This is a genomic window from Azospirillum sp. A1-3 (genome assembly GCF_023806445.1).
Classification (GTDB): domain Bacteria; phylum Pseudomonadota; class Alphaproteobacteria; order Azospirillales; family Azospirillaceae; genus Azospirillum.
This window is the reverse complement of record NZ_JAMSLU010000001.1, coordinates 2,570,890-2,747,483: the sequence shown is the minus strand read 5'-3', so window position 1 is coordinate 2,747,483 and position 176,594 is coordinate 2,570,890. Positions and strand designations below refer to the sequence as shown.

The 176,594-nt window shown below is 68.7% G+C and carries 160 protein-coding genes and 5 tRNA genes (1 of these 165 running past the window's edge); 71 read left to right on the top strand and 94 right to left on the bottom strand.

The features are described from left to right. Nucleotides 1-579 precede the first annotated feature (579 nt). The 10 genes from rpsT to M5E06_RS13215 form a co-directional block, all read right to left on the bottom strand. Nucleotides 580-840, bottom strand: a complete 261-nt coding sequence (gene rpsT, locus M5E06_RS13260) for a 30S ribosomal protein S20 (protein ID WP_085087297.1) — start codon at nucleotides 838-840, stop codon at nucleotides 580-582. A 206-nt stretch (nucleotides 841-1,046) separates the two neighbouring features. After that, complete coding sequence (locus M5E06_RS13255; protein WP_136704948.1) at nucleotides 1,047-1,823, bottom strand: enoyl-CoA hydratase; 777 nt, start codon at nucleotides 1,821-1,823, stop codon at nucleotides 1,047-1,049. A 105-nt stretch (nucleotides 1,824-1,928) separates the two neighbouring features. Then, nucleotides 1,929-2,372: a hypothetical protein gene (locus M5E06_RS13250; RefSeq protein ID WP_252138492.1), complete on the bottom strand. Its 444-nt coding sequence runs from the start codon at nucleotides 2,370-2,372 to the stop codon at nucleotides 1,929-1,931. Between the two features lie 12 nt (nucleotides 2,373-2,384). Continuing rightward, a complete protein-coding gene (gene mutM / locus M5E06_RS13245) occupies nucleotides 2,385-3,227 on the bottom strand; it encodes a bifunctional DNA-formamidopyrimidine glycosylase/DNA-(apurinic or apyrimidinic site) lyase (protein WP_252138491.1) in 843 nt (280 codons plus the stop codon). Between the two features lie 39 nt (nucleotides 3,228-3,266). After that, the gene (pip, locus tag M5E06_RS13240; protein WP_252138490.1) at nucleotides 3,267-4,217 is read right to left on the bottom strand and encodes a prolyl aminopeptidase; all 951 of its coding nucleotides are present in this window, start codon (nucleotides 4,215-4,217) and stop codon (nucleotides 3,267-3,269) included. Between the two features lie 133 nt (nucleotides 4,218-4,350). Continuing rightward, a tRNA-Arg gene (locus M5E06_RS13235) sits at nucleotides 4,351-4,427 on the bottom strand. 132 nt (nucleotides 4,428-4,559) lie between these two features. Further along, a complete protein-coding gene (locus M5E06_RS13230) occupies nucleotides 4,560-5,348 on the bottom strand; it encodes an ankyrin repeat domain-containing protein (RefSeq protein WP_109155369.1) in 789 nt (262 codons plus the stop codon). After that, nucleotides 5,345-6,745 (bottom strand): Tle-like phospholipase domain-containing protein, encoded by a 1,401-nt coding sequence (locus tag M5E06_RS13225; protein ID WP_252138489.1) that lies wholly within the window; start codon nucleotides 6,743-6,745, stop codon nucleotides 5,345-5,347. Before M5E06_RS13225 ends, M5E06_RS13230 begins: the two co-directional genes overlap by 4 nt. Beyond that, the gene (locus M5E06_RS13220) at nucleotides 6,742-7,119 is read right to left on the bottom strand and encodes a hypothetical protein (RefSeq protein WP_109155367.1); all 378 of its coding nucleotides are present in this window, start codon (nucleotides 7,117-7,119) and stop codon (nucleotides 6,742-6,744) included. The genes M5E06_RS13225 and M5E06_RS13220 overlap by 4 nt, the downstream gene beginning before the upstream one ends. A gap of 247 nt (nucleotides 7,120-7,366) precedes the next feature. Further along, nucleotides 7,367-7,443, bottom strand: a tRNA-Arg gene (locus tag M5E06_RS13215). 236 nt (nucleotides 7,444-7,679) lie between these two features. Here M5E06_RS13215 and gpt point away from each other — a divergent pair. Continuing rightward, the gene (gene gpt / locus M5E06_RS13210; protein ID WP_252138488.1) at nucleotides 7,680-8,174 is read left to right on the top strand and encodes a xanthine phosphoribosyltransferase; all 495 of its coding nucleotides are present in this window, start codon (nucleotides 7,680-7,682) and stop codon (nucleotides 8,172-8,174) included. Between the two features lie 166 nt (nucleotides 8,175-8,340). After that, on the top strand, nucleotides 8,341-9,981 hold the full coding sequence (locus M5E06_RS13205; RefSeq protein WP_252138487.1) for a hypothetical protein: 1,641 nt from the start codon (nucleotides 8,341-8,343) through the stop codon (nucleotides 9,979-9,981). A gap of 155 nt (nucleotides 9,982-10,136) precedes the next feature. Here the strand turns inward: M5E06_RS13205 and M5E06_RS13200 are convergent, their stop codons facing one another. The 4 genes from M5E06_RS13200 to M5E06_RS13185 form a co-directional block, all read right to left on the bottom strand. Further along, the gene (locus tag M5E06_RS13200) at nucleotides 10,137-10,964 is read right to left on the bottom strand and encodes an ABC transporter permease (protein WP_252138486.1); all 828 of its coding nucleotides are present in this window, start codon (nucleotides 10,962-10,964) and stop codon (nucleotides 10,137-10,139) included. Then, nucleotides 10,961-11,926: an ABC transporter permease gene (locus M5E06_RS13195; protein ID WP_252138485.1), complete on the bottom strand. Its 966-nt coding sequence runs from the start codon at nucleotides 11,924-11,926 to the stop codon at nucleotides 10,961-10,963. The genes M5E06_RS13200 and M5E06_RS13195 overlap by 4 nt, the downstream gene beginning before the upstream one ends. Before the next feature lie 13 nt (nucleotides 11,927-11,939). Then, nucleotides 11,940-13,433, bottom strand: coding sequence for an ABC transporter substrate-binding protein (locus M5E06_RS13190; protein WP_252138484.1), 1,494 nt, complete (start codon nucleotides 13,431-13,433; stop codon nucleotides 11,940-11,942). A 112-nt stretch (nucleotides 13,434-13,545) separates the two neighbouring features. Further along, nucleotides 13,546-15,339: an extracellular solute-binding protein gene (locus M5E06_RS13185; RefSeq protein WP_252138483.1), complete on the bottom strand. Its 1,794-nt coding sequence runs from the start codon at nucleotides 15,337-15,339 to the stop codon at nucleotides 13,546-13,548. A gap of 164 nt (nucleotides 15,340-15,503) precedes the next feature. Here M5E06_RS13185 and ppa point away from each other — a divergent pair, with 164 nt between their 5' ends. Further along, complete coding sequence (ppa, locus tag M5E06_RS13180; protein ID WP_012975242.1) at nucleotides 15,504-16,061, top strand: inorganic diphosphatase; 558 nt, start codon at nucleotides 15,504-15,506, stop codon at nucleotides 16,059-16,061. 25 nt (nucleotides 16,062-16,086) lie between these two features. On the opposite strand, the gene M5E06_RS13175 is transcribed toward ppa, so the two are convergent. Next, nucleotides 16,087-17,127 carry an NAD(P)H-binding protein gene (locus M5E06_RS13175; RefSeq protein ID WP_252138482.1) on the bottom strand — a complete coding sequence of 347 codons (1,041 nt, stop codon included), beginning with the start codon at nucleotides 17,125-17,127 and terminating at the stop codon, nucleotides 16,087-16,089. 103 nt (nucleotides 17,128-17,230) lie between these two features. Between M5E06_RS13175 and M5E06_RS13170 the strand changes: the two genes are divergently transcribed. Beyond that, on the top strand, nucleotides 17,231-18,148 hold the full coding sequence (locus tag M5E06_RS13170; protein WP_252138481.1) for a LysR family transcriptional regulator: 918 nt from the start codon (nucleotides 17,231-17,233) through the stop codon (nucleotides 18,146-18,148). 2 nt (nucleotides 18,149-18,150) lie between these two features. Here M5E06_RS13170 and M5E06_RS13165 read toward each other — a convergent pair whose 3' ends face one another. Continuing rightward, nucleotides 18,151-19,101 carry an L-lactate dehydrogenase gene (locus M5E06_RS13165; RefSeq protein WP_252138480.1) on the bottom strand — a complete coding sequence of 317 codons (951 nt, stop codon included), beginning with the start codon at nucleotides 19,099-19,101 and terminating at the stop codon, nucleotides 18,151-18,153. A gap of 288 nt (nucleotides 19,102-19,389) precedes the next feature. Here M5E06_RS13165 and M5E06_RS13160 point away from each other — a divergent pair, with 288 nt between their 5' ends. Then, nucleotides 19,390-22,086 carry a bifunctional acetate--CoA ligase family protein/GNAT family N-acetyltransferase gene (locus tag M5E06_RS13160; protein ID WP_252138479.1) on the top strand — a complete coding sequence of 899 codons (2,697 nt, stop codon included), beginning with the start codon at nucleotides 19,390-19,392 and terminating at the stop codon, nucleotides 22,084-22,086. A 327-nt stretch (nucleotides 22,087-22,413) separates the two neighbouring features. Here the strand turns inward: M5E06_RS13160 and M5E06_RS13155 are convergent, their stop codons facing one another. From M5E06_RS13155 to M5E06_RS13140, 4 genes are read right to left on the bottom strand one after another with little or no spacing between them, the layout of a single operon-like run. Beyond that, nucleotides 22,414-23,409 carry a magnesium transporter CorA family protein gene (locus tag M5E06_RS13155; RefSeq protein ID WP_252138478.1) on the bottom strand — a complete coding sequence of 332 codons (996 nt, stop codon included), beginning with the start codon at nucleotides 23,407-23,409 and terminating at the stop codon, nucleotides 22,414-22,416. Further along, entirely contained in the window at nucleotides 23,406-24,311 is a 906-nt protein-coding gene (gene folD, locus M5E06_RS13150; RefSeq protein WP_252138477.1) for a bifunctional methylenetetrahydrofolate dehydrogenase/methenyltetrahydrofolate cyclohydrolase FolD, read from the bottom strand. Before folD ends, M5E06_RS13155 begins: the two co-directional genes overlap by 4 nt. A gap of 1 nt (nucleotide 24,312) precedes the next feature. Then, nucleotides 24,313-24,627, bottom strand: coding sequence for a DUF167 domain-containing protein (locus M5E06_RS13145; RefSeq protein WP_169055033.1), 315 nt, complete (start codon nucleotides 24,625-24,627; stop codon nucleotides 24,313-24,315). A 29-nt stretch (nucleotides 24,628-24,656) separates the two neighbouring features. Beyond that, nucleotides 24,657-24,941, bottom strand: a complete 285-nt coding sequence (locus M5E06_RS13140) for a YggT family protein (RefSeq protein WP_109073245.1) — start codon at nucleotides 24,939-24,941, stop codon at nucleotides 24,657-24,659. A 282-nt stretch (nucleotides 24,942-25,223) separates the two neighbouring features. On the opposite strand from M5E06_RS13140, the gene M5E06_RS13135 reads away from it, so the two are divergent. After that, nucleotides 25,224-25,299 (top strand) — tRNA-Ala (locus M5E06_RS13135). A 164-nt stretch (nucleotides 25,300-25,463) separates the two neighbouring features. Here the strand turns inward: M5E06_RS13135 and M5E06_RS13130 are convergent. From M5E06_RS13130 to trpB, 4 genes are all read right to left on the bottom strand, one after another. Beyond that, complete coding sequence (locus M5E06_RS13130; protein ID WP_252138476.1) at nucleotides 25,464-26,837, bottom strand: bifunctional folylpolyglutamate synthase/dihydrofolate synthase; 1,374 nt, start codon at nucleotides 26,835-26,837, stop codon at nucleotides 25,464-25,466. A 34-nt stretch (nucleotides 26,838-26,871) separates the two neighbouring features. Beyond that, the gene (gene accD / locus M5E06_RS13125) at nucleotides 26,872-27,924 is read right to left on the bottom strand and encodes an acetyl-CoA carboxylase, carboxyltransferase subunit beta (RefSeq protein ID WP_252138475.1); all 1,053 of its coding nucleotides are present in this window, start codon (nucleotides 27,922-27,924) and stop codon (nucleotides 26,872-26,874) included. 155 nt (nucleotides 27,925-28,079) lie between these two features. After that, complete coding sequence (trpA, locus tag M5E06_RS13120) at nucleotides 28,080-28,925, bottom strand: tryptophan synthase subunit alpha (protein ID WP_252138474.1); 846 nt, start codon at nucleotides 28,923-28,925, stop codon at nucleotides 28,080-28,082. Next, nucleotides 28,922-30,139, bottom strand: coding sequence for a tryptophan synthase subunit beta (gene trpB, locus M5E06_RS13115; RefSeq protein WP_252138473.1), 1,218 nt, complete (start codon nucleotides 30,137-30,139; stop codon nucleotides 28,922-28,924). Before trpB ends, trpA begins: the two co-directional genes overlap by 4 nt. Nucleotides 30,140-30,374: 235 nt before the next feature. On the opposite strand from trpB, the gene M5E06_RS13110 reads away from it, so the two are divergent. Continuing rightward, nucleotides 30,375-31,217, top strand: coding sequence for a response regulator (locus tag M5E06_RS13110; RefSeq protein ID WP_252138472.1), 843 nt, complete (start codon nucleotides 30,375-30,377; stop codon nucleotides 31,215-31,217). Nucleotides 31,218-31,232: 15 nt separating this feature from the next. Here M5E06_RS13110 and M5E06_RS13105 read toward each other — a convergent pair whose 3' ends face one another. Both M5E06_RS13105 and M5E06_RS13100 read right to left on the bottom strand, forming a co-directional pair. After that, on the bottom strand, nucleotides 31,233-31,442 hold the full coding sequence (locus M5E06_RS13105) for a cold-shock protein (protein WP_109152670.1): 210 nt from the start codon (nucleotides 31,440-31,442) through the stop codon (nucleotides 31,233-31,235). A gap of 348 nt (nucleotides 31,443-31,790) precedes the next feature. Beyond that, on the bottom strand, nucleotides 31,791-33,206 hold the full coding sequence (locus M5E06_RS13100; protein WP_252138471.1) for a sigma-54-dependent transcriptional regulator: 1,416 nt from the start codon (nucleotides 33,204-33,206) through the stop codon (nucleotides 31,791-31,793). Nucleotides 33,207-33,443: 237 nt separating this feature from the next. Between M5E06_RS13100 and coaBC the strand changes: the two genes are divergently transcribed. From coaBC to M5E06_RS13070, 4 genes are all read left to right on the top strand, one after another. Continuing rightward, entirely contained in the window at nucleotides 33,444-34,667 is a 1,224-nt protein-coding gene (coaBC, locus tag M5E06_RS13095) for a bifunctional phosphopantothenoylcysteine decarboxylase/phosphopantothenate--cysteine ligase CoaBC (RefSeq protein WP_109152672.1), read from the top strand. Between the two features lie 168 nt (nucleotides 34,668-34,835). Further along, nucleotides 34,836-35,291: a dUTP diphosphatase gene (gene dut, locus M5E06_RS13090; RefSeq protein ID WP_252138470.1), complete on the top strand. Its 456-nt coding sequence runs from the start codon at nucleotides 34,836-34,838 to the stop codon at nucleotides 35,289-35,291. 105 nt (nucleotides 35,292-35,396) lie between these two features. Then, nucleotides 35,397-39,152 carry a hybrid sensor histidine kinase/response regulator gene (locus tag M5E06_RS35540; protein ID WP_286208655.1) on the top strand — a complete coding sequence of 1,252 codons (3,756 nt, stop codon included), beginning with the start codon at nucleotides 35,397-35,399 and terminating at the stop codon, nucleotides 39,150-39,152. Nucleotides 39,153-39,413: 261 nt separating this feature from the next. After that, on the top strand, nucleotides 39,414-41,624 hold the full coding sequence (locus tag M5E06_RS13070) for a PAS domain-containing sensor histidine kinase (RefSeq protein WP_252138469.1): 2,211 nt from the start codon (nucleotides 39,414-39,416) through the stop codon (nucleotides 41,622-41,624). Between the two features lie 39 nt (nucleotides 41,625-41,663). Here M5E06_RS13070 and M5E06_RS13065 read toward each other — a convergent pair whose 3' ends face one another. Then, nucleotides 41,664-42,701, bottom strand: coding sequence for an NAD(P)/FAD-dependent oxidoreductase (locus M5E06_RS13065; RefSeq protein ID WP_252138468.1), 1,038 nt, complete (start codon nucleotides 42,699-42,701; stop codon nucleotides 41,664-41,666). 288 nt (nucleotides 42,702-42,989) lie between these two features. Here M5E06_RS13065 and M5E06_RS13060 point away from each other — a divergent pair, with 288 nt between their 5' ends. The 9 genes from M5E06_RS13060 to trxA all read left to right on the top strand — a co-directional run bounded on the left by M5E06_RS13060 (nucleotide 42,990) and on the right by trxA (nucleotide 53,642). Next, complete coding sequence (locus M5E06_RS13060) at nucleotides 42,990-43,418, top strand: hypothetical protein (protein WP_109073258.1); 429 nt, start codon at nucleotides 42,990-42,992, stop codon at nucleotides 43,416-43,418. Nucleotides 43,419-43,485: 67 nt separating this feature from the next. Further along, nucleotides 43,486-43,968: a tRNA (adenosine(37)-N6)-threonylcarbamoyltransferase complex ATPase subunit type 1 TsaE gene (tsaE, locus tag M5E06_RS13055; RefSeq protein ID WP_252138467.1), complete on the top strand. Its 483-nt coding sequence runs from the start codon at nucleotides 43,486-43,488 to the stop codon at nucleotides 43,966-43,968. Then, nucleotides 43,968-45,008 (top strand): aminoglycoside phosphotransferase family protein, encoded by a 1,041-nt coding sequence (locus M5E06_RS13050; protein ID WP_252138466.1) that lies wholly within the window; start codon nucleotides 43,968-43,970, stop codon nucleotides 45,006-45,008. The genes tsaE and M5E06_RS13050 overlap by 1 nt, the downstream gene beginning before the upstream one ends. 1 nt (nucleotide 45,009) lies before the next feature. Beyond that, on the top strand, nucleotides 45,010-45,762 hold the full coding sequence (locus M5E06_RS13045; protein ID WP_252138465.1) for a nucleotidyltransferase family protein: 753 nt from the start codon (nucleotides 45,010-45,012) through the stop codon (nucleotides 45,760-45,762). A 60-nt stretch (nucleotides 45,763-45,822) separates the two neighbouring features. Continuing rightward, nucleotides 45,823-48,783, top strand: coding sequence for a double-strand break repair protein AddB (gene addB, locus M5E06_RS13040; protein ID WP_252138464.1), 2,961 nt, complete (start codon nucleotides 45,823-45,825; stop codon nucleotides 48,781-48,783). 187 nt (nucleotides 48,784-48,970) lie between these two features. After that, entirely contained in the window at nucleotides 48,971-49,300 is a 330-nt protein-coding gene (locus tag M5E06_RS13035) for a BrnT family toxin (protein ID WP_252138463.1), read from the top strand. Then, nucleotides 49,287-49,547, top strand: coding sequence for a BrnA antitoxin family protein (locus M5E06_RS13030; protein ID WP_252138462.1), 261 nt, complete (start codon nucleotides 49,287-49,289; stop codon nucleotides 49,545-49,547). The genes M5E06_RS13035 and M5E06_RS13030 overlap by 14 nt, the downstream gene beginning before the upstream one ends. A gap of 97 nt (nucleotides 49,548-49,644) precedes the next feature. Continuing rightward, entirely contained in the window at nucleotides 49,645-53,169 is a 3,525-nt protein-coding gene (gene addA, locus M5E06_RS13025) for a double-strand break repair helicase AddA (protein WP_252138461.1), read from the top strand. Between the two features lie 149 nt (nucleotides 53,170-53,318). Continuing rightward, on the top strand, nucleotides 53,319-53,642 hold the full coding sequence (gene trxA, locus M5E06_RS13020) for a thioredoxin TrxA (protein WP_252138460.1): 324 nt from the start codon (nucleotides 53,319-53,321) through the stop codon (nucleotides 53,640-53,642). 85 nt (nucleotides 53,643-53,727) lie between these two features. On the opposite strand, the gene M5E06_RS13015 is transcribed toward trxA, so the two are convergent. Together M5E06_RS13015 and M5E06_RS13010 are read right to left on the bottom strand one after the other, a co-directional pair. Continuing rightward, nucleotides 53,728-54,588 (bottom strand): alpha/beta fold hydrolase, encoded by an 861-nt coding sequence (locus M5E06_RS13015; RefSeq protein WP_252138459.1) that lies wholly within the window; start codon nucleotides 54,586-54,588, stop codon nucleotides 53,728-53,730. A gap of 189 nt (nucleotides 54,589-54,777) precedes the next feature. Continuing rightward, the gene (locus M5E06_RS13010) at nucleotides 54,778-55,620 is read right to left on the bottom strand and encodes a tetratricopeptide repeat protein (RefSeq protein ID WP_252138458.1); all 843 of its coding nucleotides are present in this window, start codon (nucleotides 55,618-55,620) and stop codon (nucleotides 54,778-54,780) included. A 107-nt stretch (nucleotides 55,621-55,727) separates the two neighbouring features. On the opposite strand from M5E06_RS13010, the gene M5E06_RS13005 reads away from it, so the two are divergent. The 5 genes from M5E06_RS13005 (at nucleotide 55,728) to gyrB (ending at nucleotide 63,614) form a co-directional block, all read left to right on the top strand. After that, nucleotides 55,728-56,603: an SDR family oxidoreductase gene (locus tag M5E06_RS13005; RefSeq protein ID WP_252138457.1), complete on the top strand. Its 876-nt coding sequence runs from the start codon at nucleotides 55,728-55,730 to the stop codon at nucleotides 56,601-56,603. A 169-nt stretch (nucleotides 56,604-56,772) separates the two neighbouring features. Next, complete coding sequence (locus tag M5E06_RS13000; protein ID WP_252138456.1) at nucleotides 56,773-58,503, top strand: hypothetical protein; 1,731 nt, start codon at nucleotides 56,773-56,775, stop codon at nucleotides 58,501-58,503. 157 nt (nucleotides 58,504-58,660) lie between these two features. After that, complete coding sequence (gene dnaN / locus M5E06_RS12995) at nucleotides 58,661-59,791, top strand: DNA polymerase III subunit beta (protein WP_109073268.1); 1,131 nt, start codon at nucleotides 58,661-58,663, stop codon at nucleotides 59,789-59,791. 64 nt (nucleotides 59,792-59,855) lie between these two features. Then, the gene (gene recF, locus M5E06_RS12990) at nucleotides 59,856-61,040 is read left to right on the top strand and encodes a DNA replication/repair protein RecF (RefSeq protein WP_252138549.1); all 1,185 of its coding nucleotides are present in this window, start codon (nucleotides 59,856-59,858) and stop codon (nucleotides 61,038-61,040) included. 90 nt (nucleotides 61,041-61,130) lie between these two features. After that, nucleotides 61,131-63,614: a DNA topoisomerase (ATP-hydrolyzing) subunit B gene (gene gyrB / locus M5E06_RS12985; protein WP_109152687.1), complete on the top strand. Its 2,484-nt coding sequence runs from the start codon at nucleotides 61,131-61,133 to the stop codon at nucleotides 63,612-63,614. Between the two features lie 95 nt (nucleotides 63,615-63,709). On the opposite strand, the gene M5E06_RS12980 is transcribed toward gyrB, so the two are convergent. The 4 genes from M5E06_RS12980 to M5E06_RS12965 all read right to left on the bottom strand — a co-directional run bounded on the left by M5E06_RS12980 (nucleotide 63,710) and on the right by M5E06_RS12965 (nucleotide 66,464). Continuing rightward, nucleotides 63,710-64,177, bottom strand: a complete 468-nt coding sequence (locus M5E06_RS12980; protein WP_252138455.1) for a c-type cytochrome — start codon at nucleotides 64,175-64,177, stop codon at nucleotides 63,710-63,712. 8 nt (nucleotides 64,178-64,185) lie between these two features. Further along, nucleotides 64,186-65,154, bottom strand: a complete 969-nt coding sequence (locus tag M5E06_RS12975) for a zinc metalloprotease HtpX (RefSeq protein ID WP_252138454.1) — start codon at nucleotides 65,152-65,154, stop codon at nucleotides 64,186-64,188. Between the two features lie 90 nt (nucleotides 65,155-65,244). Further along, the gene (locus M5E06_RS12970) at nucleotides 65,245-65,961 is read right to left on the bottom strand and encodes a Spy/CpxP family protein refolding chaperone (RefSeq protein ID WP_252138453.1); all 717 of its coding nucleotides are present in this window, start codon (nucleotides 65,959-65,961) and stop codon (nucleotides 65,245-65,247) included. A 143-nt stretch (nucleotides 65,962-66,104) separates the two neighbouring features. Continuing rightward, nucleotides 66,105-66,464, bottom strand: a complete 360-nt coding sequence (locus M5E06_RS12965) for a hypothetical protein (protein ID WP_252138452.1) — start codon at nucleotides 66,462-66,464, stop codon at nucleotides 66,105-66,107. Between the two features lie 329 nt (nucleotides 66,465-66,793). Here M5E06_RS12965 and M5E06_RS12960 point away from each other — a divergent pair, with 329 nt between their 5' ends. The 4 genes from M5E06_RS12960 to M5E06_RS12945 all read left to right on the top strand — a co-directional run bounded on the left by M5E06_RS12960 (nucleotide 66,794) and on the right by M5E06_RS12945 (nucleotide 69,807). Then, nucleotides 66,794-67,144 carry a hypothetical protein gene (locus tag M5E06_RS12960; RefSeq protein ID WP_252138451.1) on the top strand — a complete coding sequence of 117 codons (351 nt, stop codon included), beginning with the start codon at nucleotides 66,794-66,796 and terminating at the stop codon, nucleotides 67,142-67,144. 102 nt (nucleotides 67,145-67,246) lie between these two features. Then, a complete protein-coding gene (locus M5E06_RS12955; RefSeq protein WP_252138450.1) occupies nucleotides 67,247-67,888 on the top strand; it encodes a cupredoxin domain-containing protein in 642 nt (213 codons plus the stop codon). 19 nt (nucleotides 67,889-67,907) lie between these two features. Continuing rightward, nucleotides 67,908-69,599 carry a cbb3-type cytochrome c oxidase subunit I gene (locus tag M5E06_RS12950; RefSeq protein ID WP_252138449.1) on the top strand — a complete coding sequence of 564 codons (1,692 nt, stop codon included), beginning with the start codon at nucleotides 67,908-67,910 and terminating at the stop codon, nucleotides 69,597-69,599. A 16-nt stretch (nucleotides 69,600-69,615) separates the two neighbouring features. Beyond that, nucleotides 69,616-69,807, top strand: a complete 192-nt coding sequence (locus M5E06_RS12945; protein ID WP_252138448.1) for a hypothetical protein — start codon at nucleotides 69,616-69,618, stop codon at nucleotides 69,805-69,807. Nucleotides 69,808-69,840: 33 nt separating this feature from the next. Here the strand turns inward: M5E06_RS12945 and M5E06_RS12940 are convergent, their stop codons facing one another. Then, complete coding sequence (locus tag M5E06_RS12940) at nucleotides 69,841-70,482, bottom strand: Crp/Fnr family transcriptional regulator (protein ID WP_252138447.1); 642 nt, start codon at nucleotides 70,480-70,482, stop codon at nucleotides 69,841-69,843. Between the two features lie 99 nt (nucleotides 70,483-70,581). Between M5E06_RS12940 and M5E06_RS12935 the strand changes: the two genes are divergently transcribed. Continuing rightward, nucleotides 70,582-71,193, top strand: coding sequence for a hypothetical protein (locus tag M5E06_RS12935; RefSeq protein WP_252138446.1), 612 nt, complete (start codon nucleotides 70,582-70,584; stop codon nucleotides 71,191-71,193). A 59-nt stretch (nucleotides 71,194-71,252) separates the two neighbouring features. On the opposite strand, the gene ptsP (M5E06_RS12930) is transcribed toward M5E06_RS12935, so the two are convergent. The 3 genes from ptsP (M5E06_RS12930) to M5E06_RS12920 are packed head-to-tail and all read right to left on the bottom strand — an operon-like array spanning nucleotide 71,253 to nucleotide 75,962. Then, entirely contained in the window at nucleotides 71,253-73,532 is a 2,280-nt protein-coding gene (ptsP, locus tag M5E06_RS12930; RefSeq protein WP_502801977.1) for a phosphoenolpyruvate--protein phosphotransferase, read from the bottom strand. Between the two features lie 43 nt (nucleotides 73,533-73,575). Then, complete coding sequence (locus tag M5E06_RS12925; protein ID WP_252138444.1) at nucleotides 73,576-74,673, bottom strand: NAD(P)H-dependent flavin oxidoreductase; 1,098 nt, start codon at nucleotides 74,671-74,673, stop codon at nucleotides 73,576-73,578. Between the two features lie 53 nt (nucleotides 74,674-74,726). Further along, on the bottom strand, nucleotides 74,727-75,962 hold the full coding sequence (locus tag M5E06_RS12920; RefSeq protein WP_109152703.1) for an aspartate kinase: 1,236 nt from the start codon (nucleotides 75,960-75,962) through the stop codon (nucleotides 74,727-74,729). A gap of 169 nt (nucleotides 75,963-76,131) precedes the next feature. On the opposite strand from M5E06_RS12920, the gene ubiG reads away from it, so the two are divergent. Beyond that, on the top strand, nucleotides 76,132-76,926 hold the full coding sequence (gene ubiG / locus M5E06_RS12915; RefSeq protein WP_252138443.1) for a bifunctional 2-polyprenyl-6-hydroxyphenol methylase/3-demethylubiquinol 3-O-methyltransferase UbiG: 795 nt from the start codon (nucleotides 76,132-76,134) through the stop codon (nucleotides 76,924-76,926). A gap of 91 nt (nucleotides 76,927-77,017) precedes the next feature. On the opposite strand, the gene M5E06_RS12910 is transcribed toward ubiG, so the two are convergent. From M5E06_RS12910 to M5E06_RS12860, 12 genes are all read right to left on the bottom strand, one after another. Beyond that, nucleotides 77,018-77,458, bottom strand: coding sequence for a type II toxin-antitoxin system MqsA family antitoxin (locus M5E06_RS12910; RefSeq protein WP_252138442.1), 441 nt, complete (start codon nucleotides 77,456-77,458; stop codon nucleotides 77,018-77,020). After that, complete coding sequence (locus tag M5E06_RS35830; RefSeq protein WP_353654321.1) at nucleotides 77,455-77,838, bottom strand: type II toxin-antitoxin system MqsR family toxin; 384 nt, start codon at nucleotides 77,836-77,838, stop codon at nucleotides 77,455-77,457. The genes M5E06_RS12910 and M5E06_RS35830 overlap by 4 nt, the downstream gene beginning before the upstream one ends. 149 nt (nucleotides 77,839-77,987) lie before the next feature. Next, entirely contained in the window at nucleotides 77,988-78,530 is a 543-nt protein-coding gene (locus M5E06_RS12905) for a Uma2 family endonuclease (protein WP_252138441.1), read from the bottom strand. A 148-nt stretch (nucleotides 78,531-78,678) separates the two neighbouring features. Continuing rightward, nucleotides 78,679-79,137, bottom strand: a complete 459-nt coding sequence (gene ptsN, locus M5E06_RS12900) for a PTS IIA-like nitrogen regulatory protein PtsN (RefSeq protein WP_109074398.1) — start codon at nucleotides 79,135-79,137, stop codon at nucleotides 78,679-78,681. Between the two features lie 35 nt (nucleotides 79,138-79,172). Beyond that, the gene (gene hpf, locus M5E06_RS12895; protein WP_109152706.1) at nucleotides 79,173-79,763 is read right to left on the bottom strand and encodes a ribosome hibernation-promoting factor, HPF/YfiA family; all 591 of its coding nucleotides are present in this window, start codon (nucleotides 79,761-79,763) and stop codon (nucleotides 79,173-79,175) included. A 152-nt stretch (nucleotides 79,764-79,915) separates the two neighbouring features. Next, entirely contained in the window at nucleotides 79,916-81,535 is a 1,620-nt protein-coding gene (gene rpoN / locus M5E06_RS12890) for an RNA polymerase factor sigma-54 (protein WP_252138440.1), read from the bottom strand. A gap of 33 nt (nucleotides 81,536-81,568) precedes the next feature. Further along, on the bottom strand, nucleotides 81,569-82,360 hold the full coding sequence (gene lptB / locus M5E06_RS12885) for an LPS export ABC transporter ATP-binding protein (protein ID WP_109152708.1): 792 nt from the start codon (nucleotides 82,358-82,360) through the stop codon (nucleotides 81,569-81,571). Beyond that, nucleotides 82,357-83,244, bottom strand: coding sequence for an LptA/OstA family protein (locus M5E06_RS12880; RefSeq protein ID WP_109152709.1), 888 nt, complete (start codon nucleotides 83,242-83,244; stop codon nucleotides 82,357-82,359). Before M5E06_RS12880 ends, lptB begins: the two co-directional genes overlap by 4 nt. After that, nucleotides 83,241-83,990 carry an LPS export ABC transporter periplasmic protein LptC gene (gene lptC, locus M5E06_RS12875; RefSeq protein WP_247871209.1) on the bottom strand — a complete coding sequence of 250 codons (750 nt, stop codon included), beginning with the start codon at nucleotides 83,988-83,990 and terminating at the stop codon, nucleotides 83,241-83,243. Before lptC ends, M5E06_RS12880 begins: the two co-directional genes overlap by 4 nt. Before the next feature lie 52 nt (nucleotides 83,991-84,042). After that, on the bottom strand, nucleotides 84,043-85,083 hold the full coding sequence (locus M5E06_RS12870; protein WP_252138439.1) for a KpsF/GutQ family sugar-phosphate isomerase: 1,041 nt from the start codon (nucleotides 85,081-85,083) through the stop codon (nucleotides 84,043-84,045). 409 nt (nucleotides 85,084-85,492) lie between these two features. Beyond that, complete coding sequence (locus M5E06_RS12865; RefSeq protein ID WP_085087104.1) at nucleotides 85,493-86,119, bottom strand: ribonuclease D; 627 nt, start codon at nucleotides 86,117-86,119, stop codon at nucleotides 85,493-85,495. Between the two features lie 120 nt (nucleotides 86,120-86,239). Beyond that, a tRNA-Leu gene (locus M5E06_RS12860) sits at nucleotides 86,240-86,326 on the bottom strand. A 286-nt stretch (nucleotides 86,327-86,612) separates the two neighbouring features. On the opposite strand from M5E06_RS12860, the gene M5E06_RS12855 reads away from it, so the two are divergent. From M5E06_RS12855 to M5E06_RS12845, 3 genes are all read left to right on the top strand, one after another. Further along, on the top strand, nucleotides 86,613-87,584 hold the full coding sequence (locus M5E06_RS12855) for a complex I NDUFA9 subunit family protein (protein ID WP_252138438.1): 972 nt from the start codon (nucleotides 86,613-86,615) through the stop codon (nucleotides 87,582-87,584). A gap of 17 nt (nucleotides 87,585-87,601) precedes the next feature. Beyond that, complete coding sequence (locus M5E06_RS12850) at nucleotides 87,602-88,429, top strand: sulfite exporter TauE/SafE family protein (RefSeq protein ID WP_252138437.1); 828 nt, start codon at nucleotides 87,602-87,604, stop codon at nucleotides 88,427-88,429. A 102-nt stretch (nucleotides 88,430-88,531) separates the two neighbouring features. Further along, complete coding sequence (locus M5E06_RS12845; RefSeq protein WP_252138436.1) at nucleotides 88,532-89,719, top strand: MFS transporter; 1,188 nt, start codon at nucleotides 88,532-88,534, stop codon at nucleotides 89,717-89,719. A gap of 3 nt (nucleotides 89,720-89,722) precedes the next feature. On the opposite strand, the gene M5E06_RS12840 is transcribed toward M5E06_RS12845, so the two are convergent. Next, nucleotides 89,723-90,523 carry an undecaprenyl-diphosphate phosphatase gene (locus tag M5E06_RS12840; protein WP_252138435.1) on the bottom strand — a complete coding sequence of 267 codons (801 nt, stop codon included), beginning with the start codon at nucleotides 90,521-90,523 and terminating at the stop codon, nucleotides 89,723-89,725. Nucleotides 90,524-90,908: 385 nt separating this feature from the next. On the opposite strand from M5E06_RS12840, the gene M5E06_RS12835 reads away from it, so the two are divergent. Beyond that, nucleotides 90,909-92,357 carry an NAD(P)-dependent oxidoreductase gene (locus M5E06_RS12835; protein ID WP_252138434.1) on the top strand — a complete coding sequence of 483 codons (1,449 nt, stop codon included), beginning with the start codon at nucleotides 90,909-90,911 and terminating at the stop codon, nucleotides 92,355-92,357. Between the two features lie 96 nt (nucleotides 92,358-92,453). Beyond that, complete coding sequence (gltB, locus tag M5E06_RS12830; RefSeq protein WP_252138433.1) at nucleotides 92,454-97,001, top strand: glutamate synthase large subunit; 4,548 nt, start codon at nucleotides 92,454-92,456, stop codon at nucleotides 96,999-97,001. Between the two features lie 240 nt (nucleotides 97,002-97,241). On the opposite strand, the gene M5E06_RS12825 is transcribed toward gltB, so the two are convergent. Together M5E06_RS12825 and M5E06_RS12820 are read right to left on the bottom strand one after the other, a co-directional pair. Continuing rightward, nucleotides 97,242-97,772, bottom strand: coding sequence for a GNAT family N-acetyltransferase (locus M5E06_RS12825; RefSeq protein ID WP_252138432.1), 531 nt, complete (start codon nucleotides 97,770-97,772; stop codon nucleotides 97,242-97,244). After that, nucleotides 97,769-98,419 (bottom strand): glutathione S-transferase family protein, encoded by a 651-nt coding sequence (locus tag M5E06_RS12820; protein WP_252138431.1) that lies wholly within the window; start codon nucleotides 98,417-98,419, stop codon nucleotides 97,769-97,771. The genes M5E06_RS12825 and M5E06_RS12820 overlap by 4 nt, the downstream gene beginning before the upstream one ends. A gap of 236 nt (nucleotides 98,420-98,655) precedes the next feature. Here M5E06_RS12820 and M5E06_RS12815 point away from each other — a divergent pair, with 236 nt between their 5' ends. From M5E06_RS12815 to M5E06_RS12795, 5 genes are all read left to right on the top strand, one after another. After that, nucleotides 98,656-99,318, top strand: a complete 663-nt coding sequence (locus M5E06_RS12815) for an alanyl-tRNA editing protein (protein WP_252138430.1) — start codon at nucleotides 98,656-98,658, stop codon at nucleotides 99,316-99,318. 445 nt (nucleotides 99,319-99,763) lie between these two features. Next, on the top strand, nucleotides 99,764-101,143 hold the full coding sequence (locus M5E06_RS12810; RefSeq protein ID WP_252138429.1) for a leucyl aminopeptidase family protein: 1,380 nt from the start codon (nucleotides 99,764-99,766) through the stop codon (nucleotides 101,141-101,143). 184 nt (nucleotides 101,144-101,327) lie between these two features. Then, a complete protein-coding gene (fliG, locus tag M5E06_RS12805) occupies nucleotides 101,328-102,350 on the top strand; it encodes a flagellar motor switch protein FliG (protein WP_252138428.1) in 1,023 nt (340 codons plus the stop codon). 13 nt (nucleotides 102,351-102,363) lie between these two features. Then, complete coding sequence (locus M5E06_RS35825) at nucleotides 102,364-103,209, top strand: AraC family transcriptional regulator (protein ID WP_252138427.1); 846 nt, start codon at nucleotides 102,364-102,366, stop codon at nucleotides 103,207-103,209. Between the two features lie 43 nt (nucleotides 103,210-103,252). After that, the gene (locus M5E06_RS12795; protein WP_252138426.1) at nucleotides 103,253-103,708 is read left to right on the top strand and encodes a DUF2000 domain-containing protein; all 456 of its coding nucleotides are present in this window, start codon (nucleotides 103,253-103,255) and stop codon (nucleotides 103,706-103,708) included. A 20-nt stretch (nucleotides 103,709-103,728) separates the two neighbouring features. On the opposite strand, the gene M5E06_RS12790 is transcribed toward M5E06_RS12795, so the two are convergent. Both M5E06_RS12790 and M5E06_RS12785 read right to left on the bottom strand, forming a co-directional pair. After that, nucleotides 103,729-104,925 (bottom strand): sensor histidine kinase, encoded by a 1,197-nt coding sequence (locus M5E06_RS12790; protein WP_252138425.1) that lies wholly within the window; start codon nucleotides 104,923-104,925, stop codon nucleotides 103,729-103,731. A 69-nt stretch (nucleotides 104,926-104,994) separates the two neighbouring features. Beyond that, the gene (locus M5E06_RS12785) at nucleotides 104,995-105,492 is read right to left on the bottom strand and encodes a low molecular weight protein-tyrosine-phosphatase (RefSeq protein WP_252138424.1); all 498 of its coding nucleotides are present in this window, start codon (nucleotides 105,490-105,492) and stop codon (nucleotides 104,995-104,997) included. Nucleotides 105,493-105,658: 166 nt separating this feature from the next. On the opposite strand from M5E06_RS12785, the gene cobB reads away from it, so the two are divergent. Beyond that, nucleotides 105,659-106,399, top strand: coding sequence for a Sir2 family NAD+-dependent deacetylase (cobB, locus tag M5E06_RS12780; protein ID WP_252138423.1), 741 nt, complete (start codon nucleotides 105,659-105,661; stop codon nucleotides 106,397-106,399). After that, entirely contained in the window at nucleotides 106,392-107,003 is a 612-nt protein-coding gene (locus M5E06_RS12775; RefSeq protein WP_252138422.1) for a uracil-DNA glycosylase family protein, read from the top strand. Before cobB ends, M5E06_RS12775 begins: the two co-directional genes overlap by 8 nt. Nucleotides 107,004-107,019: 16 nt before the next feature. Here M5E06_RS12775 and M5E06_RS12770 read toward each other — a convergent pair whose 3' ends face one another. Further along, complete coding sequence (locus tag M5E06_RS12770; protein ID WP_083896940.1) at nucleotides 107,020-107,370, bottom strand: metallopeptidase family protein; 351 nt, start codon at nucleotides 107,368-107,370, stop codon at nucleotides 107,020-107,022. A 141-nt stretch (nucleotides 107,371-107,511) separates the two neighbouring features. Here M5E06_RS12770 and M5E06_RS12765 point away from each other — a divergent pair, with 141 nt between their 5' ends. Further along, on the top strand, nucleotides 107,512-107,814 hold the full coding sequence (locus tag M5E06_RS12765) for a 4a-hydroxytetrahydrobiopterin dehydratase (protein WP_109074376.1): 303 nt from the start codon (nucleotides 107,512-107,514) through the stop codon (nucleotides 107,812-107,814). Between the two features lie 103 nt (nucleotides 107,815-107,917). After that, entirely contained in the window at nucleotides 107,918-108,229 is a 312-nt protein-coding gene (locus M5E06_RS12760) for a polyhydroxyalkanoic acid system family protein (protein ID WP_252138421.1), read from the top strand. A 172-nt stretch (nucleotides 108,230-108,401) separates the two neighbouring features. On the opposite strand, the gene M5E06_RS12755 is transcribed toward M5E06_RS12760, so the two are convergent. From M5E06_RS12755 to M5E06_RS12745, 3 genes are read right to left on the bottom strand one after another with little or no spacing between them, the layout of a single operon-like run. After that, on the bottom strand, nucleotides 108,402-109,427 hold the full coding sequence (locus tag M5E06_RS12755) for a site-specific tyrosine recombinase XerD (RefSeq protein ID WP_252138420.1): 1,026 nt from the start codon (nucleotides 109,425-109,427) through the stop codon (nucleotides 108,402-108,404). Nucleotides 109,428-109,469: 42 nt separating this feature from the next. Then, the gene (locus M5E06_RS12750; RefSeq protein WP_252138419.1) at nucleotides 109,470-111,344 is read right to left on the bottom strand and encodes a hypothetical protein; all 1,875 of its coding nucleotides are present in this window, start codon (nucleotides 111,342-111,344) and stop codon (nucleotides 109,470-109,472) included. Continuing rightward, entirely contained in the window at nucleotides 111,325-111,465 is a 141-nt protein-coding gene (locus M5E06_RS12745; RefSeq protein WP_199230887.1) for a hypothetical protein, read from the bottom strand. The genes M5E06_RS12750 and M5E06_RS12745 overlap by 20 nt, the downstream gene beginning before the upstream one ends. A gap of 352 nt (nucleotides 111,466-111,817) precedes the next feature. On the opposite strand from M5E06_RS12745, the gene M5E06_RS12740 reads away from it, so the two are divergent. The 5 genes from M5E06_RS12740 (at nucleotide 111,818) to M5E06_RS12720 (ending at nucleotide 115,681) form a co-directional block, all read left to right on the top strand. Continuing rightward, nucleotides 111,818-112,513, top strand: a complete 696-nt coding sequence (locus tag M5E06_RS12740) for a shikimate kinase (protein WP_252138548.1) — start codon at nucleotides 111,818-111,820, stop codon at nucleotides 112,511-112,513. Between the two features lie 49 nt (nucleotides 112,514-112,562). Further along, entirely contained in the window at nucleotides 112,563-113,708 is a 1,146-nt protein-coding gene (gene aroB, locus M5E06_RS12735; protein WP_252138418.1) for a 3-dehydroquinate synthase, read from the top strand. A 118-nt stretch (nucleotides 113,709-113,826) separates the two neighbouring features. Then, nucleotides 113,827-114,315 carry an SRPBCC family protein gene (locus M5E06_RS12730; RefSeq protein WP_252138417.1) on the top strand — a complete coding sequence of 163 codons (489 nt, stop codon included), beginning with the start codon at nucleotides 113,827-113,829 and terminating at the stop codon, nucleotides 114,313-114,315. 166 nt (nucleotides 114,316-114,481) lie between these two features. Further along, entirely contained in the window at nucleotides 114,482-114,943 is a 462-nt protein-coding gene (locus M5E06_RS12725; RefSeq protein ID WP_109152042.1) for a CBS domain-containing protein, read from the top strand. Nucleotides 114,944-115,063: 120 nt separating this feature from the next. Then, a complete protein-coding gene (locus M5E06_RS12720; protein ID WP_252138416.1) occupies nucleotides 115,064-115,681 on the top strand; it encodes a DUF2889 domain-containing protein in 618 nt (205 codons plus the stop codon). 61 nt (nucleotides 115,682-115,742) lie between these two features. Here the strand turns inward: M5E06_RS12720 and M5E06_RS12715 are convergent, their stop codons facing one another. Beyond that, the gene (locus M5E06_RS12715) at nucleotides 115,743-116,225 is read right to left on the bottom strand and encodes a ribbon-helix-helix domain-containing protein (protein ID WP_109074991.1); all 483 of its coding nucleotides are present in this window, start codon (nucleotides 116,223-116,225) and stop codon (nucleotides 115,743-115,745) included. A gap of 255 nt (nucleotides 116,226-116,480) precedes the next feature. Continuing rightward, complete coding sequence (locus tag M5E06_RS12710) at nucleotides 116,481-116,756, bottom strand: BolA family protein (RefSeq protein ID WP_109074990.1); 276 nt, start codon at nucleotides 116,754-116,756, stop codon at nucleotides 116,481-116,483. A 211-nt stretch (nucleotides 116,757-116,967) separates the two neighbouring features. Between M5E06_RS12710 and M5E06_RS12705 the strand changes: the two genes are divergently transcribed. From M5E06_RS12705 to cobT, 3 genes are all read left to right on the top strand, one after another. Then, nucleotides 116,968-117,552: a DnaJ domain-containing protein gene (locus M5E06_RS12705; protein WP_109074989.1), complete on the top strand. Its 585-nt coding sequence runs from the start codon at nucleotides 116,968-116,970 to the stop codon at nucleotides 117,550-117,552. A gap of 74 nt (nucleotides 117,553-117,626) precedes the next feature. Continuing rightward, a complete protein-coding gene (gene cobS / locus M5E06_RS12700; RefSeq protein ID WP_252138415.1) occupies nucleotides 117,627-118,631 on the top strand; it encodes a cobaltochelatase subunit CobS in 1,005 nt (334 codons plus the stop codon). Between the two features lie 199 nt (nucleotides 118,632-118,830). Then, nucleotides 118,831-120,702: a cobaltochelatase subunit CobT gene (gene cobT, locus M5E06_RS12695; protein WP_252138414.1), complete on the top strand. Its 1,872-nt coding sequence runs from the start codon at nucleotides 118,831-118,833 to the stop codon at nucleotides 120,700-120,702. A 65-nt stretch (nucleotides 120,703-120,767) separates the two neighbouring features. Here cobT and M5E06_RS12690 read toward each other — a convergent pair whose 3' ends face one another. Both M5E06_RS12690 and M5E06_RS12685 read right to left on the bottom strand, forming a co-directional pair. Then, nucleotides 120,768-122,783, bottom strand: coding sequence for an adenylate/guanylate cyclase domain-containing protein (locus M5E06_RS12690; RefSeq protein WP_252138413.1), 2,016 nt, complete (start codon nucleotides 122,781-122,783; stop codon nucleotides 120,768-120,770). A 106-nt stretch (nucleotides 122,784-122,889) separates the two neighbouring features. Next, nucleotides 122,890-124,365 (bottom strand): M48 family metalloprotease, encoded by a 1,476-nt coding sequence (locus M5E06_RS12685; RefSeq protein ID WP_252138412.1) that lies wholly within the window; start codon nucleotides 124,363-124,365, stop codon nucleotides 122,890-122,892. Between the two features lie 52 nt (nucleotides 124,366-124,417). Here M5E06_RS12685 and M5E06_RS12680 point away from each other — a divergent pair, with 52 nt between their 5' ends. Together M5E06_RS12680 and M5E06_RS12675 are read left to right on the top strand one after the other, a co-directional pair. Beyond that, nucleotides 124,418-125,302, top strand: a complete 885-nt coding sequence (locus M5E06_RS12680) for a thermonuclease family protein (RefSeq protein ID WP_252138411.1) — start codon at nucleotides 124,418-124,420, stop codon at nucleotides 125,300-125,302. Continuing rightward, on the top strand, nucleotides 125,299-126,159 hold the full coding sequence (locus M5E06_RS12675) for a cytochrome c (protein ID WP_252138410.1): 861 nt from the start codon (nucleotides 125,299-125,301) through the stop codon (nucleotides 126,157-126,159). Before M5E06_RS12680 ends, M5E06_RS12675 begins: the two co-directional genes overlap by 4 nt. 9 nt (nucleotides 126,160-126,168) lie before the next feature. Here M5E06_RS12675 and ptsP (M5E06_RS12670) read toward each other — a convergent pair whose 3' ends face one another. The 8 genes from ptsP (M5E06_RS12670) to M5E06_RS12635 form a co-directional block, all read right to left on the bottom strand. After that, entirely contained in the window at nucleotides 126,169-128,040 is a 1,872-nt protein-coding gene (ptsP, locus tag M5E06_RS12670) for a phosphoenolpyruvate--protein phosphotransferase (protein WP_252138409.1), read from the bottom strand. Continuing rightward, a complete protein-coding gene (locus M5E06_RS12665; RefSeq protein ID WP_109074983.1) occupies nucleotides 128,030-128,332 on the bottom strand; it encodes an HPr family phosphocarrier protein in 303 nt (100 codons plus the stop codon). Before M5E06_RS12665 ends, ptsP (M5E06_RS12670) begins: the two co-directional genes overlap by 11 nt. A gap of 10 nt (nucleotides 128,333-128,342) precedes the next feature. Beyond that, nucleotides 128,343-128,741, bottom strand: a complete 399-nt coding sequence (locus M5E06_RS12660; protein WP_042690507.1) for a PTS sugar transporter subunit IIA — start codon at nucleotides 128,739-128,741, stop codon at nucleotides 128,343-128,345. A 122-nt stretch (nucleotides 128,742-128,863) separates the two neighbouring features. After that, nucleotides 128,864-129,874: an RNase adapter RapZ gene (gene rapZ / locus M5E06_RS12655; RefSeq protein WP_252138408.1), complete on the bottom strand. Its 1,011-nt coding sequence runs from the start codon at nucleotides 129,872-129,874 to the stop codon at nucleotides 128,864-128,866. Next, entirely contained in the window at nucleotides 129,871-130,344 is a 474-nt protein-coding gene (locus tag M5E06_RS12650) for an HPr kinase/phosphorylase (RefSeq protein WP_252138407.1), read from the bottom strand. Before M5E06_RS12650 ends, rapZ begins: the two co-directional genes overlap by 4 nt. A gap of 162 nt (nucleotides 130,345-130,506) precedes the next feature. Further along, nucleotides 130,507-130,923 (bottom strand): hypothetical protein, encoded by a 417-nt coding sequence (locus M5E06_RS12645; protein ID WP_109152049.1) that lies wholly within the window; start codon nucleotides 130,921-130,923, stop codon nucleotides 130,507-130,509. A 193-nt stretch (nucleotides 130,924-131,116) separates the two neighbouring features. After that, complete coding sequence (locus M5E06_RS12640; RefSeq protein WP_252138406.1) at nucleotides 131,117-132,850, bottom strand: stimulus-sensing domain-containing protein; 1,734 nt, start codon at nucleotides 132,848-132,850, stop codon at nucleotides 131,117-131,119. Then, a complete protein-coding gene (locus tag M5E06_RS12635) occupies nucleotides 132,822-133,517 on the bottom strand; it encodes a response regulator transcription factor (RefSeq protein ID WP_109152051.1) in 696 nt (231 codons plus the stop codon). The genes M5E06_RS12640 and M5E06_RS12635 overlap by 29 nt, the downstream gene beginning before the upstream one ends. Nucleotides 133,518-133,753: 236 nt before the next feature. On the opposite strand from M5E06_RS12635, the gene M5E06_RS12630 reads away from it, so the two are divergent. The 3 genes from M5E06_RS12630 to M5E06_RS12620 all read left to right on the top strand — a co-directional run bounded on the left by M5E06_RS12630 (nucleotide 133,754) and on the right by M5E06_RS12620 (nucleotide 138,089). Next, nucleotides 133,754-134,698 (top strand): HugZ family pyridoxamine 5'-phosphate oxidase, encoded by a 945-nt coding sequence (locus M5E06_RS12630; protein WP_252138405.1) that lies wholly within the window; start codon nucleotides 133,754-133,756, stop codon nucleotides 134,696-134,698. A 485-nt stretch (nucleotides 134,699-135,183) separates the two neighbouring features. Next, the gene (locus tag M5E06_RS12625) at nucleotides 135,184-137,007 is read left to right on the top strand and encodes a phosphoenolpyruvate carboxykinase (GTP) (protein WP_252138404.1); all 1,824 of its coding nucleotides are present in this window, start codon (nucleotides 135,184-135,186) and stop codon (nucleotides 137,005-137,007) included. A gap of 281 nt (nucleotides 137,008-137,288) precedes the next feature. Further along, on the top strand, nucleotides 137,289-138,089 hold the full coding sequence (locus M5E06_RS12620; protein WP_109152054.1) for a DUF1003 domain-containing protein: 801 nt from the start codon (nucleotides 137,289-137,291) through the stop codon (nucleotides 138,087-138,089). A gap of 39 nt (nucleotides 138,090-138,128) precedes the next feature. Here the strand turns inward: M5E06_RS12620 and M5E06_RS12615 are convergent, their stop codons facing one another. The 9 genes from M5E06_RS12615 to M5E06_RS12575 form a co-directional block, all read right to left on the bottom strand. Then, entirely contained in the window at nucleotides 138,129-139,907 is a 1,779-nt protein-coding gene (locus tag M5E06_RS12615; RefSeq protein WP_252138403.1) for a hypothetical protein, read from the bottom strand. Nucleotides 139,908-140,002: 95 nt separating this feature from the next. Continuing rightward, the gene (locus tag M5E06_RS12610) at nucleotides 140,003-140,242 is read right to left on the bottom strand and encodes a hypothetical protein (RefSeq protein WP_109152056.1); all 240 of its coding nucleotides are present in this window, start codon (nucleotides 140,240-140,242) and stop codon (nucleotides 140,003-140,005) included. A 178-nt stretch (nucleotides 140,243-140,420) separates the two neighbouring features. Then, nucleotides 140,421-140,864 carry a ferritin-like domain-containing protein gene (locus M5E06_RS12605; protein ID WP_109074973.1) on the bottom strand — a complete coding sequence of 148 codons (444 nt, stop codon included), beginning with the start codon at nucleotides 140,862-140,864 and terminating at the stop codon, nucleotides 140,421-140,423. 119 nt (nucleotides 140,865-140,983) lie between these two features. Continuing rightward, a complete protein-coding gene (locus M5E06_RS12600) occupies nucleotides 140,984-141,517 on the bottom strand; it encodes a YgjV family protein (protein WP_252138402.1) in 534 nt (177 codons plus the stop codon). A 705-nt stretch (nucleotides 141,518-142,222) separates the two neighbouring features. Next, complete coding sequence (locus M5E06_RS12595) at nucleotides 142,223-142,471, bottom strand: hypothetical protein (protein WP_252138401.1); 249 nt, start codon at nucleotides 142,469-142,471, stop codon at nucleotides 142,223-142,225. 199 nt (nucleotides 142,472-142,670) lie between these two features. Then, nucleotides 142,671-142,744, bottom strand: a tRNA-Gly gene (locus M5E06_RS12590). Between the two features lie 47 nt (nucleotides 142,745-142,791). Then, the gene (locus M5E06_RS12585) at nucleotides 142,792-143,715 is read right to left on the bottom strand and encodes a lysophospholipid acyltransferase family protein (RefSeq protein WP_252138400.1); all 924 of its coding nucleotides are present in this window, start codon (nucleotides 143,713-143,715) and stop codon (nucleotides 142,792-142,794) included. Between the two features lie 7 nt (nucleotides 143,716-143,722). Beyond that, on the bottom strand, nucleotides 143,723-144,598 hold the full coding sequence (locus M5E06_RS12580; RefSeq protein ID WP_502801969.1) for a GNAT family N-acetyltransferase: 876 nt from the start codon (nucleotides 144,596-144,598) through the stop codon (nucleotides 143,723-143,725). A gap of 348 nt (nucleotides 144,599-144,946) precedes the next feature. Beyond that, nucleotides 144,947-145,360 carry a Ros/MucR family transcriptional regulator gene (locus M5E06_RS12575; protein WP_252138398.1) on the bottom strand — a complete coding sequence of 138 codons (414 nt, stop codon included), beginning with the start codon at nucleotides 145,358-145,360 and terminating at the stop codon, nucleotides 144,947-144,949. 89 nt (nucleotides 145,361-145,449) lie between these two features. Between M5E06_RS12575 and M5E06_RS12570 the strand changes: the two genes are divergently transcribed. Beyond that, the gene (locus tag M5E06_RS12570) at nucleotides 145,450-145,704 is read left to right on the top strand and encodes a sulfurtransferase TusA family protein (RefSeq protein ID WP_109074968.1); all 255 of its coding nucleotides are present in this window, start codon (nucleotides 145,450-145,452) and stop codon (nucleotides 145,702-145,704) included. A gap of 3 nt (nucleotides 145,705-145,707) precedes the next feature. Here the strand turns inward: M5E06_RS12570 and M5E06_RS12565 are convergent, their stop codons facing one another. Together M5E06_RS12565 and tsaB are read right to left on the bottom strand one after the other, a co-directional pair. Continuing rightward, on the bottom strand, nucleotides 145,708-146,178 hold the full coding sequence (locus M5E06_RS12565; RefSeq protein WP_252138397.1) for a GNAT family N-acetyltransferase: 471 nt from the start codon (nucleotides 146,176-146,178) through the stop codon (nucleotides 145,708-145,710). Further along, nucleotides 146,175-146,909, bottom strand: coding sequence for a tRNA (adenosine(37)-N6)-threonylcarbamoyltransferase complex dimerization subunit type 1 TsaB (gene tsaB, locus M5E06_RS12560; RefSeq protein ID WP_252138396.1), 735 nt, complete (start codon nucleotides 146,907-146,909; stop codon nucleotides 146,175-146,177). The genes M5E06_RS12565 and tsaB overlap by 4 nt, the downstream gene beginning before the upstream one ends. Before the next feature lie 199 nt (nucleotides 146,910-147,108). Between tsaB and ddpX the strand changes: the two genes are divergently transcribed. From ddpX to M5E06_RS12545, 3 genes are all read left to right on the top strand, one after another. Further along, nucleotides 147,109-147,657 carry a D-alanyl-D-alanine dipeptidase gene (ddpX, locus tag M5E06_RS12555; protein WP_252138395.1) on the top strand — a complete coding sequence of 183 codons (549 nt, stop codon included), beginning with the start codon at nucleotides 147,109-147,111 and terminating at the stop codon, nucleotides 147,655-147,657. Between the two features lie 235 nt (nucleotides 147,658-147,892). Continuing rightward, nucleotides 147,893-148,945, top strand: a complete 1,053-nt coding sequence (locus M5E06_RS12550) for a polysaccharide deacetylase family protein (protein WP_252138394.1) — start codon at nucleotides 147,893-147,895, stop codon at nucleotides 148,943-148,945. Nucleotides 148,946-149,090: 145 nt separating this feature from the next. Beyond that, the gene (locus M5E06_RS12545) at nucleotides 149,091-149,645 is read left to right on the top strand and encodes a hypothetical protein (protein WP_252138393.1); all 555 of its coding nucleotides are present in this window, start codon (nucleotides 149,091-149,093) and stop codon (nucleotides 149,643-149,645) included. A gap of 49 nt (nucleotides 149,646-149,694) precedes the next feature. Here M5E06_RS12545 and M5E06_RS12540 read toward each other — a convergent pair whose 3' ends face one another. After that, nucleotides 149,695-149,898, bottom strand: a complete 204-nt coding sequence (locus M5E06_RS12540; RefSeq protein ID WP_109074963.1) for a hypothetical protein — start codon at nucleotides 149,896-149,898, stop codon at nucleotides 149,695-149,697. Nucleotides 149,899-150,534: 636 nt separating this feature from the next. Between M5E06_RS12540 and dnaK the strand changes: the two genes are divergently transcribed. From dnaK to M5E06_RS12525, 3 genes are all read left to right on the top strand, one after another. Next, entirely contained in the window at nucleotides 150,535-152,451 is a 1,917-nt protein-coding gene (dnaK, locus tag M5E06_RS12535; RefSeq protein WP_252138392.1) for a molecular chaperone DnaK, read from the top strand. A gap of 162 nt (nucleotides 152,452-152,613) precedes the next feature. Further along, nucleotides 152,614-153,765, top strand: coding sequence for a molecular chaperone DnaJ (gene dnaJ, locus M5E06_RS12530; protein ID WP_109074961.1), 1,152 nt, complete (start codon nucleotides 152,614-152,616; stop codon nucleotides 153,763-153,765). Nucleotides 153,766-153,980: 215 nt separating this feature from the next. Continuing rightward, on the top strand, nucleotides 153,981-155,171 hold the full coding sequence (locus M5E06_RS12525; protein ID WP_109152066.1) for a GGDEF domain-containing protein: 1,191 nt from the start codon (nucleotides 153,981-153,983) through the stop codon (nucleotides 155,169-155,171). Here M5E06_RS12525 and thpR read toward each other — a convergent pair. The 4 genes from thpR to M5E06_RS12505 form a co-directional block, all read right to left on the bottom strand. After that, on the bottom strand, nucleotides 155,168-155,713 hold the full coding sequence (thpR, locus tag M5E06_RS12520; RefSeq protein ID WP_252138391.1) for an RNA 2',3'-cyclic phosphodiesterase: 546 nt from the start codon (nucleotides 155,711-155,713) through the stop codon (nucleotides 155,168-155,170). The two genes, M5E06_RS12525 and thpR, sit on opposite strands and share 4 nt — an antisense overlap. A gap of 158 nt (nucleotides 155,714-155,871) precedes the next feature. Further along, on the bottom strand, nucleotides 155,872-156,927 hold the full coding sequence (locus M5E06_RS12515; RefSeq protein WP_252138390.1) for an NADP(H)-dependent aldo-keto reductase: 1,056 nt from the start codon (nucleotides 156,925-156,927) through the stop codon (nucleotides 155,872-155,874). Nucleotides 156,928-156,956: 29 nt separating this feature from the next. Continuing rightward, complete coding sequence (locus M5E06_RS12510; RefSeq protein ID WP_252138389.1) at nucleotides 156,957-158,108, bottom strand: FIST signal transduction protein; 1,152 nt, start codon at nucleotides 158,106-158,108, stop codon at nucleotides 156,957-156,959. 3 nt (nucleotides 158,109-158,111) lie between these two features. Beyond that, the gene (locus M5E06_RS12505) at nucleotides 158,112-158,732 is read right to left on the bottom strand and encodes an arylesterase (RefSeq protein ID WP_252138388.1); all 621 of its coding nucleotides are present in this window, start codon (nucleotides 158,730-158,732) and stop codon (nucleotides 158,112-158,114) included. Nucleotides 158,733-158,844: 112 nt separating this feature from the next. Between M5E06_RS12505 and M5E06_RS12500 the strand changes: the two genes are divergently transcribed. The 3 genes from M5E06_RS12500 (at nucleotide 158,845) to M5E06_RS12490 (ending at nucleotide 163,208) form a co-directional block, all read left to right on the top strand. Beyond that, nucleotides 158,845-159,612 carry an ABC transporter ATP-binding protein gene (locus M5E06_RS12500; RefSeq protein ID WP_252138387.1) on the top strand — a complete coding sequence of 256 codons (768 nt, stop codon included), beginning with the start codon at nucleotides 158,845-158,847 and terminating at the stop codon, nucleotides 159,610-159,612. Between the two features lie 198 nt (nucleotides 159,613-159,810). Then, nucleotides 159,811-162,336, top strand: coding sequence for an ABC transporter permease (locus tag M5E06_RS12495; RefSeq protein ID WP_252138386.1), 2,526 nt, complete (start codon nucleotides 159,811-159,813; stop codon nucleotides 162,334-162,336). A 146-nt stretch (nucleotides 162,337-162,482) separates the two neighbouring features. Continuing rightward, on the top strand, nucleotides 162,483-163,208 hold the full coding sequence (locus M5E06_RS12490) for a Bax inhibitor-1/YccA family protein (protein ID WP_252138385.1): 726 nt from the start codon (nucleotides 162,483-162,485) through the stop codon (nucleotides 163,206-163,208). 95 nt (nucleotides 163,209-163,303) lie between these two features. Here the strand turns inward: M5E06_RS12490 and M5E06_RS12485 are convergent, their stop codons facing one another. From M5E06_RS12485 to M5E06_RS12455, 7 genes are all read right to left on the bottom strand, one after another. Further along, nucleotides 163,304-164,032 (bottom strand): SAM hydrolase/SAM-dependent halogenase family protein, encoded by a 729-nt coding sequence (locus M5E06_RS12485; protein WP_252138384.1) that lies wholly within the window; start codon nucleotides 164,030-164,032, stop codon nucleotides 163,304-163,306. Nucleotides 164,033-164,095: 63 nt separating this feature from the next. Next, on the bottom strand, nucleotides 164,096-164,800 hold the full coding sequence (gene phoB, locus M5E06_RS12480) for a phosphate regulon transcriptional regulator PhoB (RefSeq protein WP_083896944.1): 705 nt from the start codon (nucleotides 164,798-164,800) through the stop codon (nucleotides 164,096-164,098). Nucleotides 164,801-164,901: 101 nt separating this feature from the next. Continuing rightward, nucleotides 164,902-165,648 carry a phosphate ABC transporter ATP-binding protein PstB gene (gene pstB, locus M5E06_RS12475; RefSeq protein WP_502801976.1) on the bottom strand — a complete coding sequence of 249 codons (747 nt, stop codon included), beginning with the start codon at nucleotides 165,646-165,648 and terminating at the stop codon, nucleotides 164,902-164,904. Nucleotides 165,649-165,737: 89 nt separating this feature from the next. After that, nucleotides 165,738-167,042: a phosphate ABC transporter permease PstA gene (gene pstA, locus M5E06_RS12470; protein ID WP_252138382.1), complete on the bottom strand. Its 1,305-nt coding sequence runs from the start codon at nucleotides 167,040-167,042 to the stop codon at nucleotides 165,738-165,740. After that, nucleotides 167,035-168,417, bottom strand: coding sequence for a phosphate ABC transporter permease subunit PstC (gene pstC, locus M5E06_RS12465; protein ID WP_252138381.1), 1,383 nt, complete (start codon nucleotides 168,415-168,417; stop codon nucleotides 167,035-167,037). Before pstC ends, pstA begins: the two co-directional genes overlap by 8 nt. Before the next feature lie 43 nt (nucleotides 168,418-168,460). Continuing rightward, nucleotides 168,461-169,516, bottom strand: a complete 1,056-nt coding sequence (locus tag M5E06_RS12460) for a PstS family phosphate ABC transporter substrate-binding protein (RefSeq protein ID WP_252138380.1) — start codon at nucleotides 169,514-169,516, stop codon at nucleotides 168,461-168,463. Nucleotides 169,517-169,644: 128 nt separating this feature from the next. After that, nucleotides 169,645-171,279, bottom strand: coding sequence for an ATP-binding protein (locus M5E06_RS12455; RefSeq protein ID WP_252138379.1), 1,635 nt, complete (start codon nucleotides 171,277-171,279; stop codon nucleotides 169,645-169,647). A 174-nt stretch (nucleotides 171,280-171,453) separates the two neighbouring features. Here M5E06_RS12455 and M5E06_RS12450 point away from each other — a divergent pair, with 174 nt between their 5' ends. Both M5E06_RS12450 and M5E06_RS12445 read left to right on the top strand, forming a co-directional pair. Then, nucleotides 171,454-172,059 carry a helix-turn-helix domain-containing protein gene (locus tag M5E06_RS12450; RefSeq protein ID WP_252138378.1) on the top strand — a complete coding sequence of 202 codons (606 nt, stop codon included), beginning with the start codon at nucleotides 171,454-171,456 and terminating at the stop codon, nucleotides 172,057-172,059. A 12-nt stretch (nucleotides 172,060-172,071) separates the two neighbouring features. Next, a complete protein-coding gene (locus M5E06_RS12445; protein WP_252138377.1) occupies nucleotides 172,072-172,641 on the top strand; it encodes a GNAT family N-acetyltransferase in 570 nt (189 codons plus the stop codon). Between the two features lie 144 nt (nucleotides 172,642-172,785). Here M5E06_RS12445 and M5E06_RS12440 read toward each other — a convergent pair whose 3' ends face one another. Continuing rightward, the gene (locus M5E06_RS12440) at nucleotides 172,786-175,050 is read right to left on the bottom strand and encodes an NADP-dependent malic enzyme (protein WP_252138376.1); all 2,265 of its coding nucleotides are present in this window, start codon (nucleotides 175,048-175,050) and stop codon (nucleotides 172,786-172,788) included. 305 nt (nucleotides 175,051-175,355) lie between these two features. Between M5E06_RS12440 and M5E06_RS12435 the strand changes: the two genes are divergently transcribed. Further along, nucleotides 175,356-176,594, top strand: the 5' portion of a protein-coding gene (locus M5E06_RS12435) for an MFS transporter (protein ID WP_252138375.1). It continues 39 nt past the right edge of the window; 1,239 of the gene's 1,278 nt are visible here — the first part of the coding sequence; the start codon lies at nucleotides 175,356-175,358; its stop codon lies beyond the right edge, outside the window.

The window sequence follows — 176,594 nt, the reverse complement described above, 5'->3', positions numbered from 1 at the left end:
GCTCCCTTACTCCCGCTCCTTCCGCCGGCCGGCCCCACCGCCGTGGCGGCGCGGGATCACCCCGCAACCGGCCCCAAATCCGGTTCTGCAACCGGAATAGCCGCCCGTCTGGTCCAGCCCGGAAGACTCCGGGCAAGGATAACCCCGAACGGAACACCATACCCAAAAAGCACGCGCAAGAGTCGACGGGATCGTAAATCCCGCCCCAAGCACGACAGCTTGTAAGTAAAAGAAGATCGTGCGAACGACCGGGACTCAACAAGCCCTGATCCGGCGTAAGACCTTCAGTATTTCACTGCTGTGTTCAACCGGACACAGAGTGTTGCATCACCCCAATTCGTCCGGCCGAATGGATCAAAAGTCTAACGAGGCCGCGGAAATCTGGCAATGGGACAGATGGCGAACGGCCCAAAAAGATAAAAACGTTCGCTTTGACCACAAGACCGATCCCGAATCTCATACGCGGCCCTAAGAACAATCTAAGACAATTGTCGAGCATCCGCATATTTACTTTAAACGCAAAAAGCCGCGCCCCGAGTCACGGGCGCGGCTTTTTGAAAGCAGCGGATGAAGACTCGATCAGAGAGCCTTGATCGCAGCCGACAGACGCGACAGCTTGCGCGACACAGTGTTCTTGTGCAGCACGCCCTTGGACACGCCGCGCATCAGCTCCGGCTGAGCGGACTTGAACGCCTCGGCGGCGGCGGACTTGTCGCCGCTCTGGATCGCGCCCTCGACCTTCTTCACGAAGGAACGGATGCGGCTGATGCGGGCACGGTTGACTTCCGTGCGACGCTCGGTCTGACGAATGCGCTTTTCAGCGGACTTATGATTGGCCATGGAAACCCTACTCCGAACGACACGGCTGTCGTGATGCGAGCGCGCCTTATACGCGGCAGCGCACCCCGAGTCAAGGCGTGGTCGCCCGTTGATTTTGACTAATCGTAACTAAACGACATCTTGATGGGATCTGGTCCGTCCCCCGCAAGATGCAGGGGACGGCTCAGCAGGCAGAGTCAACGCCGGGTTGGCGCTGTATCGGCGACTCAGCGATTCTTCCAGCCGGGCTGGCGCTTCTCGGCGAAGGCCGCCATGCCTTCCTTCTGGTCTTCGGTGGCGAAGGTCGAATGGAACAGGCGGCGTTCGAAGCGGATGCCCTCGGCCAGGGTCGATTCATAGGCGACGTTGACCGCCTCCTTCGCCATGGCGATGACCGGCTGCGACAGCGAGGCGATCTTGGTGGCGACCTTCACCGCCTCCTCGACCAGCTCGGCGGCCGGGACGATGCGGGAGACGAGGCCGCAGCGCTCGGCCTCGGCGGCGTCGATCATGCGGCCGGTCAGGACCATCTCCATCGCCTTGGACTTGCCGACGAAGCGGGTCAGGCGCTGGGTGCCGCCGGCGCCGGGGATGGTGCCGATGGTGACTTCCGGCTGGCCGAACTTGGCGGTGTCGGCCGCCAGGATGAAGTCGGCCATCATCGCCAGCTCGCAGCCGCCGCCGAGCGCGAAACCGGCGACCGCGGCGATGGTCGGCTTGCGGCACTTGGCCAGCCGCTCCCACTTCGCGGTGATGAAGTTGGAGTTGTAGACATCCATATAGGAGAAGCCGGCCATCTCCTTGATGTCGGCGCCGGCGGCGAAGGCGCGCTCCGACCCGGTGACGACGATGGCGCCGATGGCGGAATCGGCCTCGAAGGCGTCCAGCGCCTGGCCCAGCTCGGTCACCAGCTGGTCGCACAGCGCGTTCAACGCCTTCGGACGGTTCAGCGTGATCAGGCCGACCGGGCCGCGGGTCTCGACGAGGATGGTTTCATAGGACATGGCTGCAGCACTCTCCCGATGGGGCGAGCCCGGTTGCCTCCGGGACTCGTGGTTGTTGAGATGTTCGATCCTGAACCGGCGCGAGTATGGCGGGTGTCCCCGCGATCAGCGCGGCGTCAAAGTGAAGCGGACGGCGGTCGCGGCCTTCTGACCAGTGCCTTGGCCGGCCGGCTTGGGGAACTCCAGCCGCAATTCCTCGCCCTCGCGGACGAAGACGCGGTCGGCGGTCCGGCGCCAGCCAAGCTGCGGCAGGGTCTGGTCGTAGAAGGCCAGCACCGCCTGACGCGGCACCTCGCCCGACAGCACGGCCTGGACGATCCGCCCGCCCGGCTTGTCGAAAACTAGCGGTTCCGATTCGGCGGTCGCCAGCCCGGGCATCACCGGAACGTCGGTGAAGCCGGGGACGAACGGCCCGGACTCGGCAAAAGCCGGTGGGGCCGCTTGAGCCGGAGAAATGGGAACGAGGAAGCTCCCCAGGCCCGCGACCGCGGGGCCGGCAAGGAGGAAAGCGGCGGACGCCGCCCGGAGCATGGCCGGTAGAGCCGTCATGCCCCAGCTATATCACCGTTGGCGCGCCGCACAAAAGAAAGTCGAGCGGCCTGACTGTACAATCCGCTGAACGCCCCCCGTCCGGGCACGGTCGCAGTCGCAATCGGGGCAGCCCTCCCCCTCCCGGTCGTAGACGGCGAACTGGTGCTGGAAATAGCCCAGTTCCCCCGACGCCTGCCGGTAGTCGCGCAAGGAGGAGCCGCCGGCGGCGATCGCCCGCTCCAGCACCTCGCGCACCGCGGTGGCGAGCCGGTCAACCTCCGCGGCCGTCAGGCTGGCGGATGTCCGGGTCGGCAGAATGCCGGACTGGTACAGCGCCTCCGACACATAGATGTTGCCGAGCCCGGCGACGATGCTCTGGTCGAGCAGGGCGGCCTTGATCGGCGTGATCTTGCCGGCCAGCCGGCGGGCCAGCTCGGGACCGGAGAACTCGTTGCCCAGCGGCTCCGGTCCCAGGTTGCGCAGCATCGGGTGGTCGCCCAGCGCGTCGGCCACCGTCAGGTCCATCAGCCCGAAGCGGCGGGCGTCGTTGAAGGTCACCACGGTCCCGGCGTCGGTCTCGAATACCACATGGTCGTGCTTGTCGAATGCGTCGGGCCGTTCCGGCGCGATGATCATGCGGCCGGACATGCCGAGATGGGCGATCAGCACGCCGCCGTCATCCAGATGCATCAGGATGTATTTGGCCCGCCGCCGCACCGACTCGACACGCCGGCCGGTCAGCCGTTCGCAGAAGCGCGGCGGAAAGGGGGTGCGCAGGTTCGGCCGCCGCTGCTCCACACGGACCAGCCGCCGGCCTTCGAGATGCGGGGCGAGGCCCCGGCACACCGTCTCGACTTCGGGAAGTTCAGGCATCGGCAGAGTGTGGGGTGGGTGGGATGGAAGTTAAAGCCCTTACCGATACTCTTTAAACCGCTCGGTCGCCTGAATCAGCGCGGCGCGGATGCCGGGTTCCATGGCGGAGTGGCCGGCATCGGGGACGATGCGGTAGTCGGCTTCCGGCCAGGCGCGGTGCAGCGCGTCGGCGGAGATCACCGGGCAGACGATGTCGTAGCGGCCCTGGACGATCACCCCCGGCAGATGGCGGATGCGGGAGACGTCGCGCAGCAGCTTGTCTTCCGGCGTGAAGCGGTTGGAGCGGAAATAATGCGCCTCGATCCGCGCCAGCCCCAGGGCGTGGCGGTCCTCGCCGCTGGCCGCGATCAGGTCGGGCGACGGCAGCAGGGCGGAACAGCTGCCCTCATAGATGCTCCACACCCGCGCCGCGGCCATGCGCACCATCGGGTCGGCCGAATCGAGCCGCTTCCAGTAGGCCTCCAGCAGATCGTCGCGCTCGTCCTCCGGGATATGGCCGGCGAAGGCGGCCCAGGCCTCGGGGAAGAGGATGCGCATGGAATAGAGGAACCAGTCGATCTCCGCCTTCCGCATCAGGAAGATGCCGCGCAGGATCAGGCCCAGGCAGCGGTCGGGATGGGTCTGGGCATAGGCGAGCGCCAGCGTCGAACCCCAGGAGCCGCCGAACAGGTGCCAGCGCTCGATGCCAAGGTGCCGGCGCAGCGTCTCGATGTCCTCGACCAGCCGTTCGGTGGTGTTCTCGCGCGTTTCGCCCAGCGGCGTGGAGCGGCCGGCGCCGCGCTGGTCCATCACGACGATGCGGTAATGGGCGGGGTCGAAGAAGCGGCGGTGGGTGGGCGAGGCGCCGGCCCCCGGCCCGCCATGCAGGAACATCACCGGCACGCCGCGCGGGTTGCCCGCCTGCTCCCAATAGACCGTGTGGATCCCGTCGACGGCGAGGGTGCCGGTCTGGAACGGGTCGATGGGCGGATAGAAGTCGCTGCGGGGCATGGCCATGCATCCAGTGGTCCGGGCCACAAGTGTAGAGGAGCCACCGGGGCTTGCGCCAGCACGACGAAGTCGCGAAACGACAAAGGCCGCCCGGAGGCGGCCTTGCATGTCGATCATATCTTTCTGGAGAAGATGGCGCGCCCGAAGAGATTCGAACTCCTGACCCTCAGATTCGTAGTCTGATGCTCTATCCAGCTGAGCTACGGGCGCGCTGTGTCGTCTTCCCTGTCGGCACCGGCGGCAGGCCGTCGGCGTCGAGGCGCGCAACCTACTCAAAAGCTTCACCGGGCGCAAGCGCTTTTCTTCAAAAAATTTCCGGCGCGTCGCCCGGCCCGTTTCCGCCTACAGCCGGTCGGCCAAGCCGGCACAATCCAGCACCACGCCGCGCCGCGCGAAGGCGGCGAACAGGCCGCGCACCGCCTCGCGATGGGCCGGCGGAATGCGCAAGGGGCGCTGTCTGGTGAAGAAATTGCAGAAGGACTCGCCGGCGGTGAACTGGGTGCGACCGCCGGGGCTGCGCCAGTCGGTGCCGGCCCCCAGCTCGAGCAGTGCCGTGGCGCTCGCCCAGCTCATGCTCTCCACCGCCGCCAGGAGCGGCGTCGCGTTGCCCCATACGACATTGAGATCGACGCCGGCGCGGGCCAGCAGCCGCAGATGCTCCGGCTGGTCGGAGCGCACGGCCTCGTGGATCACCGGCTTGTCGTTGCTCCCACGGGCATTGGGATCGGCCCGCCCGGCCAGCAGGACGCGGGTGAAGGCGGGGTCCTCCAGCCGCACCGCATACATCAGCGGCGGCTCGCCCCCCGCCGTCTTGACGTTCGCGTCGGCACCGGCGGCCAGCAGCGCCTTGGCCGTCTCGTTCGTCGGAGCGGGAAAGATGAAGAAGATCGGGCGGAAGCCGTCGCGGCCGACGCCGTTGGGGTCGACGCCGCTGCGCAGAGCCTCGACCACCTTCGATACGCGGCCTTCCTGCACGTCGTCGGCCAGGGCCGCCAGCTTCGGATCGTCGAAATAGCGGCTGGTGTCCAGTCTGCGGGCGGTGGCGCCCATGGCATTGCTCTCCTGACTCATTGCACATCCGGCGGCGAGGACGACCGCCAGCATCACACGGAAGACCAGCCGGAGGATCATCCGGACGCCCCCTGCCCCGATGCCTCTTGCCCCGATCCCTCTTGCAAGGTGGCGACGTCCTCGCTCTTCTCGCGCTCGATGCCGTTGATGGCGCTGAGGATGGAATGCTGCCCGCCAGGGCTGGTCATCGGCACCGGCTTGCCGGCATCGTCGAGCGCCGGGATGGTGACGACCGGCCCGATGGCCGGCGGCAGCAGGTTGCCCTGACTGACGAGATTCTTCAACGCGCGGGGCAAAGCGGTGGTTCCGCCTTCAACCAGCTGGCGCGTGTCGGGCGAGAGGAACGGGAAGCCCAGCTTGTCGGCGATGAAGTTGCCGGCGGCCACAGGCATGCCGATCCCGGACCCCAGACCGCCGGCCAGCAGCCCGACCCCCGATTGCAGGGCGGCCGAATTCTGGACGCCGGTCAGGGGATCGCCGGGTGTCCGGAACTGCAGGAAGTCCGAGGGATCGCCGGTGTCGCCGCCGACCGTCTTGGGATTGAGACCGGCCGCGTTGAACATCATGCCGGTCAGGCCGCCGGACACGCCTGCCGCCTGCGCCTTGCCGCCGCCGAGCGAATGGCCGGTGACCATGACGTCGGGGCCGAGCTTGTTGGCGACGTTGGCGCCGAGTTGGGCGGCAGCCTTGTACTGGATCGTCTCGCCCCCCAGCGCCTGATCCATGTTGGTCTGCAGATCCTCCATCTCGCTCGGCACCGTGCCGCGGAAGGCGAGGACCGTCTGCTGTCCGCCCGGCCAGTCCGCCGGGGTGCGGTAGATCGTGGCCTTGGCGTCGCGCAGCAGCGCCGGATCGATGCCGGCCTTGTTCAGTTCCGAGTCGCTCATGGCCGTCCAGCCGAGCGGCGGATCATTCTTGGGCGGCTTGCCGTACTGGTCGTAGGTGTCGCCCGACAGGCGGGCCAGTTCGACCGCCCGGTTGTCGCGGGCCAGCCGTTCGGCCGCCGCCTTCTGCGCAGGGGTGCTGCCGGCGCCGCGCCCCTTGTCGATCAGGGATTGGCGCTGGTTCAGCCGGTCGATCTTGGCCTCGACCGAGTTCGGACAGGCTTCGACCACCCGCTGGCGCGGCGTGCGGGCCGGGGACAGCTGCTCTTTCGCCGCCTTGTAGAGGCGGCCGACCACCGGCTGCGACTCCATCGCCTTGTCGGCGAGGTAGGCGGTGCCCTGGACCGCCGCCTTTCCGGTCTCGGCGGCGGCGCGCATGCCAAAGCCGGCAACGCGGCCGGTGGCCTTGGCGGTCTCGACCACCGCATCGCTTGCGGCACCGGCCGCCGATTTGGCCATATCGGCCGCCGCCGAGATCGCGGCCTGCGCAGAGGAGGCGGCCCGCACCGCGGCTTGGCGGGCGGCGTCGGAGGCCGCCGCGTAGGCCTCGGCCAGAGCATCACCCCAGCTCATGCCGCGCCGTCCTTCCGGCCTTCCGCCAGCAGGGCGAAGAGGGTCAGGGCGGTGCGCTCGACCCCATCGGCCTTTTCGGTCGGCGTCAGTGCCGGATCGTTCAGGATTTGGGACATGGCCGGAAAGCGGCGGTCGAAGTCGATCCCCATCGTCCAGGCCGTGACGATGTAGCGGCCGAGGTCGCGCTCCGTCTCCAGCCCGTATCCGCGCGCCCGCTCATATTGCTGGCGCAGGGTCTGCCGTCCCTCGGCGGTGTCGAGAACCGGGCCGGCCTTGGGATCCGACTGTGTCAGGATGCGGATCATCTTCCGCAGGAACCCTTCCACCGCCAGCGTTTCGACCTGCCGGTCCGAAAGCGTGAGACCGGTTGCCATGCCTCTCTCTTCTGCTCGTCAAAAAACGGATCGCAGATCGACAGTAAGGGAGCAACCGAAGACGCAACAGTAATTTCAAGGGGCGAAGGCCGGGCGGGCGGGAACCGGCGATCCAAGTCCGGCGCAAGATGGGCCGGTGAAATTTGGCAGTGGCGCCAGAGCGACCAAGCCTGAAAACGCAAAAAGCGGCCGAAGGGCCGCCTGCTGTCAAATCGCCGAATTTTCAGAACCTGTATTCGAAGCAGAATGGCGCGCCCGAAGAGATTCGAACTCCTGACCCTCAGATTCGTAGTCTGATGCTCTATCCAGCTGAGCTACGGGCGCGCTGTGTATTCTGCGACGGTCGGCAGTGTCACCTTCCGTCCATCCCGGCGTCGGCGGCGGGCCGTCGGCGTCGAGGCGCGCAACATACTCAAAGCCCCCCGGCCCCGCAAGCGCTTTTTTCACGAAATTTCGGCAGCCCTGCGGCGTCGGAGCATGGGCATACAAATAGCCCCCGATTGCCCGGCGGCGGCGGCTGGGTTATACAGTCCGCTTGCTGTTTTTGGAGAGTCAGTCCCGTGGCCGAAGCCCCCTTCAACAAGCATTTCCCGGTGTCCTGGGAAGAGCTCCACCGCAATGCCAAGGCGCTGGCCTGGCGCCTGATCGACCGCGGCCCGTGGAAGGGCATCATCGCGATCACGCGCGGCGGCATGGTTCCTGCGGCGATCATCGCGCGCGAGCTTGAGATCCGCATGATCGACACCGTCTGCGTCTCCAGCTACGACCACCAGCAGCAGCGCAACGCGACGGTGCTGAAGGGTGTCGAGGGCGCCAACGCCGGCGACGGCGAGGGGTGGCTGATCATCGACGATCTGGTGGACACCGGCAAGACGGCGGAAGTCGTGCGCAAGATGCTGCCGAAGGCGCATTTCGCCACCGTCTACGCCAAGCCGGCCGGCCGGCCGCTGGTCGACACCTTCATCACCGAAGTCAGCCAGGACACCTGGATCCACTTCCCCTGGGACATCGAGCTGCAGTTCTCGCAGCCGATCGCCAAGCTGCGGCAGGGCTGAGCGGTTCCGTCCACGGCGCGGCCGCCCGCATCCGCCGGGGGCCGCGCCTGGAGCCTGCGCCTTCTCCGGGTCATTACATAAAAATTTACCGTTTGCGTCCTAAATGACGCGCGGCGGCGCCTCCGCGCCCGCCTATCGCTTCCCAACATCGCGTGGCGGCCCGCGCATGACCGACGAAATACGCCCGGAAGAGCTGCACCAGGACGAGCTGCGGCACAAGATCGACGCCCTGGTGGCGCGGCTGCCGGCCAGCCTCGTCTACAGCCTGCTGAGCGAGATCGAGGGCATGGACAGCGAGCCGACCGACCGTGTCCAGCTCGTCCGCCAATATGTCATCGAGTATCTGAACCGCCAGCGCACCAACCGCGCCCGGCGCCTGTTCACCAACCTGTTCGAAGCCTTCCTGATCGACGACGACGTGCTCTATCACGGCGGCGTCGCCGTCCCCGGCATGCTGCAGCGGGTCGATGTCGGCGCCCTGTGGGAGGCGTTGAGCCGCGACGCCTTTCCGCTGCTGGCGGTGGAGGCGCAGGAGACGCTGGACGAGATGGCCCGCGGCGAGGTGATCGACCGCATCCTGCGCTCCCCCGTCGCCATGGTGATGAAGGAGCGGATGCGGGTCGCCGCGGTGAAGCATCTGGATGCCGTACTGGCCAACAAGAAGTCGACGGAGGAGCTGCTGGCCGGCATGTCGCGCAACCGGCCGCGCCGCACCCGGCTGATGTCGGGCTTCCTGGAAAAGACGCCGACCATCGATGTCAACACGCTGCGGCTGATGCATCTGGTGCTGACCCATGCCGAGGGGGCGGGCAAACCGGTCGCCGAGCGGCTGGAGGAGTTCCCCGCCAGTTGCGGCGGCGAGGCGGAGGCGAACCGGCTGGCCGACCGGCTGCTGGACGCGACGGACCAGCTGCGCGACCGCTGCGGCGATGATCTGGCGAATTTGCTGCCGCTGTCGGTGCTGACGGTGAAGCGCAACTATCCGGTGGCGGCGCTGTATATCCGGCAGAGCGGCGTCGATCCCGGCCGCGGCGACGCCATGACCGCGGCGCTGACCGGCCATTTCATCGGCGTCACCCGCGCGCTGACCGCGGCGCTGACCGTCATCCTGAAGCTGAACGACCGGGTCCCCGGCTCCGCCATCCGGCCCAGCGCCAAGGAGAAGGCACGGCTGGAGGCGCTGGTGCAGCGTCTGGACCAGCTGGTCCACGCCGCCACCTCGGCCGGGCTGATGGAGGACCGCCGCAGCGAGCCGGCCTTCCGCAACGCCTGGACCCAGGCGGCGAAGATCATCGGGTCGCGTGTCGCCGCGGTGGCGATGGAACGCTCCGCCCAGGCGGCAGCCGCCCGGCGCCAGCCGGTGATCGACCATGCCGACGTCGTGTGGCTCGACCGGCTGCTGTGGCGCTGGCAGGCGATGTCGCGCGATTTCGGCTTCGAGACCTACGATCTGGTGAAGTGGCGCGAAAGCCTGCTGGAGGAGCTGCGCGCCAATGTCGAAAAGGCGATGAAGTTCGAGGAGACCGACCCGCTGGACGAGCGGATGGAGCATCTCCTGCGCATCGACGGCATCGCCGGCGTGTTCGGCCAGCGCGTCAGCGCCTGGATCCCCACCTTCAGCCACAACATGACCCGCCTGCTGTCGCACCGGCTGGAGCGCGGCGGCGAGCTGGGCGCGGACGAGCAGGCGATCATCGACGACCTCGTCGCCACGGCGCGCACCGAAGTCGGCAAGTCGCGCTATTGGAAGAGCAACGAGCTGATGGACCTGATCGAACTGTCGGAGCGGACGCGGTCGGTGGGGTGAGGGGTTGCTGCTGACGGTGCCCCCTCCCTAACCCTCCCCCACCTTCGGTGGGAGAGGGGACTGCCGCTGCTTCGGCAGTTAGGTCACGCCGACAAGCGTTCTACCCCCTCTCCCGCGAAGCGGGGGAGGGATGGGGAGGGGGCACCGTCAGCCGACTACATAACCCCCGACGACCGATGCCGCGGGTCGAGCCAATCCCGCAGGCCATCTCCCAACATCGTCAGCCCCATGACGCTCAGCGCAATCGCCACACCCGGAAACACCGCCTGCAAGGGCGCGGTGAACAGGTAGGTCTGGGCGTCGCCCAGCATCCGGCCCCAGCTGGGGCTTGGCGGCTGGATGCCGAGGCCGAGGTAGCTCAGCGCCGCCTCGTTGACGATGGCGACGGCGAACAGCACGGTGGCCTGGACCACGATGATGCCGGCGATGTTGGGCAGCACATGCACCAGCGTCGCCGACGCAGGACCCCGCCCCAGCGCCAGCGCCGCCCCGACGAAGGGCCGCCGCCACACCGCCAGCGCCGCGCCGCGGGTGACGCGGGCCAGCACCGCGGCATTGAACAGCGCCAAAGCCAGCACGACGTTGACCGCTCCGGCGCCCATTGCCGCGGTCAACAGGATCGCCGTCAGCACGGCCGGAAAGGCGAAGACCAGATCGCCCAGCCGCGCCACCACCTCGTCCCCCCAGCGGCCCAGACCGGCGGCCAGCAGCCCCAGCGGCACCCCTCCCAGCAGGCCGAGCCCGACCGCCGCCGCCCCGACCACCAGCGAGTTGCGGGCGCCGACCATGATCATCGACAGCACGTCGCGCCCGAAATGGTCGGTGCCGAGCCAATGGGCGGCGCTGGGCGGCTTCAGCCGGGCGATCACCCGCACCTGCTCCGCCGGGTAGGGAGTCCACAGCAGCGACAGCAGCGCCATGGCAACCAGCAGCAGGGTCAGCGCGACGCCAAGATAAAGGGAGAGCGGAAGACGCCGCCTCACGACGACAGTCCCTTTGGGCGGGGATCGGCGAGCGCGCAGGCAATGTCGACCAAAGCGTTCACCACCACGACGAACAGCGCCAGCAGCACGACCACCCCCTGTACCACGATCAGGTCGCGCTGGCCGATGGCTTGATAGAGCAGCCTGCCCAGCCCCGGCAGGGTGAAGACATTCTCCACCACCACCGCCCCAGCCACCAGGAAGGAGATCTGCAGCCCCAGCACCGTCGCCACCGGGATCAGGGCGTTGGGCAGGGCGTGGCGCAGCAGCACCGCGCTGCGGCTGACGCCCTTGGCGCGGGCGGTGCGGATGTGGTCCTCGGCCAGCGTGTCGAGGACGGCGGTGCGGGTGACGCGGGCGAGGATGGCGGCCTCCGGCAGCGCCAGCGCCAGGGCGGGAAGCAGCAGCGCATGCAGGGCCGGGCCGATTCCGCCGCTCCAGCCGGGCCCAGTCCAACCAGGGAATCCGCCGGCCGGGAACCAGTGCAGGGTCAGGGAGAACAGCAGGATCAGCAGGATGGCGATCCAGAAGCTGGGCATCGACACGCCGAGCTGAGAGAAGCCGAGCACCGCCCAGTCCCCGCCCCTGCCCCGCCGCGCCGCCGCCAGCAGACCGAGCGGCAGGGCCAGAGCCGTGCTGATGACCAGCGACAGCAGGGCCAGCGGCAAGGTCACCGCCAGCCGTTCCGCCACCAGCTCCGCCACCGGGCGGGCGTAGGTCAGGCTGACGCCCAGGTCGCCGCGGGCAAGCGCGCCGGCCCACTGCAGGTAGCGGGTAAGGATGGGCTGGTCGAGCCCCATCTGGCTGCGCAGGGCCGCCAGCGTGTCGGGCTGCGCGTTGACACCCAGCATCAGCAGGGCCGGGTCGCCGGGAACCAGCTGCAGCACCGCGAAGACCACGATGCTGGCCAGCCAGACGGTGACGATCAGGCTGACCAGCCGTCGCAGCAGGAACGCAATCACGCGGGGGCTATCCTTACTTCCAGGAAACGCCGGTGACGTCGTTGGCCTGGATCGGGCGGTTCACCCACATGCCGGTCAGGCCGGCCTTCTGCACCGTCACCGACGGCAGCATGAAGAGGAAGCCGTTGACCGCATCCTCCGCCAGCACCTTCTGCTCCTCGCCGTAGAGGGCGTTGCGCTTGGCGGGATCCTGGGTGCGGTTCAACTCGTCGTTCAGGGCGTTGAAGCGCTCGCTCTTGTAATTGAAGTAGTAGTCGGGCCGGGCGTAGATGTCGATGTCCAGCGGCTCGGTATGGGCGATCATGGTCAGGTCGTAATCCTTGCCCTTGAACGTCTTTTCCAGCCAGGCCGCCCATTCCACCGGCTCGATCTTCGCGCGGATGCCGACCTCCGCCAGCATGGCGGCGATCAGCTCGCCGCCTCGGCGCGCATAGGGCGGCGGCGGCAGGCGCAGCGTGGTGTCGAAGCCGTTGGGGTAACCGGCCTCGGCCAGCAACGCCTTCGCCTTGGCCGGGTCGTAGGGATACATGCCGGTCAGGTCGACATAGCCCTCGCGGTGCGGCGGGAAATGGCTGCCGATGGCGACGCCGTTGCCGTAGAGCACGCCGTCGATCAGCGTCTTGCGGTCGATGGCATAGGCCATGGCGCGGCGGACGCGGACATCGTCGAAGGGCTTGCGGGCGTTGTTGGTCGACAGGATGGTCTCGCCTTCCGTCGAGCCGACCATCACCGTGAATTTCGGGTCGTTGCGGAACTCCGGCAGCGCCTCGTAGGTGCTGAACAGGGTGAAGGCGTCGATGTCACCGGCCTTCAGCGCTGCGACCTGGGCGGCGGGGTCGCTGATGAAGCGGAAGGTGACGCGGTCGAGCTTCGGCTTCAGTCCGTCATAGTCCGGGTTGCGGACAAGGACGACGCGGTCGCCGGCGACCCAGCGGTCGAACTTGAAGGGACCGGTGCCGACCGGCTTCTGCTTGTTGGTCGCCGCCGATTCCGGGGCGACGATGGCGGCGTCGCCGCTGGCCATGTGGAACAGGAACAGGCCGTCGGGGCGCGACAGGGTGACGACCACCGTCTGCGGGTCCGGCGTCTCCACCTGGGAGATCGGGGCGAAATAAGCCTTCTGGGCGTTGACGGAGTCGGCGGCGCGGGCGCGGTCGAGCGTGAACTTCACGTCGGCGGAATCGGCGGCGGTGCCGTCATGGAACTTCGCGTTCGGACGCAGGGTGAAGCGGTAGGTCAGCCCGTCGCCCGACACCGTCCAGCGTTCCGCCAGACCGGGGACCAGCTTGCCGTCGGCATCGACACGCAGCAGCGGTTCGAACAGGTTGGCGTAGGTGACTTCCTTGATGGCGCCGGCCGCACCGGCGGTCGGGTCCAGATGCGGCGGCTCCAGCGCCATGCCGACGACGAGGTCGGTGCGCGGCTGGGCCGTTGCCGTCAGGGATGTGGCGGCCAGCGCCAGCGCTGCTGCGGCAGCCAGGGTGAAACGCTGCTTGGCGGTCGACATGGTTGGCAAACTCCCCCGTCTCGTCGTTATCGACGTTCTCTTTGCCGCGATGATGCGGTGCGGCGAGGGAGAGCGCAAGCGAAGCCGCCGGCCGTTTTCATTGTCGCGACGGCTATTCCACCCACCAGCTTTCCAGCATCGGGCCATAAAGCGGGGTGACGGCGGAGCGGTGCAGGGTCGACCAGCGGGCGATGCGGTCCACCGGGCTGTGGAACAGCGGAACCATGTAATGCCCCCACAGAAGAACCCGGTCCAACGCCCGCACCCGACCGACCAGGGCGGCCCGCGTCGTGGCGGCGGCGATGGACCGGGCGAGCGCATCGACCACCGGGTCGCGGATACCGGCAAGGTTGCGGCTACCCTCCTGCCCGGCCGCATCGGATCCGTAATAATAGAGCTGCTCGTTGCCCGGCGACAGGCTGGATGCCCACCAGCGCATGGTCATATCGAAATCGAAACCATCCAACCGGGCCTGGAACTGGGCACTGTCGACCGTGCGGACGCGCGCCTCGATGCCCAGCGGTTCCAGCGAACGGGCGAACTCCAGCGCCACCCGTTCCTCCGCCGGGTCGGACAGGAGAATTTCGAAGGCGAAACGATTTCCCGCCGCATCGGTCAGCCTTCCGTCGCGCACCCGCCAGCCGGCCTGCTCCAGCAGCCGCAGCGCCTCGCGCCGGTTGGCCCGCAGGCCGCCGGGGCCGTTCCCGCTGTCTGGCAGGGTGAAGGGCTTGGTGAAGAGGTCCGGCGGCAGGCGGTCGCGGAAAGGCTCCAGCGCCTGCAACTCCTCCCCCTCCGGCAAGCCGTGGGCGGCGAGTTCGGAGTTGGGGTAGTAGCTGGCGGTGCGGGTCAGCAGGCCGTGGAACAGGTTGCGGCCGATCCAGTCGAAATCGGTCGCCATCCCTAGCGCCCGGCGCACCCGGACATCGGCGAAAATCGGCCGGCGGGTGTTGAAGATCAGGCCGCGCGCCGGTTCTGGGCGGTGGTTCGGCAACTCCTCGCGAATGATGCGGCCGTCGCGCAGGGCCGGGCCATCGTAGCCGGTGGCCCATTTCGCCGGATCGCTTTCGTAACGAACGTCGCCCTGCCCGGCCTTGAAGGCTTCCAGCGCCACGGAATCGTCGCGGTAATAGTCGAACTCCAGACGGTCGGCGTTGAACTGGCCGACACGGACCGGCAGGTCGCGGCCCCAATAGTCGCGCACCCGCTCGTAGACGATGCGGCGGCCGGGATCGACAGCGGCGACACGGTAGGGACCGCTGCCCAGGATCGGCTCCAGCGTCGTACGGCTGAAGTCGCGGCCCGCCCAGAAGGCCTTGGAATGGATTGGCATCAATCCCATCAGCAGCGGCATCTCGCGGTCGATGCTGCCGTCCGGGTTGGGTGAGAAGGCGAAGCGGACGGTCTGCGGGTCGGGCGCCTCGGCCGCCGTGACCTTGGCGTAGAACAGGCGGCGGTTGGGGGTGCCGTGCAACCGCTGCGCCTCCAGCGAGAACAGCACGTCGGCGGCGGTCACCGGCGTCCCGTCATGCCAGCGCGCCTTGGGGTTGATGTGGAAGGTGACGGCGGAGCGGTCGTCGGCCACCTCCACCCGGTCGGCCAGCAGGCCGTAGAGCGAGAAGGGCTCGTCCCACGACCGCGTCAGCAGCGTTTCGAAGACATAGCCCATCCCCAGCGCCGGCACGCCCTTGACGATGTGCGGGTGCAGGCTGTCGAAGCTGCCGGTCACCGCCTGCCGGATGGTGCCCCCCTTGGGCGCCGCCGGATTGACGTAGGGAAAGGCGGTGAAGTCCGGCGGCAGCGCAAGGTCACCATGCATGGCAATGCCGTGATGGGGGGACTCAGCCACCGTCGGATGGGGCGCCAGCAGAGCCAGAAGGATGAGGAGAAGGACGATCGGGCGGGCCATGGCCGTCAGGGTTGCCGCTTTGCCGCACCTGCGCAAGAGCCAGCGCAAGTTCCTTGGACTCAGGGTGCGTTCCGCCTAAACTCCCGCCCCGCGTGGCGCCGGACCGGGCATCGGCGCCAAAACAAGAACGTGCCCTGAATACGCCAGTCGAAGGAACGCGATACATGGATCTGAGCAAGCTCGCCGCGGGCAAGAACGTGCCCTGGGACGTGAACGTCGTCATCGAGATTCCGATCGGCGGCCAGCCGGTGAAGTACGAGGTCGACAAGGACTCGGGCGCCGTGTTCGTCGACCGTTTCCTGCACACCGCGATGTTCTATCCCTGCAACTACGGCTTCATCCCGCACACCCTGTCGGGTGACGGCGATCCGGTGGACGTCTGCGTCGTCGGCCAGCACGGCGTCGTCCCGGGCGCGGTCCTGCGCTCGCGTCCCATCGGCGTCCTGTACATGGAGGACGAGGCCGGCGAGGACGAGAAGCTGCTGGCCGTTCCGGTCGACAAGCTGCACCCGTTCTACACCGACGTGAAGAACTACACCGACCTGCCGGCCATCGTGACCGAGCAGATCGCCCACTTCTTCGAGCACTACAAGGATCTCGAGAAGAACAAGTGGGTGAAGGTCCGCGGCTGGGGCAACGCCGAAGAGGCCGCCAAGAAGATCGAGGAAGGCCTGGCCCGCGCCCTGGAAGCCAACAAGGGCAACCCGGGTCCAGTGGTCTGAGGGTAGTGGTTTGAACCGTGCGGCCTCAGCCCTGTCGGCTTAGAGCCACACGGTCGGGCATGCATCTCCCCGCCTCCGGCATATCCGCCGGCTGCGCGGGGAGATGCCCCAATCCAACAAGCGTCCGGCGCACCGCGAGGTCCAGCGGCGTGTGCGGTTCCTCGCCCAAAAAGTCCAGCAGGCGGCGGTTGTCCAGCCGCACCGGCTGTTGCCAGAGATAGCGCATCTCGCTGATCTCGCGGAGCAGCGGCACCGCCAGACCGCCCAGCCGCAGCATCCACCACGGTATCCGCCGCACCGGCAGGTCGGGTTCGCCGAACGCGCGGGCGATGGCGGCGACCATTTGATCGCCGTCGGCGTCCCAATGTCCATCCATATGGAACATCGCGTCATCACCCAGGTCCGCCTCGCGGTCGAGCAGGCGCATCGCCGTTTCCGCCACGTCGGGTAGATAGGCCCATTGATGGCCGATCCCCCGCCGGCCGGGCTGAGCGATCCGGGTCGGCGGCTTGCCGGGCGTCAACAGGCCCTGGCTGAACCAGCTGCCGCCGGGACGCGGGCCGAAGAAGTCGCCACAGCGAAGGATCAGCAGCTTCGCCCCCTGCCCCACCGCGCGGTGCAGGCGGCGTTCCATCTCCACCCGGATGGCGCCCTTACGGGTGAGCGGGTTCTGCGCCGCCGTTTCCGGGATCAGCGGGAAGACGTCGGGGCCATAGTTGTAGACGGTGCCGGGCAGCAGGATGCGGGCGCGGTTGGTACAGGCCGCGGCAATGCTGTTGTCCAGCATGGGTAGAACCAACCGGTCCCAATCCCGGTAGCCGGGCGGGTTCACCGCATGGACGATCAGCGCCGCCCCCTCGGCCGCAGCCAGCACATCGGCGGCGTTCATCGCGTCGCCGACGATCCAGTCGATGCCGTCCGACCGCGGCGACTCCGCCGGCTTGCGACGCAGGCCGCGCACCGTCCAGCCGCGCGCCGCCAGCGCCCGCGCCATTTCGCCGCCGATGCCGCCGGTCGCCCCCAGAACCAGGGCGGTCCTGTCCGTGCCGGTCGCCTGCCGTACCATACGCTGCCTCCATCGCTCTTGCGGTCCGTGATGGAGGGAAGGATGAGCCAGGGGATGGCTGAACGGAATTGTCGAACTGCGGCTATCCGCTATACTGAAATCGATGAACCCGCCGCCACCCAGCTGGGACCTCTACCGCAGTTTCCTGGCCGTGATCCGTGAAGGATCGCTGTCGGCGGCGGCGCGCGCCCTGGGGTTGACACAACCGACGCTGGCCCGCCACGTCGCGGCGCTGGAGGAGGCGGTCGGCGGCTCCCTGTTCGTGCGCTCGCCGCGCGGGTTGGACCCGACCGACGCGGCCCTGGCCCTGAAGCCGCAGGCGGAGGCGCTGGACAGGGCAGCCGCCAGCGTGTGGCGCACGGCGTCCGGTTTGGGAGCCGGCCCGGAAGCCGATGTGCGCGGCACCGTGCGGGTCACCGCCAGCGAGGTGGTGGGCGCCCGCATCCTGCCGGCGATCCTTGCCGGCCTGCGGACCCGCCATCCGGCGCTGGAGGTCGAGTTGGTGCTGTCCAACTCGGTCGATGACCTGTTGCGGCGTGATGCCGACGTTGCCGTCCGCATGGTGGAGCCGGACCAGCAGGCGCTGCTGGTGCGACGGATCGGCAGCATTGCGCTCGGCATGTACGCCCACCACGACTACCTCGACCGCCACGGCATTCCACGGCAGCTGGAGGATCTCGGCCACCACAGCCTGATCGGCTTCGACCGCGAGACGCCCGACATCCGCGCCATGATGCGGCGGATGCCGGCCATCGCTCTGCCCCGCTTCGCTCTACGGTCCGACAGCCATCTGGCCCAGCTGTCAGCCGTCGAGGCCGGGTTCGGCATCGGCATCTGCCAGGTCCCGCTGGCACGCCGGAACCCCGACCTGCGGCGGGTGCTGGCGGACGCCTTCGACATGCCGATGGGCATGTGGGTCGCCATGCACGAGGATCTGCGCTCCACCCCGCGCTGCCGCGCCGTCTTCGACGGGTTGGCGGCGGGCCTGAGGGATCACGTGTCAGCGGATCACGTGACGTAGCATCAACTGGTCCAGCCCATCCGACGTTCGACGCCGTCCGCCGCCTCCTTCAGGATTTCGGCGCTGCGGCGAAGGGCGGTTTCCTCCTCTGTCGACAGGTTGGGCAGGACGGTGTCCACCACGCCGCCGGCGCCGATGACCCGGGGTAGTGACAACACCACCTGCGGCACCCCGCAGACATCGTCGGTCAGCATGGCGCAGGTCGCCACCAGCCGTTCGTCGGCACCGATGGCCGACACCAGGCGGGCTAGCCCGCCGCCGATGCCGAAGGCGGTGTGGCCCTTGCCGTTGATGATGCGGTAGGCGGCGCGGCGCACCCCCTCGTCGATGACGGCACGGTCCTCCGCCGTCAGGCTGCGGCGGAGCTGGGCGGCCGCCTGTTCCACCGGCAGGCCGGCGACGGTGGCGCTCGACCACAGCAGAACTTCCGAGTCGCCATGCTCGCCCACCACATGGGCGTGGACGGAGCGCGGCGTCACCGCCAGCTGTTCGGCCAGCAGGGCGCGGAAGCGCGCGGTGTCCAGCACGGTGCCGGAGCCGATGACCCGGTTGCGCGGCAACCCGCTGATCCGGGTGGCGATCTGCGTCATCACGTCGACCGGGTTGCTGGCGACGAGCAGAACGGCGTCGGGGGCGGCCTTCAGCACCTGCGGAATGATGGCGCCGAACACCTTGGCATTGCGTTCCAGCAGTTCCAGCCGGGTTTCGCCCGGCTTCTGGGCGACGCCGGCCGACAGCACGACCACCCCCGCCCCCTCCAGCGCGGCATAGGAGCCGGCGCGGACGGTGACGGCATGGGTGAAGGGCACGGCATGGGCGATGTCCTGCGCCTGGGCCTGGGCCAGCGCCTCGTTCATGTCGACCAGCACGACCTCGCTCGCCGCACCGGTGGTCACCATGGCGAAGGCGGCGGTGCTGCCGACGAACCCGGCCCCGACGATTCCGACCTTCATGAACAGGCTCCTTTGCGCAGGTTGACGACTGGTCCGGCGGACAGCTTGGCGGCGGTCGGTGCCCCACCGCAAGGCGCAAGGCGACAACTCCCCCTTGTTTTCGTCCCTCTGCTCGTTTTCAACAGGCGCGACGAAACGCCCCCTTGCCCAATGGTCATACCAGCCCGTAATGTTGCGCCGCAGCAAATGGCGGGGATGAAAGTCCGGGCTTGCGCTGTTCGTCATCAAAATCGTCGGCATCCCGTGGCAGACTGGGGCCGGCGCCTTTTCCCAGCACCGGATCCGGTCATGACCGTTCGCAACCTCGACAAGCTGTTCAAGCCCGCCTCGATCGCCCTGATCGGCGCCAGCCGCAAGCCCGGAACGGTGGGGGCCGTGGTGGCCCGCAACCTGTTCCAGGCCGGATTCGACGGCCCGGTGATGCCGGTCAACGCGACCGAGCGCGCGGTGGAAGGGGTGCTGACCTACAAAACGGTGGACAGCCTGCCGATCACGCCGGACCTGGGCGTCATCTGCACCGCCCCCGACACGGTGGCGGCGACCATCGACGCGCTGGGCAAGCGCGGGACCAAGGCCGCCATCGTCATGACCAACGGCATGTCGGCCGAACAGACGCAGGCGATGCTGGAAACGGCGAAGCCCTATCTGATGAGGGTGCTGGGACCGAACAGCCTGGGCGCCATGGTGCCGGGCCGCGGCATGAACGCCAGCTTCGCGCCGGTGGCGCCGCGCAAGGGCGACGTGGCGCTGGTGGCGCAGAGTTCCATGGTGCTGACCTCGGTCGCCGACTGGGCGACCTCGCGCGGGATCGGCTTCTCGCATCTGGTGTCGCTGGGCGACCGCGGCGACGTGGATTTCGGCGACCTGCTGGACTATCTGGCGTCCGACGTCACGGTGCGCGCCATCCTGCTCTATATCGAGAGCATCACCCAGGCCCGCAAGTTCATGTCAGCCGCCCGATCCGCCTCGCGCCAGAAGCCGGTGATCGTCATCAAGGCCGGCCGGTCGGACGAGGCGCAGGAGGCCGCGGCGTCGCACACCGGGGCCTTGGCGGTGTCGGACGCCGTCTATGACGCGGTGTTCCGCCGGGCCGGCGTGCTGCGGGTGAACGATCTGGCCGAGCTGTTCGACGCCGCCGGCACGCTGGGCACCGGGGTGCCGATCACCGGCGACCGGCTGGCGATCCTGACCAACGGCGGCGGCATGGGCGTGATGGCCACCGACAAGCTGATCCAGGCCGGCGGCCAGCTCGCCGCACTGGCCCCGGAGACGCAGGAGGCGCTGGCCAAGGCACTGGGTCCGCAGCCGGCCGGCGCGCCCTTCCGCAACCCGCTGCGCATCGGCGCCGACGCCACGCCCAAACGCTATGCCGAGGCGCTGAACGCGCTGATGCAGGACACCGGCAACGACGCGGTTCTGGTCCTGCACTGCCCGTCCGCCCTGACCGACAGCGAGGCCATCGCCCAGGCGGTGGCGGAGACGGTGCAGGCCAACAAGGGACGCCGCCACCCGGTGCTGACCAGCTGGATCGGCGACCAGTCGGCGATGGAGGCGCGCAAGCTGTTCGCCGACGCCCGCATCCCGACCTACAACGGTCCGTCCGACGCGGTGCGCGCCTTCATGCATCTGGTGCGCTACCGCCGCAGCCAGCAGCTTCTGATGGAGACCCCGCCGTCGGTGGCGGAGGATTTCCAGCCAGATGAGATCACCGTGAAGAAGGTGGTCTCCCGCGCCATGGCCGAGAAGCGCGAGTGGCTGAGCGAGTTCGAGGCCAAGCGCGTGCTGGCGGCCTACGGCATCCCGGTGGTCGATACCCGCGTCGCCGAGACGCCGGAGGAGGCGGCCAACGCCGCCCGCGTCATCGGCGGGCCGATCGCGCTGAAGATCCTGTCGCACGACATCACCCACAAGTCCGACGTCGGCGGCGTCGCGCTGGGCCTGACCAGCCCGGAGGACGTCAAGGCCGAGGCCGAGGCGATGCTGGGCCGCGTCGCCGAACTGGCGCCCGAGGCGCGGATCGAGGGCTTCACCGTGCAGGAGATGGCCGTCTGCCCCGACGCCTATGAGCTGATCGTCGGCATGACCGAGAACGAGATGTTCGGCCCGGTCCTGCTGTTCGGCGAGGGCGGCATCGGCGTGGAGGTGGTGGAGGATTACGCGCTGGCCCTGCCGCCGCTGAACATGAAGCTGGCGGCCGAGCAGATGAGCCGCACCCGCATCCATCGCCAGCTGCAGGGCTATCGCTCGCGCGCGGCGGTCGATCTGGACGCGGTGGCGCTGACGCTGAACAAGGTCAGCCAGCTGGTGGTCGATTTCCCCGAGATCGCGGAGATGGACATCAACCCGCTGCTGGCCGACGCCGACGGCGTGCTGGCGCTGGACGCCCGCATCAAGGTCGGCGTGCCCGTGTTGGCGGGGGCGGCGCGGCTGGCGATCCGGCCATACCCGAAGTCGCTGGAAGACCGCATCACCATCAAGGACGGCCGCCAGTTCTTCGTCCGCCCGATCCTGCCGGAGGACGAGCCGCTGGTGCATCATCTGGTGGAGAACCAGACGGCCGAAGACCTGCGCCTGCGTTTCTTCGCGCCGCTGAAACGGCTGTCGCACCAAGCGGCGGCCCGGCTGACCCAGATCGACTACGACCGCGAGATGGGGCTGATCGCCGTCGGTCCCGACCCGCAGACCGGCGAGACCATCATGTATGGCGTGGTGCGCATCACCGCGGATCCCGACAATCGCCGCGCCGAATATGCGGTGATGGTGCGGTCCGACATGAAGGGCCAGGGGCTGGGCTATATCCTGATGAACAAGATCCTGGATTACGCCCGCTCGCGCGGCATCAGGGAGGTCTATGGCGAGGTTCTGCGCGAGAACACCAACATGCTGAACATGTGCCGCGCCCTGGGTTTCGTCCGCAAGGAGAACCTGGACGAGCCCGGCGTGGTCGAGGTCCGTATCGAACTGGGTGGCGGGCTGGCGGCCTGAGGGTTCTTATACCGGTGGTTGACTATGGATCGGGATGAGGCAATATCAGGCTTGGCGGGCAGGGGCGCCTATCCCCTGCCCGCCGGCCCGATCCTTACCGGTAGAGGTCAAGCAACCGCTTGACGATCTCCAGCACGAGGATCAGGAGCTTGAGGATATGCATCATCCTCTTCACTCCTCGTAAGCGGCGGGGATGGCGGCCAGTCCGCCATCCCGTCCGCGCCGCCACTGTGACGCACGCATAGGTGTTGCGGAAGCGCTTTTACTCGCAAAATCGGGAATTTGAGGGACTGCGGCATGCCGTCGCGGCGGCGGCCTCCCCGTCCCTTACAGCCAGCCGCGCCGGCGGAAGTACCAGAGCGGGACCACCGCCGACAGCACCATCAGCAGGATGGCCATGGGATAGCCGAAGTCCCAGTCCAGTTCCGGCATGTGCTTGAAATTCATGCCATAGGCCGACGCGATCAGCGTCGGCGGCATCAGCGCCACCGAGACGACCGAGAAGATCTTGATGATGGCGTTCTGTTCGATGTTGATCAGGCCCAGCGTGGCGTCGAGCAGGAAGTTCGCCTCGTGCGCCAGGAAGCCGGCATGCTCGGTCAGGGACCGCAAGTCGCGCGTCATCGTCTTCAGCGCGGTCTTCTGTTCCTTGTTCAGCCGGCCGCCGCTGACCGAGGTCATGAACACCACCAGCCGGTCGAGCCCGGCGAGGCTGTCGCGCACCTTGTGGGTGAGGTCGCCGGCCCGGCCGATGCCGCGCAGCACGTCCTGCAGTTCGTCCGGCTTCTTGGCCGCCCTGCCGAAGCCGCCGCCATCCAGCGAATCGTCGAAGACACGGGCCGATAGCTCGTCGATGCGGCCGCCGACCAGTTCCAGCACGTCGGCCACCCGGTCGATCACCGCGTCCAGCAGGCCGAACAGCGCGCTTTCCCCCGTCGCCAGCAGTTCCGGCTGGCGGACACAGCGGGCGGCGAAGGTGATGACCGGCAGCGGTTCGGTGTAGCGCAGGGTGATGAGTTGGCGCGGGGTCAGCACGAAGGTCAGCTCGCCCTGCTCCGGATGGGGCGAGGTGGCGCGCGAGATGATGGGAGAGGTCATGTAGATCCCCTCCCCCTCGACATAGAGCTGGCTGGAGGCCTCGATCTCCTTCATCTCCTCGCGCGTCGGCAGGTCGCAGCCGGTCAGCGCGCCGACATGGCCGCGCTCCGCTTCCGTCGGGCGCAGAAGATCGATCCAGACCGCGCCGACCGGCAAGTCCTCGCCGAGTTCCAGCGGCTGGCGCACCACCCGCCCGTCTTCGGCACGGGCATGGACGGTGATCAAAGGGCGGCCTCTGCCGGCACCGGTGCGCCGGCGGCACGGCAGGCGGCGGCCAGCGTGTTCAGCATCAGGCAGGCGATGGTCATCGGGCCGACACCGCCAGGCACGGGCGTGATGGCGCCGGCGACCTTCACCGCCTCGTCGAAGGCGACGTCGCCGACCAGACGGGTCTTGCCCGGCTCCGGCGCCGCGATGCGGTTGATGCCAACGTCGATCACCGTGGCGCCCGGCTTGATCCAGTCGCCGCGCACCATCTCCGGCCGGCCGACCGCCGCGACCAGGATGTCGGCGCGGCGGCATTCCTCCGGCAGATCGGCGGTGCGGGAATGGGCCATCGTCACCGTGCAGTCGGCCTGCAGCAGAAGCTGGGCCATCGGCTTGCCGACGATGTTGGAGCGGCCCAGCACCAGCGCGCGCTTGCCCTTCAGGTCGCGGCCCAGCGTGTCGCGGATCAGCAGCAGGCTGCCCAGCGGTGTGCAGGGCACGATGGCGCCCGGCTGGCCGGTGGCGAGCAGGCCGGCATTGACGACGTGGAAGCCGTCGGCGTCCTTTTCCGGAACGATGCGGGCCAGCACCTTCTGAGTGTCAATGTGCTTGGGCAGCGGCAGCTGGACCAGGATGCCGTGCACCGCCGGATCGGCGTTCAGACGGTCGATCAAGGCCAGCAGGTCGGATTCGGCCATGTCGGCCGGCTCGTGATGGTCGAAGCTGTTCATGCCGAGTTCGACCAGCGCCCGCTCCTTGGAGCGGACATAGACCTGGCTGGCCGGATCCTCGCCCACCAGCACGACGGCCAGACCGGGGGTGACGCCATGGCTGGCCTTCAGCGCCGCCACGCCGTCCGCTACCCGCGCACGCAGGCCGGCCGCAAAGGCCTTGCCGTCGATGATCTTCGCGTCCGCCATGCTACTCTCCACCCTCGCTACCCACATCGTCGATCAGGGGTGACAGCCGCGCCAGCAATGCCGCCGGGTCGCCCGCCACATGCAGAATCTTGTTCCGGTCGGTGGCGCCGGCCACCACCGTCAGGCTGGTCTTGGGCAGTTTCCATGCCTTCGACAACAGTTTTATGACGGCCTCGTTGGCTTTGCCATTTTCCGGCACCGCCGTGACCGCCAGTTTCAGAACCTTCCCCCCACCGGCCTTGTCGGCCGTGCCGGTCACCGCATTGCGCGACGCCTTGGGTGTCACCCTAAGTGCGACGCGCAGGCCGTCGGCCACCGCCTCGATGGGGGAGGATGCCGCCACTGTCAGAAGCGCGGCCAGTATTGCGCCAGCAGGTTCTGGATGAAGGAGATCGCCAGCAGCACGACGATCGGCGACAGGTCCAGCCCGCCCATGTTGGGCAGGACGCGGCGGATCGGACGCAGCACCGGCTCGGTGATGCGGTACAGGAAATCCCCGATCAGATAGACCGCGCGGTTGCGCGTGTTCACCACGTTGAAGGCCACCAGCCAGCTGAGGATCGCCGACAGGATCAGGACCCAGAAGAACAGGTCCAGGATGGTGTTGATGAGCAAATACAGCGCGATCATGCCGGGCCAGCTCCAGTGCGGTTTTTGCGACGGCCGCGCGCAGCGCACTGCGCGACGGGCGCCAGCCTTTTCCGGGCACCCTAAGCATAAGCGCGGAGGCCTGTCCAGTACGGCGGCCCGCCGATCGCCCGAGCGGCCTGCGGCGGATCGGCCGTCCTACGCCCCTTCCTGCGCCATCCCACACCCACTTCATTTTTTCTGAATCAAGCGCTTGACAGCACCCCCCGTCATGGACAATATCCGCGCCACGCCGGGGCGACGAAGACGCCACGGTGTGAGTGTGGGGCCGTAGCTCAGCTGGGAGAGCGACGCGTTCGCAATGCGTAGGTCGGGAGTTCGATCCTCCTCGGCTCCACCATTTCCCCCTTCCCCGGAAGGGTGAGACAAGTTGATGGATCGTCAGCGGGCGTTGCCGGAAACGGCATCTGGCCCGCTTTTTTGTGTTCGCGCGTCAGGCCGGCAGCAGGTTGCGCCGGCGGACCCGATGGCCCGCCGGTGAGTTCGGTCGCCCCGGTTACACCCTCAGCCGTTCTCCGCCAGCACCGAGCCCGCGAGGTAGAGCGAGCCGCAGATCAGCACGCGCGCCGGGGTCTGCCGGCCGGCCACCAGATCGGCGAGGGCGGCGTCCACGCTGTCGGCGGCGCCATGGTCGCGGATGCCGCAGAGCTTGGCGGTCTCGCAGGACTCCTCGGCGGTGAAGCTCGCCTCCTCGCCCGGGATCGCCACCGCGCGCAGGGCGTGGGTGAAGGGAGCCAGCGGACCCAGGAACTCGAACGGGTCCTTGCTGGACAGCATGCCGTAGATCAGCAGAAGCGGCAGGGCGGGGCTGCCGCCCGATCCCTCATTGGGCTGGCCGCCATTGTGCTGGCCGCGCGACCAGTCGACCGCCTGACGGGCCAGAACCTCGCCCGCCGAATCGTTGTGGCCGCCGTCCAGCCACAGCTCCCAGCCCGGCGGCAGGCTCTCGGCCAGCGGGCCGCGGGTCAGGCGCTGCAGGCGTCCCGGCCATTCGACTGTAGCGAGGCCGCGGCGCACCGCGTCGTCGTCCACCGCCAGCGGCAGATGGTCGAGACAGGCGATGGCAACGCCGGCATTGGTGATCTGGTGGACGCCGGCCAGCCCCGGCATCGGCAGGTCGAGTTTGCGCTTCGCGCTCTCGAAGCGGAAGCCATCCGGACGCTCTTCCACCGACCAGCTCTGGATGGGCGCGGCGATGGCATTGGCGCGCAGCTTCAGCACCTTCAGCGCGTCGGCTTCCGGCTGCGGGGCCAGCACCACCGGGACGCCGGGCTTGAAGATGCCGGCCTTCTCGCTGCCGATCTCCATCAGCGATTCGCCCAGGAACTGGCGGTGGTCGTAGGAGATGCGGGTGACCGCCGTCACCGCCGGCTTGTCCACGACGTTGGTGGCGTCCAGCCGCCCGCCCAGCCCAGTCTCCAGCAGGACCACGTCGGCCGGCACGCGGGAGAAGGCGAGGAAGGCGGCGACCGTCGTCACCTCGAAGAAGGTGATCGGATTGCCGGCGTTGGCGACCTCGCACTCCTCCAGCAGGGCGGCCAGATGATCATCGTCGATCAGCCGGCCGGCCAAGCGGATGCGCTCGTGGAAGCGGACGAGGTGCGGCGAGGTGTAGACATGGACGCGGTGGCCGGCCGCCTCCAGCATCGCGCGCAGGAAGGCGACAGTCGATCCCTTGCCGTTGGTGCCGGCGACATGGACCACCGGCGACAGCTTCCGCTCCGGATGGTCCAGCGCCGCCAGCAGACGGCGCACCCGGTCCAGAGACAGGTCGATGACCTTGGGATGAAGCCCCTTCAGCCGGTCCAGCACCGGGTCGGAACGGGTCGCGGCCGGCCCGTCAGACGGATTGGCGAGCGGAAGGGCGGCGTCGGTCATGATCGTCTCTGGTCGGATGGGCGGGAGGTGCCGGTCAGTCGTCGCCGGCCTGGACAGGAGCCGCCGGCTGAGGAGACGCCTGCTGAGAGGACGCCTGCTGCGTCGCCGCCGGCTGGGCCGCGGTCGCCTGGGTGGCCGGCTGTGTGACCGGCTGCGTCGCCGACTGGGGCAACTGGGCCGGCTCGCCGTCGGCCGCCTGGGCGGCGGACAGGTCGATGTCCTCCACCACCGCGTCGATACGCGGGGTCATCAGCAGGCCGATGGTGCGGACCAGCGTCGGGCGCAGGTCGCGGCGGTGGACGACCATGTCGACCATGCCGTGTTCCATCAGATATTCGGAGCGCTGGAAGCCTTCCGGCAGCGTCTCGCGGATCGTGCTTTCGATCACGCGGGCGCCGGCGAAGCCAATCTGCGCGCCCTTCTCGGCGATGTGGATGTCGCCCAGCATGGCGAAGCTGGCGGTGACGCCGCCGGTGGTCGGGTCGGTCAGCACGACGATGTAGGGCAGGCCGGCTTCCTTGACCATCTCCACCGCGATGGTGGTGCGCGGCATCTGCATCAGCGACAGAATGCCTTCCTGCATGCGCGCGCCACCCGACGCCGGCACGACGATCAGCGGCGCGTTCTTCGCCACCGCCAGACGGGCGGCGGTCAGCAGCCCTTCGCCGACGGCGATGCCCATCGACCCGCCCATGAAGCCGAAGTCGAAGGCGGCGACCACGGCGGCATGGCCGCCGATGCGGCCCTCGCCCACCACGATGGCGTCGGTGCGGCCGGTCTTGGTCTGGGCTTCCTTCAGGCGGTCGGTGTAGCGCTTCTGATCACGGAACTTCAGCGGGTCGGCGACCGACTTCGGCAGCTCGACACCCTCATAGGCGCCGTCGTCGAACATCGTCTCCAGCCGCTTGACCGGGTCGAGCCGCATGTGGAAGCCGCAATGCTGGCAGACGTGCAGGTTCTCTTCCAGCTCGCGGTGGAACAGCATCGACTCGCAGCTCGGGCACTTGTGCCAGAGGTTGTCGGGCACTTCCTTGCGGGCGTAGAGCGCGCGGATCTTGGGACGGACGTAGTTGGTAAGCCAGTTCATGGAACGCCTTTCAACGACATGGCGGTACGCCGAAGCCCGGCGGCGGCTGGACTTGGGGTCCGTGCCGCACCGGGCTCTTCAGCCGTTCGTCGCCATGAGCGATCGTGTTGCAGGTGTCGTAAAGCTGTTTGCCGTCGTTGTAAACCGTCCGTCCCTCAGCCCCGCGCCGCACGCACCCCGGCGGCCAGCTCGCCGACGAAGCCCAGCACATCCTCGACCGTGCCCGGCTTGACACCACCGGACGCGCCCAGCCCATCGGCCAGACGGGTGACGATGGCGGAGCCGACCACGGCGGCGTCGGCGACGCGGGCGACCTCGGCGGCCTGATCCGGCGTCTTGATGCCGAATCCGACGGCGACCGGCAGGTCGGTGTGGCGCTTCAGCCGGGCGACCGCCGCGTCGATGGCGGTGTTCGACGCGCTGGCGGTGCCGGTGATGCCGGCGATCGACACGTAATAGACGAAGCCGGAGGTGTTGCGCATCACCATGGGCATGCGCGCCTCGTCCGTCGTCGGCGTCGTCAGGCGGACGAAGCTGACGCCGGCCTTCAGCGCCGGGATGCACAGCTCCTCGTCCTCTTCCGGCGGCAGGTCGACGACGATCAGCCCGTCCACCCCGGCCTCGCGCGCGGCGGCCAGGAAGGGCTCCACCCCATAGGCGTAGATCGGGTTGTAATAGCCCATCAGGATGATCGGCGTGTCGGCGTCGAGCTTGCGGAAGCCGCGGACCATCTCCAGCGTCTTGCGCACCGTCATCCCCGCCTTCAGCGCGCGCAGCGAGGAGGCCTGGATCGCCGGGCCGTCGGCCATCGGGTCGGTGAAGGGCATGCCCAGCTCGATCAGGTCGGCGCCGGCGGCCGGCAGGCCGTTCAGCACCGCCTGCGACACGGCAGGATCGGGATCGCCGGCGGTGATGAAGGTGACCAGACCGGCGCGCCTCTCCGCCTTCAGCGCTTTGAACCGGCGGGCGATGCGGCCATCGGCCAAGATGTCGGCACTCACAGTTCCACTCCCAGATGCTTGGCGACGGAGAAGATGTCCTTGTCGCCGCGGCCCGACAGGCACAGCACCATCAGGTGGTCCTTGGGCAGTTTCGGTGCGCGCTTGATGACCTCGGCAAGGCCGTGGGCGGATTCCAGCGCCGGGATGATGCCCTCGGTGCGGGCGCAGAGCTGGAAGGCGTCCAGCGCCTCCTGGTCGGTGGCATAGGCGTATTCGACGCGGCCGACGTCATGCAGCCAGCTGTGCTCCGGCCCGATGCCGGGATAGTCGAGGCCGGCGGAGATCGAGTGGCCTTCCAGGATCTGGCCGTCCTCGTCCTGCAGCAGATAGGTGCGGTTGCCGTGCAGCACGCCCGGACGCCCGCCGTTGATCGAGGCGGCATGGTCGAGCGGCCCCTTCTCGATGCCGCGGCCGGCGGCCTCGACGCCGATCATCTGCACCGTCGGCTCGTCCAGGAAGGGGTGGAACAGGCCGATGGCGTTCGACCCGCCGCCGACGCAGGCGACGAGGCTGTCGGGCAGGCGGCCTTCCTGTTCCTGCATCTGGGTGCGCACCTCGTCGCCGATCACCGACTGGAAGTCGCGGACCATGGCGGGATAGGGGTGCGGGCCGGCGGCGGTGCCGATGATGTAGAAGGTGTCGGTGACGTTGGTGACCCAGTCGCGCAACGCCTCGTTCATCGCGTCCTTCAGCGTGCCGCTGCCAGACGTCACCGGGCGGACCTCGGCCCCCAGCAGCTTCATGCGGAAGACGTTGGGCTGCTGGCGGGCGATGTCGGTCTCGCCCATGTAGATGACGCAGGGCATGTTGTAGAGCGCGCAGACCGTCGCGGTCGCCACGCCATGCTGGCCGGCGCCCGTCTCGGCGATGATGCGGGTCTTGCCCATGCGCCGCGCCAGCAGGATCTGGCCGATGCAGTTGTTGATCTTGTGCGCGCCGGTGTGGTTCAGCTCCTCGCGCTTGAAGTAGATCTTGGCGCCGCCCAGCTGCTCGGTCAGGCGCTCGGCGTAATAGAGCGGGTTGGGCCGGCCGACATACTGCTTCAACTGCTGGCGCATCTCGCCTTCGAAGGCGGGATCGGCGCGCGCCTCGCGATAGGCCTTCTCGACCTCCAGGATCAGCGGCATCAGCGTCTCGGCGACGAAGCGGCCGCCAAAGATTCCGAAATGCCCGCGCTCGTCGGGACCGGAGCGGTAGGTGTTCAGTTTGGTCATCGTCTGCGGCACTGCCTGAAGTCGAAGGGAAGCTGGAGTCAAGTGGGCGGCATCGGGTCCGGACACCGGCCAAGCGCGACACCATACCGGCGGGACGCGCCGATTTGAAGCGCCGGGCCGCGAGCCCCCACGAAATCGACCCGCCCGGATCAGTCTGCATACATGGAGCGGGGCTTTGCAGCGGCAAGGCCGCACCCTTACACTGGTGCCTCCTTTATTGCGGAGCCTTGTTCCGATGACGCAGCGGACGCCGCCGTCGCTTCTCCCCACGGATGTCCAGCCGGTTCCTTGCCGGATTCTGGTGGTGGAGGACAGTCCGCTGAACCAGATGCTGGTCACCGCCATCCTGGCCCAGGCCGGCCACCGGACCGACACCGCCAACAACGGGCTGGAGGCGGTGATGGCGGCGCAGGCCGGCGGCTATGACCTGATCCTGATGGATCTGTCGATGCCGGAAATGGACGGGCTGACCGCCACCCGGCTGCTGCGCGACCTGCCGGGACCGGCCGGCCGGGTGCCGGTGGTAGCCATGACCGCCGACACCGACGAGGCCGACCGTGTCCGCTGCCAGGATGCCGGCATGAACGACCATGTCGCCAAGCCGGTGGACCGGGTGCTGCTGCTGGAAACCGTGGAGAAGTGGCTGCGGGCGCCGCCGGACCGGTCGGCCGGCTTCGGCCCCTGCGCCCAGGCGGCACCGGCGGCGGCGGGCGAGGTGCTGGACCGCGAGGTGCTGGCCCAGTTGGCTCAGGACTTGGATGCGGAGCTGCTGGCCGACGTGCTGCGGCAGTTCGTGGAGGAGACGCGGGAACGGGTGGCGCGCATCGCCGGGGAGACCGATCGCGCCGTTCTGACGCGCGAAGCGCACACGCTGAAAAGCACCGCCGGGACCTTCGGCGCCCGCGCCCTGTGCAGCGCCGCCCGCGCGCTGGAAATGGCGTGCCGGGCATCCGTTGCGGAACCAAAGGGGGAAAAAGCGGACGGGGCGGCGGACGCGGTGGAGAGGCTGCGCGGCGAGATTCCCCAACTGGCCGGGGACGCCATCGCGGCCTACCGCGCCGCCGGATATCCGGTCTGACTCAGGTCGGACTTTTCACTCGACGACGCTGATGTTCACCGCCGAGTCTTTGCCGTTGTTGCCCCGCTCCACCTCGAACTGGACGCGCTGGCCTTCCGACAGGGCATGCAGGCCGGAGCGCTGCACCGCGGTGATGTGAACGAACACGTCCTTCGAACCGGCCTCCGGCGCGATGAAGCCGTACCCCTTGGTGGTGTTGAACCATTTGACGGTGCCGTTTGTCATGGGCCTCCCCCTAGTCACTGCGAAGCGGATCTTTGGCAAACCATGGGTCCGGAATCGCCGGCATCGGCCGCGCCGTGAGGCCTGCCGGGCAAGCGGAACCAAGACATTGTGCGGGGAGGCTAGCCGCATGCTGTGGTTGCGGGCAATTCCATCTCACGGCATAGGTCTAACGACGGCCGACTTCAGAGTGGAATTACGACCAAGGCGGCAAGGCTTGGTCGAAGAGTATTAGCCCGTTTCTTGTATATCTGCGCGGCGAAGCAAGAAACCCTTGCCGAAATAAAGGCTTAGATCGGATCGCGGAAGATCGCAATCGATCCGGGGTGTGACTCCGATCGGCCAGGGACGCTACAGCTTCCCTTCGGCCTGCCAGGCCAGGCGTTTGCGGTAGATCGTCGAGGCGCTGATCTGCAGCAGGGCGGCGGCGCGCGGGATGTTGCCGTCGCAAGCGGCGATGGCGTCCTCGATCGCGTCCTTCTCCACCTCCCACAGCGGCTTGATCGAGTCCGGGGAGGGCGGGACATGCGGGCGTGGAACCGGAAGGGCGCCGGCCGGCGCGGCGGCGGCATGGACCGAGACCGGCTGCGGCGTGCCGAGCGGCGGCGGCAGCATCTCCGGCATCACCGTGTCGCCGTCATGCAGCACGGCGACGATGCGCACGACGTTCTGCAGCTGGCGGACATTGCCCGGCCAGTGATAATGGCGCAGCGCCTGTTCGGCCTCGGGCGAGAAGCGGGTGAAGCCCTTCTTCTCCTCCTTCGCAAACTCCGCCAGATAGTGGCGGGCGATCTCCAGCACGTCGTCCTCGCGCTCGCGCAACGGCGGCAGGTGGATGGGGATGACGTGCAGGCGATAGTACAGGTCCTCGCGGAACCGCCCCTCCTCCACCTCGCGCAGGGGATCGCGGTTGGTGGCGCAGACGATGCGCAGGTCGACCTTCTCCAGCTTCGACCCGCCGACGGGGGTGAAGGTCCCGGTCTGGATGAAGCGCAGCAGCTTGGTCTGCAGGTCGGGCGCCAGTTCGCAGATCTCGTCCAGGAACAGGGTGCCGCCGTCGGCGCGCGCCGCCGCGCCCTCGCGGTCCGACACCGCCCCGGTGAAGCTGCCCTTCACATGGCCGAAGATCTCGCTTTCCATGAGATCCTTCGGGATGGCGCCGCAGTTGATGGCGATGAAGGGGCGCGCCGCGCGCTGGCTCTGGCGGTGGATCGCCTCGGCGCAGACCTCCTTGCCGGTGCCGGATTCGCCGGTGATGAAGACGGTCGCGCGCGAGGAGGCGGCGCTGTCGACGATGCGGTAGACCGCCTGCATCGCCAGCGACGAGCCGATGAAGCCGTGATAGCGGGCGCGGTTCAGATCCTTCTCGAAGGTGTCGACCAGCTGGGCCAGCCGCAGCCGCTCCATCGCGTTGCGGACCGTCACCACCAGCCGGTCGGCGGAGAAGGGCTTCACCAGGAAATCATAGGCGCCGTAGCGCATCGCCTCCACCGCCGCCTTCACGGAACCGTGGGCGGTGATGACGATGACGGCGCAGGGCAGCGCCTGGGCGTCGATGCGTTTCAGCACCTCCATCCCGTTCATGTCCGGCAGTTGCAGATCCAGCAGCACGACCATCGGCGCGCCGTCGTTCAGCTGCGCCAGCGCATCGGCCCCGGTCTCCACCGAGATGACGGTATGAGATTCCTTTTTCAGGTATTCCGCATAGACACGGGCCAGCGACGGCGTGTCTTCGATCAGCAGGACGGGAATGGAACCTGGCGGCATGCTGTGGGTGACACGCGAAGGGTGGGGACGGAACAGCTCCTATTGTCTAACAGATAATTCTGAAAATCCCACCCTTACGCGCATGGCCGGCCGCGCGAACACATCGAAATCGCCGTCGGACAGAGTGTGTCGCGGCGCCGCCGCTTGCCGGAGGCGGCGCGATGAACTATCAGCAGCGGGCATGGGACGTCGGGAAACCGGCGCCTGAATACGGACGGCGGATAGAGGGGGTTCGCCATGGCCGATCACGCCATTCTGGCCGGCAAGCGCGTTCTGCTGGTCATCGCCGGCGGCATCGCCGCCTACAAGAGCCTGGAGTTGATCCGCCGCCTGCGCGAACGCGGCGTGACGGTGCGCGCGGTGCTGACCGAGGCCGGCGCCCGCTTCGTCACCCCGTTGTCGGTACAGGCGCTGACGGAGGATACCGTCTACCGCGACCTGTGGTCGCTGACCGACGAGTCGGAGATGGGCCACATCCGCCTGTCGCGCGAGGCCGACCTGCTGGTGGTGGCGCCGGCCACCGCCAACCTGCTGGCGCGCATGGCCGCCGGCATGGCCGACGATCTGGCCGCCACCGTGCTGCTGGCCACCGACAAGCCGGTGCTGGTCGCCCCGGCGATGAATGTGCGCATGTGGCAGCATGCCGCGACCCAGGCCAACATGGCGCTGCTGGAAAGCCGCGGCGTGCGGCGCATCGGCCCCAACGACGGGGTGATGGCCTGCAACGAATACGGCCCCGGCCGCATGGCCGAGCCGATGGAGATCGTAGACGCCATTGCCGGCTTCTTCGCCGCCGAGGCTCATCGTCCGCTGGCCGGCCGCCGCGCCATCGTCACCAGCGGCCCGACGCACGAGCCGATCGACCCGGTGCGCTACATCGCAAACCGCTCGTCGGGCAAGCAGGGGCACGCCATCGCCGCGGCGCTGGCGGCGCTGGGGGCCGAGGTGACGCTGGTCAGCGGCCCGACCCGGCTGCCCGACCCCGCCGGCTGCCGCGTCGCTCATATCGAGACGGCGCGGGAGATGCTGGCGGCCTGCGAGGCGGCGCTGCCGGCCGACATCGCGGTCTGCGCCGCCGCGGTGGCGGACTGGCGCGTCGATGGTGCCGGTGACCGCAAGCTGAAGAAGGACGGCAGCGGCCCGCCGGCCCTGGCCCTGACCGAGAACCCCGACATCCTCGCCACCCTATCGCGGCCCGGCGAGCGCCGCCCGGCGCTGGTGGTCGGCTTCGCGGCGGAGACCGGCGACGTGCTGGCCTACGCCACCGCCAAGCGCGCCCGCAAGGGCTGTGACTGGATCGTCGCCAACGACGTCTCCCCCGGCACCGGCACCTTCGGCGGTAGTGACAACACCGTCCACCTGATCCGCGCCGACGGCGTCGAGTCCTGGCCGACCATGCCCAAGGATGCCGTCGCCACCCGGCTGGCCGAGGCGGTGGCGGAGTATTTCAAGGGGAAGTAGCGTCTACTTAGAGCCCCCACTCTGCGGTGCCCCCTCCCCAACCCTCCCCCGCTTACGCGGGAGAGGGAGTCAGGCGCCAAAGCGGCGGAGTTCCCTCTCCCTCGAAGAGGGGGAGGGTTAGGGAGGGGGCATTCGTAAGCCCGGACCTCACCAACCACAGGACCCCCCATGCCCCCCACCGTCGCCTTCCTCCGCCTGCCCGGCAACGACGACCTGCCGCTGCCCTCCTACGCCACCGGGGGAGCCGCCGGGTTCGACCTGCGCGCCGCGGTGCCGGCCGATGCCCCCGTCGTGCTGGATCCCGGCAGGCGGGTGCTGGTACCGACCGGCTTCGCCGTCGGGCTGCCGGCGGGGTGGGAGATGCAGATCCGGCCGCGCTCCGGATTGGCGGTGAAGAACGGCGTCACGGTGCTGAACACGCCGGGCACCGTCGATTGCGATTACCGCGGCCCAGTCGGCGTCTGCCTGATCAATCTGGGCGAGGAGCCCTTCACCATCGCCCGCGGCGATCGCATCGCCCAGGCGGTGATCGCCGAGGCGCCGCAGGCGGCGCTGGTCGAGGTCGCCTCGCTGGACGAGACCGCACGCGGCGCGGGAGGCTTCGGCTCCACCGGCGTCGCCTGACTTCCCCCTCCCCCACCCCGCTTTCTATGGCATGATCGGCAAGCCGATCGGGGCATGATCACCTAGCCGGTCGGGGTAGGAACGGCAGCGGGCGAGGGGGTGGGCATGCGGAGTCCCCGGCGGTTCCTGGGGCGGAGCGTGGCGTTCCGCATCCTGGCGGGATTGACGGTCATCGGCGGATTGGCCGCGGCGACCAGCGTCGTCGCCGTCTCGCTGTTCTCGCGCTTCCACCAGGGATACGAGCAGATCGCCACCGCCAAGGTGCCGGGGCTGGTCGCCGCCGCCCAGTTGGTGCAGCAGAGCGGCGCCGTCGCCGCCATCGCCCCAGCCCTGGTCGCCGCCCCCGACCAGAGCGCGCGCGAGGCGGTAATGGCGCGGATGGACGGGCAACTGGCGCGGCTGGAGGAGCTGACGGCCCGGCTGATCGCTCTTGGAGGCACCGGGGGCAGCACCGGGGGCGGCACCCTGCGCCGTGCCGACCGGGCCGAGAACGGCCACGCCGAGAGCAGCAGGGCCGATCTGGGCGAGCTGGACCGCCGCAAGAACGAACTGGTCGGCACGCTGCTGACCCTGAACGCCCAGGTCCGCCAGCAGCTGTCCCTCAGCGCCGAGACCGGCGCCCGCGCCCAGGCGCTGGCCGCCCTGACCGCCCGGCTGGCGGCGGCCGGCACGCGGGAGGCCGACGCACCCTGGCCGATGGAGCTGCGGGCCGGCCTGCCGGACGCCGAGGCCGCGGACCGCAGCCGCGCGGCGCTGGAGCACTGGCGCCGCGAGATGACCGGAGCGGCGACCACGCTGCTGGCGGCGCTGCGATCCGACCGCGACGGCCAGCTCGACCGCTTCCGGGCCGACACCCGCGCCGCGCTGGACAATGCCGCCGCCGCTCTGGCCCTGCTGCCGCCCGACCGGGCGGCGCGGCTGGAACCGCTGCAGCGCGAGGTGGCGGAGCAGGCCTTCGGCCCGTCCCCCCTGTTCACGATGCGCGAGGCGGAGCTGTCGCTGCAACGGGCGATCAAGCGGTCGGCTGCGCGCAACCAAGCGGTTTCGGACCAGCTGGTCGGCATCGTGTCCGACTATTTCCTGGCGGTGGAGCAGGACGTCGCCCGCCGCTCCGATGAGTTCGAGCGGGTGATCCGCGACGGCAAGCGGGCGGTGATCGCCATGGCGGTGCTGTCGATCCTGGGGGCCGCCGCCATCTTCGCCTACATCCACCGCAACGTGGTGGCGCGGCTGCGCCGGCTGCGCAGCGCGATGCAGGCGGTGGAGACGGCCGACCCGGCAGGGATGTCGGATTCGTTGCCCGATCTGGACCTGCCCGCCGTCACCCCGGCCGGCAGCCGGGCCGAAGACAGGGCCGATAATCGGGACGAGATCGGCGAGATGGCCCGCGCGCTGGCCTATTTCGTCACCGCCATCCGCGCCCGCGAAAGCGCGCTGGCCGAGGGCGAGCGCCGGCTGCGCACCATCCTGGAGCAGAGCCCGGTCGGCGTCTCCATCCGCCGCGCCGACGGCACCGTCGCCTTCGCCAACGCCCGCGCCGCCGAACTGGCCGGCCGGCCGCTGGAGGAATTCGTCGGCAGCCGCCATGCGCCGGCCCTGCCCGCCGGGGCAATCGGCCAAGGCGGCCAGAGCGGCCAGGAGCCGGAGAGCGGCGGCGTGCTGGTGCGCGATGCCGAGGCGGCGGTGGTCCGTCCCGACGGCAGCCGGGTCTGGGCGCTGAAGACGCTCCAGCGCACCAGCTTCGAGGGCGAACCGGCGGTGCTGGCCTGGAGCTACGACATCACCGCGCGCAAGCAGGCGGAGGAGGCCCTGCGCGCCGCCAAGGAGCAGGCGGAGATCGCCGCCCGGTCGAAGGCGGAATTCCTGGCGACGATGAGCCACGAAATCCGCACGCCGATGAACGGCGTGCTGGGCATGCTGGAGCTGATGGCGCTGACCCCGCTGGACGAGGAGCAGCGCACGCTGGTCTCCACCATGCGGGATAGCGGGGCGGCGCTGCTGCGGATCATCGACGACATCCTGGACCTGTCGAAGATCGAGGCGGGAAAGCTGGAGCTGGAGGATCTCGACCTGCGCCCGGCGGAGCTGGTGGAGGGAGTGGCCGACCTGCTGGCGCCCCAGGCCCACCAGAAGGGGCTGGCACTGATCTGCGACATCGACCGCTCGGTGCCGGAGCGGCTGCGCGGCGACTCCGGCCGGCTGCGCCAGATCCTGTTCAACCTGACCGGCAACGCCATCAAGTTCACCGACCGCGGCCGGGTGGTGCTGCGCGTCCATGCGGCCGACGCCACCCGATCCGATCCGGACCATGTCCGCCTGCATGTGGCGGTGGAGGACAGCGGCATCGGCATCGGGCTGGAGGGGCAGGCCCGGCTGTTCCAGCCCTTCAGCCAGGCCGACAGCTCCACCACCCGGCGCTTCGGCGGCACCGGGCTTGGGCTGGCGATCTGCACCCGGCTGGTCGAACGGATGGGCGGGCAGATCGGCGTCGAATCGGCGCCCGGTCGCGGGTCGACCTTCTGGTTCTCGGTGGACCTGCCGCGCGCGGCGGAGCCGGCGCCCACCCCATCACCCGCTCCGCCGCCGCTGGACGGCCTGTCCGTTCTGGTCGTCGACGAAGACGAGGTGCAGCGCGCGGTGCTGGCCCGCTATCTGGAGCAGGGCGGCGCGACCGTGACGACCGCCGCCATGATGGCCGATGCCGCATCGAAGCTGGGGCGCGGCGGATTCGGGCTGCTGGTGACCACCACGGCGCTGGCCGGGCGGCTGGAGCCGCTGGCCGGCGCCCGCTGTCCCGGCCTGCCGCGGCTTCTGCTGGGCGACGGGCGGCAGGGAGCCTCCGGGGCGGGGCCGGCAGGCGGCGGTACGGTCGCCTCTCCCCACACGGTTTCGGGCCAAATGGCGGGACTGGTGCAGCCGGTCCACCGCACCGCCCTGATCCGTGCCGCCGCGATCCTGACCGGCCGTAGCGCGCCCGACGCCGCCGGCCCCGCCCTGGAGGCCCCCGGCCTGCCGTCATGTCTTCCGTCGCCGGTTCCTGCCGAATCGGGCCCGATCCTGGTGGCGGAAGACCACCCGACCAACCAGCAGGTCGTGCTGCGCCAGCTGCGCCGGCTGGGCTATGCGGCGGAGCTGACGGCCGATGGCGAGCAGGCGCTGGCGGCATGGCGGCGTGGACTGCACCGGCTGGTCATCACCGACTGCCACATGCCGGCGATGGACGGCTATGAACTGGCCCGCCGCATCCGGGCGGAAGAGGATGGGCAGCGGCACACCCCCATCGTGGCCATGACCGCCAACGCCCTGTCCGGCGAGATGGAACGCTGCCTTGCCGCCGGCATGGACGACTACCTCGCCAAGCCGGTGACGCTGGCCCAGCTCTCGCGCGTGCTCGCCCGCTGGCTCGACCCCCGCGCCGCTCCGGAGCTGCGGGCGGCGGAGCCGCAACCGGCGCCGAAGGAGGAGGAGGCGCTGCCGGTGCTCGACCTCGACCATGTGCGCGAAACCTTTGGCGGCATGGAAGGGAGCGGGTTGGATGCCGGCACGCTCGACATGATGGACTTCTTCATCGAGACGACGCGGCCGACGCTGGAACGGGTGCGGCAGGCGCTCGACTCCGGCGAGATGGAAGAGGCGCGGGCCGCGGCCCATTCGGCGGCGGGAGCGGCACGGACGGCGGGGGCGCGGGCGCTGGCCGCCGCCTGCAGCGCGCTGGAACGCGCCATCGTCGAGGCGCGCGCGTCGGATGTGGAGCGGCACGCCCGCGCGATGGCCGCCGCCTTCCCGAAGGTCGAAAAGGCGATTCACGCCCTGCGTCACACGAATGAGACGGTGCCCAGCCCGGAAGAGACCATGGCGTAACCGGACGTGCCGGAGCGAAAACTACCTGGGCGGGAAGGAAACCTCGAAAAGGCGCAAAGCGGACGGGTGTTCGCTTGTCGGTGGGAGAGGGCTGAACTACTCTGCGCTTCTTGATTCATTTCGACAGATTCGACCGGGCCAGCGACAAGCCCGGCGGTCCCGGGGGTGAAAAGCGTGGTCGGTCTCGCTGGCTTCTTTTGGAACAAGGAATCCCGGCGCCAAGCCGATCACGCCGCAGCAGACCGTGACCGATGGCGCGCCATGCTGGCCGCCGCGCCGCACCCCTGGTGCGTCTGGACCGACCAGGGCGACAGCGCGTTATCGGACGACGCCGCTGCCCTTCTGCGCATTTCCAGTGCCGACGAGCTGAGCGGTTGCTTGACGGTGCCGGACCTCGCCCCCGCCCTCTCCCGCCTGCGCCAGGACGGCGAGCCCTTTCGCTGCGAGGCGGCGGCGCCCGACGGGCGGCAGCTGGTGCTGACCGGCCGGCGCGGACGGGCCGGCGATACCCATTGCGACGTGGTGTGGATCGAGGATGTGACCGTCGCCCGCGACGCCGCCAGCGATGCCACGCGGCGTCAGGAGCAGGCGACGGGGGCCGCGCGCTCCCGCCTTGCCGAGTTGCAGGCGATGGCCGATGCACTGCCGGTGCCGGTGTGGATGCGCGACCGCTCGCTGCGGCTGTCCTGGTGCAACCGCGCCTATGCCCGCGCCGTCGACGGCGATCCCGACAGTGTGGTGACGGAGGGGCGGGAGTTGACCGCCACCGGCCGGGCGCTGGCCGAACGGGCGCGCAGCGGCGGCTTCGCCCAGTCCGACCGCGCCCCCGTGGTGATCGGCACCGAACGCCGCCTGTTGGAGGTGACGGAGGCGCCCCTGCCGCTGACCGACGGCGGCGGCACGCTGGTGGTCGGGTACGCCCTCGACCTCACCCCGCTGGAGGAACTGCGCGGCGAGCTGGACCGCCACCTGACCGCCCATGCCGAGGTGCTGGAGCGGCTGGGCACCGCCATCGCCATCTTCGGCCCCGACACCCGCCTGACCTTCTTCAACCAGGCCTATGCCCGGCTGTGGGAACTGGACGAGGCGTGGCTGCGCACCGAACCGACCAACGCCGAACTGCTGGAGGAGCTGCGCGCCCGCCGCCGCCTGCCGGAATATGCCGACTACCAGACCTTCAAGCGCGAGCGGCTGACCCGCTACACCCATCTGGTCGAACCGGTGGAGGAGATGCTGCACCTGCCGGACGGCACGACGCTGCGCCATCTGGCCGCGCCGCACCCGCAGGGCGGGCTGATCACCATCCTTGAGGACGTGACCAACACGCTGGCGCTGGAATCCTCCTACAACACGCTGATGGCGGTGCAGCAGGAGACGCTGGACAATCTGGCGGAGGGCATCGCCGTATTCGGCGGCGACGGCCGGCTGAAGCTGTCCAATCCGGCCTTCGCCCGCATCTGGGATCTGGCCGACGGCGACCTGCACGGCGAACCGCACATCGCCGACGTCATCGAACGCATGCGCCCGCTGCTGGAGATGCAGCCGGCGGATAAGGGCACCGACAAGATCGCGGACCGGCCGGGCGAGGCCGCCACATGGGAGGCGCTGAAGGAGGAGCTGATCGGCGCCACGCTGGAGCGCAGCGTCCGCTCCGGCCGTGTGGAGCGCAGCGACGGGTCGGTGGTTGAGTTCTCCACCCTGCCGCTGCCCGACGGGGCGGTGTTGAACAGCTATCTGGACGTGACCGACGGCGCCCGGTTGGAGACGGCGCTGCGCGCCTCCAACGCGGCGCTGGAGGCCGCCGACCAGCTGAAGAGCGAGTTCATCGCCAACGTCTCCCACCATCTGCGCACGCCGCTGAACGGCATCATCGGCTTCGCCGAGATGCTGGCGAACCAGTATTTCGGCGAGCTGAACGACCGCCAGATGGAGTATGTGCGCAGCATGCTGACGGCCGGCCAGCGCCTGCTGGAGCTGATCGACGACGTGGTCGACCTGACCAGCCTGGGGGCCGGCGTCACCACGCTGGACCGCGGCGCGGTCAACCTGCCCGACCTGCTCGAATCGGTGGCCGGCCTGACCCGCGACTGGGCGCGGCGCGAGGGGCTGCGGCTGGAGGTGGTGGCACCGGAGGCGCTGGGCGAGATGGAGGGCGACGGCAAGCGGCTGAAGCAGGCGCTGTTCACCCTGGTGGTGGGCGCCATCCGCAACCCGCCGTCCGACCGCCGCATCCGCCTAGCCGGAGAGCGGCTGAACGGCAGCATCACCCTATCGGTCAGCGGCGCCGCCGCGCCCGACGCCGACCCGCAGGGCGCGGCGGCGCTGGGCGTGTCGCTGGCCCGCAACGTGGTGGAACTGCATGGTGGCCGGCTGGAGCTGGACGAAACCGGCGCCGCCGGGGTCTACCGCAGCGCCCATGTCCGCTGCATCATGCCGGTGCGGGCCCCGGTGAACGGGGTGAGGGCGGAGTAAAATACCTCCCTCTCCCGGGACGGGAGAGGGCATCTTAACTCACGCCGCGCCGGGGACGCCCTTCGAGGTCGAGTATTCGAAGTGCAGCGCCTCGCCGGGATAGACCAGCGGGCGGATGGCGTGGGCGGCTTGCGCCGCTTCGGCGAAGCCGCAGAGGATCAGCTTCAGCTTGCCGGGATACGTCGCGATGTCGCCGATGGCGAAGACGCCCGGCACGTTGGTGGCGCAGCCGGGCTGGGCCACCGCGATGTGGCTGCGCTCCAGATCCAGGCCCCAGTCGGCGATGGGCCCGAGATTCATCGACAGTCCGAAGAAGGCGAGCATGGCGTCGGCCGGCAGCGCCTTTTCCTCGCCGTCCAGCGTGGCGACGCGCACGGCGGTCAGCTGGCCGTTCTCCCCGTCCAGGCCGGAGAGCTGATAGGGCACCACCATCTCGACCCGCCCCTCGCGCACCAACGCTTCCATGCGGGCGACGCTTTCGGGCGCGGCGCGGAACTTCGGACGGCGGTGGACGACATAGACGCGCTCCGCCACGTCGGCCAGCGAGATGGCCCAATCGACCGCGCTGTCGCCGCCGCCGGCGATCACCACCTTCTTGCCGGCGAAGTCCTGGCGGCGACGCACCATGTAGAAGACCGACTTGCCCTCATACGCCTCCAGCCCGTCGAGCGGCGGGCGGTTGGGGCCGAAGGCGCCGCTGCCGGCGGCGATGATCACCGCCTGGGTGTCGATCTTGGTGCCGATGCTGGTCTCCACCAGCCAGCGCCCGCTGTCCTGGCGCGTCAGCTTCTCCACCTGCTGGCCCAGGTGATAGGTGGGCGAGAAGGGAGCAGCCTGCTCCGCCAGCCGGTCGATCAGGTCGGCCGCCTCGATGGAGGGGTGGGCCGGGATGTCGTAGATCGGCTTTTCCGGGTAGAGCGCCGTACACTGGCCGCCGACCATGTCCAGCGCGTCCACCACATGGCAGCGCATCTTCAACATGCCGCATTCGAACACGGCGAACAGCCCGACGGGGCCGGCGCCGACGATGACGACATCGGTGGTGAGGACATCGTGGCTGGAGGCGGTCTGCGACATGAAAGCCAATTCCTTGAGACGGGGTGCCGGGTGGAGGATGATGCGAAAGGGTCGGCGAACGGTCCTTCCATTGTCCGCATTTCCCGGCCGGGTCAACCCCCCGCAAGGGGAAAGCGGTGCTGTGTCGCGTGCGAGGCAGGACGACGGACCGTCGAAGTCGAGCAACAATTTCGCATAAATTCGCTTAAATTTGTCGATTGCACGCGGCGGTGGCGAAGCGGAAAGTGAAGGTCGGCGGCGGATGACCGGGCTTTCTTTGCCTGGAGGCCGGTCGGGTGGAGGCCCGGAATGAAGGAACTTCGGTGTCTGGTCTTCACCGACCAGGAGGTGGTGCGGGCGGTGCTGGACCGTCGGCGGCGGGTGAAGGACACATTGCCGGTCGGCACCGTGTCCAAGATCGTCTATCACCGCAACGAGGGGCCGGAGCAGGAGGGCATCGAAACCCGCCTGAGCATCACCGACGACGACGGTGCGGTGACCGAGCTGGTGCTGGCCGAAACCGAAGTGACGGCGGCGCTGGTCGGCTATTGCATGGGCCGGCGCATCCCCCTGCCGGTGGCGTCCGACAAGATGCTGCACCTGATCAACGGCGCGCTGACGCTGATGATCACCATGAACTTCAACAAGGCGCCGCGGCTGGTGGTGGCCGGCGCGGCAGAAGGCGCCGGATCGGGAGCGGCGGACCGGCTGTCGCCCAAGCGGCGGATCGGCCGGTAAGTCTGCGGCCGACCCACTCTTCTTTCCGGCTTGCGGGCGGGCGGCGGCTTCGCACAGTATCCGCGCCATGTCGGACACTCCCCACCATACCGTCACCCTCCCGCTGCCGGACGAGACCGCCACCGCGGCGCTGGGCCGCCGGCTGGGCACCATCCTGCGGCCGGGCGACCTCGTGGCCCTGCGCGGCGACCTCGGCGCCGGCAAGTCGGCGCTGTCACGGGCCTTGATCCGCAGCGTCACCCAAGAGGACGCCGAGGTGCCGTCCCCCACCTTCACCCTGGTGCAGACCTACGACACCGCCATCGGCCCGGTCTGGCATTTCGACCTCTACCGCCTGTCGGGGCCGGACGAGGTGTATGAGCTGGGCTGGGACGACGCGCGGGCCGAGGCGGTGGCGCTGGTCGAATGGCCGGACCGGCTGGGTCCGCTGCTGCCGCCCGACCGGGTCGAGGTGACGATGGAACATGATGGGCCCGATGCCCGCCGCGCCACGCTGACCGGCCATGGCGCGCTGGCGGCGCGGGTGGCCGCCGCCGACTGGACGCTGTGATGCCCCCTGTAATGTCCGTCGTCTCTTCTGCGCGGGAAGCCGAGATCGTCGCCTTCCTCGCCGCCAACGGCCTGTCCGGCGCGGCGCGGGAGCCGCTGGCCGGCGATGCCTCCGCCCGGCGGTATGAGCGTTTGCGCAAGGCGGATGGCGGCACGCTGATCCTGGTCGACACGCCCGCCCCGGCCGATGACCTCGAGCCCTTCATCGCCATCGGCGCCGAACTGGCGGCCATCGGGCTGTCGGTTCCCGCCGTGCTTGCATCGGATGTGGAGCGGGGATTGGCGATCCAGGATGATTTCGGAAGCGAAACATTCTCCCGCCTGCTTGCCGACGGTGCCGATCCCCAACCGCTCTACGAGATGGCGACCGACGCGCTGATCGTCATCCACCGCGGCTGGCCGGAGGGAGCGGCGCAGCGGTTGGCCCTACCCGTCTACGATCCGGACCTGTTCATCGCCCAGACCCGGCTGTTCATCGACGCCTATGTGCCGGTGGCGACGGGACGGGCCTTGAGTGACGAGGATCGTTCCGCTTTCGATACGGCATGGCGGGCGATGCTGGAGCCGGTCTGCGCCGGTGCGCCGTCGCTTCTGCTGCGCGACTATCACGTCGACAACCTGATGCGGCTGGATCGGCCGGGGGTGAAGGCCGCCGGGCTGATCGACTTCCAGAGCGCCGGCTGGGGGCCGCGGGCCTACGATCTCGTCTCCTTGCTGGAGGATGCGCGGCGCGACGTGGCGCCCGATCTGGCCGAGGCGATGGTCGTGCGCTATCTCGCCGCCTGTCCCGACACCGAACCCGCCGCCTTCCGCCGCGCCATGGCGGTGCTGGGGGCGGCGCGCCACACGCGGATCGTCGCCATCTTCGTCCGTCTGGCGCTGAGCCAGGGGCGGCGGTCCTACCTTGTCCATCTGCCGCGGGTCTGGCGCCTGCTGGAGGCCCAGCTGGCGAAGCCGGAGCTGGCGCCGGTCGCCGCCTGGTTCGACCGCCATCTGCCGCCCGAGACCCGTGCCGCCTTCGTCGTTCCGGAGACGCTCTGAGATGACCGTGACCATTCCCGACACCGCGCCCCAGACTGCGATGGTTCTGGCCGCCGGCCAGGGCCTGCGCATGCGCCCGCTGACCAACCACATGCCGAAGCCGCTGATCCCGGTGCTGGGCAAGACGATGCTGGACCACGCGCTGGACCGGCTGGCCGCGGCCGGCGTCGGCCGGGCGGTGGTCAACAGCCACTATCTGGGCGCGATGATCGGGGAGCATCTGAAGGGCCGGACATCCCCCGCCATCACCCTGTCGCCGGAGAACACGCTGCTGGAGACCGGCGGCGGCGTGAAGAACGCCCTGCCCCACCTGGGCACCGCGCCGATCTACACCGTGAATGCCGACATCTTCTGGCTGGACGGGCCGGTGCCGGCTCTGCGCCGGCTCGCCGCGCACTGGAACCCGGCGGAGATGGACGCGCTGCTCCTGCTGATGGCGACGACCAAGTCGGTCGGCTATGACGGGCTCGGCGACTATCACATGGACCCGCTGGGCGGCCTGACCCGCCGGGGCGAGCGTGAGCTGGCGCCCTTCGTCTATGCCGGGGTGCAGATCGTCAAGCCGGAGCTGTTCGCGGCCGACACGCCGGACGGTGCCTTCTCCACCAACCTGATCTGGGATCGCGCCCAGGCGGCGGGGCGGCTGTTCGGCCTTGCCCATGACGGGCTGTGGTTCCACATCGGCACACCCGCCGGGCTGAAGGAGGCCGAGGATCTGCTGGCCATCGGCGGCGTGCGGGCGGTGGCGCATTGAGGGCTGGGCCGAGCTATACTCAACGGAAAGTAGCCCGCTCTTGGAAATGATCGCAGGACCATGACCCACCCCAAAGTCTACAGCATCCCCGCGGGCGCGCCCTTCGTCGACATGCTGGCGGCGGGGATCATGGAGCGGGTGGGCGGCGACCCGATGGCGCTGGCCGGGGTCACCGTGCTGCTGCCGACGCGGCGCGCCTGCCGGGCGCTGCAGGCGGCCTTCCTGCGGCGGTCGGGCGGGCAGCCGACGCTGCTGCCGCGAATGGCGCCGCTGGGCGAACTCGACGCCGGCGACCTCAGCCTGACCGAGGAGGAGCTGCCCGACGTCCCGCTCGACCTGCCGGAAGCCATCTCGCCCCTGAATCGGCAGATGACGCTGGCGCGGCTGATCCTGGCAAGCCCGCTGCCGGCAACCACGGCGCAGGCGGTGCGTCTCGGAGCAGATTTGGGACGGCTAATTGATGCGGTATGGACAGAACGTATCGATTTCGAGCGGCTCCATAACCTCGTTCCCGATGATTACGCAGAGCACTGGCAGAAGACCTTAGAATTTCTTAACATCATCGTTACTAACTGGCCTGCCATCCTCGAGTCGACCGGAGAAGCCGACCCGGCCAAGCGCCGGAACCTGACGCTGGAGACGCAGGCCGCTCTCTGGCAGGCAGCCCCGCCGCCAGGCATGGTGATCGCCGCCGGCTCCACCGGCTCCATCGTCGCCGCGTCCGACCTGCTATCTGTCATCGCCCGGCTGCCGCACGGGGCGGTGGTGCTGCCCGGCCTCGACACTGGGACCGAGGAAGAGATCTGGCAAGCGATTGAGCAGGATGAATCTCATCCACAGCACGGGCTATCGCAACTGATCCGTCATCTCAGCGTAGAACGACAAGAGGTTCAGCCCTGGACCGATGCGACCGAGCCGCGCGGCGCCCGCGCCCGCCTGATCGCCGAGGCGATGCGCCCGGCGGCGACCACCGAAGGCTGGCGCGAGCTGTCGGGCGTGGATGCCTCGGCGCTGGACGGGCTGACCCGCATCGACGCCGCCACCTCGGAGGAAGAGGCGCAGGTCATCGCGCTGCTGATGCGCCATGCGCTGGAAACGCCGACCAAGACCGCCGCCCTCATCACCCCCGACCGCAACCTGGGCCGCCGGGTCGCCATGGCGCTGGCGCGCTGGGGCATTTTGGTCAACGACTCCGGCGGTCAGCCGCTCGCCCACACCGCGGTCGGCACCTATCTGCGGCTGACGGCGGAGCTGGTGGCGAGCCGCGTCCATCCGCTGGCCCTGCTGGCGCTGGCCAAGCACCCGATGGCGGCGGGCGGCCGCGACTCAGGAGATTTCCGCGCTGCCGCCCGCGCGCTGGAGCGCGTCGTGCTGCGCGGCCCCCGCCCGGCCGAGGGGTTCGACGGCGTGCTGGCGGCGCTGGAGCAGGCCGACCGCTTCGACCATGAGGAGCAGCAGGAGTTCCTGCGCACATGGCTGGTCGACATCGGCCAGCGCGCCGCCCCCTTCCTTGAGGCGCTGACCACCGAGACGCCGCTGGCCGACCTCGTGCGCGCCCATGTCGCCTTCTGCGAATCGCTGGCCGCCGACGACGCGCTGACCGGGGCGGAGCGGCTGTGGCGCCAGGATGACGGCGAGGAGGCGGCGCGCTTCGTCCACGACCTGCTGGATGCGGCGGAGGGCTTCCCGGCGATCCCGGCCAAGGATTACCCGGCGCTGCTCGACGCGCTGATGAGCGCGCGGGCGGTGCGCCCCCGCTATGGCCTGCACCCGCGCCTGTTCATCCTGGGTCCGATGGAGGCGCGCCTCCAACATCTCGACCTGACCATCCTGGGTGGGCTGAACGAGGGCACCTGGCCACCGGCCGCCTCCGCCGATCCGTGGATGTCGCGGCCGATGCGGCGCGATTTCGGCCTGCCCAGCCCGGAACGGCTGGTCGGCATGTCGGCCCACGACTTCGCCCACGCCTGCGGCGCGCCGGAGGTGGTGCTGACCCGCGCCGCGCGGGTGGAGGGCACGCCGACGGTGCCGTCGCGCTGGCTCCTGCGGCTGGAAACCGTGCTGAAGGCGCTGGGTCTGGACGGCGTGATCGAGGAGCGCGGCGCCTGCTGGCTCGATTGGGCGCGCGGGCTGGACGAGCCGGACCGTGTGCAGCCGGTGGCGGCGCCGGAACCGCGCCCGCCGCTGGCCGCCCGGCCGCGTAAGCTGTCGGTGACGGAGATCGAGACCTGGATGCGCGATCCCTACGCCATCTATGCCCGCCACGCCCTGCGGCTGCGGGCGCTCGACCCCATCGCCGCCGATCCCGGCGCGTCCGACCGCGGCCAGATCATCCACGACACGCTCGACGCCTTCGTCCGCGAGTATCCCGGCCCGCTGCCGCATGACGCGCTCGACCGGCTGATCGCGCTGGGGCGGGATCGCTTCGGCCCGCTACTGCGCAGCCATCCCGACGTCTGGGCCTTCTGGTGGCCGCGTTTCGAGCGGGTCGCCGGCTGGTTTGTCGATCTGGAGCGCGAGCGCCGTCCCCGCATCCGCCCGCTGGCGACCGAGGTGCCGGGCCGGCTGGAGCTGTCCGGCCCCGGCGGCCCCTTCACCCTGACCGCCAAGGCCGACCGCATCGACCGCGGCCCCGACGGGCTGGTGGTGATCGACTACAAGACCGGCACCCCGCCGAGCGCGCGCGAGATCGAGCTGGGCTTCGCCCCGCAGCTGCCGCTGGAGGCCGCCATCGCGGCGGCCGGCGGGTTCAGCGGGGTGGATAAGGGCGCTGTGGCCGAACTGACCTTCTGGCGCCTGTCCGGCGGCGACCCGGCCGGCGAGGAGAAGCCGGTGAAGGGCGACCCGGCAATATTGGGTGAAGAAGCGCGGGCCGGCCTGGAGGCGCTGATCGCGCAGTTCGACGACCCGAACACCCCCTACCGCTCGCGTCCACGGCCGGCTATGGCGCCGCGCTACACCGACTACGCCCATCTGGCCCGCGTCCAGGAATGGTCGTCGGGCGGCGGGGAGGGAGAGTAAATCTTTCTGAAATCAACCCGAAGGTTGTGTCGACTTTTCCAATTCCATACACTTGTACATAGCTGTTCAATTTCCGGCAGCGTAGCGACCGGACGGGCTGAAGAACGGGGCAAGGCATCTCATGATCGACCGTGACGGCGTCGGCAAGATTGCCGCAACCAGATTTTTCGTACCCCCATAAAATCTCTTGCTGCCGGAATTTTACGGGGGTACGATAATTCTCCTGAAAATTACTTTCGATCCCGCCAAGCGTGACCGGACCCTGAGCGAACGGGGCCTCGACTTCGCCGACGCGATAGAAGTCTTCGCCGGCAGAACGATCGATATTCCGGACGAGCGGTTCGACTATGGCGAGACCCGCATCATATCGGTCGGGCATCTGCGAGAGCGGATGGTGATCGTGATCTGGACGCAGGTGGAAGACGCTCGCCGCATCATTTCGATGAGGAAGGCCAATGACCGGGAGCAAACGCGCTTTGGGCAGCGACTCTGTGAAGAGCGATTTGGCGAAGGTTGACGAACACGTCATCCAGCCCGAGGAATACGACGAAATCCCAGAGATCACGGACGAGATGTTCGCACGCGGCACGGTGATGGACGGCGGCAAGCCGGCCCGCCGCGGTCGCCCGCCGGCCGAAGCACCCAAGGAAGCGATCAAGCTTCGACTGGATGCCGACGTGCTGAAGCATTTCCGGGAATCCGGGCCGGGATGGCAGACGCGCATCAACGCCGCGCTGCGCCAAGCGGCCGGTCTGTCGAATTGACGGTTAGCCCGATCCGCTCTCCTGATCTTTGGCCCTTGCCCCAGCGGTCACAATTGGACCAGCATCCGGCCCTGCCCCGGCACCGGAAGCTCCGCCTATGACCATGACCGACCTGCCCCCCCGTACCCTGCCGCTCGATCCCAACGTGGCACAGCGGCGGGCGTCCGATCCGACGGCATCGGTCTGGGTCGGCGCCTCGGCCGGGTCGGGCAAGACCAAGGTGCTGACCGACCGGGTGCTGCGGCTGATGCTGTCCGGCACGCCGCCGGCGCGCATCCTCTGCCTGACCTTCACCAAGGCCGCCGCGGCGGAAATGGCGATCCGCATCAACCGGACACTCGGCTTGTGGGCGACCCTGCCCGACGAGTCGCTGGAGGACCGGCTGGCCGACCTCTGCGGCGAGCGGCCGTCGATGGAGGCGCGGCTGAACGCGCGGCGGCTGTTCGCCCAGGTGGTGGACTGCCCCGGCGGCATGAAGATCCAGACCATCCACGCCTTCTGCCAGTCGCTGCTGCGCCGTTTCCCGCTGGAAGCCGAACTCGCGCCGCATTTCGACGTCATGGACGACCGCACCGCCGACGGGCTGCTGACCGAGGCACGCGACGCCGTGCTGCATGCCGGCCGCACCGAACCGGACAGCCCGCTCGGCCGCGCCATGGGCCGGCTGACCGGCGACCTGAACGCCGAGGATTTCGCCGGGCTGCTGGCGGAGCTGGCCAGCCAGCGCGGTCAGGTGGAACGGCTGCTCAAGGACTTCCATGGGCTGGACGGGCTGATCGACGCCATCCACGACAGGCTTGGGGTGCCGCCGGGCGTGACCGAGGAGTCGATCCTGACCCACGCCTGCCACGACGAGCAATGCGACCCGCCGGCCCTGCGCGAGGCCTGCCGGGCGCTGTCGGGCGGTAGCGCCGGCGACCAGGAGCGCGGCATCGCCATCCAGCACTGGCTGGACGCCGCCGACCGCCGGGTCCGCGCCTTCGAGGCCTACAAGCGCCTATTCCTGACGGCCGAGGGCAGCCCGCGCAAAACCCTCATCACCAAGAAGCCGGCCACCGCCTATCCGCAGGCGCTCTTGTCCCTGCAAAAGGAGGCGGAAAGGCTGGTGGAGATCGCGGAGCGGGTGAAGGCCGCCGGGGTCGCCGCCTCGACCACCGCGCTGCTGACGCTGGCGCAGGCGATGCTGGACGCCTACCGCGAGCGCAAGGCGGCGCGCGCCCTGCTGGATTACGACGACCTGATCCTGGCGGCCAACCGGCTGCTGAGCGGCGGCGACGGCAAGGCGCCGCGGGTGCCGTGGGTGCTGTACAAGCTGGACGGCGGCCTGGACCATATCCTGATCGACGAGGCGCAGGACACCAACCCCGACCAGTGGTCCATCGTCGCGTCGCTGGCCGGCGAGTTCTTCGCCGAGCTGGAGGCCGCCGCCCCCGACGGCAAGATCCGCACCGTCTTCGCGGTGGGTGACGAGAAGCAGTCGATCTTCAGCTTCCAGCGCGCCGATCCGGCCGAATTCGCCCGCATGCGCCGCCATTTCCAGGACAAGGCCGAGTCGGCCGAGCGGCTGTGGGCGGGGGTGGACCTCGACATCTCCTTCCGTTCGACCTCGGCGGTGCTGGAGACGGTGGATGCCGTCTTCGCCATCGACCGCGCCCGCGACGGCGTGGCGTCCGATGCCAGCCCGGTCATCCGCCACCGCGCCTTCCGCCGCGGGCAGGCCGGTCTGGTCGAGCTGTGGCCGCCGGTGAAGCCGGCCGAGGCCATCGAGACGCCGGCCTGGGCGCCGCCGGTGGCGCGCGAATCCGCCGACTCGCCGTCGGCCCGCCTGGCCTCGGTCATCGCGGCGACGGTGCATCGCTGGATCGACAGCGGCGAGACGCTGGAGGCCAAGGGCCGGCCGGTTCAGCCCGGCGACGTCATGGTGCTGGTCCGCCGCCGCACCGCCTTCGTCACCGAACTGGTGCGCGCGCTGAAGGACCGCGGCGTGCCGGTGGCCGGCGTCGACCGCATGGTGCTGACCGAACAGCTGGCGGTGATGGATCTGGTGGCGTTGGCCGATTTCCTGCTGCTGCCCGACGATGACCTGACGCTCGCCACCGTGCTGAAGGGGCCGCTGATCGGGCTGACGGAAGAGGAGCTGTTCCGCGTCGCCCATGGCCGGCGCGGCACGCTGTGGCGCTCGCTGGTGGCGCTGGCGGAGACGGAACCCGAGTTCCGCCCGGCCCGGCGCTATCTGGGCGATCTGCTGGCCCGCACCGACTTCTCGGCCCCCTACGAGCTGTTCGCCGGGCTGCTGAACCGGCCCTGCCCGGCCGACGGGCGGTCGGGACGGCGCGCGATCCTGAAGCGGCTCGGTCCCGACGCCCAGGACCCGTTGGAGGAGTTCCTGGCCGTCTGCCTCGCCTTCGAGAAGACGGAACCGCCCTCCCTGCAGAATTTCCTCGCCTGGCTGGCGGCCAGCGACGCGGAGATCAAGCGCGAGTTGGAACAGGGCGGCGGCACCGTGCGGATCATGACCGTCCACGGCTCCAAGGGGTTGCAGGCGCCGATCGTCTTCCTGCCCGACACGCTGGGCAGCCCGACCCAGAGCCCGCCGATCCTGTGGCCGGACGACGACTGCCCGGTCCCGCTGTTCGCCGCCCGCCGGTCCCAGGAGGATGCGCTGTGCGCCGAGGCGCGGGCGCGGGCCAACCGGCGGCGCGACCAGGAATACCGCCGGCTGCTCTATGTCGCGCTGACGCGGGCGGAGGACCGGCTCTACATCTGCGGCCACCAGGGCAAGCGCGAGCCGTCCGACGATTGCTGGTACCGGCTGGTCGAGGAGGCGATGCGCGAGAACGGCGTGCCGCACGGCTTCGACTTCACCGGCCTCTGTCCCGACGGCTGGACCGGCGACGGCTGGCGGCTGGTCGGCCCCCAGACCGCCGTGGTGCCGCGCCATGTCGAGACGGAAGAAAGCGCGTCCGCCGAGCCGCCGCCGCCCTGGATCGCCGAACCGGCGCCGGGCGAGCCGGAGCCGTCACGCCCCCTGACTCCGTCCCGGCCGGACGGCGAGGAGCCGGCGGTGCGCTCGCCCTTGGGCAACGATGACGGCCAGCGCTTCCGCCGCGGCCTGCTGGTGCACCGGCTGTTGCAGACGCTGCCCAATCTGGCCGAGGACGCGCGGGAGGCCGCCTGCCGCCGCTTCCTCGCCCGCCCGGCGCACAAGCTGACGCCGGAGCAGCAGGACGCCATCGCGCGCGAGACGCTGGCGGTGCTGAGCCATGCGGAGTTCGCGCATCTGTTCGGCCCGGACTCGCGGGCGGAGGTGCCCTTGGTCGGCGTGGTGGCGCTGGGCGACGGCAGCCGGGCGTTGGCCGGCCGCATCGACCGGCTGGCGCTGACCGGCGATACGGTGTGGATCGTCGACTACAAGACCAACCGGCCGCCGCCACGGGATCTGGAAGACGTGCCAATGGTTTACCGGCGCCAGATGGCGGCCTACCGCGAAGCGTTGCGCGCCGTTTACCCAGGCCGCCGGGTGCGTTGCGTGCTGTTGTGGACCGACGGCCCCTACACCATGGAGTTGCCGCCCTCGGTGCTGGACGCGGCGGCGGCCGGACTGGCACCAAGGGTGGGATGAGGAGCAGCCGGCGGCTCACCCGAAAGATGGGGTGACTTGACCGGCCGGGCGCCTCCGCCCTACATTTTGCTCAATTCCACTGACGGGGCGATGGCCGCCGGCCTTCCACAACCGGTCCGCGGCGCTTCCGAATCCAGGCAAGAGGTCACATGAGCACCACCATCAAGGTTACCGACGACAGCTTCGAGCAGGACGTCCTGAAGGCCACCGGCCCGGTCCTGGTCGATTTCTGGGCGGAATGGTGCGGCCCCTGCAAGATGATCGCCCCGGCGCTCGACGAGCTGGCCGGCGAGTATGACGGCAAGGTCACCGTCGCCAAGCTGAACATCGACGAGAACCCGGACACCCCGACCAAGTACGGCGTGCGCGGCATCCCGACGCTGATGCTGTTCAAGGGCGGCAGCGTCACCGCCACCAAGATCGGCGCCCTGCCCAAGGGTGCGCTGTTCCAGTGGGTCGACTCGGCGCTGTAAGCGGCCCAACCGGTCCGGATACAGGTCCAGTTCAAGGAAAAGCCCCGCCCGCGGTCGCCGCGGCGGGGCTTTTTCGTTTGTCCGGTCAGGTGCCGAGGAATTCCAGAAGCTCCCGCGCCAGCTCTTCGGGCGCCTCCTCCGCCATGTGGTGGCCGCAATCCAGGCCGCGCCCGCGCAGGTCCGGCGCCCAGGGCCGCCAGACCGCCAGAACGTCGCCGTAAAGCTCCTCCAGATCGTCCCGCAGCGACCATAAGGCCAGCACCGGACAGCTCAGCCGCCGGCCGGCCGCGCGATCGGCCGCATCGTGGTCGCGGTCGATGCCCAGCCCGGCGCGGTAATCCTCCAGCATGCCATGCACGGTGGCCGGATCGTGGATGGCCGCGCGGAAATCACGGTAGGCCTCCTCCCCCATCGCCTCCGCCGAGCCGCCGTACCAGGCGTCGGGATCGGCCAGGATGGCGCGCTCCGGCTTGTCCGGCTGGGCGAAGAAGAACCAGTGCCACCATGCCCGGGCGAAGCGGGCATCGCACCGCTCCAGGGCTTCCAGGATCGGCACGCCGTCGAGCAGGGCGAGACGGGTGACGGCGGCGGGATGGTCCATTGCCAGACGGAAGGCGGTGTAGGAGCCACGATCGTGGCCGACCACGGCGAAGCGCTCGAAACCGAGGTGCCGCATCAGGGCGAGGCAATCCAGCGCCTTGGCCCGTTTGGCGGAGTTGGCATGGTCGGGCCGGTCCGCCGGCTTCGATGACCGGCCGAACCCCCGCAGGTCGGGGCAGACCACGCGGTGGGATGCCGCCAGCAGCGGCGCCACCCGGTGCCAGGTCGCATGGGTGCGCGGATGGCCGTGGAGCAGCAGGACCGGGCTGCCCTGCCCGCCATGACGGACCCGCAGGGTCGCGTCCGGCAGCTCGATGGTCTCCAGCGTGAATCCTTCGAACATCATGCCCTCCCCGGCTGTGCCTGGGAGAACCGCGGCATGGGCGGCGGGGTTCCTCCCGCGGGCAAAGTCGGACGGCGGGAGCCGGACGGCAAAACAGGCCGCCGGAAGGACTCCGGCGGCCCGTGTCTGCATCGGATAAGCCTTGAGGCCACCCGTCGTTCAGCGGACGCCCCTTACCAGGGAGACCTCCTATCAGGGAGACTTTGGCTTCGCCGTATCCTTACCTGCGTCCTTGCCTTTGCCCCCGGCAAGCTCCGCCGTGCGGGCGAGATTGTCGGCGGCGGCGCGGCCCCATTCGCTGTCGGGGGAGACGCGGCGGGTCAGCGACCAGTCGTCGCGGGCCGCCGGCAGGTTGCCGCCCAGCGCCTTGACGTTGCCGCGCAGCAGGATCGCCTCCGGATCGCCGGGTTTCAGCTCCAGCGCATGGTCGATGTCGGCCAGCGCCTGCCGGTAGTTGGACAGCGCCTTATTGGCGGTCGCGCGGTAGAGATAGGCGTCCGCCCGGCGGGGATCGCGGGCCAGCGCGGCGTCGAGGTCGGTGATGGCATCCCAGAAGCGTTCACCCTCGGCGCGGGCGAAGGCGCGGTCGATCAGCAGGTCGATGTCGCCGGGCGTCTTGTCGAGCGCCGCGCTGTAGAGCCGTTCCGCCCGCCCCTGGTCGCCGGCGCGCAGCCACGCCCAGCCGGCCCGGCCGAGCAGCGAGGCGGCGGCCCTGGGGTCGTCCTTGCCCAGCGTCGGCACCAGCGCCTCCATCTGGGTTCCGGCCGCCTTGAACTCGCCGGCATGGAACTGCGCCAGCGCGTAGCACAGCTTGGCGAAGTCGCCGCCGCCCTGCTCCTGCCAGCGCTTGGCGTCGGCCTTGGCGCCGTCGGGATTGGCCTCCGCCTTGGCGGCGCAGGCCTGGAGTTCGCGGTTGCGGTCAAGGCCGGAGGATGGCCCGGAGGAGCCCGCCTGCGCGGCCGGCGAGGGCGCCGGCAGGACGGCGAGAAGCCCCAAGGCGAGGGCGGCGGAAAGGTAAAGATTGCGTCGGGTCATGGTGCCTTTACACTCCGCCATCGCCGGGCAGGGTGCAAGCCCCCCACACCAATTCGGTGGCCGAGCCCGGCGTTACACCGTTTCCCGCCCCAACCGGAACGCCCGCGATGACCGATCCCCGCCTGTTCGTCTTCGGCCCCGGCTATACCGCCCGCGTCTTCGCCGACCGGCTGCGCGCCGAGGGATGGCGCATCGCCGCCACCTGCCGCAGCGAGGAAAAGAAAGCGGAGTTGGAGGCCCACGGCATCGAGGCCTTTCTGTTCGACCGCGGCCGGCCGCTGGCCGACGCCAAGGCGGCGCTGGCCGGCACAACCCATCTGCTGGTCAGCATCCCGCCCGACGGCAAGGGCGACCCGGTGCTGGACCAGCATGCCCGCGATCTGGCCGACCTGCGCACGCTGGACTGGGCCGGCTACCTGTCCACCACCGGCGTCTATGGCGACACCGGCGGCGAGTGGGTCAGCGAAGTGTCCTGGCTGAAGCCGACCGGCGAGCGGCAGAAGCGGCGGGTGGAGGCCGAGCGGGGCTGGCTGAACCTCTACCGCCAGTATGGCGTGCCGATGCATCTGTTCCGGCTGGCCGGAATCTACGGCCCCGGCCGCAGCGCCATCGATTCCGTGCGCGACGGCATCGCCAAGCGGGTGGACAAGCCGGGTCAGGTCTTCTGCCGTATTCATGTCGACGACATCGCCAACACGCTGCGCGCGTCGATGGCGCGGCCGACGCTGGGCGCCATCTACAATGTGGCCGACGACCTGCCCAGCCCGTCGCACGAGGTGGTGGAATATGCCTGCCGCCTGCTGGGGGTGGAGCCGCCGCCGCTGGTGCCCTTCGATCAGGCGGAAATGTCGCCGATGGCCGCCAGCTTCTACGCCGATTGCCGCCGGGTGAAGAACGACCGCATCAAGCGCCAGCTTGGCGTCACCCTGACCTATCCCGACTACCGCGCCGGGTTGGAGGCGCAGTTGGCGGCCGGGCTTTAGTCGAAGACTCGGGGAAAAGGTAAACCTGAGATTACAAAGCAATTGCCCGTCATATTCCGATAATCATAAAATCCGGCCGAAGACACGCATGGAAATAGCAAAGGTTATTTAATAATCTCCCGGGATCATGAGCGTCCAGGCGACGACGATCCTGCGAGGTGTTGGGCGCATGAGCAGCACGCCGACGGTCACGACCTCCCTCCCCTCCGCCGGTCTTCCGGCGGCCAAGGACATGGCGGCCAGGGACATGATGGATGCCACCGCCTTCCGCCGCCAGATGGACGAGGTCGTCGCCCGCATCCCCATGCACGCCATCCGATCCGTGCTGGACGCGGTGGAAGGGGCGCCCAGCCCGAACGGCGAGCGGGCGCGGCATCTGCGCGACGCGCTGGTCGACCATTTCAACCGGCTGCGGCCGATGAAGGCACGGCGGCTGTTCACCAGCCTGTTCGAACCCTTCCTGGTCGACGACCCGATCCTCTACCGCTCGCCGGAGTCGGTGCCGGCGCTGATCCAGCGGGTGGACATGGGCGGCATCTGGGCGGCGCTGACCCGTTATGCCTTTCCGGGCCTTGCGGCGGAGGTGCAGAGCCGGCTGGACGCGATGGCGCGCGAGGCAATGTTGGACGCCGTGCTGGCCAGCCCCGACGCGATGGTGATGCGCGAACTGATGCGGAAAGAGGCGCTGGACTTCCTCTACACCATGGTCGGCGACCGCAAGCTGACCGACCGCTTCCTGGCGCTGGCGAACGAGGAGGCGCACCATGACGCCCGGCTGCGCACCCAGTATCTCGGCCGCAAGGCGCCGATCGACAGCGACCTGCTGGGCTTCGTCCGCGCCCTGCTGGAGCACAACGAGGTGCTGGTGCCGCTGACCGAGCGGATGCGCCGCGACATTGAGGACATGCAGGGCGCCGGCGATCCCCGGTCCGCCGAGGTCGATTGCCAGTCGGCGCTGATGGTCGGCTTCGTCCGCCGGGTGCGCGATCTCGGGCTGCCCTTCCGCGACCAGTCGCAGGTGCTGGCCTGGTTCGCCCCGCTCTACGGGCTGAACGTCAAGCGGCGTTACGACGTGTTCCTGCGCCATGTCCGCGAGCATGGTGGCCCGGCAGTGCGCGAGTCGCACCCGCTTTTGCGCGCCCTGCTCTGCCACTTCAACGCCGCCTGCACCACCATCCGCGAGGTGGTGGACGGCATGTTCGGCGATATGGACATCCAGGACGGCGGCGTGCTGTCGGCCCCCGCCCCGACCCGCGCCCTGCTGCACGAGGCGGTGGAGCGCTTCGACCGGGCGCTGACGGCGCTGTCCGGCACGGGCTTCCTCGCCAGCCGCTCCACCGGCCCTGCGCTGCGGGCGGAGCTGGCGGCGGTCAGCCGCGAGTTGACCGGCACGGTGATGCCGGCGCTGGCCGCGCGGCTGCAGGCGGCGATGAACGCCCGCCATGCCCCGGTGCCCGACCATGAGGACATCGTCTGGCTGCTGGAGCTGGTCTGGCGCTGGGGCCGCTATCTCGGCAATGCCGGCTACGCCAACCCGGAGCTGAAGTCGCTGCGCCTCTATGCGGTGGAGACCGGCCGCCTCGCCTTCATCCAGGCGATGAAGGCCGAACCGCAGGAGAAGCCGGCCCACCGCATGGCGCACATGCTGCGCATCCGCCGGCTGATGGCAGCGATGGGCGAGACGGTGGACGGCTGGATCAGCCCGGTCAGCCAGGGCTTGCACCGGGTCGTCTTCCGCTATCTGGAGGATGTCGAGAAGATCGCCGACGACGAATGGGCGGTGATCGACGCCTTCGTCGCCAGCGTCCGCAGCGAGCTGAGCCGGTCGCGCAACTGGCAGAGCGCGGATTTCGTCGACATTCTGCGGCTGCATGAGGGGAGGCGGCGGGGGGAGGGGTGAGCCCCCTCGACCGATGGCCTTGGCCACAACAATTTGGTTCGACGCAACCATCGATGTGGTATGATGCGCGCCCGCTCGGGGCGGGACGGCCGGACAACGGCCCGCAACCCCGGTGGTTCCGCTTTTCAGTCACTCCTCCCGCCGAGACGACGCCAGCATGAACATCACCATCGAACGCGCCGCCCTTCTCCGTTCCCTGGGTCACGTGCAGAGTGTGGTCGAGCGGCGGAACACCATTCCGATCCTGTCCAACGTCCTGCTGCGCGCTGGCGACGGCGAACTGTCGCTGGCCGCCACCGACATGGATCTGGAGATCGTGGAAACCGTCCCGGCGACGGTCGGGCGCCCCGGCGGCACCACCGCCCCGGCCCACACCCTGTTCGACATCGTCCGCAAGCTGCCCGACGGCAGCCAAGTGGAGCTGGACATCGGCGGCGACGGCACCATCCTGACGCTGCGCGCCGGCCGCTCGCAGTTCAAGCTGTCCTGCCTGCCGGTGGAGGATTTCCCGCAGCTGTCCAGCGGCGAGCTGAAGCACAATTTCTCGGTCGCCGCCGCCGACCTGCGCGGGCTGATCGACCGCACCCGCTTCGCGATCTCCACCGAGGAGACGCGCTATTACCTGAACGGCATCTACCTGCACGCCGCCAAGAGCAAGATGGGCAGCCTGGAGACGCCGGTGCTGCGCGCCGTCGCCACCGACGGCCACCGGCTGGCGCGGGTCGAGATGCCGCTGCCGGACGGGGCCGAGGGCATTCCCGGCGTCATCATTCCGCGCAAGACCGTCACCGAGATCCGCAAGCTGGTGGACGAGGCCGCCGACCGCATCGAGCTGTCGCTGTCCGACAACAAGATCCGCTTCGGCTTCGACAGCGTCGTCGTCACCTCCAAGCTGATCGACGGCACCTTCCCCGACTATGAGCGGGTGATCCCGGTCGGCAACGACAAGGTGATGGAGGTGGACGCCAAGCTGTTCGCCGCCGCCGTCGACCGCGTCGCCACCATCTCCACCGAGAAGAGCCGGGCGGTGAAGCTGTCGCTCGTCCGCGGCGCGCTGACCCTGTCGGCCACCAGCCCGGAATCGGGCAGCGCCACCGAGGAGCTGGAGGTCAATTACGCCGAGTCCCCGCTGGAAATCGGCTTCAACTCTCGCTATCTGCTGGACATCACGCAGCAGATCGAGGGCGAGGGCGCCCAGTTCACGCTGGCCGACGCCGCGTCGCCGACCATCATCCGCGACGTCGCCGACTCCACCGCGCTCTATGTCCTGATGCCGATGCGTGTGTGATGGGGCTGCGGGGATCGTCCCCGCCCCAGGCGGAACGGACCAGTTGCAGCACACGGCAGTTTCGATGAGCGGCGGCACCCCGGTGTCCGCCCCAACCCAGGCTTTGGCCCCCGCTTTGGCGGTGCGGCGGATGACGCTGACGCGCTTCCGTGGCTATGACTCCGCGCGGCTGGAGCCGGACCGCCGGCCCGTCGCCCTGATCGGCCCGAACGGGGCCGGCAAGACCAATTTGCTGGAGGCCGTCAGCTTCCTCGCCCCCGGCCGCGGCATCCGCGGCGCCCGGCTGGCCGAGGTGGAGCGGCTGGGATCGCCCCCCGGCGCCGGCTGGGCGGTGGCGGCGATGCTCGACACCCCGATGGGTCCGGTGGAGATCGGCACCGGCCGCGAGCCCCATGACGGCAATCGAACCTCCGACCGCGACCGCCGGCTGGTCCGCATCGACGGCCATCCGGCCAAGGGCCAGACCGCGCTGGCCGACCATGTCGCCATGGTCTGGCTGACCCCGCAGATGGACCGCCTGTTCCTCGAAGGATCGAGCGGACGGCGCCGCTTCCTCGACCGGCTGGTCTTCGGCTTCGACCCCGCCCATGCCGGGCGGCTGTCGCGCTACGAGCATGCGCTGCGCGAGCGCGCCCGGTTGCTGCGCGACGGCCGCTTCGACGAGGGCTGGCTCGGCGCGCTGGAGGACCAGATGGCAACCACCGGCATCGCCGTCGCCGCGGCGCGGCGCGAGGTGGTGCAGCGGCTGCGCGCCGCCTGCGCCCGCTCCGTCGGTCCCTTTCCCGGCGCCGACCTTGCCGTCGCCGGCACGGTGGAGCGCTGGCTGGACGAAGGCCCGGCGCTGGCGGCGGAGGATGCGCTGCGCGACAGCTTGCGCATCGGCCGCCGCGCCGATGCCGACGGCGGCGGCGCCACGGTGGGACCGCACAAGAGCGACCTCGCCGTCCGCCATGCGCCCAAGGACATGCCGGCGGGGCTGTGCTCCACCGGTGAGCAGAAGGCCCTGCTGATCGCCATCGTGCTGGCCAATGCCCGGCTGCTGGCGGCCGAACGCGGCGCAGCACCCATCCTTCTGCTGGACGAGGTGGCCGCCCATCTCGACCCCGAGCGCCGCGCCGCGCTGTTCGGCGAAATCCTGGCATTGGGCGCCCAGGCCTGGATGACCGGCACCGACGAGGGGGTTTTCGACCCGCTTGGCGAGGATGCCCGCCGGTTCCGCATCGAAGACGCCCATATCCGTCCCGGATAGGGGTGGAAATTCGGGCCAAGACCCAAAAAAAAGGCGTCTTCACCCACGCTAAACCGCCGTATCCGCAACCGAATCTGTTATAGTCGACGCATGGCACAGGAAGCACTGAAGAACGACCTCCCGCAGTCGGAGCCCCAGCAGGCGGACTATGGGGCGGAATCGATCACCGTTCTGCGCGGGCTTGATGCCGTGCGCAAACGCCCCGGCATGTACATCGGCGACACCGACGACGGGTCCGGCCTGCACCACATGGTGTACGAGGTGGTCGACAACGCCATCGACGAGGCGTTGGCCGGCTATTGCGACAAGGTCGAGGTCGTGCTGAACGCCGACGGATCGGTCACGGTGCGCGACAACGGCCGCGGCATCCCGACCGACATCCATTCGGAGGAAGGCGTCTCGGCGGCCGAGGTCGTGATGACCCAGCTCCATGCCGGCGGCAAGTTCAACCAGAACAGCTACAAGGTCTCCGGCGGCCTGCACGGCGTCGGCGTCTCGGTGGTGAACGCCCTGTCCGAGACGCTGGATCTGCGCATCTGGCGCGGCGGCCGGACCTGGAGCATGCGCTTCCGCCACGGCAACGCCGAGGCGCCGCTGGCCGATGTCGGCGAGGCGCCGATGGTGCCGGAGAAGGGCAAGCCGCTGTCGGGCACCGAAGTCACCTTCATGCCCTCGGCCGAAACCTTCACCAACATCGAGTTCGATTTCGCCACGCTGGAACACCGGCTGCGCGAACTGGCCTTCCTCAACTCCGGCGTCCGCCTGGTGCTGACCGACGCGCGCGGGGTGGAGCCGAAGGTGCAGAACCTGCATTACGAAGGCGGCCTCGAGGCTTTCGTGAGTTGGCTCGACCGGTCCAAGACGGCGCTGCACAAGCCGGCGATCACGCTGAAGAACGAGCGCCCGACCGAGCATGGCGGCGTGGTGACGGTGGAATGCGCGCTGCAGTGGAACGACAGCTACCACGAGACGACGCTCTGCTTCACCAACAACATCCCGCAGAAGGACGGCGGCACCCACCTCGCCGGCTTCCGCGCGGCGCTGACCCGTGCCATCAACAACTACGCGGCCGAGTCCGGCATCGCCAAGAAGGAGAAGGTCGCCCTGTCGGGCGACGACGCCCGTGAAGGCCTGACCTGCGTCCTGTCGGTGAAGGTTCCGGATCCGAAATTCTCCAGCCAGACCAAGGACAAGCTGGTCTCGTCGGAAGTCCGCCCCGTCGTCGAGGCGGTGGTGGGCGAGGCGCTGGCCCAGTATTTCGAGGAGCATCCGGCCGACGCCCGCCGCGTCGTCCAGAAGGTGGTCGAGGCCGCCGCCGCCCGCGAGGCCGCCCGCAAGGCGCGCGAGATGACGCGCAAGAGCTCGCTCAGCATGTCGTCGCTGCCGGGCAAGCTGGCCGACTGCCAGGAGCGCGATCCGGCGCTGTCTGAACTGTTCATCGTCGAGGGCGATTCGGCCGGCGGTTCGGCCAAGCAGGGCCGCTCGCGCCAGTCCCAGGCCATCCTGCCCTTGCGCGGCAAGATCCTGAACGTGGAGCGGGCGCGGCTGGACAAGATGCTGTCGTCGGCGGAGATCGGCACGCTGATCGCGGCGCTGGGCACCGGCATCAGCGACGAGTTCAACGCCGACAAGGCGCGCTACCATAAGATCATCATCATGACCGACGCGGACGTGGACGGCAGCCACATCCGCACCCTGCTGCTGACCTTCTTCTTCCGGCAGATGCCCGACCTGATCGAGCGTGGCTATCTCTACATCGCCCAGCCGCCGCTCTACCGCATCAAGCGCGGCAACGCCAAGGAACGCTACCTGAAGGACGACCGGGCGCTCGAAGAGTATCTGGTCGAGGCGGCGCTGGGCGACCTGTCGGTCCGGCTGTCGGACGGCTCTCTGCTGATCGGCGAACAGCTGTCCGGTCTGGTCGATCAGGCCCGCACCGCGCGGCCGGCGATCGACACACTGTCGCGCAAGGTCGGCAACGCCATGGTGGTGGAGCAGGCGGCGGTCGCCGGCACCCTGTCCGCCGCGCTGGCCGACGACAAGGCGGCGGCGGAGGCGGCGGCCAAGGCGGTGGCGGAGCGGATGAACGCGCTGGACGCCGACGGCGGCTGGCGCGGCGAGGCGCTGCCCCAGGGCGGCTATGCGGTGATCCGCGCCCGGCGCGGCGTCACCCACCGCCACCTGTTCGACACCGACCTGCTGAAGAGCGGCGAGGCCCGCCGTCTCGACGGGCTGGCCGCCGACCTGAAGCGGGTGTTCGGCACCGCCGGCCAAGCCTTCGAGAAGCAGAAGGAAACCCGCGCCCTGACCGGCCCCGTCGCCCTGTTCGACACGGTGATGGAGCTGGGCCGCCGCGGCATGACCATCCAGCGCTACAAGGGCCTGGGCGAGATGAACCCGGACCAGCTGTGGGAAACCACGCTGGACCCGACCAAGCGCTCGCTGCTGCAGGTCCGCGTCAGCCACGCCGATCAGGCCGAGGAGGTCTTTTCCACCCTGATGGGCGACGTCGTCGAACCGCGCCGCGAGTTCATCCAGGACAACGCGCTGAAGGTGTCGAACCTGGACGTGTGATGCGGGTGGTGTGGTCGGTTCGCTCTCCGTAACCGGGGAGCAGGAAGAGGGCGGGGCCGCAAAGGCTCCGCCCGTTCTGTTTGCGCTGCCTCGTCTCAGTTCTTCGACCGCTCGCTCATGGCGGCGTGGCGGCGGCGGATGTCTTCCGGCCAGGAGCTTTTGATGAAGGCGAGAACCGCCCAGATGTCGGCGTCGCTCAGCTTGCCGCCGAACGCAGGCATGTCGCTGCTGTAGCCGGGCGGGGCGAAGGCCGCGATGCCCTGCTTGGTGATCTTGAAGAGATCCGCGTCCGGGTGGTGCCACGTATGGCCGGACGCGTCGTGAGGCGGCGCGGGCAGACGGCCGTCGGCCTTGCGGCTCTGCCAGTTCGTCTGGCCTTCGAGCCGGGACCCGTGGCACGTCGCGCACTGGTCGGCATACACCACCTTCCCGCGGGCGACCTGCACGGCATCCGCCGGATCGGCGCTCGCCTTCGGGCCGACGAGCATGATCGCGCCGGCCACCGCGACCACGGCGGCCACGGCAAAGCCTATGCCGATCGCCGCCGTTCTGGAAAAACGCATGGTGAACCTCAATGCCAGAGACCGGATGCGCGCCAGCGGGGTCGATGGCCCGGCCGCGCCCAATGGGTGGGGAGCCCGACCATGCGGGCTTCGGAGGTGGGGGACGCCTCGTCGGCCTGCTGAAGCGAGAGCAGGCGCCCGATGCGTTCCTCGATTTCGGGATGGGTGCGCAGCACGGACGGATGCGGATTGCGCCGTCCTGGCCAGAGAATACGCTCCCAGAAGCCGGGATCGTATCGCTGGAGCTTCGCCAAGGCAAATGCCAGCCCCTCCGGGTCGCCGGTCAAGGCGGCGGCATCCAGATCGGCGTCGAACTCCCGAGTGCGCGAGAGCCGCAGCTGAATGAGCGTGTTGATGGGGGGTGCCGCCCAAAGAAGCACGATCAGCGGCCAGTTGACCGTGCCGTGCCGCTCCATCGTCTGCGGCAGGCTCAGGAGCAGAAGGACGGCCCCGGTCGTCGCCATGGCGCTGGTGACCCGGCTGATGATGTCGGCCAAACCCATGGTCCAGAGATCGTGGTTGCGGACATGGCTGATCTCGTGGGCCAGGATCCCCGTCAGTTCGCGCAGGCTCATCGTTCGCAGCAACCCGTCGGTCAGGACGATGGCGCTGCCGCGCGAGGAGCCGACCGTGAAGGCGTTCGGCACCGGAGTCGCCAGATAATGCAACTCGGGAACGCTGGGCAGCCCGGCGCGCCGGGCCAGCAGCCGGGTGGCCTGCTGGACCTCGGGAAGGTCGTAAGGGCCGAGGCGCCGGGCTCCGTAGAGCCGCAGGATCGTCCGCGGCGAAACGGTCGGGCTGAACGCCACCGTCGCACCGATGAGGATGGCTGACCAGACGACGCCGAACCATCCGGAGAGCAGCCAGCCGATCGCCGCCACGAGCAGACCCAGGCTGCCCACCAGCAGGATGGATTGCCCCAGGTTCCGGAGCTTGTGGCGGCGGCGCTGCCGTTCATCGAGACGGGCCATCGGCATGGTGCTCGATCCCTGCGTTGACCATGACGACCGTAACGGCTTCCGGGTCCCCGCCCCAACCGCGGCGGCAGGCCCGTGCCGGGTGCCTCCTCACATCATTCCCATCGGGCTGGCGAACAGCCGATCGGCGGCCTTCTTCTGGTCGTCGGTCAGCACGGCATAGAGCGGCTTGGCGGCGGCCTCAATGGCCTTCATGGCGTCGAGCCGGGTCTCCAGGACCTTCTGCCGGACGGCCAGCCGGTCCGGCCACGCGGACGGCATGCCGCCCTTGGTCATCTGCTCGTGCATGGCCTGATGGGCCTTGGCGTTCGACCGCAGGGTGTCGGCGAAGGCGTTCCACTGCGGCGCCTGGGCGTCGGTGATCCCAAGCTCCGCCTTCAGGAAGGCGATGCGGCCCTCGACATGCTCGAACGGCAGGCCCATGGCGCCCATAGCGTTCATGCCACCCTGCTGTCCCATCATCATCTGGCGCATCATGGGCATCATCTGCTCCATCATGCCCGGCCCCATCATGCCTGCACCCATCATGTTGGATTGGCCGCTCTGCTGCCCCATCATGCCGCCCATCATCGGGCGCATCTGGTCCATGTTCATCATCATGCCGGGCATCGCGGGTTGGCCGCCCTGGGACGGCTGGGCAGGCGTCGGGACCGGAGCGGGCTGGGCCTGGGTGGTCGTGGCGCCGGCGGGGTGGTGGGCCTGGTGATCCTGGCCTTGGTCGGGAGTGGCGGCGGTCTGGGCCTGGGCAGCCGACATCATGGCGACGAGCGCAAAGGCCGGAAGCATCTTGCGGGTGAATGACGACATGGCGTCCTCCTGATCATCTGGTTCGAGCCATCCCGGCCGGACTCCACGTGGGAGCGCCGGGGACAAAAAGGCCGAGCGCACGAGTTCCGTCGGCGTCCTTCGCCGAGCCGAAGCTCAGGTTGGACGCGGACAGACTCGTGGCGTCAGAGGATCAGAGAGGGGGGACGCAGTGCGGGGTCGCTGCCGATGCCTTCGGGCGTGGCCAGGGCAGGCAGATGGTCCGCCCGGTCGATGACCGGAATGAAGGCTGCGACGGCATCGACAGGGAGGGCGCAGTGCATGGTCGCGCACTGGGTGACGCTACAGCAGGCATCGTCACCGCGCACACCAAGGTGCTTGCAGAGATCCTGCATATGCTCATGATCTGCCACCGCGGCGACACCATCGCCGTGCGTGTCGACCAGCGCATCCTCATGAGGCGCCGGGGAGTGCTGGTGAGGCGGCAGACTGGCGTGGCCCGGCGCGGCATAGACGACCAGCGTGGCCAGCATCAGCAGGCTCACCACCGCCCTCCTCACCGTCGACCAATCCCCACGCCACATGGCGATTGCCTTCCTTGCCCGAGGCCGGACGGCATCTGCGCGCCCACCGGCCCCTCCTACAACCGTAAGACCATTCCCTGGTCCCTGCAACGGCACGTTCGTCTCGACGACCGGCCGCGTCAGGCGAACATCGACCCTCCAGCGGTGGGAGGGTCACTATCAAAAGCGCTCGATGGCAACGCCGGTCGATCGGCGGCGTCGGTTGACGGACATCAATGGCCGTTCCCACAGATGCGACTATGGTTGTGCCGGCCCGGACTGGATCCGGGTCGTTCGAAGCAATGGTTGGCATGAAGCGGTTGGGCCACATCTTCGCCATTCTGGCGTTCGCCTTCGCGCTCCTGATGGGCGCGGTGGGCGGAGCCGTGGCGCATGTGGGGGCAAATGTGGACATGCCGGCCGGCTCGATGGGTCATCACGGCTCTCATCACACCCCGTCCCCTTCGTCACCATCACAGAGCCACCACAAGGCCGCTCTCGCCGTCGCGGCGACCTGCTGCCCGGCGGCCGAGGCTCCGGCCCGGCACAGCGTCGCCATCCCTGTGACCATGGTCGAAGCATCCTGGCACCCGCGGGCCGGCTTCGTCCCGAACGCCCGGGACATCACACCGGACACGCCCCCTCCGAAGACCAGCCTCTGATCGGCCGCGCGCTCTGACGCCTGCGTCGGACGCCCGGCCATGCGCCGCCTGACCGGCGGCGTGCGCGAGCGATTCCGACCACGCGATCAGAGGACTCTCATCATGTCCGAGAGGCATTTCACGACCCGCCGCGGCTTCATCGCCGCGCTGGGTTTCGGCGCCGTCTCCCTGTACGGCGCCTGGGCAGCCTATGGCGCCGCCCCGCTTCCCTTCGGCGGACACACTGGACACAAGGACGCCGCTCCGGAAGCCGGCGCCCACGGCCATGGCGGCCACGGCGCGGCCGAGGGCATGGCGCCCGAGGAGTTCCGCTTCGGGCACGACGTCTTCGTCCGGAAATACGCGCAGAAGGACGGAAGCGTGAACCCGCACGCCGATGCGGACGCCCATGGCGGCGACGCACACGGCGGCCATGGTCATGCCGATATCGGCCACGACCACGGTGCGGAGATGGCGTCCGTCGAGCCGGTCGACGTCTACCTGATGGCGCAGAAATTCGCCTACAGCCCGGACGTCCTCCGGCTCAAGGCAGGTGTGCCGTACCAGTTCCGCATGATGGCGGACGACATCACGCATGGTGCGTCGATCCAGTTGGGGGCTGCCAGCCGCATCATCCGCCTGCGGCCGAACGTCGTGACCGAGCAGACGATCACCTTCACCAAGCCGGGCGAGTACCTCGTCTACTGCACCGTCTATTGCGGCCAGGCGCATGACGCCATGCACGGCCGCATCATCGTCGGCTGACCCGGGGAGGACTCACAGCATGGATACCCTCTCGACCTCCGTCGCCCCGGCCAGCACGGCCTCGCGCCTGACCGCGCGCGTCGCCTCCCTGCCGTCGGCCGACAAGGCCCTTCTCACGTTGCTGTTCGGTGCCGCCCTGCTGGCGCTCGTGCTGGGGCTGGTTGGCGGCTTCGCGACCGCGCTCGCCCGAGCCGGGGCGCTCACCTTTTTTCCGGATGACGCCTACCGCATCCTGACCCTGCACGGCGTGTCCGTGTTCTTCTACTGGCTCTACCTGATCCAGGCGGCCCTGCTGCTGGTGCTGGCGGCGGCCGAGAACGGCCGGGGCCTCGCCCTTCGCCCCCTCGCCTGGGTCGGTGCCGCCCTGATGCTGGCCGGCTTCGGCGTCAGCGAGTGGATCTCGGCCACCGGCACGCCGCTGCTCTATGACGGCAGCCCGGAACTGGCCGCGGACGATCCACGCTCCGTCGGGGTCTTCGCGCTCGGCTACCTGCTGCTCTCGGCAGGTCTGGTGGCGTCCGCCATCAGCGGCATCGCGACCGTGCTCCAGCCCCGGCTGCGCGGCGAGGCGGACGCCTTCACCTCCATCGGCTTCGCCCTGTTTGCCTGGGCCGGCTTCCTGGTCGTCAGCGCGATCGCCGCGACCAACGCCTTCCTGCCCGGCGTGTTGTGGGCGCTCGGCGCGGGACCGTTCCCGGCCGACCACGGCACCGAATGGCACATCCTGTTCCACAACCTGCACTATCTGCCGCTGATGGCGACCGTGCTGGTGTGGTACGTGCTGAGCGAGCAGCTGACCGGGGTGAAATCCATCCACGGCGCGCGCCTGTCGAAGATCGTCTTCGCAGCCTATCTGGTGTTCGTACCGCCGACCAGCCTCTACCACATGTTCCTGGAGCCGACCCTGTCGGAGAGCGTCCGGGTCGTCGGCTCGCTGCTGTCGCTGTTCGTCTCGGTGCCGACCCTGGCGGCCTTCGCCATCATCGTCTCCTCGCTGGAAGCCAGCGCCCGCGCGCGCGGCGCCACCGGCTTCTTCGGCTGGATGCGGGGGCTGCCCTGGCGCAACCCGGCGATGGCCAACATGGGCTGGGCGGTGGTGAACATGATGCTGGGCATCACCTTCGCCTTCGTCCTGATCCAGGAGAAGCTGGCGCCGATGCTGTCGGACACCTTCTTCGTGCCCGGCTATTTCCATTTCTTCGCCGTCGGCGTGCTGACCCAGACCTTCCTGGCCGCGCTGATGATGATCCTGCCGGCACTCGGCGGAGGCAGCCTGTGGCGCCCGGAGCTGCTGCGGCGCATGCCGGCTTTCGTGACCGTCGGCCTGCTGATCTTTGGCGGGGCCGGCATCACCGCCGGCTTCATGGGCGTGCCGCGCCGGGTCTTCGACCTCAGTTACGGCGGCATGGCCCCGGCGGCATGGCCGGTGCTGATGGCCCTGGTCGGCGTCGGCGCCACAATCTTCGCCATCGCCATCTCGGTCAGCGTTTACGGCGTCGTCCGCACGCTGCTGTCGCTGCGCCCGTCGATCGAGCAGGCGCCGGTGGTCGATTGGCGGACCGGATCGCACGGGATCGGCGCGGTGCCGGCGTGGACCGGGCCGCTGTCGGTCGCGGCGCTGGTCGCCGCCATGTACGTCTTCACCATCGTCGCGTTCCAGCTGATCCAGTCGCTGCCGATCATCGCCATCGGCGGCGGGCACGGCCATTGAGCGCGGGAGAGCCGTCATGAAACTGAACGAAGAGCTCTGGCTCGTTGTCGTCATCGCCGCCGTATGGGCGGTGCTCGCCGCCGTCTACGCCCTGGTGCCGAGCCTCGGGATGCCCGGTTACGTCCGGGTCTGGGGCGGCGGCGCCCTGCTGTTCCTGGTGCTCGCCGCGGTGCTGGTCGCCGTCGGGCGGAAGGCGCACCGGGGCTGAACGGCTGCGGCACGGCGGCTTGCGCCCGGTTGGTCATCGATCCTTTCGGCCGGCATCCTCGATCGCTCCTGAACCGGCGGAGAGCGTCACCACCCCGTCCTCCCGGACAAGCCGCCCCGTGCGCTCCAAGACGGCCAAGGTCCGGTAGAGGGCCTCATGCGTCAGTCCGATCTCGGCGGCGATTTCCGTCCAAGGCCGGTCGAGCCGCAGCATCGGCGGATCGCCCGACACCTGGAGTCGAAGCCACGCCACGACCCGCTCCGGCGCCGACCGGATGTTCCGCAGTTCCAGCCGGCTGCGCAGGTCGCGGACATGAGATGCAAGCCCACGGGCCAGCGCAAGCGCGGCCTGTGGGTTGTCTTCCAGGGCGGCGAGCAGGTCCGGCTTCGGGATCACCGTGATCTCGGATGGCGTCTCGGCGACGCCATCGCAGTGGTAGGCCTCCGCCCACAGGGCGGCCTCGGCAAAACTCTCACCGGCGCGGGCAACGTGCAGCGTCACCGACGAACCATCCTCGAGGTGCCGCACGAGGCGCACCCGGCCCCGGCCGACATGAAAGACCGCCACGGTCGGATCGCCCTGCCGGAACAACGCCTCGCCCAGCTTCAGGCATCGGCGATGGAGCCGTTGCGGTTCGACGAGCCCGACCCATGCGCTTGCCCCCAGCTTTCCCAAAACCGCCTCACCCGGAATTCTCGGCCATATGATCGCAATCATATGGCGTCGCAGGGAGTCCGGCTACCGTCCGAGAAAGTCACCCACCAGGAGGATCCCATGCCGATCCGTACCGCCGCCACCCTCGCCCTCGTCACCGCCGTTGGACTCAGCGTCGGACTTGGCATGGGATTTGGGACCGCCGCGGCTCAGACCGCAATGCCGATGGACCACGCCGCCCATCATGGCACCCAGCATACCGGCACCGCCATGCCGCCATCCGGCGTGGTCCCGACCATGCCCGGCCAGGATGCCTTCGGCACCATTCAGGAGATCGTCCGCATCCTGGAGGCCGACCCGGCCACCGACTGGTCCCGGGTGGACATCGAGGCGCTGCGCCGGCACCTCGTCGACATGAACGAAGTCACACTCAACGCGACGGCCGTGGCGACGCCGGTGGACGGCGGAGCCACCTATGCCGTCACCGGCGACGGGCGGACCCTGGAAGCGATCCGCCGCATGGTCCCGGCGCACGCTCATGAGATCGATGGCACGAACGGCTGGACCGTCAAGGCCGAGCCCCTGCCGAACGGCATCTCGCTGACCGTCACCGCCGCCGACCCGAAGCAGACGGCCCATATCCGGGGGCTCGGGTTCATCGGCATCATGGCTCAGGGAGCCCACCACCAGATGCACCACCTCGCCATGGCGAGAGGGGAGTTCAGCCACTGACGGCGGAACCGCAATCAACCCGGACCGGCGTCATCCCGGGCCAAGGGGGAAAGCGCCCCTCAGATGATCACGCCATGGTCCTTGGCAAAGGTCTTCAACTTGTCGCGCAGGCTGTGGTCGGCCCCGGTATAGAGCCCGCTCATGTAATCCCGCAGCGCCGCCACCTCGAGCGAGCGCAGCATCGTCTTCACCGGGCCGACCGACGGCGGCGACATCGACAAAGTGCGGAAGCCGACGCCGATCAGCGCCATGGCATCGAGCGGCCGGCCGGCCATCTCGCCACAGATGCTGAGCGACACCTTGTGCCGGGCGCATTCGTCGACCAGCCGGCGCAGCACGCACAGCATCGACGGCGACAGCGGGTCGTAACGGGTCGAGGTGCGCGGGTTGCCGCGGTCGGCGGCGAACAGATACTGGGTCAGGTCGTTGGATCCGACCGACAGGAAATCCAGCTTGGGCAGCAGCGCCGGAAGTTGCCACAACAGCGACGGTACCTCCAGCATCGTGCCGACGCGCAGGCTGCTGGGCGGCTCGATGCCCTGGGCGGCCAGCCGCTTCAGCTCCAGCTCCAGCAGGCGGCGGGCGCCGTCGAACTCGGCGACCTCGGCGATCATCGGGAACATCACCGACAGCGGCCGGCCGGCGGCGGCCTGCAGCAGGGCGCGCAACTGCTGGCGCAGCAGCGACGGGTGGTCGAGCCCGATGCGCACGGCGCGCCAGCCCAGCGCCGGGTTCTCCTCCTCGCCGCCGGTCATGTAGGGCAGCATCTTGTCGCCGCCGACATCCAGCGTGCGGAAGACGATCGGCTTCTCGCCGACCTCATCCATGATGCGGGAATAGAGGTCGGTCTGCGCCTTCACGTCAGGGTAGGAGGCGCGCACCATGAAGGGGATTTCGGTGCGGTAGAGCCCGACGCCCTCCGCCCCGCTGGCGGTCAGGTGCGGCAGGTCGATCAGCAGGCCGCAGTTCAGATGCATGGAGATCGGCACCCCGTCGCGCGTCACCGACGGGAATTTGCGGATCTCCGCATACATCTGCTCCTTGCGGTGCTGCAACGCGACCGCTTCGCCGAAGGCCATCTGGATGTCTTCGGCCGGGCGGATGAAGACCTGCCCGTGGTCGCCGTCGACGATCAACTGGTCCAGCGGCTCGATCCGGTTCAGCGCATCGCTCGCCTGTACCACCGGGATGTTCAGCGCGCGGGCGACGATGCAGACATGGCTGGCCGGCGACCCTTCCTCCAGCAGCAGGCCGCGCAGGCGGGTGCGGTCGTAATCCAGCAGTTCCGCCGGACCCATGGAACGGGCGACCAGGATCATGTCGTCCGGCAGGGTGGCGCCGTCGGTGCCGCTGGTCTTGCCGGCCAGATGTTGCAGCAACCTGTTGGTCAGGTCCTCGAAATCCATCAACCGTTCCCGGATGTAGGGATCGGTCAGGTGGCTCATGCGGGCGCGGGTGTCGTTCTGCACCTGCTGCACCGCCGCCTCCGCCGTCAGGCCGACGCGGATCGCCTCGCGGATGCGCGACAGCCAGCCGCGGTCCTCGGCGAACATCCGGTAGGTCTCCAGGATGTCGCGCGGTTCGCTGAGCCCCGCCAGCGACGCCGCTTCCAGCAGGTCGTCGATGGCGCTGTGCATGGTCTGCAGCGCGGTGTTGAAGCGCTCCAGCTCGGCGTCGGCATCCTCCGCCACCATCTGGCGGACGGTCAGCTGCGGCCGGTGGATGACGGCGAGGCCGATGGCCAGCCCGGCGCTCATCGCCGTGCCCGACAGCCGGGCCGGCAGCAGCACGGGGTCGCCGGTGGTGGTGACCTCCACCGGATTGACCAGCTCGCTCTGCGCCACCAGCTCGGCGACGACCATGGCGATGGTCTGGAGGGTTTCAACCTCCTCCTCGACATAGCGGCGGCGGTCCTTGTGCTGGATCACCAGCACGCCGCGCACCTTGCTGCCGCGCAGGATCGGCACGCCGGCCAGCGACTGGAACGGGTCCTCCCCCGTCTCCGGGCGGTAGGCGAAACTGGGGTGGGAGGGGGCGTTGTCCAGCGCCACCGGGCGGGCATGGCCGGCGATGTAGCCGACGATGCCCTCGCCCACGCGCAGACGGGTGTTGTGGACGGCGGTCTTGTTCAGGCCCTCGGTGGAGAACAGCTCCAGCACCTCGCCGGCGCGCATGACGTAGCAGGAGCAGACGTCCGCCTTCATCTCCGCCGCGATCAGCGTGACGATCTTGTCCAGCCGGTCCTGCCCCGTCCCCGACCCGGCCATGATGTCGCGCAGCCGGGCGAGCAGCCGGCGTGACGAGGTGCCGTCGAAACGGACGTCCATTCCCCCCTCCATACCGCCGCCACCGGTTGCCGTGTCGAGGGTGTCGGTCATGTCGCTACAGCGCTCCCACGGGCGGCTCCGCCATCAGGCTCCCCAATCCCGTCAACGATGCCTCATCCATCGCCCGCCGGGCCAGCGCCGATTCCGCCTGGGCGATCAATTCGGCCAGGATGTCGGCCACCGGTTGTTCGCGGGTGACCAGCCCGACGCTCTGCCCGGCCATCAGGGAGCCGTTCTCCACGTCGCCCTCGATCACCGCTCGGCGCAGAGCCCCGGCCCAGAAATGCTCGATCTCCAGCATGCCTTCGTCGCGGCTCATGACGCCGGAATCGACCCTGGCGATGACATCGCGCTGGAATTCCATGAAGCGCTTGGACGCCTCGTTCGCCAGCGCCCGCACTGGGATGACGGGGAAGCGCGGGTCGATCTGCACGGACGGCTGGGCATCGCGGGCCGACGCCCGGATGAAGGCCTGCTTGAAATTGGGATGGGCCACGCATTCGGTGGCGCAGACGAAGCGGGTGCCGACCTGCACGCCGGCCGCCCCCAGCTCCAGATAGGAGAGGATCGTCTCTCCCCGGCCGACGCCGCCGGCGACGAACACCGGCACCTCGCGCAGCTCGGGCAGGATTTCCTGGGCCAGCACGGTGGTGGAGACCGGGCCGATATGGCCGCCGGCCTCGGTTCCCTCGATCACCAGCGCGTCGGCGCCGTGCTTCGCCAGCCGCCGGCCGGCGGTCAGCGTCGGCGCGAAGGCCATCGCCTTGGCTCCGCCGTCCTTGATCCGCCGCAGGGTGGCGCCGGACGGCAGGCCGCCGGCGACGACCACATGGCCGACGCGCTGCTCGCGGCAGACGTCGATCAGCTGGTCCAGCGCCGGATGCATGTTGATGAGATTGACGCCGAACGGCTTGTCGGTCAGCGCCCGGGTGCCGGCGATCTCCACCGCCAACTGGTCCGGGGCCATGGAGCCGCAGGCCAGCACGCCGAAGCCGCCGGCATTGGAGATGGCGGAGACCAGATGCCGTTCGGACACCCAGCTCATGGCTCCGCCCATCACGGCGGTTCGGGTGCCGAGAAACTCCCGGCCCCGTTTCCAGAGTCGGTCGAGCCGGGCCGATGCTGCCGCCGCGTATGATGTGGCGTCGGTCATGGCCGGCCCTCCCCTGCTGTTGCGATCCCCGGCACCCGGGTCGCCACCTGCGCTCAGGCGGCGTCCAGGCCGTAGGCGGTGTGCAGGGCGCGCAGCGCCAGCTCCGCATACTCCTCGGCGATCAGGACCGAAATCTTGATCTCCGAGGTCGAGATGACCTGGATGTTGATGCCCTTGTCGGCCAGCGCCTTGAACATGCGCTGGGCGACGCCGGCATGGCTGCGCATGCCGACGCCGATGACCGACACCTTGACAACGTTGGCATCGGAAATGATGCGCTTGTAGTTCAGGGTGGACTGCGCGTCCTCCAGCACCTTCACGGCGCGGGCCAGATCGGCCTTGCCGACGGTGAAGGTCATGTCGGTGGACTTGCCGTCTTCCGACACGTTCTGGACGATCATGTCGACGTTGACGGCGTTGTCGGTCAGCGGACCGAAGATGGCGGCGGCGACGCCCGGCCGGTCGGCGACGCCCACCAGGGTGATCTTCGCCTCGTCGCGGCTGTAGGCGATGCCGCTAACAACTTCCTTTTCCACGATCTCGTCCTCGTCAACAACCAGGGTTCCGGGAAGCGAACTGCCCGCAGCGGCTTCGAAGCTCGACAGCACCTGCACGCGCACGCGGTGGTTCATCGCCATCTCGACCGAGCGGGTCTGAAGCACCTTGGCCCCCTGCGAGGCCATCTCCAGCATTTCCTCGTAGGTGATCTTGTCGAGCTTGCGCGCCTTGGAGACGATGCGCGGGTCGGTGGTGTAGACGCCGTCGACGTCGGTGTAGATGTCGCAGCGGTCGGCCTTGACCGCCGCCGCCAGCGCCACCGCCGAGGTGTCCGAACCGCCGCGGCCCAGCGTGGCGATGCGGCCCTGTTCCGACACGCCCTGGAAGCCCGCGACCACGGCGACTTCGCCGGTCTGCAGGGACTTTTCCATCTCGGTGGTGTCGATGGAGACGATGCGCGCCTTGCCGTGCGTGTCGTCGGTGCGGATCGGCACCTGCCAGCCGGCCCAGGAGCGGGCGGGAATGCCGAGCGACTGCAGGGCGATGGCCAGGAGACCGGAGGTCACCTGCTCGCCGCTGGCGACGACTGCGTCATATTCGCGCGCGTCGTGCAGCTTGTCGATGTCGTTGCAGTATTTGACGAGCTGGTTGGTCACGCCGGACATCGCCGACACGACGACGGCGACCTGATGCCCCGCCTTCACCTCTTGCTCGACCTTCCGGGCCACGTTCTTGATGCGGTCGATGTCGCCGACCGACGTGCCTCCGAACTTCAGGACGATCCGCGCCATACCTCACACCATGTCTGGCCGCCCGGTCATGTCCTCTGGATCATGCGGGTCGGCTGAGCGCACCCCCGCTCCACCGTTGCCGGCGCGGGGCGGCGTATCCATACTCCGTCGGTGGAAGCGAGGCAAGTTGCCCGCACCCGTCCCGCCTCACAGTTTACGGATTTTCACCATGACCGCCTCATCCTCCGCCTTCCCGCATGCGTCCGCAACCGCTCCTGCCGGTGGGATCGGCGGTGGAACCGTGGACCCGGAGGATGTCGCCCGCTTCTCCGCCATCGCCGCCGAATGGTGGGACCCGACCGGCAAGTTCAAGCCGCTGCACCGGCTGAACCCGCTGCGCCTGACCTACATCCGCGATGAGGTGTGCAAGCGGCTGGGCCGCGACCCGCTGGCGCCGAACGCGCTGTCGGGCCTGCGCGTGGTCGACATCGGCTGCGGCGGCGGCCTGCTGGCCGAGCCGATCGCGCGGATGGGCGCCACGGTGGTCGGCGTCGATGCGTCGGAGAAGAACATCAAGACCGCCGCCACCCACGCCGCCGAGACCGGCACGACCGTCGACTACCGCGCCACCACCGCCGAGGCTCTGGCCGCCAGCGGCGAGACGTTCGACGTGGTGCTGGCGATGGAAGTGATCGAGCATGTCGCCGACGTGCCCCTGTTCTTGAAGTCACTGTCCGACCTGCTGGCCCCCGGCGGCGTGCTGTTCCTGGCGACGCTGAACCGCACGCCGAAGTCCTTCGCTCTCGCCATCGTCGGGGCGGAGTACATCCTGCGCTGGCTGCCACGTGGCACCCACAACTGGCGCCAGTTCCTGCGCCCATCCGAACTGAACGCCGCCGTACGCACGTACGGGCTGAGCGTACGCGACCTGACCGGCATCACGTACAACCCGCTGAGCGACGAGTTCCGGCTGAACCCGCGCGATCTGGACGTGAACTACATGGGATGGGCCGAGCGGGGGTGAGGGGCAGTCATTAGAATCGGCATACAGGTCTAAAACACCAATGGCTGCCGACACTGAGTCGGCGGCCATTGGGCGTAGCCAAGCTCCAAAATTACGCCGCCGATTTGTCGGTGGGAGCGAGTTCATTCAGCCGGCTCGGATCTCGATCCAGGAGCCTGAGCAGATTGGCCATGGCTCGCGAGGGGACTTCTCGACGCTTTTCGTATTTGTTGAAAGCAGCGGGTCCGCCACCGAGCCGTCTGCCGGCCTCGTCCTGCGTCAACCGAAGTTTTTTCCGGATTCGCTTCACCTCGGCAGCGGGCAACGAGCCATCGACAACGGCCTTGAAGTCCATAAATGCCGCCTCCGTCGCAAGACTGTCTGAGACAGACAGCAGGCTTTCTCCGCACGAGGTACAGTACCAAGCGGGTTGATCCAGAGTGATTGACTGGTCGCGATATGTGAATTCCATAGGCCGGCTATCTCGGACCATTTCGCAACCACAATCACAATGCGGCTTCTGCTTTGCATTGTCGGTGTTGGTTATCATCATGATCTCTCGTCCTTTTCCTTGAACGACAGTAGGCGGAACTCGCACACAGCGTCGGCACGAAACTTGATATAGATCGTTAAGTTGTCTTCATATGGAAAATGATAAACGTCCTGCCATTCCTTACTGTTGCCAATGGTGGTCACAGAATGATTGAAGTGTCTTGTAGTAAGTGAAGCAATAACGTTGCCCATCTGGGAAATACCAAGACCTATGGAGCGAGCGCCCCTGATTGCACTGCCGGTAATCACCCCGTTATCGCCCCGCGATTTGATCTCGTGGGCAACCACTGCCTGAAAGCTAGCCAGGGCGTAGGTTGGTTTACGCTTCGTCGATATATCTCCAACGTGCCATGAAGATGGGGAGCCCTCAAACGGAAACAACCTTATCGGTGGTTTTTCGCCGTATTTCTGATCGGGCTGGCGTCACTCGCGCACACGCAGTACCGCCTCGCCTGTGAAGACAGCAAGCAGGGCGGCTTGCGGTGTGGCTAACATGAAACCGGTCCAGCCGGCGGTTCCCGTGATCGCCTTCAGTCCTCGTACACCGCGTCCAACGGCAGTGAGAGGTCCAACGCGGCCATCATGACCGGACCCTCGCGCACCACATCGACGGTCCAGCCGCTGCCATCGCGGCGGTAGACCTCGACCAGACGCTCTGGCTGCGAGACGAGGACGATTTCGCGCAGGGACGGGATCTTCTGGTAGTTGGTCCGCTTCTCGCGGCGGTCGATGGACTCGGTGCTGTCGGACAGCACTTCCACGATCAGGACCGGGTCCTTGACGACATAGGGATCGTCATCGGCGGCGCAGGTCGCCACGATGTCGGGATAGTAGTAGGCGTTCGCCGCCTCCACCCGAACCTTCACATCGTTGGTGAATGCGTCACATCCCCGGCGCAGCGCCGCCTGCCGGATCGCGTGCCCGAGACGTGCCACGATCCGCGCATGGTTGAGGCTCGCCCCGACCATGGCGAAGATCTCGCCGTCGACATATTCGTGGCGGACCTCTGCGACCCGCTCGGCAGCGAGGTAATCCTGCGGCGAAATCCAGGGTCTGCGCTGTGCGCTTCCCATGGTCTTGGCCTCCCGTCGGTGGTGTAGCCCAGTGTACCAGCCCATCCGGCCCCACACCATTTGGCTCATCCGCCGCCAAAGAAAAAGGGCCGCGCACGGTCCCGTGCGGCGGCCCTTTCGGCATGCTGTGCCCCTCACCGGCGGCCCGTCAGTTGGACGGGGTCGGCTCGTGCTGGGTCAGGAGCGCGTACATCGCGTCGCCGGATTCGGCTCCGCGCAGCTTCTCGCACATGGACTGGTCCCGCAAAAGGCGCGAGACGCGGGCGAGCGCCTTCAGATGGTCGGCTCCCGCCTGCTCCGGGGCGAGGAGGAGGAAGATCAGGTCGACCGGCTGCTCATCGATCGCGTCGAAATCGATGGGCCGCTCCAGGCGGGCGAAGACGCCATGGACGCGGTCCAGGCTGGACAGCTTGCCGTGCGGGATGGCGATGCCATGGCCCACGCCGGTCGTGCCCAGCCTTTCGCGCTCCAGAAGCACGTCGAAGATCGCCCGCTCGTGCTGACCGGTCAGCTCGGACGCTTTGCGCGCCATCTCCTGTAGGGCCTGCTTCTTGTTGCCGGCCTTCAGGTTCGGGAGGATGGCGTGCGGAGAGATGAGGTCGAGCATGGACGCTTCTTGACCAGGAGGACGGGTCGGCGCCGTCAGGCGCCGGCCTTCTCCGCCGGATCGACCCAGCCGATGTTCCCGTCGGCGCGGCGATAGACCATGTTCAGGCGGCCATGCGCACCGTTGTGGAACATCAGGGCGGGGGCCTGCGCCAGTTCAAGACGCATCACCGCCTCGCTGACCGACAGGGTGGCGATGCTCGTCTCCATCTCGGCGACGACCATCGGGTTGGCGACGCCGTCGCCGGCAGCCTCGGCCTCGTCGTGATGCTCCTCGGTCTCGGCTTCCAGCACGCGGTAGCTGGCCGGGACGGCGGCGCCGTTCTCGACGGCGTGGTGGTCGCGCAGGCGGCGCTTGTAGCGGCGCAGGCGCTTGGCCAGCTTCTCGCAGGCGATGTCGAAGGCCGGGTAGGGTTCGGTGGCGTCGCCGGCACTCTGCAGGACGATGCCGCGGCCCACATGGACCTGGATGTCGGCCTTGTAGAGATGCGCGTCCTTGGTCAGGACGACATTCGCCTCGATCGGCTTGTCGAAGTACTTGCCGACCACGGCGTTCAGGCTATCGGCCACATGGGTGCGCAGAGCGTCGCCCACATCGAGCTGCTTGCCTTTGACGGAGAGTTGCATGGTGGAACGTTTCCAATATTGGTCCGCTGGGGACGGTGTAGACACGACGTTCGAAGATGCCGGGTTCGAAGTTGCTGGTCCGCCGCTTGCGGGCCGGGACGATAAGCAAGGGTCACCGGACTGTCAATCGAGCCCTCCCCCGCCCGACCCGCCTACATGCGTGACATCTTGGCACGTCGTCGCTGCACCGATGACGGTATTTTCATAGCTTCACGATACTTCGCGACCGTCCGCCGCGCAATGTCGATCCCTTCCGCACGGAGAATCTCCACCAGTTTGTCGTCGGACAGCACGTCGTCCGGCTTTTCCGCATCGATCATGGTCTTGATGCGGTGCCGAACCGCTTCCGCGGAATGGGAAGCCTGGCCGTCCGCACCCTGGATGGCGGAAGTGAAAAAGTATTTCAGCTCGAAGACGCCGCGCGGCGTCGCCATGAACTTGTTGGTGGTGACGCGGCTGACGGTGCTCTCATGCATGCCGATGGCTTCGGCAATATCGCGCAGGATCAGCGGCCGCAGGTGCGAAACACCATGGATGAAGAAGGCGTCCTGCTGGCGGATGATCTCGCTCGCCACCTTCAGGATGGTGGTGGCACGCTGGTGCAGCGACTTCACCAGCCAGTTCGCCGACTGGAAGCGTTCGGAGATGTATTCCTTGTCGGCCTTGTTGCGGGCGCTGTCGGAGATGCGGGCGAAATAGCGGTGGTTGACCAGCACGCGCGGCAGCGTGTCCGGATTCAGGTCGATCAGCCAGCCGCCGCCGGGATTGGCCCGCATCAGGATGTCGGGGGTGACCAGCTGGGCCGGGGTATGGTCGAAGGCCAGCGCCGGCTTCGGGTTCAGCTTGCGGATGTCGACGACCATGTCGGCGACGTCCTCGGCGTCAACGCCGCAGACCTTCATGATGGCCGGCAGGTTGCGCGCGGCCAGAAGCTCCAGATTGTCGAGCAGGGCCGCCATCGCCGGGTCGAGCCGGTTCTTCTCGCGCAGCTGGATCGCCAGACATTCCTTCAGCGACCGGGCGAAGATGCCGGGCGGGTCGAAGCGCTGGCAGGCGGCCAGCACCCGCTCCACCCGCTCCACGTCGCAGCCCAGCTGTTCGGCCATCGCCTGGGCGTCGAAGCCGACCAGCCAGCCGGCCTCGTCCAGCATGTCGATCAGGGCCAGCCCGATCAGCTGGTCGCCGAGGTCGGGCAGGTCGATCTTCAGCTGTTCGGTCAGATGGTCGCGCAGATTCTTTTCGCTGGTCAGCGTCGCTTCGAGGTTGCTGTCGTCATCGTCGAAGCCGCTGCGGCCGCCACGCTCGCCATAGGAGCCGTAGACCTCGCTGCCGCCGTCCGAGCCGTCGGAAAAGCGGTCGTCGCCATAGACATTCTCGAAATCGGTGTCGAGCGGCGCCTCCGACGAGGAGGCCATCGTGTCCGACGAGGTCATCTCCACGGTGTCACGGGTGCGCCCGTCGCTCGGCGCCAGCGCCGGCCCGTCGTCGCGGCCGTTCAGTCCGTCGATGCTGAGGCCGTTCGCCTCCATGCCGCCGGGGCCGTCCAGCCCGCCCGGCGCCTCGCCGCCGGCACCGTCGCCGACAACGGGATCGCTGCCGCCGTCGCTCGGGCCGCTGTCACGCTCCAGCAGCGGGTTCTGCTCGATCTCGCGGTCGACGAAGTCCGACAGTTCGATGTTCGACAGCTGCAGCAGCTTGATGGCCTGCTGCAGCTGCGGCGTCATCACCAGTGTCTGGGCTTGTCGAAGGTCGAGACGTTGAGCAAGCGCCATGGCTGTGGAACCGGGACCAGTGGGAACGGAGGGCTACAGACTGAACCGGTCGCCGAGATAGACCCGGCGCACGCCCTCGTGCGCCACGATCTCGTCCGGCCGTCCCTCCATTAGTACCACACCATCGTGCAAAATGTATGCCCGATCGACGAGGTCGAGCGTTTCACGCACGTTGTGGTCGGTGATCAGCACGCCGATGCCGCGGTCGCGCAGATGGCCGACCAGCTCGCGGATGTCGTTCACGGCTATGGGGTCGATGCCCGCCAGCGGTTCGTCCAGCAGGATGAAGTGCGGCTGGCCGGCCAGCGCGCGGGCGATCTCCACGCGCCGCCGCTCGCCGCCCGACAGCGCCAGGGCGGGGGAGCGGCGGAGATGCGTGACCGAGAATTCGGCCAGCAGCTCGTCCAGCATCGCCTCGCGCGCGTCGCGGTCGCTCTCCACCACCTCCAGCACCGAGCGGATGTTGTTCTCCACCGTCATGCCGCGGAAGATCGAGGCCTCCTGCGGCAGATAGCCGATGCCGAGCCGGGCGCGGCGGTACATCGGCAACGCCGTGATGTCCTGGCCGTCCAGCGTGATCGTGCCGGAGTCGGCGGCGATCAGGCCGGTGATCATGTAGAAGCAGGTGGTCTTGCCGGCGCCGTTGGGGCCGAGCAGCCCGACCGCCTCGCCGCGCTGGACGCTGATGGAGACGTCGCGCACCACCGGCCGCTTCTTGAACGACTTGCCGAGATGCTGCGCCACCAGCCCTTCGGTCGGGGCGGATGCCGTGGGGCTGCTGCCGGCGGGTGCGGCGCCGGGTCCGTTCGCGGTCAGCACGGTCACGGCTTCTTGCCCGCGGCGGCGCTCTTGCCGCCCTCATTTTTTTCGCCGGGAATCAGCAGGCCGCTGACCCGGCCGCCGGCATCGCGGCCGGCGATGACGCGGTTGATCTTGGTGTTCATGTTCATCTCGGCGGCTTCGCCGTTCAGCTGGTTGTCGCCGCGGGTGATCTTGACGTTGCCCATCAGCACCGCGACGTTGTCGGCGACGGAATAGACCAGCTTGTCGGCCAGCGCCACGTCGGTCGGTGTGGTGACGACGATGTTGCCGGATCCGTCGATCCGCTCCATCTGGGTGGTGCCGTCCGGCATCTTCTTCAGCCGGCCGATCAGCACGTCGGCGCGCAGCCGGTCGTTGCCGCGCACCGCCACCGCGTCGCCGCGCGCCACGGTCAGGTCCTGCGCCTCGTAATATTCCAGGCTGTCGCGGGCGGTGACCACGTCCTTGGTGGTGACCAGCTTCAGGTCCTTGCCGGTGACGACGGCCACCTGCTTGTCGACGTCATAGACGGCATGGTCGCCGAACACCTGCTGGGTCGGGCTGACGATGCGGACATTGCCGTCGGCCACCAGCTGGAACACCTCGTTCCCCTTGCCGGGCACCTCGCGGTAATAGGCGGTCAGCACGTCGGCGAAGACGGTCGAGTCGTTGCGCTTGGCCGACGCGTTGCCGCGCGCCACATAGGCGCGGACGTCCTGGTGCCATTCGATCGCTTGATCGGCGTTGATCTCCACCGGCTGCTTGCCGCCCATGCCGGGCAGCCCCTGGGCGAAGGCCTGCCCCGGAACCAGAGGTAGGAAAGAGAAAAACCCGCCGGCCAGGATGGCCGACAGGGTCAGGGCAATACGAAATGGGGCGGTACGGAATGGCGACCGTTTGGACGTCACGGCTTCTTGCTCCCGGGGCGCTCGGCGGCCTGGACCTCGGCCTTCGACTGGTTGAGGAAGACAACGTTCTTGCCGCGGTCCGTCATGCGGAAGCCCTTGGCGTTGATCTCGCCCTGCGGACCCTGGCCGGTCACCGCCTGCTCGCCCCAGGCGTTGCCCTTGCGGATGTCGGCCTCGGCCTCGCTGGTGGTGAACTCGTTGCCGTCGTCGCGCAGGACATGGACGTTGCCGCGCATCAGCAGGATGCCGGTGCTCTGGTTGTACCAGCCCTTGTCGGAGCGCATCGTCACCCAGGTGCCGGTGCTCTCGGTCATTTCCGCCTGCGGTTCGTCCAGCAGGACGATGTCGGGCTGGTCAGCCGACTTGTCGGCCTTGGCCGCCACCAGCGAGAAGGGCTGGTTGTGTTCGTCCAGGCTGAAATAGCGCGGCTTCAGCATCTCGCTCTGCCCGGCGTCGGCGGAGACGCGCGGCGTCGGTGGGCTGTTCAGCGACGGCCAGGCGGCCAGCAGAGCCACCATCGCCAGCGCCGCCGCCGGCAGCACGAACTTCATGGCCGAGACGAAGCGGCTGTAGACCCGGCTGACCGGACGGGTGTCGCGCCGCCGGTGCGCCCGCAGAACCGCCGGCGGCTCCGCCAGGGCGTGAACCGGGGCGGGCTTGGCCCCACCCTGCCCGCCGGCGGTCGGGGCGGGTGCGGTGCGGCCAGTTGCTGTACGGTCGGGGCTGCGCAGGTCGTCCAGGCTCAACTCTTCGTCCCTCCGGCTCGGCGCTTGGCTTCCATGATGGGTGGGAACGGCGTCAGGCGGCACCGGCGCGCAGGACATCGTGGATGTGCACGATGCCGAGCGGCCGGTCTGCCTCGATCACGAACAGGGTGGTGATCTTCTTGTCGTTCATCTCGCGCAGCGCTTCGACGATCAACGCCTTCGGGCGGATGGTCTTGGGCCGCGGCGACATGATGCTGTCCGCGCGTTCCGCCAGAAGCTCCGGCGTCAGATGACGGCGCAGGTCGCCGTCGGTGATGATCCCGACCAGCGCCCCGGCTTCGTCGGTCACCCCGACGCAGCCCAGCCGCTTGGCCGTCATCTCGAAGATGACGTCGGACAGCGGCGAGTCAAGGCGGCACAGGGGCAAATCATCGCCCTTGTGCATGATGTCAGTGACCTTCAGCAATGCGCGGCCCAACTGGCCGCCGGGGTGGAACTCGCGGAAATCGGCGGCGGAGAAGCCGCGCCGCTCCAGCAGAGCCACCGCCAGCGCGTCGCCCAGCGCCAGCATCATCGTGGTGGAGGTGGTGGGCGCCAGCCCCAGCGGGCAGGCTTCCGGCTCCGGCGGGACCACCAGCGCCACGTCCGACTGTTCGGCCAGCGAGGAGGCGGCGCGGCGCGTCATCCCGATCAGCGGGATGCCGAAGCGGCGGGTGTAGGCGATGATGTCCGCCAGCTCGTGCGTCTCGCCGGAGTTGGAGAGCGCCACCACCGCGTCGATCCTGGCGATCATGCCGAGGTCGCCGTGGCTGGCCTCGCCCGGATGGACGAAGAAGGCGGGCGTACCGGTGGAAGCCATGGTCGCGGCGATCTTGCGGGCGACATGGCCCGACTTGCCCATGCCGGTGACGACGACGCGGCCTTCGATGCCCTGCAGGATGTCGAGCGCCCGCAGGAACTCCCCATCAAGGCTGCCGGCCAGCGCGATCAGCGCATCGGCCTCCGTCCGCAGGACGCGGGTGGCGCAGGCGAGATCGCGGTTCTCCACTTCCGTCGAAGCGGTGGAGCTGTCGGTCAGGCTGCCAGTCAGGCTGGAGGTGATAACGCTGGTCAAGGCTGTCATGCCTTCCATTCAAAAGGCCCGTCCGCGGGCCGTTCACACCACAGGCCCCGCAACGGGCCGTTCACAAACAGGGCGCCTGCCCGGAGGACTCCCGGCAGGCGCGGCGTGCAGTATGCCCCCCGGCGGACGCCGGGTCAAATCCACGGCCGGTCAGGGGGTGAGGTGTCGCAGGTGGCTCCCTCTCCCGTCCCGGGAGAGGGCATGGAGCCGACGGCCGCAGGCCGGACGACTGCAACGCAGTCGTAGGTGGAATGCGGTCGCGAGACTTGCGAGCGACCTCGGGGTCCGCCGCGAAGCGGTGGGAAGGGTGAGGGGTTAGGCACGAAGCCATGCGGTTCGGCATTCTTGGGTCACCCCTCACCCTCCCCACTTCGTGGGTCCCCTCCCTCTCCTGGGGCGGGAGAGGGCTTTATCGGCGTCAGTGCGCCAGAATGTCCGGGGTTTCCCAGCCGCCGAGGTCCAGCTCGCCGCGGGCGGGGAGGAAGTCGAAGCAGGCCTGGGCCAGATGGGTGCGGCCCTCGCGCGCCAGCATGACGTCCAGCTTCGCCTTCAGGTCATGCAGGTGCAGCACGTCGGATGCCGCATACTTCATCTGGTCGGTGGTCAGTTCCGGCGCGCCCCAGTCGGAGGACTGCTGCTGCTTGGAGATCTCGACGCCCAACAGGTCCTTGCACAGATCCTTCAGGCCATGGCGGTCGGTGAAGGTGCGGACCAGCTTGGAGGCCACCTTGGTGCAATAGACCGGCTGGCAGCTGACGCCGAGATAGGCCTTCATCACCGCGACGTCGAAGCGGGCGAAGTGGAACAGCTTGGTCACGCCGGGGTTGGTCAGCAGGCGCTTCAGGTTCGGCGCCTCGTACTGGCCGGGGCGGAACTGGACCAGATGGACGGCGCCGTCGCCGGCCGACAGCTGCACCAGGCAGAGGCGGTCGCGGTGGGGGTTCAGACCCATGGTCTCTGTGTCGATGGCCACGCAATTGTCGCGGGCGCCGGCGGCGAGGTCGAGGCCGTCTGGGAGGTCGCCGTCATGAAGGTCGATGGGCATGGTCGATTCCCGGGTGGTCAGGCCCCCGGCCATGGACCCTAGAAACGACGAACGCCGCTCTACACTATCCCCTTCTCAATCGAAGGAGCTGTGCATGCGGCGCAGCCGGGTAGAAAGAAATGGTGCCCAGGAGAAGACTCGAACTTCCACGACATTTCTGCCACAGGTACCTGAAACCTGCGCGTCTACCAATTCCGCCACCTGGGCTCGGTGCTCGGTGTGTGGGCGGTTGTTTAATGATCCGGCCGGGGGGCGTCAACAGCTTTTTTTCGACCCCTTCATTTTTTTGTCGCACGGCACGGGGCGCGGCGATGCAGTCCCTAGCTTGGCGGCGGTCCATTCGCTATAAGCATGCCCGCAGTTCCAGCAGTCATCCAGGCGACACACAGTCGGACGACGCGCGGGGGGGCGCGAGGCGGACCATGAAAAGGCCGCCGCGCGGAAACCCCGGTTCCCCCCTGGATTTGGCGCGCAACGACACGGGAGACGGTCGATGTCCTATCGCACTCAGGTTATCACGGTGTTCGGCGGTTCGGGCTTCATCGGCCGCCACCTGATCCGGCGCCTCGCCAAGTCGGGCGCCCTCATCCGCATCGCCACCCGCAATCCGGGCAAGGCCACCTTCCTGAAGACGGCCGGCGCCGTCGGCCAGATCGTGCCGTTCGCCACCGACTGCACCGACGACGTGTCGGTCGCCCGCGCCCTGCAGGGGGCGGACGTCGCCATCAACCTGCTGGGCGTGCTGTACGAGCGCGGAAGCCAGAGCTTCCAGGGCGTGCATGTCGACGCCGCCTCGCGCATCGCCCGGCTGGCCGCCGCGGCCGGCGTCAACCGGCTGATCCATGTCTCCGCCATCGGCGCCGACGCCTCTTCGCCGTCGGTCTATGCCCGCTCCAAGGCGGCCGGCGAGCAGGCGGTGCTGTCCGCCTTCCCGGCGGCGACGATCCTGCGCCCCAGCATCGTCTTCGGGCCGGAGGACAACTTCTTCAACAAGTTCGCCGCGATGGCGCAGAAGGCCCCCGCCCTGCCGCTGATCGGCGGCGGCAAGACGCTGTTCCAGCCGGTCTATGTCGGCGATCTGGCCGACGCCGTCGTCGCCGCGCTGGACAACGACGGCAGCCGCGGCAAGACCTATGAGCTGGGCGGCCCGCGCGTCTACACCTTCCGCGAACTGCTGGAGCTGACCCAGAAGGACATCCAGCGCCATCGTCCGCTGGTGACCATCCCCTGGAACTTCGCCGAATCGCTGGGCGGCATCCTGGAGAAGGTTCCGCTGCTGGCCCCGGCGCTGACCCGCGATCAGGTCGCGCTGCTGAAGCGCGACAACGTCGTCTCCCCGACCGCGCTGGGCTTCAAGGATCTCGGCATCACCGAGCTGGCGACCTGCGAGGTGATCCTGCCGACCTACCTGTCGCGCTTCATCGTCGGCGGCAAGTACAGCGGCGCGACCAACAACGCGCACTGATTGGGCGGGTCAGGTCCATGACACCCGAAAGCCCCGGCCCCCGCGCCGGGGCTTTTGCGTTCTCAAGGCTGCGCGCGCTGGCCGCCTTCGCCTGCGGTGCGGTCATCGGCACGCTGGGCGGCCTGATCGGGCTGGGCGGGGCGGAGTTCCGCCTGCCGCTGCTGATCGGCGCCTTCCGCTTTGCCGCGCTCGACGCCGTCATCCTGAACAAGGCGATGAGCCTCGTCGTGGTCGCCGCCGCCCTGCCGTTGCGCGCCGGGACCGTGCCGCTGGGCCTCGTCGCCGCCAATGGCGCGGTGGTCGCCACCCTGCTGGCCGGCAGCCTGCTGGGCGCCTGGATCGGCGCCGGCTGGGCGATGCGGATGGAGGCGGCCCGGCTGCAGCGGGTGATGGCCGCTCTGCTGGCGCTGATCGCCGTCGTCCTGCTGTTCGGGCACGGCCTGTCTGGAGGGGCGGGTCCGCTGCTGGAGGGGCCGGCGCTGACCGTTGCCGGCGTTTCCGCGGGCTTTGGCATCGGAGTCGTGGCGTCGCTGCTGGGCGTGGCCGGCGGCGAGTTGCTGATCCCGACGCTGGTGCTGCTGTTCGGGGTGGACGTGAAGCTGGCGGGCAGCCTGTCGCTGGCGATCAGCCTGCCGACCATGATCGTCGGTTTCTCCCGCTACGCCCGCGACCGCAGCCTGACCCTGCTGGTCCGGCAGCGCGGCTTCGTCCTGCTGATGGCGGCGGGGTCGCTGGCCGGCGCCTTCCTTGGCGGGCTGCTGCTGGGCGTGGTGCCGGAGTGGCTGCTGTTGCCGGGGCTGGCGGCGATCCTGCTGCTGTCGGCCGTCCGGATGTGGCGGCACTGAAGAGTTCCCGCCGGTTTCCGGTATGGCACGCCTGCCCCATCGCCGCTTGAATTCCCAGCATGGCGCCGTCATGTGGGCGGTTCAACTGTGGCGGGAACGGCGATGACGGGCGCAGAGGATATCCGGGGCGTGTCGGGGCGGATGGTGGAACAGGCATCCGCCGCGCGCTGGGCGACCGTCGCCGCCTTTTTCCTGAACGGCACCGTCTTCGGCGTGTGGGCGACGCAGATCCCGCTGCTGAAGAACCGGCTGGACCTCAGCCCGGCGGTGCTGGGCGTGGCTCTGCTGTGCCTTGCCGTCGGCGCCCTGACGGCGATGATCGCTAGCGGCCCGCTGCTCGGGCGGATCGGCAGCGCGCCGGTGACGCGGGTGACCGCCCTGCTGTTCGCCGGGCTGCTGCCGCTGCCGGCGCTGGTGCCGGACGTGGTGACGCTGTGCATCGTGCTGGCGCTGTTCGGCGCGTCGGGCGGCACCATGGACGTCGCCATGAACGCGCAGGGCGCCCTGGTGGAGCGGCGGCTCGGCCGGCCGATCATGTCGTCGCTGCACGGGATGTGGAGCCTGGGCGGACTGGCCGGTGCCGGCCTCGGCGGTCTGCTGCTGCCGCTGATGCCGGCGGCGGCGCAGGCCGCGCTGGTGTCGGCCGGGCTGCTCGTGCCCTTCCTGCTGCTGCAGGGGCGTTTCCTGCCCGACCGCAATGCCGGCGGCGGCGCGCTGGTGCTGCCCGATCGCAAGACCCTGCTGCTGGGGCTGCTGGCCGCCCTGTCCTTCATGAGCGAGGGCGCCATCCTCGACTGGAGCGCCATCCACCTGCGCGACGACCTTGGCGCGCCGGCCTCGATCGCCGGCATGGGGTTCGGCGTGTTCTGCGCCGCCATGGCGGTGGGACGGTTCAGCGGCGACCGGCTGCGCCACCGATTCGGCGGGGCGACGCTGATGCGCACCGGCGGGCTGCTGGCCGCGTCCGGGCTGGGACTCGTATTGGCGGGAGGAATGGTCGCGGACGGGACGCCGCTGCTGGCGATCGCCGGTTTCGGGCTGACCGGGATCGGCCTGTCGAACATGGTGCCGGTGCTGTTCAGCACGGCGGGCGCGGTGGAGACCGGGCATCCCGACCATGCGGTCGCCGCGGTGTCCACCATGGGCTATGCCGGCGTGCTGACCGGTCCGCCGCTGGTCGGCTTCATCGCCGAAGCGACCAGCCTCGCCACCGCCTTCGCGATGATCGCGCTGCTGGCGCTGGGGATGGCTGCCGCCGCGGCCCGTGCGGTGCCGCGGCAGGCTGGTTGAGGATCACAGATACAGGAACGCCAGCATGCTGGTGCCGATGGCGATGCGGTACCAGCCGAAGGGGGTGAAGCCGTAGCGGCCGACGAAGTCGACCAGCGTCTTCACCACCAATGCCGCGGCGATGAAGGCGGTGACGAAGCCGACCAGGATCAGCAGGCCGCTATCGAAGCTCATCCCCGACCAGTTCTTGTACAGGTCGTAGACGGTGGCGCCGGCCATGGTCGGCACCGCCAGGAAGAAGGAGAATTCGGCCGCCGCCTTGCGGTCGACGCCCATCAGCAGCGCGCCCAGGATGCTGGCGCCCGAGCGCGACACGCCCGGAACCAGCGCCAGGCACTGGCAGAAGCCGATCTTCAGCGCCAGCGGGGCGGAGAAATTCTCGATCTGGTGATAGCGGGCGACCGGGATCAGACGCTCCGCCATCAGGATGGCGATGCCGCCCACGATCAGCGCGATGCTGACCACGGTCGGGTTGAACAGCACCGACTTGATGATGCCATGCAGGCCGGCGCCCAGCACCATCGCCGGCAGGAAGGCGATCAGCACCGCCATGACGAAGCGCCGCGCGCCCGGATCGTCCTTCAGCCCTGTGGCAACACGCCACAGCCGGTGGAAATAGACGACGCAGATCGCCAGAATGGCGCCAAGCTGGATCACCACCTCGAACACCTTGCCGGGCGGTCCCTGGAAGCCCAGCAGCTCGTCCAGCATGATGAGGTGGCCGGTCGAGGAGACGGGCAGGAACTCGGTCAGCCCCTCCACCAGCCCCATGAGTGTGGCGTCCAGATATTGATCGATCATCATCGCGGCACGCAGCCTTCGGCAGGTTGGATGTTGCGGCGCTTATAGCAGGGCATGGCCGCGCTTGGCGATGGCGAGGGTTCGGTACTCCTATTCGAGCGATAGTCCTGTTTCGAGACTAATTTTCTGTCTCGTTTTTGTGACACCCTGCCGCCACGCCCACGCATTCCAGCCTTGCGAAGGAAAAGGTCAACAAACCGGACCTATCGGCGCTTTTGTGCTTTCGCGGGCTGATCGCATGCGTTATATGACGAGCGTCCGCCACTTTGCGGACGTTCGATTTCAACCCAGCCGGTCGGTGTAGGCCAACGCCGCAGCCCCCGGTCAGGCCCAGCAAGGCGATGTCCCGTGGCAGACAGCGGGGCCGCGAAGCGAAGGAGCAGACGTCATGGCGAACCAGAAAATGTTGGGCTTCGTGCACACCGCGCAGAAGATGCCCGACAAGCGGTCTGCCGCCGACCGCCGCCACGACTTCGCGGAAATCTACGCCCGCTTCAGCGACGAGCGCGCCGTCGAGCAGGCCAACCGCTGCTCGCAGTGCGGCGTTCCCTTCTGCCAGGTGCATTGCCCGGTCTCCAACAACATCCCCGACTGGCTGAAGCTGACCGCCGAGGGCCGTCTGGAGGAGGCTTACGAGGTTTCCCAGGCCACCAACAACTTCCCCGAAATCTGCGGCCGCATCTGCCCGCAGGACCGCCTGTGCGAAGGCAACTGCGTCATCGAGCAGTCGACCCACGGCGCCGTCACCATCGGCTCGGTCGAGAAGTACATCAACGACACCGCCTGGGAAAACGGCTGGGTCAAGCCGCGCAAGCCGGCCCGTGAACTCGGCCTGTCGGTCGGCGTGATCGGCGCCGGCCCGGCCGGCCTCGCCGCCGCCGAGGAGCTGCGCGCCAAGGGTTACGAGGTCCATGTCTACGACCGCTACGACCGCATGGGCGGCCTGATGGTCTACGGCATCCCCGGCTTCAAGCTGGAGAAGGACGTCGTCGCCCGCCGCGTCCAGCGTCTGGCCGATGCCGGCGTGATCTTCCATCCGAATTTCGAGGTCGGCCGCGACGCCTCGCTGGCCGAGCTGCGCGAGCGCCACGTCACCATCCTGATCGCCACCGGCGTCTACAAGGCCCGCGACATCAAGGCCCCCGGCTCGGGACTGAAGAACATCGTCCCGGCGCTGGATTACCTGACCGCCTCCAACAAGGTCGGGCTGGGCGACTCGGTCGCGGCGTATGAGGACGGCTCGCTGAACGCCGCCGGCAAGAAGGTGGTGGTGCTCGGCGGCGGCGACACCGCGATGGACTGCGTGCGCACGGCGATCCGCCAGGGTGCGACCTCCGTCAAGTGCCTGTACCGCCGCGACCGCAAGAATATGCCGGGCTCGCAGCGCGAAGTGGCACATGCCGAGGAAGAGGGCGTCGAGTTCGTCTGGCAGGCCGCTCCGGAAGCCTTCACCGGCAACGACGTGGTGACCGGCGTCCGCGCCGTCCGCATCCATCTGGGTGTCGCCGACGCCACCGGCCGCCAGACCCCGCAGGTGATCGAGGGCTCCGAGTTCACCGAGCCGGCCGACCTCGTCATCAAGGCTCTCGGCTTCGAGCCGGAGGATCTGCCGGGCATGTTCGGCTCGCCCGACCTGACCGTCACCCGCTGGGGCACGCTGCTGGTCGACCACCGCACCAAGATGACCAGCCTGGACGGCGTCTTCGCCGCTGGCGACATCGTCCGCGGCGCCTCGCTGGTGGTGTGGGCCATCCGCGACGGCCGCGACGCCTCCGACGCCATGCACGCCTACGCCCAGACCGTCGGCGCGCCGAAGCTGGCCGTCGCGGCCGAGTAAGGCTCTTCTTCTTTCCACTATTAGAACACCGTCTACCCCAGGGGGCCTTCCCTTCGGCCCCCCAGGTCAACGTCCAGACTGTGAAAGGGTCGTTCCATGACCACCGAGTTGAACCAGGGTGAGCAGTTCGTCGCCGATTTCCGCGCCAACGCCGCGGCGCTGACCACTGCCCACGCCTACAATCCGGCCGACGAGCACGACGCCTGCGGCGTCGGCTTCATCGCCGCGATCGACGGCAAGCCCCGCCGTTCGGTGGTCGAGAAAGGCATCGAGGCCCTGAAGGCGGTCTGGCACCGCGGCGCGGTGGACGCCGACGGCAAGACCGGCGACGGCGCCGGCATCCATGTCCAGGTGCCGCAGAAGTTCTTCAAGGACCACGTCAAGGTCATCGGCCACACCCCGCCGGAGAACAATCTGGCGGTCGGTCAGGTCTTCCTGCCGCGCATCAGCCTGGACGCGCAGGAAGCCTGCCGCTGCATCGTCGAGACCGAGATCCTGGCCTTCGGCTACTACATCTATGGCTGGCGTCAGGTGCCGATCAACGTCGACATCATCGGCGAGAAGGCCAACGCCACCCGGCCCGAGATCGAGCAGATCATCATCGGCAATTCGAAGGGCGTGTCGGACGAGCAGTTCGAACTCGACCTCTACATCATCCGCCGCCGGATCGAGAAGGCGGTGCAGAACGAGCGCATCAACGACTTCTACATCTGCTCGCTGTCGGCGCGCTCGATCATCTACAAGGGCATGTTCCTCGCCGAACAGCTCTCCACCTTCTATCCGGACCTGACCGACGACCGCTTCGAGTCGTCCTTCGCCATCTACCACCAGCGCTATTCGACCAACACCTTCCCGACCTGGCCGCTGGCCCAGCCCTTCCGCATGCTCGCCCACAACGGCGAGATCAACACGCTGAAGGGCAACGTCAACTGGATGAAGGCGCACGAGACCCGGATGGAGCATCCGGTGTTCGGCGCCAACATGGGCGACCTGAAGCCGGTGATCGGCGTCGGCCTGTCCGACTCCGGTGCGCTCGACACGGTGTTCGAGGTGATGGTCCGCGCCGGCCGCACCGCGCCGATGGTCAAGATGATGCTGGTGCCGCAGGCGCTGACCAGCTCGCAGACCACGCCGGACAACCACAAGGCCCTCATCGCCTACTGCAACTCCGTGATGGAGCCGTGGGACGGCCCGGCGGCGCTGGCGATGACCGACGGCCGCTGGGTCGTCGGCGGCATGGACCGCAACGGCCTGCGCCCGATGCGCTACACCATCACCACCGACGGCCTGATCATCGCCGGCTCCGAGACGGGCATGGTCAAGATCGAGGAGAACCAGGTGATCGAGAAGGGCCGCCTCGGCCCGGGCGAGATGATCGCCGTCGATCTCCAGGCCGGCAAGCTGTTCCACGACCGTGAGCTGAAGGACCATCTGGCCGGCCAGAAGCCCTGGGGCCAGTGGGTCAAGAACACCACGCACCTGGACGAGCTGGTGAAGTCCGCCGCGCTGAAGGGCGAGCCGTCGGAGATGGAGAAGGAGGAGCTGCGCCGTCGCCAGATGGCCTTCGGCCTCGCCATGGAAGACATGGAGCTGATCCTCCACCCGATGGCCGAGGACGGCAAGGAAGCCATCGGCTCGATGGGCGACGACAGCCCGATCGCCGTGCTGTCCGACAAGTACCGCGGCCTGCACCACTTCTTCCGCCAGAACTTCTCCCAGGTCACCAACCCGCCCATCGACTCGCTTCGCGAGCGCCGGGTGATGAGCCTGAAGACGCGGCTGGGCAACCTCGGCAACATCCTGGACGAGGATGAGAGCCAGACCCGGTTGCTGCAACTCGACAGCCCGGTGCTGACCACCGCCGAATTCCACGCCATGCGGGAGTATATGGGCGAGACGGCGGCGGTGATCGACGCCACCTTCCCGGTGGATGGCGGCCCCGACGCCCTGCGCGACGCCCTGCGCCGCATCCGCCAGGAGGCGGAGGACGCCGTGCGCGGCGGTGCCAACCACGTCATCCTGACCGATGAGGCGATGGGCCCGGCCCGCGCCGCCATCCCGGCCATCCTGGCGACCGGTGCGGTCCACACCCACCTGATCCGCTCCAACCTGCGCACCTTCACCTCGCTGAACCTGCGCACGGCGGAATGCCTGGACACCCATTACTTCGCGGTGCTGATCGGCGTCGGCGCCACCACCGTCAACGCCTATCTGGCGCAGGAAGCGGTGGCCGAGCGCCAGCGCCGCGGCCTGCTCGGCTCGCTGTCGCTGGAAAAGGCGATGACGAACTACAAGAAGGCCATCGACGACGGCCTGCTGAAGATCATGTCCAAGATGGGCATCTCGGTCATCAGCAGCTACCGCGGCGGCGGCAACTTCGAGGCCATCGGCCTGAGCCGCGCCCTGGTCGCCGAGCATTTCCCGGCGATGGTCAGCCGCATCTCCGGCATCGGCCTGAACGGCATCCAGAAGAAGGTTCTGGAGCAGCATGCGCTGGCCTATGCCGGCGAGGCGCTGCCGCTGCCGGTCGGCGGCTTCTACCGCTTCCGCAAGTCGGGCGACCGCCATGGCTGGGAGGGTGGGATCATCCACACCCTGCAGCAGGCCGTCACCAACGACAGCTACACCACCTTCAAGAAGTATTCGGAGCAGGTGAACAAGCGGCCGCCGATGCAGTTGCGCGACCTGCTGGAGTTCCGCACCACCAAGGCCGCCGTTCCGGTGGACGAGGTGGAGAGCATCACCGCCATCCGCAAGCGCTTCATCACGCCGGGCATGTCGATGGGCGCCCTGTCGCCCGAGGCGCACGGCACGCTGAACGTCGCCATGAACCGCATCGGCGCCAAGTCCGACTCGGGCGAGGGCGGCGAGGATCCGGCGCGCTTCCGCCCGGACAAGAACGGCGACAACTGGAACTCCGCCATCAAGCAGGTGGCGTCGGGCCGCTTCGGCGTCACCGCCGAGTACCTGAACCAGTGCCGCGAGCTGGAGATCAAGGTCGCCCAGGGCGCCAAGCCCGGCGAGGGCGGCCAGCTGCCCGGCTTCAAGGTGACGGAGATGATCGCGCGGCTGCGTCACTCGACGCCGGGCGTCATGCTGATCAGCCCGCCGCCGCACCACGACATCTACTCGATCGAGGATCTGGCCCAGCTCATCTATGACCTGAAGCAGATCAACCCGGACGCCAAGGTCACGGTGAAGCTGGTCAGCCGGTCGGGCATCGGCACCATCGCCGCCGGCGTGGCCAAGGCGAATGCCGACATCATCCTGATCTCCGGCAACTCCGGCGGCACCGGCGCCAGCCCGCAGACCTCGATCAAGTTCGCCGGCCTGCCCTGGGAGATGGGCCTGTCGGAGGTCCATCAGGTCCTGACGCTGAACAAGCTGCGCCACCGCGTGCGGCTGCGCACCGACGGCGGCCTGAAGACCGGCCGCGACATCGTCATCGCCGCCATGCTGGGCGCGGAAGAGTTCGGCATCGGCACCGCCAGCCTGATCGCCATGGGCTGCATCATGGTCCGGCAGTGCCATTCCAACACCTGCCCGGTCGGCGTCTGCGTGCAGGACGAGAAGCTGCGCGAGAAGTTCGTCGGCACGCCGGAGAAGGTCGTCAACCTCTTCACCTTCCTGGCCGAAGAGGTCCGCGAGATCCTCGCCAAGCTGGGCTTCCGCTCGCTGACCGAGGTGATCGGCCGCACCGACCTGCTGCATCAGGTCAGCCGCGGCGGCGCCCATCTCGACGACCTCGACCTCAACCCGCTGCTGGCCCAGGTCGATCCCGGCGAGAACGCCCGCTACTGCACGCTCCAGGGCCGCAACGAGGTGCCGGACACGCTGGACGCCCGCATCGTCGCCGATGCCCGCCCGCTGTTCGAGGAAGGCGAGAAGATGCAGCTCGCCTACAACGCCCGCAACACGCAGCGCGCCATCGGCACGCGGCTGTCCTCGATGGTGACGCGGAAGTTCGGGATGTTCGGGCTGCAGCCCGGCCACATCACCGTCCGTCTGCGCGGCACCGCCGGCCAGTCCCTGGGCGCCTTCGCCGTCCAGGGCATCAAGCTGGAGGTGATGGGCGACGCCAACGACTATGTCGGCAAGGGCCTGTCGGGCGGCACCATCGTCGTCCGTCCGGCGACCAGCAGCCCGCTGGAGTCGAACAAGAACACCATCATCGGCAACACGGTGCTGTACGGCGCCACCGCCGGCAAGCTGTTCGCCGCCGGTCAGGCCGGTGAGCGGTTCGCGGTGCGCAATTCCGGCGCCACCGTGGTGGTGGAGGGCTGCGGCTCCAACGGCTGCGAGTACATGACGGGCGGCACGGCGGTCATCCTGGGCAAGGTCGGCGACAACTTCGCCGCCGGCATGACCGGGGGCATGGCCTACCTGTACGATCCGGAAGACTCGCTGCCGCTGCACATCAACGAGGAAAGCGTCATCTTCCAGCGGATCGAGGTGCCCCATTACGAGGCCCAACTCCGCGCCCTGATCGAGGAGCACGTCGCCGAGACGCAGAGCCGTTTCGCCGCCGAGATCCTCAACGACTGGCAGCGCGAACTCGGCCACTTCTGGCAGGTGGTTCCGAAGGAGATGCTGCACCGTCTGGCCGTGCCGGTGACCCTGCCGCGCGCCATCCCGGCGGAGTAAGGACCGGCCAAGCCCGCACAGCGGAATATCCCCTCTCCCCCCCGGGGAGAGGGTTAGGGTGAGGGGGATGCGCGGCGAGGATCTTCAAGAACCGCGTGCGCCCCTGATTCCCACCAAACCCACGCTGTGCATCCCCCTCACCCCGCCCCTCTCCCCAGGGGGGAGAGGGAGTCGAGGGGCGGACATGAGAACGGCGCGCCATCCGGCAGGACGGCGCGCCGTTTTTCTTTTGCGGTTGCGTCAACCGGCGGTCGGGGGCCGCTCCAGCACCATGACGACGCTGTCGAAGCGGTTGCCGGGTGGAAACTCCATTGAAGTCCGACCGGTCGCGACGAAGCCGGCCGAGGCATAGAACTCCTCCGCCACCAGGCTGGCGTAGCACAGCATCCGCGATGCGCCCGCCGCCGCGGCATCGGCGACGCAGCGGTCGAGCAGCGCCCGCCCGACGCCACGGCGCAGCCAGTCGGGATGGGTGGCGAAGTGCCGGACATGGGCCAGTCCGGGCTGCGGCGCACGGGTCGGCTCGCCCGGCCAGTCGAAGCTCCAGCCGCCGCAGCCGACCGGCGTGCCGTCCGCCGCCTCCGCCAGATAATAGGTTCCGGCGCCCAGCAGCGCCGGATTCGACCGGGTGATGATCGGCAGCACCCGCTCCATCACCTCCGGCGGATAGCCGGCGGGCATCAGGGCCGGGTAGGACGCCGCCAACACCGCATCCACCGCGCCGGCATCGTCCGGCCACGCCCGGCGGATGGTAAAGGCGGGATCGCTCAAGGCTCGAATTCCCACGGCTCCGCCTTGGCCGCCGCGATCCACTCCCGCATCGCCGGCAGCGCCAGCACCGCGTCCATATAGGCGCGCGACTCGGGCGATACCGCGACGCCATAGGTCTCCAGCCGCGTCACCACCGGGGCGAACATGGCGTCGGCGATGGTGAAGGCGCCGAACAGGAACGGCCCACCCGCCGGCTTGCCGAAGCGGGTGCGGGCGTCGGCCCACAGCGCCTCGATCCGGGCAATGTCGGCGGCGGTCGCCTCGGTCATGCCCTCGCCCTTGCGGTCGCGCTTGAGGTCCATCGACATGGTGGTGCGCAGCGAGACGAAGCCGGAATGCATCTCCGCCGCCACCGAGCGCGCCACCGCCCGCGCCGCCCGGTCCGCCGGCCACAGCCGGGCATCGGGCGCCAGCTCCGCCACATATTCGCAGATTGCCAGCGAGTCCCAGACAGTCAGCCCGTCATGGATCAGGGTGGGCACGCGGCCCGACGGCGAATGCTCGGCGATTCGGGCGGCGGTGTCGGGCTGGCGCAGGGGAATGACGGTCTCGGTGAAGGCCAGCCCGGTGTGCTTGAGCGCCAGCCACGGGCGCAGCGACCAGGACGAATAGGTCTTGTTCCCCATCACCAGGGTCAGGTCGGACATCGGACGGCACCTTTCGAAACGGGCAAACAGCGGGGGCGTGAGCATGACCCACCTCACGGACCGCAACAAGCCTTCCGGTTGCGCCGGGGCAGGCATCCGCCCTACCCGCGCGACAAACCTCCTCGGGATGTTTCATTGGAGCGGCTATACTGGGCGGCTGAATGGGCGGCTGAATGGGCAAATGGGCCATCCATTTGGAAAACGTCGTTGATCTGTGGCTTTCCGCGAGGCACTCCATGACCCGGAAACTGTTCTGGGACGATCCCTACCGCACCCGCCTGGAAACCCGCATTGCCGGGGTGGACGGCGACGAGATTACGTTGGAGGCCACCATCCTCTACGCGCTTTCCGGTGGGCAGGAGAGCGATGCCGGCACGATCGGCGGCTTCGAGGTGCTGGAAGCCCGCAAGGACGGTCGCGAGATCCGCTACAGGCTTGCGCCCGGCCACCGCCTCGCCCCCGGCGACGCCGTTGCGGTGGCGATCGACTGGGAGCGCCGCTACCGGCTGATGCGCCTGCATTTCGCGGCCGAGATCGTGCTTGAACTGGTGATGGCTCGCCTGCCCGGCATCCACAAGGTCGGCGCCCATATCGCCGCCGACAAGGCACGCATCGACTTCGCCTGGAACGAGCCGCTGACCCCGCTGCTGCCCGAATTCGCCGAACGGGCGGCGCGCATCGTCACCGCCGACACCCCCGTCCTGAGCGGCTTCAGCGACGAGGCCGCCGAGCGCCGCTTCTGGGAGATCCCCGGCTTCGCGCGGGTTCCCTGCGGCGGCACCCACCTGCGCCGAACGGGCGAGATCGGTGCGCTGACGCTCAAGCGTCGCAACACCGGCAAGGGCAAGGAGCGGATCGAAATCGCGCTGGCCGATGCTCAAGCTTCGGCCGTGCCCTAGTCGCTTCCCGGCATCGGCACGCCCGCCCGCCCGCGTCCTCCCTGTTCATCCAACCGCTGGCGGCTTCCCCTCCCTGTGCTAGGATAATTTGCCTACGGGATTGGGAGGTCATGGCATGTCCCCGATGCGTCGTTCCATTGCAGCAGATCGTCCCCCGCCCGGCGCGGGAACAGTGGAACATCGCCGGAAACCTGTTTCACGGTGTTTCATCCGTTCCATCCACCCCCGCCGAAATGACCTGATGGCCGGACCATGGCAACCGGATGGAACAGTGGAACATCGCCGGAAAACTGTTTCATGGTGTTTCATCCCCCGACTTTCACAGCCCGCCCATGCCTGCCCGGCGCATGCCACCCCTTTCCAGCCGCCACCCGGCGCGCCATCCTTGGGGGATGGGCATCCGTTCCGGATGCGTGACGTGATTTCGTGAGAAGGATCCTCAGTCTTGCTCGCCACCCTGCTTGCCGTTGACGGTCCGGACACCGTCGCCCTCACCCCCGTGACCAAGGCCGGACTGGCCGACTGGCTGGCCGGGCAGTCGCCGGCCGTCGCCTCCTGGGTCAAGGCGGTGGGCTTCACCGGCGAGGCCGGATCGACCGTCTTCCTGCCGGGGCCGGACGGCGCCGTCGCCCATGTGCTGGCCGGCGTGTCGGCCATCGACGATCTGTGGGCCTTCGCCGGCCTGCCCGCCTCGCTGCCGGCCGGCTCCTACCGGATCGACGCGGCGCTGGACGCGCGGGCGGCGACGCGGGCGGCGCTGGGCTGGGCGCTCGGCAGCTACCGCTTCAGCCGCTACAAGAAGCCGTCTGAGAAGGGCTTCGCCAATCTGGTCTGGCCGGCGGAGGCCGACCACGGCGAGGTGGAGCGGGCGGCGACCGCCACCTGGCTGGTGCGCGATCTGGTGAACACCCCCGCCTGCGACATGGGACCGGCCGAACTGGCCCAGGCGGCGCAGGATCTGGCCGCCGAGTTCGATGCGGCGGTCGAGGTGATCGTCGGGCAGGACCTGCTCGACCGCGACTATCCCGCCATCCACGCCGTCGGCCGCGCCAGCCCGCGCGAACCGCGGCTGATCGACCTGCGCTGGGGCAACCCGGAACACCCCAAGGTTACCATCGTCGGCAAGGGCGTCTGCTTCGACACCGGCGGGCTGGACCTGAAGCCGTCGTCCGCCATGCTGATCATGAAGAAGGACATGGGCGGCGCGGCGCATGCGCTGGCGCTCGGCCGGATGATCATGATGGCCGGGCTGCCGGTGCGGCTGCGCGTGCTGGTGCCGGCGGTGGAGAATGTCGTGTCGGGCGACAGCTTCAAGCCGCAGGACGTGCTGAAGACCCGCAAGGGCCTGACGGTGGAGGTCGGCAACACCGACGCCGAGGGGCGCCTGATCCTGTGCGATGCCCTGGCCGAGGCGGATTCGGAGAAGCCGGAGCTGCTGATCGACTTCGCCACCCTGACCGGTGCGGCGCGCGTGGCGCTCGGCCCCGACCTGCCGGCGCTGATGTGCAACGACGACGCGCTGGCCAATGACCTGACGGAGGCCGGGGCCGCGGTCGACGACCCGATGTGGCGACTGCCGCTGTGGGCACCCTACCGCAAGGGGCTGGACAGCAAGGTGGCGGACATCAACAACGTCACCACCAACGGCTTCGCCGGCGCCATCACCGCCGGGCTGTTCCTGCAGGAATTCGTGTCGAAGGGCACGCCCTGGGCGCATCTCGACACCTATGCCTGGAACGGGACGAATCGTCCCGGCCGTCCGGAAGGCGGCGAGGCGCTGGGCCTGCGCGCTGCCTATGCGGTGATCGCCAAGCGGTTCGGCTGACGGCACAGCCGGCGGAGGACGGCAGGAAGGGCGGGGAATCGGCTGACTTTGTCCCCGCCCTTCACCCCCGAAGGGATGGAATGCGCAAGGGGATCGTATTAAAACGGAAGATCAGTAAACCTGACGTGTAAGAATGAACCGCTCGCCCGATCGCGAGGTGAGCGGCGGTGGTGGAGGCGGACAGATGGCGTTGAAGGTTCGCGAGGATTATCGGACCCTCACCGGCCCGGAAAAGGCCGCCATCATGATGCTCGCGCTGGGCGAGGAGCATGCCACCAGATTGTTCTCGCTGATGGACGACGAGGAGATCAAGGAACTGTCCCAGGTGATGGCCAACCTGGGCACGGTGTCGGCCAACCTGATCGAGCGCCTGTTCGTCGAGTTCGCCGAACAGATGTCGGCCACCGGCTCTCTGGTTGGTTCCTTCGATTCGACCGAGCGCCTGCTGCTGAAGACCCTGCCGAAGGACAAGGTCGACCAGATCATGGAGGAAATCCGTGGTCCGGCCGGCCGGACGATGTGGGACAAGCTGGCGAACGTCAACGAGTCGGTGCTGTCCAACTACCTGAAGAACGAGTATCCGCAGACCGTCGCCGTCGTGCTGTCCAAGATCCGCCCCGAACATGCCGGCCGCGTGTTGACCCAGCTTCCGGAAAGCTTCGCGATGGAGGTCGTCATGCGCATGCTGCGCATGGAGGCTGTGCAGAAGGAGGTTCTGGACGACGTCGAGCGCACGCTGCGCACGGAGTTCATGACCAACCTCGCCCGCACCAGCCGCCGCGACAGCCACGAGATGCTGGCGGAGATCTTCAACGGGCTGGACCGCACCACCGAGCACCGCTTCATGGCCGCCCTGGAGGAACGCAACCGCGACAGCGCCGAGCGCATCAAGTCGCTGATGTTCACCTTCGAGGACCTGTCGAAGCTCGATCCCAGCGGCGTCCAGACGATGCTGCGCACCGTGGACAAGCAGAAGCTCGGCACCGCGCTGAAGGGCGCGTCGGAAACGCTGAAGGACCTGTTCTTCTCCAACATGTCCGAACGCGCCGCCAAGATCCTGCGCGAGGACATGGCGGCGATGGGTCCGGTGCGCGTCCGCGACGTGGATGAGGCGCAGATGTACATGGTCCAGTTGGCGAAGGACCTTGCCGCCCGCGGCGAACTGGTCATCTCCGAGGGCGGCGGCGAGAACGAACTGATCTACTGATCGGGAGGATGGAGTGCCCGGCGGAAAGGACGACTGGGTGGCGGTGCGCCGCGATGCGGAGACCGGCATCGAAACCATCCGCGCCCATTTCCGCGGCCATGCCTATGACCTGCACGACCATGACGAGCTGCTGGTCGGCGTCACCGAGCAGGGGGTGCAGGCCTTCCGCTGCCGGCGGCGGCTGCACACCAGCGTCCCCGGCCGCGTCATCCTGATCGAACCCGGCGAGGCCCATGACGGCCACAGTCCGGGGGAAGAGGGCTTCACCTATGCCATGCTCTATCTGCCGGTGCCGCTGCTGTCCGCCCGCGGCGAGGCGCTGCGCAGCCTGATGCCGCGGGGTGGCGGCATGCCGCTGGGCTTCCGCGACACGCTGGCCGACGATCCCGGCCTTGCGGCGACGATCCGCACCGCCTTCCTGGCCCTGCATCAGCGCGAAGGGCGGCTGGCCCGCGACCTGTCGGTGGACCGGCTGGCGGCGAGGCTGGCCGGCCATCTCGCGCCACCGGAGGAGCGCCGGCCGCTGCGTCCCGACCGCGCCGCCGCCCTGGTGCGCGACCTGCTCCATGCGCGGATGGCCGAGGATGTCGGGCTGGACGAGCTGGCGACCGCCGCCGGCGTCGACCGCTTCCGGCTGAACCGCGCCTTCCGCGCCGCCTTCGGCCTGTCGCCGCACGCCTATCTGGTCCGGCTGCGCCTGCGCGCCGCCCGGCGCCGGCTGGCGGACGGCGAGGCGCCGGCCCTGGTCGCGGCGGAGGTGGGGTTCGCCGACCAGAGCCATCTCGGCCGCTGGTTCCGCCGCGCCTATGGCCTGACGCCGGCCGCCTATCGCGATCTGTGCACGAACGTTCCAGACTGAGGCGCCATCATCCGGCATCTGGTTGGGCAAAGGAGAAACCACCATGCCCGATAGCCTGATGCCCGAAACCACGCCCACCGATGCCCCCATTCGTTTCGACACCAAGGTCGCGCTGGTCATCCGCGCCGACCTGGCGGTGTGGCAGAAGCTGAACGTCGCCGCCTTTCTCGCCACCGGGATCGCCGCCGCGGCGCCGGACGCGCTGGGGGAGGAGTATATCGACGGCGCCGGCCGCCGCTATGGCCGGATGCTGGGCCAGCCGATGCTGATCTTCGCCGCCGACACCGATCAGTTGCAGGCCGTCCGCAATGCCGCACTGGAACGGGGGCTGACACTGGTGCCCTATGTCGCGGCGATGTTCGCCACCGGCCACGACGCCGCCAACCGCGCGGCTTTCCAGGCCGAGGATCCGAACGCCCCCGATCTGGTCGGGCTGGCCCTGCGCGGGCCGAAGAAGGCGGTCGACAAGACGGTGAAGGGGCTTGCCCTGCACGGGTGAGAGGTTCTCCCTCCTGCCCGTCACAGCTCCTGCGGCACGGTGATCGTCACGGTGGTGCCGTCACCCGGCATGCTGTCGATGACGAGCCGGCCGCCGAGGGGCCCGGTCACCGTGTTGAACACCACCGCCAGCCCCAGCCCCTTGTGGCCGCGGCCGCGGGCGGTGGTGAAGAAGGCGTCGGTCAGGGTCGGCAGATTGCTGGCCGGAATGCCGGCGCCACGGTCGCGGACGGTCAGGCTCCAGGCGGGGACAGCATCCAGCATCGCCGGCCGGATCGTCACCTCGACTTCGCCCGGACCGCCGCCATAGCCATGGGCGGCGGCGTTGGCGAACAGGTGATGCAGCACCCGGTCCAGATGCGGGGCACAGCCGATCCAGGGGCAGGCGGGACCCGGTGCGACCCGGATGGCCAGCGGCAGGTCGGGATGCTGGACGGCGAACAGGGCCGCCGCGTCCTCCGCCATGCGGCGCAGTTCCAGCGCCTCCAGCGGTTCGGAGTTCTGGCAGGCGGCGATGGCGGAAAACGCCTCCACCAGTTCCACCGCGCGGGCGAGGTTGGCGTCGAGCAATGCTGCCGGTTCGCGCAGTTCCTCGGACGACAGCGGGCCGCTGCCGGGCCGGGCCAGATCCTGCAGGTGGCTGGCGGCGGTGACGCAGACGCCGAGCGGCGTGTTCAGCTCATGCGCCAGCCCGGTCACCGCCTGGGTGATGGCGCGCTGACGGGCCAGCGCCGATTCGGCGATGCGGGCGCGGCGTTCCAGATCCTCGCGCACCACCCGCTCCGACACCTCGCGGATCATCCGGCTGAGTTCACGCAGCAGCTTCGCCAGCAGGTCGGGCGAGGGCGAGATCAGCGCCAGGAACAGGTCGCGTTCCAGCTCGAACACCGTCACCGGCGTGGCGGCGATGACGGAGGCGGAGCGGGCGCCGCCATCGATCAGCGCCATCTCGCCGAAGCAATCGCCGGCGCGGCGGAAGCCGACCTCCACCTGACCGCCGAAGGGGTCGTTGCGCACCACCCGCACCGTGCCGTCGAGCAGGACGTAGAGCGAGCTGGCGACATCTCCCTCACGCATCAGCACCGTGCCGGCCGGGGCGTCGAACACCCGCCCGCGCGATGCCACGGCGGCGCGCTCCTCCGGCGAGAAGGCCTCGAACAGGACGATGCCGTCGAGGATCCCGCCGGGCGTGGTGATGCCGGTGGCTGCGATGGTCATGGCTGAGGGATGCTCCGAAAGGGCTTCGCCCCGGCAGCATAGACCAAGCGGCCGGGGAACGGTGATACGTTAACCGATGCTTTCGCGAATCGGAAACCTGCTTTCCCGCGACAGGCGGTCCAGCAGGCCGCGCGATCCGGCCTCGCACAGGTCCAGCACCTCTTCGAACCCGTCGGGACCGCCGTAATAGGGGTCGGGCACCTCCTGCCCTTCCAGCCCTGATGCGTCGTCAAGGAACAGGCGGAGTGCGGCAGTGGCGCCCGCCGGGGCGATGCGGCGCAGCTGGGCCAGATGGCCGTGGTCCATCGCCAGGATATGATCGAAGCGGGTGAAGTCGGCCGCCACCACCTTGCGGGCGCGCAGAGCCGACAGATCGACGCCGCGGGCCAGCGCCGCACGCTGCGTACGCGGATCGGGCGGCTCGCCGACGTGATAGCTGTGGGTGCCGGCGGAGTCGGCGGTCACATGGCTGCCGAGACCGGCGCGGTCGGCCAGATGGCGGAACACCCCCTCGGCGGTGGGCGAGCGGCAGATGTTGCCCGTGCAGACGAACAGGACCTTGACCACCTGCGGTATCCCCCTTCTTTCTTTTCAACGGCTTTACTTCCGGGCGCGACGAGCGTACGCCGCAGCAGTTTTCCACGTGACCGGTTTCCGAACCGTTAGATCGGATCGCGTAAAATCGCATTCGATTTGAAGCGTGACTCCGATCGCCAAATACTAAGGGGATCCCATGCCCTCACCCGCGCTGACCAACCGCCTGCGTCCCACCGACTCGATCGTCATCCTGACCGGGGCCGGGATTTCCAAGGAGTCGGGGCTGGACACCTTCCGCTGCGCCGGCGGCATCTGGAGCCAGGTCGATCTGGAGGATGTGGCGACGCCGGAAGGGTTCGCGCGCAACCCCGACCTCGTCCACCGCTTCTACAACGACCGCCGACGCGGTCTTGCCGACCCGGCGGTGCAGCCCAACGCCGCCCACCGGGCGCTGGCGGAGCTGGAGCGGCGCTGGAAGGGCGAGGTCCTGCTGGTGACGCAGAACATCGACGATTTGCACGAGCGCGGCGGGTCCAATGCGCCGCTGCACATGCATGGCGAGTTGCTGAAGGCCTTCTGCTTGCATTGCCGCACGGTGACGGAGGTGCAGGGCGACCTGTCGGTGCACGACCATTGCCTGACCTGCGGGCGCAAGGGCGGCATGCGGCCCGACGTGGTCTGGTTCGGCGAGATGCCCTATCAGATGGAGCGCATCCAGCGGGCGCTGGAGGAATGCGACCTGTTCGTGTCGATCGGCACCTCCGGCCATGTCTATCCCGCCGCCGGGTTCGTCGCGGAGGCACGGTCTGCCGGCGCCTATACCGTCGAGCTGAACCTGGAACCCTCGGAGGGCGCCTCCTATTTCCACAGCTCCATCAACGGCCCGGCGACCCAAGTGGTGCCGGCCTTCGTCCAGGATTTGCTGACGCTTGTCTGATGACATTGCCGAAGGCGGCTCAAGCCTCGACCGCCTGTTCGCGAGGGTGCGCGCCTGCACGCTGTGTGCGGGGGTGCTGCCCCATGGCTGCCGCCCGGTCGTGCGCGGCAGCCCGACCGCCCGCCTGCTGATCGTCGGGCAGGCGCCCGGCGCGCGGGTGCATGCCAGCGGCATTCCCTGGGACGATCCCTCCGGCGACCGGCTGCGCAAGTGGCTGGCGATGGACCGCGCCGCCTTCTACGACGAAGCTCGCATCGCCGTGGTGCCGATGGGGCTGTGCTATCCCGGGACCATGCCGAAGGGCGGCGATTACCCGCCGCGGCCCGAATGCGCGCCCTTGTGGCACCCGCCGCTGCTCGACGCGCTGTCGGGCGTGCGATTGACCCTGCTGGTCGGGCAGTATGCCCAGGCACACTATCTCGGTGAGCGGCGCAAGGCGACGATGACGGAGACGGTGGCGAGCTGGCGGGAGTACGGCCCGGCCTTCATGCCGCTGCCGCACCCGAGCTGGCGCAACACCGCTTGGCTGAACCGGAACCCCTGGTTCGAGGAGGAGCTGGTGCCGGCCCTGCGCCGCCGGGTGGCCGACGCGATGGGCGACTGAACGGCCCTTCCCTGCCCTACTCCATGGTCTCGATCCGCTCCATGTCCTCGTCGGAGAAGCCGAAATGGTGGCCGATCTCGTGGATCAGGACATGGCGGACGATGGCGGGAAGCTCCTCCCCCGTCTCGCACCAGTAATCCAGGATCGGGCGGCGATAGAGGAAGATCATGTCCGGCCCGCCGCGCAGGTCGGCGACGCTTTGCCGCGTCAGATCCACGCCCCGATAGAGCCCCAACAGGTCGAATGGGCTTTCCAGCTCCATCTCCCGCTCGGTATCCTCATCGGGAAAATCCTCGACATGGATGACGAGGTTCCCGACTGGGGCGAGCAGCTCCGCCGGGATGGTGTCGAGCGCCTCTTCGGCCATGCGCTCCAGGTCTTCGACCGTGGGCGGAACCGTATGGGGACCTGAAGGTTTCCGTATCATGCCGCAGAAGGTAGCGAACCGCCGCCCGTTCGCCAAGAAGCTGCGGGCGGCAAAAGAGAGACTGAGGAAAGGGAGGTCATCATGTCCGATCGCCTTGTCGGTGCGCCCCGCCAGACGGCGCTGAAGGAACTGCACGGCTGGGCGGAGGTGTTGGAGCGCGACGCCATCCGCAAGACCTACCATTTCGCCGATTTCCCGGCCGCCTGGGGCTTCATGACCCAGGTCGCCCTGCTGGCCGAAAAGACCGGCCACCATCCCGAATGGTTCAACGACGTCGGCCGGGTCGAGGTGATCCTCTACACCCGCAGCGCCGACGCCGTGACCCAGGCCGACATCGACTTCGCCCACCGCCTGGACCAGATGGCGCCGCTGCACGACCGCTGAGGCGGCTGGCACGGGACCCATCGGCCCACCACGGGCGTTACCCTTGTCCCGTCGGTGCGGTGCCGGCGGGACCCCCGACCCGTGCAGTGCGGAGCCGCCGACCATGCCGAAACCCTTGACCCTGTCCATCCCCCACTCGCTCGGCCGGGCGGAGGCCAAGCGCCGGCTGGTCGACGGCATGGGCGAGGTGCGGGCGCGCCTCAGCGCCGTGGCGGCCAGCGTCGACGACAGCTGGACCGACGACCGCCTGCACTTCCGCGTCGTGGCGCTGGCCCAGACCATCGCCGGCCACATCGACGTGCTGGAGGAGAGCGTCGAGATGGAGGTGCAACTGCCCTGGGCGCTGGCGCTTCTGGCCGACAAGATCAAGAACAAGGTCACGCGCCAGGGCACGCTGATGCTGGAGAAGAAGTAAGGGTTTGTGGGGGAGTGTCGGCTTCGAATGCCCCCTCCCCAACCCTCCCCCGCTCTCGCGGGAGAGGGAACAAGTGCTTGATTGGTAAGGCGGCGGCAGTCCCTCCCCTGCGAAGCGGGGGAGGTTAGGAGGGGGCAATCGAAGCCCGCACCTACCCCCATCCTTACCTCCCCTACCCCTCCGACGGCTCCTCCACCTTGCGGCGCGCCAGCGGGTGGTGGTCATGCATGACCTTCTTCAGCCGTTCCGTCACCACGTGCGTGTAGATCTGCGTCGTCGCGATGTCGGCATGGCCCAGCATCTTCTGAACGGAACGCAGGTCGGCGCCATGGTCCAGCAGGTGAGTGGCGAAGGCGTGGCGCAGCACGTGCGGACTGACCTTCTCCGGGTCGATGCCGGAGTCGATGGCGAGTTGCTTCAACAACTGGGCGAAGCGCTGCCGCGTCAGGTGCCCTTCGCCGGAGCTGCGTGACGGGAACAAGAAAGGGCTGTGCCCGGCGTCCGCACCAGCGGTCGGCGGGATGAAGTGGCCGCGGAACGGGATGTAGCCGGCCAGCGCCGCCAGCGCCGGGTCGGACAGCGGCACCATCCGCTCCTTGCCGCCCTTGCCGCGCACCAGCAGGCCGCGGCCGTCGCGCATGATCGCGGTCATCGGCAGGCCGACCAGTTCCGACACGCGCAGGCCGGTGGCGTAGAGCACCTCCAGCAGCGCCACCAGCCGCAGCCCCTCTGGCCCGCCGCGCGCCTCGGCGGTGGACAGCATGGCGCCGACCTCCGCCTCCGTCAGGATCTTGGGCAGCGGGCGGCCCTGCTTGGGGCTGTCGAGCGGCGAGGCGGGATCGTCCACCCGCCGGCCTTCCGACAGCAGGAAGCGGTAGAACTGCCGCATCGCCGACAGCCGCCGCGCCACGGTGCGCGGCGCGCCGTCCTTGCTCTGCACCGCCAAATAGGCACGCAGATCCTCGGTCCCCGCCGCCTCCAGCGCCACGCCGCGCTGGGCAAGCCAGCGGCCGAGGTCGGCAAGGTCGCGCTCGTAGGCCAGCCGCGTGTTCACCGCCGCCCCACGCTCCGCCGTCAGCATGTCGAGGAAGGCGTCCAGGTGCGGGGAGGTGGCGAGCGTGCGCGGCTTGCACGGCCGGCCTCGGCGTTTGGCACCGGGTTTGCCGGTCACCTTGGTGGAGGGCTTGCTGCCGGTCATGGTGTCGGCGTCATGGTTGTGATGGGTTCCCCGGTCATGAGGTCAGTCGGCGGTCGAGGTGGGCATGGACGGGCCGGCGAGGGCGGCCATCGCCTCGCGGACCAGCGCGCGGGCGTCCGGCTCCAGCCCGACCGCCTTCAGGTTGGCCGCCACGCGGGCGGTGACGACCGGCGGCAGGGCGGCGGGTCCGGCCTCCCCCATCAGCAGCAGGGCGACGGCCACCGTCTCGCCGATGCGCCCACCGGCCGCGGCGTCGCCCAGCCGCTGCCACAGCGCCGGATCGACACCGGCATCGCTGCCGCTGGGCGGACCGGTGCCGTCGGTGGCCTTCATCCAGGCGTCATCCGGGATGGCGACTCCGGTGGCCTGGAGAAGCGCCAGCTGGCCGGCGATGCGGTTGCGGGTAAGGCCGTCGGCGCCGCGCAGCGCCTCGTCCAGCCATGCGGTCAGCGCGCGCGGATCCTCGGCACCGCGCCCGGTGGCGACCACGGACAGCGGCCACAGCCAGGCGGTGTCGGTGCTCCGCCCGCTGCGCAGCGCCAGATCCTGCCATCGTCGCGCCTGATCGAGTCGGCCTAGCGCGTAATAGAGCCGGGCCGCCGCCGGTGCCAGCGCCGCGGCGTCGCCGCTCGGCGACACGCTGTCGAGCAGCCCCGCCGCGGCATTGCCGACCGGCCCGGCGCGCAGGCGCGGATCGACCAACTCCACCGCCAGAGCGGCCAACGCGACGCGCCGCCGCCCGTCCATCGCCGCCGCCATCGCCTGATGGACCAGGGCGCGGGTGCGGGCGCTGCGGTCGCGCTGGGCGATGTCGCGCACCCGCAGCAGTTCGTCCCCCACCGCCGGCACCTGGGCATAGAGGTCCAGCAGCTGGCGGGCGTCGAGGAACAGTGCCGCCGCTGCCCGCTCGCCGGCAGCGGCGCGGGTGGCGGGATCGGTGGAGGGGTTGGTGGCGATGGCGGCCAGCGCCGGCGGGTTGTCCAGCGGCAGCCGGTCGGGTGGCACGCCGATCCGCGCGGTTCGCATGGCGGCGAGCAGCAACGCCAGCCCCTCGCCATCGCCCTGCAGGGACAGCATCCGGGCCGGCGGCGACGCGGCACCGGCCAGCGCCTCGGCAACCATCAGGAACGGGTCGGACCGCCGGCCGGCGCCGCGCAGCGTGGCCAGCGCCTCGTCGGTGCCGGCCTGATCGCCGACGCGGGCGCGGCAGAACAGGGCCAGCCTGCTCCAGTAGGCAGAGGCGAAGCTCCTGCCGCGGGCCAGCGCCCGCGTGCAGTCCAGGCCGCCGCGCACCAGCTCCGCATCGGTCAGTGCCCTGGCCGCCGGTTCGTCCGCCGCCAACGCCGCCGGAAGCAGGTCGGCCAGATCGGCCGCCCCGGCGGGGTCGCCGAGCCGCGCCAGCTTCTCGATGCGCAGGGCGCCGAACCGGCGGAGCGGCGGCGCCTCCCCGGTCGCGACGGCGGGGGAGCCCGCGCTCAACAGCAGTCGGCGCTCCAGCGCCTTGACGGTGGGGGACGGGGTGTCGACCGGAAGCGCGGCGATCAGGGGCAGAAGCTCCGCCCGGCCGATGCCGCGCCAGGGGTCGCCGCCCAACCCCCGCATGCCGCTGAGGGTGCCGGCCCCGTCCGGGTCGGGCGCACCCAACGACTCGCTCGCGACGGGCGCCGGCCGCGCCACCACGGGGGAGACGGCGGGCGGCGGGGTCACCGCGGGCGGATAGGCCGGCACGACGACCGGGGCGGGGGGCGGGGCGGGTGCTGGGACCGCCACGTCGGGCGTCAGCCGGATCGGCGGGCCGAGGGCTTGGGCGGCGGCGGCCACGGCCCAGCCGGCCAGCAGCAGCCCGGCCAGCAGCGGAACCGCGACCCGGGGGACGCCCCCGGCCGATGGTCGGGGTTCAGCGCGGGAAGCGCTCATCCGGCAGAACCTTCTCCACCGTTTTCGACGGAGCCGGCAGATCCCACGAGGCAAGGAACACCACGCCACCGGCGATCACCAGCAACAGCAGGACGAAGAGGATCGAGAGAAACCGGCTCATGGCACCAAGGACGTGTTGTGTCGGAAAAAACGGAGGAGCGGAGCTACCACGCCCTGCGTCCGCAGGGCTTGGGACAAGCAATGGCTTTTCTGCTAAAGCATCCGCGACCCCGGCCGGGGGCCGGGAGGCGGCGCAGTGTAGCCACAGGTCGGACCGCGGCGCAACCCGTCCCCGGCCCGTTCACGGGTCATCCCCAGCCCGTCCACCCGATCACCGGGCAGGGCCGGGGCGCTTGTGCCGGCCAGCTTTCGGCGGGTATGAGTGTTGTCTGTTTCAGCGGTGTGACGGCCGGCGAGGACATGGGCCGGGGAAATGGGCCTGCTGGCATCGAAGGGTACGGGTGGCGGATCGGATGGATGTGATGGAACTGCGCAAGGCGATGACGGCCCAAGGTCCGGGAACAGGTCCGGGCACGGGTGCGGCGGAGGATGCGGAGCCGCTGCTGCCGCGCACCGTGGTGCTGGTCGGGCTGATGGGGGCCGGCAAGAGCGCCATCGGGCGCCGGCTGGCGACGCGCCTGCACCTGCCCTTCCGCGACGCCGACACCGAGATCGAGGCGGCGGCCGGCTGCACCATCGCCGAAATCTTCGCCCGCGACGGCGAGCCGGTCTTCCGCTCCGTCGAACGTCGCATCATCAGCCGTCTGGTGAAGGACGAGCCGGTGCATATCCTGGCGACCGGCGGCGGCGCCTTCATGGACCCGGAGACCCGCGCCGCCATCCGCGAGCATGGCGTGTCGGTCTGGCTGCGCGCCGAGCTGGACGTGCTGGTCGCCCGCACCGCCCGGCGCACCCACCGCCCCATCCTGAACCAGGGCGACCCGCGCACCATCCTGGGCCGGCTGATGGAGCAGCGTTATCCCATCTATGCCGAGGCCGACCTGACCGTGGTCAGCGACGAACGTCCGCCCGACGTGACGGTGGAACTGGTGATCGACGCGCTGGAGGCGCATTTCGGCGTCCAGCTTCCCCACCGTGCGCCGCGCGGCGCACGGCCCGGCAAGAGCGATACCCCCAAGACCGACGCTCCCAAGACAGACGCCTCCTGATCCTCTTCTCCGCCCCCTTCCCGACCCACCAGCTTCGCGGACTGCCCCGATGACCTCCGTCTCCGCCACCACCCCGGCCGCACCCGGCACCGTCCGCCTGGAGCTGGGCGCCCGCAGCTACGACATCCTGGTCGGCGACGGCGTGCTGGCCAATGCCGGCGAGCGCATCGCCGCCGTCACCCGCGGCCGGGCGCCCATCGTGGTGACCGACGCCAACGTGGCGCCGCTGCATCTGGACAGGCTGAACGCCGCGATGCAGCGGGCGGGGATCGCGCCGCAGCCGGCCATCGTCCTGCCGGCCGGCGAGAAGACCAAGGACTTCGCCCATTTCCAGCAGCTGATGGACGACATCCTGGGCCGCGGCATCGAGCGGTCGACCGTCCTGCTGGCGCTGGGCGGCGGGGTGATCGGCGACATCACCGGCTTCGCCGCTGCGTCGGCGCTGCGCGGCATCGACTTCATCCAGGTGCCGACGACTCTGCTGTCCCAGGTCGACAGCTCGGTCGGCGGCAAGACCGGCATCAACAGCCGCCACGGCAAGAACCTGATCGGCGCCTTCCACCAGCCGCGCCTGGTCATCGCCGACACCGCCACGCTGGACACCCTGCCCCGGCGCGAGGTGCTGGCCGGCTATGCCGAGGTGGTGAAATACGGCCTGATCCGCCAGCCCGACTTCTTCGCATGGCTGGAGCGGAACGGCCGGCGGGTGGTGGACGGCGACAGCGATGCCCGGCGCCATGCGGTGACGGTCAGCTGCCGCGCCAAGGCCGACATCGTCGGCGTCGACGAGCGGGAGAGCGGCGACCGCGCGCTGCTGAACCTGGGCCACACCTTCGGCCATGCGCTGGAGGCGGCGACCGGCTTCGGCCAGACCCTGCTGCATGGCGAGGCGGTGGCGATCGGCATGGTGCTGGCCTTCGACCTGTCGGTCCGGCTGGGTCTGTGCCCGGCCGACGACGCCCGGCGCGCCCGCGCCCATCTGGCCGAGGTCGGCCTGCCGGTGCGCCCGGCCGACATCCCCGGCGTCGCCTGGGACGTCGATGGACTGGTGAGGTCGATGGCCAAGGACAAGAAGGTGCAGGACGGCCGCATCACCTTCATCCTGGCCGACCGCATCGGCAACGCCTTCACCCGCCGCGACGTCGATGCCGCCGCGGTCCGCGCCGTGCTGGACGAGTCGGTCCGGCCCGCCTGATCCGCTATATCACGGACAATCCGCCTTTCGCACAATAGCCGCGCCGACGGTTGCCCGCCCATACTCCCCCGACAAGACCGCGGCCATTCCGCCGCGGCGGAATCGGGGAGGATGGGTGATGAAGGCAATGATGGGCATATCGGCCGTTGCGGTCCTGCTGCTGGCGGCGGCGCCGGCCATGGCGCTTGAGGTGCGCGAGCAGGCGACGATCAAGGCGCCGATCGAGCAGGTGTGGAAACAGATCGGCCCCTTCTGCGCCATCGGCGACTGGCATCCGGCGGTGGAGAGCTGCAATCTTCGCAAGACCGGGAAAAGCCAGGAACGCGACCTTGCGCTGAAGGGCGGCGGCGCCATCCAGGAACGGCTGACCGGCCTGTCCGCCGCCAAGCACCGGATACGCTACACGCTGCTGAGCGGACCGCTGCCGGTGAAGAACTACAACTCCACCATCCGGCTGAGCGCGGTGGACGCCCACACCACCCGCATCACCTGGTCCTCGAAGTTCGAGGCCAAGGGCGCCTCCGACGCGGAAGCCCGCAAGGCCATCGCTGGCATCTACACCAGCGGCTTCGACGGGCTGCGCAAGCGGTTGGAATCCGCCCAGTAACCGCGCCGGCGGCAAAGACATACCGCGATATGTGGTAAGTTCCCAGCAATCGGTTCTATTGACTATCCGTGCATCAAGCTGACAGGATCGGTATGCCGCGCTGCGAAATCGCGGTCGAGTGCATCGTTCGTCCACAAAACCTGCAATCACGAGGGAGACGGGACACATGCCGACACGCCGACTGATGCCTGACGTCATCAAGAACCAGGAGCTGTCCTGCCTGCCGCCGGGCGCCACCGTGCGCGATGCCGCCACGCTGATGGCCGAAAAGCGCATCGCCGCGGTGCTGGTCACCGAAGGGCGCACGCTGAAGGGCATCGTCACCGAGCGCGACATGACCGCCCGCGTGGTCGCGGCCGGCCTAGACCCCGACACCACCCGGCTGTCCGCGGTGATGACCGCCGATCCGGACACGTTGGAGCCGTCGGCCACCGCGCTGGCGGCGCTGGAACTGATGGAGCGGCACCATTACCGCCACCTGCCCATCGCGGTGGGCGGCGAGGTCGTCGGCATGGTGTCGATCCGCGACCTGTTCGCCGTGGTGCGCACCCATCTGGAGGACGAACTGCGCAGCCGCGAGGCTTACATGTTCGGCAGCGGCTATTCGGCGGAGGCCACCCTCGGCTGAGCGCGAGCCGGGGGCTGACCTATAGGTAACGCTGCGTTGCGGCGGGGTCGGGTTGACCGGGCGCCCGGCCCCACCGATAGTCGAGGGTGAGCTATCCTCATTGCTGAACTGGAACGCCCGATGTCCGCGCCCTCGCTGTCCGCCCCCGCCGCGCGCGAGCCGATCCACACCCGCCGCGTCACCTGCCAGGGCTTCCGGCGCGCCGATGGGCTGTGGGACATCGAAGGCCACCTGACCGACGTCAAGAGCTACGGCTTCCACACGGACGAGCGTGGACATCTGGAGCCGGGAACACCGATCCACCAGATGTGGATGCGCCTGACGGTGGACGACAAGCTGACCGTCCAGGCGGTGGAGGCGGTGACCGAACACAGCCCCTACAAGGCCTGCGGCAGCATCACGCCGCGCTTCCAGCAGCTGGTCGGCCTGCGCGTCGGGCCGGGCTGGACCCGCGCGGTGAAGGAGCGGCTGGGCGGGGCGAAGGGCTGCACCCATCTGGTGGAGCTGCTGGGGCCGCTGGCGACCACCGCCTTCCAGACCGTCTACCCGATCCTGGCGCGCGAGGCGGCGGAACGCGCCAAGGCAGCCGGCCAGCCGGTCCAGGACGACGGCAAGCGGCCGGTCCTGCTGAACATGTGCCACATCTTCGACAGCAACGGGGAGGTGGTGCGCAAGCACTGGCCTGCGCACTACACCGGCGGGGAAAACGAAGACGCCCGTGAAGAGGCGGCGGAATAGGCTGCGGACTCCAGCAAATCCGCTTGGCAAATCCGCCGGGCGGGTGCCGAACCGGTCCCGCTCAGGCGTCCAAATGGGATTGGGTGGAACCGGTCAGGGCCGGACCGGGTGACGGGAAATTGCCGCCGACGGCGACCGCGGCCTTGACGCCTTCGGCCTCGTCGGACGGCGGCAGGTCGAACGGCGTGCCGACGAACGGATCGCTGCCGCCGTGTCCGGCGCGCTGATGGCCATCCTCGGTGCAGGCCCGGCGGTAATAGGAGGCGATGAAGACCCGCACCGCGGACGTCAGGGTGACATCCGCATCCTCCGGGTTGATGCCCCGGCGGCGCGCCTGCTCTTCGATCCGCTCCTTGATCTGGGTGCAGAGACGGTTGACGGTCAGACCTTCCCGACGGCCGATGTCCTCCAGAGCATCCCACATCGACGGCTCCAGCCGCATGCTCGTGCGGTGCCCGCCGATCATGATGTTCTGGCTCCTCAACGGTTCCACCCCCGTCTGGGGAGTGTTCACCCGCTTCTTCTTCGGCCCACGCTTCGCCATCCGCAGCCCCTTCCACGAAGCCGCCGGCAGACATGCGAAGTTTGTGTCCGCCACGGCGCGATAAATGGTTGCATATATCGCACTTTACTAAACGTGGCGGGAATTGCAACCACGCTAGCGTCTTTCATTCTTATATGATTTCCTAAAATCGACTCTTGGTTGCATCCATATGTATGTTATTTCCGGCGTCCACCCGCCCATTATTTGGAGCGTGCGAACGGTCAATCGGTGACGGCGCCTGATCCGTTGGTCCGGTCAGGCCCCGGCTTCGCCGGGAGCGTAGGTGGTCAGGCCCAGCGCATGCACCCGCTCGCGCAGTTCGTCGGCCAGCAGGGTGTAGATCATCCGCTGGCGCTCCACCCGCGACTTGCCGGCGAAGGCGGCGGAGACGACGGTGACGTGGAAATGGGTTTCCCCGGCGGCGTCCGCCCCGGCATGGCCGGCATGACGGGCGCTGTCGTCGACGACTTCGAGCCGGTCCGGAGCCAGTCCGGCGGTCAGCTTTTCGCGGATGCGGGTGGCGTATTCCATGGCGGGTCCTGATGTCTGGGCACTGGTCGGGAATGCGTGGGACGGGCGACGCCCGGGAAGCGAGTTCCGACGGCCGCGCCGGCAGCCAGGAGAGGGTGCGAGCCCCGCTTCTGTCAAGCGCCTGTCAAGCACAACGCCCCGCGGATTGCGGATGACGGAAGCCCGATTCGGCGCGCTTGCCAGAGGCATCGGCTCTTCCCATACTTGGCCGATGACCAGGAACCGCACCCGCTCCAGTTACGACAGCTATGCCGCTCCGCGTGCGGCCACCCGTGTGTGCGACCACCCCGAGTGCGTCGCCGCCGGCGAATACCGTGCGCCGAAAAGCCGCAGCAGTCTCAACGAGTACTGGTGGTTCTGCCTGGACCATGTCCGGGAATACAACCGCGCGTGGGACTATTACGCCGGCATGTCGACCGACCAGATCGAGGCGGAGGTGCGGCGCGACACCACCTGGCAGCGGCCGAGCTGGCCGCTCGGCAAATGGGCGACGCAGGAACGCTTCATCCGCGAGCGCGTGGTCAACGGCTTCAGCTTCGAATTCGGCCACGAGGCCGGCAAGACGAAGGATGAGGAAAAGGCGCACCGGCGCCACCACGCCCGCACCGACGAGGAAAAGGCGCTGGCGGTCCTGGAATTGACGCCGCCCGTGGACTTCACACGCATCAAGGCACGCTATCGGGAGCTTGCGAAAAAGCATCATCCCGATGCCAATGGCGGCGACAAGGCTGCGGAAGAACGCCTGAAGGAAATCAATCAGGCCTACAATACGCTGAAAGCCTGTTATGCTGCTTGAAACCCCGTTGGCGGGCCGGGTCGATCCCGCGGCCGCCGGACAACCGACACTCGCTGGAACGTAAGAAACCACCCATGGCTTCCCAAGGAGCGACCCAGGCCAGCTCGGCCCTGTTCGACCACAAACCCGACACGACAGTCTCGGTGCGCGAGGTCTTCGGCATCGACAGCGACATGCAGGTGCCGGCCTTCAGCCAGCGCTCGGAGCATGTCCCCGACCTCGACAGCGCCTACCGGTTCGACCGGGATACGACGCTGGCCATCCTCGCCGGCTTTGCCTACAACCGCCGCGTCATGGTCCAGGGCTATCACGGCACCGGCAAGTCGACCCACATCGAACAGGTGGCGGCGCGGCTGAACTGGCCCTGCATCCGCGTCAACCTGGACAGCCACATCAGCCGCATCGACCTGATGGGCAAGGACGCCATCGTGCTGCGCGACGGCGTGCAGGTCACCGAATACCGCGAGGGCATCCTGCCCTGGGCGCTGCAGCATGCCTGCGCCCTGGTGTTCGACGAATATGACGCCGGCCGCCCCGACGTGATGTTCGTGATCCAGCGCGTGCTGGAGGTGGAAGGCAAGCTGACGCTGCTCGACCAGAACCGCGTTATCCGTCCGCACCCGGCCTTCCGCCTGTTCGCCACCGCGAACACCGTCGGCCTGGGCGACACCACCGGCCTGTATCACGGCACCCAGCAGATCAACCAGGGCCAGATGGACCGCTGGAACATCGTGGCGACGCTGAACTACCTGCCGGTGGATGCCGAGGTGAAGATCGTCCAGGCCAAGGTCGCGTCCTATGACGACGCCAAGGGCCGCGACACGGTGGCGTCGATGGTGCGTCTGGCCGACCTGACCCGCGCCGGCTTCATCAACGGCGACATCTCCACCGTCATGAGCCCGCGCACGGTCATCACCTGGGCCGAGAACGCGAAGATCTTCAACGACGTCGCCTTCGCCTTCCGCATCACCTTCCTCAACAAGTGCGACGAGGTGGAGCGGCCGACGGTCGCCGAATACTACCAGCGCTGCTTCGGCGTCGAGCTGCCGGAGACGGGGGTCCAGGCGAACCTCGTGTGAGTGTCCGTGCTGTGCCCTGATCTTCGGTGAAGTCGGGGCGCAGCACGCAAGGATTCACACGGATCGGGACGGACGGCATTTCGGGGCAGGAGCTTAATCAGCGGTTCACGTCCCGGCATGTCCGTAAAAGCCATGCCCTGCTCCGTGTCAATCTTGCCCACCGCGCCGTAACTCTCCCTAGAACGAAGACGCCCCCGCGATGACCACCCAGAACGACACCCCCGTCGAGGCCTTCAAGCGGTCCACCACCGCCACGGTGCGCGCCATGTCCCGGCGGGCGGAGGTGCAGGTGGGCTTTTCGTCCGATCCGCCGGGCTTGTCGGGCCAGCGGGTGCGGGTGCCGCTGCCGGCGCGCGACCTCAATCCCATCGAGGTCGCCAAGCTGCGCGGGGCGGCCGATGCCGTGGCGCTGCGGCTGCGCTATCACGATTCCACGGTGCATGCCCACCGCATGCCGCTGGGCGATGCGGCGCGCCAGGCCTACGACGCGTTGGAGCAGGCGCGCTGCGAAGCGTTGGGCAGCCGCGACATGGCCGGTGTCGCCCATAACCTGGAAGCGGCGCTGGAAGACCGCTACGCCCGCCAGGGCCTCGACCGCGTCGAGGATCGCGGGCAGGTGCCGCTGTCCGAAGCGTTGCGGCTGATGGCGCGCGAGGCGATGACCGGTGCGCCGCCGCCGCCCGCCGCCGCCCATGCCGTCGACCTCTGGCGCCCCTGGATCGAGGAGCGGCTGGGCAAGGATATGAAGGGGCTGGCCAACTATGCCGGCGACCAGGAAGCCTACGCCAAGGCCGTCCGCCGCCTGCTGGCCGACCTCGACATGGAAGTCGGGCAGGAAGCCGACCAGGAAGAGGAAGAGGATCAGCAGACCCAATCCTCCGAGAACGACGAATCGCCGGAGCACGGCCAGACCCGCGGCCAGGACGAGGACCAGTCCGACTCCGAATCCATGGCGTCCTCCGACATGCAGGATTCGTCGGAGGCCGGTGAAAGCGCCGAGGAAGGCGCCGGCGAGGAAGGCGACATGGAGATGGGCGAGGGCGAGGGGGCGGAAGAGCCCGCCGGCCCCGGCCAGCCCTGGCGCAACGACCTCAACCGCCGCAACGAGCCCGACCCCAACGCCTACAAGGCCTTCACCACCCAATATGACGAGGTGGTCGACGCCGCCGACCTCTGCGACCCGGCGGAACTGGAGCGGCTGCGCCACCTGCTTGACCAGCAGCTGCAGCATCTGCAGGGCGTGATCTCCAAGCTGGCGAACCGGCTGCAGCGCCGGCTGATGGCCAAGCAGCAGCGCTCCTGGAACTTCGACCTGGAGGAGGGCATCCTCGACGCCGCCCGTCTGGCCCGCGTCGTCGCCAACCCGGTGCTGCCGCTCTCCTTCAAGGCGGAGAAGGAGATGGATTTCCGCGACACGGTGGTGTCGCTGCTGATCGACAATTCCGGCTCGATGCGCGGCCGGCCGATCTCCATCGCCGCGATGAGCGCCGACATCCTCGCCCGCACGCTGGAACGCTGCGCGGTGAAGGTGGAGGTGCTGGGCTTCACCACCCGCGCCTGGAAGGGCGGACAGGCGCGCGAGGCCTGGGTCGCCGCCGGCAAGCCGGCGCATCCCGGCCGGCTGAACGACCTGCGCCACATCGTCTACAAGGCGGCCGACATGCCGTGGCGCCGCGCCCGCAAGAATCTGGGGCTGATGCTGCGCGAAGGCATCCTGAAGGAGAACATCGACGGCGAGGCGCTGCAATGGGCGCACAACCGGCTGCTCGGCCGGCCGGAACAGCGCCGCATCCTGATGGTGATCTCCGACGGCGCACCGGTGGACGATTCGACCCTGTCGGTGAATGCCGGCAACTATCTGGAACGCCACCTGCGCCAGACCATCGAGCAGATCGAGACGCGGTCGCCGGTGGAGCTGGTGGCGATCGGCATCGGCCACGACGTCACCCGCTACTACCGCCGCGCCGTGACCATCGTCGATGCGGAGCAGCTGGGCGGCACGATGATGAACAAGCTGGCCGAACTGTTCGACGAGGACGACCGCCGCGGTGGCCGTCGCGGCTGGCGTTGAGGTAAGGAAGCGGGCAGGGGTATTTCCAGATTTTTCAGTGACTTAGCTGGAAATGCCGACCCGGATCAGGGTGTATCCTTACCTACGAACGCCGGCTTCGCGCCTTCTCCCGCATCGGGAGGGGAGGGAAGGGAGAGAGATGGCGTCGCCTTCTCCCCCGCCGCCGGTGGTGCGGCCTTCTTCTCCTCCTCCAGCACCAGACGCCAGAGTTCGGTCATGCCGGTGCGGCCGCGCAGCGACCGGCCGCCCTGGCGGACCAGCGGGACGGCGTCCTTGCCCTTGGCGGCGGTGACGCCGCTGGTCAGCACGATGACCTCGGCGTCGCCCTGGAGGGCGGCCGACAATTCCTCGATGCGGGCGGCGACGTTCACGGTGTCGCCGACGATGGTGTAGTTGATCCGGCTGTCGGAACCGATGTTGCCCACCACCACCGGGCCGCTGTGCAGCCCGACGCGGACATGGATCGGCGCCCGGCCGGCGGCGACGCGGCGGCGGTTGTCGGCACGGATGGCGTGGTGGATCGCCAGCGCGGCGCGCAGCGCGCGGACGGCGTGGTCCTCCTGCGCCTCCGGCGCGCCCCAGAAGGCCATCAGGGAATCGCCGATGAACTTGTCCACCGTGCCGCCCTCCGCCTCGATGCAGGCGGCCAGCAGGGTGAAATGCTCGTTCAGCAGGGCGGCGGTATCGGCGGCGGCCATATGCTCGGCCATGCGCGAGAAGCCACGGATGTCGGTGAACATCACCGTCACTTCGCGCTGCACGGAATCGAGCCCGCCCTCGGTCTCGCGCTGGCGCATCAGGCGCAGGACCAGCGCCTTCGGTACATAGGTCTCGAACCAGCGCAGGCCGGCGATCATGGCGTTGAAGGCGGCGGCGGCGCGCGCCATCTCGCGCAGGCGGGAGTCCGGCAGGTCGGGGATGGCGCGGAATTCGAAGGCGCGGACGCGGTCGGCGGCCTCGGCCAGCCGGGCCACCTGCCGGCTGATCCGCCGCCCGACCAGCAGCGCCACCCCGACCGACACCAGCAGGATGGCGAAACCGACGGCGCCGGTGACATAGAGCCGGCGGATCTCCACCCCCATCTCGCCGTCGCGATAGCCGATGCCGATGATCCAGTCCTGCTGGCCGTACCCCGCCATCTTGCGGGTCAGGAAGGTGTAGTCGCTGCCCAGCACACGCACGCTGCGCCCCTCCACCCGCTTCTTCAGCGACTGGACCGGCACGCCGCTGGACCACAGCGCCGCCAGCGCCGGATCGTCGACCTGATCGATGCGCGGCAGCGGCGGACCGTCGAGCTTGCCGGAGAAATCGAAGGTCCGGCCGACCAGCGCCGGATGGGCCAGCACATGGCTGTGGTCGTACAGCACGAAGGCGTTCAGCCCCTGTTCCACATACAGGACCTGCAGGAAGCGCGACAGGTCGCCCAACGAGACACCGACCGCCACCTGCCCCAGATAGCGGCCGTCGCGCCGCACCGGCTGATAGAGGGTGACGAAGCTGTTCTGCGCCTCCTTCAGCCAGCGCGGGTCGGCCCAACTGGCGGCGCTGCGGTTGGGACCGTCCAGAACCTCGGGCGGGATGTCGCTTTCGCCCTGCATGTCGAAGGGCTCGGCCATCAGTTCGCCGTTCAGCCGGCCGACGCGGACCCCGGTCAGGTCGGGGCGGATGAAGGCAAGGCCGGTGACGTCCGGCGCGCCGGCCAGCGCACCGCGCAGCGTGTCGATCATCGCCGTGGTGTCGCCGGCGCGCAGGTCGCCGCGCTCCACCAGCCCGGCAACGAAGCGCGCCATCTCCCGCGCGGGGTCAAGCTGGTGGCGGACCCGCACCTCCACCCCGGCCAGCGCCAGATCGGCCTTGTCGTTCAGCAGGGCGAAGGTGTTGGTGGTGGCGCTGACCAAACCCAGGACGAGCACGCTGGCGACCGCCGCCAGCATCAGGGAGCCGAACCCCGCAACCAGCACCGCGGCAATGGGCAGCCGCAGCCGCCGACGCCCGGCGGGCTTCGGCTTCTGCGCCGGCTTCGCAGCCTTGGCCGGAACGGCCGGTGCGATCGGGGCGCGTGCTGACGGGGTGTCGGACATGCGCGGCAGCCTACCCGCCCGCCCGCCCGGCGGCAACCCGCCGGGCTGTATCCTTACGCGGATTTCATGCGGCCACGTTCACGCTGGGAAATGCTCTATTCGCCGCCTACTCACCAACAATCACCTTCACCCGGTGGCCGGACTGCAGGGGTGTTCCGGGCGGCAGGTCGTTGATGATCCGGAACAATTCCTCGGCGTAAGGCTCCTGCGGCATGCGGCGGACGAAGCCATCGACGCTGTCGCCGGGCCGCACCGTCGTCACCTGGACGCGACGGGGGCGGTAGCGGGCGGCCTCCTCCGCGGTCAGGCGGTGGAAGCTGTTGGCCGCCGCCTGGAAATCGGCATCGAAACGTGCGAGCGCACCCGCCGGCGCCAGGAAGGTGAAGCGGTACATCTTTCCGTCCGGCGCGCGGATCGCTACCAGCCGGATGTCTGCGCTGTCGCCGTTGGACTCGCCTCGCGTGGTGGCGGTCGCCGCCGGCATGCCGCCGATGGTGATACGCTGGATGTTGGACAGGTTGGCCCCCTTGCCCCAGACGCCGGTCAGGAAGGCGACCGGGTCGGAGACGCCGGCGGCCGATCCGCCGTCGAAGGCCATGGCGGTGCCGTTCCGCCCCTTGGCGACCACCTGATCGGCGCCGTTCAGCAGCGCATAGCCCTGCGGCACGGTGAAGGCGATGCCCAGCTGCGGGTGGGCGAAAGTCCGGCCACGGACATAGCCGTTCTCCGGGCTGTCGCCATAGATCATGCCGTCGACCGCCGCCAGGTAAGGGTCGCGCGGGCGGGCACCACCCTGCGGCATCTTGCGGGCGAGGTCGGCGGCGCGGCGAATGCGGTCCTCGGTCGCCGGATGGCTGGCGAAGAAGTCGAAGCCGCCCTCACCCTTGTTGCCGGCGCGCAGCCCCTCATACTGGCTGTCGCGGCGCAGCGTCTCCAGGAAGGTCGCCATGGCGAAGGGGTCGTAGCCGGTCCGCCGCAGGGTCTCGACGCCGAGCTGGTCGGCCTCCAGCTCCTGCTCGCGGGAATAGCTGGCGACCACGGCGGTGCCGCCCAGCCCGGCCAGTTGCGCCAGTGTGTCGTTGCCGAACACCATCCCGACCCCGGCGGCGAGAATGCCGGCGATGGTCTGCCGGGTCTGGCGCTGCGCCGAATGGTGGGCGGTGACATGGCCGATCTCGTGCGACAGCACCCCGGCCACCTCCGCCTCGTCCTCCGCCAGCGCCAGCAGGCCGCGGGTGACGTAGACATAGCCGCCGGGCAGGGCGAAGGCGTTGGCCACGTCGCTGTCCAGCACGGTGAAGGTCCAGGGCTCGCGCGCCAGCGCGGTGGTGGCGGCAAGCTTCCGGCCGAGCTGGTCGATATAGCCCTGCAGCTTCGCATCCTTCACCGCCCCGCCGAACTGGGCCAGGATCTTCGGATGCTCCTGCGCGCCGAGCGCCGCCTCGTCGCCGCCGGACAGGACGTTGTCGAGCAGCCCGGCCTGGGCGGTCGGGACCAGGACGGGGGTGGCGGCCAGCCAGAGCGCGGCCAGCGCTGGCGCCAGCTTGCGGAACGGCTTGCGGAAGGAGACGTGGGTCGGCATACCGGTCAGAACCCCGCCCGACGGCGGATGTTCCGCAACGACGGAATTCCAGATGCGACATGTCCCGCTTCCGCTTGTGCGCTTGGCCCTCCTGCTGCTGTGCGGACTGCTTCTGGCCGATGTCGCTTCTGCGGAGCCGTTGCGGGTCACCGCCGTTCTGGACGGCGACACGCTGGAGCTGGAGGACGGCCGACGGGTCCGGCTGGCGGGGATCGAGGCGGCCAAGCCGCCGCGAAGCGCCAATCCGGCCGACGGGCGCGTCTGGCCGCTGGCGGAGGCGGCGACCAGGGCGCTGAGCGATCTGGCGCTGGACCACCGCGTCCTGCTGCATGGACCGGCGCCGGTCGACCGCCATGGCCGGCTGCTCGCCCATCTGGTGCGGGAGGATGGCCTGTGGCTGCAATCGGCGCTGCTGGTCCGCGGAATGGCGCGGGTCCACACCCGGCCCGACGCCCGCGCCTATGCGGCGGAGATGCTGGCCGGCGAGGATGCCGCACGCAATGCCGGACGCGGTCTGTGGCGCAGCCGGGTCTATGCCGTGCGCGAGGCCGCCGACGCGGACGAGCTTACCCGCGACCGCGACAGCTATCAGCTGGTGGAGGGGGTGGTGCTGGCGGTGTCCAAGGGCGGCGGCGAGACCTGGCTGGATTTCGGCGCCGACTGGCGCAACGATGTCACCGTCCATATCGGCCGCGCCGCGATGCGCGAGGTCACCCGCGCCGGCATCGACCCGCTGTCCTACGAGGGGCGGCGGGTGCGCGTGCGCGGCTGGATCACGCTGCGCAACGGGCCGATGATCGAGATCACCCACCCCGAGCAGATCGAACGGCTGGAGCGGGAACCGGCCTCCGCCGCCCTGCGAAGCGCCAAGCCGGACGGTGAAGACCCTTGGGACGACCCATGGGATGAGGACGAAGCGGAGGACGACCCGGAATGATGAAGCCGTCGATTGCGCGTATGGGCGGGTGCCTGCTCGCCGCCTTGTTTCTTCTGCTTGCCGCCTTGCCGCTGCATGGGGCGCTGGCCGGCGGGCCGACGCTGACCATTGCCATCGCCGGGGCCGAGCGGGTTTTCGACCGCGACACCCTGCTGGCCCGGCCCGACGCGGTGACCGTCGACATTCCCGCCGACATCTCCTATGGCCGGCCGATGCGCTATCGCGCCGTGCCGCTCGCCAGCCTGCTGGGTGTTGGCGATTTTCCGCCCGACACCGTGCTGGAAGGAGTGGCGTCGGACGGCTTCACCGCGCAGCTGCCGCCGGAGCTGTGCCTGCGCACCGGTGCCGACGGCGCCGTCGCCTTCCTGGCGGTGGAGCCGGCCGACCGGCCCTGGCCCAATCTGCCGGGCAAGGAGGTGTCCGCCGGTCCCTTCTATCTGGTGTGGGTGCGGCCGGAGGCGTCGGGGGTGCGCAGCGAACAATGGCCCTACCAACTGGCCCGCATCGTCGCCTCGGACGATCCGTTGCGACGCTGGCCGCAGCTGGCGGTCGAGCCGGGGCTAGCCGCCGACTCGCCGATCCGCGCCGGTCAGGCGGTGTTCATCACCCAATGCATGGCCTGCCACACCCTGAACGGCGCCGGCAGCGCCACGATGGGGCCGGACCTGAACCGGCCGATGAACCCGACCGAATATCTCACGCCCGCCGGACTGAAAAGGCTGGTCCGCGATCCCCGCTCCGTCCGGACATGGCCCGGCCAGCAGATGCCGGGCTTCGATGCGGCGATGCTGAGCGACGCCGATCTGGACCGCGTCGTCGCCTATCTGGGCCACATGGCGGGGCGGAAGGCGCCTTGAGCGGGGGCGCTACAGGATGGCGTTGAAGTCGTCCAGCAGCGTGGCGATGCGGCCGCTGTCGCTCTGGTCCATGATGACGCGGGCGCGGCGGCTCGCCTCCATCAGGTCGAGCGAGCGGATGCGCTTCTTCACCGCCGGCACCGACAGCGGCGCCATCGACAGCTCGCGCACGCCAAGCCCCAGCAGCAGCGCGCAATAGCGCGGGTCGCCGGCGATCTCGCCGCAGACCGACACCGGGATGCGGGCGCGCAGGGCGGCCTCCACCGTGAACTGGATCAGCCGCAGCACGGCCGGATGCAGCGGGTCGTAGAGGGTGGCGACCTGTTCGTCGGCGCGGTCGATGGCCAGCGTGTACTGGGTCAGGTCGTTGGTGCCGATGGAGAAGAAGTCGGCGGCATAGGCCAGCGCGTCGGCCGCCAGCGCCGCGCCCGGCACCTCCACCATCACCCCGACCGGCGGCAGCGGATCGGCGATGGCGACGCCGCGGCGGCGCAGACGGCGGGCGACCTGCCCCATCATCTCCCGCACCTTCTGCACCTCGGCGACCGAGGCGATCATCGGCAGCAGGATGCGCAGCGGCCCATGGGCGCCGGCCCGCAGCATGGCGGCGAGCTGGGTCTCCAGCAGCTTCGGTTCGCGCAAGCCCAGCCGGATGGCGCGCAGGCCCAGCGCCGGGTTGGCCGGCTCGCCATAGCGCCCGGCCATCCAGCCGGCCAGCTTCTCGCCGCCCAGATCCATGGTGCGGGCGGTGACGGTGCGACCGCCCATCCCCTCGATCATGGTGCGCAGCACATTGTACTGCTCATCCTCGTCGGGCAGATGGTCGCGGTTCATGAACATGAACTCGGTCCGCAGCAGGCCGATGCCCTGGGCGCCATGTTCCAGCGCCTGATCCAGGTCGCGGGGCAGCTCCAGGTTTGCCATCAGCGTCACGGCGGTGCCGTCGCGGGTGACCGCGGGCAGCTTGCGCAAGCTCTTCAGCCCCTGACGCTCGCGTTCGCGGGCGGCCCGGCGTTCGCCGTAGTCGTCCAGCACGTCGGCCGGCGGGTCGATCAGCACGCGACCCTGCAGCCCGTCGACGATCACCGTCACGCCGTTGCGCACGCCAGCGAGCAGGCCGGGCGCGCCCAGCACCGCCGGCAGGCCGAGCGAGCGGGCGAGAATCGCCGTGTGCCCCTCCGCCCCGCCCAGCACCGTGGCGAAGCCGCCGACGACGGCGGGGTCGAGCAGGGCGGTGTCGGCCGGGGTCAGCTCCTCCGCCAGGATGATGCTGCCGGGGGCCAGGGTGCTGAAGGCCCGGTATTCCTGCTTCATCAGGTTGCGGGTCAACCGCCGCCCGACCTCGCGGATGTCGTCGATGCGGCCGGCCAGATAGGCGTCGTCCATGCCGGCGAAGGTGGCGGCGATGGCGGCGATTTCCGCCTGGATGGCGGCCTCGGCGTTGACGCGGTCCTGCTTGATGCGATGTTCCACCCCGCGGGTCAGGCGCGAGTTGGTGACCATCGACAGGTGCGCGTCCAGCAGGAAGCCGATCTCCTCCGACGCCGAGTCGGGCAGGACCAGCGCCTTGCTCTTCAGCTTCTTGATCTGGCGGCGGGCCTTGGTCGCCGCCTCGTTGAAGCGGGCGACCTCCGCCTCGACGGCGTCGGGCTCGATGACGTATTCGGGGATGGCGACGGCGCCGCTTTCCACCACATGGGCCGGGCCGATGGCGATGCCGGGCGATACGCCGAGGCCGCGCAGGGCGCGCCCGGAACCACCGGCAGACGTGCTCCAGGACTCGAGCGAGGGCGTTCCACCGGAACCGCCGCGGTCGGGGCTGGCCACCGGGCCACCGGTGGGGATGGCGGCCGGAACGGTGGGGGGCAGGTCACTCTTCATCGAACTTGCGGTTGATCAGGTCCAGGAGGGCGTCCATCGCCGCGTCGGCCTGGGCGCCGCTGGCGCGCAGTTCCACGCAGGTCCCCGGACCGGCAGCCAGCATCATCAGCCCCATGATCGATTCGCCGGACACCACGGAATCGCCGCGGCGCACCGAGATCTCGGCATCGAAGGTGGCGACCAGCTTGACGAACTTGGCCGAGGCGCGCGCGTGCAGACCGCGCTGATTGGTGATGGTGGCGGTGCGGCGGATCTCGCCGTCGGTCGGCGCCATGTCGTCGGGGTGGCTCATCGCGGGCGGTTCAGTCCGACAGGAGGGTGGAGGCGACGTTGATGTACTTCTGCCCGGCGTCGCGGGCGGCGATCACCGATTTGTCGAGCGGCTCGGTCTTGCGCACGCTGGCGAGCTTGATCAGCATCGGCAGGTTGACGCCGGCGATCACCTCCACCTTCGCCTTGTCCATGATGGAGATGGCGAGGTTGGAGGGCGTGCCGCCGAACATGTCGGTCAGCACCACGACACCCGATCCGTCATCGACCTCCGCCACCGAATTCAGGATGTCCTGGCGGCGCTGTTCCATGTCGTCGTCCGGCCCGATGCACACCGCGCGCACCTGCTGCTGTTCGCCCACGACGTGGAACAGCGCGGCGATGAACTCCTCGGCCAGCCGCCCGTGGGTGACAAGAACCATACCGATCATGGGACATCCTTCAAGGTTGGGTCCTCCCCGGAGACCTGCGCGAGGGCCGGTGCCGCAAGGCGCCTGCCCGCATCGCATCTGGATCGTTGGTTGGACGTATGGTCGTCAAGGCGCAATTTGCTTCATCCCTGATGAGGAGCCTGGTGGGGGGCCGAGTGGGGAGCCTGACTGCCGCCCTGGGCGCCGGCGGCGTTGGCCGCGGCCCCGGTGCGCAGGCCCTGCCGGTCCAGTTCGCGATGGCTCAGGTTGACCCGCAGCCCCTGCTCCTTCAGCCACGCCGCCAGCCGTTCGGCGACGAAGACCGAGCGATGCTTGCCGCCGGTGCAGCCGATGGCGATGGTCAGGTAGCTCTTGCCTTCCTGGTTGTAGCGCGGCAGCAGCGGGCGCAGCAGCTCGGTCAGGTTCCGGAAGAAGGCCGGGTAGTCGGCGTCGCCCTCCACCCGTGCGGCGACGGCCGGATGCAGGCCGGTCAGCGGTCGAAGCTCCGGATCGTAATGCGGGTTGGTCAGGAACCGCACGTCGAAGACCAGATCGGCTTCGCGCGGAAGTCCCTGGCGGAACGAGAAGGAGGTCACGAACACCTGCAGGGCTGCCTGGGCGTCACGCCGGAAATGCCCGGACAGGATGCGCCGCAAATCGTGAATGGACAGTTGCGTGGTGTCGATGGTGACGTCGGCCTCCTCCTTCAGCGGGAACAGCAGGGCGCGTTCGCGCTGGATGCCGTCGGGCACCGTGCGGTCCTCCGCAAGCGGATGGCGGCGGCGCGTTTCGGTGAAGCGGCGCTGCAGCACCTCGTCGCCGCAATCCAGGAAGACCAGACTGACGTCGAGGTCGTCGTCGCCCCGCAACTCCTCCAGCTCGTCCAGGAAGTTCTGCGCGGAAAAGTCGCGGGTGCGGCTGTCGATCACCAGGGCCAGCGGCCGGCGTTTCGGGTCGGCCTGCCGGATCAGGGCGGGGACCAGCGACAGGCGCAGATTGTCCACCGCCTCGTAGCCCAGATCCTCCAGCGCCTTCAGCGCCACCGACATGCCGGCGCCCGACAGGCCGGTGACCAGCACGACGCGCCCGCGGGACGCAATGGTGGTGGCGGAATCGCCAAGCCCTTCGGAAGACGGCACGTCGGGAGATGTCATGATGTGACCGGGCTCGGCTGGGCGGACAGGCTGGCGGGCACCCGGTCCAGCCGGCCGCCGCACAGGCTGGCGGCGGCAAGGCGGATCTTGGCGGGGGTCGAGGCGTCGAAGGCGCAGAGCCCGAGGCGGGGCAGGGCGACACCCAGCAGCGTCTCTGTCTCCGCCTCCGGCAGGCGCTCCACCTCCGGACGGGAAACCAGATCGACGACGAGACCGACGGGCGCGGACGCGGTCGAGGGAACGGGCAGGATGCCGACGCCCCGCACCTCCAGCAGCCCGGCCAGCGTGGGCGGGGAAGAGGCGGTCAGGCGGCCGGGCTCGCTCTGCAGCACCACCCGGTCATCCGCGACCAGCAAGGCGCCGCCATCGATCAGTCGCAAGGCCAAATCCGATTTTCCCCGTCCGGACTCTCCACGCAGCAGCACGCCGATTCCGGAGAGCAAGACGCAGGTGCCGTGAATCGTCACCATAGTCTGGCGAAGGTGAGACGTGGCGCCGATTCTGTCAATGGAAACGGAACGGTGGCTCATGATGTCAGGCGGGGAAACCTGTCCGGGCTCCCCCATCCGCTTCCGACCGTTCTTTCGGTCTGATCGCTTAAGGCGGCGTGATGGATCGGGCGGTGGGGTTCCTCAGGCGCCGGCGGCGTTGCGGGGGGTGCGGCGGATCGCCTCCAGTTCCATGGCCAGCGCGTCGCGGCGCCGGATCATCTCGTCCAGATCGTCCAGCTCGGCCGCCTCCTGGCAGGCGTCGCGGAAGTCCTTTTCCCGCTTCAGCCGCACCAGCAGGACCTTGTAGTTGTCGGCGATGCTGGCGAGGTGGCGTTGCGCACCCTGCAGCGCCTCCGCCAACTGCGTCCGCTCCTGCGCGGAGTCCCGCATCAGCTTCGCCAGCTCGCCCTGCTGCCGGCCGGCATCGCGGATCAGGCGGGCCAGACGGTAACGGCGCAGATCGACGACCTCCGCCGAAGCGGCGTCGATGCCGACAGAGCGGCGGCCGGGGCTGCGCGGAAACTGCACGGGGGAATCGGGTGGAGCGGACTCAGGCATGGCAACCCCACATCCTTGTTCCGGGCTGTGGCCACCCTCTTCCAGGCGCAGGAGGCGGAAGCAAACAACCGAACCGATATGGCCCGATCGCCTCGGCAGCCCACAGGAGAGAACGACCCAAGCCATGATCGGTGCTTACTGGCGACTTGTCTAGCCGAGAGTGCAAAGGATGTATGAAATTCCGCAGAGCTTCTTACAGCAGAGGCAGGGTCACGACGAAGTCGGCACCATCGATGCTCCCATCCGATATCTTCCTATTTTGCGCAAATACTGAACCGTTGTGCGCACCGACTATCTGCTTCACGATCGATAGTCCGAGACCGGAGTGGGTGCCGAACTTTTCGCCCGCCGGCCTCTCGGTATAGAAGCGGTCGAAGATCGCCTCCTCCTTCCCCTCCGGGATGCCCGGTCCCTGGTCCGACACAACCACCGTGACGTTGCGGCCGCTGCGCCGGGCGGTCAGCCGCACCAAACCGCCGGGCGGCGAGAAGGACAGGGCGTTGTCGATCAGGTTCTGGAACAGCTGGGTCAACCGTCCCTCCAGCCCCGGCACCACCAGCCGCTCGCCCGCCGGCACGTCGACAACGACGCGCGGCGGCGCGGCGGCGGCCTCTCCCGTCCCGCCGGCCGACACAGGCTGATCTGCGGTTTCTGCGACGGTTTCGGCAACCGTCTGGCGCAGTTCGGCCAGCATGGTCAGCAGCAGGCCGATGTCCACCGGCTCCGGTTCAGCCCGCGACAGTTCGGCATCCAGGCGGGAGGCGTTGGAGATGTCGCTGATCAGCCGGTCCAGCCGCTGCACGTCGTCGGCGATAATCGCCATCAGCCGGTCGCGGTGGCGTGGATCGCTGACGCGGCCCGCCGTCTCCACCGCGCTGCGCAGCGAGGTCAGCGGGTTCTTGATCTCGTGGGCGACGTCGGCGGCGAAGCGTTCGATGGCGTCCATCCGCGTCCACAGCGCGTCGGTCATCTCGCGCAGCACGCCGGACAGCTCGCCGATCTCGTCGCCGCGGCGGGTCAGGTCGGGAATCTCGGCATGGCGTCCGTGGCTGGTGCGCAGCCGGTCGGCGGCCTGGGCCAGCCGGCGGATCGGCCGGGCGATGGTGCCGGCCAGATAGAAGGACAGCCCCACCGTCACCAGCAACGCCACCGCGAACACCCGCAGGATGTCGAAGCGGACGGAGCGGATGGCGCGGTCGATCTCACCGCCGCCGCGGGTCAGCAGCACCGCGCCCAGCACCTCGCGGTAGCGCTGGACCGGCACCGCCACGGTCAGCAGCAGTTCGGGATCGCCGCCGGCGCCGTCGACGCGCCAGACGGTGGCCGCCGCCTCGCCGCCCAGCGCGCGCTCCACGTCGGGGTTGGGCTCGCCCGGCTGCTCGCGGTAGACCGGCAGCCCCTCGCGGCTCGGCACCACGTCGATCAGGCGGGTGTAGAGGTCGTTGATGGCGCGCGACAGCGGGTCGCCGGCCGGCGGGGAGGGCAGCTCGCGGATTTCGATGCGGCCCTGCGACCCCACCAGCACCCGGCTGTCGGAGAGCATGCGCCCGTCGATGTCGTACAGGCGGGTGCGCGTCGCCGTCGCCTCCGCCAGACGGCGGATCATCGGCCGGGCCAGTTCGGGCGCCAGTTCGAACCGCTCGCCCCCCTCGTCACCGGTGGGGGAGGGGGCGGTCAGGATGCGGTTCACCGCCCCTTCGCCGAGCGCCGAGGCGAAGATGCGCGCCTCCGTCTCCAGCGCCTCGGTCTCCGCCTGGATCAGCCGGTCCTGATAGCGGCCGAGATAGAGCAGGCCGGCCATCAGCAGGACCAGCGCCAGCACGTTCACCGCAAGGATGCGCAGGGTCAGCGGCGACACGCGCCGTCTGGTCCTGCCCCGGCCCAGCGTGGACACCACGCTATTCCTTGTACCGGTAGCCGACGCCATAGAGCGTTTCGATCTGGGAGAAGTCGGGGTCGACCGCCTTGAACTTCTTGCGCAGCCGCTTGATGTGGCTGTCGATGGTGCGGTCGTCGACATAGACGTGCTCGCCATAGGCCGCGTCCATCAACTGGTCGCGGTTCTTCACATGGCCCGGCCGCTGGGCAAGCGCGCGCACCAGCAGGAATTCGGTCACGGTCAGGTCGATCGGCTGTCCCTTCCAGCTGCAGGCATGGCGGGCGCCGTCCAGCAGCAGCGGACCGCGGGTGATGAGCTGGCCGGGATCGGCCTCCACGGTCTCGCCGCGCAGCGCCTCGCGCCGCAGCAGCGCCCGGATGCGCTCGATCAGCAGGCGCTGCGAGAAGGGCTTCTTGATGTAGTCGTCGGCCCCCATGCGCAGGCCCATCAGCTCGTCCAACTCGTCGTCCTTGCTGGTCAGGAAGATGACGGGCATCTGGCTGGTCTGACGCAGTCGTTGCAGCAACTCCATGCCGTCCATGCGCGGCATCTTGATGTCGAGCACGGCGAGGTCGGGCGGGCGCTGGCTCAATCCGCGCAGCGCCTCGGCGCCGTCGGTGTAGGTGCGCACGTCGAAACCTTCGGCCTCCAGGGCGATGGAGATCGAAGCCAGGATGTTGCGGTCGTCATCCACCAGGGCGACGGTGTGGGCCATGGTCGTAACAGATCCTATTGAAACGGGTCAGGTCAGGTCGGGGTGTTCGAAGTGCCGGTTCTCAGAAATGTTAGCGGAAACATCAGGCATAGGAGGAGTGGTCATTCCAATACTTTATGCCAGAGTCCAGGTACCAGAGGCAGTTTTCCCTTTTCCCGCAGCATTTGTATGGTCCAATATGGCGGCAATGCGGCGCCGAACAACGGTGCCGCGCGGGAGAACGCACTCGTTTCGGAATGAGTTTTTCGAACGCCCTTCCCGCGTCCTCTCCGGCCGGCGCCACGCCGGACGGCAAGGAGGGCGCGATGCCGCCGGGCACCGGCCGGAGCGGCCCGGATTCCGCCATACAGGATCCGGCCATCCCGGCTCCGGCAACCATGGCTCCGGCCTTGCGTGCCCGGCGCCTGATGCGCGCCTGCGACCGCGCCGCGCTGGCGACCGCCCAGCGTCCGGCCGATGACGGTGCGGCAGCGGAAGCCGCCGGCTGGCCCTATCCCTCGCTGGTGCTGGTGGCGTTCGATCATGACGGCAGTCCACTGCTTCTGCTCTCCACGCTGGCCGATCATACGCGCAACCTGCTGGCCGACGGCCGGGTCGGGTTGCTGTTCGACGGCACCGCCGGACTGGCGCAGCCGCTGACCGGCGCCCGCCTGTCGGTCCTGGGCCGGGCGGAGCGGTCGGACGATCCGATCCATCGCGAGCGCTATCTGCGCCGCCATCCCGACGCCGCCTTCTATGCCGGCTTCGCCGATTTCGCGATCTACCGCGTGACGGTGGAGCGCGCCCATCTGGTCGCCGGCTTCGGCCGCATCCACTGGCTGTCCGCCGCGGAGCTGGACCTGCCCGCCATAGCCCCAGCCCTGGCGGCGGGTGAGGCGGCGCTGCTCGACCGCCTGAACGGCGCCGGGTACGGCCCCCTGCTCGGCCCCGCCCCCGATGGTGAGGGCGCCGGCGATGGGGAAAGCTGGAGCCTGACCGGCGTGGACCCGGAGGGATGCGATCTGCGACGCGGGGGGTACGTCGCCCGCGTCGATTTTGAGCAGAGAATCCATGACCCCGAATCGGCTAAACTGATGCTGGACACGCTGATCCGGCCGCAGGACGGGTCCGGACAACCCGGAGGATCGACATCTGGGACCGAAAAGGCTGGAACCGAAACAGCCGGCGACGAGGGCGCCTGACGGACCCCGGCGCCGGAAAGAACAATAAGAAGATAAAAGAAGAACAAGAAGAACGGTCAGCAAGAACAATAACAACGAGAGACGAGAAGCCAACCGTCAGCCTGAACGACCAGCCGAGAGGTCGCTTCGACACCACCGGGCGCCGCACCAAAAACAAGAACGCGGCGCGCGGGCACGCGCAACCAGGAGAACACTTCAGTGGACCATAACGGATCGACCCGTTTCCCGTCCGGGCCATTGGCCCCCAGACCTGTCGCCTCAGGACCGCCTTTTGCACCGTATCGTCGCCGCACCCCGCCGGTGCAGCGCATCGCGGCGGGTTTCCAACCCGGCCGCCTCTTCGGACCGGCGCCCCGCTGATGCGGCGGCCGCCTTCCATCTGACGACACGACAACGGACGAAAGAACGGCCGGACCGGCCGCGGGACCCCCGGCGAGGGGCATGCCCGACGCGGCAGTACCGGCCCAGCCTTCGAGAGGGACGATATGACTGGTAACACGCGGACGCGGAACAAGAAGCTCCTGGCCTGGGTCGAGGAGATCGCGCTGAAATGCAAGCCGGAGCGCGTTCACTGGTGCGACGGTTCGCAGGAGGAATATGACCGTCTCTGCAACGAGATGGTGGAAGCGGGCACCTTCATCCGCCTGAACGAGGCCAAGCGCCAGAACTCCTTCCTCTGCCGCTCCGATCCGGGTGACGTCGCCCGTGTCGAGGACAGCACCTACATCTGCTCGCGCACCCGCGAGGAAGCCGGTCCGACCAACAACTGGATGGACCCGGTGGAGATGAAGGCCAAGCTGGACGGCCTGTTCGAAGGCTGCATGCGCGGCCGCACCATGTATGTGGTGCCGTTCAGCATGGGGCCGCTGGGCTCCGACATCGCGCACATCGGCGTGCAGATCTCCGACAGCCCCTATGTCGCGGTCAACATGCGCCTGATGACCCGCATGGGCCAGAAGGTGCTGGACATCCTGGGCGACGGCGACTTCGTCCCCTGCCTGCATTCCATCGGCGCCCCGCTGGAGCCCGGCCAGCAGGACGTGGCCTGGCCCTGCAACGCCGACAACAAGTACATCGTCCACTTCCCGGAGGAGCACCGCATCGTCTCCTACGGCTCCGGCTATGGCGGCAACGCTCTGCTCGGCAAGAAGTGCTTCGCGCTGCGCATCGCCTCCTCCATGGGTCGCGAGCAGGGCTGGCTGGCCGAGCACATGCTGATCCTGGGCGTGGAAAGCCCGACCGGCGAGAAGACCTATGTCGGCGCCGCCTTCCCGTCGGCCTGCGGCAAGACCAACTTCGCCATGCTGGTCCCGCCGAAGGAGTTCGAGGGCTGGAAGGTCCGCACCATCGGTGACGACATCGCCTGGATCAAGCCGCAGCCCGACGGCACGCTGCGCGCCATCAACCCGGAGGCCGGCTTCTTCGGCGTCGCCCCCGGCACCAGCGTGAAGTCGAACCCGAACGCGCTGAAGACGCTGGACCACAACGTCATCTTCACCAACGTTGCCCTGACCGACGACGGCGACGTGTGGTGGGAAGGCCTGACCGACGAGGCGCCGGCGCACCTGATCGACTGGCAGGGCAAGGACTGGACGCCGGGCTGCGGCCGGGTCGCCGCCCACCCGAACAGCCGCTTCACCGCCCCGGCGGCGCAGTGCCCGTCGATCGACCCGGCCTGGGAGGATCCGGCCGGCGTTCCGATCAGCGCCTTCATCTTCGGCGGCCGTCTGTCGAAGACCTTCCCGCTGGTGTTCGAAGCCTACAACTGGCGCGAAGGCGTCTATTGGGCCGCGACCATGGGCTCGGAGGCCACCGCCGCCGCCGTCGGCCAAGCCGCCATCCGCCGTGACCCGTTCGCCATGCTGCCCTTCTGCGGCTACAACATGGCCGACTACTGGAACCACTGGCTGTCGATGGAAGGCAAGATCGAAAGCCTGCCGCGCATCTACCGCGTCAACTGGTTCCGCAAGGACGAGAACGGCAAGTTCGTCTGGCCGGGCTTCGGCGACAACATGCGCGTGCTGAAGTGGATCGTCGACCGCGTCCGCGGCCGTGCCACCGACGTGGCGGAATCGCCCTTCGGCTATTCCCCGCGCTACCAGGATCTGAACTGGTCGGGCCTGAACTTCCCGGCCGACAAGTTCGCCAAGATCATGGACATCGACCGCAAGGAGGCCGAGGCCGAGGCGCGGGACCAGGAGGAACTGTTCAACCGCTTCGGCGACCGTCTGCCGGAGGAGATCGAGCAGCAGCGCCTCGCCGTCCTGAAGCGGCTGGAGAACAGCCCGGACGTCTGGCGCATCGGCTGACCGGCCGAAGCCGTCAGTATGTAAGGCCTGTCAGCAGGTAAGGATAGGGGCTGCCGCAAGGCGGCCCCTTTTCCGTTGCGGCGGTGAAGATGAACGGGAATTCATCCGAAACCGCCCCGCCGGCGGTGGGGGCCCGGGGGCCGGATCGCCGAGGTTCAACCTTTGCAAGGCGATGCCATCCTTACCTGCCGCATTTGCCTGTCGGTGATTTAACCGGCGTGTCAAAAAGATCGGGCATAAAGTCGCCCGCGCCGGTTCGCGCATGCAAGGGAGGGCGAGTCATGTCCGATCATCAGATTCCACCGCAGGATGGCCCACCGCAGGATGGTGACGACTCCGCGGAACCGACCTTCCAATCGGCCGAGCATGAGGACGCCGGCAGCCTGCTGTCGTCCAAGCGCCAGCCCTGCGCCATCAGCGGCAAGCGCCGGCCAAAGCGCGACCTGATCGCGCTGGACGCGCTACGCCCCAGCCTCGCCGACCGCATCCGCCACGACCACCCGCATCTGGAGCCGGACGCGCAGATCAGCCGGCAGGAGCTGGCACGCTACCGCTCGCTCTATGTTGCCGAGCTGCTGAAGGAGGAGCATGGCGAACTCAGCGAACTGGACCGCGAGGTCGCCGAAAGCCTCGCCCGGCACGAGACGCTGGCCGAGAACCCGGAGGAGGAGTACGACGACCACCGCACGCTGGGCGAACGGCTATCGGACGGCCTCGCCAGCTTCGGCGGCAGTTGGGCCTTCCTGATCTCCTTCGCCGTTGTCCTGTGCGTGTGGATGCTCATCAACATCCTCGAAGGCGAAACGCGGGCCTTCGATCCCTACCCCTTCATCCTGCTGAATCTGCTGCTGTCCTGTCTGGCCGCCATCCAGGCGCCCGTCATCATGATGAGCCAGAAGCGGCAGGAGGCGAAGGACCGGCTGCGCTCCGAAAACGACTATCGCGTCAACCTGAAGGCCGAGCTGGAAATCCGGCACCTGCACGAGAAGATGGACTATCTGATCCAGCGCCAATGGCAGCGGCTGACCGAAATCCAGCAGTTGCAGCTGGAAATCATGCAGGAAAAGCGACTGCGCAAGTGAACCGGACGCCGCTCGGCAAGAGCATCGCCGGGTGGCGCATCAGCGCTTGCGGCGGCCGTCCAGTTCCAGCATGCCGCGCAGCGCGGCGATGGTCTTGCTGAGCGGCGTCGGTTCGCCGGCGGGCTTGGCTTCCGGATCGGCGGGATTTGCCGTCTCCGGCTGAACATCCGGCGGCTTGGCGTTGGGCAGCGGCCCTGCCTCCGGCGCGGCCGATCCGCTGCGGGCAGGTGGACGCGGTTTGGCGGCGCGGGGTTTCGGCTGGGAAGCGGGCGGCGAATCCGGCTGTATCTCGTCCTCGATCAGCCCACGCAGGGCCTTCATCGCCTCCTCGATCTCGCGCTCCTGGGCGGAGCGGCGGCCGGCGGGTGCCGGGTCCTTTTCCTGTTCCGGGGCAGCAGCCTCCGGCGCCGGATCGGGATCATCCCAGCCAGCGGGCACCGACCAGTCATCCTCGCCCAGGTCAGGCGCCGGATCATCCGGCTCCTCGCGACGGGCGGGCTTTTCGACCATCCTGCCGGCGTTGCGCGGTCCCTTGGCCGGCGGCGGCGCAGCGTCCTCCTCTTCCTCCGCCGACTCGTTCGCCGCGTCCTCGATCATGGAGCGCAGGGCGGCGAGAGTCCGATCGAAGCCTTCCTCATCCTCCGGCGGCGGGGGCGGGCGCTGGGCCCGGCGTTCTGCGCGATGCTGGTCGAAGTCGAGCGGTTCGGCAGGCGGCGGCGCGGGCTTCGCCGGACGGGAGGCGGGAGGCGGGGCGGGCTTCTCCGGGTCGCGGATGGCGAAGGACAGGATCTCCTCCTCCGACGGTTCCTCGCCATCCGGACCGCCGTCTTCGGGATCATCCTCCTGGCCGGCGTCCCGGGACTCCAGGTGCCAGGGATCGGCACCCGCGTCCGCGCCGTCATCTTCGAAATCCCTGCGCACCAGGACCTTGTGCGAGAAGACCGGCGGCTCGTCCCCACCGAGGTCGTCCTCACCCTGGTCGCCCTCGTCCTGATCGCCGCCATGCAGGTCCGGCCCGTCGCCGGCGGGACCATCAGCGGGCGGGTGCTCGGCAAAGCTTGCAGCGCGGGCGGCCTGGGGAGCAGGCGCCGGGTCGTCCTCATCGTCGTCGGAGCCATAGGCCTGCGCCAGCAGCCGGCGCATCGCCATCAGCGTCTCGTCACCATCATCTTCTTCGGGATCGCCAACTTCGGAGTCGGCACCGTCCGGGGCACCGGCGTCGGCGACCTCGTCGCGGGCGGGCTCCGGCCGCTCGTCGTTGGCGGCAGTTCTGGCATCGCCCGTCGCCTGCTCGTCATCCCAATCGTCATCCCACTCGTCGGGCGGCGACGGGCGGCCGAGGCGCGCCGCCATGTCGGCGAGCGAAACGGGTTCCCACAGCGGAGGGGCGCCATCCTCCGCCGGACCGTCGGCCACGAGGTCGGACAGCGGACGTTCCAACACCGGCTTGCCGCGAACAGGCGCCGGTGGAGGAGGAGGGGGAGCGGGCGGCTCCTCCGCATCGGCCGTCCTGTCCCGGCCGCCGTCACCACCGCGCAGCGAGGCGAGCAGCCCGTTCAGCGCCGCCAGCGGCGCATCGAAGGACGGCTCATCATTGCTGGCGGCGGGGAGGCCGGCGGCCAGGGGTTCGGCCAGGATCGGCCGGCTTTCGATGTCGCGGGAGTCGCAGCGCGAGCAGCGGTAATGCGGCGCGATCGACAGAACCGGGTAATTGGGGCCGAAGCGCCGTTCCAGCATGGCACGGGGCAGCACGCCGCCATGTCCGCAGGTGCGGCAGCGCAGTTGCACGTCGGCGTCGATGTCGCGGAGGAACAGCATACGGGCCATGCCGCGCAGTATAGCGGCGGCCCCGCGGCTTTCCCATCCGTTTCAGTGCTGCCCCGGCCCCACAGGTCCCGGTTCTGCGGGACGGGTCAGACTGCGCGGGTGACGGTCAGGCCCTGTTCGGACAGGCTTTCGGAGATGTCCTTGAACTTCCGCAGATAGCGGGTGCGGTAGGCGTCGAAATCGGCGGCGATGGCCGCCTCGGCGTTCTTGGACTTCTTGAACTCGGACACGCGGTGGGCGTTCTCTGCACGGTACAGGGCGAATGCGCCCTTCGTCACCAGATCGTTGCCGACCGGGTCTGCATTTTTAGATTTGTCGCTGTTCATCAATCCATGTCCAGATGGAGTGGACATCCGGCCACCGGGGTTCGATGAGCGGGGCCGGATGATCGGAGCCGGTAATCGGCGGGGGCTGCGATACGACCCTACAGCCGTATCAATGCGTTGCAGCCACCGGTAAAAGCCTACGCCCGCTTTCCCACACCCGCAATGCTGCGACGCACTATCATGCCACCACCCCGCGCAGGGCGGCCATGCGGTCACGGTCGACGCGGATGCGGTCGAGATGCTGGGCGATCACCGCGGTGATGGGCAGGGGAAGCTCTTTCGCCATCGCTTCTTCGTAACGGCGCAGGCATTCGCTTTCACCGCGCTCGACCTCCTGGATGATGGTGACGCGGTCATGGCCGAGCACGGCGGATTTCAGTTCCAGGAAGAAGCGGTGTGCACCGCCCAGCATGGTGCCGCCCATGTCTGGCGCACCGCCCTGTTCGGCGACCAGCCGCTGAGTCTCGCGCACGATGGCACCGCGCTGGGCGGCGAGATCGTTGAACAGAGCCTTCAGATCCTCGTCCTCGGCGGATTCCGCGGCCTGCCGGTAGCCTTCGTGGCTATCCTCGACGATGCGGATAAGGTCATTGAGCGTATCGACGATCTCGTCTTTTTCCATGGCGGCAGGCCCTCCCATGCGTCCCCTACGCTGCCACAACCCGGCGGCGGGCCCGAATGTTCCAACCTGCCACCGGGGGCAATACCAGTGCGACGGACGCGAATCCGTGCGCCACCTCCTTACGCCGACGCTTCGGAAAGGGCGCGCGCGGCGGGCGGCTGGCGGCGGATCAGGCTGCGGAACATCCCGGCCCGCCACAGGCCGACGCAATGGCCGCAGAGCCCCATCGCGTCCGACACCAGGCCGAAGACCGATCCTGCCAGCAGGTTGTGCCCAGCCCCGACCACCGTCGCCATGACGAAGAACACCCGCATCCGTCCGACCGCGGTCTGCCAGCGGCCAAGCGTCGCCAGCAGGAAGCCGGTGGCCGACAGCGCCGACATCGGCCCTTGCCAGCTCAGCACCGCCACGGCGAGCGCCCCCGGCACCGTCAGCCCATAGAGCAGGCCGAGCGTCCGGGATGGCTGCCGTTGGACGCGCACCGCCATCTGAATCAGCCCCAGTCCGCACATCAGCATGGCTGTCCAGGCGCCCAGCAGCAGGAAATGGAGCAGGAACAGCGAGGAGGCCGCCGCCTGCGCCGTCAGGATCGCCCGCCGGCCGCTGAAAAGCGTCGACAGGGTGGCAGCCGACAATCCGGCAATGCCGGTCATGACAACCGGCGAGATCGTTGCGGGAAGGGCCGAGAGTGTTGGAAGATAATCGAGCAGAAATACCGTCATGAAGCGCCTTCGCATGAAAAACATGCCGCAGTGCAGCGAAGGCGGCGGACGCTAGTCCCGGACGGTTAACCAGATATGAACATCGATGTGACCGGAAACAGACCAAAAGATGGATGCCGGAATGCCCCGGACAATCGGCAAACGCAATCATGTGGAGTGTGCGGATAACTCTGGTGATTATTGTGTGTCCTCTGCCTCGTTGCGCCTCCGTTGAAAGGGTTTTGAAGGGTTTGTCAGGAGGTGGCCCGACGATTTCGGAGAGGATCCCGACCATCCTTGCCGTTGGCTTTGAAGGCGTACGGCGGCATTCTCGCACCGTCACGGCAGAATCGTTATCGACTGTGTCATTATCGACGCTGCCGGACCGGGATCGGGGGATCATCCGGTAATTGGCGCAATCCGGACGAACTGGGGGAATCATCATGGCGCTGTACGGCCGCCATCCTGCCTCGCTTGGCTGGGAACCGAAGCCGAAATCGGGCAAGACCGGCGAAGCGCGCGGCCACGGTGGCCGTGCCGGCCGCAGCGGGCATCTGTGCTGTGGCTGCGGGCGGCCGATCCGCGCCGGCGACCCGCATTGGGCCGGACATGGCCATCAGAACCCCTGGCACTATGCTTGTGCCGAGCGGGCCGGTCTTACATGGTCATGGGCGGGCCGCCCGACCGAGCCGCCGCTTCCGGCCGCGGAGATGGACTGACCACGCCACCATTCGCCCCGGCCTGCGCCTCTTCGCGCCCACGGCGGTAGGCGTCGCGTTCAGCCTCCAGGATGGCGTCGGCCAACCGCCGTTCGAATTCGCGCTCCACGAGGGCGGAGAACAGGTCGATGCGGAAGCGGGCCTGCAGGGACCGGCTCAGCCGGCGGGCTCTTTCGATTGGCGGCATCGGCGTTCTCCTTTCGGCTGAGGGACAATGGCGCCCAGCTTCAGGGATGACCGGCGATCCCGGCAACCGCGCCATCGGCGAACCGCCAACGCAAAGGAGAGCGCCCATCCGCACCCCTCGGTGCGAACCGCTCGTCAGAAAAATCGGATTTTGAAAGGGAGCGGCGCAAGGCCGGTTGCCATGCAGGCGGCACGGCGTTTGGAGCGGGTGAAGGGAATCGAACCCTCGTCGTAAGCTTGGGAAGCTTCTGCTCTACCATTGAGCTACACCCGCGCGCCCGCTGTTTATAGGCGACTGCCGCGGCGGATACAAGAGCGGAATCAAGCACTCCCGGGAGCGGGATCGGCGACCGGTTGCGCGGGCGTGGCGGTACTCGGGGCGGTACTCGGGGCGGCATCGGCGGCGGCCGGGACGGCGGCGTGCTTCGCCGGGGACGGCCCGTCCGGGCGGCCGGAGATGGCGCGGGCGACGCCGTCGGCGATCACGCGCTGGCAATGCTCGGCCAGCGCCTTGCGGCTGCTGAAGCCGTCGATGGTCACCGGCGGGTGGAACTCCACCTCCACCGTCATGCCGCCCAGGCGGAAGGCCTGCCACAGATGCGGCGCCAAATCCATGTCGCCATACCACGCATAGAAGGGGCGGAACGCGAAGCCCATCGGGATGCCGTCCAACCGGGTGGCGGCGATGCTGACGGGCTGGACGGTCAGCGGGCGGCCGTCGATGCGGCGGGCGGCGACGGCGAACAGGGCGGTCTTGAAATGCAGCGTGCGGTTGCCATCGCTGGAGGTACCCTCCGGGAACAGGATCAGGCTGTCGCCGGCGTCCAGACGGCTGCCGATGTCGTCACGCTGCTTGTCGACCGAATTGCGCGCCTTGCGTTCGACGAACACCGTGCGCTGAAGCCGGGCCAGCAGGCCGAAGAAGGGCCAGCTCCCGACCTCCGACTTGGCGACGAAGGAGCCGGGGATCTGCGAGCCCAGGACCGTGATGTCCAGGTAGGAGGAGTGGTTGGACACGAACAGCACCGGCCCGTCGGCGACACGCTGGCCGCGCACCACCACGTCCAGTCCCATCAGCCGGGCGCAGAGCCGGTGGTAGAAGGGCGGCAGGGTGCGGCACAGCCGCCAGCCGCGCGCCACCGCCAGGGCCTGCAGCGGGATCAGCAGAAGCGTCCACAGCAGGTACAGCGTCAGGCGCAGGGCGCCGCGGCCGGACGACCCCAGGGCGCGCGCGGTGCGGGTCATGGTCGCCTCAGCCGGCTTGGCTGTCGCGGCTGCGACGTTCGTAATGCTTGAAATACTTGTCGGTGATCAGATCGGTCTTCACCACGATGCAGACGTCGGTGGTGTTGAACTGGTGATCGATGACCGCGCCGTCACCGATGAAGCCGCCGAGCCGCAGATAGCCCTTGATCAGCGGCGGCAGGATGTTCAGCGCCCGCCGCGGGTCGATGTGCTCCTTCGCCATCCGGTCCAGCGACACGAAGCGTTCCGGCAGCGCCGTCGCCCGCAGATCCGCCGGGGCCAGATGATGGTGGTAGAGGTAGGACAGCGGCTCCGCCATGGCATCCGGATCGGTGCCGGGCAGGCTGGCGCAGCCGAACATCAGGGCGATGTCGTGTTGGAACACGTAGGCCGCGATGCCCTGCCAAAGCAGCTGCATGCTGCCGCGCGTGCGATAGCCGGCGTCGACGCAGGACCGGCCAAGCTCCAGCACCTCGCCGGGATAGCTGGCGAGGCGGCCGATGTCGTATTCGTCGCTGGAATAGAAGCGGCCGACCTTCTCGGCGGCGGGACGGCGGATCAGGCGGTAGGTGCCGACCACCATGTCCGGACCGTTGCCGCGGGAATGGTCGATGACCAGCAAATGGTCGGCGACGCCGTCGTAATCGTCGAAATCGCGCCCCCGGGCCTGCATCTCGGGGGAGGGGATCGCCGCCATCTCTTCGTAGAAGACGCGGTAGCGCAAGGCCTGCGCCCAGTCGATCTCCTCCGCGGAGAGGGCCAGCCGCACTTCCAGCGTGCCGAGGCGGATGCCGTCGGTCAGCTTTTCGCCGGCGGTCGCTTTTTCGATGGTGGCGTCCTCGGGTGCGGACGCGTCGCTCCGCTCCGGGCTAGTCCGGGTCATTCCCGGCTGGTCCAAGCTTGCATCAGCCATGTCGACGGTCCGCTGCGATGGTTCTCGACTGTGCGCCGCGCCGGCTTGCCCCCGCCAGGCCACGGCGGCCAGGGTCGGGACGGACAGCGTCGCACGCACCACAAGGCATAACACGATCCGCCGGTTGCCGGTCAACCGACATCGTCGCGTGCCGTCAGCCGAAACCTGCTGCGACCTACAGGAATCGTCCGCTTCAGGGATGCGGCCCCTTGGGGCTCTGGATGTCCCGGCAGCCAATGCGGAAAGAAGAAGCGGGGAGGGCAGGCACGGGCGGCGGCGCCGTCATGACGCCGGACCGCCCTGCGGAAGCCCCAGCCCTCAGGCGCTGCGGCGGGCGCGGGTGCCGAGACCGATCTGCTTGGCCAGCGAGCTGCGCTGACGGGCATAGTTCGGCGCGACCATCGGGTAGTCGGTCGGCAGGCCCCAGCGGTCCCGGTATTCTTCTGGCGTCATATTGTACGCCGTCTTGAGATGGCGCTTCAGCATCTTCAGCTTCTTGCCGTCTTCCAGGCACACAATGTAGTCCGGCGTCACCGACTTCTTGATCGGCACGGCAGGCTGCGGCCGCTCCTCCGCCACCACCGGTTCGGTGCCGACGTTGGCCAGCGACTTGTAGACCTGTTCGATCAGAGTCGGAAGATCGGTCAGCGAGACTGTATTGTTGGAGACATGCGCCGCCACGATCTCCGTGGTCAGAGACAACAGCGCGTTGGAAGGGGACCCGTTGCTCATGTAAGCTTGCTCCGCGGCATTCGTACCTCACCATATAAAGAGGTTTTCTGCGTCGTGCAATATCCATCCTTTGGAGCAAAGAGGAATCGGTGACCGAAAAAATCTCCGCAGACTTGTTTCTCGACATCACCTCGCAGGTTTGTCCGTTAACCTTCGTCAAGACCAAGTTGATGGTAGAACGGATGGACGCGGGGCAGACACTCGAAGTCCGGCTGAATGCCGGTGAACCCTTGGAAAACGTTCCACGATCCTTGATCGAGTTGGGGCACAGCATTCTGTCTGTGCAGCCCGAACGATTGGATGATCCTGACGGAGTCCACCGCCTGATCGTGCGGAAAAATTAACCCCTATGCCCCATCGAGATTGCGGCGCAGGACAAGCGCCGCGACCCGGCCGTCGACACGCTTGTAGTATCCGGGGCGGCGCCCGACGGAAAAAAAGCCGCTGGCCTTGTATAGACTCGATGCTGCCGGATTATCCTCGGCAACTTCAAGAAACAGCGCAGTCGCACCCAGGTTCTGCGATCCGGTGACGGCAGCCTCGACCAGCAGGCGGCCGATGCCGCCGCGACGCGCCTGGGGCAGCACGCCGATCGCCAGGATCTCGGCATCCTCCACCGCGACGCGGGCCATGACGAAGCCGACCGGCTGGTCCTGCGCATCGAGCGCGATGACGGCGAAGCCGGCCGGCGGCGTGGTCAGGGTGGCAACCGACGCCTCGTCCCACGGATCGTCGGGGAAGCAGGCCTGCTGCAGGGCCGCGACCACCCCGGCCTCCAGCGGGCCGGCGGGGTGGAGGCGAACGGAGGACGCGGTCATGCCGCCGCTCCCGGTCCAGGCTTGGGAGTGGGCTTGGAGGCCGTAGCCTTCGGCAAGGTGACGTCGGGCGGGCGGAGATAGAAGGGCTCGGCCGGCAGGCCGGTGGGGCGGGCGGCCCCCAGCGCCGCAACCACGGCGGCGTCCGGCAGCCCGTCGCCGGACGCCGGGACGACGTCGGCCCGGCCGCCCAGCAGCGGGAGCACCGCCGCCGCCGCGTCGCCGGCCAGCAGCAGCGGACCGGACCGGCACAGTGCGTCGAGCCAGCCGGCGATCGCCGACGGGTCGGGCATCGCCGGCTCGCCTACGGGGGTCAACGCCGCGTCGTACAGCTGCAGGAAGGGCTCGGCACGCCGGCTGTCGACGGCGACCAGCAGCGAACGGCCGGCGCGTTCGGCCGCCGGCACGCCATGGGCGATGGCGTCGAAACTGGTGATCCCGACCACCGGCAGCCCCTGGGCGACGGCGATGCCGCGCGCGGTGGCCAGCGCGATGCGCAGCCCGGTGAAGGCGCCGGGCCCGACGGTGACGGCGATGCGGTCGAGATCGGCGAAGCCGACGCCGGCCTCGGCCATCACCTCCTGCGCCAGCGGCACCAGCACTTCGGCCTGACCGCGCGACATCGGCGGGCTGCGCCGTACGGTCACGCGCGCGCCGCCGGCCTGACCGGCCGTTCCCTCCCACACTGCCGCCGAACAGCCGGACGTGGCCGTATCCAGACCCAGAACCTTCATCGCTCCGCCTTCCTGGCCGCCGCATCGCGCGGACGGCCGATTTCTAATACGCAGGCACGCCTTCCCCGGATTGCCATGCCGGGGCCGTTCCATTGAAAAAGTCCACCTCGGGCATGGCAGACCCGTGACCATGGCAGATGGCGTCGCGGCCATGCTAGAGGACCATCGTTTTCCTCATACGCCCACGGTTGTCCATTCCATGCTGACCGAGATCGCGCCTCCGGCCTTCGACATCGACCTGGAGCTTCTCTACGCCACCGCCGACAACCTGTCCGGCGTTCCGATCTACCGCTCGGCGGTGTGCCTGCTGCATCCCGACGCGGCCCGCCGGCTCGGCGAGGCTATCCGGCTGGCCCGCGGCATCGGCTGCCGCCTGCGGATTTACGATGCCTTCCGCCCGGCGGAGGCGCAATGGAAGCTGTGGCACGCCTTTCCCGACCCCGTCTACATCGCCGACCCGCGGCTGGGCTCCAACCACACCCGCGGCGTGGCGGTCGACCTTACGCTGGTGGATGGTGCCGGCTCGGCCCTGGACATGGGCACCGGCTTCGATGCGATGACCGAGCGGTCGCACCATGGCCGCAGCGACCTGACCGCCGAACAGCAGCGCAACCGCGCCCTGCTGCTGGGCGTGATGGTCGGCGCCGGGTGGGAGCATTACCCGTCGGAATGGTGGCACTATCAGCTTCCGGAAGCCGAGCGCTACCCGCTGCTGACCGATGCGGCGGCCGGCGGCCGGCTGATGTAAGGACGAGCGGTGCAAGAATAGTGATGGCCGCAGACGGATAGCCGGAGACGCCGGGCGCCGGGTTCTCCATCCCGGCTTGTGCCCGGGCGGAGGTCTTCCATTGTTGCACGCGCGCACCGCATCGCTGCCCTCCGTGGAAAAGCGGCGGACGGAGCTTGTTCGCATGGCGGAGACTGTGGCACATCCTTTGCGTCTGGGCGAAGGTCGCCCCGATCAGCCTTTTCCGCAGGCCGCCATGCCGTTCCGTCGTGCCGTCAGGGTACTCGCCGCCGCCGCGCTGTCCGTCTGGACCGCGTTCGTGCCGGTGTCCCGGCCCGCCGCCGCCGAATCCGTTTCACCGCAGGGCGCCAGCGCGGTGGTCTTCGCCTATGACCGGTTCGGCGAGGACCAGAATCCCTCGATCAGCATCCGCATCGACCAGTTCGAAGCCCATCTCGACGAGTTGACCGACGGCGATTACCACGTCCTGCCGCTGCCGAAGATCCTGGATGCCCTGCGCAACGGCAAGCCGCTGCCCGACCGCACGGTGGCGATCACCATCGACGAGGCCAGCCGCTCCGCCTTCACCGAGGCCTGGCCGCGGCTGAAGGCGGCGGGCCTGCCCTTCACCCTGTTCGTCGCCACCGACGCGGTGGACCGCGGCTCCCCCTCCCACATGAGCTGGACCGAGATCCGCCAGCTGGCGGCGGCGGGGGTCACCATCGGGGCGCTCGGCACCTCGACCCAGTCGATGCTGTCGCGGAGCCCAGATCAGCTGGCGGCCGACCTGCGCCGGATGTCCGACCGCTTCCAGACCGAACTGGGCAAGCGCCCGGCGGTCTTCGCCTATCCGCAGGGGGAATATTCGCTGGCCGTGCGGCAATTGGTGGTCGACCAGGGCTTCGCGGCCGCCTTCGGCCAGCAGTCGGGGGTCCTGCACCCGCAGGCCGATCCCTGGAGCCTGCCGCGCTTCGTCATGAACGAGACCTACGGCAGCGCCGACCGCTTCGAGCTGGCGGCCAACGCGCTGCCGCTGCCGGTGTCGGACCTGACGCCCGACGACCCGCTGGTCACCGTCAACCCGCCGCCGCTGGGCTTCACCATCGCCGACGGGGTGGGTGACAGCTCCAAGCTGGCCTGCTTCGCCGCCGGCCAGGGCCGCACCGCGCTGGAGCGCATCGCCGAGGATCGGGTGGAGGTCCGCATCAAGGATCCCTTCCCGCCGGGCCGCGCCCGCGTCAACTGCACCCTGCCGGCCGCCGACGGCCGCTGGCGCTGGCTCGGCGTTCAGTTCCTGATCCCGGAATAATCCAGGGACGGGAGATCGCGGCGGCAATCCCGACCGGTTCGATCGGGCATTGGCGGGAAGACGGGCGCCGCCTATGGTGCCGGTCCCGGCGTGCCGTTGCGAGGCCCGCGAGATTTTTCAGAGTGGCGATTTTCGGGAGCGGGCAATGGCCGACGAGACATATTCGGGGAACGGGCAGGGGAACGGGCAGGGGAACGGGCCAGGGGATGTGCAGGGGTCCGACATCGGCTGGTCCGATACGGTTCGGTTCCGGCTGCCGGCCGGTTGGGCGGTCGATGTGGAAGAACATGAAGGACAGCCGGTGGGCACCTTCCGGCCGCCGCCGCCGGCCGCCGGCGTGCTGCGGCTGGTGACGGATCGGGTGGTGCCTCGGCCGGAGTCCGGCGGAACGGCAGCCACCCTGCAGGAGATGGCGCTGCGCTTCGTCCGGCCGCAAGACCCGCGGGCGGGCGACCGGACCGTGGAGAGCCGCGCCGATGGCGCCGTGATCGCCCAGGCGATGATGCGGACGGAAGAGGAAGGCCGCGCCGAGACCCATTACCTGTGGCTGGTCGGCGCGGAACGCCCGGATGCGGCGGGGAGTGTGGCCGCGGTCGCGATGTTCAGCTTCGCGCTTCCCGACCTGATGGATGGCGACGAGTCCTGCGCCGAAATGCTGGGCCGGATCGACGACGCCATTCGCAACGCTGAGATATTGTAAAGCAGAAGGGCGTCCGCCCCTGCACGTCAAGGAAGGCCGGTGGTGCCGGTCAGCAGTGGCCGGCCCCGGTCACCATCAGCGCCTTCAGACGGACGGCCTGGGGGTCGTGGGCGACGGCCGCCTCTTCCGCGGCGAGAGCGGCGAGGCTGATGAAGCGCGCGAGGTCATCAAGGTCGCAACGCGTCGCGTCGCTCATCAGGCTGTCCAGGCAGGACTTGATGGCCAGGGCCACATCGCGTCGTTCGTCCATCATCGCGCTTCCCTTTCACACCTGTATGACCAGCGTTGCATAGAACCGCATGCTCTGGTGGCGGCGACGGGGGAGTCGCTGGCCCAATCCCTTGCGGTCGTTCCTTATGACACAAAGGAGATAGCATATTCCTTTCGGATTTTCACTATTTGATTCTCCAGGACATGAATAATCGCAGCAACCGCGAATTGATTGGAAGAGGCTCTGCACGCCATTGCTTGTTAATGAAAGGTTAACTGCATTGACTGGTTCACAATCGAAGCATTAATCACTTGTAACATCTGTGACGATTTGAATCAGAGAGGGTGATTATCGGGATACTCGTCTTTGCTTGCTTGAATACGCTGGTATTCTATTGCAAAGAGCAGCAGGACGGCGGCGGCGTGGCGGAGGATGTCGCGGCAGCGTTTTTTCGCCGCATTTGCGGGTCGAAAGGCGCGCCACCCTGTTGCAGCCCGAAACGGCTCCGCCTATATCTCCGCCAGCACGGGCCGGACCCGGAGGCGTCGCTCTCAAGCATCGCTCCCCCGGGGACCAGACCCCCACGCGCTCCACCGACGTTTCACCGACCCTATGGGGATCGCGGCGGTGCCGGACCAGACGGGCCGCCACGCATCTGCCGAACGAAAGAGGCTGAACATGAGCAAAGTGATTGGTATCGACCTCGGCACCACGAACTCGTGCGTCGCCGTTATGGAAGGCGGCAGCGCCAAGGTGATCGAGAACGCCGAGGGCGCGCGGACGACGCCGTCCATGGTCGCCTTCAGCCAGGGCGGCGAGCGGCTGATCGGCCAGCCCGCCAAGCGCCAGGCGGTCACCAATCCGGAAAACACCCTCTTCGCCATCAAGCGTCTGATCGGCCGCCGCTTCGACGATCCGCTGACGAAGAAGGACCAGGGCCTGGTTCCCTACCGCATCATCTCCGGCGACAACGGCGACGCCTGGGTCGAGGCGCACGGCAAGAAGTACAGCCCCAGCCAGATCAGCGCCTTCATCCTCACCAAGATGAAGGAGACCGCCGAGAACTATCTGGGCGAGAAGGTCACGCAGGCGGTCATCACCGTCCCGGCCTACTTCAACGACAGCCAGCGCCAGGCCACCAAGGACGCCGGCAAGATCGCCGGCCTGGACGTGCTGCGCATCATCAACGAGCCGACGGCCGCCGCGCTCGCCTACGGCATGGAGAAGAAGGGCACCGGCACCGTCGCGGTCTATGACCTGGGCGGCGGCACCTTCGACATCTCCGTGCTGGAGATCGGCGACGGCGTGTTCGAGGTGAAGTCGACCAACGGCGACACCTTCCTGGGCGGCGAGGACTTCGACAGCCGGGTCATCGAGTATCTGGCCGACGAGTTCAACAAGGAGCAGGGCATCGACCTGCGCAAGGACAAGCTCGCGCTGCAGCGCCTGAAGGAAGCTGCGGAGAAGGCGAAGATCGAGCTGTCGTCCACCACGCAGACCGAAGTCAACCTGCCCTTCATCACCGCCGACCAGACCGGTCCGAAGCACCTGAACATCAAGCTGACCCGCGCCAAGCTGGAAGCCCTGGTGGACGACCTGGTGCAGCGCACGATCGAGCCCTGCAAGGCGGCCCTGAAGGATGCCGGCCTGAAGGCCAGCGAGATCGACGAGGTGATCCTGGTCGGCGGCATGACCCGCATGCCCAAGGTCATCGACGCGGTGAAGCAGTTCTTCGGCCGTGAGCCGCACCGCGGCGTCAACCCGGACGAGGTGGTCGCCATCGGCGCCGCCATCCAGGGCGGCGTGCTGAAGGGCGAGGTCAAGGATGTCCTGCTGCTCGACGTCACCCCGCTGTCGCTGGGCATCGAGACGCTGGGCGGCGTCTTCACCCGTCTGATCGACCGCAACACCACGGTCCCGACGAAGAAGAGCCAGACCTTCTCGACCGCCGAGGACAACCAGAACGCCGTCACCATCCGCGTCTTCCAGGGCGAGCGCGAGATGGCGCAGGACAACAAGATGCTGGGCCAGTTCGATCTGGTCGGCATCCCGCCGGCCCCGCGCGGCGTTCCGCAGATCGAGGTGACCTTCGACATCGACGCCAACGGCATCGTCAGCGTCACGGCGAAGGACAAGGCGACCGGCAAGGAGCAGCAGATCCGCATCCAGGCCTCGGGTGGCCTGTCGGACGCCGACATCCAGAAGATGGTGAAGGACGCGGAGGCCCACTCCGCCGACGACAAGAAGCGCCGTGAGCTGGTCGACGCCCGCAACCATGCCGACGCCCTGATCCACACCACCGAGCGGACCATCAAGGAGAACGGCGACAAGATCCCGGCCTCCGACAAGACCGCCGCGGAGGCTGCCGTCACCGAGCTGAAGTCGGTGCTGGACAGCGAGGATCTGGAAGGCATCAAGGCGAAGACCGAGGCGCTGGCCCAGGTGTCGATGAAGCTGGGCGAGGCGATGTACAAGGCCGGCCAGGGCGAGGCCCCGGCTGCGGGCGGCGAGGCGCCGGGCGCCCAGCCGAACGAGCCGGGCGTCGTCGACGCCGACTTCGAAGAGGTCCAGGACGACAAGAAGAAGTCGGCCTAAGGCCCATCTCTTAGGGCAGGCAGCTTCTTTTTGATACGGACCTGACGCGAGCATCGATGGCCCGCCGCCTTTTCCCGGCGGCGGGCCTTCGGTATGCTGGGCTCAGGTTCCGGCACGACGCGGACAGTTTGGACCAGAACGACTCAAAGGCGGTCGGCCCCCATGGCGAAACAGGATTATTACGAGCTGCTCGGTGTGGCGAAGAACGCCAGCGCGGATGAGCTGAAAAAGGCTTATCGCAAGATGGCGATGCAGTACCACCCGGACCGCAACCAGGGTGACAAGGACGCCGAGCAGAAGTTCAAGGAAATCAGCGAAGCGTATGACGTCCTGAAGGACGATCAGAAGCGCGCGGCCTATGACCGGTTCGGCCACGCCGCCTTCGAGGGTGGCCGTGGTCCGGGCGCCGGTGCCGGGGCCGGCGGCTTCAACTTCGACTTCGGTGGCGGCGGCGGCTTCGCCGACATCTTCGACGAGATGTTCGGCGAGTTCATGGGCGGGCGCCGCGGCGGCGGCGGTGCGTCCGGCCGCGGCCAGGACCTGCGCTACAATCTGGAGATAGGGCTGGAGGAGGCCTTCAAGGGCACCCAGACCACCATCCGTGTCCCCACCACCGTGCAGTGCGACAGCTGCAACGGCTCCGGTGCTGCGGCGGGGACCCAGCCGATCACCTGCCCGACCTGCCAGGGTCATGGCAAGGTGCGGGCGCAGCAGGGCTTCTTCACCATCGAGCGGACCTGCCCCGGCTGCCACGGCGCCGGCAAGGTCATCAAGGACGCCTGCAAGAACTGCGGCGGCTCCGGCCGTCTGCGCAAGGAAAAGACCCTGCAGGTCAACATCCCCGCCGGTGTCGAGGACGGCACCCGCATCCGTCTGGCCGGCGAGGGCGAGGCGGGGCTGCGCGGGGCGCCTGCCGGCGACCTCTATATCTTCCTGGCACTGGCGCCGCACCCGATCTTCCAGCGCGACGGCGCCAACATTCACTGCCGGGTGCCGATCCCGATGACCACGGCGGCTCTCGGCGGTTCGGTGGAGGTGCCGACGATCGACGGCAGCCGCACCAAGGTGACGGTGCCGCCGGGCACACAGTCCGGCCACCAGTTCCGCATCAAGGGCAAGGGCATGTCGGTTCTGCGCAGTGCCCAGCGCGGCGACATGTACATCCAGGCGGTGGTCGAGACCCCGGTGAACCTGACGAAGCGCCAGCAGGAACTGCTGCGCGAGTTCGAGGGCGCCGCCAAGGAAGGGTCGAATCCGCAGTCGGAGGGCTTCTTCGCCAAGGTGAAGGAGCTTTGGGAAGACCTGAAGGACTGATCCGTCATCGGAGCGGAGCTTATTCAACGGGCGGCGTGTCGGTGACGCGTCGCCCGTTACTTTTTGTCGCATGCCGGGATCTTTCCGTGTTTTCCAGCGGCTGATGCGCCATTTCGGCGCGAAAGCCGTTGATGGGGAGGTCATGCCCGTGTAATCACCCAGCATGGCTAATCCATTGGCGACATGTCCGGCCGATGCCGGGGGCAGGCTGTCTGATGCGGGTTGACAGGCTTCTTGCCGCCCTCTTCGGCGCCTTCGTCCGCAGCGACGAACTGCCCGATCTGATCTGGCCGGCCGGTCACACGCCGATCCTGCAGCGCCGCCGCGCCGCGATGATCCAGTCGCGCGTGCGCATGGTGGCGCTAATCTTCGGCGTCCTGACCCCGCTGTGGATCGCCATCGACGTCACCGTCTTCGAATGGAAGCTGGCCGTCTGGCTGATCGTGCTGCGCCTCAGCGCCAGTGCCGCCTTCCTGGCGCTCGCCTTCGACCGCCGGTCATGCGAGGACATGACCTGCGCCTGGTGGCGGCTGGCCGCCCTGCTGGCGATCCCGACGCTGTTCTTCGCCATCTCGCACCCGCTGCTCTACAACCAGGGCGTCGACGACCTGCGCATCGCCGTCAGTGCCGGCTATGGCTATCTGCCCTTCGTGATGGTGGCGGGGCTCAGCGTCTTTCCGCTGACCGCGGTGGAGGGGGCGCTGTTCGCCGCCCCGATGCTGGGCGCCCATCTGGCCGCCGGCTTCTACGGCTCGCTGGTGATGCCGTTTCCATCCTACATCAGCGCGCTGTGGCTGCTGGCGTTGATCGCGGTGGTGGCGACGCTGGCGGCGATCAGCCAGCTCCATTTCATGATCGCGCTGCTGGAACAGGCGGCGCACGACGCCCTAACCGGCGCCTTCTCCCGCCGCATCGGCGAGGAATTGCTGAAACTCCAGGTCGCCCATGCCGAACGGGCGGCGCAGCCACTGTCGGCGATCTTCGTCGACCTGGACGATTTCAAGGCGGTCAACGACCGCTATGGCCATGAGGAGGGCGACCGCGTCCTGCGCCATGCCGCCAACACCATCCGCAGCCTGCTGCGCCAGTCCGACGCGCTGGTGCGTTGGGGCGGGGAGGAGTTCCTGGTCGTCATGCCGGACACGCCGGTGGAGGGCGCGATGATCGCGGTGGAGCGGATGCGCCGGGCCGGTTTCGGCAAGCGGCCGGACGGCAGCCTGCAGACCGCCAGCATCGGCATCGCCGAACAGACGGCCGACCGCCCCACCGACTGGGAATCGTTGGTGGAATTGGCCGACCAGCGCATGTACCGCGCCAAACAGGACGGTAAGAATCGGGTGGTGGGGACCGGCGGCGACAAAGGACCGGACGCCGAGGCCCAGCCCTGGGACGGCATCGTCGCCTAGGCACCGCTCTCCAGCGGATACTCCCGCAACGCCTCATACACCGCCCCGCCGTTGCCGAGATGGCTGCGGTAGAGCGTGACGTGATCGACCGGCATCGGGCCGGCGCGGAACAGGCCGCGGTCGGACAGGAAGCGTCCGATGCGGTCGGCCGGCGCGTCCTTCAGCCGGGCGAGCGTGATGTGGGGGGAGAATTTCCGCTCCTCCGCCGGCAGGCCGCAGCGAACCAGGGCGGATTCGATCTTGGCCTGCAGATGGGCCAGCGCCTCGTTGCGCTCCACCCCCGCCCACAGCACCCGGGCCCTGCGACCGCTGCCGAACATGCCAACGCCGTCGAACGTGAGCGTGAAGGCCGGCGCCCGCAGTTCCGCCAGGGCGGCGTCGATGCCCATCGCCTGATCCTCCGGCACCTCGCCGATGAAGCGCAGGGTCAGGTGCATGGCCTCCGGCTCGGTCCAGCGCGCGCCGGGCACGCCGCCGGCCAGCCCGGCCAACCTCTGGCGGACTTCCTCCGTCAGGTCGAGGGCGACGAACAGGCGGAGCATGGGGCACCTCCGGGGTTGCTGCTACGACTCGCCCCCTCCCCGACCCTCCCCCGCTTTGCGGGAGAGGGTGCCTTATGCGAAACGGCGGCAGTTCCCTCTCCCGCGAAGCGGGGGAGGGTTAGGGAGGGGGCAACCGCCGCCAATACCTTACCAACAGCTTACGGACACGGATCCGGCATGCGGTTGTGCACGGCGTCGATCTCCGCCATCACCTCCGGCGACAGGGTCACGTCGATGGAGTCGATGTTGGAGATCAGCGTTTCCATTGTCGTCGCCCCGATCAGCGACGAGGTGACGAAGGGTTGCTGCAACGTGAAGGCGATGGCCATCTGGTTGGGCGCCAGACCGTAGCGGCGGGCGATGTCCAGATAGGCCTCCGTCGCCGCGTCGGCGTTGACGGTGGCATAGCGCGACGGCCGGTGGTCGAGCGCACGGCGGCTGCCCGGCGGGATGGCACCGTTCAGATACTTGCCGGTCAGCGTGCCGGCGCCCAGCGGCGAATAGGCCAGCAGCCCGACATCCTCGCGCAGGGCTACCTCCGACAGGCCGTTCTCGAAGGTCCGGTTCAGCAGGTTGTAGGCGTTCTGGATCGAGGCGACGCGCGGCAGACCAGCCATCTCCCCTGCCACCTCGGCGGCGCGCAGCCAGCGCATCACGCCCCAGGGGCTCTCGTTCGACAGGCCGACATGGCGGATCTTGCCGGCCTGCACCAGCTCCGCCAGTGCCGCCAGCGTCTCCTCGATCGGCGCGCCGTCCTGCTCCGGCTTGTGGCGGTAGGTGCGGACGCCGAAGCGGTTGGTGACGCGGTCGGGCCAATGGATCTGGTAGAGGTCGATGTAGTCGGTCTTCAGCCGCGACAGGCTGGCCTCCACCGCGGCGAAGAGGTTGGCGCGGTCGAGCCGCGACTTGCCCTCGCGCACCCAGCCAAAGCCGCCGGCCGGCGCGCCGATGATCTTGCTGGCGAGGATCACCTTGTCGCGCTTACCGCGCGACTGGAACCAGTTGCCGATCACCACCTCCGTCTTGCCATAGGTGTCGGCGGTGGGCGGGATGGCATACATCTCCGCCGTGTCCCAGAAGTTGATGCCGCGGTCGAGTGCGGCGTCCATCTGGGCGTGGCCTTCGGCCTCGGTGTTCTGGCGGCCCCAGGTCATGGTGCCCAGGCCGATGGCGCTGACCGACAGGCCGGTGCGGCCGAGCGGACGATACTGCATCCGGAACGTTCCTTATTCGAAATGATCTTTTAGAGGAAAAGCGTCAGCACGCCGGTGTAGCCATAGAGCCGGTTGTGCGACACCTCGCCCGAGGCGAAGAAGCCGGTCAGCGGGATGTCGCCGAAGGTATCGCGGATCATCGACAGCTCTGCATTGGCGGTGCCGAACAGGCCGGGGCCGCGGGCGATGCAACTGACATACACCGCTCCCTTCGGCGTCGCCTTCACCCGTTTCTTGAGGCTGTCCAGCATCCGGCGCATGTCGGCGGCGGCGGTCTCATGATCGCGGCGGGTGAACATTACCGGCTGGCCGGTCGTCACCCGCTCGGCGATGGAGATCCAGCCGGCGCGCGGGTCGATGGCGATCAGGTCGCGGACCAGATAGTCCTGGGTGTCGGACCCGGCGATGGGCAGCCCGGCGCAGATCACCCCGGCGACCTGCCGCAGGTCGGCGGCAAGCTCCGGTCCGATGTCCTCCTTGAAGACGTCCAGCGCCGGGCGGTTGTCGATCTCCAGGATGACGTTGTCGTCGCTGGCGGTGACGGTGCGCGTCGGCCCGATCGGGCGGCAGCCCTGGGTCAGGGCAGTGGCCACCGGCAGATTTGGCGCGAAGAGCACGCCCGACACGCCGCCCTCAGTGACCGGATCGGCGTCCTCAGCCCCGGCGGCGATCTGCGGGAACTCCCCGCGCGAGGCGGTCAGGCCACCGACCAGGAAGACGCCGGCCTCCTCCGACAAGCGGGCGACCAGTCCGGCCATATCGGCATGGTGAGGATCGACATGGACCAGCGCCAGCGCCGCGCCATGCTTGTCCAGCCAGCCGCCGGCACTGCCGCGCAGCGGCTCCAACCCGTCGGTCAGGGTGGGGAACAGGCGGAAGCTGTCCTCCGGCAGGCGGGCGGCCATGATCGCCATCCCCGGCTCGTCGAACAGGGCCTCGCCGTTGGCCATCACGCCGATGCCGGCGGTGCCGACCCAATGGCGGATGCCGGTGACGCCGCGCAGCAGGGTGACGATGCTGGTCGCATGTTCCGCCAGACCGTCGGTCAGGTAGAGGAAACCCAGGTTGCAGCCGGCGACCGGACCAAGCCGGTCGAGGCAGGCCTTGACCGTCGGTCCCCACTCCGCCCCGGCGGCGCAGGCGGCGTGAAAGCGGGTGTCGCTGTCCAGGGTCACGGTCATGGGTCAGCCTCCGGTTTTGACGGTAGTCTTGCCGATATTGGGGAGGCCGTCGAGCAGCGCGGTGACGGAGGGCAGGATGCGCTCCACGATCACCGCCACGCCCTGGGCGTTGGGATGCATCCCGTCCGGTTGGATCAGCGACCGGTCCAACGCCACCCCGTCGAGGAAGAAGGGATAGAGCGGCAGGTCGTAGGCTTTCGCTAGATCCGGGTAGATGGCGTTGAACTTGTCGGTATAGGGCTTGCCCAGGCTGGGCGAGGCGAGCATGCCGGCCAGCAGGGTCGGGATCTTGCGCTCCGCCAGACTCTTCAGGATGGCGTCGAGATTCGCCTTGGCCTGATCGGGGTCGAGCCCGCGCAGCATGTCGTTGGCACCCAGCTCGACGATGGCGGCGTCCGGCTTGTCGGCCAGCGCCCAGTCCAGCCGCGCCCGGCCGCCGGCGGTGGTGTCTCCCGACACGCCGGCATTGATGACGGTGACGCTGTAGCCCTTGGCGGCCAGCGCCTTTTCCAGCTGGCTGGCGAAACTCTGAGGTTCCGGCAACCCATAGCCCGCGGTCAGGCTGTCGCCCAGCGCCAGCAGCTTCACCGGCTGCGCGGCGTCGGCGCGGTTCGGAACGGTCATCGGTACCCCTGCGGCGAAAAGGAAGGCAAGAGCGGCGGTGAGGGCGCCCATGTTGAAAGCCCGGCGGGTCGTGCCATATGGCGATGGTCCGTTCCGCTTGTGCGAGAGTCGCATGTCCAAGGCTCAGTCCTCTGCAACGTCGTCAAAATCCATCGCCCGGTCTTCCAACGATTCCATCGTTGAACTCGACGACGTCCACCTGAAATTGGACAGCGGTGCCGGACCCGTCAACATCCTGCGCGGCGTGAATCTTCAGGTGGCGGCCGGGGAACGGGTCGGCGTCGTCGGCCCCAGCGGTTCCGGGAAGTCGACCATGATGATGGTGATGGCCGGTCTGGAACGCCCCAGCGGCGGCACCGTCCGCGTCGCCGGACAGGATCTCGGGCGCCTGGACGAGGATGGCTTGGCGCGGTTCCGCCGGCAGCATGTCGGCATCGTCTTCCAGGCCTTCCATCTGGTGCCGACCATGACGGCGCTGGAGAATGTCGCCATCCCGCTGGAATTCGCCGGGGTCGCCGACGCCTTCGACCGCGCCCGCATTGGACTGGAGCAGGTCGGGCTCGGGCACCGTATCCACCATTATCCCGGCCAGCTTTCGGGCGGCGAGCAGCAGCGCACCGCATTGGCCCGCGCCTTCGTCACCGAGCCGTCGCTGCTGCTGGCCGACGAGCCGACCGGCAACCTCGACATCGACACCGGCGCCACCATCGTGAAGCTGCTGTTCGATCTGGCCGAGCGGCGCGGCACGACGCTGGTGCTGATCACCCACGACCAGACCCTCGCCGCACGCTGCGACCGCACGGTGCGGCTGGCCGACGGGCGGATCGCCGACGACGGGCAGGCGGCAAGGCGCGCGAAGCTGCAGGCGGCGGGGGAGTGAGATGGTGAGCATTATTGCGGTCGTTTCCCCCTCTCCCCCCCGGGGAGAGGGTCGGGGTGAGGGGGACGCACGGTGTAGCGTTGCTCGACGCGCAAACCCCTCGTCACTGAAACAATCCTCGCCACGCATCCCCCTCACCCTAACCCTCTCCCCGGGGGGGAGAGGGGACAGGAGCAGGTGCGAGCGGAGGACCACGAAATGACCAACCTCAGCCTCGCGCTTCGCCTTGCCCGGCGGGAACTGCGCACGGGCCTGAAGGGCTTCTGGGTCTTCCTCGCCTGCCTCGCCCTGGGGGTGGCGGCCATCGCCTCGGTGCAATCGGTGTCGAGCGGGCTGCTCGACGGGCTGGCGAGCGACGGGCGGTCGATCCTGGGCGGTGACGTCGCGTTGCGTCAACTCTACACTCCGCCGACCGACGAGCAGATGGCCGCCCTGAAAGCCGATGGCCGGGTGTCGACCTCCGCCGAGATGCGGGCGATGGCGCGGGCGGGCGATGAAACGCGCTCCTCCCTGGTCGAGTTGAAGGCGGTCGACGACCTCTATCCGCTCTACGGCACCGTCACGCTGGAGGGCGTCGGCGACCTGCGGGAGGCGCTGGCGCAGAAGGACGGCCGCTGGGGCGCGGTGATCGAGGCCAGTCTGGTCGACCGGCTGGGCGCGAAGCCCGGCGACACCATCCGCATCGGCGAAGGCGCCTACCGCGTCGCCGCCGTGCTGGACCGCGAGCCGGACCGCGCCTCCTCCAACGCCTTTTCGCTAGGCCCCAGGGTGCTGGTGGCGCTGCCGTCGCTGCAGGCTACCGGGTTGCTGCAACCGGGCAGTCTCACTTGGTGGAGCGCCAAGGTGGCGCTGCCGCCGCAAACCGACCTGAAGGCGTGGCAGGAGGGGTTGCGCACCCGCTTTCCCGACGCGCCCTGGCGGATGCGTGACTACACCAACGCCTCACCGCAGATCGAGCGCTTCATCGACCGCATGACGCTGTTCCTGACGCTGGTCGGGCTGACCGCGCTGCTGGTCGGCGGCGTCGGGGTCGGCAACGCGGTGCGCAGCCATCTGGACTCGCGCGCCCGCACCATCGCCATGATGAAGTGCATCGGTGCGCCGGGGGCGCTGGTGTTCCAGCTCTATCTGGCGCAGATCCTGGCGCTCGCGCTGCTGGGCATCGTCATCGGGCTGGTGCTGGGGGCGGTGGCGCCGCTGGCGCTGGGCCGGCTGCTCGACGGCGTGCTGCCGGTGTCGGCACATATAGGCGTTTATCCGGGGGCCCTGGCGCTCGCCGCGCTCTATGGCGTGCTGACGGCGTTGACCTTCTCGCTGTGGCCGCTCGGCCGGGCGCGCGAGGTGCCGGCGGGCGCCCTGTTCCGCGACGTCATCGCCCCGGCCGGCGGGAGGCCGCGCACGCCTTATACGGTCGCGATGATCCTGTCGGCCCTGGCGCTCGCCGGGCTGGCGGTGCTGACGGCGCACAACAAGCTGTTCGCCCTGTGGTTCGTCGGCGGATCCATCGCCACCTTCCTCGCCTTCCGCGCCGCCGCGGCGCTGGTCACCTGGGGGGCGAAGCGGGTGGGGCGGGTGCGGCGTCCCGGCCTGCGGCTGGCGCTCGCCAACCTGCACCGGCCGGGCAACCCGACGGCGGCGGTGGTGCTGTCGCTGGGGCTCGGCCTGACGGTGCTGGTCGCCATCGCGCTGATCCAGGGCAACTTCTCCCGCCGGGTGTCGGAGACGATCCCGCAGGATGCCCCCGCCTTCTTCTTCGTCGACATCCAGCGCGACCAGTTCGATCCCTTGCGGGACCTCGTGACCGCCGTCCCCGGCACCAGCGCCTTCGAGGCGGTGCCGAGCCTGCGCGGCCGGATCGAGCGGGTGAACGGGCAGGAGGCGGAAAAGGCGCTGGTCAATCCGGAGCAGGCCTGGATCCTGGCCGGCGACCGTGGCATCACCTATTCGGCGACGGTGCCGAAGCATTCCACCGTCACCGCCGGCAGCTGGTGGCCGCAGGATTATGCCGGACCGCCGCTGATCTCCATCCACCAGAGCGTCGCCGAGGCCTTCGGCATCGGTCCGGGCGCCACTATGGTCATCAACATCCTGGGCCGCAGCATCGAGGCCAAGGTCGCCAACGTGCGCTCTGCCGATTTCAGCAGCATGGCGATCAACTTCACCATGGTCTTCGCCCCCGGCACGCTGGAAGGCGCGCCACAGACCTGGGTCGCCACCGTCCGCGCCACGCCGGACGCCGAAACCCAGGTGCAGCGCGCCGTTCTGCAGCGCTTCCCCAACATCACGATGGTGCGGGTCAAGGACGCGCTGGACACAGTGTCGGAGATGCTGGGCCATATCGGCACCGCGGTGCGCATCGTCGCCGGCATCACGCTGGCCGCCGGGACGCTGGTTCTGGCCGGCGCGGTCGCCGCCGGGCATCGCCGCCGGGTCTATGACGCGGTGGTGCTGAAGGTGCTGGGCGCCACACGCGGCGACGTGCTGCGCGCCTTCCTGCTGGAATATGGGCTGCTCGGCCTGCTGACCGCCGTGATCGCCGGCATCATCGGCACGCTGACCGCCTGGGCGGTGCTGACGTTCCTGATGCATTGGGAATGGAGCTTCCTGCCGTCGGCGGTCATCACCACCGCTTTGCTGAGCACCGCGATCACGCTTGCTTTCGGGTTCTATGGTACTTGGCGCGCTCTCGGCCAGCCTTCGGCGCCATTGCTTCGGAACGAGTGACGCCTGAGTCATGAAGCCGCAGGAAAAACGAATCGTGAAAGCTTTTTCATCTGGAAAAAGCCCTGCCGATTCCTATTGAACCGCCTGACGGACTCGCCAATATGTCCTGCGACGGGATCACCCTATTCCACCGAGGAAACCAAACCATGGCAGACCCGACCTATAACCGCTTCGCGACCGTGGGCCGCGCGACAGATCGGGGATACTTCGACGAAGGCCTGCGGCAGCACATGCTGCGCGTGTACAACTACATGGGTGCCGGCCTGATCCTGACGGGTCTGGTCGCCGCGCTCGTGTCGTCCAGCCCGGCCATGCTCCAGGCCATCTTCGGCACGCCGCTGAAGTGGGTGGTCATGCTGGCCCCGCTGGCTTTCGTCATGGTGCTGTCCTTCGGCATCCAGCGCCTGTCCTTCGCATCGGCACAGATGATCTTCTGGGCCTATTGCGGTGCCATGGGCCTGTCGATGTCGGCCATCTTCCTGGTCTTCACCGGGGCGTCGATCGCGCTGACCTTCTTCGTCACCGCCGCCACCTTCCTGGCGATGAGCCTGTACGGCTACACCACGAAGGCCGACCTGTCGAAGATGGGCTCGTTCCTGATCATGGGCGTCATCGGTCTGGTGATCGCCGGTCTGGCGAACATCTTCTTCCAGTCGCCGGCCCTGCACTTCGCGATTTCCGCCATCGGCGTGCTGATCTTCACCGGCCTGACCGCCTATGACACCCAGGCGATCAAGGAAAGCTACGCCGAGGGCTACGATCACGAGAGCACCGGCAAGCTGGCCCTGATGGGCGCCCTGACGCTGTACCTGGACTTCATCAACCTGTTCCAGTTCCTGCTGCAGTTCCTGGGCCAGCGCAACAACGACTGATCCCCAGACATCTGACCAGAGACGCCTGATCGGACAAGCATCGGATCAAGCAGCAGCCGCCCGGAAGCACCCGCTTCCGGGCGGTTTTCTTTTGGTCAGGTCTCAACCGTCACCGGGTCGCCGACCGCCAGCCCCAGCACCCGGTCGGCTCGTCCGCGGTTGACGGCGATCTCCGCCAGCCCGTTGGAGTTCTCGTACCACAGCGGCTGCCCCGGTCCGACGGCTCCGAAGGTGCGGGCGCGAGCGATGCGACTGCCGGCGGCAGTCAACACCGCGTCGGCAGGCAGGGTGGCGGCACGCATCCCGGTCATGGCATTGCCGTAGACGTCGACATAGACGATGCGCGGCAGCTCGTCCGGCCAGTCGGGACGGTCGATGGCGGCGGGGGGAAGGGGGCTGCGCTCGACCGGGCGACCGGTGGCGAGGCCGGCGGCGACGGGGGCAAACAGGTCGCGGCCATGGAAGCTGGCAGACAGCCGGTCCGGGATCCAGTCGATGGTCCAGGCGTTTAGCGACGTTGCACGGCGGGCGATCAGGGCGAACAGGCCGTTGTCGGGGCCGACGAACCAGCGGCCGTCAGCCTCGACCATCACCGGCCGGCGATCGGTGCCGACGCCGGGATCGACGACGCAGAGGAAGACGCTGTCGACGGGAAAGGCCGGTGCGTAGGCGGCCAGCAGATAGGCGGACAGCTGCGGGTCGAAGGCGGGGGCGTCGGCGAACAGGTCGATGACAGGGACGCTGGGCGCCTGTTGCGCCAACACCGCCTTCATCTGGCCGGTGTAGGGGCCGGAAAGGCCGAAGTCGGTGAAGAGCAGGATCATGGGGGCGTTCTCACCAATGCTGCGGTGGTCCTCCCCCATCCTACCCCCATCCCAACCCTGGGCTCACACCGACTTGGTATCCAGCGCATACCCCGCCGACCGCACGGTACGGATCAGGTCCAGTTCGTCCTCTTCGTTCATCGCCTTGCGCAGGCGGCGGATGTGTACGTCCACCGTACGCGGCTCGACGTACACGTCGTGGCCCCACACCAGGTCGAGGAGCTGTTCGCGCGAGAAGACGCGGCCGGGATGCTGCATGAAGTGGCGCAACAGGCGGAATTCGGTAGGCCCGAGATGTACGTCCCGGCCATTGCGGCGTACGCGGTGGGCGGCCAGATCCATCGTCACGTCGGCGAAGGTCAGCACCTCGTCCGTCATGCCGGGGGAGGCGCGGCGCAGCACGGCGCGCATGCGGGCCACCAGCTCGGTCGGGGAGAACGGTTTGGTGATGTAGTCGTCGGCGCCGGAATTCAGGCCGCGCACCCGGTCGCCCTCCTCGCCGCGGGCGGTCAGCATGATGATCGGGATGTCGCGGGTCTTGGCGTTGCGGCGCAGTTGGCGGCAGACCTCCAGCCCGCTCATCAGCGGCAGCATCCAGTCGAGCAGCACGATGTGCGGCGTCTGTTCGCCGGCGGCCAGCAGGGCCTCCTCGCCGTCGCTGGCGGTGGCGACGCGGAAGCCTTCCTTTTCCAGGTTGTACTTCAGCAGCGTCAGGATGTCGGCCTCGTCCTCGACGATCAGGACGAGCGGCTTCAGGGCCGCATTCATGGTGGCTCCGTTGACAGCGCGCGTCTCGACGTTAACCGGCATGGGACAGCCTTTTCAACAAAGGAGGAAGGGGACAGGAGTAGGGCACAGTGGCGCAGGACTCAGCCGTAGCGGCCGGTGATGTAGCCCTGGGTGCGCTCGTCGCGCGGGTTGGTGAAGATTTCCTCGGTGTCGTCGCACTCCACCATCTCGCCCAGATGGAAGAAGGCGGTGCGCTGGGACACGCGGGCGGCCTGCTGCATGTTGTGGGTGACGATGACGATGGTGTAGTTGGCCCGCAGTTCGTCGATCAGCTCCTCGATATGCGCGGTCGCGATGGGGTCGAGCGCCGAGCAGGGCTCGTCCATCAGGATCACCTCGGGGCTGACGGCGATGGCGCGGGCGATGCACAGCCGCTGCTGCTGGCCGCCGGACAGGCTGGTGCCGGGTTCGCGCAGGCGGTCCTTCACTTCCGCCCACAGGCCAGCGCGCTTCAGCGAGGTCTGCACCACCTCGTCCAGCTCGTCCCGTCCGGACGCGAGGCCGTGGATGCGCGGGCCGTAGGAGACGTTGTCGTAGATCGACTTCGGGAAGGGGTTCGGCTTCTGGAACACCATGCCGACGCGGGCGCGCAGCTGCACCGCATCGACGGCCTTGCCATAGACGTCCTCGCCGTCCAGCGCGATCCGCCCCTCGACCCGACAGCCCTCGATGGTGTCGTTCATCCGGTTCAGGCAGCGCAGGAAGGTCGACTTGCCGCAGCCGGACGGGCCGATCAGCGCCAACACCCGGTTTTCCTGGATGTCGAGATCGATGCCCCGCAGCGCCTGCTTGGTGCCGTAGAACACCTTCACCCCGTGGGCGGTCATCTTTTTGGGCAGGGCGGCAGTGGACGCCCGGTCCGGTTGCCGGTCGCCACGGGACCGCAGCTTCAGCGGGCTCGGGATGCTCATGGTGTTCACCACCGTCTCTCGAAAATCTTGCGCAGGATCACGGCCGCCCCGTTCAGCAGGATCAGGACGCCGAGCAGGATCAGGATCGCCGCCGAGGTGCGCTCGGTGAAGGCACGCTCGGGGCTGTCGGCCCACATGTAGATTTGCACCGGCAGCACCGTGGCGCTGTCGGTCAGACCGTGGGGGATGTCGACGATGAAGGCGACCATGCCGATCATCAGCAGCGGCGCCGTCTCGCCCAGCGCGCGGGCCATGCCGATGATGGTGCCGGTCAGAATGCCGGGCATCGCCAGCGGCAGCACATGGTGCAGCACCGTCTGCAGCGGCGAGGCGCCGATGCCCAGCGCCGCCTGACGGATCGACGGCGGCACCGCCTTCAACGCGACGCGGGAGGCGATGATGATGATCGGCAGCGTCATCAGCGCCATCACCAGCCCGCCGACCAGCGGGGCGGAGCGCGGCATGCCGAAGAAGCCCAGGAACACCGCCAGACCCAGCAAGCCGAAGATGATCGACGGCACCGCGGCGAGGTTGTTGATGTTCACCTCGATCAGGTCGGTCCAGCGGTTCTTCGGCGCGAACTCCTCCAGATAGACGGCGGCGGATATCCCGACCGGCACCGACAGCGCCATGGTCACCAGCAGCGTCAGCAGCGAGCCGACGATGGCGCCGCCGATGCCGGCCTGTTCCGGCTCGCGGCTGTCGCCGGCGGTGAACAGGGTGGTGTTGAAGCCCTGCGCCAGCGCGCCCGAGGCCAACAGCGCGTCGGCCGCCGCGACCTTGGCGTCGCTGAGGCCACGCTCGCCTTCCGGCAGGTCGCGGCGATAGCCGCCCTTCACCAGCTGGTCGATCTGGTCGTCGGCGCGGATCCAGACGGTCTGCGTCGTCCCGACCAGCGCCGGGTCCTTGGCGACCATCGCCTCCAGCTCATACGGCGCGCCCGACGACAGCAGGTCGTTCAGCACACGGCGGCCGGCGCGGTCGGTCACCTGCGGAAACTGGGCGTAGAGGGCGCGGCGCAGCAGGACGGTGTAATTGCGGTCGGCGACCTCCGCCGGGTCCAGCGTCACCTCCAGCCGGATGCGCGCCTCCAGGAAGGCACTGGCGCCCTTGGCGACGATGGAGCCCAGCAGCAGCAGCAGGATCAGTGCCGCCAGCGCCACCGCGGCGGCGCCGGCCAGCCGGAAGCGGCGCTCCGCGGCATGGCGGGCGCGCAGCCGGCGTGCGAAGGCTTCGCCGCGCAGGCGCGATTTCACGGGGGTTGTGGATGGCGTCACGGCCGCCACGTCCTGCTCGACGAGGTCAGTCATATTTTTCCCGATAGGTCCGGACCACCCGCAGGGCGACCATGTTGAGGCAGAGCGTGACGAGGAACAGCACGAGGCCAAGGCCGAAGGCCGACAGCGTCTTCGGGCTGTCGAACTCCTGGTCGCCGACCAGCAGCGTGGCGATCTGGGTGGTGACGGTGGTCACCGCCTGCAACGGGTTGGCGGTCAGGTTGGCGGTCAGGCCGGACGCCATGGTGACGATCATCGTCTCGCCGATGGCGCGGCTGATCGCCAGCATCACCGCGGCGACGATGCCGGGCAGCGCCGCCGGCAGCACCACCTGCCTGATGGTCTCCGACTTGGTGGCGCCGAGACCGTAGGAGCCGTCGCGCAAGGATTGCGGCACCGCGTTGATGACATCGTCCGACAGGGAGCTGACGAAGGGGATGATCATCACCCCCATGACGATGCCGGCCGCCAGCGCCGATTCCGAACTGACGTCCAACCCCAGCGCTTCGCCCACTGAACGCACGAAGGGCGCCATCGTCAGCGCGGCGAAGAAGCCGTAGACCACGGTCGGGATGCCGGCCAGGATCTCCAAAGCCGGCTTCAGCCAGGTGCGAACGCCGCGCCCGGCATATTCCGACATGTAGATCGCCGCCATCAGCCCGACCGGCACCGCCACCAGCATGGCGATGACGGTAATCAGCAGCGTGCCGGCGAACAGCGGGATCGCGCCGAAGGAGCCGCTGGACCCGACCTGATCGGCCCGCATCGCCATCTGCGGGCTCCAATGGGTGCCGAACAGGAAGTCGAGCGGCGAGACGACGGTGAAGAAGCGCAGCGCCTCGAACAGCAGTGACAGGACGATGCCGATCGTGGTCAGAATGGCGACCAGCGAGCAGACGACCAGCGCCACCCGCACCACCCGCTCCACCGCCGGACGGGCGCGCAGGTCGGGACCGATGCGGTGGCGGCCCCAGGCCAGCCCGGCGACGGCGAGGCTGGCGCCGACCGCCAGCAGGCTCCAGTCGGCAAGATCGCGCAAGGCGGCGTAGCGGCGGGCCGCCTCCGTCACCAGCGGATCGGCCTCACGCCCGGTGGCGATGCCGTGGGCGAGATTGAGGATGTCGGCCTTCAGCAGGGCGACCGACTGGCCGTCGCCGGTGGTCAGCCGGTCGGGCAATGATGACAGCACCAGTTGCATCGCCAGCCAGCCTTCCGACGCTGTCCAGGCGACGAACAGCAGCAGCGCAGGCAGACCGGCCCACAGCGCGACATAGACGCCGTGATAGGAGGGGACCGAATGCAGCTCCGCCACCCGTCCGCCGACCGACGACGCCGCGCGCGACCGGCCGATCAGGAAGCCGATCACGGTGAGCAGGGCCAGGATCAGGGCGAGGAGGGTCAGCTGCATGCGGGTCGCTTCGGCGGAAAAGAGGCAGGCGGAGAAGGGCTGGTCAGAACTGGAGCGGGGTCAGGTTGACCGCCTCGATGCGGGCGGCCTCGCGCAGCGCCTTCGGCTCCGGGATCAGGCCCTTGTCGACCAGATAGCCGTCGTCGCCCAACGCGCGTTCCGAGGTGTATTCGCCGATGAACTCGCGGATGCCCGGAATGACACCGGCATGGGCATTCTTGACATAGATGTAGAGCGGGCGCGCCAGCTCGTACTTTCCGGCGGCCACCGTCTCCGCCGTCAGGTCGACCCCGTCCATCTTCGCCGCCTGCAGCGTGTCACGGTTCTGGTCGAGATAGCTGTAGCCGAAGACGCCGAAGGCGTTGGGGTTGGCGGTCAGCTTCTGGACGATCAGATTGTCGTTTTCGCCGGCCTCGACATAGGCGCCGTCCTCGCGGATGGTCATGCAGGCGCGCTCACGGGCCTTTTCGTCGGGGACCGCCTTGGCGACCTCGGCCACCTTCTTGCAGCCTTCCAGCATCGCCAGCTCGTTGAAGGTGTCGCGCGTACCGGAGGTGGGCGGCGGACCCAGCACCTCGATCGCCGCCTTGGGCAGAGACGGGTCGATGTCGGACCACAGCCGGTAAGGATTGGCGACGAGCGCGCCATTCACCGGCACTTCCTTCGCCAGCGCCTTCCACAGCACGACGGTCGACAGCGACACCGGAGCGGCCTTTCTGGACGAGGCCAGGGCAATGCCGTCATAGCCGATCTTCAGCTCGGTGATCGTGGTGACGCCGTTGGCGGCGCACTGGTCGACTTCCGACTTCTTGATCCGGCGCGACGCGTTGGCGATGTCGGGATGGGCCGGGCCGACGCCGGCGCAGAACAGCTTCAGCCCACCACCGGTGCCGGTCGATTCGATCACCGGGGTCTTGAACTTGCCGGTCTTGCCGAAGGCCTCCGCCACCGCGGTGGTGAAGGGGAAGACGGTGGAGGAGCCCACCGCGCGGATCTGGTCGCGCGATTGCGCCGATGCGGGGGCGGCGGCGAGGCCGAGCGCCAAGGCCAGAGTCAGGGCCGGGGCGGTCGCGGCGAAGACATGCGTCCGGGTGGTCACGGGTGCCCCTCCTTGAGGAAACGGAGACTGGTCCATCGGAATGGCGCGGACCATAGACCGGGAGGGCGACCGAATGATTGCGTTTTTATGACACTTTCATGACGGCGTCACAGAATGATGGGTTTCTCTCACTCCCCACCGAATCCCCTGTCCCCCCCGGGGAGAGAGTTAGGGTGAGGGGGGAGCGCGGCGGGAGCTTTGGAGAACACACGCAGTGCTTCCCCCTCACCCCGGCCCTCTCCCCGGGGGGGAGAGGGAGAAACCGCCTCTCCCACCGCCGGCAGATAAACCGTGAAGGCGCTGCCCACCCCGACCTCGCTTTCGATGGTCAGCCGGCCACGGTGGCGGTTCAGGATGTGCTTGACGATGGCCAGCCCCAGCCCGGTGCCGCCCATGGCGCGGGATCGCGCGGCATCAACGCGGTAGAAGCGCTCGGTCAGGCGGGGCAGATGGGTGCGGGCGATGCCGTCGCCCCGGTCGCGCACCGACACCGACACCATCGCGGTGCCGCCACGCAACGCGCGCTTGTCCTTCACCGCACCGCCGGATGCGGGCAGGCCAGTGAAGCCCACCGCCGCTCCGTCGGCCAGCGCGACAGTGACGGTCACGTCGGTGTCCTCGCGCGTGTATTTGATCGCATTGCTGACGAGGTTCTGGAAGACCTGGGTCAACTGGTCCTCGTCGCCGACGACGGACGGCAGATCCTCCGGCGCTTCCAGCCGCAGGCGGATGCGGCGCTCCGCCGCCTTCAGCTGCAGCGCGGCGATGACGTTCTCCAACTCCTCCACCACATCGACCCAGCCGCTGGGCGGCATATGCTCGTCCAACTCGATGCGGGACAGCGACAGCAGGTCATTGACCAGCCGGGTCATGCGGCTGGCCTGGTCATGCATGATTGCCAGGAAGCGGCCCTGCGCCTCCGGATCGTCACGGGCGGGGCCGCGCAGAGTCTCGATGAAGCCCAGCAGCGAGGACAGCGGCGTGCGCAGTTCGTGGCTGGCGTTGGCGATGAAGTCGGCGCGCATCTGCTCCGACCGGCGGGCGGCGGTGACGTCATGCAGGGTCAGGATCGCCATGCGGGCGACGGTGGGCGGGCGCGGCGCCGACTCCTCCTCGATCTCGCCATCAAGCAGGGACGGATCGGGTTCGGGCACCAGCCGCTGGAAGGGCTTGACCTGCGCTTCGAAGCTGCGCTCCACCGGGACCGGCAGCGTGAACTCGATGATGCGGGACGCACCGCCGCGCAGAACCGAATCCACCGCTTCCAGCACCGCCGGCGTGCGCAGGCACGAAGAGAGGTCGCGGTCGACGACCTTGTCGCCGAACAGCTCCCGCGCGGTCCGGTTGGCGCGCACCACCTGCCGTTCGGCATCCATCAGCAGCAGCGGGGCGGGCAGGGCGTCGATCACCGCTTCGTCGGCGTCGAGCTGCATCCGCACGCTCTCGGCCCGGCGCAGGCCGACCCGGTGCAGACGGCCGATGGTCGCGGCCAGCGCCTTCAAGGCGGGCGGCGTGCCGGCCGGAGCCAGCGGCTCGTCGGTCTCGGCCAGCCGGGCAGCGTAGTCGGTCATCGCGTCGGCATCGCCGCGGTAGGTGCGCAGGACCAGGACCGCGCCCACCAGCGCCGCCGCAGCCGCGGCCAGCGCCAGCCCGCCATGCAGCGCCCCGGCATGGACCGCCCAGGCGAGCACAGCGGCCATCGGCACCAGCATCAGCAAGATCGCGGTCAACAGCGGGGCGGGCGGCAACGCCTTCGGGCGCATGGGGTCGGCACCGGGTTCGAGTGTGGAGCGGGGCGGGCAGCGTGACGGTCGGTCCTTTTGCACGGCCCTTCTACACCATCGTCGCGCACACCGCGCGACGGTCATAAAAGATTCATGGGTATGACAATGCGGTGGATCGTTGACTCCAATATCTTGGAGCAGCATTCTACCTTCATGGAAAGTGCTGGAAACGATATCGACAGCCGTCTCGCCACCCGATTGCGCGCGCTGCGGGCGGATCGGGGCCTGACGCTGGATGGTTTGGCCGAGCGCTCGGGCGTCAGCCGCTCGATGATCTCGCTGGTGGAACGGGGGGAGAGCAGCCCCACGGCCTCCGTGCTCGACCGGCTCGCCGCCGGGCTGGGGGTGACGCTGGCGGCCTTGTTCGCGGAAGCCGAGCGTGAGGACGCCAACCCGGTCGCCCGCCGCGCCGACCAGATCGCCTGGGTCGACCCCGCCACCGGCTATCGCCGCCGCAACCTGTCGCCGCCGGGCTATCCGTCGCCCATCGAACTGGTGGAGGTGGAGCTGCCGCCGGGCGCCCGCGTCTCCTACGACAGCGGCAACCGCGCCGCCACGGTGGAGCAGCAGGTCTATCTGCTGGGCGGCACCATCGAACTGACGGTGGGGGAGGTGACGCACCGGCTGTCCACCGGCGACTGCCTTGCCATGCGGCTCGATCGGCCGACCGGCTTCCACAATCCGACCGACCACACCGCCCGCTACATCGTGGCGCTGACCACCGACGGGCGCCTTGGCTTAAACGCGGTTAAACGCTGAAAGGAGCATGCGATGGACAGTGCCTGCCTTGACTCCGGCCAGCGAAGGGGGGAGAGCGGCGCCGCTGCCGTGACGGTGCGCGTGCTGTCTTCTGCCGAGGCTCACGCAGCCGTGCCGGGACTGACCGACCTACTGCTGGATTGCGTGGCGGGCGGTGCGTCGGTCAGCTTCATGGCGCCGCTCGACCGCGCCACCGCCGAGAGCTTCTGGGGCCAAGTGGTTGCCGGAGTGGAGCAGGGGAAGCGCATCCTGCTGGTGGCGGAGGACGGGGAAGGCGTGCTGGGCACCGTCCAGCTTGTGGTCGGCCAGCCGCCGAACCAGCCGCACCGGGCCGACCTGTCCAAGATGCTGGTCCACCGCCGCGCCCGCCGCCGTGGCGTCGGCGCCGCCCTGATGCAGGCGGCCGAGAACGCAGCTCGCGCCGCCGGCAAGACCCTGCTGGTGCTGGACACCGCCTCGCCCGAGGCCGAACGGCTGTATGAGCGGGCCGGCTGGGTGAAGGTCGGCGTCATCCCGAACTACGCCCTGTGGCCGCAGGGTGGGCTCTGCGATACAACGTATTTTTACAAGGCGCTGGGGTGAGGCCTGGGCTCTCCTTCTCCCCGCTGGAAAGAAGGTTGGGATGAGGGGGTTCGGCGCAGTCGAAGACGTTCGGCAAGTGCGTCCCCCTCACCCTGACCCTCTCCCCAGGGGGGAGAGGGGACTCACGGTTGGGGACGCCTCACCTCACCAGGGCAGCGAATCATGCGCCGCCAGCGCTGCGGCGGTGACGATGTCGTTGACCGAGGCGCCCATGGTGACGATCTGCGCCGGCTTGTCCAAACCGATCAGCAGCGGGCCGATCATCTGGCCGCCGGCCATCTTGTTCAGCAGCTTGGCCGAGATGTTGGCGGAATGCAGGCCGGGCATGATCAGCACGTTCGCCGGACCGGACAGCCGCGAGAACGGGTAGACCCGCTTCATCAGCTGATAGTCCAGCGCCACGTCGGCCGACATCTCGCCGTCATACTCGAAATCGACCCGGCGGCTGTCGAGGATCGACAGGGCTTCCCGCAGCGGATCGGTGTTCGGGTGCGGCGTCTGGCCGAAGTTGGAGAAGGAGAGCATCGCGATCCGCGGCTCGTGCCCCATCTGCCGGGCCTTGGCCGCGGCACCGACCGCGATGTCGGCCAGCGTCTTGCCGTCGGGACGGACATGGACGGTGGTGTCGGCGATGAAGACGGTTCGGCTGCGGGTGATGAACAGGTGCAGGCCAAACACCGGCTCGCTCGCCTTCGAGTCGATGACCCGGCGGATTTCCTCGTACGCGACGCCGAAGCTGCGGGTCAGGCCGGTCACCATGGCGTGGGCATCGCCCTGCGCCACCATGCAGGCGGCGAAGACGTTGCGGTCCTGGTTGACCATCCGCTGGCAGTCGCGCAGCAGGGCGCCCTTGCGCTGCAGGCGGCGGTACAGGTGGTCGGCATAGCGGCGGTTGGCGTCCGACAGGCGGGCGTTGTGGATTTCGAACTGGATGTGCGGCTGACCCATCGCCACCAGCTGTTCCTTGATGACCTCCTCGCGGCCGATCAGAACCGGGATGCCATAGCCGTGAGCGCGGAAGGCCATGGCGGCGCGGATCGTCCGCTCCTCCTCGCCCTCGGCGAAGACGACGCGGCGCGGGTTGGTCCGCACCTTCTCCAGGATCAGCTCCAGGCTGTCGGCGGTCGGATCCAGACGGGTGCGCAGGCTGTGCTTGTAGCTGGTCAGGTCGAGGATCGGCTTGCGCGCCACGCCGCTTTCCATCGCCGCCTGGGCGACGGCGGCCGGGACGGTGACGATCAGGCGCGGGTCGAAGGGCACCGGGATGATGTAGTCCGGGCCATAGCGCAGCCGGCGCCCGGAATAGGCGGCGTCGACCTCGTCCGGCACATCCTCGCGCGCCAGCGCCGCCAGCGCCTTGGCGGCGGCGACCTTCATCGCCTCGTTGATGGTGGTGGCGCGGACGTCCAGCGCGCCGCGGAACAGGTAGGGGAAGCCAAGGACGTTGTTGACCTGGTTCGGATAGTCGGAGCGTCCGGTCGCCACGATGGCGTCGGCGCGCACCGCCTTCACATCCTCCGGCGTGATCTCCGGATCGGGGTTGGCGAGGGCGAAGATGATCGGCTTGGCCGCCATCGACTTCACCATCTCCTGCGTCATCGCCCCCTTGGCCGACAGGCCGACGAACACGTCGGAGCCGGCCACCGCCTCTTCCAGCGTGCGCTTGTCGGTGTCGACGGCGAAGGACGACTTCCACTGGTTCATGCCGTTGGTGCGGCCGCGATAGACCACGCCCTTGGTGTCGCACAGGATGATGTTTTCACGTGAAACACCCATCGTGCAGAACAGCTCGGCGCAGGCGATGCCCGCCGCGCCGGCACCGTTCACCACCATCTTCACGTCTTCGATTCGGCGGCCGGTGATGTCGCAGGCGTTGATCAGGCCGGCGGCGGCGATGATCGCGGTGCCGTGCTGGTCGTCGTGGAAGACCGGGATGTCCAGCAGCTCGCGCAGCCGCTCCTCGATGATGAAGCAGTCGGGCGCCTTGATGTCTTCCAGGTTGATGCCGCCGAAGCTGGGGCCGAGGAAGCGCACGCAGTTGACGAACTCGTCCACGTCGCGGGTGTCGACCTCCAGGTCGATGCCGTCGACGTCGGCGAAGCGCTTGAACAGCACCGCCTTGCCTTCCATCACCGGCTTGCCGGCGAGCGCGCCCAGGTCGCCCAGACCCAGCACGGCCGTGCCGTTGGAGATGATGGCAACGATATTGCCCTTGGCCGTGTAGTCATAGGCAAGGGACGGATCCTCGGCGATGCGCAGGCAGGGCGCGGCGACGCCGGGCGAATAAGCCAGCGCCAGATCGCGCTGGGTGGTCAGCGGCTTGGTCGGAGTGATTTCCAGCTTGCCGGGCCGGCCGCTGGAATGCAGCAGCAGGGCCTCTTCGTCGGTGACGCGCTTGGTGTCGGACATGGATGTCGTGTTCCTCAACGGAGTGCTGATGCCCGTCGGTCTTCGTTGGTGCCTTTTGTGCGGTGCGCTGCCGACGGTGGGGTCGCGATGGTATACGCCGTACGCGCAACTCGCCAAGCCTCCATTGCCTGCTTTTTGTACGAATCATGCATTTTTTTGACGATTGGCGACACATCCAGTTTGCTTCACATCCTATCTGATCCGCTTTCCGTGCATGACCATGCCGGTTGGGAAGGCCGGGAAACGACTGGTATCATGCAGTGCGGAACACAACCGACGCGCTTATCCCTCCCGGAGCCGCCATCTTGTCCCTGGCCCCCAAATCTGCGGCCGCGCTGACGCCGGACGAGCGCCGCATCACGCTGGTGATCGCGGCGGTGCAGTTCATCAACATCCTCGATTTCATGATGGTGATGCCGCTCGGTCCCGACTTCGCCCGGGCGCTGAACATCCCGGCGGCACACATCGGCTATATCGGCGGCAGCTATACCGCCGCTGCGGCTTTGGCCGGGTTGATCGGCTCGATGCTGCTCGACCGCTTCGACCGGCGCCGGGCGCTTGCGGTCGCCATGGCCGGACTGATCGTCTCCACGGCATTGGGCGGGCTGGCCTGGGACTTTCCATCGCTGCTGGCGGCGCGTGTGCTGGCAGGCCTGTTCGGCGGCCCGGCCGTCGCGGTCGCCATCGCCACGGTGACCGATCAGGTGGCGCCGCAGCGGCGGGGGCAGGCGATGGGTGCAGTGATGTCGGCATTCTCGCTGTCGGCCATCGCCGGGGTGCCGGTGGGGCTGGAACTGGCGCTCTATGGCGGCTGGCGGCTGCCCTTCTTCGCGGTGGCCTTCGCCGGCCTGATCGTCGCCGTGGCCGCCATCGCCATCCTGCCGCCGCAGCGCGGCCATCTCGCCGGGGCAGGGGTGAAGACGGGGGCCTGGGTGCGGATGACGGCGCTGCTGTCGCGCCGCAAGGTCTGGTTGGCCTATGCCACCGTGGCGCTGGTGCAGGTTCAGCAGTTCATGATCGTCCCCAACATCGCCGCCTATGTGCAGGGCAATCTGGGCTTCCCGCGCGACCATTTGAGCCTGGTCTACATGACCGGCGGCACGCTGAGCTTCTTCGCTGCGCGTTGGGCCGGGCGGCTGGTCGACCGCCACGGCTCCAGCGCCGTCACCTTCGCCGCGACGGTGGGGCTGAGCCTGGTGATCTTCTTCGCCTTCATCGGCTACCGGCCCTGGATGCCGGTGCTGGGGCTGTTCCCCTTCTTCATGACCTTCGTCGGCATTCGCATGGTCGCCAACGGCGCCGCCTTCTCCCGCGTGCCGGACCCGCAGGAGCGTGCCGGATTCATGGCGCTGGTGTCGGCGGTGCAGCATCTCAGTTCCGCCTTCGGCGCCTTCCTGTCGGCCGAGATCCTGACCAACGGCGCCGACGGCCGGCTGGAGCATGTGACGACCATGGCGACCATCTCCATCTCCATTGGGCTTGCCGTGCCGCTGCTGACCCTGTGGCTGGAGCGGGCGACGCGCCCGGCATCGCTACCAATGATC

What these genes read in the sequence shown, in the direction of transcription:
- M5E06_RS13190 (WP_252138484.1), bottom strand. Translation starts at nt 13,433, where the DNA reads ATGTCGACCGCCAAGCAGCGTTTCACCCTGGCTGCCGCAGCAGCGCTG.
- M5E06_RS13045 (WP_252138465.1), top strand. Translation starts at nt 45,010, where the DNA reads ATGACCGTGACCATTCCCGACACCGCGCCCCAGACTGCGATGGTTCTG.
- M5E06_RS12795 (WP_252138426.1), top strand. Translation starts at nt 103,253, where the DNA reads ATGCCCGATAGCCTGATGCCCGAAACCACGCCCACCGATGCCCCCATT.
- M5E06_RS12935 (WP_252138446.1), top strand. Translation starts at nt 70,582, where the DNA reads ATGCCGATCCGTACCGCCGCCACCCTCGCCCTCGTCACCGCCGTTGGA.
- M5E06_RS12505 (WP_252138388.1), bottom strand. Translation starts at nt 158,732, where the DNA reads ATGACCGTTCCGAACCGCGCCGACGCCGCGCAGCCGGTGAAGCTGCTG.
- M5E06_RS12665 (WP_109074983.1), bottom strand. Translation starts at nt 128,332, where the DNA reads ATGAGCCACCCCGACGACATGGCGCCGACCGACGGCGAGATCCGCCGC.
- M5E06_RS12715 (WP_109074991.1), bottom strand. Translation starts at nt 116,225, where the DNA reads ATGGCGAAGCGTGGGCCGAAGAAGAAGCGGGTGAACACTCCCCAGACG.
- M5E06_RS12515 (WP_252138390.1), bottom strand. Translation starts at nt 156,927, where the DNA reads ATGCAGTATCGTCCGCTCGGCCGCACCGGCCTGTCGGTCAGCGCCATC.
- M5E06_RS13000 (WP_252138456.1), top strand. Translation starts at nt 56,773, where the DNA reads ATGAGCAGCACGCCGACGGTCACGACCTCCCTCCCCTCCGCCGGTCTT.
- M5E06_RS12910 (WP_252138442.1), bottom strand. Translation starts at nt 77,458, where the DNA reads ATGATGATAACCAACACCGACAATGCAAAGCAGAAGCCGCATTGTGAT.
- M5E06_RS13230 (WP_109155369.1), bottom strand. Translation starts at nt 5,348, where the DNA reads ATGATCCTCCGGCTGGTCTTCCGTGTGATGCTGGCGGTCGTCCTCGCC.
- M5E06_RS12815 (WP_252138430.1), top strand. Translation starts at nt 98,656, where the DNA reads ATGACCCGGAAACTGTTCTGGGACGATCCCTACCGCACCCGCCTGGAA.
- addA (WP_252138461.1), top strand. Translation starts at nt 49,645, where the DNA reads ATGACCATGACCGACCTGCCCCCCCGTACCCTGCCGCTCGATCCCAAC.
- M5E06_RS12855 (WP_252138438.1), top strand. Translation starts at nt 86,613, where the DNA reads ATGTCCTATCGCACTCAGGTTATCACGGTGTTCGGCGGTTCGGGCTTC.
- M5E06_RS12565 (WP_252138397.1), bottom strand. Translation starts at nt 146,178, where the DNA reads ATGACCGCGTCCTCCGTTCGCCTCCACCCCGCCGGCCCGCTGGAGGCC.
- M5E06_RS12630 (WP_252138405.1), top strand. Translation starts at nt 133,754, where the DNA reads ATGAGTTTTTCGAACGCCCTTCCCGCGTCCTCTCCGGCCGGCGCCACG.
- M5E06_RS13255 (WP_136704948.1), bottom strand. Translation starts at nt 1,823, where the DNA reads ATGTCCTATGAAACCATCCTCGTCGAGACCCGCGGCCCGGTCGGCCTG.
- M5E06_RS12445 (WP_252138377.1), top strand. Translation starts at nt 172,072, where the DNA reads ATGGACAGTGCCTGCCTTGACTCCGGCCAGCGAAGGGGGGAGAGCGGC.
- pip (WP_252138490.1), bottom strand. Translation starts at nt 4,217, where the DNA reads ATGCCCCGCAGCGACTTCTATCCGCCCATCGACCCGTTCCAGACCGGC.
- M5E06_RS12705 (WP_109074989.1), top strand. Translation starts at nt 116,968, where the DNA reads ATGACCAGGAACCGCACCCGCTCCAGTTACGACAGCTATGCCGCTCCG.
- ptsP (WP_502801977.1), bottom strand. Translation starts at nt 73,532, where the DNA reads ATGGAGGGGGGAATGGACGTCCGTTTCGACGGCACCTCGTCACGCCGG.
- M5E06_RS12545 (WP_252138393.1), top strand. Translation starts at nt 149,091, where the DNA reads ATGGCCGACGAGACATATTCGGGGAACGGGCAGGGGAACGGGCAGGGG.
- M5E06_RS12490 (WP_252138385.1), top strand. Translation starts at nt 162,483, where the DNA reads ATGGCAGACCCGACCTATAACCGCTTCGCGACCGTGGGCCGCGCGACA.
- M5E06_RS12605 (WP_109074973.1), bottom strand. Translation starts at nt 140,864, where the DNA reads ATGGAAAAAGACGAGATCGTCGATACGCTCAATGACCTTATCCGCATC.
- M5E06_RS12955 (WP_252138450.1), top strand. Translation starts at nt 67,247, where the DNA reads ATGTCCGAGAGGCATTTCACGACCCGCCGCGGCTTCATCGCCGCGCTG.
- gltB (WP_252138433.1), top strand. Translation starts at nt 92,454, where the DNA reads ATGACCACCGAGTTGAACCAGGGTGAGCAGTTCGTCGCCGATTTCCGC.
- M5E06_RS13105 (WP_109152670.1), bottom strand. Translation starts at nt 31,442, where the DNA reads ATGACAAACGGCACCGTCAAATGGTTCAACACCACCAAGGGGTACGGC.
- M5E06_RS12450 (WP_252138378.1), top strand. Translation starts at nt 171,454, where the DNA reads ATGGAAAGTGCTGGAAACGATATCGACAGCCGTCTCGCCACCCGATTG.
- M5E06_RS12680 (WP_252138411.1), top strand. Translation starts at nt 124,418, where the DNA reads ATGCGACATGTCCCGCTTCCGCTTGTGCGCTTGGCCCTCCTGCTGCTG.
- rpsT (WP_085087297.1), bottom strand. Translation starts at nt 840, where the DNA reads ATGGCCAATCATAAGTCCGCTGAAAAGCGCATTCGTCAGACCGAGCGT.
- ppa (WP_012975242.1), top strand. Translation starts at nt 15,504, where the DNA reads ATGGATCTGAGCAAGCTCGCCGCGGGCAAGAACGTGCCCTGGGACGTG.
- cobS (WP_252138415.1), top strand. Translation starts at nt 117,627, where the DNA reads ATGGCTTCCCAAGGAGCGACCCAGGCCAGCTCGGCCCTGTTCGACCAC.
- M5E06_RS13185 (WP_252138483.1), bottom strand. Translation starts at nt 15,339, where the DNA reads ATGGCCCGCCCGATCGTCCTTCTCCTCATCCTTCTGGCTCTGCTGGCG.
- M5E06_RS12925 (WP_252138444.1), bottom strand. Translation starts at nt 74,673, where the DNA reads ATGACCGACGCCACATCATACGCGGCGGCAGCATCGGCCCGGCTCGAC.
- M5E06_RS13160 (WP_252138479.1), top strand. Translation starts at nt 19,390, where the DNA reads ATGACCGTTCGCAACCTCGACAAGCTGTTCAAGCCCGCCTCGATCGCC.
- M5E06_RS12690 (WP_252138413.1), bottom strand. Translation starts at nt 122,783, where the DNA reads ATGTCCGACACCCCGTCAGCACGCGCCCCGATCGCACCGGCCGTTCCG.
- M5E06_RS13010 (WP_252138458.1), bottom strand. Translation starts at nt 55,620, where the DNA reads ATGACCCGACGCAATCTTTACCTTTCCGCCGCCCTCGCCTTGGGGCTT.
- pstA (WP_252138382.1), bottom strand. Translation starts at nt 167,042, where the DNA reads ATGACTGACCTCGTCGAGCAGGACGTGGCGGCCGTGACGCCATCCACA.
- cobT (WP_252138414.1), top strand. Translation starts at nt 118,831, where the DNA reads ATGACCACCCAGAACGACACCCCCGTCGAGGCCTTCAAGCGGTCCACC.
- M5E06_RS12865 (WP_085087104.1), bottom strand. Translation starts at nt 86,119, where the DNA reads ATGCCCATCGACCTTCATGACGGCGACCTCCCAGACGGCCTCGACCTC.
- dnaN (WP_109073268.1), top strand. Translation starts at nt 58,661, where the DNA reads ATGAACATCACCATCGAACGCGCCGCCCTTCTCCGTTCCCTGGGTCAC.
- M5E06_RS12610 (WP_109152056.1), bottom strand. Translation starts at nt 140,242, where the DNA reads ATGAACAGCGACAAATCTAAAAATGCAGACCCGGTCGGCAACGATCTG.
- M5E06_RS12440 (WP_252138376.1), bottom strand. Translation starts at nt 175,050, where the DNA reads ATGTCCGACACCAAGCGCGTCACCGACGAAGAGGCCCTGCTGCTGCAT.
- M5E06_RS12675 (WP_252138410.1), top strand. Translation starts at nt 125,299, where the DNA reads ATGATGAAGCCGTCGATTGCGCGTATGGGCGGGTGCCTGCTCGCCGCC.
- M5E06_RS12585 (WP_252138400.1), bottom strand. Translation starts at nt 143,715, where the DNA reads ATGACCCGCACCGCGCGCGCCCTGGGGTCGTCCGGCCGCGGCGCCCTG.
- M5E06_RS12575 (WP_252138398.1), bottom strand. Translation starts at nt 145,360, where the DNA reads ATGAGCAACGGGTCCCCTTCCAACGCGCTGTTGTCTCTGACCACGGAG.
- M5E06_RS12650 (WP_252138407.1), bottom strand. Translation starts at nt 130,344, where the DNA reads ATGGTGACGATTCACGGCACCTGCGTCTTGCTCTCCGGAATCGGCGTG.
- addB (WP_252138464.1), top strand. Translation starts at nt 45,823, where the DNA reads ATGACCCACCCCAAAGTCTACAGCATCCCCGCGGGCGCGCCCTTCGTC.
- M5E06_RS13065 (WP_252138468.1), bottom strand. Translation starts at nt 42,701, where the DNA reads ATGTCGCAGACCGCCTCCAGCCACGATGTCCTCACCACCGATGTCGTC.
- M5E06_RS12510 (WP_252138389.1), bottom strand. Translation starts at nt 158,108, where the DNA reads ATGACCGTGACCCTGGACAGCGACACCCGCTTTCACGCCGCCTGCGCC.
- M5E06_RS12845 (WP_252138436.1), top strand. Translation starts at nt 88,532, where the DNA reads ATGACGGGCGCAGAGGATATCCGGGGCGTGTCGGGGCGGATGGTGGAA.
- M5E06_RS12755 (WP_252138420.1), bottom strand. Translation starts at nt 109,427, where the DNA reads ATGACCGGCAGCAAGCCCTCCACCAAGGTGACCGGCAAACCCGGTGCC.
- M5E06_RS13250 (WP_252138492.1), bottom strand. Translation starts at nt 2,372, where the DNA reads ATGACGGCTCTACCGGCCATGCTCCGGGCGGCGTCCGCCGCTTTCCTC.
- M5E06_RS12975 (WP_252138454.1), bottom strand. Translation starts at nt 65,154, where the DNA reads ATGCCGATGGCCCGTCTCGATGAACGGCAGCGCCGCCGCCACAAGCTC.
- M5E06_RS12820 (WP_252138431.1), bottom strand. Translation starts at nt 98,419, where the DNA reads ATGTCCGACCTGACCCTGGTGATGGGGAACAAGACCTATTCGTCCTGG.
- M5E06_RS12660 (WP_042690507.1), bottom strand. Translation starts at nt 128,741, where the DNA reads ATGATCGGTATGGTTCTTGTCACCCACGGGCGGCTGGCCGAGGAGTTC.
- M5E06_RS13225 (WP_252138489.1), bottom strand. Translation starts at nt 6,745, where the DNA reads ATGAGCTGGGGTGATGCTCTGGCCGAGGCCTACGCGGCGGCCTCCGAC.
- M5E06_RS12790 (WP_252138425.1), bottom strand. Translation starts at nt 104,925, where the DNA reads ATGACCATCGCAGCCACCGGCATCACCACGCCCGGCGGGATCCTCGAC.
- dut (WP_252138470.1), top strand. Translation starts at nt 34,836, where the DNA reads ATGCCCCCCACCGTCGCCTTCCTCCGCCTGCCCGGCAACGACGACCTG.
- M5E06_RS12615 (WP_252138403.1), bottom strand. Translation starts at nt 139,907, where the DNA reads ATGCTGTTCCTCCGCGACATCGACGCCGACGTGCAACTGCGCTGCCGC.
- M5E06_RS13220 (WP_109155367.1), bottom strand. Translation starts at nt 7,119, where the DNA reads ATGGCAACCGGTCTCACGCTTTCGGACCGGCAGGTCGAAACGCTGGCG.
- M5E06_RS13060 (WP_109073258.1), top strand. Translation starts at nt 42,990, where the DNA reads ATGAAGGAACTTCGGTGTCTGGTCTTCACCGACCAGGAGGTGGTGCGG.
- M5E06_RS13070 (WP_252138469.1), top strand. Translation starts at nt 39,414, where the DNA reads ATGCTGGCCGCCGCGCCGCACCCCTGGTGCGTCTGGACCGACCAGGGC.
- hpf (WP_109152706.1), bottom strand. Translation starts at nt 79,763, where the DNA reads ATGCAACTCTCCGTCAAAGGCAAGCAGCTCGATGTGGGCGACGCTCTG.
- M5E06_RS13130 (WP_252138476.1), bottom strand. Translation starts at nt 26,837, where the DNA reads ATGACCGACGCCGCCCTTCCGCTCGCCAATCCGTCTGACGGGCCGGCC.
- pstC (WP_252138381.1), bottom strand. Translation starts at nt 168,417, where the DNA reads ATGCAGCTGACCCTCCTCGCCCTGATCCTGGCCCTGCTCACCGTGATC.
- M5E06_RS12760 (WP_252138421.1), top strand. Translation starts at nt 107,918, where the DNA reads ATGCCGAAACCCTTGACCCTGTCCATCCCCCACTCGCTCGGCCGGGCG.
- M5E06_RS12620 (WP_109152054.1), top strand. Translation starts at nt 137,289, where the DNA reads ATGTCCGATCATCAGATTCCACCGCAGGATGGCCCACCGCAGGATGGT.
- M5E06_RS12835 (WP_252138434.1), top strand. Translation starts at nt 90,909, where the DNA reads ATGGCGAACCAGAAAATGTTGGGCTTCGTGCACACCGCGCAGAAGATG.
- accD (WP_252138475.1), bottom strand. Translation starts at nt 27,924, where the DNA reads ATGAACTGGCTTACCAACTACGTCCGTCCCAAGATCCGCGCGCTCTAC.
- recF (WP_252138549.1), top strand. Translation starts at nt 59,856, where the DNA reads ATGAGCGGCGGCACCCCGGTGTCCGCCCCAACCCAGGCTTTGGCCCCC.
- ddpX (WP_252138395.1), top strand. Translation starts at nt 147,109, where the DNA reads ATGCTGACCGAGATCGCGCCTCCGGCCTTCGACATCGACCTGGAGCTT.
- trxA (WP_252138460.1), top strand. Translation starts at nt 53,319, where the DNA reads ATGAGCACCACCATCAAGGTTACCGACGACAGCTTCGAGCAGGACGTC.
- coaBC (WP_109152672.1), top strand. Translation starts at nt 33,444, where the DNA reads ATGGCCGATCACGCCATTCTGGCCGGCAAGCGCGTTCTGCTGGTCATC.
- M5E06_RS12645 (WP_109152049.1), bottom strand. Translation starts at nt 130,923, where the DNA reads ATGCCTGAGTCCGCTCCACCCGATTCCCCCGTGCAGTTTCCGCGCAGC.
- M5E06_RS12635 (WP_109152051.1), bottom strand. Translation starts at nt 133,517, where the DNA reads ATGGCCCACACCGTCGCCCTGGTGGATGACGACCGCAACATCCTGGCT.
- phoB (WP_083896944.1), bottom strand. Translation starts at nt 164,800, where the DNA reads ATGAATGCGGCCCTGAAGCCGCTCGTCCTGATCGTCGAGGACGAGGCC.
- M5E06_RS13015 (WP_252138459.1), bottom strand. Translation starts at nt 54,588, where the DNA reads ATGATGTTCGAAGGATTCACGCTGGAGACCATCGAGCTGCCGGACGCG.
- M5E06_RS12770 (WP_083896940.1), bottom strand. Translation starts at nt 107,370, where the DNA reads ATGGCCGAAGAGGCGCTCGACACCATCCCGGCGGAGCTGCTCGCCCCA.
- M5E06_RS13165 (WP_252138480.1), bottom strand. Translation starts at nt 19,101, where the DNA reads ATGAAGGTCGGAATCGTCGGGGCCGGGTTCGTCGGCAGCACCGCCGCC.
- M5E06_RS12595 (WP_252138401.1), bottom strand. Translation starts at nt 142,471, where the DNA reads ATGCCGCCAATCGAAAGAGCCCGCCGGCTGAGCCGGTCCCTGCAGGCC.
- M5E06_RS12980 (WP_252138455.1), bottom strand. Translation starts at nt 64,177, where the DNA reads ATGCGTTTTTCCAGAACGGCGGCGATCGGCATAGGCTTTGCCGTGGCC.
- M5E06_RS12740 (WP_252138548.1), top strand. Translation starts at nt 111,818, where the DNA reads ATGGATGTGATGGAACTGCGCAAGGCGATGACGGCCCAAGGTCCGGGA.
- M5E06_RS12525 (WP_109152066.1), top strand. Translation starts at nt 153,981, where the DNA reads ATGCGGGTTGACAGGCTTCTTGCCGCCCTCTTCGGCGCCTTCGTCCGC.
- M5E06_RS13170 (WP_252138481.1), top strand. Translation starts at nt 17,231, where the DNA reads ATGAACCCGCCGCCACCCAGCTGGGACCTCTACCGCAGTTTCCTGGCC.
- M5E06_RS12745 (WP_199230887.1), bottom strand. Translation starts at nt 111,465, where the DNA reads ATGAGCCGGTTTCTCTCGATCCTCTTCGTCCTGCTGTTGCTGGTGATC.
- M5E06_RS13110 (WP_252138472.1), top strand. Translation starts at nt 30,375, where the DNA reads ATGACGCAGCGGACGCCGCCGTCGCTTCTCCCCACGGATGTCCAGCCG.
- pstB (WP_502801976.1), bottom strand. Translation starts at nt 165,648, where the DNA reads ATGACCGCCCACGGGGTGAAGGTGTTCTACGGCACCAAGCAGGCGCTG.
- M5E06_RS12850 (WP_252138437.1), top strand. Translation starts at nt 87,602, where the DNA reads ATGACACCCGAAAGCCCCGGCCCCCGCGCCGGGGCTTTTGCGTTCTCA.
- M5E06_RS12580 (WP_502801969.1), bottom strand. Translation starts at nt 144,598, where the DNA reads ATGACCCGGACTAGCCCGGAGCGGAGCGACGCGTCCGCACCCGAGGAC.
- gyrB (WP_109152687.1), top strand. Translation starts at nt 61,131, where the DNA reads ATGGCACAGGAAGCACTGAAGAACGACCTCCCGCAGTCGGAGCCCCAG.
- ubiG (WP_252138443.1), top strand. Translation starts at nt 76,132, where the DNA reads ATGACCGCCTCATCCTCCGCCTTCCCGCATGCGTCCGCAACCGCTCCT.
- dnaJ (WP_109074961.1), top strand. Translation starts at nt 152,614, where the DNA reads ATGGCGAAACAGGATTATTACGAGCTGCTCGGTGTGGCGAAGAACGCC.
- M5E06_RS12625 (WP_252138404.1), top strand. Translation starts at nt 135,184, where the DNA reads ATGACTGGTAACACGCGGACGCGGAACAAGAAGCTCCTGGCCTGGGTC.
- M5E06_RS13175 (WP_252138482.1), bottom strand. Translation starts at nt 17,127, where the DNA reads ATGGTACGGCAGGCGACCGGCACGGACAGGACCGCCCTGGTTCTGGGG.
- M5E06_RS12685 (WP_252138412.1), bottom strand. Translation starts at nt 124,365, where the DNA reads ATGCCGACCCACGTCTCCTTCCGCAAGCCGTTCCGCAAGCTGGCGCCA.
- M5E06_RS12960 (WP_252138451.1), top strand. Translation starts at nt 66,794, where the DNA reads ATGAAGCGGTTGGGCCACATCTTCGCCATTCTGGCGTTCGCCTTCGCG.
- M5E06_RS12905 (WP_252138441.1), bottom strand. Translation starts at nt 78,530, where the DNA reads ATGGGAAGCGCACAGCGCAGACCCTGGATTTCGCCGCAGGATTACCTC.
- tsaE (WP_252138467.1), top strand. Translation starts at nt 43,486, where the DNA reads ATGTCGGACACTCCCCACCATACCGTCACCCTCCCGCTGCCGGACGAG.
- ptsP (WP_252138409.1), bottom strand. Translation starts at nt 128,040, where the DNA reads ATGAAGAGTGACCTGCCCCCCACCGTTCCGGCCGCCATCCCCACCGGT.
- M5E06_RS13005 (WP_252138457.1), top strand. Translation starts at nt 55,728, where the DNA reads ATGACCGATCCCCGCCTGTTCGTCTTCGGCCCCGGCTATACCGCCCGC.
- M5E06_RS35540 (WP_286208655.1), top strand. Translation starts at nt 35,397, where the DNA reads ATGCGGAGTCCCCGGCGGTTCCTGGGGCGGAGCGTGGCGTTCCGCATC.
- tsaB (WP_252138396.1), bottom strand. Translation starts at nt 146,909, where the DNA reads ATGAAGGTTCTGGGTCTGGATACGGCCACGTCCGGCTGTTCGGCGGCA.
- fliG (WP_252138428.1), top strand. Translation starts at nt 101,328, where the DNA reads ATGGCGTTGAAGGTTCGCGAGGATTATCGGACCCTCACCGGCCCGGAA.
- M5E06_RS12725 (WP_109152042.1), top strand. Translation starts at nt 114,482, where the DNA reads ATGCCGACACGCCGACTGATGCCTGACGTCATCAAGAACCAGGAGCTG.
- M5E06_RS12485 (WP_252138384.1), bottom strand. Translation starts at nt 164,032, where the DNA reads ATGATCCTGCTCTTCACCGACTTCGGCCTTTCCGGCCCCTACACCGGC.
- M5E06_RS13140 (WP_109073245.1), bottom strand. Translation starts at nt 24,941, where the DNA reads ATGATCGCGCTGTATTTGCTCATCAACACCATCCTGGACCTGTTCTTC.
- M5E06_RS12720 (WP_252138416.1), top strand. Translation starts at nt 115,064, where the DNA reads ATGTCCGCGCCCTCGCTGTCCGCCCCCGCCGCGCGCGAGCCGATCCAC.
- M5E06_RS13050 (WP_252138466.1), top strand. Translation starts at nt 43,968, where the DNA reads ATGCCCCCTGTAATGTCCGTCGTCTCTTCTGCGCGGGAAGCCGAGATC.
- M5E06_RS12710 (WP_109074990.1), bottom strand. Translation starts at nt 116,756, where the DNA reads ATGGAATACGCCACCCGCATCCGCGAAAAGCTGACCGCCGGACTGGCT.
- M5E06_RS12540 (WP_109074963.1), bottom strand. Translation starts at nt 149,898, where the DNA reads ATGATGGACGAACGACGCGATGTGGCCCTGGCCATCAAGTCCTGCCTG.
- M5E06_RS12550 (WP_252138394.1), top strand. Translation starts at nt 147,893, where the DNA reads ATGCCGTTCCGTCGTGCCGTCAGGGTACTCGCCGCCGCCGCGCTGTCC.
- M5E06_RS13100 (WP_252138471.1), bottom strand. Translation starts at nt 33,206, where the DNA reads ATGCCGCCAGGTTCCATTCCCGTCCTGCTGATCGAAGACACGCCGTCG.
- M5E06_RS12500 (WP_252138387.1), top strand. Translation starts at nt 158,845, where the DNA reads ATGTCCAAGGCTCAGTCCTCTGCAACGTCGTCAAAATCCATCGCCCGG.
- M5E06_RS12730 (WP_252138417.1), top strand. Translation starts at nt 113,827, where the DNA reads ATGAAGGCAATGATGGGCATATCGGCCGTTGCGGTCCTGCTGCTGGCG.
- rapZ (WP_252138408.1), bottom strand. Translation starts at nt 129,874, where the DNA reads ATGACATCTCCCGACGTGCCGTCTTCCGAAGGGCTTGGCGATTCCGCC.
- folD (WP_252138477.1), bottom strand. Translation starts at nt 24,311, where the DNA reads ATGGCGGACGCGAAGATCATCGACGGCAAGGCCTTTGCGGCCGGCCTG.
- M5E06_RS12945 (WP_252138448.1), top strand. Translation starts at nt 69,616, where the DNA reads ATGAAACTGAACGAAGAGCTCTGGCTCGTTGTCGTCATCGCCGCCGTA.
- M5E06_RS12495 (WP_252138386.1), top strand. Translation starts at nt 159,811, where the DNA reads ATGACCAACCTCAGCCTCGCGCTTCGCCTTGCCCGGCGGGAACTGCGC.
- M5E06_RS12870 (WP_252138439.1), bottom strand. Translation starts at nt 85,083, where the DNA reads ATGGAAGGCATGACAGCCTTGACCAGCGTTATCACCTCCAGCCTGACT.
- cobB (WP_252138423.1), top strand. Translation starts at nt 105,659, where the DNA reads ATGCCCTCACCCGCGCTGACCAACCGCCTGCGTCCCACCGACTCGATC.
- dnaK (WP_252138392.1), top strand. Translation starts at nt 150,535, where the DNA reads ATGAGCAAAGTGATTGGTATCGACCTCGGCACCACGAACTCGTGCGTC.
- M5E06_RS12920 (WP_109152703.1), bottom strand. Translation starts at nt 75,962, where the DNA reads ATGGCGCGGATCGTCCTGAAGTTCGGAGGCACGTCGGTCGGCGACATC.
- trpB (WP_252138473.1), bottom strand. Translation starts at nt 30,139, where the DNA reads ATGACCAAACTGAACACCTACCGCTCCGGTCCCGACGAGCGCGGGCAT.
- M5E06_RS12750 (WP_252138419.1), bottom strand. Translation starts at nt 111,344, where the DNA reads ATGAGCGCTTCCCGCGCTGAACCCCGACCATCGGCCGGGGGCGTCCCC.
- M5E06_RS12950 (WP_252138449.1), top strand. Translation starts at nt 67,908, where the DNA reads ATGGATACCCTCTCGACCTCCGTCGCCCCGGCCAGCACGGCCTCGCGC.
- ptsN (WP_109074398.1), bottom strand. Translation starts at nt 79,137, where the DNA reads ATGCTCGACCTCATCTCTCCGCACGCCATCCTCCCGAACCTGAAGGCC.
- thpR (WP_252138391.1), bottom strand. Translation starts at nt 155,713, where the DNA reads ATGCTCCGCCTGTTCGTCGCCCTCGACCTGACGGAGGAAGTCCGCCAG.
- M5E06_RS12840 (WP_252138435.1), bottom strand. Translation starts at nt 90,523, where the DNA reads ATGATGATCGATCAATATCTGGACGCCACACTCATGGGGCTGGTGGAG.
- M5E06_RS12970 (WP_252138453.1), bottom strand. Translation starts at nt 65,961, where the DNA reads ATGTCGTCATTCACCCGCAAGATGCTTCCGGCCTTTGCGCTCGTCGCC.
- M5E06_RS13205 (WP_252138487.1), top strand. Translation starts at nt 8,341, where the DNA reads ATGACCGACGAAATACGCCCGGAAGAGCTGCACCAGGACGAGCTGCGG.
- M5E06_RS12640 (WP_252138406.1), bottom strand. Translation starts at nt 132,850, where the DNA reads ATGGCGTCGGCTACCGGTACAAGGAATAGCGTGGTGTCCACGCTGGGC.
- M5E06_RS12600 (WP_252138402.1), bottom strand. Translation starts at nt 141,517, where the DNA reads ATGACCGGCATTGCCGGATTGTCGGCTGCCACCCTGTCGACGCTTTTC.
- M5E06_RS12455 (WP_252138379.1), bottom strand. Translation starts at nt 171,279, where the DNA reads ATGCGCCCGAAGGCGTTGCCGCCCGCCCCGCTGTTGACCGCGATCTTG.
- aroB (WP_252138418.1), top strand. Translation starts at nt 112,563, where the DNA reads ATGACCTCCGTCTCCGCCACCACCCCGGCCGCACCCGGCACCGTCCGC.
- rpoN (WP_252138440.1), bottom strand. Translation starts at nt 81,535, where the DNA reads ATGGCGCTTGCTCAACGTCTCGACCTTCGACAAGCCCAGACACTGGTG.
- mutM (WP_252138491.1), bottom strand. Translation starts at nt 3,227, where the DNA reads ATGCCTGAACTTCCCGAAGTCGAGACGGTGTGCCGGGGCCTCGCCCCG.
- M5E06_RS12765 (WP_109074376.1), top strand. Translation starts at nt 107,512, where the DNA reads ATGTCCGATCGCCTTGTCGGTGCGCCCCGCCAGACGGCGCTGAAGGAA.